Annotated in this window: 205 protein-coding genes, 1 pseudogene and 1 riboswitch (2 of these 207 running past the window's edge); of the genes and pseudogenes, 98 read left to right on the forward strand and 108 right to left on the reverse strand. The window is 72.9% G+C overall.

What is annotated here, in order from left to right; genetic code table 11:
- The 3 genes from K4S16_RS17000 to K4S16_RS17010 form a co-directional block, all read left to right on the forward strand.
- A protein-coding gene (locus tag K4S16_RS17000) for a carboxylesterase/lipase family protein (RefSeq protein WP_149259906.1) crosses the window boundary here: on the forward strand, nt 1-695 show its 3' portion. 652 nt of this gene lie to the left of the window's left edge; only the last 695 of its 1,347 coding nucleotides appear in the window; its start codon lies beyond the left edge, outside the window; its stop codon occupies nt 693-695.
- Nucleotides 696-783: 88 nt separating this feature from the next.
- Nucleotides 784-2,340 carry a serine/threonine-protein kinase gene (locus K4S16_RS17005; RefSeq protein WP_149259907.1) on the forward strand — a complete coding sequence of 519 codons (1,557 nt, stop codon included), beginning with the start codon at nt 784-786 and terminating at the stop codon, nt 2,338-2,340.
- Between the two features lie 566 nt (nt 2,341-2,906).
- On the forward strand, nt 2,907-4,391 hold the full coding sequence (locus K4S16_RS17010; RefSeq protein WP_149259908.1) for a N,N-dimethylformamidase beta subunit family domain-containing protein: 1,485 nt from the start codon (nt 2,907-2,909) through the stop codon (nt 4,389-4,391).
- A gap of 111 nt (nt 4,392-4,502) precedes the next feature.
- Here the strand turns inward: K4S16_RS17010 and K4S16_RS17015 are convergent, their stop codons facing one another.
- From K4S16_RS17015 to K4S16_RS17025, 3 genes are all read right to left on the reverse strand, one after another.
- Nucleotides 4,503-4,952, reverse strand: a complete 450-nt coding sequence (locus K4S16_RS17015) for a hypothetical protein (RefSeq protein WP_149259909.1) — start codon at nt 4,950-4,952, stop codon at nt 4,503-4,505.
- Nucleotides 4,953-4,980: 28 nt separating this feature from the next.
- Nucleotides 4,981-6,870, reverse strand: a complete 1,890-nt coding sequence (locus K4S16_RS17020) for a hypothetical protein (RefSeq protein ID WP_149259910.1) — start codon at nt 6,868-6,870, stop codon at nt 4,981-4,983.
- Between the two features lie 343 nt (nt 6,871-7,213).
- Nucleotides 7,214-7,837 carry a hypothetical protein gene (locus K4S16_RS17025; RefSeq protein WP_149259911.1) on the reverse strand — a complete coding sequence of 208 codons (624 nt, stop codon included), beginning with the start codon at nt 7,835-7,837 and terminating at the stop codon, nt 7,214-7,216.
- Nucleotides 7,838-8,221: 384 nt separating this feature from the next.
- Between K4S16_RS17025 and K4S16_RS17030 the strand changes: the two genes are divergently transcribed.
- The 6 genes from K4S16_RS17030 to cydC all read left to right on the forward strand — a co-directional run bounded on the left by K4S16_RS17030 (nt 8,222) and on the right by cydC (nt 16,962).
- Nucleotides 8,222-9,448, forward strand: coding sequence for a CdaR family transcriptional regulator (locus K4S16_RS17030; RefSeq protein WP_149259912.1), 1,227 nt, complete (start codon nt 8,222-8,224; stop codon nt 9,446-9,448).
- A gap of 47 nt (nt 9,449-9,495) precedes the next feature.
- Nucleotides 9,496-10,716, forward strand: coding sequence for a helix-turn-helix domain-containing protein (locus K4S16_RS17035; protein ID WP_149259913.1), 1,221 nt, complete (start codon nt 9,496-9,498; stop codon nt 10,714-10,716).
- 165 nt (nt 10,717-10,881) lie between these two features.
- Entirely contained in the window at nt 10,882-12,300 is a 1,419-nt protein-coding gene (locus tag K4S16_RS17040) for a cytochrome ubiquinol oxidase subunit I (RefSeq protein WP_235036858.1), read from the forward strand.
- A gap of 73 nt (nt 12,301-12,373) precedes the next feature.
- Nucleotides 12,374-13,486 carry a cytochrome d ubiquinol oxidase subunit II gene (cydB, locus tag K4S16_RS17045; protein WP_149259915.1) on the forward strand — a complete coding sequence of 371 codons (1,113 nt, stop codon included), beginning with the start codon at nt 12,374-12,376 and terminating at the stop codon, nt 13,484-13,486.
- A gap of 7 nt (nt 13,487-13,493) precedes the next feature.
- Nucleotides 13,494-15,107 carry a thiol reductant ABC exporter subunit CydD gene (cydD, locus tag K4S16_RS17050; protein ID WP_149259916.1) on the forward strand — a complete coding sequence of 538 codons (1,614 nt, stop codon included), beginning with the start codon at nt 13,494-13,496 and terminating at the stop codon, nt 15,105-15,107.
- A gap of 202 nt (nt 15,108-15,309) precedes the next feature.
- Nucleotides 15,310-16,962, forward strand: coding sequence for a thiol reductant ABC exporter subunit CydC (cydC, locus tag K4S16_RS17055; protein ID WP_268843256.1), 1,653 nt, complete (start codon nt 15,310-15,312; stop codon nt 16,960-16,962).
- A 3-nt stretch (nt 16,963-16,965) separates the two neighbouring features.
- On the opposite strand, the gene K4S16_RS17060 is transcribed toward cydC, so the two are convergent.
- On the reverse strand, nt 16,966-18,465 hold the full coding sequence (locus tag K4S16_RS17060) for a cryptochrome/photolyase family protein (RefSeq protein WP_149259918.1): 1,500 nt from the start codon (nt 18,463-18,465) through the stop codon (nt 16,966-16,968).
- A 238-nt stretch (nt 18,466-18,703) separates the two neighbouring features.
- On the opposite strand from K4S16_RS17060, the gene K4S16_RS17065 reads away from it, so the two are divergent.
- From K4S16_RS17065 to K4S16_RS17075, 3 genes are all read left to right on the forward strand, one after another.
- Nucleotides 18,704-19,759 carry a Vms1/Ankzf1 family peptidyl-tRNA hydrolase gene (locus K4S16_RS17065; RefSeq protein WP_149259919.1) on the forward strand — a complete coding sequence of 352 codons (1,056 nt, stop codon included), beginning with the start codon at nt 18,704-18,706 and terminating at the stop codon, nt 19,757-19,759.
- A 119-nt stretch (nt 19,760-19,878) separates the two neighbouring features.
- Nucleotides 19,879-21,597, forward strand: coding sequence for a DNA polymerase/3'-5' exonuclease PolX (polX, locus tag K4S16_RS17070; protein WP_149259920.1), 1,719 nt, complete (start codon nt 19,879-19,881; stop codon nt 21,595-21,597).
- 127 nt (nt 21,598-21,724) lie between these two features.
- Nucleotides 21,725-22,240 (forward strand): DUF2267 domain-containing protein, encoded by a 516-nt coding sequence (locus K4S16_RS17075; RefSeq protein WP_149259921.1) that lies wholly within the window; start codon nt 21,725-21,727, stop codon nt 22,238-22,240.
- Nucleotides 22,241-22,304: 64 nt separating this feature from the next.
- Here K4S16_RS17075 and K4S16_RS17080 read toward each other — a convergent pair whose 3' ends face one another.
- Both K4S16_RS17080 and K4S16_RS17085 read right to left on the reverse strand, forming a co-directional pair.
- Complete coding sequence (locus tag K4S16_RS17080; RefSeq protein ID WP_149259922.1) at nt 22,305-23,693, reverse strand: phosphoribosyltransferase family protein; 1,389 nt, start codon at nt 23,691-23,693, stop codon at nt 22,305-22,307.
- Nucleotides 23,694-23,698: 5 nt separating this feature from the next.
- Nucleotides 23,699-24,580 carry a universal stress protein gene (locus tag K4S16_RS17085; protein ID WP_149259923.1) on the reverse strand — a complete coding sequence of 294 codons (882 nt, stop codon included), beginning with the start codon at nt 24,578-24,580 and terminating at the stop codon, nt 23,699-23,701.
- An 86-nt stretch (nt 24,581-24,666) separates the two neighbouring features.
- On the opposite strand from K4S16_RS17085, the gene K4S16_RS17090 reads away from it, so the two are divergent.
- Nucleotides 24,667-28,332 carry a hydantoinase B/oxoprolinase family protein gene (locus K4S16_RS17090; RefSeq protein WP_149259924.1) on the forward strand — a complete coding sequence of 1,222 codons (3,666 nt, stop codon included), beginning with the start codon at nt 24,667-24,669 and terminating at the stop codon, nt 28,330-28,332.
- On the opposite strand, the gene K4S16_RS17095 is transcribed toward K4S16_RS17090, so the two are convergent.
- On the reverse strand, nt 28,317-29,522 hold the full coding sequence (locus K4S16_RS17095) for a serine hydrolase (RefSeq protein WP_235036859.1): 1,206 nt from the start codon (nt 29,520-29,522) through the stop codon (nt 28,317-28,319). The genes K4S16_RS17090 and K4S16_RS17095 overlap by 16 nt on opposite strands.
- Before the next feature lie 81 nt (nt 29,523-29,603).
- The gene (locus K4S16_RS17100) at nt 29,604-30,902 is read right to left on the reverse strand and encodes a serine hydrolase (protein ID WP_235036860.1); all 1,299 of its coding nucleotides are present in this window, start codon (nt 30,900-30,902) and stop codon (nt 29,604-29,606) included.
- A gap of 456 nt (nt 30,903-31,358) precedes the next feature.
- Here K4S16_RS17100 and K4S16_RS17105 point away from each other — a divergent pair, with 456 nt between their 5' ends.
- Nucleotides 31,359-32,657, forward strand: a complete 1,299-nt coding sequence (locus tag K4S16_RS17105) for an erythromycin esterase family protein (protein WP_160160938.1) — start codon at nt 31,359-31,361, stop codon at nt 32,655-32,657.
- Between the two features lie 60 nt (nt 32,658-32,717).
- Here K4S16_RS17105 and K4S16_RS17110 read toward each other — a convergent pair whose 3' ends face one another.
- Nucleotides 32,718-33,668, reverse strand: coding sequence for a ribose-phosphate pyrophosphokinase (locus K4S16_RS17110; protein ID WP_149259926.1), 951 nt, complete (start codon nt 33,666-33,668; stop codon nt 32,718-32,720).
- A gap of 179 nt (nt 33,669-33,847) precedes the next feature.
- On the opposite strand from K4S16_RS17110, the gene K4S16_RS17115 reads away from it, so the two are divergent.
- The 6 genes from K4S16_RS17115 (at nt 33,848) to K4S16_RS17140 (ending at nt 40,023) form a co-directional block, all read left to right on the forward strand.
- Complete coding sequence (locus K4S16_RS17115; RefSeq protein WP_149259927.1) at nt 33,848-34,051, forward strand: DUF1918 domain-containing protein; 204 nt, start codon at nt 33,848-33,850, stop codon at nt 34,049-34,051.
- A gap of 51 nt (nt 34,052-34,102) precedes the next feature.
- The gene (locus tag K4S16_RS17120) at nt 34,103-34,906 is read left to right on the forward strand and encodes an HPF/RaiA family ribosome-associated protein (protein ID WP_149259928.1); all 804 of its coding nucleotides are present in this window, start codon (nt 34,103-34,105) and stop codon (nt 34,904-34,906) included.
- A 395-nt stretch (nt 34,907-35,301) separates the two neighbouring features.
- Nucleotides 35,302-36,579, forward strand: a complete 1,278-nt coding sequence (locus tag K4S16_RS17125) for a YncE family protein (RefSeq protein ID WP_149259929.1) — start codon at nt 35,302-35,304, stop codon at nt 36,577-36,579.
- 222 nt (nt 36,580-36,801) lie between these two features.
- Nucleotides 36,802-37,158 carry a YciI family protein gene (locus K4S16_RS17130; RefSeq protein WP_149259930.1) on the forward strand — a complete coding sequence of 119 codons (357 nt, stop codon included), beginning with the start codon at nt 36,802-36,804 and terminating at the stop codon, nt 37,156-37,158.
- Nucleotides 37,155-38,351 carry an RNA polymerase sigma factor gene (locus K4S16_RS17135; RefSeq protein ID WP_149259931.1) on the forward strand — a complete coding sequence of 399 codons (1,197 nt, stop codon included), beginning with the start codon at nt 37,155-37,157 and terminating at the stop codon, nt 38,349-38,351. The genes K4S16_RS17130 and K4S16_RS17135 overlap by 4 nt, the downstream gene beginning before the upstream one ends.
- A 154-nt stretch (nt 38,352-38,505) precedes the next feature.
- A complete protein-coding gene (locus K4S16_RS17140) occupies nt 38,506-40,023 on the forward strand; it encodes an MDR family MFS transporter (RefSeq protein WP_149259932.1) in 1,518 nt (505 codons plus the stop codon).
- 72 nt (nt 40,024-40,095) lie between these two features.
- Here K4S16_RS17140 and K4S16_RS17145 read toward each other — a convergent pair whose 3' ends face one another.
- The 3 genes from K4S16_RS17145 to K4S16_RS17155 form a co-directional block, all read right to left on the reverse strand.
- Nucleotides 40,096-41,073 (reverse strand): DUF523 and DUF1722 domain-containing protein, encoded by a 978-nt coding sequence (locus K4S16_RS17145; protein ID WP_149259933.1) that lies wholly within the window; start codon nt 41,071-41,073, stop codon nt 40,096-40,098.
- The gene (locus K4S16_RS17150) at nt 41,070-41,582 is read right to left on the reverse strand and encodes an RNA polymerase sigma factor (protein ID WP_149259934.1); all 513 of its coding nucleotides are present in this window, start codon (nt 41,580-41,582) and stop codon (nt 41,070-41,072) included. Before K4S16_RS17150 ends, K4S16_RS17145 begins: the two co-directional genes overlap by 4 nt.
- A gap of 114 nt (nt 41,583-41,696) precedes the next feature.
- A complete protein-coding gene (locus tag K4S16_RS17155; protein WP_149259935.1) occupies nt 41,697-42,629 on the reverse strand; it encodes a MerR family transcriptional regulator in 933 nt (310 codons plus the stop codon).
- A 201-nt stretch (nt 42,630-42,830) separates the two neighbouring features.
- Between K4S16_RS17155 and K4S16_RS17160 the strand changes: the two genes are divergently transcribed.
- The 6 genes from K4S16_RS17160 (at nt 42,831) to K4S16_RS17185 (ending at nt 49,760) form a co-directional block, all read left to right on the forward strand.
- Nucleotides 42,831-43,361: a TspO/MBR family protein gene (locus K4S16_RS17160; RefSeq protein WP_149259936.1), complete on the forward strand. Its 531-nt coding sequence runs from the start codon at nt 42,831-42,833 to the stop codon at nt 43,359-43,361.
- On the forward strand, nt 43,361-44,659 hold the full coding sequence (locus K4S16_RS17165) for a deoxyribodipyrimidine photo-lyase (protein ID WP_149259937.1): 1,299 nt from the start codon (nt 43,361-43,363) through the stop codon (nt 44,657-44,659). The genes K4S16_RS17160 and K4S16_RS17165 overlap by 1 nt, the downstream gene beginning before the upstream one ends.
- 53 nt (nt 44,660-44,712) lie before the next feature.
- Complete coding sequence (locus K4S16_RS17170) at nt 44,713-46,236, forward strand: SDR family oxidoreductase (RefSeq protein WP_200841925.1); 1,524 nt, start codon at nt 44,713-44,715, stop codon at nt 46,234-46,236.
- Nucleotides 46,237-46,340: 104 nt separating this feature from the next.
- Nucleotides 46,341-47,816: an NAD(P)/FAD-dependent oxidoreductase gene (locus K4S16_RS17175; RefSeq protein WP_149259939.1), complete on the forward strand. Its 1,476-nt coding sequence runs from the start codon at nt 46,341-46,343 to the stop codon at nt 47,814-47,816.
- On the forward strand, nt 47,813-48,718 hold the full coding sequence (locus tag K4S16_RS17180) for a phytoene/squalene synthase family protein (RefSeq protein WP_149259940.1): 906 nt from the start codon (nt 47,813-47,815) through the stop codon (nt 48,716-48,718). Before K4S16_RS17175 ends, K4S16_RS17180 begins: the two co-directional genes overlap by 4 nt.
- A gap of 1 nt (nt 48,719) precedes the next feature.
- Nucleotides 48,720-49,760: a phosphate acyltransferase gene (locus K4S16_RS17185; RefSeq protein ID WP_149259941.1), complete on the forward strand. Its 1,041-nt coding sequence runs from the start codon at nt 48,720-48,722 to the stop codon at nt 49,758-49,760.
- On the opposite strand, the gene K4S16_RS17190 is transcribed toward K4S16_RS17185, so the two are convergent.
- Nucleotides 49,733-50,482, reverse strand: a complete 750-nt coding sequence (locus K4S16_RS17190) for a spheroidene monooxygenase (RefSeq protein WP_235036861.1) — start codon at nt 50,480-50,482, stop codon at nt 49,733-49,735. The genes K4S16_RS17185 and K4S16_RS17190 overlap by 28 nt on opposite strands.
- On the opposite strand from K4S16_RS17190, the gene K4S16_RS17195 reads away from it, so the two are divergent.
- Entirely contained in the window at nt 50,457-51,050 is a 594-nt protein-coding gene (locus K4S16_RS17195; protein WP_149259942.1) for a glycerol-3-phosphate acyltransferase, read from the forward strand. The two genes, K4S16_RS17190 and K4S16_RS17195, sit on opposite strands and share 26 nt — an antisense overlap.
- On the opposite strand, the gene K4S16_RS17200 is transcribed toward K4S16_RS17195, so the two are convergent.
- From K4S16_RS17200 to wrbA, 5 genes are all read right to left on the reverse strand, one after another.
- On the reverse strand, nt 51,001-52,194 hold the full coding sequence (locus tag K4S16_RS17200; RefSeq protein WP_149259943.1) for a glycosyltransferase family 2 protein: 1,194 nt from the start codon (nt 52,192-52,194) through the stop codon (nt 51,001-51,003). The two genes, K4S16_RS17195 and K4S16_RS17200, sit on opposite strands and share 50 nt — an antisense overlap.
- Complete coding sequence (locus K4S16_RS17205) at nt 52,194-53,648, reverse strand: NAD(P)/FAD-dependent oxidoreductase (protein ID WP_235036862.1); 1,455 nt, start codon at nt 53,646-53,648, stop codon at nt 52,194-52,196. The genes K4S16_RS17200 and K4S16_RS17205 overlap by 1 nt, the downstream gene beginning before the upstream one ends.
- Nucleotides 53,636-54,466, reverse strand: a complete 831-nt coding sequence (locus tag K4S16_RS17210; protein WP_235036863.1) for a carotenoid biosynthesis protein — start codon at nt 54,464-54,466, stop codon at nt 53,636-53,638. Before K4S16_RS17210 ends, K4S16_RS17205 begins: the two co-directional genes overlap by 13 nt.
- A 72-nt stretch (nt 54,467-54,538) precedes the next feature.
- The gene (locus K4S16_RS17215; RefSeq protein ID WP_235036864.1) at nt 54,539-55,978 is read right to left on the reverse strand and encodes an MFS transporter; all 1,440 of its coding nucleotides are present in this window, start codon (nt 55,976-55,978) and stop codon (nt 54,539-54,541) included.
- An 84-nt stretch (nt 55,979-56,062) separates the two neighbouring features.
- Entirely contained in the window at nt 56,063-56,692 is a 630-nt protein-coding gene (gene wrbA, locus K4S16_RS17220) for an NAD(P)H:quinone oxidoreductase (protein ID WP_149259944.1), read from the reverse strand.
- Nucleotides 56,693-56,769: 77 nt separating this feature from the next.
- Between wrbA and K4S16_RS17225 the strand changes: the two genes are divergently transcribed.
- The gene (locus tag K4S16_RS17225) at nt 56,770-57,237 is read left to right on the forward strand and encodes a MarR family winged helix-turn-helix transcriptional regulator (protein WP_149259945.1); all 468 of its coding nucleotides are present in this window, start codon (nt 56,770-56,772) and stop codon (nt 57,235-57,237) included.
- A 72-nt stretch (nt 57,238-57,309) separates the two neighbouring features.
- On the opposite strand, the gene K4S16_RS17230 is transcribed toward K4S16_RS17225, so the two are convergent.
- From K4S16_RS17230 to K4S16_RS17265, 8 genes are all read right to left on the reverse strand, one after another.
- Entirely contained in the window at nt 57,310-58,887 is a 1,578-nt protein-coding gene (locus K4S16_RS17230) for a carbohydrate-binding protein (RefSeq protein ID WP_149259946.1), read from the reverse strand.
- Nucleotides 58,888-58,964: 77 nt separating this feature from the next.
- A complete protein-coding gene (locus K4S16_RS17235) occupies nt 58,965-60,089 on the reverse strand; it encodes an acetylesterase (protein ID WP_149259947.1) in 1,125 nt (374 codons plus the stop codon).
- Nucleotides 60,090-60,193: 104 nt separating this feature from the next.
- Complete coding sequence (locus tag K4S16_RS17240) at nt 60,194-61,477, reverse strand: Gfo/Idh/MocA family protein (RefSeq protein WP_149259948.1); 1,284 nt, start codon at nt 61,475-61,477, stop codon at nt 60,194-60,196.
- Between the two features lie 91 nt (nt 61,478-61,568).
- A complete protein-coding gene (locus tag K4S16_RS17245) occupies nt 61,569-62,825 on the reverse strand; it encodes an ABC transporter substrate-binding protein (RefSeq protein ID WP_149259949.1) in 1,257 nt (418 codons plus the stop codon).
- Between the two features lie 81 nt (nt 62,826-62,906).
- Nucleotides 62,907-63,677, reverse strand: coding sequence for a carbohydrate ABC transporter permease (locus K4S16_RS17250; RefSeq protein ID WP_235036901.1), 771 nt, complete (start codon nt 63,675-63,677; stop codon nt 62,907-62,909).
- Nucleotides 63,678-63,798: 121 nt separating this feature from the next.
- Nucleotides 63,799-64,800: a carbohydrate ABC transporter permease gene (locus K4S16_RS17255; RefSeq protein ID WP_149259951.1), complete on the reverse strand. Its 1,002-nt coding sequence runs from the start codon at nt 64,798-64,800 to the stop codon at nt 63,799-63,801.
- A 203-nt stretch (nt 64,801-65,003) separates the two neighbouring features.
- A complete protein-coding gene (locus K4S16_RS17260; protein ID WP_149259952.1) occupies nt 65,004-66,020 on the reverse strand; it encodes an aldose epimerase family protein in 1,017 nt (338 codons plus the stop codon).
- Nucleotides 66,017-66,979, reverse strand: a complete 963-nt coding sequence (locus K4S16_RS17265; protein WP_149259953.1) for a LacI family DNA-binding transcriptional regulator — start codon at nt 66,977-66,979, stop codon at nt 66,017-66,019. Before K4S16_RS17265 ends, K4S16_RS17260 begins: the two co-directional genes overlap by 4 nt.
- Nucleotides 66,980-67,125: 146 nt before the next feature.
- Here K4S16_RS17265 and K4S16_RS17270 point away from each other — a divergent pair, with 146 nt between their 5' ends.
- The 3 genes from K4S16_RS17270 to K4S16_RS17280 are packed head-to-tail and all read left to right on the forward strand — an operon-like array spanning nt 67,126 to nt 71,001.
- Nucleotides 67,126-68,013: an NAD(P)-dependent oxidoreductase gene (locus tag K4S16_RS17270; RefSeq protein WP_149259954.1), complete on the forward strand. Its 888-nt coding sequence runs from the start codon at nt 67,126-67,128 to the stop codon at nt 68,011-68,013.
- Between the two features lie 31 nt (nt 68,014-68,044).
- Nucleotides 68,045-69,088, forward strand: coding sequence for a mandelate racemase/muconate lactonizing enzyme family protein (locus K4S16_RS17275; RefSeq protein WP_149259955.1), 1,044 nt, complete (start codon nt 68,045-68,047; stop codon nt 69,086-69,088).
- Nucleotides 69,085-71,001, forward strand: a complete 1,917-nt coding sequence (locus K4S16_RS17280; protein ID WP_149259956.1) for a DUF6807 family protein — start codon at nt 69,085-69,087, stop codon at nt 70,999-71,001. Before K4S16_RS17275 ends, K4S16_RS17280 begins: the two co-directional genes overlap by 4 nt.
- Here the strand turns inward: K4S16_RS17280 and K4S16_RS17285 are convergent.
- Nucleotides 70,991-71,482, reverse strand: coding sequence for a hypothetical protein (locus tag K4S16_RS17285; protein ID WP_149259957.1), 492 nt, complete (start codon nt 71,480-71,482; stop codon nt 70,991-70,993). The two genes, K4S16_RS17280 and K4S16_RS17285, sit on opposite strands and share 11 nt — an antisense overlap.
- A gap of 203 nt (nt 71,483-71,685) precedes the next feature.
- On the opposite strand from K4S16_RS17285, the gene K4S16_RS17290 reads away from it, so the two are divergent.
- The 3 genes from K4S16_RS17290 (at nt 71,686) to K4S16_RS17300 (ending at nt 73,843) form a co-directional block, all read left to right on the forward strand.
- Nucleotides 71,686-71,979 (forward strand): hypothetical protein, encoded by a 294-nt coding sequence (locus tag K4S16_RS17290; RefSeq protein ID WP_235036865.1) that lies wholly within the window; start codon nt 71,686-71,688, stop codon nt 71,977-71,979.
- 80 nt (nt 71,980-72,059) lie between these two features.
- Nucleotides 72,060-73,100, forward strand: a complete 1,041-nt coding sequence (locus K4S16_RS17295; protein ID WP_149260179.1) for a permease — start codon at nt 72,060-72,062, stop codon at nt 73,098-73,100.
- Nucleotides 73,097-73,843: a TIGR03943 family putative permease subunit gene (locus K4S16_RS17300; RefSeq protein ID WP_149259958.1), complete on the forward strand. Its 747-nt coding sequence runs from the start codon at nt 73,097-73,099 to the stop codon at nt 73,841-73,843. Before K4S16_RS17295 ends, K4S16_RS17300 begins: the two co-directional genes overlap by 4 nt.
- Before the next feature lie 124 nt (nt 73,844-73,967).
- Here K4S16_RS17300 and K4S16_RS17305 read toward each other — a convergent pair whose 3' ends face one another.
- Together K4S16_RS17305 and K4S16_RS17310 are read right to left on the reverse strand one after the other, a co-directional pair.
- Nucleotides 73,968-74,888, reverse strand: coding sequence for a glycoside hydrolase family 19 protein (locus K4S16_RS17305; protein ID WP_149259959.1), 921 nt, complete (start codon nt 74,886-74,888; stop codon nt 73,968-73,970).
- A complete protein-coding gene (locus tag K4S16_RS17310; RefSeq protein WP_149259960.1) occupies nt 74,888-75,424 on the reverse strand; it encodes a lytic polysaccharide monooxygenase auxiliary activity family 9 protein in 537 nt (178 codons plus the stop codon). Before K4S16_RS17310 ends, K4S16_RS17305 begins: the two co-directional genes overlap by 1 nt.
- A 593-nt stretch (nt 75,425-76,017) precedes the next feature.
- Here K4S16_RS17310 and K4S16_RS17315 point away from each other — a divergent pair.
- Nucleotides 76,018-77,622, forward strand: a complete 1,605-nt coding sequence (locus K4S16_RS17315) for a GMC family oxidoreductase (RefSeq protein WP_149259961.1) — start codon at nt 76,018-76,020, stop codon at nt 77,620-77,622.
- A gap of 45 nt (nt 77,623-77,667) precedes the next feature.
- Here K4S16_RS17315 and K4S16_RS17320 read toward each other — a convergent pair whose 3' ends face one another.
- The 3 genes from K4S16_RS17320 to K4S16_RS17330 are packed head-to-tail and all read right to left on the reverse strand — an operon-like array spanning nt 77,668 to nt 81,224.
- Complete coding sequence (locus K4S16_RS17320) at nt 77,668-78,099, reverse strand: protein-tyrosine phosphatase family protein (protein WP_149259962.1); 432 nt, start codon at nt 78,097-78,099, stop codon at nt 77,668-77,670.
- A complete protein-coding gene (locus K4S16_RS17325; RefSeq protein ID WP_149259963.1) occupies nt 78,096-78,680 on the reverse strand; it encodes a CGNR zinc finger domain-containing protein in 585 nt (194 codons plus the stop codon). The genes K4S16_RS17320 and K4S16_RS17325 overlap by 4 nt, the downstream gene beginning before the upstream one ends.
- Before the next feature lie 51 nt (nt 78,681-78,731).
- A complete protein-coding gene (locus K4S16_RS17330) occupies nt 78,732-81,224 on the reverse strand; it encodes an ATP-dependent Clp protease ATP-binding subunit (protein WP_149259964.1) in 2,493 nt (830 codons plus the stop codon).
- Nucleotides 81,225-81,504: 280 nt separating this feature from the next.
- Here K4S16_RS17330 and K4S16_RS17335 point away from each other — a divergent pair, with 280 nt between their 5' ends.
- Nucleotides 81,505-81,969 (forward strand): nitroreductase family deazaflavin-dependent oxidoreductase, encoded by a 465-nt coding sequence (locus K4S16_RS17335; protein ID WP_149259965.1) that lies wholly within the window; start codon nt 81,505-81,507, stop codon nt 81,967-81,969.
- A gap of 133 nt (nt 81,970-82,102) precedes the next feature.
- Here the strand turns inward: K4S16_RS17335 and K4S16_RS17340 are convergent, their stop codons facing one another.
- Both K4S16_RS17340 and K4S16_RS17345 read right to left on the reverse strand, forming a co-directional pair.
- Complete coding sequence (locus K4S16_RS17340) at nt 82,103-82,546, reverse strand: pyridoxal-phosphate dependent enzyme (protein ID WP_149259966.1); 444 nt, start codon at nt 82,544-82,546, stop codon at nt 82,103-82,105.
- 10 nt (nt 82,547-82,556) lie between these two features.
- A complete protein-coding gene (locus K4S16_RS17345; RefSeq protein WP_149259967.1) occupies nt 82,557-83,330 on the reverse strand; it encodes a glucose 1-dehydrogenase in 774 nt (257 codons plus the stop codon).
- Between the two features lie 88 nt (nt 83,331-83,418).
- Here K4S16_RS17345 and K4S16_RS17350 point away from each other — a divergent pair, with 88 nt between their 5' ends.
- The gene (locus K4S16_RS17350; protein ID WP_149259968.1) at nt 83,419-84,030 is read left to right on the forward strand and encodes a TetR/AcrR family transcriptional regulator; all 612 of its coding nucleotides are present in this window, start codon (nt 83,419-83,421) and stop codon (nt 84,028-84,030) included.
- Here K4S16_RS17350 and K4S16_RS17355 read toward each other — a convergent pair.
- On the reverse strand, nt 84,027-85,577 hold the full coding sequence (locus tag K4S16_RS17355; protein WP_149259969.1) for a class I adenylate-forming enzyme family protein: 1,551 nt from the start codon (nt 85,575-85,577) through the stop codon (nt 84,027-84,029). The two genes, K4S16_RS17350 and K4S16_RS17355, sit on opposite strands and share 4 nt — an antisense overlap.
- Nucleotides 85,574-86,461, reverse strand: coding sequence for an alpha/beta hydrolase (locus K4S16_RS17360; RefSeq protein WP_149259970.1), 888 nt, complete (start codon nt 86,459-86,461; stop codon nt 85,574-85,576). Before K4S16_RS17360 ends, K4S16_RS17355 begins: the two co-directional genes overlap by 4 nt.
- A 79-nt stretch (nt 86,462-86,540) precedes the next feature.
- Here K4S16_RS17360 and K4S16_RS17365 point away from each other — a divergent pair, with 79 nt between their 5' ends.
- Nucleotides 86,541-87,188, forward strand: coding sequence for a TetR/AcrR family transcriptional regulator (locus tag K4S16_RS17365; protein WP_149259971.1), 648 nt, complete (start codon nt 86,541-86,543; stop codon nt 87,186-87,188).
- 53 nt (nt 87,189-87,241) lie between these two features.
- Here the strand turns inward: K4S16_RS17365 and K4S16_RS17370 are convergent, their stop codons facing one another.
- Nucleotides 87,242-88,222, reverse strand: a complete 981-nt coding sequence (locus K4S16_RS17370) for a YafY family protein (protein ID WP_149259972.1) — start codon at nt 88,220-88,222, stop codon at nt 87,242-87,244.
- Between the two features lie 120 nt (nt 88,223-88,342).
- Between K4S16_RS17370 and K4S16_RS17375 the strand changes: the two genes are divergently transcribed.
- A complete protein-coding gene (locus K4S16_RS17375; protein ID WP_149260180.1) occupies nt 88,343-88,738 on the forward strand; it encodes a RidA family protein in 396 nt (131 codons plus the stop codon).
- Nucleotides 88,739-88,812: 74 nt separating this feature from the next.
- Here K4S16_RS17375 and K4S16_RS17380 read toward each other — a convergent pair whose 3' ends face one another.
- Nucleotides 88,813-89,322 carry a potassium channel family protein gene (locus tag K4S16_RS17380; protein ID WP_235036903.1) on the reverse strand — a complete coding sequence of 170 codons (510 nt, stop codon included), beginning with the start codon at nt 89,320-89,322 and terminating at the stop codon, nt 88,813-88,815.
- Between the two features lie 109 nt (nt 89,323-89,431).
- A complete protein-coding gene (gdhA, locus tag K4S16_RS17385) occupies nt 89,432-90,769 on the reverse strand; it encodes an NADP-specific glutamate dehydrogenase (RefSeq protein ID WP_200841949.1) in 1,338 nt (445 codons plus the stop codon).
- A gap of 343 nt (nt 90,770-91,112) precedes the next feature.
- Between gdhA and K4S16_RS17390 the strand changes: the two genes are divergently transcribed.
- From K4S16_RS17390 to K4S16_RS17400, 3 genes are read left to right on the forward strand one after another with little or no spacing between them, the layout of a single operon-like run.
- Complete coding sequence (locus tag K4S16_RS17390; RefSeq protein ID WP_200841927.1) at nt 91,113-91,433, forward strand: circadian clock KaiB family protein; 321 nt, start codon at nt 91,113-91,115, stop codon at nt 91,431-91,433.
- Nucleotides 91,423-92,907 (forward strand): circadian clock protein KaiC, encoded by a 1,485-nt coding sequence (gene kaiC, locus K4S16_RS17395; protein ID WP_149259975.1) that lies wholly within the window; start codon nt 91,423-91,425, stop codon nt 92,905-92,907. The genes K4S16_RS17390 and kaiC overlap by 11 nt, the downstream gene beginning before the upstream one ends.
- Nucleotides 92,908-92,922: 15 nt before the next feature.
- Nucleotides 92,923-93,975 carry an ATP-binding protein gene (locus tag K4S16_RS17400; RefSeq protein ID WP_149259976.1) on the forward strand — a complete coding sequence of 351 codons (1,053 nt, stop codon included), beginning with the start codon at nt 92,923-92,925 and terminating at the stop codon, nt 93,973-93,975.
- Between the two features lie 36 nt (nt 93,976-94,011).
- Here K4S16_RS17400 and K4S16_RS17405 read toward each other — a convergent pair whose 3' ends face one another.
- The 3 genes from K4S16_RS17405 to K4S16_RS17415 all read right to left on the reverse strand — a co-directional run bounded on the left by K4S16_RS17405 (nt 94,012) and on the right by K4S16_RS17415 (nt 95,821).
- On the reverse strand, nt 94,012-94,368 hold the full coding sequence (locus K4S16_RS17405) for a DUF488 domain-containing protein (RefSeq protein ID WP_149259977.1): 357 nt from the start codon (nt 94,366-94,368) through the stop codon (nt 94,012-94,014).
- A 54-nt stretch (nt 94,369-94,422) separates the two neighbouring features.
- The gene (locus K4S16_RS17410) at nt 94,423-94,815 is read right to left on the reverse strand and encodes a hypothetical protein (RefSeq protein WP_149259978.1); all 393 of its coding nucleotides are present in this window, start codon (nt 94,813-94,815) and stop codon (nt 94,423-94,425) included.
- Between the two features lie 160 nt (nt 94,816-94,975).
- Nucleotides 94,976-95,821 (reverse strand): hypothetical protein, encoded by an 846-nt coding sequence (locus tag K4S16_RS17415; RefSeq protein WP_149259979.1) that lies wholly within the window; start codon nt 95,819-95,821, stop codon nt 94,976-94,978.
- A gap of 136 nt (nt 95,822-95,957) precedes the next feature.
- On the opposite strand from K4S16_RS17415, the gene K4S16_RS17420 reads away from it, so the two are divergent.
- Nucleotides 95,958-96,950, forward strand: coding sequence for an RNA-guided endonuclease TnpB family protein (locus tag K4S16_RS17420; protein WP_149259980.1), 993 nt, complete (start codon nt 95,958-95,960; stop codon nt 96,948-96,950).
- Between the two features lie 26 nt (nt 96,951-96,976).
- Here K4S16_RS17420 and K4S16_RS17425 read toward each other — a convergent pair whose 3' ends face one another.
- The 3 genes from K4S16_RS17425 to K4S16_RS17435 all read right to left on the reverse strand — a co-directional run bounded on the left by K4S16_RS17425 (nt 96,977) and on the right by K4S16_RS17435 (nt 100,492).
- Nucleotides 96,977-97,225 carry a hypothetical protein gene (locus tag K4S16_RS17425; protein WP_149259981.1) on the reverse strand — a complete coding sequence of 83 codons (249 nt, stop codon included), beginning with the start codon at nt 97,223-97,225 and terminating at the stop codon, nt 96,977-96,979.
- A 347-nt stretch (nt 97,226-97,572) separates the two neighbouring features.
- The gene (locus tag K4S16_RS17430) at nt 97,573-98,502 is read right to left on the reverse strand and encodes a dienelactone hydrolase family protein (protein WP_149259982.1); all 930 of its coding nucleotides are present in this window, start codon (nt 98,500-98,502) and stop codon (nt 97,573-97,575) included.
- Nucleotides 98,503-98,899: 397 nt separating this feature from the next.
- On the reverse strand, nt 98,900-100,492 hold the full coding sequence (locus K4S16_RS17435) for a CocE/NonD family hydrolase (protein WP_200841928.1): 1,593 nt from the start codon (nt 100,490-100,492) through the stop codon (nt 98,900-98,902).
- A gap of 81 nt (nt 100,493-100,573) precedes the next feature.
- On the opposite strand from K4S16_RS17435, the gene K4S16_RS17440 reads away from it, so the two are divergent.
- Genes K4S16_RS17440 through K4S16_RS17445 form a run of 3 tightly spaced genes read left to right on the forward strand, consistent with a single transcriptional unit; the run spans nt 100,574 to nt 101,684 of the window.
- Complete coding sequence (locus tag K4S16_RS17440) at nt 100,574-101,293, forward strand: arginase family protein (RefSeq protein ID WP_200841929.1); 720 nt, start codon at nt 100,574-100,576, stop codon at nt 101,291-101,293.
- On the forward strand, nt 101,293-101,478 hold the full coding sequence (locus K4S16_RS46480; protein ID WP_200841930.1) for an arginase family protein: 186 nt from the start codon (nt 101,293-101,295) through the stop codon (nt 101,476-101,478). Before K4S16_RS17440 ends, K4S16_RS46480 begins: the two co-directional genes overlap by 1 nt.
- Before the next feature lie 20 nt (nt 101,479-101,498).
- Nucleotides 101,499-101,684: a hypothetical protein gene (locus K4S16_RS17445; RefSeq protein ID WP_149259983.1), complete on the forward strand. Its 186-nt coding sequence runs from the start codon at nt 101,499-101,501 to the stop codon at nt 101,682-101,684.
- 69 nt (nt 101,685-101,753) lie between these two features.
- Here K4S16_RS17445 and K4S16_RS17450 read toward each other — a convergent pair whose 3' ends face one another.
- Genes K4S16_RS17450 through K4S16_RS17465 form a run of 4 tightly spaced genes read right to left on the reverse strand, consistent with a single transcriptional unit; the run spans nt 101,754 to nt 105,867 of the window.
- A complete protein-coding gene (locus K4S16_RS17450; RefSeq protein ID WP_149259984.1) occupies nt 101,754-102,869 on the reverse strand; it encodes a hypothetical protein in 1,116 nt (371 codons plus the stop codon).
- A 59-nt stretch (nt 102,870-102,928) separates the two neighbouring features.
- Nucleotides 102,929-103,531, reverse strand: coding sequence for a DJ-1/PfpI family protein (locus K4S16_RS17455; protein WP_149259985.1), 603 nt, complete (start codon nt 103,529-103,531; stop codon nt 102,929-102,931).
- Nucleotides 103,528-104,475 carry a GlxA family transcriptional regulator gene (locus K4S16_RS17460; protein WP_149259986.1) on the reverse strand — a complete coding sequence of 316 codons (948 nt, stop codon included), beginning with the start codon at nt 104,473-104,475 and terminating at the stop codon, nt 103,528-103,530. Before K4S16_RS17460 ends, K4S16_RS17455 begins: the two co-directional genes overlap by 4 nt.
- A 54-nt stretch (nt 104,476-104,529) precedes the next feature.
- The gene (locus K4S16_RS17465) at nt 104,530-105,867 is read right to left on the reverse strand and encodes an LCP family protein (protein WP_235036866.1); all 1,338 of its coding nucleotides are present in this window, start codon (nt 105,865-105,867) and stop codon (nt 104,530-104,532) included.
- Between the two features lie 334 nt (nt 105,868-106,201).
- Between K4S16_RS17465 and K4S16_RS44390 the strand changes: the two genes are divergently transcribed.
- Entirely contained in the window at nt 106,202-106,348 is a 147-nt protein-coding gene (locus tag K4S16_RS44390) for a hypothetical protein (protein ID WP_160160939.1), read from the forward strand.
- On the opposite strand, the gene K4S16_RS17470 is transcribed toward K4S16_RS44390, so the two are convergent.
- Nucleotides 106,332-106,787, reverse strand: coding sequence for an ATP-binding protein (locus tag K4S16_RS17470; RefSeq protein WP_149259988.1), 456 nt, complete (start codon nt 106,785-106,787; stop codon nt 106,332-106,334). The two genes, K4S16_RS44390 and K4S16_RS17470, sit on opposite strands and share 17 nt — an antisense overlap.
- A gap of 176 nt (nt 106,788-106,963) precedes the next feature.
- Here K4S16_RS17470 and K4S16_RS17475 point away from each other — a divergent pair, with 176 nt between their 5' ends.
- Complete coding sequence (locus K4S16_RS17475; protein ID WP_235036867.1) at nt 106,964-108,361, forward strand: cell wall metabolism sensor histidine kinase WalK; 1,398 nt, start codon at nt 106,964-106,966, stop codon at nt 108,359-108,361.
- Here K4S16_RS17475 and K4S16_RS17480 read toward each other — a convergent pair.
- The gene (locus K4S16_RS17480; protein ID WP_200841931.1) at nt 108,339-109,211 is read right to left on the reverse strand and encodes an NAD(P)-dependent oxidoreductase; all 873 of its coding nucleotides are present in this window, start codon (nt 109,209-109,211) and stop codon (nt 108,339-108,341) included. The genes K4S16_RS17475 and K4S16_RS17480 overlap by 23 nt on opposite strands.
- Before the next feature lie 90 nt (nt 109,212-109,301).
- Here K4S16_RS17480 and K4S16_RS17485 point away from each other — a divergent pair, with 90 nt between their 5' ends.
- Nucleotides 109,302-112,373: a BTAD domain-containing putative transcriptional regulator gene (locus tag K4S16_RS17485; protein WP_149259989.1), complete on the forward strand. Its 3,072-nt coding sequence runs from the start codon at nt 109,302-109,304 to the stop codon at nt 112,371-112,373.
- Nucleotides 112,374-112,398: 25 nt separating this feature from the next.
- The gene (locus K4S16_RS17490; RefSeq protein ID WP_149259990.1) at nt 112,399-113,274 is read left to right on the forward strand and encodes an arylamine N-acetyltransferase; all 876 of its coding nucleotides are present in this window, start codon (nt 112,399-112,401) and stop codon (nt 113,272-113,274) included.
- On the opposite strand, the gene K4S16_RS17495 is transcribed toward K4S16_RS17490, so the two are convergent.
- The gene (locus K4S16_RS17495) at nt 113,271-115,982 is read right to left on the reverse strand and encodes a LuxR family transcriptional regulator (RefSeq protein WP_149259991.1); all 2,712 of its coding nucleotides are present in this window, start codon (nt 115,980-115,982) and stop codon (nt 113,271-113,273) included. The genes K4S16_RS17490 and K4S16_RS17495 overlap by 4 nt on opposite strands.
- A gap of 148 nt (nt 115,983-116,130) precedes the next feature.
- On the opposite strand from K4S16_RS17495, the gene K4S16_RS17500 reads away from it, so the two are divergent.
- Nucleotides 116,131-116,688, forward strand: coding sequence for a hemerythrin domain-containing protein (locus tag K4S16_RS17500; protein WP_149259992.1), 558 nt, complete (start codon nt 116,131-116,133; stop codon nt 116,686-116,688).
- 48 nt (nt 116,689-116,736) lie between these two features.
- A complete protein-coding gene (locus tag K4S16_RS17505; RefSeq protein ID WP_149259993.1) occupies nt 116,737-116,925 on the forward strand; it encodes a hypothetical protein in 189 nt (62 codons plus the stop codon).
- 37 nt (nt 116,926-116,962) lie between these two features.
- Here K4S16_RS17505 and K4S16_RS17510 read toward each other — a convergent pair whose 3' ends face one another.
- The 3 genes from K4S16_RS17510 to K4S16_RS17520 form a co-directional block, all read right to left on the reverse strand.
- Nucleotides 116,963-117,217 (reverse strand): hypothetical protein, encoded by a 255-nt coding sequence (locus tag K4S16_RS17510; RefSeq protein ID WP_149259994.1) that lies wholly within the window; start codon nt 117,215-117,217, stop codon nt 116,963-116,965.
- Nucleotides 117,218-117,322: 105 nt separating this feature from the next.
- Nucleotides 117,323-117,514, reverse strand: a complete 192-nt coding sequence (locus K4S16_RS17515) for a hypothetical protein (protein ID WP_149259995.1) — start codon at nt 117,512-117,514, stop codon at nt 117,323-117,325.
- An 11-nt stretch (nt 117,515-117,525) separates the two neighbouring features.
- Nucleotides 117,526-117,885, reverse strand: coding sequence for a DUF3140 domain-containing protein (locus K4S16_RS17520; RefSeq protein ID WP_149259996.1), 360 nt, complete (start codon nt 117,883-117,885; stop codon nt 117,526-117,528).
- A 129-nt stretch (nt 117,886-118,014) separates the two neighbouring features.
- On the opposite strand from K4S16_RS17520, the gene K4S16_RS17525 reads away from it, so the two are divergent.
- Both K4S16_RS17525 and K4S16_RS17530 read left to right on the forward strand, forming a co-directional pair.
- Complete coding sequence (locus tag K4S16_RS17525; RefSeq protein ID WP_149259997.1) at nt 118,015-119,481, forward strand: aminotransferase class I/II-fold pyridoxal phosphate-dependent enzyme; 1,467 nt, start codon at nt 118,015-118,017, stop codon at nt 119,479-119,481.
- Nucleotides 119,482-119,583: 102 nt separating this feature from the next.
- Nucleotides 119,584-120,417, forward strand: coding sequence for a phosphoribosylaminoimidazolesuccinocarboxamide synthase (locus K4S16_RS17530; RefSeq protein WP_149259998.1), 834 nt, complete (start codon nt 119,584-119,586; stop codon nt 120,415-120,417).
- 58 nt (nt 120,418-120,475) lie between these two features.
- Here K4S16_RS17530 and K4S16_RS17535 read toward each other — a convergent pair whose 3' ends face one another.
- The 4 genes from K4S16_RS17535 to K4S16_RS17550 all read right to left on the reverse strand — a co-directional run bounded on the left by K4S16_RS17535 (nt 120,476) and on the right by K4S16_RS17550 (nt 124,310).
- Complete coding sequence (locus tag K4S16_RS17535) at nt 120,476-121,852, reverse strand: carbohydrate-binding protein (RefSeq protein ID WP_235036868.1); 1,377 nt, start codon at nt 121,850-121,852, stop codon at nt 120,476-120,478.
- A 190-nt stretch (nt 121,853-122,042) separates the two neighbouring features.
- Entirely contained in the window at nt 122,043-122,663 is a 621-nt protein-coding gene (locus K4S16_RS17540) for a response regulator transcription factor (protein WP_149259999.1), read from the reverse strand.
- Nucleotides 122,660-123,826: a sensor histidine kinase gene (locus tag K4S16_RS17545; RefSeq protein WP_160160940.1), complete on the reverse strand. Its 1,167-nt coding sequence runs from the start codon at nt 123,824-123,826 to the stop codon at nt 122,660-122,662. Before K4S16_RS17545 ends, K4S16_RS17540 begins: the two co-directional genes overlap by 4 nt.
- A 79-nt stretch (nt 123,827-123,905) precedes the next feature.
- A complete protein-coding gene (locus K4S16_RS17550; protein WP_149260001.1) occupies nt 123,906-124,310 on the reverse strand; it encodes a YccF domain-containing protein in 405 nt (134 codons plus the stop codon).
- Between the two features lie 156 nt (nt 124,311-124,466).
- On the opposite strand from K4S16_RS17550, the gene K4S16_RS17555 reads away from it, so the two are divergent.
- The 4 genes from K4S16_RS17555 (at nt 124,467) to K4S16_RS17570 (ending at nt 127,914) form a co-directional block, all read left to right on the forward strand.
- Nucleotides 124,467-125,129, forward strand: a complete 663-nt coding sequence (locus K4S16_RS17555; protein WP_149260002.1) for a HEAT repeat domain-containing protein — start codon at nt 124,467-124,469, stop codon at nt 125,127-125,129.
- A 6-nt stretch (nt 125,130-125,135) separates the two neighbouring features.
- Nucleotides 125,136-126,140 (forward strand): HEAT repeat domain-containing protein, encoded by a 1,005-nt coding sequence (locus tag K4S16_RS17560; protein ID WP_149260003.1) that lies wholly within the window; start codon nt 125,136-125,138, stop codon nt 126,138-126,140.
- Nucleotides 126,141-126,253: 113 nt separating this feature from the next.
- Nucleotides 126,254-126,673 carry a YciI family protein gene (locus K4S16_RS17565; RefSeq protein ID WP_149260004.1) on the forward strand — a complete coding sequence of 140 codons (420 nt, stop codon included), beginning with the start codon at nt 126,254-126,256 and terminating at the stop codon, nt 126,671-126,673.
- Complete coding sequence (locus tag K4S16_RS17570; RefSeq protein ID WP_149260005.1) at nt 126,673-127,914, forward strand: RNA polymerase sigma factor; 1,242 nt, start codon at nt 126,673-126,675, stop codon at nt 127,912-127,914. Before K4S16_RS17565 ends, K4S16_RS17570 begins: the two co-directional genes overlap by 1 nt.
- Nucleotides 127,915-127,972: 58 nt before the next feature.
- Here K4S16_RS17570 and K4S16_RS17575 read toward each other — a convergent pair whose 3' ends face one another.
- Both K4S16_RS17575 and K4S16_RS17580 read right to left on the reverse strand, forming a co-directional pair.
- On the reverse strand, nt 127,973-128,467 hold the full coding sequence (locus tag K4S16_RS17575; RefSeq protein WP_149260006.1) for a VOC family protein: 495 nt from the start codon (nt 128,465-128,467) through the stop codon (nt 127,973-127,975).
- Between the two features lie 52 nt (nt 128,468-128,519).
- Nucleotides 128,520-129,374, reverse strand: coding sequence for an AraC family transcriptional regulator (locus tag K4S16_RS17580; RefSeq protein WP_149260007.1), 855 nt, complete (start codon nt 129,372-129,374; stop codon nt 128,520-128,522).
- A 366-nt stretch (nt 129,375-129,740) separates the two neighbouring features.
- Here K4S16_RS17580 and K4S16_RS17585 point away from each other — a divergent pair, with 366 nt between their 5' ends.
- Entirely contained in the window at nt 129,741-130,694 is a 954-nt protein-coding gene (locus K4S16_RS17585; RefSeq protein ID WP_235036869.1) for a cyclase family protein, read from the forward strand.
- Nucleotides 130,695-130,846: 152 nt separating this feature from the next.
- A complete protein-coding gene (locus tag K4S16_RS17590) occupies nt 130,847-131,611 on the forward strand; it encodes a tetratricopeptide repeat protein (protein WP_149260008.1) in 765 nt (254 codons plus the stop codon).
- A gap of 32 nt (nt 131,612-131,643) precedes the next feature.
- Here K4S16_RS17590 and K4S16_RS17595 read toward each other — a convergent pair whose 3' ends face one another.
- The 3 genes from K4S16_RS17595 to K4S16_RS17605 all read right to left on the reverse strand — a co-directional run bounded on the left by K4S16_RS17595 (nt 131,644) and on the right by K4S16_RS17605 (nt 133,956).
- Nucleotides 131,644-132,921, reverse strand: coding sequence for an RNA polymerase sigma factor (locus K4S16_RS17595; protein ID WP_149260009.1), 1,278 nt, complete (start codon nt 132,919-132,921; stop codon nt 131,644-131,646).
- Nucleotides 132,918-133,334 (reverse strand): YciI family protein, encoded by a 417-nt coding sequence (locus tag K4S16_RS17600; RefSeq protein WP_149260010.1) that lies wholly within the window; start codon nt 133,332-133,334, stop codon nt 132,918-132,920. Before K4S16_RS17600 ends, K4S16_RS17595 begins: the two co-directional genes overlap by 4 nt.
- 235 nt (nt 133,335-133,569) lie before the next feature.
- Complete coding sequence (locus K4S16_RS17605; protein ID WP_149260011.1) at nt 133,570-133,956, reverse strand: DUF4440 domain-containing protein; 387 nt, start codon at nt 133,954-133,956, stop codon at nt 133,570-133,572.
- A gap of 54 nt (nt 133,957-134,010) precedes the next feature.
- On the opposite strand from K4S16_RS17605, the gene K4S16_RS17610 reads away from it, so the two are divergent.
- Nucleotides 134,011-134,370: a helix-turn-helix domain-containing protein gene (locus tag K4S16_RS17610; protein WP_149260012.1), complete on the forward strand. Its 360-nt coding sequence runs from the start codon at nt 134,011-134,013 to the stop codon at nt 134,368-134,370.
- On the opposite strand, the gene K4S16_RS17615 is transcribed toward K4S16_RS17610, so the two are convergent.
- Genes K4S16_RS17615 through K4S16_RS17625 form a run of 3 tightly spaced genes read right to left on the reverse strand, consistent with a single transcriptional unit; the run spans nt 134,371 to nt 136,572 of the window.
- Entirely contained in the window at nt 134,371-135,111 is a 741-nt protein-coding gene (locus tag K4S16_RS17615; RefSeq protein WP_149260013.1) for a tRNA(His) guanylyltransferase Thg1 family protein, read from the reverse strand. It abuts the gene before it with no gap.
- Nucleotides 135,098-135,577, reverse strand: a complete 480-nt coding sequence (locus K4S16_RS17620) for an ATP-binding protein (protein WP_149260014.1) — start codon at nt 135,575-135,577, stop codon at nt 135,098-135,100. Before K4S16_RS17620 ends, K4S16_RS17615 begins: the two co-directional genes overlap by 14 nt.
- Entirely contained in the window at nt 135,577-136,572 is a 996-nt protein-coding gene (locus tag K4S16_RS17625) for a nitronate monooxygenase (protein WP_149260015.1), read from the reverse strand. The genes K4S16_RS17620 and K4S16_RS17625 overlap by 1 nt, the downstream gene beginning before the upstream one ends.
- A 98-nt stretch (nt 136,573-136,670) precedes the next feature.
- Between K4S16_RS17625 and K4S16_RS17630 the strand changes: the two genes are divergently transcribed.
- Nucleotides 136,671-137,579: a D-isomer specific 2-hydroxyacid dehydrogenase family protein gene (locus K4S16_RS17630; RefSeq protein ID WP_149260016.1), complete on the forward strand. Its 909-nt coding sequence runs from the start codon at nt 136,671-136,673 to the stop codon at nt 137,577-137,579.
- A gap of 21 nt (nt 137,580-137,600) precedes the next feature.
- Here the strand turns inward: K4S16_RS17630 and K4S16_RS17635 are convergent, their stop codons facing one another.
- Nucleotides 137,601-138,017 carry a nuclear transport factor 2 family protein gene (locus K4S16_RS17635; protein WP_149260017.1) on the reverse strand — a complete coding sequence of 139 codons (417 nt, stop codon included), beginning with the start codon at nt 138,015-138,017 and terminating at the stop codon, nt 137,601-137,603.
- 81 nt (nt 138,018-138,098) lie between these two features.
- On the opposite strand from K4S16_RS17635, the gene K4S16_RS17640 reads away from it, so the two are divergent.
- Complete coding sequence (locus tag K4S16_RS17640; protein WP_200841932.1) at nt 138,099-138,890, forward strand: helix-turn-helix domain-containing protein; 792 nt, start codon at nt 138,099-138,101, stop codon at nt 138,888-138,890.
- Here the strand turns inward: K4S16_RS17640 and K4S16_RS17645 are convergent.
- The 4 genes from K4S16_RS17645 to K4S16_RS17660 all read right to left on the reverse strand — a co-directional run bounded on the left by K4S16_RS17645 (nt 138,868) and on the right by K4S16_RS17660 (nt 143,908).
- Nucleotides 138,868-139,962, reverse strand: coding sequence for an NAD(P)-dependent alcohol dehydrogenase (locus K4S16_RS17645; RefSeq protein WP_149260018.1), 1,095 nt, complete (start codon nt 139,960-139,962; stop codon nt 138,868-138,870). The two genes, K4S16_RS17640 and K4S16_RS17645, sit on opposite strands and share 23 nt — an antisense overlap.
- Nucleotides 139,963-139,972: 10 nt before the next feature.
- Nucleotides 139,973-141,217, reverse strand: a complete 1,245-nt coding sequence (locus K4S16_RS17650) for a cytochrome P450 (protein ID WP_149260019.1) — start codon at nt 141,215-141,217, stop codon at nt 139,973-139,975.
- A gap of 152 nt (nt 141,218-141,369) precedes the next feature.
- Nucleotides 141,370-142,137, reverse strand: coding sequence for a crotonase/enoyl-CoA hydratase family protein (locus K4S16_RS17655; protein WP_200841933.1), 768 nt, complete (start codon nt 142,135-142,137; stop codon nt 141,370-141,372).
- A gap of 10 nt (nt 142,138-142,147) precedes the next feature.
- Nucleotides 142,148-143,908, reverse strand: a complete 1,761-nt coding sequence (locus K4S16_RS17660; RefSeq protein ID WP_149260021.1) for an acyl-CoA dehydrogenase family protein — start codon at nt 143,906-143,908, stop codon at nt 142,148-142,150.
- A gap of 91 nt (nt 143,909-143,999) precedes the next feature.
- Here K4S16_RS17660 and K4S16_RS17665 point away from each other — a divergent pair, with 91 nt between their 5' ends.
- A complete protein-coding gene (locus K4S16_RS17665) occupies nt 144,000-144,731 on the forward strand; it encodes a PaaX family transcriptional regulator C-terminal domain-containing protein (protein WP_149260022.1) in 732 nt (243 codons plus the stop codon).
- Nucleotides 144,732-144,740: 9 nt separating this feature from the next.
- Nucleotides 144,741-145,931, forward strand: a complete 1,191-nt coding sequence (locus K4S16_RS17670) for a hypothetical protein (protein WP_149260023.1) — start codon at nt 144,741-144,743, stop codon at nt 145,929-145,931.
- Here K4S16_RS17670 and K4S16_RS17675 read toward each other — a convergent pair.
- From K4S16_RS17675 to K4S16_RS17700, 7 genes are all read right to left on the reverse strand, one after another.
- Complete coding sequence (locus tag K4S16_RS17675; RefSeq protein WP_149260024.1) at nt 145,894-146,724, reverse strand: hypothetical protein; 831 nt, start codon at nt 146,722-146,724, stop codon at nt 145,894-145,896. The genes K4S16_RS17670 and K4S16_RS17675 overlap by 38 nt on opposite strands.
- 173 nt (nt 146,725-146,897) lie before the next feature.
- A complete protein-coding gene (locus K4S16_RS17680) occupies nt 146,898-148,022 on the reverse strand; it encodes a zinc-dependent alcohol dehydrogenase family protein (protein WP_149260025.1) in 1,125 nt (374 codons plus the stop codon).
- Nucleotides 148,019-148,435, reverse strand: coding sequence for a thioesterase family protein (locus K4S16_RS17685; protein WP_149260026.1), 417 nt, complete (start codon nt 148,433-148,435; stop codon nt 148,019-148,021). The genes K4S16_RS17680 and K4S16_RS17685 overlap by 4 nt, the downstream gene beginning before the upstream one ends.
- Before the next feature lie 234 nt (nt 148,436-148,669).
- On the reverse strand, nt 148,670-149,293 hold the full coding sequence (locus K4S16_RS17690) for a superoxide dismutase (protein WP_149260027.1): 624 nt from the start codon (nt 149,291-149,293) through the stop codon (nt 148,670-148,672).
- Between the two features lie 111 nt (nt 149,294-149,404).
- Nucleotides 149,405-149,563, reverse strand: a complete 159-nt coding sequence (locus K4S16_RS44395) for a hypothetical protein (protein ID WP_160160941.1) — start codon at nt 149,561-149,563, stop codon at nt 149,405-149,407.
- 55 nt (nt 149,564-149,618) lie between these two features.
- Nucleotides 149,619-150,641 carry a ribonucleotide-diphosphate reductase subunit beta gene (locus K4S16_RS17695; protein WP_235036870.1) on the reverse strand — a complete coding sequence of 341 codons (1,023 nt, stop codon included), beginning with the start codon at nt 150,639-150,641 and terminating at the stop codon, nt 149,619-149,621.
- Nucleotides 150,638-153,061 carry a ribonucleoside-diphosphate reductase subunit alpha gene (locus K4S16_RS17700; protein WP_149260028.1) on the reverse strand — a complete coding sequence of 808 codons (2,424 nt, stop codon included), beginning with the start codon at nt 153,059-153,061 and terminating at the stop codon, nt 150,638-150,640. Before K4S16_RS17700 ends, K4S16_RS17695 begins: the two co-directional genes overlap by 4 nt.
- Before the next feature lie 160 nt (nt 153,062-153,221).
- A riboswitch (cobalamin riboswitch) is annotated at nt 153,222-153,365 on the reverse strand.
- 161 nt (nt 153,366-153,526) lie between these two features.
- Between K4S16_RS17700 and K4S16_RS17705 the strand changes: the two genes are divergently transcribed.
- The 7 genes from K4S16_RS17705 to K4S16_RS17735 all read left to right on the forward strand — a co-directional run bounded on the left by K4S16_RS17705 (nt 153,527) and on the right by K4S16_RS17735 (nt 158,215).
- Entirely contained in the window at nt 153,527-154,162 is a 636-nt protein-coding gene (locus tag K4S16_RS17705; protein WP_149260029.1) for a hypothetical protein, read from the forward strand.
- 75 nt (nt 154,163-154,237) lie between these two features.
- Nucleotides 154,238-154,948, forward strand: coding sequence for a YcnI family protein (locus K4S16_RS17710; RefSeq protein ID WP_149260030.1), 711 nt, complete (start codon nt 154,238-154,240; stop codon nt 154,946-154,948).
- Entirely contained in the window at nt 154,945-155,478 is a 534-nt protein-coding gene (locus tag K4S16_RS17715; protein ID WP_235036871.1) for a copper resistance CopC family protein, read from the forward strand. Before K4S16_RS17710 ends, K4S16_RS17715 begins: the two co-directional genes overlap by 4 nt.
- Before the next feature lie 72 nt (nt 155,479-155,550).
- The gene (locus tag K4S16_RS17720; RefSeq protein WP_149260031.1) at nt 155,551-156,318 is read left to right on the forward strand and encodes a group II truncated hemoglobin; all 768 of its coding nucleotides are present in this window, start codon (nt 155,551-155,553) and stop codon (nt 156,316-156,318) included.
- A gap of 59 nt (nt 156,319-156,377) precedes the next feature.
- The gene (locus K4S16_RS17725) at nt 156,378-157,061 is read left to right on the forward strand and encodes a GNAT family N-acetyltransferase (protein WP_149260032.1); all 684 of its coding nucleotides are present in this window, start codon (nt 156,378-156,380) and stop codon (nt 157,059-157,061) included.
- 163 nt (nt 157,062-157,224) lie between these two features.
- Nucleotides 157,225-157,761, forward strand: coding sequence for a GNAT family N-acetyltransferase (locus K4S16_RS17730; RefSeq protein ID WP_235036872.1), 537 nt, complete (start codon nt 157,225-157,227; stop codon nt 157,759-157,761).
- A gap of 121 nt (nt 157,762-157,882) precedes the next feature.
- The gene (locus K4S16_RS17735) at nt 157,883-158,215 is read left to right on the forward strand and encodes a hypothetical protein (RefSeq protein WP_149260034.1); all 333 of its coding nucleotides are present in this window, start codon (nt 157,883-157,885) and stop codon (nt 158,213-158,215) included.
- An 18-nt stretch (nt 158,216-158,233) separates the two neighbouring features.
- On the opposite strand, the gene K4S16_RS17740 is transcribed toward K4S16_RS17735, so the two are convergent.
- Nucleotides 158,234-158,704, reverse strand: coding sequence for a carboxymuconolactone decarboxylase family protein (locus K4S16_RS17740; protein WP_149260035.1), 471 nt, complete (start codon nt 158,702-158,704; stop codon nt 158,234-158,236).
- Nucleotides 158,705-158,877: 173 nt separating this feature from the next.
- Entirely contained in the window at nt 158,878-159,141 is a 264-nt protein-coding gene (locus K4S16_RS17745) for a hypothetical protein (protein ID WP_149260036.1), read from the reverse strand.
- 133 nt (nt 159,142-159,274) lie between these two features.
- Here K4S16_RS17745 and K4S16_RS17750 point away from each other — a divergent pair, with 133 nt between their 5' ends.
- From K4S16_RS17750 to K4S16_RS17760, 3 genes are read left to right on the forward strand one after another with little or no spacing between them, the layout of a single operon-like run.
- A complete protein-coding gene (locus tag K4S16_RS17750) occupies nt 159,275-160,957 on the forward strand; it encodes an AMP-binding protein (protein ID WP_149260037.1) in 1,683 nt (560 codons plus the stop codon).
- A complete protein-coding gene (locus K4S16_RS17755; protein ID WP_149260038.1) occupies nt 160,954-162,597 on the forward strand; it encodes an AMP-binding protein in 1,644 nt (547 codons plus the stop codon). The genes K4S16_RS17750 and K4S16_RS17755 overlap by 4 nt, the downstream gene beginning before the upstream one ends.
- Before the next feature lie 54 nt (nt 162,598-162,651).
- Nucleotides 162,652-163,473 carry a helix-turn-helix transcriptional regulator gene (locus K4S16_RS17760; RefSeq protein ID WP_149260039.1) on the forward strand — a complete coding sequence of 274 codons (822 nt, stop codon included), beginning with the start codon at nt 162,652-162,654 and terminating at the stop codon, nt 163,471-163,473.
- Here K4S16_RS17760 and K4S16_RS17765 read toward each other — a convergent pair.
- Nucleotides 163,419-164,870: an MFS transporter gene (locus tag K4S16_RS17765; protein WP_149260040.1), complete on the reverse strand. Its 1,452-nt coding sequence runs from the start codon at nt 164,868-164,870 to the stop codon at nt 163,419-163,421. The two genes, K4S16_RS17760 and K4S16_RS17765, sit on opposite strands and share 55 nt — an antisense overlap.
- Nucleotides 164,871-165,593: 723 nt before the next feature.
- Here K4S16_RS17765 and K4S16_RS17770 point away from each other — a divergent pair.
- A complete protein-coding gene (locus tag K4S16_RS17770; protein ID WP_235036873.1) occupies nt 165,594-166,196 on the forward strand; it encodes a polysaccharide deacetylase family protein in 603 nt (200 codons plus the stop codon).
- A 19-nt stretch (nt 166,197-166,215) separates the two neighbouring features.
- On the opposite strand, the gene mca is transcribed toward K4S16_RS17770, so the two are convergent.
- Nucleotides 166,216-167,064, reverse strand: coding sequence for a mycothiol conjugate amidase Mca (gene mca / locus K4S16_RS17775; protein WP_149260042.1), 849 nt, complete (start codon nt 167,062-167,064; stop codon nt 166,216-166,218).
- Nucleotides 167,061-168,476, reverse strand: coding sequence for an MDR family MFS transporter (locus tag K4S16_RS17780; RefSeq protein ID WP_149260043.1), 1,416 nt, complete (start codon nt 168,474-168,476; stop codon nt 167,061-167,063). Before K4S16_RS17780 ends, mca begins: the two co-directional genes overlap by 4 nt.
- A 227-nt stretch (nt 168,477-168,703) precedes the next feature.
- On the opposite strand from K4S16_RS17780, the gene K4S16_RS17785 reads away from it, so the two are divergent.
- From K4S16_RS17785 to K4S16_RS17795, 3 genes are all read left to right on the forward strand, one after another.
- Nucleotides 168,704-170,002 carry a sensor histidine kinase gene (locus tag K4S16_RS17785; protein ID WP_235036874.1) on the forward strand — a complete coding sequence of 433 codons (1,299 nt, stop codon included), beginning with the start codon at nt 168,704-168,706 and terminating at the stop codon, nt 170,000-170,002.
- Nucleotides 169,966-170,610 carry a response regulator transcription factor gene (locus tag K4S16_RS17790; RefSeq protein ID WP_149260044.1) on the forward strand — a complete coding sequence of 215 codons (645 nt, stop codon included), beginning with the start codon at nt 169,966-169,968 and terminating at the stop codon, nt 170,608-170,610. Before K4S16_RS17785 ends, K4S16_RS17790 begins: the two co-directional genes overlap by 37 nt.
- Before the next feature lie 375 nt (nt 170,611-170,985).
- Entirely contained in the window at nt 170,986-171,873 is an 888-nt protein-coding gene (locus K4S16_RS17795) for a hypothetical protein (protein ID WP_149260045.1), read from the forward strand.
- A gap of 17 nt (nt 171,874-171,890) precedes the next feature.
- Here K4S16_RS17795 and K4S16_RS17800 read toward each other — a convergent pair whose 3' ends face one another.
- Complete coding sequence (locus tag K4S16_RS17800) at nt 171,891-172,664, reverse strand: enoyl-CoA hydratase/isomerase family protein (protein ID WP_149260046.1); 774 nt, start codon at nt 172,662-172,664, stop codon at nt 171,891-171,893.
- A gap of 587 nt (nt 172,665-173,251) precedes the next feature.
- Between K4S16_RS17800 and rho the strand changes: the two are divergent.
- Nucleotides 173,252-174,403 (forward strand): annotated as a pseudogene (gene rho, locus K4S16_RS17805) (transcription termination factor Rho); the annotation flags it as partial.
- Between the two features lie 3 nt (nt 174,404-174,406).
- Here rho and K4S16_RS17810 read toward each other — a convergent pair.
- Together K4S16_RS17810 and K4S16_RS17815 are read right to left on the reverse strand one after the other, a co-directional pair.
- Nucleotides 174,407-176,038, reverse strand: a complete 1,632-nt coding sequence (locus K4S16_RS17810; protein ID WP_149260048.1) for a serine/threonine-protein kinase — start codon at nt 176,036-176,038, stop codon at nt 174,407-174,409.
- A 127-nt stretch (nt 176,039-176,165) separates the two neighbouring features.
- A complete protein-coding gene (locus K4S16_RS17815; RefSeq protein WP_149260049.1) occupies nt 176,166-177,740 on the reverse strand; it encodes an acyl-CoA synthetase in 1,575 nt (524 codons plus the stop codon).
- A gap of 219 nt (nt 177,741-177,959) precedes the next feature.
- Between K4S16_RS17815 and sigE the strand changes: the two genes are divergently transcribed.
- Together sigE and K4S16_RS17825 are read left to right on the forward strand one after the other, a co-directional pair.
- Nucleotides 177,960-178,487 carry an RNA polymerase sigma factor SigE gene (gene sigE / locus K4S16_RS17820; protein WP_149260191.1) on the forward strand — a complete coding sequence of 176 codons (528 nt, stop codon included), beginning with the start codon at nt 177,960-177,962 and terminating at the stop codon, nt 178,485-178,487.
- Between the two features lie 109 nt (nt 178,488-178,596).
- Nucleotides 178,597-179,427: an alpha/beta fold hydrolase gene (locus K4S16_RS17825; protein ID WP_235036875.1), complete on the forward strand. Its 831-nt coding sequence runs from the start codon at nt 178,597-178,599 to the stop codon at nt 179,425-179,427.
- Between the two features lie 43 nt (nt 179,428-179,470).
- Here the strand turns inward: K4S16_RS17825 and K4S16_RS17830 are convergent, their stop codons facing one another.
- On the reverse strand, nt 179,471-180,040 hold the full coding sequence (locus K4S16_RS17830) for a TetR/AcrR family transcriptional regulator (protein ID WP_149260050.1): 570 nt from the start codon (nt 180,038-180,040) through the stop codon (nt 179,471-179,473).
- A 103-nt stretch (nt 180,041-180,143) separates the two neighbouring features.
- Between K4S16_RS17830 and K4S16_RS17835 the strand changes: the two genes are divergently transcribed.
- A complete protein-coding gene (locus tag K4S16_RS17835; protein ID WP_149260051.1) occupies nt 180,144-181,055 on the forward strand; it encodes a chlorophyllase in 912 nt (303 codons plus the stop codon).
- Nucleotides 181,056-181,153: 98 nt separating this feature from the next.
- Here K4S16_RS17835 and K4S16_RS17840 read toward each other — a convergent pair whose 3' ends face one another.
- Nucleotides 181,154-182,050: a dienelactone hydrolase family protein gene (locus K4S16_RS17840; protein ID WP_235036876.1), complete on the reverse strand. Its 897-nt coding sequence runs from the start codon at nt 182,048-182,050 to the stop codon at nt 181,154-181,156.
- A gap of 50 nt (nt 182,051-182,100) precedes the next feature.
- Here K4S16_RS17840 and K4S16_RS17845 point away from each other — a divergent pair, with 50 nt between their 5' ends.
- Nucleotides 182,101-183,120 carry a GlxA family transcriptional regulator gene (locus K4S16_RS17845; RefSeq protein WP_149260052.1) on the forward strand — a complete coding sequence of 340 codons (1,020 nt, stop codon included), beginning with the start codon at nt 182,101-182,103 and terminating at the stop codon, nt 183,118-183,120.
- An 81-nt stretch (nt 183,121-183,201) separates the two neighbouring features.
- Here the strand turns inward: K4S16_RS17845 and K4S16_RS17850 are convergent, their stop codons facing one another.
- Both K4S16_RS17850 and K4S16_RS17855 read right to left on the reverse strand, forming a co-directional pair.
- Entirely contained in the window at nt 183,202-183,927 is a 726-nt protein-coding gene (locus K4S16_RS17850; RefSeq protein WP_149260053.1) for a choice-of-anchor P family protein, read from the reverse strand.
- A gap of 112 nt (nt 183,928-184,039) precedes the next feature.
- Complete coding sequence (locus tag K4S16_RS17855) at nt 184,040-184,834, reverse strand: L,D-transpeptidase (protein ID WP_235036877.1); 795 nt, start codon at nt 184,832-184,834, stop codon at nt 184,040-184,042.
- A 234-nt stretch (nt 184,835-185,068) separates the two neighbouring features.
- On the opposite strand from K4S16_RS17855, the gene K4S16_RS17860 reads away from it, so the two are divergent.
- Nucleotides 185,069-185,617, forward strand: coding sequence for a YceI family protein (locus K4S16_RS17860; RefSeq protein ID WP_149260054.1), 549 nt, complete (start codon nt 185,069-185,071; stop codon nt 185,615-185,617).
- Between the two features lie 181 nt (nt 185,618-185,798).
- Here the strand turns inward: K4S16_RS17860 and K4S16_RS17865 are convergent, their stop codons facing one another.
- On the reverse strand, nt 185,799-187,142 hold the full coding sequence (locus K4S16_RS17865) for a cell wall metabolism sensor histidine kinase WalK (RefSeq protein ID WP_149260055.1): 1,344 nt from the start codon (nt 187,140-187,142) through the stop codon (nt 185,799-185,801).
- 159 nt (nt 187,143-187,301) lie between these two features.
- On the opposite strand from K4S16_RS17865, the gene K4S16_RS17870 reads away from it, so the two are divergent.
- From K4S16_RS17870 to K4S16_RS17885, 4 genes are all read left to right on the forward strand, one after another.
- Nucleotides 187,302-188,771 carry a glutamate--cysteine ligase gene (locus tag K4S16_RS17870; RefSeq protein WP_149260056.1) on the forward strand — a complete coding sequence of 490 codons (1,470 nt, stop codon included), beginning with the start codon at nt 187,302-187,304 and terminating at the stop codon, nt 188,769-188,771.
- A 72-nt stretch (nt 188,772-188,843) separates the two neighbouring features.
- Entirely contained in the window at nt 188,844-189,530 is a 687-nt protein-coding gene (locus tag K4S16_RS17875) for a response regulator transcription factor (RefSeq protein WP_149260057.1), read from the forward strand.
- Nucleotides 189,527-190,606, forward strand: a complete 1,080-nt coding sequence (locus K4S16_RS17880; RefSeq protein ID WP_235036878.1) for a HAMP domain-containing sensor histidine kinase — start codon at nt 189,527-189,529, stop codon at nt 190,604-190,606. The genes K4S16_RS17875 and K4S16_RS17880 overlap by 4 nt, the downstream gene beginning before the upstream one ends.
- A 386-nt stretch (nt 190,607-190,992) precedes the next feature.
- Nucleotides 190,993-192,567 carry a DUF4153 domain-containing protein gene (locus K4S16_RS17885; protein ID WP_149260058.1) on the forward strand — a complete coding sequence of 525 codons (1,575 nt, stop codon included), beginning with the start codon at nt 190,993-190,995 and terminating at the stop codon, nt 192,565-192,567.
- Here K4S16_RS17885 and K4S16_RS17890 read toward each other — a convergent pair.
- Together K4S16_RS17890 and K4S16_RS17895 are read right to left on the reverse strand one after the other, a co-directional pair.
- On the reverse strand, nt 192,545-193,099 hold the full coding sequence (locus K4S16_RS17890) for an NUDIX hydrolase (protein WP_149260059.1): 555 nt from the start codon (nt 193,097-193,099) through the stop codon (nt 192,545-192,547). The genes K4S16_RS17885 and K4S16_RS17890 overlap by 23 nt on opposite strands.
- Nucleotides 193,096-193,845 carry a GntR family transcriptional regulator gene (locus K4S16_RS17895; RefSeq protein ID WP_160160943.1) on the reverse strand — a complete coding sequence of 250 codons (750 nt, stop codon included), beginning with the start codon at nt 193,843-193,845 and terminating at the stop codon, nt 193,096-193,098. The genes K4S16_RS17890 and K4S16_RS17895 overlap by 4 nt, the downstream gene beginning before the upstream one ends.
- A 153-nt stretch (nt 193,846-193,998) precedes the next feature.
- Here K4S16_RS17895 and K4S16_RS17900 point away from each other — a divergent pair, with 153 nt between their 5' ends.
- Nucleotides 193,999-194,223, forward strand: coding sequence for a hypothetical protein (locus K4S16_RS17900; RefSeq protein WP_149260061.1), 225 nt, complete (start codon nt 193,999-194,001; stop codon nt 194,221-194,223).
- Here K4S16_RS17900 and K4S16_RS17905 read toward each other — a convergent pair whose 3' ends face one another.
- Nucleotides 194,224-195,432 carry a PucR family transcriptional regulator gene (locus K4S16_RS17905; RefSeq protein WP_168221193.1) on the reverse strand — a complete coding sequence of 403 codons (1,209 nt, stop codon included), beginning with the start codon at nt 195,430-195,432 and terminating at the stop codon, nt 194,224-194,226.
- 464 nt (nt 195,433-195,896) lie between these two features.
- On the opposite strand from K4S16_RS17905, the gene K4S16_RS17910 reads away from it, so the two are divergent.
- Nucleotides 195,897-196,910 (forward strand): ABC transporter permease, encoded by a 1,014-nt coding sequence (locus K4S16_RS17910; protein ID WP_149260063.1) that lies wholly within the window; start codon nt 195,897-195,899, stop codon nt 196,908-196,910.
- A gap of 48 nt (nt 196,911-196,958) precedes the next feature.
- Here the strand turns inward: K4S16_RS17910 and K4S16_RS17915 are convergent, their stop codons facing one another.
- Nucleotides 196,959-197,198, reverse strand: coding sequence for a hypothetical protein (locus tag K4S16_RS17915; RefSeq protein ID WP_149260064.1), 240 nt, complete (start codon nt 197,196-197,198; stop codon nt 196,959-196,961).
- A gap of 230 nt (nt 197,199-197,428) precedes the next feature.
- Between K4S16_RS17915 and K4S16_RS17920 the strand changes: the two genes are divergently transcribed.
- Both K4S16_RS17920 and K4S16_RS17925 read left to right on the forward strand, forming a co-directional pair.
- Entirely contained in the window at nt 197,429-197,788 is a 360-nt protein-coding gene (locus tag K4S16_RS17920) for a type II toxin-antitoxin system RelE/ParE family toxin (protein ID WP_149260065.1), read from the forward strand.
- 4 nt (nt 197,789-197,792) lie between these two features.
- Nucleotides 197,793-198,089, forward strand: coding sequence for a helix-turn-helix domain-containing protein (locus tag K4S16_RS17925; protein ID WP_235036879.1), 297 nt, complete (start codon nt 197,793-197,795; stop codon nt 198,087-198,089).
- A 9-nt stretch (nt 198,090-198,098) separates the two neighbouring features.
- Here the strand turns inward: K4S16_RS17925 and K4S16_RS17930 are convergent, their stop codons facing one another.
- Nucleotides 198,099-198,710 carry a LysE family translocator gene (locus K4S16_RS17930; RefSeq protein WP_149260067.1) on the reverse strand — a complete coding sequence of 204 codons (612 nt, stop codon included), beginning with the start codon at nt 198,708-198,710 and terminating at the stop codon, nt 198,099-198,101.
- Nucleotides 198,711-198,818: 108 nt separating this feature from the next.
- Between K4S16_RS17930 and K4S16_RS17935 the strand changes: the two genes are divergently transcribed.
- Nucleotides 198,819-199,271 carry an Lrp/AsnC family transcriptional regulator gene (locus K4S16_RS17935; protein WP_149260068.1) on the forward strand — a complete coding sequence of 151 codons (453 nt, stop codon included), beginning with the start codon at nt 198,819-198,821 and terminating at the stop codon, nt 199,269-199,271.
- Nucleotides 199,272-199,328: 57 nt separating this feature from the next.
- On the opposite strand, the gene ccrA is transcribed toward K4S16_RS17935, so the two are convergent.
- Nucleotides 199,329-200,663 (reverse strand): crotonyl-CoA carboxylase/reductase, encoded by a 1,335-nt coding sequence (gene ccrA / locus K4S16_RS17940; protein WP_149260069.1) that lies wholly within the window; start codon nt 200,661-200,663, stop codon nt 199,329-199,331.
- Nucleotides 200,664-200,701: 38 nt separating this feature from the next.
- Nucleotides 200,702-207,217 (reverse strand): type I polyketide synthase, encoded by a 6,516-nt coding sequence (locus K4S16_RS17945; protein ID WP_149260070.1) that lies wholly within the window; start codon nt 207,215-207,217, stop codon nt 200,702-200,704.
- A gap of 294 nt (nt 207,218-207,511) precedes the next feature.
- On the opposite strand from K4S16_RS17945, the gene K4S16_RS45080 reads away from it, so the two are divergent.
- Both K4S16_RS45080 and K4S16_RS17955 read left to right on the forward strand, forming a co-directional pair.
- Entirely contained in the window at nt 207,512-210,031 is a 2,520-nt protein-coding gene (locus K4S16_RS45080) for an MDR family MFS transporter (RefSeq protein ID WP_200841934.1), read from the forward strand.
- A gap of 8 nt (nt 210,032-210,039) precedes the next feature.
- A complete protein-coding gene (locus K4S16_RS17955; protein WP_235036880.1) occupies nt 210,040-211,269 on the forward strand; it encodes a glycosyltransferase in 1,230 nt (409 codons plus the stop codon).
- A 19-nt stretch (nt 211,270-211,288) separates the two neighbouring features.
- On the opposite strand, the gene K4S16_RS17960 is transcribed toward K4S16_RS17955, so the two are convergent.
- From K4S16_RS17960 to K4S16_RS17975, 4 genes are all read right to left on the reverse strand, one after another.
- Nucleotides 211,289-214,111: an MMPL family transporter gene (locus K4S16_RS17960; RefSeq protein WP_149260071.1), complete on the reverse strand. Its 2,823-nt coding sequence runs from the start codon at nt 214,109-214,111 to the stop codon at nt 211,289-211,291.
- 65 nt (nt 214,112-214,176) lie between these two features.
- Complete coding sequence (locus K4S16_RS17965) at nt 214,177-215,973, reverse strand: fatty acyl-AMP ligase (protein WP_149260072.1); 1,797 nt, start codon at nt 215,971-215,973, stop codon at nt 214,177-214,179.
- A 271-nt stretch (nt 215,974-216,244) separates the two neighbouring features.
- On the reverse strand, nt 216,245-216,493 hold the full coding sequence (locus K4S16_RS17970) for a zf-TFIIB domain-containing protein (RefSeq protein WP_149260073.1): 249 nt from the start codon (nt 216,491-216,493) through the stop codon (nt 216,245-216,247).
- A gap of 156 nt (nt 216,494-216,649) precedes the next feature.
- On the reverse strand, nt 216,650-218,500 hold the full coding sequence (locus K4S16_RS17975; RefSeq protein WP_149260074.1) for a hypothetical protein: 1,851 nt from the start codon (nt 218,498-218,500) through the stop codon (nt 216,650-216,652).
- A 226-nt stretch (nt 218,501-218,726) separates the two neighbouring features.
- On the opposite strand from K4S16_RS17975, the gene K4S16_RS17980 reads away from it, so the two are divergent.
- Nucleotides 218,727-219,476, forward strand: coding sequence for an IclR family transcriptional regulator (locus K4S16_RS17980; protein ID WP_268843253.1), 750 nt, complete (start codon nt 218,727-218,729; stop codon nt 219,474-219,476).
- Between the two features lie 63 nt (nt 219,477-219,539).
- Here the strand turns inward: K4S16_RS17980 and K4S16_RS17985 are convergent, their stop codons facing one another.
- Entirely contained in the window at nt 219,540-219,902 is a 363-nt protein-coding gene (locus tag K4S16_RS17985) for a YkvA family protein (protein WP_149260076.1), read from the reverse strand.
- A 341-nt stretch (nt 219,903-220,243) separates the two neighbouring features.
- Between K4S16_RS17985 and K4S16_RS17990 the strand changes: the two genes are divergently transcribed.
- The gene (locus tag K4S16_RS17990; RefSeq protein WP_235036881.1) at nt 220,244-221,245 is read left to right on the forward strand and encodes a hypothetical protein; all 1,002 of its coding nucleotides are present in this window, start codon (nt 220,244-220,246) and stop codon (nt 221,243-221,245) included.
- A 53-nt stretch (nt 221,246-221,298) separates the two neighbouring features.
- Here K4S16_RS17990 and K4S16_RS17995 read toward each other — a convergent pair whose 3' ends face one another.
- The 4 genes from K4S16_RS17995 to K4S16_RS18010 form a co-directional block, all read right to left on the reverse strand.
- Nucleotides 221,299-221,922, reverse strand: a complete 624-nt coding sequence (locus K4S16_RS17995; protein ID WP_200841935.1) for a septal ring lytic transglycosylase RlpA family protein — start codon at nt 221,920-221,922, stop codon at nt 221,299-221,301.
- Nucleotides 221,923-222,410: 488 nt separating this feature from the next.
- Nucleotides 222,411-223,256 carry a hypothetical protein gene (locus K4S16_RS18000; protein ID WP_149260077.1) on the reverse strand — a complete coding sequence of 282 codons (846 nt, stop codon included), beginning with the start codon at nt 223,254-223,256 and terminating at the stop codon, nt 222,411-222,413.
- A gap of 259 nt (nt 223,257-223,515) precedes the next feature.
- Entirely contained in the window at nt 223,516-224,622 is a 1,107-nt protein-coding gene (locus tag K4S16_RS18005) for a ferritin-like domain-containing protein (RefSeq protein ID WP_149260078.1), read from the reverse strand.
- A 190-nt stretch (nt 224,623-224,812) separates the two neighbouring features.
- A protein-coding gene (locus K4S16_RS18010) for a hypothetical protein (protein ID WP_235036882.1) crosses the window boundary here: on the reverse strand, nt 224,813-224,887 show its final stretch. 570 nt of this gene lie beyond the right edge of the window; only the last 75 of its 645 coding nucleotides appear in the window; its start codon lies off the right edge, out of view; its stop codon occupies nt 224,813-224,815.

The raw sequence follows: 224,887 nt of genomic DNA on the forward strand, positions 1-224,887 counted from the left end.
CCGAACGGACCGGTGCCCTGCTGCTGGACGAACTCGGCATCGACCCCGTATCCGCGGACCGGCTCGCCACCGTCCCCGTCGCCGACCTGCTGGCCGCCCAGGGCGCCGTCGCCCGCCGCACCGCCGTCCCGCTCAGTGCCGTACCGCCGTTCCAACTCGTCGCCGACGGCGACCTCGTGGCGGCCGACCCCGTGGCGGAGGTCGGCGAGCGCGCCGCCGACGGCGTGGCGCTCATGATGGGCACCACCCGTGACGAGGCGGCGGCGTTCTACGCGCTCGACGACCGGGTGGCCGCGCTCGGCCCCGACGAACTCGCGCGCATCGCCGCCCGCTGGTTCGGGGACCCCGGCCGCGCGGCACCGGAGGGCCGGACGGCCGCCCGGGTCGCCATCGACCTCGCCACCGACCAGCTGTTCCGCGAACCGATGCTCCGCCTGGCACGCGCACTGACCGGCACCGGAGCCGCGCCATGGCTGTACCGCTTCGACTGGCACCCGCCGCACGGCCCCTACGGCGCGTGCCACTGCATCGAGCTGCCCTTCGTCCTCGGCACCGCGGAGTCCTGGCGCGACGCGCCCATGCTCGACGGCGACCCGCCGGCCGGACTCGTCCGGAAGGTACGCCGCTCCTGGGCCGGCTTCGTCCACCAGGGCGACCCCGGCTGGCCCGCGGACACCACTCACCACTTCAGTTGACGACCGCGTGTTCTCGGGCGAACGGCTGCGCCCACCGAGCGAGTCGAGTGCCGTATCCGGTCATGTCCGGTGGCGGTAGGTTTCGATCATGGGGTGGGACGGTGAGGGGGTGCTGGCGGGGCGGTACCGGAAGCTGGGGCTTGTCGGGCGGGGCGGGATGGGGTCCGTGTGGCGGGCCTATGACATCGAGCTGGAGCGCGAGGTCGCCGTCAAGGAACTGCGGGTGCCCGAGCATGTCAGCGAGGCCGAGAGGGCCGTCTGGTACGCGCGGATGGAGCGGGAGGCTCGCGCCGCCGCCCGGCTGCGGCATCCGGGGATCGTCACCGTCCATGACCGCGTGGTGGGTGAGGACGGGCGTCCGTGGATCGTGATGGAGCTGGTCGGGGGGCGGTCGCTGGAGCAACTGCTGGCCGAGCGGCGGCCGCTTCCAGGCCCGCGGGTCGCCGCGATCGGGCTGGCCATGCTGGACGCGCTGTCGGCCGCGCACGCGCAGGGCGTCGTGCACCGCGACGTCAAACCGGCCAATGTGCTGCTGGACGGTGACCGGGTCGTCCTGACCGACTTCGGCATCGCGGCGGTGGAAGGCGACGCCACACTCACCCGGTCGGGTGCGGTGCTGGGGACGCCCGCCTACATGTCTCCCGAACAGGTGCACGGGGAGAGCGCGTCTCCTGCCTCGGACCTGTGGGCGCTCGGTGCGACCCTGTACGCGGCGGCGGAGGGCCGTCCACCGTTCACCGCGCCCACGCACGGCGCCCTGTTCATCGCCATCGCCACCAAGGAGCCCGCCCCGCCCCAGTGCGGCGGGCCACTCGCAGAACTCCTGAACGGCCTGCTCCGGAAGGATCCCGCCGCCCGGCCGTCTCCCGCGCAGGCCCGCGAGCTGCTCAACGCCGTGACCGCCCCCGGCTACCGGCCTCCCGCCCAGGACGGGGCGCACGACCTGGGCTCCGCGACGCGCGCCGACACTCTTCACGGGGCCCGCGGCGGCCGTGACCGTCCGGTCGCCGTTCGGGGGGCCTTCGCCTGCGCCTGGCTCGCGATCGCCGGCACCCTTCTGCTGCCGCACGAGTTCCAGGACGCGATCGGATTCGCGATCCTCACAGAATCGGCCCCGCCCTGGTCCGTGGGGCTGCTGGGACTGGCGATCATCCTTTCGATCGGGCTGCGGAGATTCACCCGCCGGCCAGTGCTCGTCCTCGCCGCGGTGGCCGTCCTCAACGTGGCGCTCATCCTCGTCGCTCCGGTGGACGACAACCACGTCCTGGCCGAAATGGTGTCCAGACCCTCCAGGCACGCGGAGATCGGATACGCATGGGCCGTCGGATGGCTGGCGAGCGCGGGCGCGCTCATGTTCGCCTTCGGGGGGACGAACGGCTCGCTGGCCTCCCGGATACCCTCCCCCGAAGCGCGTCGGGCGGTACTCGGGACGGCCGTCATCGTCGAGGGCGCGGTGGCGGTGCTGTGGCCGGGGCTCGTCTTCCGGCTCCTGGGCATGGACATGGACGTTGAACTGGACCTGGTCGGCGTCAGCGGCTCCCACGCCTGGGTCTTCGGCGCCTCTCTCGGCCTCGCCTTCGCGGCCTGGCTCGCCGTCCAGGCCTATATCTGGTCGGGCAGGCGCGGGATCGGCCTCAGCCCGTGAACGCAATGCGGCTGCGCATCCTCTTTGCCACCGCATTCGGGGATGGGCGGTGCGGTCATTCGGGCGAGGCCTCCTATCGGGTGACCTTGTCCGCAAGAAAAGGCGTCGGCGGGTGGGGCGGGGGTGAGAGGTTTCGGCAGCCGTGGGAGTGAGGGCCAGGTGGCCGCAGCGAAGTCAGGACCCGGCGCGGCGCGTTCGTCGGGGCATGCGCCGCAGGCCCGGATCCGAATTCCCGGCACGACAGGGCGCCGTAGCCGACGCGCCCGGGGCCGTGGGAGGTTCTCGGCGGTTCCTCGGAGAGGGGCCGGGACACGCGGGGAATGGTGCGTCGCGTGGTCCGGTGGGGCGACATAATGGCGCGGACCGTCACGAACCAGGTGCGCGCGACGAACCCCCGCGGGACCGGCGAATATGCGGTCGTCGGATGGGAAGACGATCTCTGGTACGTGGCGGTCGACGGGACACCCAGGGGGAAGGCAGGGGGCGAGTCCGCCGTGACGCATGCAGAAAAGGGATGTCCCGGACAGCGAGGAACGGTTCCGCCCAGGTTTCGGACCCCGGTCGCGTTGGCGTTGCTGGCGGTGCTCGTTCTGGCCGCGTGCTCGACCTCCCACCGCGCGGTCACCGAAAGGCCGGGCAAGGCGGCTGCGGCAACGCCGGAGACTCCGGAAACGCCCGAGAACGCCAAGCCCGGCACGGCGGACTGGCAGGTCCGCCGAAAGGGCGCCGAGCACGAGATCGAGGGGTACGCCGACCGCGTGAGCGTGCTGCCGGGCCAGTCGTTCCGGCTGTTCGTCTCGACCACGACGTCCGGGTTCACCGCCGAGGCGTTCCGGATGGGCTGGTACGGGGGCGCGAACGCGCGGCGCGTGTGGCGGTCCGGGCAGGTGCCCGGCGTCCGGCAGGCGGCGGCCCGGATCGACCGGAAGACGCGCACCGTGTCGGCGCCGTGGCGGCCGTCGCTCACCGTCGCCACGGCCGACTGGCCGGCGGGCAGCTACCTGATCAGGCTGACCGCCGCGTCGGGCGCGCAGCGGTTCGTGCCGGTGACCGTCCGCTCGACGGACACCGCTGGACGGGTCGTGGTGCTGAACGCGACCACCACGTGGCAGGCGTACAACAAGTGGGGCGGCTACGACCTGTACGGGGGGCCGTCCGGATTCTCCGACCGGTCCTACGCGGTCAGCTTCGACCGCCCCTACGACAAGAACGGCGCGGGCAAGTTCCTGACCTACGAGCTGCCCGCCATCGCCCTGGCCGAGAAGGCGGGCGTGCCGCTGGCGTACGCGACCGACAACGACCTGCACGCCGACCCCGGCCTGCTGAGCAGGGCGCGCGGACTGCTCACCCTCGGGCACGACGAGTACTGGTCGACGGCCATGCGCCGGCGCGTGACGCAGGCCCGCGACCAGGGCGTCAACATCGCCTTCCTCGGCGCCAACGCGGTCAACCGGCACATCCGGTACGAGGCCACACCGCTCGGCGCCGACCGGCTGGTGGTCTGCTACAAGGACTCCGCCGCCGACCCCGTCTCCCGGACGAACCCGGCCGAGTCGACACAGGACTGGCGGCTGCCGCCGAAGCCGCGGCCGGAGAGCGACCTCATCGGCATCCAGTACATGTGCTTTCCGGCGGAGGGCGCGTTCACCGTCCACCGGCCCGACTTCTGGCTGTTCCGCGGCACCGGCGTGCGCGCGGGCACCCGGTTCCCCGGCATGGTCGGCCCGGAGGCCGACGCGATCGCCCCCGGCGGGCCGACACCGCCGACACTGGAGATCGTCGGACGCTCCCCGATCAGCTGCGGGGCCGGCACGGCGGTCGCGCACGCGTCCTACTACACCACCCGCAGCGGCGCGGGGGTGTTCGCCACCGGCACCATGCGCTGGGTCTGCGCGATGCGCGGCAAGGCCTGCGGGCACGGCGTCGACGAGGCGGGGCGCGCCTTCGTCACCCGGGTCACCGACACGCTCGTCCGGGCGATGGCCGCCGGCCCGCTCGGCCGCAGCCACCCGTCCCGTCCCAACACCAAGCAGCTCACCGCCGCCCCCTGAATCGGCCGCCGACGGCCCGGTCCGCTCGGTCGGCGGCTGGATCAGGCAACCCCGTCCACAGGGTGTGGACGGGGTTGAGCGTAAGGGCCGACGCCGCCAGCGGGGGGTTCGTCAGGGGCGGTGGAGGGTGTCCTTGAGGCCGCTCGTCCAGTGGACGGTCAGGGTGTTCGCGTGGGCGGCGGCGGTTCCGGAGGTGCGCTTTCCGGTGCCTTTTGTGCAGGTCAGCTTGATGTGGCCGGACGCGTTGACCGTGCCCGTGCAGAAGTCCGGCGCGTTGAGGGCGGCGGCGCCCCGGTAGAGGTGGAGCCGGACGCGGGCGCCGCCGGAGCCCGCCGTCCAGGTGCCGTCCAGAGCGGACTTCTTCTCGGCGCCCGGACGGACGCCGTTCAGCACGACCGCGCCGGGGCCGCCGGACGGAGAGCCCCCGGAGGACGGGCCTCCGGGGGTGCCGGTGGAGGCGGGCCCGCCGCCGGCGGTCGGGGGGATCGAGGGCTCCGATCCGCCGCAGCCGCCGGCGAGCAGGGTCAGGGCGGTCATGCCCGCCAGGGCCCGCCTCCGCATGTCGTCTCCGTTCCTCGAGGCCGGGCCCTCAGCGGCGGGCCGTGACCTTGTAGGTGGTCTTCTTCGGAGCCGGGGTCGGCGCCTTGGCGGCCTTCCGCTGGGTCGTCCCGGCCTTGAGCAGCTGCTTGAGCTTCGTGGCGACCGGGCCGGACGCCAGGCTCTGCGGCGTGTTGCTCGCGTTGATGCCGTTGCCCAGGTTGAGGACGCCGGTCATCTTCATCGAGTTCTGCGACGCGGGCGAGGGCAGGCCCATCATCTGGTTGATGACGCCGTCGAGGATCCCGAACGGACCGCAGCCCTTGGCGGCCGGGACGTCGATGGGCGCCTCCAGGGAGATGGCTCCCGGGACGAACCCGAGGTGCGGGTCGCCGTTCGGCGCCCCGGCCAGGAAGGTCGTCGGCAGGCTCGCGTTGATCGGACCGATGACGCAGGTGGTGCCGAGCAGCGGGTTGTTGAGGTGCACGTTGAGCGGCACCCGGACGGCGAGTCCGGTGTCGGTCAGGTAGAGGTGCACCTTGCCGGCCAGCGTCTGGCTGATCGTGAGGCGGTTGACCTCCCACATCGCGGCGGGCGACTTGCCGAGGATCGGGCCGATCAGGGGCAGCTGCCCGATGAGGCCGCCCTCCACCTCCACCGGCTTGGAGACGAGCTGCTCGCCGACCACGGGCGGGTCGAGGACGAGGTCGCCCGTCTCGTCCGGCGCGCCGAGGGAGCCGGTGATGCGGATTGCGCCGTTCGGCAGGCTCTGGTCGAACGTGCCGATCTTGACGTTGCCGCCGGTGGTGACCTGCGTCTGGCAGAGGGTCTCCACGGCGCACTGGTTCTGGAAGCGGGCGCCGGGGACGGGGCTGGAGCCCGGGTTCGGGGAGGGCACCGCCGGGTGGGACGAGCCGGACGGCGGGGCGGCCGGATCGAAGTGCCCGATCAGGCCGCGGCCGGGCTCGGTGAACCAGAGGTGGCCGCCGGGGCCGCTGATGATGCGGGTCGGCGCCGACAGGGTCGCCGGCAGCGGGTACTCGGCGATCTCGCCGGTGGCGGGGTCGAGGCTGCCGATGTTGCTGGCGGCGGCCTCGGTGAACCAGAGCTTGCCGCCGTGCGCGACGATGCCGGTGGGGTCGGAGTCGGGGCGCCCCGGGGCGTACTCGGCGACCTCGCCGGTGGCCGGGTCGACGGAGCCGATCCTGCCGACGCCGGGCTGGGTGAACCAGACCTTGCCGTCCGGGCCGGACACGATGTCGCCCATGCCCGGGTAGCCCTGGTTGGTGAACGGCGTTTCGTAGGTGGTGACCGCGCCGGTGGCGGGGTCGAGCCGCCCGACCAGGCCGCTGTTGTCGCTGAACCACACCGCCTGGTCCGGGCCCACCGTGACCCCGTACGGGGCGAGGCCCGTCGCGTACGCCGTGACGTTCCCCGACGGGTCGACGCGGCCGATCGTGCCGGAGAAGGCGCCGGTGACCCACACCGAGCCGTCCGGGCCGGGCGCGATTCCGGCGATCTGCGCGTTGGCGAAGTTCACGTCGCCGGTCGTCGGCAGTTCGAAGAGCGTCGCGGCGCCGCTCGACGGGTCCACGCGTCCCACCCTGGGGACGCTGTAGGACAGGTCGGTGAACCAGACGGCGCCGTCGCTCGCGGCCGTCATCGCGTCCGGGATGCCGAGCCGGCCCTGCGAGTTCTCGCTGACCTTGAACTCGGTGACCTTGCCGTCGGCGCCGACGCGGCCGATGCCGCCGGCGTTCGCGGCGTACCAGACGGTGCCGCCCGGTCCGGCGGCGAGCCCGACCGGCGCGACGTCCGGCACCGGCAGCGCCACCTCGGTCACCTGGCCGTCGGCCGACGCCGACGGCATCGCCGCGAGCGGGCTCAGCCCGAGCACCGCGGCGAGGGCGATGGATCCCGCCCGTGTACGTCGATGGCGCATGCCATCGCCTCCTATGGTTCCTCATCCCCGAAAGCCGACAGGAGTAGCGGTGATCGCGAAGGATCACGGTGATCGTGAAGGATCACAGGGGGCCAATAGAAACTCTTGAGTGTCCAGAGTCAAGCAAGATCGCGAGAACGGGCCGCAACCGGTCAAGCGGTACACCGGAACATTCCGAACCGCATCGACCGCCCGGACCACGGCCCGGCGGGCGGGGCCGTGGTCCGGAAAGGCGGCGGGCCGGAAACGCGTCGGCGTTTCCGGCCCGCCGGGGGTGGGCGCGGAGGGCTGCGGGGTGGGTCGGCCTCCGCGGATCATGTGCGCCGGATCAGCGCGGCACGGCTCAGGTCACGTTGATCTGCGGGAAGGTCCCGCCGCTGTTCTTGACGATGTACGCGCCGCTCAGCGATGCGGTGTCGCCGCTGTTCGCGATGCCCAGGCAGCCGGAGGTGACGTTGCTGATCGTCAGGCTGGCGCCGCCGGCGGTCAGCTTGCCGGTGCTGTTGGTGTAGGAGCCGGCCGCCGTGCCGTTGATGTCCATCTGGCAGAGGCCGAAGGCCGCCGAGGCGTGCGCGGAGATGCCGCTGATGCTGCCCGGCGTGACGCCGCCCGACGTGGGACCCGTGACGTTCACCTTCCAGGGGAGGGCCTTCGTGGTCACGGTGAAGGTGAAGCCACCGCCCTTGCAGTTGGTGAACCCGATCGAGCTGAGCGAGCCGACCTGGAGCGGCGAGGCGCCGCTCGTGGTCCCGTTCGGGATGCTGCCGGCGCCGGTGGACGCGGTGCAGGTCACCGCGATGCCGGTGGTGGTGTCGGTGATGACGAGGTTGCCGGAGTTGGCGGCGGTCACCGAGCCGCCGTTGGTCACGGTCGCGGTGAGGGTGGCGGCGCTGGCCGCGGGAGCGAGGAAGAGCGCGAGAGCGGACGCGCTCGTGGCGGCGAGGGCCACCGAGGTGATCTTACGCACGGGGAATGACCTTTCCTGGGGGTGGGACCGGGTGCCTGGGGACGGGCACGGGCCTTCCTGCGTGGGTGGTGTGAGCTCACCATTCACCTACCAGCCAGTACGGTAAGCGGAGATTTTCACGGCCGACAAGGCTCGGAAGCGGGGACGACGCCGATTCCGGCAAGGTCTGTCAACGGCTGAGTAAAACGCGCGGCGCGGTTTGTTCGCCGATGAGGAGGCGGTGGTCGGCGGTCAACGGTCCGACCGGAAAGCGCCATGGGGCCGCGCCGATATCCGTGCCCCCGTCAACTCTCCGCGACGTATGCCTGTCAGTGACCATATTCCTTTTCGCGGCACCGTTCCGAGGCCTTTTCCGACTAGACACCCCTGGGTATTTTGAACGGCATGTCGGTTCCGGTTGGACAGGCCGCTCCGGCGCGCGGCGGGGACGGTGCGAACATCCGTCCCGAGCCGGCGCCCCCCGAACTCGTCGAGGTCCTGCGCTCGGGGCTCCCCGGACTGGCCGAGGAGATCTACACGGCCGTCCGCACCACCGTCCCCGACTACGCGGTCGCGGACGGCGGCCCGCCCAGCCCGGAGCGGGTGGTGCGGGAGACCATGCGCACGTACATGGCGCGCTTCGCCGACCCGGCCGAGCCGCTCGACGGCCTGCTGGAGCTGCTGCACTCCTTCGGGCGCAAGGAGGTCACGGGCAACCGCAGCCTGGAGTCCCTGCACGCCGCGATCCACATCGCCTTCGACACCTCCTGGCACCGGATCACCGAGGTGTGCGTCCGCAACAAGGTCTCGGGCGCCGATCTGGCCCGCGTCGCGGAATTCCAAATGGCCTTCATGGACCAGATAATCGAGCCGATCGTCGAGGCTTATCTGGACCAGAGCCTTAAGGCGCCGGTCGACCTCGTCCATTCCCGCAGGCTGCTCATGCAGGGCCTTTCCACGCGTCCGGTCGCCTCCCGCGAGACCGTCGAGCACCTCGCGGCGAGACTCGGGTGGAACGTGCCGGAGACCGCGACGCCGGTCGCGGTCCGCCCCGGCGCGCGGTGGCGCCCGGCCGCCGAACGCAGCGACGTCCTGTCCGCCCTCGGCGGGTCCGCGCCCTGGCTGCTCGTGCCCGGCGAGGTCGACGAGGCCCGGCGCGCGCTGCTCGGTGCGGCGCTCGACCGCGGGCCCGTCGCGGTCGGCCTGACCGTGCCGCTGGACGAGATCCCCGACGCGCTGCGCTGGGCGCGCGGCGTGCTCGCCCTCGCCGAGGACGGCGTGATCGACGCGCCGCCGCTGATCCGCGCCGAGGACCACCTCCTCGACCTGTGGCTGACGTGCGATCCGCCGCTCGTGGAGGAGCTCGCGCGGCGCAGGCTCGGCGGCCTGGCGGACCTGCCGGAGGCCAAGGGGCGCGCGCTCACCGAGACGCTGCGGGTCTGGCTGGAGCAGTGGAGCACGGCGGCGGACGTCGGGCGCCGCCTGCACCTGCACCCGCAGACCGTCCGGTACCGGCTGCGGCAGATCAGGAAGGAGGTCGGCGGCCCGCTGGACGATCCCGAGACGCGCTTCGTCCTGGAGGCCATCCTCAAGGCCCGCCGGCGGACGCCGCCGGAACGGCCCGCTTCCTGACCTCAGCCTCCCGACCCCCCGCCCCCCACCCCCAGGGAGCCCGTGCGATGCCGAGGCCGCTCTCACCACCGGAGTCCGACGATCTGCGCAAGCTCGTCGCGGCGCTGTCGCCGGACGTCCGAACGACCGTCGTCCCGGGCCTCGTCGACGAGATCGTGGAACGCATCCGCGCCGCGATCCCCGCCTACGCGCGGCCGCCCGGAAGCGCTTACAACCGCGTCCTGCATACCGCCGTCGAACGAAACGTCCTCGGTTTCCTGGACTGGCTGGCCGACCCCTCCCGACCGCTCGACCGCCGGGACGAGCTGTGCCGCAAGATGGGCGCGTTCGAGGCGATGGAGGGGCGCCCGCTCACCGTGCTCCAGTCGGCCTACCGCGCCGCGACGCAGGTGGCGTGGTCCCGCATCCGGGCGATGCTGGACGACCGGGTCGCGTCCGTCCTCGCGGTGTCCGCGCTGGCCGAGGCCGTCATCGACTACATGGACGAGGCGGCGGCCCTGTCCAGGGAGGGCTACGAGAAGGCCAAGGCGGAGGAGTGCGGAGGACGCGCCGCCGCCCGGCTGGCCCTGCTGCGCGCCCTGGTCGCCCCGGCGCCGTCCGTCGAGCCTGACCCGGCCGCCGACTGGCCGCTCCCGGACGAGGTCACGCTGGTCGCCTTACCCGCCGGGACGCTCCCGGTCAGCCCTCTCCTGGACGCCGACGTCCTGCTGGACCCGGAGGACCCCGCGCCGTACCTCCTCGTCCCCGGCCCGCTCACCGGCGAACGGCGGGCGATGCTCGAAGCCGCCCTGGCCGGGGACCGCGCCGCGGTCGGCCTGACCGTCCCGCGCGCCCGCGCCGCCGACTCGCTCCGCTGGGCCAGGCGCCTGCTCGACCTGGGTGACGTCCTGCACGACGGCACGCTCACCCTGTGCGAGGACCACCTGATGAGCCTGTGGCTGCTGGCCGACGGAGCGCTGATCGACCAGATCACGCGCCGCGGCCTGGCGCCCCTCGCCCCGCTCAGCGACCGGCGCAGGCAGCCGCTGGTCGACACGCTCGCCGTCTGGCTGCGCACCCGCGCGCCCGCGACGCGGATCAGCGAGGAGCTCGGCGTGCACGTGCAGACCGTCCGGTACCGGATGCGCGTCCTGGAGCACCTCCTCGGCGACGAGCTCGCCGACCCCGGCACCCGGTTCGCCGTCGAGACCGCCCTGCGCGCCCACCGGCTCCGCGCCCGCGGCGCCGGCGACCGGCCGGTGCCCTGCCCGCCCGACACCGGAGACTGAGCCGGGGACGCGCCGCCGGCCCGCCACGGAACTTGATCAACGGTTGACCGCGGGCTGCCTTTCGGCAGCCGACCGGCCGGGAAGTGTGCCCAGTGCATGCCCGGTGGGGCGGCCTCCCGATGGTGCTCTGCCGCCGAGGTCTCCGACGACGGGGAAGGGAGTGCGGTGGAGACGACAGCGGTGCTGGACCGGTGGCAGTTCGGCGTCACCATCGTCTACCACTTCCTGTTCGTGCCGCTCACGATCGGACTGGCCTTCTTCGTCGCCGCGATGCAGACCGCCTGGTACCGCACCGGCAAGGAGCACTACCTGCGGATGACGCGGTTCTTCGGGAAGCTCTTCCTGATCAACTTCGCGCTCGGGGTGGTCACCGGGATCGTGCAGGAGTTCCAGTTCGGCATGAACTGGTCGGTCTACTCCCGGTTCGTCGGGTCGGTGTTCGGGGCGCCGCTGGCGATTGAGGGCCTGGTCGCGTTCTTCCTGGAGTCCACCTTCATCGGGCTGTGGCTGTTCGGCTGGGACCGGCTGTCCCCGCGCGTGCACCTCACGATGATCTGGCTCGTGGTGGCGGGCACCTGGTCGTCCGCCTACTTCATCCTGGCGGCCAACACCTGGATGCAGCACCCCGTCGGCTACGCGATGAAGGGCGGGCGCGCCGAGATGACGTCGCTCGGCGACGTCCTCCTCCAGCCGCTCCAGATCACCCACTTCTTCCACACGATCGCCGCGTCGCTGGTGACGGCCGGGCTCCTGGTCATCGCCGCGTCCGCGTACCGGCTGCGCAAGGCCCGGCGGGAGGGCGTCGCCCCGGACGACGCGGACGTGACGCTGTTCCGGGCCGCCGCGCGCGGGGCGCTGTGGGTGACGGCCGTCGCGTCCGTCGTGGTGATCGGCGTGGGGCACTTCCAGGCGCAGATCCTGGTGAAGCGCCAGCCGATGAAGATGGCCGCGGCCGAGGCGCTGTACGAGACGCAGGCGCCCGCGCCGCTGTCCCTGCTGGCGATCGGGCCCTGGGAGAAGCACCCGGAGCGCACCAACGTCGACATCGTCATCCCGCACGGCCTGTCGGTGCTGTCCACCAACAGCTGGAACGGGCGGATCCGCGGGATCGACGACGTCCAGCGCGAGTACGAGGCGCGGTACGGCCCCGGCGACTACACCCCGATCATCGGCAGCATCTACTGGTCCTGGCGCGTGATGATCACGGTCGGGTTCCTCGTGCTGCTGTACAGCGCCGCGTGGCTGTGGATCGTCTTCCGGCGCGGCTGGGCGTGGTCCCGCTGGTTCGCCTGGACGGCCTACGCGTTCCTCGCGCTGCCGTTCCTCGCCAACACCGCCGGCTGGCTGGTCACCGAGATGGGCCGCCAGCCGTGGATCGTCCAGGGCCTGCTCAGGACGCACGACGCGATCTCCCCGATGGTCGGGACGGGCCACGTGATCGCGACGCTGGCCGGCTTCGCCGCCGTCTACGGGGTGCTCGCCACGATCATGATCTGGCTGATGGTCCGGGCGATCCGGATCGGCCCGGAACGTCCCGCCCCCGACCTGACCCGCGAGGACGCGCTGCCGCCCATGCTCCACTGACCGTCCGGCGCCCGGCCCTCAGGAACACGGCCCTCAGGAACCCGGCCCCGCGTTTGGAAAGGTGCGTCACACCATGGAGACCGCAGGGCACTTCGACCTCCAGACGCTGTGGTTCGTGCTGATCGCGGTGCTCTGGATGGGGTTCTTCCTGCTGGACGGCTTCGACTTCGGCGTCGGGATGCTCTACCCGTTCGTCGGCCGCGACGACCCGGAGCGGCACGCGCTGCTCGCCACGATCCTGCCCGTGTGGGACAGCTACGAGGTGTGGGTCATCGTGGCGGGCGGGGCGACGTTCGCCGCGTTCCCGGGCTGGTACGCGAGCATGTTCTCCGGCTTCTACCTGGTGTTCTTCGGGATCCTGGTCGCGCTCATCGTGCGGGGCGTCGCCATCGAGTACCGGAACAAGCACGACGACCTCTCCTGGCGCCGCCGCTGGGACGTCGCGCTGCCGATCTCGTCCCTGGCCATCCCGTTCCTGCTCGGCGTCGTGTTCGCCGCGATCACGCGCGGGGTGCCGATGGACCCGCGCGGCGACGTCACCGGCGGGCAGGGCGTGCTGTTCACCGGCTACTCGGTGCTCGCCGGGTTCACGCTCGTGGCGGCGTTCGCGCTGCACGGCACGCTGTTCCTCGCCTTCCGCACCGAGGGCGGCCTGGAGGAGCGGGTGCGCCGCTTCTCCCTCGCGATCTACCCGGTCGCGGCGGTGCTGCTGATCGCGTTCACGGTGTGGACGGCCGTGCAGGCGTCGTCGTCGGCGCCCTACACCGTGCCGATGTACGTGCTGCTCGGGCTGAGCCTCCCGGCGGCCGCGGCGTCCGGGCCGCTGATCTGGCTGAAGCGCCCCCTGGCCGCGTTCGCCGGCACGTCCGCCGCGGTCGTGCTGCTGGTCGCCGCGCTGTTCGCCCGGCTGTACCCGCGGGTCATGGTGTCGTCCTCGGCCGGCTCGCCGAGCCTGACGATCTACAGCACCGCGTCCAACCACTATTCGCTGGTGGCGATGACGATCATCGCCGGCGTGTTCGTGCCCGTCGTGCTCGTCTACCAGATCTGGGCGCTGTGGGTGTTCCGGGCGCGGCTCTCGCGGGAGGACTTCGCGCGCCCGCCGACCCCGCTGCACATGATCACGAAGGGTCGGCGGCCGGGCGGCTCGTCGTCCGGCGGCGCGGCCGCCGAGGGCGGGGAGTAGGCCGCGGATGCGCGCGTTCGACCCCTGGCTGCCGCGGGACGTCCCCGGCGTCCGCCGGTTCCTGGCGGCGGCGGGAGCGGTCGCGGCCTGCTCGGCGGCGCTCACGATCGCGCAGGCCGCGCTGTTCTCCCACGTCGTCGTCGCCGGCTTCCTCGGGGGCCGCGACGTGCGGGACGTCCTGCCCGCGCTGCTCGGCTTCGCGGCGGTGGGCGCGGCGCGCGCCGCGCTCGGCTGGACGTCGGAGACCGGCGCCCGCACGGCCGCGTCCCGCATGGTCCGCGAGCTGCGCGGCCGGGTGCTGCGCCGGATCGTGCGGGCGCGACCGGGGAGCGTGCCGTCCGGCGAGGCGGTGACCGCCACCACGGACGGCGTCGAGGCGCTGGAGACCTACGTCGCCCGGTTCCTGCCGCAGCTGATGACGGCCGCGCTCGCGCCGCCCGCGATCCTCGCCTGGGTCGCCTTCCGGGACGTCGCGTCGGCGCTGGTCATGGCCGGGACGCTGCCGCTCGTCCCGCTGTTCGGGGCGCTGATCGGCCGCTCGACCAGGGCACGGACCCGGGAGCGGTGGCGGGCGCTCGCCCTGATGAGCGGGCACTTCCTCGACGTGGTGAACGGGCTGACGACGCTGCGCGCCCACCGCCGGGGCCGCGCTCAGGCGTCCGCCATCGCCGCGACCAGCGACCGCTACCGGCGGGAGACGATGCGGGTCCTGCGCACGGCCTTCCTGTCGGCGTTCGTGCTGGAGCTCGCCGCGACCCTCGGCACGGCGCTGGTCGCGGTCGGCATCGGTCTGCGGCTGACGACCGGCGCCATCGGCCTTGAGGCGGGCCTCGCGATCCTCGTCCTCGCGCCGGAGCTGTACGGGCCGCTGCGCGGGCTCGCGGCCGAGTTCCACGCGGGCGCGGACGGGCTGACGGCGTCGCGGCGGCTGTGCGCGCTGCTCGCGCTGCCTCCCGCCGTGCCGGCGCCCGCGCGCCCGCGTCCGGCCGCGTTCGGGACCGTCCGGCTGGTGGACGTCACCGCCGGATACGACGGCCCGCCCGTCCTGACCGGGATGTCGATGGAGATCCGCCCAGGGGGGCGGACGGCGCTCGTCGGGGACAGCGGCGCGGGCAAGAGCACCCTGCTGGCGCTGCTCCTGCGGTTCGTCGAGCCGTCGTCCGGGCTCATCACCGTGGACGGGACGGACCTCGCCGCGTTCGATCCGGACGAGTGGCGGCGGCTGGTCGCCTGGCTGCCGCAGCGCCCCCGGCTGCGTCCCGGCCCGGTGGCCGAGGCCATCGCCCCGGCCGAGCCCGGCGGCCTGAGCCCGGAGGCCGCGGCCGAACTCGCCGGCGCCGCGGGCCTGCTGAACCGCACGGTGGGCGAGGCGGGCGCCGGACTCTCCGCGGGCGAGATACGCCGCGTGGCCCTGGCCCGAGCACTGGCCCGCCCCGCCCCACTCCTCCTGCTGGACGAACCCACCGCCCACCTGGACCCGACCACCGCCCAACACGTGACCGACGCGCTCCTGGCCCTCAGCGACCGCACGCTGGTGATCGCCACCCACGACCCACGCCTCGCCGAAGCCGCAGACCAGCTGATCGCCCTGACCCCCGCCCCCACCGGAGCCCTCACGTGACCGGCCGCGCGCCGGTCGCCGGGCGCGAGCCGCGATCGGCCGTGGACACCGCCGTTCGACAAGACCAGTCCCGCTACCGGAGGCCTCGCATTGATGGGCGCCCACTGGTCGTAGGACACGAGCCGCGACCGCTCGCGGACGCCGCCCGAGAGGTCGCCCCGGCCCTGCCTCGTGCGGGAGCTTTCGCGTGAGCCGGGGGCCGGTGCGGGAGTTGATCGGTGCTGCGCGGCCGGTGGCGCATCGGTTCGTCGGGGCGGCGCTTTGCGGGGGGCTCGCGTTCGGGTCGGGGGTCGCGTTGATGGGGACCTCCGGGTATCTGATCTCCCGGGCGGCGCTGCGGCCGGAGGTCGTCGCGCTGGCCGTGGCGATCACCGCGGTGCGGGCGTTCAGCCTGTCGCGGGCCGCGTTCCGCTACGCCGAGCGCCTGGTGTCCCACGACGCGAGCTTCCGGCTGCTGCGCGAGCTGCGGGTGCGGTGGTTCCGGCGGCTGGAGCCGCTCGTCCCGGCCGGGCTGCCGGGGGCCAGGTCGGGCGACCTGCTCAGCGGGTTCGTCGCCGACGTCGAAGCCGTCCAGCACCTGTACCTGCGCGGGTTCGGTCCGCCGGTCGTCGCGCTGGTCGTGGGCGCGGGAACCGTCGCCGCCACCGCGTGGCTGCTGCCCGCCGCCGGGCTCTGGCTGGCGCTGGGGCTGCTGCCCGCCGCGCTCCTCCTGCCCGCCGCTGCCGCCGCGCTCACGCGTGCCGCCGCGTCCCGGCGGGCCGAGGGCCGCGCGGCGCGCAACGCCGAGACCGTGGAGCTGCTGCACGGCGCACCCGATCTCGTCGCCTTCGACCGGGTGGACGACCAGCTCGGCCGGATCGGCGCCGCCGACGCCGTACTGGCCCGGATCGCGCGCCGCGACGCCCGCACCGCCGGGTTCACCTCGGGGTCGGTCACCCTGCTCACCGCCGCCACGACGCTCGCCGTCCTGGTCGCGGGGCTGCACGCCGTCCACCGGGGCGCGCTGCCCGGCGTCCTGCTCGCCGCCCTCGCGCTGGCGGCCGCGGCGGCGTTCGAGGCCGTCCGGCCGCTGCCGGAGGCGGCCCGCGACCTGCTCACCGCGCACGGCGCCGCCGCCCGCCTCGGCGCGCTGACCGCCCGCCCGGCGCCCGCCGCCGACCCGCCGCGCCCACTGCCCGCGCCGCGCGGCGACCTCCTCCGGGTGCGCGGCGTAAGGGCCCGCTACGCCGCCGGCTCGCCCTGGATCCTGGACGGCGTCGACCTCGACCTGCGTCCCGGCGACCGGGTCGCGCTGCTCGGCCCGAGCGGGGCGGGCAAGAGCACCCTGGCGCACCTGCTGGTCCGGTTCCGCGACCCCGACGAGGGCCGCGTCACCTTCGACGGCCACGACCTGCGCGACCACGCGCAGGACGACGTCCGGCGCGCGATCTGCCTGGTCGACCAGCACGCCCACCTGTTCGCCACCACGATCCGCGCCAACGTGGCGCTCGCCAAGCCGGACGCCGAGGAGTCCGAGATCGTCGGAGCGTTGCGCCGCGCCCGCGTCTGGGACTGGATCGCCGGCCTCCCCGACGGGCTCGACACCCACGTGGGCGAGCACGGCGTCCGGGTCTCCGGGGGCCAGCGGCAGCGGATCGCGCTGGCACGCGCCTTCCTGTCCGGCGCGCGGCTGCTGGTCCTGGACGAGCCGACCGCCCATCTCGACCCCGCCACGGCCTGCGACCTCCTCACCGACGTGCTCGGCGACCCGTCGGGGCCGGGCATCCTGCTGATCACCCACGCACCGCCGCCGCCCGGAGCCGTCGACCGGGTCCTGCACCTGCGCTCGGGACGCCTCCACGGGCCCGGCGCCTGACCGTCAGGGGGCGGCGTCCGGGTCGCGGTCCCGGGCTGCGCGAAGGACGTCGTCCAGGTCGCGGAGGCGTTCGAGTTGCTTGACGGCGCGGGCGGTGCGGTAGTTGTGCGCCAGCCGTTCGCGGTGGCGGTGGACGAACTCCCAGTAGCCGGCGGTGAAGGGGCAGGCCCGCTCACCGGTGCGTTCGGTGGGCCGGTAGGCGCAGGGGCCGCACAGGTCGCTCATGGTGTTGATGTAGGCGCCCCCGGACGCGTAGGGCTTGGTGGTGATGCGGCCGCCGTCGGCGTACTGCGACATGCCGATGACGTTGGTGAGCATCACCCAGTCGTAGCCGTCCACGAAGCAGCGGTGGAACCAGTCGGTCACCGCCGCCGGGTCCCAGCCGCGCTGGAGGGCGAAGTTGCCCAGGATCATCAGCCGGGGGATGTGGTGCACCCAGCCCCGGTCGCGGACCTGCGCCAGTGTGGTCGACAGGCAGCGCGCCCGGACGGCCCCGGCGTCCAGGGAGGCGAACCACTCCGGCAGCGGCGCGCGGTGCCCGAGGGCGTTGGACTCCCGGTAGCGGGGCCCGAAGTGCCAGTAGAGGTTCCACATGTACTCGCGCCACCCGGCGACCTGCCGGATGTAGCCCTCGACGGAGTTCAGCGGCGCCTTCCCCGAGCGGTAGGCGTCCTCGGCGGCCTCGACGCACTCGGCGGGGTCGAGCAGCCCCAGGTTGAGCGAGGCGGACAGCAGGCTGTGGCTCATGGCCCAGTCCTCCGCCAGGACCGCGTCCTCCCAGCGGCCGAAGGTGGACAGGCGCTTGTCCACGAAGGCGCGCAGGGCACGCTTGGCCTCGGTGCGGTCGGCGGGGAACAGCCGCGGCCCGTCCCGTCCGACGAACGCGACCTCGCCGTTCCGCTCCCAGCGGTCCAGATCGGCCCTGACCTGCTCGTCGATCTCGTCTTCGCGCGGCCGGTAAGGGGCCGGGACCGGCAGTGTCGCCTCGCCCTTGGGCGGGGGCTCGCGGTTGTCCTTGTCGAGGTTCCACTGCCCGCCCGCGGGCTGGTCGCCGTCCATCAGCAGGTCGTGGTCCTGGCGCACGTGCCGGTAGAAGCTCTCCATCCGCAATTGCCCGCCGCCGGAGGACTCCGCCCACCGGGCGAACTCCTCCGGCTGGACGAGGAACCCGCGCGGCGGCAGCACCTCCGCCTGCCGGAGGCCCTGCACGAAGCGGAGGGCCGCGTGGGACGTCGGGTGGTGGACGGTCACCGGGGCGTCGCCCACGGCTTGGGCCAAGCCGTCGCGGTAGGTCTCGGCCTTGACGTAGCGGACCCGGTCGCCGAGTTCGGCCGCGCGGTGCCGCATCGCGGACAGCACCAGATGCGCCTTGGCGCGGTGGAAGCGGCGCCGGCGGAAGACCGACCGCGACTCGATCATCACGATCTCGGCGTCCGGGCGCAGGAAGCGCGGGCCCAGCTGGTCCCCGAACAGCCAGTGGAATCCGGTGTCTGAGTGAGCCACGCGGATCCTCCCCCTGGACGCCTGGACTCCCGCTCAGTGTGGCGCACGGCCCGCCGCGGGCGAAGGCGGCGCGCGACCGCACCCGCCCTTTACCGGCAGGGCCGACTCACGAAGGTCCGGCGACCCGCGGACCTTCGTCCCTAATCGGACGAATGGCCTGCTGTACAGGCTGTTTCACATGAAGGCGGACGAGAGAATCGCGACCGAGACCCTGCGTCGGCTCTGCTCCGGAGGGCCGGTGACATCGGTCTACTTCAACCTGACCACGCCTCCCGGGGAGGAGGACGCCGCGCTGCGCCGGGAGCTGACGGCCAAGCGGCTGCGGGCGCAGGGCGCGGACGAGGCCGTCGTCGACGAGCTGGACCGGCTGATCGCCCGGGCGGAACCGGGATCCGGCGCGGTCGCCGTCTTCGCGGTCGACGGCGAGCCGGAGCCCACGGTGGTCGAGATGCCGGGCGCCCGGCCGCGCGACCTCGCCGTCCACGCGCCGCTGCCGTGCCTGGTGCCGCTGCTGGCATGGCTTCAGGAGCGCCCGCCGTACGTGCTGACCCTCGTCGACCGCAAGGGCGCCGACATCGAGACCTACCGGGGCGGGACGGCGACCGCGACCACGAGGACGATCGACGGCCCGGACGACGAGATCGTGCGCAACGCTCCCGGCGGCTGGTCCCAGATGCGCCACCAGCACCGCGCCGAGGACTCCTGGGAGCACAACGCGACCATGGTGGCGCACGCGCTCGCGGACGATCTGGCCGATTCCGGTGCGCGCGTGCTGCTCCTCGGCGGCGACGTGCGCGCCATGCAGTACCTCACCAAGCACCTCCCCGAAGGCGTCCGCCAGGAAGTGACCGTGGGCCACGTCTCCGGCGGACGGGGACGGGACGGCGCGTGGCAGCACCGCAAGCAGCAGGTCCGGGAGCAGGTGAGCGAATGGGCGGACGAGGAGACCCGCAAGCTGCTGAAGCGGCTGGACGAGGGGCGGGGCCCGTCTGGTCTGGCAGTCGAGGGCGCGGTCCAGACCCTGCGGGCGCTCGCCCGCGGGCAGGTCGGCACGCTGCTGGTGGCCGACGACCCCGCCGACCGGCGGACGGCCTGGTTCGGCCCCGCGCCGACGCAGGTGTCCGACCGGCGCACGTCCCTCGTCGCGTCGGGCGCGACCCCGGTGGTGCGCGGCCCGCTGGCCGACGTCGCCGTCCGCGCCGCCCTGCTGACCGGAGCCGAGGTGCACGTCCTGGAGCCCGGGACGCCCGGCGGTCCCTCGCAGGGCCTCGGAGCCCTGTGCCGCTATGCCTGAAAGCCCGTTATGCCAGGAGATCCGCGGCGCGCTCGCGAGGCCGCAGGACACCGCGCCGGTCCGGACGTGGGCGCGGCCCGCCGCCGCGCCCCGGAGGGGGATGTGAGGGAGCGGAGGCCATGCGCGTCAACGACGAGGTCGGCGCCCTGCTGGACGAGTACGCCGACCTGCTGGCGATCACCGGCGGCGAGGCGTTCAAGGTGCGGGTGTACCAGAAGGCGGCGCGCTCGGTGGCGGGCGACCCGGTGGACCTCGCGGGCCTGGACGCCGCCGGGCTGCGGGGCATCCCGAACGTGGGCAAGTCGATCGCGGCGAAGATCGACGAGTACCTGACCACCGGGAGCATCCACGAGCTGGAGGAGCTGCGGGCGCAGATCCCGGTGGGCGTCCGGCAGCTGACGCTCGTGCCCACGCTCGGCCCGAAGAAGGCGATGGTGCTCTACCACGAGCGCGGCATCGACTCCGTGGAGGCGCTGGCCGGCGCCCTCGACACCGGTCGGCTGCACGGCCTGCCCGGCTTCGGCGCCAAGACCGAGGAGAACCTGCGGCACGGGATCGAGATCCTGCACAAGGCGGGGCAGCGCGTGCCGCTCGGGACCGCGATGGAGCTCGCCGAGGCCATCGTGGCCGAGCTGTCGGCGGTCGCCGGATGCGAGCGCTGCGCGTTCGCCGGGTCCCTGCGGCGCATGAAGGACACGGTCGGCGACATCGACGTGCTGGCCACGTCCGACCGCCCGGACGCGCTGATGAGGTCCTTCGTCGGCCTGGCCCTGGCCGAGCAGGTCATCGCGGCCGGGGACACCAAGACCTCGATCCGCACCGGCGCCGGCCTCCAGGTGGACCTGCGGGTGGTGCCGCCCGAGGACTGGGGCGCGGCCCTGCAGTACTTCACCGGGTCCCGGGCGCACAACATCCGCACCCGGGAGATCGCCGTCCACGCCGGGCTCAAGCTGTCGGAGTACGGGCTGTTCGACGTCGAGACCGGGGCCAAGCTCGTGTCGGCCGCGGAGGACGAGGTGTACGCCAGGCTCGGGCTGCCGTGGATCCCGCCCCCGCTGCGCGAGGACGCCGGGGAGATCGAGGCGGCCATGCGCGGGGAGCTGCCCGTCCTGGTCGCCGAGGCCGACATCCGGGGCGACCTGCACACCCACACCGACCTGTCGGACGGCCTGGCGAGCCTGCCGGACATGGTCGCCGCCGCCGCGTCCCGCGGGTACTCCTACTACGCCGTCACCGACCACGCGCCCGGCCTGGCCATGCAGCGGATGACCGACGAGAAGATGCTGGCCCAGCGCGAGGAGGTCCGCGCGCTGGACGGCCGCCACGGCGGCATGCGGGTGCTGCACGGCACCGAGCTCAACATCGACCCCGACGGCGGCGTGGACTGGCCCGCCGACTTCCTGGCCGGGTTCGACGTGTGCCTCGCCTCCGTCCACTCCCACTTCGACCAGCCGAGCGAGCAGATGACGCGGCGGCTGGTGCGCGCCTGCGAGAACCCGTTCGTCGCCGTCCTCGCCCATCCCACCGCCCGGCAGATCGGCCGGCGCCCGCCGGTCGAGGCCGACTGGGACGAGGTCTTCGCCGCCTGCGCCCGCACCGGCACCGTACTGGAGGTCGACGCGTCCCCGGAGCGGCTCGACCTGCCCGCCGAGCACATCCGCCGCGCCAGACGCCACGGCGTCAGGTTCGCCGTCGACACCGACGCCCACGCCGTCCCCCACCTGGCCCATCTGCGCTACGGGATCGGCACCGCGCAGCGCGGCTGGCTCACCCCGGACGAGGTCGTCAACACCTGGCCCGCCGGCCGGCTGATCGACTTCCTGCGGGCGAAGCGGTAGCCGCACCGACGCCCGGACCTGCGGAAACGCTCCACCACCTGGGGACCTTCGTCCCTGCCGCCCCGCGCTCGGACGGTCGCACGCTGGAAGCGTCCGTGTTCACCGAGACCGCTCTGGAGCCGTTGAGATGACGTTCACAGGGATACATGGGCTGGACAAGAGCATCGACACCACCAACCGGTGGATCGCCGATATGGCCGCCGCGTTCGGCACCGAGGACCGCAGGTTCGCCTACCGGGTGCTGCGCGCCTGGATGCATACGCTGCGCGACCGGCTGACCGTCGACGCCGCCGCGCACCTCGCCGCCCAGCTGCCGGAACTGCTGCGCGGGGTGTACTACGACGGGTGGAGCCCCCGGCACGTGCCGCGCAAGTACGACCTGCGCGAGGTAACCGTCCACTACGCCGAGGAGGCGCGCATCGGGCGCGACGACGTGCCGAAGACGATCGCGGTCGTCACGGAGGTCGTGTCCTCCGAGATCGCCCCGGGAGCCGTGGACCAGGCGGTGTGGCAGCTGCCCGAGGAGCTCCGCAGGCTGTTCCTGCCGGGCGGCGAGCCCGCGGGGCGCGGCCGGCCCGCGGAACGACCCGCGGAGCGGGCGGCAGCGAGGAGTCCCGAGAGCGCCCCCAGAGCCGTCATGTGAGGCGCCGCCGGGCCGGGGCGCCCACCGAGACCGTGGCGCCCCGGCCCGTGCCAGGGGCGCCGGATCAGCGCATGTAGGCGAGGAACCAGTCCCTGGCGTGGGCGGTGACGGCCTCCAGGGCGCCCGGCTCCTCGAACAGGTGGGTGGCCCCCGGCACGACGGTCAGCTGGTTCTGGCAGCGCAGGCGCTCCTGCGCGCGCCGGTTGAGGCCGAGCACCTGCCGGTCCTCGCCGCCGACGAGCAGCAGCGTGGGGGCCCGGACGTCGCCGAGGCGGCGGTCGGCCAGGTCCGGGCGCCCGCCGCGCGAGACGACGGCGGCGATGTCGGCGCCGGGCTCCGCGGCGGCCCACAGCGCCGCCGCCGCACCCGTGCTCGCCCCGAAGTAGCCGACGCGGACGCCGGCGGTCTCCGGCCGCCCCCGCAGCCAGGCGGTGGCGGCGACGAGCCGGTCGGCCAGCAGGCCGATGTCGAAGACGTTGCCGCGGTCGAGCTCCTCCCGGGTGGTCAGCAGGTCGAACAGCAGCGTGCCGAGCCCGGCCCGGTTGAGCCCGGCGGCGACCTGCCTGTTCCGCGGGCTGTGCCGGCTGCTGCCGCTGCCGTGCGCGAACGCCACGACGCCGGTGGCCTGGGCGGGGACGGTGAGGTGCCCGGTGAGCTCGACGAAGCCGCCGTCGATCCACACCTCCTCGTCCAGGGCCGGGGGGCCGGGCGGATCCGTGCGGAGGCCGGCGCTAGGAGGATCGGGTGGATCGTCCCCGGGCCGGCCGGCGGGACCGCCGCGGCCGGGCCCGGCGGGACCGCGCCGGGCATGGCTCGACGCCATCGCGGCGCGCTCCAGCAGCTCGACCACCTCGGCGTCCGACGTCTGGCCGAACTCCTGGTACCACTGGCCGACGGCGAAGAACAGCTCCGGCTCCTGCAGGCACACCACCTCGTCGGCGACCCGGCGCAGGTCCGCCATCGTGTCGGGAGAGCCGACCGGCACCGCAAGGACCACGCGGCGCGCGCCGTGGGCGCGGGCGACCTGGCAGGCGGCCCGCGCGGTCGCGCCGGTGGCCACGCCGTCGTCGACGACGACGGCCGTGCGGTCGCGGAGCTCCACCCGGGGCATGCCGCGGCGGAACCGCTCGACCCGGGCCTCCATCTCGGCCTCCTCGCGCCGCTGCGCCGCGGCGAGGTCGGACTCGCCGAGCCCCGTGTGGCGGACGATCTCCTCGTTGACGATCAGCACGCCGTCCTCGCCGATGGCGCCCATGGCCAGCTCCGGCTGGAAGGGGACGCCCAGCTTGCGGACGACGATCACGTCCAGCGGCGCCCGCAGCTCCCGGGCGACCTCGAACGCGACGGGCACCCCGCCGCGCGGCAGCCCCAGCACGACGACGTCCTCGGCCCGCAGGCCGCCCAGCCGCCCGGCCAGGCGCCGTCCTGCATCGGCCCGATCGGCGAACTCCATCACCCTCACCTCCCCGGTCCGGACGAGGGCACCACCGCCACCGGGCAGCGGGCCTCCTGGAGCGCGACCTGAGGCACCGGCCCCAGGAGCATCTGCGGCAGCGAGCCGATCCCTCGGGCGCCCACCGCCAGCATCGCCGCGCCGTGGGAGGCGCTGACCAGGGCCCGCCGCGGAGCGTCCAGGACGAACTTGGTCTCGACCAGCACCTCGGGCCGCTCGGTCCGCCAGGGCGCGACGGCCTGCTCGAACCGCGCGATCGCCTCGTGCCTGATCGCCTGCGGGTCGATGAAGGGGACCCGGTCCGGCCCGGGAAGCGCGGCCGGGTCCCACCAGCTGCACAGCGCCGTCACCGGGCCGTGGTGCAGCGCCGCCTCCTCGACGGCGAAGCCGAGCGCCGCGTCGCCGGCCGCCGAGCCGTCCACGCCGACCACGATCCGGCCGCCGTCCAGCCGCTCGGCCGAACGGACGACGACGACCGGGCAGGCGGCCTGCGCGGCCACCTGGACCGCGGTGGAACCCACCGGAAGGCCGTCGAACCCGCCCTGCCCCCGCGCACCGAGCACGACCATGACGGCGCCCTCGGACGCCTTCAGGAGCGAGCCCGCGGCCGACCCCCGCTCAAGGCACCAGCGCACCTCCAGGCCCTCGGCGAGGGCACGCGCCTTGCGCACGCCCTCGTCGGCCACGATCGCGCCCTCGCTGCGGAGGATCTCCAGGGTCTCCTTGTCCGGCGGGCGCGCTGGATAGGGCCAGTGCCACACATGGCAGACGGTGAGGGCGAGGCCGCGCAGCCGGGCCTCGTCCACCGCCCATCGGAGCGCCTGCTCGGCGGCGGGTGACCCGTCGTATCCGACCAGGACGGACCGCATCTTCCCGTGATCGTCCATCGGCCGCCTCCCCTCCTCTACCGCGAGGGTGTTTCCATCCTCACCGAACGGAAACTGCCCAGGTAGAAGCCGTTTCGGAGGTCGCCATGGCGGCGCGCTGGGAGTTCTGGATCGATCGCGGCGGCACGTTCACCGACGTGGTCGCCCGGCGGCCGGACGGCGCGCTCGTCACCCACAAGCTCCTGTCCGAGGACAGGGACCGCTACCGGGACGCGGCCGTCGCCGGGATCAGGCACCTGCTCGGGGTCGCGCCCGGCGAGCGCATCCCGGCGGAGGACATCGCGGGCGTGCGGCTCGGCACGACGGTGGCGACGAACGCCCTGCTCGAACGCACGGGCGAGCCGACCGTCCTGGTCATCACCGAGGGCTTCCGCGACGCGCTGCGGATCGCCTACCAGAACCGCCCGCGCATCTTCGCCCGCGAGATCGTGCTGCCGGAGCTGCTCTACGCGCGGGTGATCGAGGCGAGGGAGCGCGTCGACGCGCGGGGGCGGGTCGTCGTCCCGCTCGACGAGGACGCGGTCGAGCGCGAGCTGCGCGCGGCGTACGACGACGGGTTCCGCTCGGTCGCGATCGTGACCATGCACGCCTACCGGCATCCCGTCCACGAGGCCGCCATCGGGCGGATCGCGCGCCGCACCGGCTTCCCCCAGGTCTCGGAGTCGCACGCGACCAGCCCGCTGATGAAGCTGGTCTCGCGCGGCGACACCACCGTCGTCGACGCCTACCTCTCGCCGATCCTGCGCCGGTACGTGGACGAGGTGTCCGGCGAGCTGGACGGCGCGCCGATCATGTTCATGCAGTCCAGCGGCGGCCTCACCGAGGCGCACGGGTTCCGCGGCAAGGACTCGATCCTGTCCGGGCCGGCGGGCGGCATCGTGGGCATGGCGCGCACGTCCACCGCCGCGGGCTTCCGGCGCGTCATCGGGTTCGACATGGGCGGGACGTCCACCGACGTCTCGCACTACGCGGGCGAGTTCGAGCGCCAGTACGAGACGCAGGTGGCGGGGGTGCGGATGCGGGCGCCGATGCTGAGCATCCACACCGTCGCGGCCGGCGGCGGATCGGTGCTGCGCTTCGACGGCGGCCGGTACCGGGTGGGCCCCGACTCCGCCGGCGCCGACCCCGGCCCGGCCTGCTACCGGCGCGGCGGCCCGCTCACCGTCACCGACGCCAACGTGATGCTGGGACGGATCAGGCCCGACCACTTCCCGCACGTCTTCGGCCCGGACGGCGACCAGCCCCTGGACGCCGCGGTCGTCCGGGACCGCTTCGCCGCCCTGGCGGACGGGATCGGCGACGGCCGCCCGCCCGAGGAGGTCGCGGCCGGGTTCCTGCGCATCGCGGTGGCGAACATGGCCAACGCGATCAAGAAGATCTCCGTCCAGCGCGGCTACGACGTGACCGGCTACGTGCTCGCCACCTTCGGCGGCGCGGGCGGGCAGCACGCGTGCGCGGTCGCCGACGCGCTCGGCATGCGGCAGGTGCTGATCCATCCGCTGGCGGGGGTGCTGTCGGCGTACGGGATGGGGCTGGCCGACGTCACGGCCATGCGGGAGTGCGCGGTGGAGGCCCCGCTGGCCGAGGACCTGCTGCCCGAGCTGGACGCGGTCCTGGACAGGCTGGAGCGCGACGCGCGCGACGAGCTGCGGGACGAGGGGATGGACGCGAGGCAGGTCGTGCACCGCGCCCACCTGCGTTACGCGGGCACCGACACCGCCCTGCTGGTCGAGGCCGGCGACGTGGAGGCGATGGTCGCCGAGTTCGAGGGGATCTACCAGCGGCGCTTCTCCTTCCTCATGCGGGACAAGCAGATCGTCGTGGAGGCCGTGTCGGTGGAGGCGGTGTCGTCCGGGGCGGCGTCGGCGGAGTCGGTCCCGGCAGAAGCGGTGTCGGCAGGCGCCGCGGCAGGTGGGCCGGGCGACAGGAGTCGCGAAGGCCCGGCCGCGGTGGCGCGCGTCCCGATGCACGTCGACGGCGACTGGCGCGACGTCGAACTGTACCGGCGGGACCTGCTGCGGCCCGGCGACACCGTGCCGGGCCCGGCGGTCATCGCGGAGGCCAACGCCACGACCGTCGTCGACCCGGGCTGGCGGGCGGCGGTGAACGACCTCGGCCACCTCCTCCTCGACCGGGTGGCGGCCCGGCCCGGCGGGCACGCCGTCGGCACCGAGGCCGACCCCGTCATGCTGGAGATCTTCAACAACCTGTTCATGTCGATCGCCGAGCAGATGGGCGTCCGGCTCCAGAGCACGGCGCACTCGGTCAACATCAAGGAGCGCCTCGACTTCTCCTGCGCGATCTTCGACGCGGGCGGCGAGCTCATCGCCAACGCGCCGCACATCCCCGTGCACCTCGGCTCGATGGGGGCGTCCATCAAGGAGCTCATCAGGCGGCGGCGGGCCACCGGGGGCATGCGGCCGGGCGAGGTGTACGCGCTCAACGACCCCTACCACGGGGGCACCCACCTGCCCGACGTCACCGTGGTCACCCCGGTCTTCCTCGGGGACGTCGAGTCCGGGGCGGCGCAGAACAGCACCACAGGGGACGGCGCCGCCGACATCTCGTTCTTCGTCGCGTCCCGGGGCCACCACGCCGAGATCGGCGGCATCACGCCGGGGTCCATGCCGGCGTTCAGCCGGCGCGTCGAGGAGGAGGGCGTCCTGATCGACAACTGGCTCCTGGTCGAGGGCGGCAGGCTCCGGGAGGCCGAGACGGTCGAGCTGCTGGGCTCGGCGCTCCACCCGTCCCGCAACCCGCTCGACAACCTCGCCGACCTGCGCGCCCAGATCGCCGCCAACGAGAAGGGCGTCGGCGAGCTGCGCGACATGGTGCGCCACTTCGGGCTGGACGTCGTCCACGCCTACATGCGCCACGTCCAGGACAACGCGGAGGAGGCCGTCCGCCAGGTGATCACGGCGCTGCGCGACGGCTCCTACGCCTACGAGCTCGACAACGGCGCGGTCATCAGGGTCGCGGTCCGGGTCGACCGCCGCGCCCGGACGGCGGAGATCGACTTCACCGGCACCTCGCCCCAGTCGGCCGGCAACTTCAACGCGCCGTCGTCGGTGGCGATGGCGGCGGTGCTGTACGTGTTCCGCACGCTGGTCGACGAGGACATCCCGCTCAACGCGGGCTGCCTCACCCCGCTCCACGTGAAGATCCCGCCGGGCTCGATGCTCGCGCCCGAGTACCCGGCGGCCGTGGCCGCGGGCAACGTCGAGACGTCCCAGGCCGTGACCGGAGCCCTGTACGCCGCGCTGGGCGTGATGGCGGAGGGCTCCGGGACGATGAACAACGTCACCTTCGGCAACGAGCGCCACCAGTACTACGAGACGGTGGCCAGCGGCTCCGGCGCCGGGGACGGCTTCGACGGCGCCGACGTCGTCCAGACGCACATGACCAACTCCCGGCTCACCGATCCCGAGGTGCTGGAGTGGCGCTACCCCGTCCTGCTGGAGAGCTTCGAGATCCGGCGCGGGAGCGGCGGGCCGGGCCGCCGGCATGGTGGCGACGGCGGCCGGCGCCGCATCCGCTTCCTCGAACCGATGACGGTGACCACGCTGTCAGGCCACCGGCGCGTCCCGCCGTACGGGATGGCGGGGGGCGGGCCCGGCACGGCGGGACGGCAGTGGGTGGAGCGCGCCGACGGCTCCGTGACGCCGATGGAGGGCTGCGACTCGCTGCCCGTCGGCATCGGAGACGTCTTCGTCATCGAGACGCCCGGCGGCGGCGGCTACGGCGCGGTGTGAGCCCCCTTCCGGATGGTGTCCGGGCAGTACTCGGCGGTCACCGCCTGCTCGGTGAGCCGGACCTGGTTGACGGCGTCGGTGGTAAAGACGAACGACATGGAGTGCCGCCCGCCTCGCGTGCTGCCCGTCCAGGTCTCCCAGCCGTCCAGGGTGCCGCCGTTGCCGTACGCCTTCACGCCGCAGGGCGTGGTGGCGATGACCGCCCCGAGTCCGTAGCGGAACACGTCGCTGCCGGGGTAGGGCTGCGATCCGGGGACGGGTCGGAGCATCGCCCGCAGGAGCCGATCGGGCAGGAGCCGTCCGCCGAGCAGGGCGGAGTCGAAGCGGTCGAGGTCTCCGACCGTGGAGATCATGTCGCCGGACGCGCGCGCGAAGGTGATGTTGACCTCGGTGGTGTCCCTCAGCTCCGCCGGGTCGTCCGCCACGGGCGTGTATCCGTGCAGGTGCGGGCCGCGGATCCGCGGGTCCGTGCCGGGGAAGTAGGTGCTGCGCAGGTGCAGCGGCCGGATGATCCGCTTGTTGATCTCGTGGACGTAGCTCCGGCCGGTGACGCTCCGGATGACCAGGCCGAGCAGCACGTAGTCGGTGTCGGAGTAGCGCCACGAGGTGCCGGGCGGGAAGTAGGGCGGGTACTCCACCCCCGCCTCCGCCAGTTCGCGCAGGGTGAAGTCGTGCCGCGGGTCGGTGACGGCGATCTCCTCGATCCGGGGGTTGTCGGTGTAGTCGGCGACGCCGCTGGTGTGGTTGAGCAGCATCCGCATCGTGATCTTGTCGGGCTCGTACCCGTTGCCCTCGACGACGCCGGGGATCACGTTGGCGACGGTGTCGTCCAGGCGCAGCCTCCCTTCGGCGACGAGCTGCAGGACCACCGTCGCCACGAAGAGCTTGGTGATGCTGCCGACCCGGTACTTCATGTACGCCCGCGGTGGACGCCCAGTCGTGACGTCGGCGACCCCGCTGGAGAGGTTCAAAGTCCGGTGCGGCGTGCGCGACTGGGCGAGCGCGCCCGGGGCGCCCTCCCGTACGGCCTCGTCCAGGACGGCTTGCAGCGCCTTCCCAGATCCGCCGCCACCGGTCTCATGCGGTCGCTGGACGGCCGCCGCGCTACCGGCGGTGTTCACCGCGACGGCAAGGGCCAAGGCGGCGGAGGCGATGCCCCCGGCGCGCGTGCATGTCCTCAGAGTCATCATGTTGCCACTCCCTCAGATCAGGTGAATGCCAAGGTCGGTGCCGGAGACGTCCTCGTCATCGGGACGCCCGGCGGCGGTCGGCTACGGCGCGGTGTGAGCGGGGCTGCGGCGCGGCACGAGGCGCGGCCCCGGTGCGGTGTGAGCGGCCCCCGAGTCGGCGCCCTTGTGAGCTCCCGAGCCGCCCTTGGAGTCGGTGCGCGGCATGTGGGAGCAGTATTCGGCCGTCACCGCCTGCTCGGTGAGCTTGATCTGGTTGACCGCGGTGGTGGTGAAGACGAACGACATCATGTGCCGTCCGTCGCGCGTGCCGCCCATCCAGCTCTCCCAGCCGTCCAGCGTCCCGCCGTTGCCGTACACCCTGACCCCGCAGGGCGGCGTGGCGATGATCGCCCCGAGTCCGTAGCGGAACATGGCGCTGCCGGGGAAGGGGTGGGAGCCCGGCGTCGGACGGAGCATCTCCTCCAGCAGCCGCGCGGGCAGGAACCGGCCCCTCAGCAGGGCGGAGTCGAAGCGGTCGAGGTCGCCGACCGTGGAGATCAGGTCGCCCGTGGCGCGCGCGAACGTGGTGTTGATGTTGGTGTTGTCCTCCAGCCGCGACGGGTCGTCCTCCGCAGGCACGTACGCGTGCAGGTGCGGCGGGCGGATCCGCGGGTCCGTGCCGGGGAAGTACGTGCTGCGCAGATGCAGCGGCCGGATGATCCGCTTGTTGATCTCGTGGACGTACGTCCGGCCGGTGACGGCCTGGATGACCATGCCGAGCAGCACGTAGTTGGTGTTGGAGTAGCGCCATGAGGTCCCCGGCGGGAAGTCGGGCGGGTACTCCAGGCCGGCGTCGGCCAGTTCCCGCAGTGTGAAGTCGTGCCGCGGGTCGGCCAGGGCGATCTCCGTGATGCGCGGGTTGCCCGTGTAGTCGGCGACGCCGCTGGTGTGGTCGAGCAGCATCCGCATCGTGATCTTGTTGGGCTCGTACCCGTTGCCGTGGACGACACCCGGGATCACCTTGGCGACGGTGTCGTCCAGGCGCAGCCGCCCTTCGGCGACGAGTTGCAGGATCACGGTCGCCACGAACGTCTTGGTGATGCTGGCGATCCGGAACTTCATGTCCGCTCGCGGCGGGTGCCCGGTCGCGAGGTCGGCGACCCCGCTGGAGAGGTTCAGGATCCGGTGGGGCGTGCGCGACTGCGCGAGCGCGCCGGGAGCGCCCTCCCGCACGGCCTCGTCCAGGACGGCCTGCAGCGCCTTCCCTGATCCGCCGCCACCGGTCTCATGCGGTCGTTGGACGGCCGCCGTAGCGCCCCCGGTCATGTTCAGCCCGGCGGTGAGGGCCAGGGCGGCGAGGGCGATGCCCTGAGTACGCCTGTATGTCCTTGTGATCAGCATGTTGTCACTGTAAGTAGCAACATGCCCACAGTCTGTATGAGAGGTGGGATTTTGAACCGATCAAAGGGCGGGGGATACCCGGCGGGGAACCGCCCGGCCTCTCGCACGGCTCCCCGCCGGGCGCGGTCGGCGGCTCCCGCCTTTCGATAATGGACGGATAAGTGCTATTAGGCCGCCTCGATGCAAGGTTTACCTTTTCCGGGTGATGACCAGAGATCACGAATGGGAAGATCACCTCAGGTCGCGCGGCCGCGGGAACGGCGGCGTTTCACGTCCGCAAATCCCACATCACGGGACGCACGGCCACGAGCGACGGCGAAGCGGGCAATTCACCCTGGACGCTTCGCTCCTCACCATTCACCTATTGCGAGGTCGGCAGATATGTCGTTGCTCCGTGCCGGTAGATTTCCGGCATTCGTCGCTGCGTTGGCGCTCGGCGTGGGGACCTTCACGCCAGTGCCCGCGCGCGCCCAGGAATCCGTCCCCAACCGCGAGGAGGCAGTGGTACGCGCGCTCGACCGCGGCGCGCATCCCCTGCTGACCACCGAGCCCGACCACGAGACGCGCGACCTGCGCGCGCTGGGCCGGATGATCGGCGAGACCCCCGTGGTGGGGCTGGGCGAGGCCACCCACGGCACGCACCAGTTCTTCGCCTTCAAGCACCGGGTCTTCGAATACCTGGTCAAGGAGAAGGGGTTCACGACGTTCATGCTGGAGTTGAACTGGGGCACCGGGCTCCGGCTCAACGAGTACGTCCTGCGGGGCAAGGGCGACCCGGCCGCGATCATGCGGCAGGAGTTCCAGCAGAACTACCGCCTGTTCGCCAACGAGGACTACCTGCGGCTGATCAAGTGGATCCGGCACTACAACGTGACGCATCCGAAGCAGCGGCCCCTGCAGTTCATGGGCGACGACGTCTACTTCACGAACATCGTGATCTTCAAGGAGATCTTCCGGTACGTGCGCGAGCGCGGCCGCGCGGACCTCATCCCCAAGCTCAAGGCCCTCTACGACGGGCTGATCCCCACCACCGACCTCAACACCTGGGAGCGGTGGTACGACGCCAAGCCCATGGCGGAGCGGCAGCAGGTGCAGCGGCAGGCGTGGAAGGCCCTGCAGATCGTCAGGAGCCTGCGCCAGGGCGCTCCCCGCAGGGCGGCGGAATGGGCCGAGCAGCAGGCGAACGTGGCGTACTGGATCGCCAAGACCCACGCCGCCGAGGACTTCTCGGGGCCCCGCGACGAGGCCATGGCGCTGAACACCGTGTGGTGGTACCGCTACATGAAGAGCAAGGTCCTGCTCTCCGCCCACAACGCCCATGTCGGGTACCTGGGCGAGGAGCCGGGGCACACGTTCAAGCGGCAGGGGACCTGGCTGCGCGAGATCCTCGGCCCGGGCTACGTGGCCATCGGCGCCAGCTTCTACAAGGGGACGTTCACGGCGCTCGACGAGGACACCGGGTACATCCGGAGGTTCACCGTGGGCCCGCCTCCGCCGATCAACGCCGAGCAGGTGCTCAACCGGGTGCGCTACCCCAAGTACTACGTCGACATGCGCACGGTGGACGAGCCCGCCCGCTCATGGCTGAGGGAGGAGCACCAGGTCCGCTACATCACGGCGGTGTACTCGCCGACGGCCGTGGAGGAGAACAACATCATGCAGCCGTTGGGACTCACCTACAGCATCCTGTACGAGCTGCGCGACACGACGCCGTCCAACCTGATCCCGGGGATTCCGCTGGGGCCGGGCCACTAGCACCGGTGAGCGGGCCGGGTCCTGACGGGCCCGGCCCGTTCGGCGTCCCTGCGGACCGCGTCACTCCCGCACCATCAGGCTTTCCAGGGACTGCCCCCTGTGCAGGCGGCCGATGGCGTCGGCGATCAGCGGCCCCACGGACCGGACCCGCAGCGACGCCCGCGCCCCTGCCACCGGGAGGGTGTCGGTCGCCAGCAGGCAGCGGATCGGAAGCCCGTCGAGCCGGTCCCAGGCGGCGGCCACCAGCGGACCGTGGGCCGCGGCCACGGTGATGTCGGGGGCGGCGCCGCGGGCCAGCAGGACGCGCACGGCCGCCTCGATCGTCCCGCCGGTGCTGATCATGTCGTCCACGATGACCGCGGGCCGGCCCGCCACGTCCCCGACGAGCTCCTCGGCGTGCACCCGCTCGCCGGACAGCCGCGTCTTGCGCACCACGGCGACCGGCCGCCGCAGCAGCCGCGCGTAGTGCTCGGCGGGCTTGACCGCGCCGAGGTCGGGCGCCACCAGCACGGCCGCTTCCGGTGTCGGCTCCGCCAGCGCGTCGGCCAGGATCGGCACGGCCGTCAGCATCTCCACCGGGATCGGGGACACCGCCTCCAGGGCGACGGTGTGCGGCTCCACCACGACCAGCCGGTCGGCTCCCGCCGAGGCCAGCGCGCCGGCCGCCACCTTGGCGCCCACCGCCTGCCCGGCCCGGCCGCGGCGGTCCTGGCGGGCGTACCCGAAGTACGGGACGACCGCGGTGACGGTCCTGGCGCCGCCCCGGCGGCACGCGTCCAGGAGCAGCAGCAGCTCGACCAGGTGGTCGTCGACCGCGGGCCCGGTGGGCTGCACCACGTAGACGTCTCCGCCCTGCACGCCGTCCACGGCCGGCCGCAGTTCGCCGTCGGGGAACCTCTCCACCTCGCTCGGCACCGGGCGGATGCCCAGCATGGCCGCGACGGCGGCGGCGAGCCCCGGATGGGCCGTCCCGGAGACGATCCGGATCGACGTCGTGGTCGGGCTGGACATCGCCCCTCCTGTCGTCGGCCGCTTCCCCGGACTCCTTCCCCGCCCTCCGCCATATAGCCGGAAGCTCCGCATATCCGGTGGAATATGGCTGACCTGCGGGAATATGGACCTTTGGCCCTGGTGACGCCCTGCCGCGCGACCCCACGATGGACTCTCAGGCGCGACGTGAGGGGGACACGATGCGAGCCAGCGAAGGCGACCGGCTGATCATCCACGGGCACCACGTGGGCGACCCCGGACGCAGGGCCGAGATCCTGGAAGTCCACGGGCACGACGGGGAGCCGCCCTACCTGGTGCGGTGGGACGACGGCCACGAGAGCACCTTCTACCCGTCCTCGGACTCCACCATCGAGCACCAGCCGGCCGAGTGGTCGAAGCACTAGGGCCGCCGGAGCGGCAGAGCGGCCGAAGCAGGAGAGCAACGGGGGGATGTCATGGACCGGACGAGGACCAGCGCCGCGCCCGAGGTGGCCGTGGAGCACCGGGGAAGCGTGCCGGAGGGCTCGACCGACTACGCGCGCTCCAAGGTGAGCGCGGTGTTCCGGCACGCGCCGGAGCCGGTGCTGTTCGCGCGCGTGAAGCTGACCATGTCGCCGGACCCGGCGGTGGAGCGCCCGGCGACGGCCCAGGCCAACCTGGACGTCAACGGCCGCCTCGTCCGGGCGCAGGTGGCGGCGCCGACCATGTCCGAGGCCGTCGACCGGCTCCATGACCGGCTGCTGAACCGGCTCGACCGGATCTCCCGGCACTGGGAGGCCCGCCGGGGCGCCTACCCGTCGAGTCCCGCGACGGGCCCGCACGAGTGGCGGCACGGCGCCGAGCCGACGCACCGGCCGGACTACTACCCGCGCCCGCCGGAGGACCGGGAGCTGATCCGGCACAAGTCGTTCACGCTGACCGCCGAGACGCCCGACGAGGCGGCCTTCGACATGGAGGTGCTGGACTACGGGTTCCTGCTGTTCCGCGACATCGAGACGGGCGAGGACAGCGTCATCTACCCCGCCGACCACGGGTACCGGCTGGCGCAGGCGACCCCGCGCGAGCAGGTGGGCGCGCCCCGCGCCGTCCCGCTGACGGTCAGCCCGCGTCCGGCGCCCAAGCTGACCGTCCGGGAGGCGATCGAGCATCTGGAGCAGGCCGGGCGCCGCTGGGTGTTCTTCCGCGACGCCGGGACGGGACGGGGCAACGTGCTCTACCACCGCTACGACGGGCACTACGGCCTGATCATCCCCGCGTAGCCCGGAACGGCGAGGCCCCGGCCGGAGCCGCCCTTCGGTGCCCGCGACCCCTTATCGGCCCCTCTCCAGGGCCGATTCGGTCCGCCCATGCATTCCCCCACCAGGTGACAAGAAATCCCCCGAGTTCGGGTCTTGCGGCGCACACCACCCCTGCTTACTATCCAGTAACCAAAGTCTGAATACGGTGATGTTCGGATTTCAGTGGATTCGCACGCGGCCCACAAGGCCGGCCGAATCCGGGGGCACGGCCATGCCCGCGACCGTCGTCACCGCGCCACCGGCGCCGCGGCATGCGCGGAAGGGCCCCCGCTCGCCGCCGTGCGCGCCGGCAGGGACGCGGAAAGGTTCCGCGCCCCCGCCCGCCCGGGCGACCCACCCCCCTGGGAGAAGCAAGCATGCACGCTGCGACCACCCCTGCCCGGCCCCGCACCAGTCGGCGCCGTCGCCTGCGGAGCATCGCCGCGGCGGCCGTCCTGGCCGCCGGCGCCATCGCGCCCGCCGTCTCCGCGACCACCGCGCACGCCGCGGACCTGCGCGAGGTCATGTTCGTCGGCAACAACTGGGAGGGCACCGCCGACGTCATCAAGTCCAGCGGCGACTTCGCCAAGATCGGCCGGATCAACGTCATCCCCGACAAGAGCCGGCGCCTCACCGCGATCTACCTCAACCCGATCAACCTGGCCGTCTACCTCGGCATCCGGGCGACCGCCGGCGAGGGCCACGACCAGCTCGTCGACGACCTGTACTCCACCCCCGACGGCACCGCCCTGGTCGCCTCGCGGCCCAGCTTCGGCGACGTCGTCTCCATCGACCTGGCCACCGGGAAGGTCAAGTGGCGGTTCGCCGTCTCCGGCTACCGCGCCGACCACATGTCCGTCTCCCCCGACGGCACCAGGGTCGCGGTGTCGGCCTCGCTCGGCAAGGTCGTCCACGTCCTGGACATCAACACCGGCAAGCAGCTCGGCTCGTTCGCCACCGGCGACAAGCCCCACGAGAACATCTTCACCAAGGACGGCAAGTACATCCTGAACATGTCGATCGGGAACGTCGAGACCGACATGGACGACCCGTCCCAGGACTGGACCAAGGGCGACCGGCACATCACCATCGCCGACGCGTCCACCTACAAGGTCGTCAAGACCATCGACATGCGCTCGCGCCTCGACGCCTTCGGCCGCAAGGACCTGTCGAACGCGATCCGGCCCGCGGTGTTCTCGCCGGACGAGTCGAAGCTGTACTTCCAGGTCTCGTTCTTCAACGGGCTCGTGGAGTACGACATGGCCACCGACAAGATCACCCGGGTCAGGACCCTGCCGAAGAACCCGGCCACCAGCGACGACCGCAAGACGTTCGTCAACGACTCGCGCCACCACGGGCTCTCGATGAGCCCCGACGGGAGCAGGCTCTGCGTGGCCGGGACGATGGACGACTACGCCACCATCGTCAACCGCTCCACCCTCCAGGAAGGCCCGCTGGTCACCGCGTCCAAGCCGTACTGGGCCACCGTGAGCGGCGACGGCCGCGCCTGCGTCATCTCCGAGAGCGGCGCCGACCAGGTCACCGCGATCGACTTCGGCACCGGCCAGAAGATCACCTCCGTCCCCGTCGGCGACCACCCGCAGCGCGTCCGCGTGGCCCACATCCCCGCCACCTGGACCGGCACCACCGGCTGACCCCCGCACGCACCGGGACGCAGGGCCGCACCCGCCCCGCGTCCCGGCCCCTCCCTGCCCGTCCCCTGCGGAGCCCCGCAGGGGACGGATCTGCTTCGCCCCGGCCGGGGTAGATCATCCAGAATTTTTTCCGCGGTGATGTCGATTGGCATCGTGGGCTTTCGTAGCCAGAGTGAGAGGCCGGTATCGGGCCGGCCGCGTCCGACCTCCAAGGAGCCCGCCGTGAAGAAGTACCTCCTCGCCGTCCAGTTCGACGAAAGCGCGCCTTGGCCGTCCGAGCAGGGGCTCCAGGAGCAGCACGCCCGGACGGCCGGGGTCACCGAGGAGATGAAGGCCGCCGGTTCGTGGGTGTTCGTCGGCGGGCTCCTGCCCTCGCACGCCAGCACGGTCGTCCGGCCCGGCGACGGCACGACCACGATGACCGACGGGCCGTTCGCCGAGACCAAGGAGCAGCTCGGCGGGTTCTGGGTGATCCAGTGCGACGACCTCGACCAGGCGCTGGCCTGGGGCGAGAAGTGCGCGCTGGCCTGCGGGTCCCCGATCGAGGTGCGCCCGTTCGAAGACGCCCAGTGGAGATGAGCACGGATCTGGACGCCGTCTACCGGGCGGAGTACGGGCGGTGCGTGGCCACGCTGACGCGCTTCCTCGGCGACATCGGGCTCGCCGAGGAGGCCGTGCAGGACGCGTTCGCGGTCGCCCTCCAGAAGTGGGACGAGCCGCCGCCCAATCCGGGCGCGTGGATCGTGACCACCGCCCGCAACCGGGCGATCGACCGCCTGCGCCGCGAGTCCACCCGCGAGGCGCGCCACGCGCAGGCGCTGCTGCTGCACCAGGCCGACGAGCCGGAGGAGGCGGGGCCGGTGCGCGACGACCAGCTCCGCATGATCTTCACCTGCTGCCACCCGGCGCTGTCGCCGCTCGCGCGGACCGCGCTGACCCTGCGCCTGCTCGGCGGGCTGGAGGTCGCCGAGATCGCGCGGGCCCACCTGGTGCCGGAGGCGACCGTCGCCCAGCGGATCGTCCGCGCGAAGAAGAAGATCCGCGACGCCGGCATCCCCTACCGGGTGCCCCGCGCCGCCGAGCTCCCCGACCGGCTGGACTCGGTGCTCACCGTGCTCTACCTCATTTTCAACGAGGGGTACGCGGCCACGTCGGGGGAACTGCTGCGGACGGACCTGTGCCAGGAGGCCGTCCGGCTGGCCAGGGCGCTCGCGGAGCTGATGCCCGACGAGCCGGAGGCGGTCGGGCTGCTGGCGCTCCTCCTGCTCACCGAGGCGCGGCGGCCGGCGCGGACGGGGCCCTCGGGTGAGCTGGTGGTGCTCGCCGAGCAGGACCGGTCGCGGTGGAACCGGGAGCTGATCGCCGAGGGGCACGAGCTGGTGCGGTGGTGCCTGCGCCGCGGCCGGCCGGGGCCCTACCAGCTGCAGGCCGCGATCAACGCCGTGCACACCGACGGGCCCGCGACCGACTGGGCGCAGGTGCTGGCGCTCTACGACCAGCTGCTGCGGCACTCCCCGACCCCGGTCGTGGCGCTCAACCGCGCCGTCGCCGTCGCGGAGGTGCACGGGCCGGCGGCGGCGCTGGCCATCGTCGACGAGCTGGACCTGCCGGGCTACCACCTGCTGCCCGCCGCCCGCGCGGACCTCCTCGCCCGCCTCGGCCGTACCGCCGAAGCCGTCGCCGCCTACGACGAGGCGATCACCCTGGCCTCCAACGACACCGAACGGACCTTCCTGCGGACGCGGCGGGCGCGCCTGGCCCCGGACGGCTGAACGACGACCGGCCGACTGGCCGGTCCACCTGGCGGTCGAGGACGGCCAGGCGCAGACCTCCGCGGATCCGGCCGGTCGTGGCAGGCGGCGGAGGATTCGCAAATATTTTCGAATCGAGCGATGAGTTTCGGTGGCGAGGGGGGTCTATCCCGGTATGACGACAACGCATGAGCAAGCAGGCGACGGGTCGACGGGGGCCGAGGCCGCGGGAGGCGGGCGGACGTCCAGGACGCCCGCGGTGGTGCGGCTGCTGGTGATGGCGACGTTCGTGGTCATCCTGAACGAGACGGTCATGATCAACGCGATCCCGCGGCTGATGGCGGACATGGACGTCACCGAGCAGGCGGCGCAGTGGCTCTCCACGGCGTTCATGCTGACGATGGCCGCGGTGATCCCGGTGACGGGCTGGTTCCTGCAGCGGGTCAGCACCCGCCGCGCCTACGCCACCGCGATGGGCGTCTTCCTCGCCGGCACGGCGCTGGCGGCGGCCGCGCCGGCGTTCGAGGTGCTGCTGCTCGCGCGGATCGTCCAGGCGACCGGCACCGCGGTGATGATGCCGCTGCTGATGACGACGCTGATGACCGTCGTGCCGGAGCGCGACCGCGGCCGCGTGATGGGCGCCGTGACCATGGCGATCTCGGTCGCGCCGGCGATGGGCCCGGCGGTGTCCGGCCTGATCCTGCAGCTCGGCTCGTGGCGGCTGCTGTTCGCGGCGGTGCTGCCGGTCGCGGCCCTGATCACCTGGCGCGGCCTGGCGCGGCTGGAGAACGTCGGGGAGCCGCGGCCGGGGACGATCGACTGGTTCAGCGTCGCGGCCGCCGCCGCCGGGTTCGGCTCGCTGGTGTACGGGCTGAGCAGGTTCGGCCAGGGATCGGCGGCCCTCCCCACGGTGATCGTCGCGGTCGGCGCGGTCACGATCGCGGTCTTCGCGGTCCGGCAGCTCCGGTTGCAGCGGCGCGACGTCCCGCTGATGGACCTGCGGGTCCTGCGGCACCCGGCCTACGCGCTCTCCCTGCTCCTGATGTCGCTCGGGTTCATGGCGATGATGGGCTCGATGATCCTGCTGCCGATCTACCTGCAGAACCTGCGCGGGCTCACGCCGCTGGAGACCGGCCTGCTGATGATGCCCGGCGGGCTCGCGATGGGGCTGCTCGGCCCGGTCGTCGGGCGGCTCTTCGACCGCTTCGGCGGGCGGATGCTGATCATCCCCGGCTCGGCGGGCATCGTGCTCGCCCTGGCCGGGTTCACCCGGATCTCGGAGACGATGCCGTACTGGCAGGTTCTCGGCCTGCACTCGCTGCTCATGGTGTCGCTGGCGGCGGCGTTCACCCCGGTGTTCACCCTCGGCCTCGGGGCGCTCCCGGCCTTCCTGTACTCGCACGGCAGCTCCATGCTGGGCACCCTCCAGCAGGTCGCCGCGGCCTTCGGCACGGCGCTGGTGGTGACCGTGATGGCCGGACGCGCCGAGAGCCGGATCGCGGACGGGGTCTCCGCCGCGCTCGCCCAGCTCGACGGGATGCGTCTGGCGTTCGTCATCAGCGCCGCGCTGTCCCTGGCGATGGTCGGGGTCGCGTTCCTGCTGCCCAAGCGCGTCAAGGCCGCCGGCGAGGCGCCGCTGACGGCCGAGGAGCCGGACGCCGCCGACCGGCTCCTGGAACCCGCCGCCCACTGAACGAGCGGTGCCTGCCCCACGGGCCGACGGCGAGCCTCACGCTCGCCTCGGCCCGTGCGTTCTGTGCCGGCGTCACAGGTAGTGGCGGAGGACCAGGTCGGCGGGGTAGGGGTCCAGGTAGGTCTGCTGGGTCAGGTAGTCGACTCGCTCGCCCATGGCGTGGTGGCGCAGCAGGGCGATGGGGACGCTGAGCGGGGCCTGCCCCCGCCGGTAGGTCTCGATGGCGTCCAGGAGGTCGTGGCGGCGGGTGTCGTCCAAGTGGTCGCTGAGCATCCCGAAGACGTGCTGGAGGGCGTTCATGTGACGGCCCCTTCGGGGGCGGACGGCGAGCGCCGCGCTGAACGCGTGCCGGTACCCGTCCTCCAGTTCCTCGCGCGGACGGCAGCCCGCGTCCGCGACGATCCGTCCGAGCGCCTGGTAGGCGGACGGGTCGTGCGCCAGGATCTGGAGCTTGTGGCGGCTGTGGAACGCGACCAGGTCGCGGGGCCGCCAGTCGGAGGCGAAGAGTTCGCGGAGCCGGGCGTGGGCGTAGATGCGCTCGATGAAGTGCTCGCGCAGGAGCGGGTCGCGGAGCCGGCCGTCCTCCTCCGCGGGCAGGTCCGGGAGCGCCTCGGTGACGAGGTCGGCGAACAGCCCGCGGCCCCGGCGGTCCACGGGCTGGTCGTCGGTGCGCTCGCCGGGCTTGCCGGAGGCGTAGCGGGGCAGGCGGAACAGCCCGCAGGACGGCGAGCGCGATTTGAGCACGTAGCCGTCCAGCTCCTCCAGCTGGGGGATGCGGGTCTCCGCGAGCGCGGTCATCGCGGCGGTGTGGTCGGCCGTCCCGTCCCTGGTGACGACGTGCCCGTCGGTGTGGAGCCGCAGCGTGGGACGCGGCGCCCCGAGGCCGATCTCCATCTCGGGGCAGACCGGGACCCAGTCGACGTGGGGGTCCAGCACGTCGGTGAGGAACCGGTCGCGGCTGTGGCCGGCGTTGTACCGGACCGGCGCGCCCAGCAGGCAGCTCGACACCGCCAGCCTGGGGCGCGGGTAGGGGCCGCCGGAGGCGGTCATAGAAGCTCTCTCATCCGGCGCAGGCCGCGGGCCGTGCGCGCCTTGACGGTGCCCAGCGGGACGGACAGCCGGTCGGCGATCTCGGTCTGGGTCAGCTGCCCGAAGTGGGCCATCACGATCGCCTGCCGCTGCGGCATGGGCAGGACCGCCAGGGCGTCCCGGACGTCGCAGGCGGTCTCCACGGACGGCGAGGCGTCGGGCGTCCGCGCGGCGGGCAGCTCGGCGTGGTCGTCCAGGGGCAGCGTCCTGCGGTAGTGGCGGGCCTCGGCGCGGAGCTGGTCGATGGCGCGCCTGCGGGCGATGGCGAGGACCCAGGGCTCCAGGGCGCGCTCCGGATCGAAGCGGCGGCGCGACCGCCAGACCTCCAGGAAGACCAACTGGACGACGTCGTCCACGGCGTGCCGGGGCACCAGCCGGACGACGTGGCGGCGCACGAGCGGGCCGAGCACGGTGTAGCACTCCGCAAGCGCGCTCTCGTCGCCGCGTGCGAGCCGCTCTCCCAGGTTCATGAGCTGGGCCTTTCCCGGAGGAATCGTTTCAAAACTTGTTCATAGTCGATTCCAGGGGCGATGTCGAGCCACGGAGGGTGAAGGGGGGTGCGGGCACGCGGCTTTCGCGGTGAATCAGGGCGCTGCGGGGCCGTTCAAAATCTCGGTGACGGCTTGGGAAAGACTCGTCACGAACCGGACGGAGTCCGGCAGCCGGTCCTGTCTCCACCCCGGGCCGCCGGCCAGGAGCCGCACCATGGGACGGGTGCCGGGGAGGCCGGCGAGCCAGCCCGGGTCGCCGGTCTCGGCGGTCTGCGACCAGACGAAGACGGCGCCCGGCCCGGTGCGGCGGATCGCGGCGGCGAGGGCGTCCGGGGGCACCCGCGCGCCCAGCAGGCTCGCCGCGACCCCGGCCTGCGCCAGCGCGGCGGCCAGCGCGTAAAGCGGCAGGCTGTGCTGCTCCTCCGGGGCGCAGGCGAGCACGACGGGCCGGACGTTCACCGGTTGCTCGGGCGTCGGCACCTCCGCCAGGCAGCCGAGCACCACCGTGGACAGCAGGTGCTCGACCTCGACGCACTCACCGCCCACCGCGTGCTTGCGGCCGATGCCGGCAAGGACCGGGACCATCAGGCCGTCCCAGGCCCGCACGACCCCGCCCCGCGCGATCGCGGACCTGATGGCCTCGCCCATCGCGGGGACGTCCAGCGACATCGCCGCACGGGCCAGCCCGCGGACCTCGGCCGCGTCCGCTCCGGCGGGCGGCTCCCCGACGGGGACCCGGTTGCCGCCCGCGCCGTGCCCGCGCGGCCGGCGCGGCGCGCCGGGCGGTTCGTTCCGCGCCGCGAGGGCGGCCTCACCCGGCGGGGCGCCCTCCAGGATCAGCCGCTGCATCGCTTCGAGCCGCGCCACGTCCTCGGGCGTGTACCGGCGGTGGCCGCCCGGGCTGCGGCCGCTCGGGCCCATGCCGTACCTGCGGTCCCACGTGCGCAGGGTGGCGGCCGCGAGGCCCAGGCGCCGCGCCACCGCGCCCACGCCCAGCCCCGGCTCCCGGTCCGGCTCCCCACCCATGCTCTTCGGTCTCCCGTGCTGCTCCGACGGCACAGCGTAGACCCCACCGGCCGTGCGGTCCCCCGTGTCGTGCGGTCTCTCTGGTCTTCGCCGGGACCGTCCCTCCCGGTTGCATCCCGAAGGCGCGCTGACCTCAGCGGACGCGGATCGCCGACCACCTGCGGACGTGCGGAAGCCGCCGGAGCGGGAAGGCTCCCGGCCATGGAGCCGACGAACGAGCAGCACCACGTCCGGGCGAGCGACCGGTGGGCGGTCTACGGGGCCACCACCGCGGCGGTGGCGGCGGCCGCGGCGGCCGGGGGCAAGGCGGTCGACGCCGACAGCCGCTGGTACCGGGCGCTGCGGAAGCCGCCGTGGCAGCCGCCCTCCTGGGCCTTCGGGGTCGTGTGGACGCCCCTGTACGCCACCGTCGCATGGGCGGGCGGGCGCGCGCTGCTGCGGACCCGGGGCCGCCGGCGCCGCGCCCTGGCCGCGAGCCTCGGCGTCAACCTGGCGCTGAACGCGGGGTGGAACCACCTGTTCTTCGGCCGCCGCAGCCCGAGCGCGGGGGTCGCGGGCACGCTGCTGCTGGACGCCGGCAACGCCGAACTGATCCGCCGCACGGCCCGCACCGACCGCGTCGCGGCCGCCGCCCTCGTCCCGTACGCGGCGTGGTGCGCGTTCGCCACCGCGTTGAACGGCGACATCGCCTACCGCAACCGCTCGCGCCCGCGGCTCCGAAGACTCAGGTGATGGACACGTCGATCCTGCTGTTCACCCGCGACCTGCGGGTGCGCGACAATCCCGCTCTGGCCGCGGCGTGCGGGGCCGCGCGGGTCGTCCCGCTCTTCGTCTTCGACGACGCGATCCTGGACGGGCCGTTCGCCGTGCCGAACCGCGTCCGGTTCCTCCTCGACAGCCTGGACGACCTGCGCAGATCGCTGGCCGAGCGGGGCGGCGACCTGGTGGTGCGGCGCGGCGACCCGGCCGCGGAGACCGCCCGGCTGGCCCGGGAGACCGGCGCCCGCTCGCTGCACCTCGCCGACGAGCGGTCGGCGTACGCGGAACGGCGCCTCGCCCGCCTCCGCGACCTCGGACTGGACGTGTCGGCGCACCCCGGCATCACGGTCGTCCCGCCCGGCGACCTCACTCCGGCCAGCGGCGACCACTACAAGGTGTTCACCCCGTACTGGCGGGCCTGGGAGGAGGCCCGCTGGCGCCCGGCGGTGGACGCGCCCAAGGAGATCCGGCTGCCCTCCGGTGTGGAGCCGGGCGCGCTGCCTCGGCTCGCCGACCTGGTCTCGGGCGCCCCGTCCCCCGACCTCGCGCCCGGCGGGGAGGGCAAGGGGCGCGAGCGCATGAAGGCGTGGCTGCGCGAGGACGCGGCGGAGTACGACCGGGTCCGCGACGACCTCGCCGCCGACCGCACGTCCCGGCTCAGCCCGTACCTGAAGTTCGGCTGCGTCTCGCCGCGGGAGCTGGCCGGGTCTGCGCCGGACGCCTTCCGGCGCCAGCTGGCCTGGCGGGACTTCCACCACCAGGTCGCCGCCGCCTTCCCCGACCTCCCGCGCCGCGACTACCGGCCGCGCGGCCGGAACTGGAAGGACGACGAGGACGCCTTCGCCGCGTGGCGCGACGGCACGACCGGCATCCCGATCGTGGACGCCGGGATGCGCCAGCTCCGCCGCGAGGGGTTCATGCACAACCGCGCCCGGCTCGTCACCGCCTCCTTCCTGACCCGCGACCTCGGCATCGACTGGCGGCTCGGCCTGGCCCACTTCAACGAGTGGCTCGCCGACGGCGACGTCGCCGACAACGCGGGGAACTGGCAGTGGGTCGCCGGGACCGGGAACAGCACCCGGCCCGACCAGGTGATGAACCCGTTCCGGCAGGCGACGCGGTTCGACCCGCGCGGCGACTACGTCCGCAGGCACGTCCCCGAGCTGGCCGGCCTCGAAGGGGCCCGCGTCCACCGCCCCTGGGCACTGGACGAGGACCGGAGGCGGGCCCTCGGCTACCCGCCGCCCATCCTCGCCCCCGACGACCGATGACCCCCGCGGCGGGCGGCGACAGCCGTCCCGCGGACGACCGAACGAGGAGACGCATGGACACCGGTGAACGCACGGAGACCGGCGAGGGGCGCCTGTGCCTCGTCACGGGAGCCACCGGCTATATCGGAGGCCGCCTGGTGCCGGAACTCCTGGACGCGGGCCACCGGGTGCGGTGCATGGCGCGCTCGGCCCGGCGGCTGCGCGACTACCCGTGGGCGGACCGGGTCGAGATCGCGGAGGCCGACGCGACCGATCCCGAGTCGACCCGGCGGGCCCTGGAGGGCGTGGACGTCGCCTACTACCTGATCCACGCGATCGGCGGCAACGGCGGCTTCGCGGAGACAGACCGCCTGGCCGCCCGAACGTTCTCGGACGCGGCGCGGGAGGCGGGGGTCGGGCGGGTGGTCTACCTCGGCGGGATGGAGCCGGAGGGGGAGCTGTCGCCGCACCTGCGGTCCCGCGCCGAGGTCGCCCGGATCCTGCTGGACGGCGGGGTGCCGACCGCGTGGCTGCGCGCCGCGGTGATCATCGGTGCGGGCTCGGCGTCGTTCGAGATGCTGCGCTACCTGACCGAGCGGCTGCCGGTGATGGTGACGCCGCGCTGGGTGCGCACCCGCATCCAGCCGATCGCAATCCACGACGTCCTGTACTACCTGGTGGCGTGCGCGGACCTGCCCCCGGACGTGAACCGGGGGTTCGACATCGGCGGCCCGGACGTGCTCACCTACGTCGACATGATCCGCGGGTACGCGCGTGTGGCGGGGCTGAAGCCGCGGATCATCCTGCCGGTCCCGGTGCTGAGCCCGAGCCTGTCGAGCCACTGGGTGGGCGCCATCACCCCCGTCCCGGGCGCCCTGGCGCGACCGCTGGTCGAGTCGCTGCGGAACGAGGTGGTGTGCAGGGAGAACGACATCGCCGAGTACATACCGCCGCCCCCGGACGGGCCGATCGGGTTCGAGCGCTCGGTGGAGCGGGCGCTGCGCCGCGTCCGGCAGGCGGACGTCGCCACCCGCTGGTCGTCGGCGAGCACTCCCGGCGCGCCCAGCGACCCGCTGCCCACGGACCCGGACTGGGCCGGCGGCAGCCTCTACACCGACGAGCAGGTCCGCTGGACGGACGCGTCGGCGGAGCGGCTGTGGGAGGTGGTCGAGGGGATCGGCGGGGACCGCGGCTGGTACTCCTTCCCCGTCGCGTGGCAGGCCCGGGGCGTCCTGGACCGGCTGGTGGGCGGGGTCGGGCTGCGGCGCGGCCGCCGCGACCCGCGCCGGCTGCGGATCGGGGAGACGGTGGACTTCTGGCGTGTGGAGGAGATCGAGCGGGGGCGGCTGCTGCGCCTCCGGGCCGAGATGCGGCTGCCGGGGCTGGCCTGGCTGGAGTTCCGGGTGGGGCAGGAGGGCTCCCGGACGTCCCTCACGCAGCGGGCCCTCTTCCATCCCCGTGGACTCGCGGGGCACGCGTACTGGTGGGCGTTCCGCCCGTTCCACGACCGGATCTTCGGGGGGATGTGCACGGGCATCGTCCGCGCGGCCGAGCGCGGCCGGGCCCCGAAGCCCCGCCCTGCCGTGCGGGCCCGCTGAAGCCGTTCCGGGCACCGCGCGCAGGGTGATGCAACCGAGCGGCCGCCACGTCCCGAAGAACTGTGCAGACCTGAAGAACTGCCCAGAACTCATACGGGACGGCGATGGAGAAAACAGTGCGGGGCCCGGTCGTCGTGATCGGGGCGGGCCTCGGCGGGCTGTCCGCCGCGGTCCACCTGGCGGCGCGGGGCCGCGAGGTGGTGCTGGTCGAGGCCAGGGACGTGCCGGGCGGGTGCTGCGGGACGGCGCGCGCGGCCGGGTACCGGTTCGACACCGGTCCCTCGGTGCTGACCATGCCGGAGGTGCTCGCCGAGACGTTCGGGGCGGCGGGCGCGGATCTGGAGAGCGTCCTGCCGCTGCGGCGCCTGGACCCCTTCTACCGGCTGGCGTTCCATGACGGGTCCCGGCTGGACGTGGTGGGCGGTGCCGAGCGGATGGCCGCCAACGTCCGGGAGCTGTGCGGGCCGGCCGAGGCGGCGCGGTACCTGCGGTTCCGGCGGCGCCTCGGGGAGATGTTCGAGGCGGAGTGGTCGTCGTTCATCGACGCGGACATGACCCGGCTGCGCGGCATGGCACGCCCCTACGCGCTGCTCAAGCTGGCAGCCGCGGGCGGTTTCCGGCGCCTTGACCGCTTCGTCGCGAGCCAGCTCACGGACGAGCGGCTCGTCCGGGCGCACACCTTCCAGGCGCTGTACGTGGGGCTGCCTCCGCACAAGGCGCTGGCGATCTACGCGGTCGTCGCGCACATGGACACCGTCGGCGGCGTCTACTTCCCGGCGCGCGGCGGCATGCACGCCGTGCCGCACGCGCTCGCGACCGTCGCGGAGAAGGCCGGGGCGTCGATCCACTACGGCGTCCGCGCCGAGCGGGTCGAGACCGGCGCGGACGGGGTGACGGGAGTCCGGCTGGACACCGGCGAGCGGCTCCCGGCGAGCAGCGTCGTCGTCGCCTGCGACCTGCCGCGGGCGCACGCCGGGCTGCTGCCCGAGGCGGCCGGCGACTGGCGGCTGCGCAGGCCGCGGTACTCGCCGTCCTGCCTGGTCATGCATTTCGGGCTGGACCGGCGGCTGCCCGGCCAGGCCCACCACACCCTGCACTTCGGCCGCGAGTGGGGCACCGTGTTCTCCGCCCTGGCGGCCGGCCGGCCGCAGCCCGACCCGAGCCTGCTCGTGACCTGCCCCGAGTCCGACGACACCGCGGCGCCCGCCGGGCACTCGACGCTGAGCGTCCTGGAGCCCGCGCCCAACACGGCGGGCGGAGCCGACTGGGACCGCCTGGCCCCGCAGCTCGAAGAGCGCCTGCTGCGCCGCCTGGCCGCCCTCGGGTACGGCGACCTGTCGGCGGTGCCCAGGGAGACCTTCGACCCACCGGCGTGGGCGCGCCTCGGCCACTCGGCGGGCACGCCCTTCGCGCTCGACCACCGCTTCCGGCAGACGGCGTGGTTCCGCCCGTCGGGCCGGAGCCGCCGTGTCCCGGGACTGCACTTCGCCGGGATGTACACCGCGCCCGGCGTGGGGGTCCCGCCGGCGCTGATCTCCGGGCGGCTGGCCGCCGCCCGGATCCTGGAGGGCGCCCGATGACGCTGACCGCGAGCTACGAGCACTGCCGCCGCCTCAACGCCCGGCACGGGCGCTCCTTCTACCTGGCGACGCTGCTGCTCCCCGCGTGGAAACGCAGGCACGTCCACGCCCTGTACGGCTTCGCCCGCCACGTGGACGACATCGTCGACGAGTACAAGGGCACCGGCGAGGAGGGGCGGGCCGCGGCGCTGGACCAGGTCAAGGAGCGTCTTGACGCCGCGCTGGCCGGCGAGTCGGTCCGGGACCCGGTGCTGCCCGCGTTCGTGCACACCGTGCGGTCCTTCGACGTCGAGCGCGCGGACGTCGACGCGTTCCTGGAGTCGATGCGCGCCGACCTGACCGTCACCCGGTACGCGACCTACGACGACCTGCTGGCCTACATGGAGGGCTCGGCCGCCGCCATCGGCCTGATGATGCTGCCGGTCCTGGAGACCCTGCCCGGCGCCGGGCGGTCCGCGCGCGAGCCCGCCCGGGAGCTGGGCCGCGCGTTCCAGCTGACCAACTTCATCCGCGACGTGGCCGAGGACCTGGACCGCGGCCGCGTCTACCTCCCGATGAACGACCTGAAGAGGTTCGGCGTGACCGAGGACGACCTGGCCTCCGGCACGTGCACCCCCGGCGTCCGCGAGCTGGTCGCCTTCGAGGCCGACCGGGCGCGGGAGCACTACGTCCGCGCGCTGGAGGGCGTGAAGCTGCTGGTGCCGTCCTCGCGTCCGTGCATCCGCGCCGCGCACGAGCTGTACGGCGGCATCCTGGACGAGATCGCCGCGGCGGGCCACGACGTGCTGGCCGCGCGGGCGCGCGTCCCCCGCCGCCGCCGCGCCGTGATCTACGCCCGGCACCTGGTGGCGGCGTCGGCCGCGGGCCGGGCCGAGCGGCGCGTCCCCGCCGGGATGGTCTGACATGGGGGAATCGGGCGGGCAGGCCGGACGGGCCGCACCGTCTCGGCGGGTCGTGCTGGACGCGATGGGCGGCGACCACGGGCCCGCCGAGACGGTGCCGGGCGCGCTGGCGGCACGCCGCGAGCACGGGGTGCCCGTCCTCCTCGTAGGCCGGGCCGACGAGATCGACGAGGAGCTGCGGCGGCACGGTGGCGCCGGCGAGGTGGAGGTGCAGCACGCCGACGACGTGATCCCCATGGCGGACCGGGGGTCGAGCGCCGCCTTCCAGTCGAAGTCGAGCCTGATGGTGGGCTGCGAGCTGGCCCGGCGAGAGGGGGCGGCGTTCGTGTCGGCCGGGTCCACCGGCGCGGTGGTGTCCTGCGCGGTCCGCGCCTTCGGGCGGCGCGAGGGCGTGCTGCGCCCGGCGCTCGCCGTGGCCCTGCCGACCATGTCGGGCTTCACCGTCCTGGTCGACGCGGGCGGAACCGCCGACCCCACGGCGGAGATGGTGGCCCAGTTCGCGGTGCTCGGCACCGAGTACGCACGGGGCGTCCTGGGCGTCTCCGATCCGTCGGTGGGCCTGCTGTCCATCGGGGCGGAGCCCGGCAAGGGAAACCGGCTCGTCCGGGACGCGGCACTGCTGCTGCCGGAGATGCCGGTGCGCTTCCACGGCAACGTCGAGGGGCACGACGTGCTCGCCGGCACCGTGGACGTCGTCGCGACGGACGGGTTCACCGGGAACGTCGTGCTGAAGAACATCGAGGGGTGCGTCCGCACGACCCTCGGCCTCGTCGCCCGCGCCGGGGCCGCCGGCCCCGGGCCGCTGGAGGAGGTCGCGCGGCTGTACGCGGCCGACACCCACGGGGGCGCCGCGCTGCTCGGCCTGACCGGGACGGTCGTCGTCGCGCACGGTTCGTCGGGCGCGGCGGCCGTCGCGCGCGCCTGCGTGGTGGCGCGGGACCTGGCGGCGCTCTCCCGGAAAGCGCCCTCTTTCGCCAGGTCGGATGCGGCTGGGGCGCCTGCCGTCGGGGGCGGTCAGCGGGCGCCGGGGGCGGTGCCGTGAGCGGCCTCGTCCCGGCCCACGGGGCGCAGCGGGTCGCGGCCGTCCCACGCGCCCTGGCTCCCGAACGGGACGAAACGGGCGAAGAGCTCCTCGCTGTACCAGCCTTCGCGGCGGACCCGCTCGATCACCGCGCGGTGGGCGCCCCCTTGGTAGGCGTAGCGGCGGACGGAGGCCTCGTCCTCCCACAGCGAGAACGTCGCCTGCCGGGCGAGCGGCCACTCCCCGATCCCTACCGCGTCGAGGCAGCCGTCCTGCCTGCGGAGCAGCCGGTCCACGTCCGGGACGGAGCGGTAGAACGCCACCAGCCGTCCCGGACGGATCGACGCCCTGGTCAGCACGGCCACCGGCCCACGCGGTGGAGGCGGGGCCGCCGCCCCGGCGAGGGGGTCGGCTCCTCCCCAGCCGCCGTGGGACGCCAGCGGCGCGAGCCGCACGTGCCAGGACTCATCGGCCTCCTCCCGCCAGCGCGCCGCGATCGGCGAGCCCGCGAGGAAGCGCTCCAGCGCCGGTTCGCCGTCCCACACCGCGAACAGGGCCCAGCGGCGCAGGTCGGCGCCGAGGCCCGTGGACCGGCCCCGCCCCGTCCCCAGCAGCCGCCAGAACCGCAGGCCGCCGGTGCCGCGCAGGACCGGACGGTCGAACGCCATGTGCCGCATGGCGTCCAGTCCCGGATACCTGATGAGGTGGAACGAGGCGATGATTCCCGTGCTCGTGGCGGTCATCGGCGGCTACCTGCTCGGCTCGGTGCCGGTCGCGGTGCTCGTCGGGCGGGCCCACGGACTCGATCCGCGCGACGCCGGCGACCGCAACCCCGGCTTCTGGAACGTCAAGGAGCAGCTCGGGCGGCGGGCCGCCGTGCCCGTCTTCGCGGGCGACATGCTCAAGGGGACGGCGGCCGGGCTCGTCGGCCTGCTGGTCAGCGGGGCCGAGACGGGCCGGTTCGGCTCGGTGGCCGGGGCGAGCGTCCTGCCGGTGTACGCGGCGGTCGGCGCGGCGATGATCGGCCACGCCTGGCCGGTGTTCGCCGGCCGCCGGGGCGGACGCTCGATCCTCACCTTCGCGGGCGGGTTCGCGGTGATCTGCCCGGCGGCGTTCGCGCTCGGCCTCGTCCTGCTCTTCGCGGGGACCTTCGCCTTCTCGTTCGCGTGGGGCTCCCGCCTGGCGGTGTTCTCGCTGCCGGTGCTGCAACTGTTCTTCGCGCCGGTCGAGCAGGTCGCCGGGACGGGGGCGCTCATATGCCTCATCGGGCTGCGCTTCGGACAGGCGGCGCTGACCGGCCGGCGGGCCTGACCGCCGCCGGGCCGCGTCCGCGGCCGTGGTCCGGGCCGTAGGCCCTTCCGTAGGCTCTGCCGCGCCAGGAACGCGCCGGCAGCAGCGCCGACCAGGTGAGCCGGACGGCGGTCGCGACGTCCAGCAGCGGGGACGCGGCGAGACCGGGGCCCGGCTGCACGTAGCTGTCGCGCAGCGCCGCCACGAGCAGCAGCCGCTGCGCCAGCAGACCGAGGTCGAGCGGAGTGGGCCGTCCGGCCGCGAGCCGCAGGACGGGAAGCGCGGCGGTCAGCCAGACCACGGCCAGGTCGCCCGCCAGCCGTCCCGCCGGGGTCACGTCCCGCAGCGCGATGGACCGGCCCCACTCGCGCCACACGCTCGCGGCGGAGGTGTGCATGTCCACCTCCAGGAGGGGGCCGGCGTCCACGAACGCGACCCGCCACCCGTCGCGGGCGAGCAGCCGCCCGAGCGCCACGTCGTCGGTGAGATGGTGCCTGACGCGTGCGAACCCGTCGGCCTCGGCCATCCGCGCCTTGCGGAACGCCATGCACTGGCCGTTGACGAGCAGCCGCTCCACGGCGGCCTCCCGCCGGACGGGGCCTCTCGGGCCGATCGGGCTGCTCGGCCCGATCGGTCCGAAGCGGTAGACGAGCGTGGCCAGCAGCGAGGCGTGCAGCGCCTGCTCCAGAGCGCCGCCGCAGATGAACCGGGGTCCCGCGCTCACCAGGTCGTGGGAGCCCAGGAGCGCCGCCAGCTCCGCGCAGAGGCCCTCCTTGGGACGCGTGTCGGCGTCCAGCAGGACCACGATCGGGCCCTTCGCGGCCTGCACGCCCTGGTGCAGCGCCCACTGCTTGCCGACCCACCCGTCCGGCAGCGGCGCGCCGGTGACGACGGTGGCGCCGAGCCGCTCGGCCAGCCGCGCGGTGCCGTCGCGGGACTCGTCGTCCACGACGATGACCTCGCCCACCGCCGGATCGGAGAGCAGCGGCGCCAGGCACTCCCCGATGCGGGACTCCTCGTCGCGGGCGGGGACGACCACCGAGACCCGCTCCGGCGGCGGTCCGGACAGGCCCGGCCGCAGCGGCGCGGGACGGCGGCGCCCCCGGGCGAGCCGCGCGGCGACGACCGCGGCGGCGGCCGCCTGCAGCACGGTGAGCGGCCGCATCACGTTTCCGCCCGTTCCCGGGACGCGCCGCCGAAGTCCTCGTCGACGAGGGAGGCGACGATCCGCCCGCCCATCGCGACGAGCGGGAGGCCGCCGCCCGGATGCGCCGACCCGCCCACCAGGTAGAGCCCGCGCCGCGGCCCGCGGTTGCCCGGCCTGCGGAACGGCGCGAAACGTCCCTGGTAGGCGGTGCCGTAGATGGCCCCGCCCCAGGCGCCGTACCGGTCGCGCAGGTCGGCGGGCGTGAACATCTCCACGAACCGGAGCCGCCCGGACAGGTCGTGCCCGCGCTTCGCCAGCCGCTCCAGCACCAGGTCCCGGTAGGACTCGCGGGACATCGGCCACCGGCCGGGATCGCGGGCCGGGACGTTCACCAGCATCACCCAGTTCTCCGCCCCGTCCGGGGCCTGCGTCGGGTCGTCCACCGCCGAGCAGCCGATGTAGACGGTCGGGTCCTCCGGCGGCACCCTCCGCCGGAAGATGTCGTCGAACTCCCGCCGGTAGTCCGCCGAGAACACGACGGAATGGTGCGGGAGCCCCTCCGTCCGTCCCTCGACTCCCGCGAGCAGGAGCAGCGCCGACGACGAAAGGCCGAGCCCGGCGAGCCTGCGCAGCCGGCGCCGGTCGGGCAGCAGCCAGCCGTACAGCGCGGCGGCGTCGGCGTTGACGACCACGGCGTCCGCCCGCACCCGCTCCCCCGACGCCAGGACCACGCCCGAGACCGCCGAACGGTCGGCGGTCACCTCCGCCACCTCGGTTCCCGTGCGCACCTCGACGCCCGCCCCGGTCAGGAGCCGGGCGAGGGCGTCGGCGATCCGCGGCAGGCCGCCCGCCACGTACCAGCCGCCGTCCCCGTGCTCGATGGCCGGGACGCAGCCGAGGGCGGCCGGCGCCCGGTACGGGCTCGACCCCGCGTAGGTCGCGTACCGGTCGACGTACTGGCGGAGCCGCGGGTCGTCGAAGAAGCGCCGCGCCAGCCCGTCCAGCGTCCGGCCCGGCGCGACCGCGAACAGGTCGCCGAGCCGGGGCCGTTCGGGGGGCCGGCCCAGCGGACCGGCGAAGAACGTCCGCCGCGAGGCCGCGAGGCACTCCTCCGCCCATCCGTAGAAGGACCGCCAGGCCGCTCCCTGCCCAGGGCTGAGGCTCTCGACCTCCTTCTCCATGAGGCCGGGGCTGCGGAACGCGCGCAGGCGCGACCCGTCGGCGAAGTGGTAGCGGCACAGCTCGTCCAGCTCGACCAGCGGGACGTCCGCCCCGAGTTCCCGGAACAGGTGGGGCATGGTCAGCAGCGACGGACCGAGCGAGAACGCGAACCCGTCCCGCTCGTACTCCGCCAGCTTCCCGCCGAGCCGGGGCAGCCTCTCGTAGAGGCGGACGCCGTGGCCGCCGCGCGCCAGCCGCAGCGCGGCGACCATCCCGCCGACCCCGCCGCCGACCACGATCACTTCCGCCATGCGCGCCTCCACGCCGGGACGGCGAACGCCCCCATCGCCACCCCGCCCGCCACCGCGACGAGCGGGTCCTGGGGCTCGAACACCGCCGCGAACGCCAGCGTCTCCATCGCCGCCATCACCGTGTAGAGCGTGACGAGGCCCGGAGACGGGCCGGACTCCCTGGACGGGCCCGGTACCCGGTACCGGCCGGGGGCGTGGAACGGGACGGCGGTGTCCTCCCGTCCGACGATCAGGTCGATCACCAGCATGACCAGCAGGGACACCGCCAGCCATCCGGCGAAGTTGCTGAGCGGCACGCCCCGGTACGGGCCGCCGTCCGCCCACGTCCACAGGCCGAGCCGGAGCATCTGCGGGTCCAGGAACAGGTCCCAGGCCGTCAGCGCCGCGGCCCCCGCCGCCCACCGCACGAACCCGTGCTCCGGCGCTATCGCGGACGCGACGGCGTGCGCGGCCAACCCCATGCCGCCCCACGCCAAGGCCACGATGACGGGGACGCCGCCCGCCTGCGGCCGCAGCACCGACGTGTAGGAGTACTGCCCGAACGGCAGGCCCGTGCGGATTCCCACCCATTCGGCCGCGTACCCGATGGCCACCGCGGCGGCGAACGCCCCCGCCGCGCGGACGGGGCCGTGCCGGGCGGCGAGGAACGCCACCGCGCTCGCCGCCAGCAGCACCACGACCACGCCGGTCAGCCGGATCGGCTCAGGTCTCAGCCCGGACGCGACCTGGGCCACCACCATCGCGCCCAGCAGCCCGGCGCCGAGCAGTCCGAGAGGGCTCGACGCGGGGACGTCCCAGGCGAGCCGCTTTCTGCGCACAAATCCCACACGACCACTTCGGAGGGAGGCGGCCCAGCGGATGCATCGGCGCCGGGCTTTCGCGGCGCGCCGTCACGCGGCGGCTCGGCGGCGCGGCAGCAGCAGGCCGACCGCCGCGATCAGCAGGCCCAGCCCGGCCGCCATGAGGAAGACCCGGTCGTAGCCGGCGGCGAGGGCCTCGACCGCGGCCGGCCCGCCGGGCGCCGCCGCCGTCCGGGCGGTGGCGGCCGTCGCGAGGACCGCGAGCCCCACCGCGCCGCCCGCCTGGGCCGCGGTGTTGGCCACGCCGCCGATGATCCCGGCGTCGCCCGCCGGGACACCGGCGGTCGTCACCGCCATGAGGGTGGGGAACGTCAGCCCGATGCCGACCGCGACGAGCAGCGTCGGCCCGAGCAGGGCGGTGAGGTAGGCGCTTGCGGCGTCCGCCTGGGAGAGCCAGCCGAACCCGGCCAGGAAGCAGCCGCAGCCCGCCAGTATCAGGAGGCGCGCGCCGGTGCGCGGCAGCAGCCCGGCGGCGATGCGCGCGACCACCAGGAACGTCACTGCCGCGGGCGTCTGCCCGAGCCCGGCCCGGAGCGCGCCGTAGTCGAGGACGTTCTGCAGGAACAGCGACGTGAAGTACCACATCGCGGGCGCGATCCCACCGAAGAGCAGCAGCATGCCGCTGCCCACGGCCACTCCCCTGATCCTGAACAGCCGCAGCGGCATCAGCGGCCGGGCAGCGAAGCGTCCCTCCACCACGAGGAAGGCGGCGATGAGGAGCAGGCCCGCCGCGACCGGCCCGGCGACCCGCGCGGACGTCCAGCCGTGGTCGGTGCTCTGCATGACCCCGTAGATGAGCGCGGCCAGCCCCGCCGTCCCGGTGACGGCGCCGGTGAGGTCGAGCGGCTCCCGCCGGCCGGCCCGGGCGCCGGCCAGCGCCGTCATGGCCACCACGATCAGCACCGCGCCGATCGGCACGTTGATCAGGAAGACCCAGCGCCAGGACAGGCCCGTCGTGAGGGCGCCGCCCGCGACCGCGCCCGCCATCCCGCCCACGCCGCCGGCGGCGGACCACGCGCCGAACGCCTTCGCGCGCGCACGCTCCCCGGGGAAGCCGGTGCTGATCACGGCGAGCGTCGCCGGGGCCAGCATGGCGGCCCCCACGCCCTGGACGACGCGGGCCGCGACCAGGAGTTGCGGCGCGTGCGCCAGGCCGCCGACCAGGCTGGAAGCCGAGAACAGGAACATCCCGGCGGCCAGCGTCCGGCGGTGGCCGAACAGGTCGGCGGCGCGTCCGCCCAGCAGCATCAGGCCGGCGAAGGTGAGCAGGTACCCGTTCACCACCCAGGCGAGGCCCGCGGCCGAGAAGCCGAGGTCGCGGTCGATCGAGGGCAGGGCGACGTTGACGATGGACGCGTCCAGAATCACCATGAACTGGCAGGCGCAGACCAGCCCCAGCACCATCCAGGCGGGACCGGTCCTCACCTCCCCGGGTTCGCGGACCAGAGTCTTCTCAATCGGTTCGGACAACACAAGCGCCTCCTAGGGACGAGTGGGCACAGCCGGTGCGGCGATCGGGCCTGCCGGTACGCGCCCGCACCGGCAGGGGGCGATTCACGGGTGACCCACCCGCTCACGGCTGCCCGCGAGTAGGCGGAGGGTGGTCTCGGCCAGGCGGCGGCCCTGGTAGCGGGCCGCGTCGAGGACCGCCGTGTCGGGGCCGTCGCCGGACGGGCCGGTCACGGACGAGGCGCCGTAGGGGTTGCCTCCGGCGGCGTAGACGGCAGGGTCGGTGTAGCCGGGCGGCACGATCAGCGCGCCCCAGTGGTAGAAGACGTTCGCCAGCGAGATGAGCGTGGCCTCGTTCCCGCCGTGCCGGTTGAACGCCGAGGTGAAGGCCGTCACCGGCTTGTCGGCGAGCACGCCCTCCCGCCAGAGTCCGGCTGTCTGGTCGATGAACTGCTTGAGCTGCGCGGCGGGCGCGCCGAAGCGGGTCGGCGTGCCGAACGCGTACGCGTCGGCCCAGGCCAGGTCCTCGACCGCGGCCTCGGGGATCGAGGCGGTGGCGTCCCGGTGCCGCCGCCACTGCGGGTTCTCGTCGATCGTGGCCTCGGGGGCCAGCTCGGCGACCCGCCGCAGCCGCACCTCGGCCCCGGTCGAGGCGGCGCCCTCGGCGACGGCCTCGGCGAGCGCGTGCACGGCGCCCGTCGAGCTGTAGTAGATGACGGCGACCTTCACGGACATGTCGGCTCCTCGACGTCGCGCTAGAATTAGTTATCCGCATAATGTTATGCGCATAACTATCTCGTCAAGGAGGGGCCGTGGACTTCGACCGCGCCGACGCGATCAACCAGGCCATCCGCCTGCTGAGCCTGCGCCACCGGGCCCGGGCCGCGGCGCTGCTCACCCCGCTCGGCCTGCATCCCGGCCAGGAGACGCTGCTGCTCGAACTCGCCCGGACCGGCCCGAGGATCCAGGCCCAGCTCAGCGAGGCGCTCGGCTGCGAGCCGCCCAGCGTCACGCTCATGGCCCGCAAGCTGGAGGCGTCCGGCCACATCCGCCGCAGGGCCGCGCCGTCCGACAAGCGCGCCAGCATCGTGGAGCTCACCGACTCCGGGGCGGCCCTGGCCGAGCGGGTCAAGGAGCTGTGGTGCGACCTGGCGGAGGAGACGGTGGCCGGCCTGCCCGAGCAGACCGTGGCGGATCTGCCCGGCGTCCTCGGCACCCTGACCGCCAACGTCGACACCCGCCGCGCCCGCCACGACGACCCCGGCCCCGCGCGACGATGACACCGGGTGGCGCGCGATGACCCCGGCCTTCCCCCGGCGCCGGGCTGGGGGAAGGCCGGGATCAGGGAGCCGTCAGGACTTGAGGGCCCTGCCTCCGAAAGTCACGACGAGGCGGCCGTCCGAGGCGAAGGACCAACCGAGGGCGCCGGCGTAGGAGGAGCACCGAGAGCCGTTCGCGCCGGTCCAGAACTGGTTGGAGCCGTCGGCGTCGCCGACGACCTTGTCGTTCGATCCGTCGACGCCGAACCGGCACGAGGTGTCGTTCCGGAACACCGAGGTGCCCGCGTCGAACGAGAAGTTGCGCTCGGCGTTGTCGATGCTCGCGTTGTCCGACACCGTCATCGGGCCGGGGTTCCGGTTGTAGGTGAACCCGTGGTGGCCGTTGCGGTAGGCGATGTTGCGCCGGACGACGTGCTTGACCGAGATGTCCTCGCCGCCGAGCTTGTAGCCGTTGCGGTCGCCGTTCCCGGCCTGGCCGCCGTTGGAGAGCGTGCCGTTGCCGTAGGAGAGGGAGTCCTCGATGGTCACCGGGCCGATGGCGCCGGTCGCGCTCTTGGTGTAGAGGTCCCAGCCGTCGTCGATGTTGTTGTGGGAGACGTCGTAGCGGAAGACGTTGCCGGAGCCGACGGTGAGCTTCGCGGCGAAGCCGTCGGCGTCCTCCCCGTCGGAGTCGGCGTTGTCGTGCGACTCCGCGCTCAGCACGAGGTTGCCCGACGGCCACTGGTCGCGCGGGGTGTCGGAGGCGATCCGGGAGATCTGGAGCCCGGTGTCGCGGTTGTAGCGGGTCACCGTGCGCTCGATGACATTGCCGCTGCCGCCCACGAAGATCCCGTTGTCGCCCGCGTGCTCGACGACGACGCCGCGGACGTGCCAGTACGACCCGTTCACGGCGAGGCCGCGGTTGGCGGGGTCCTCGCTCATGGCGGCGAAGTTCAGGACCGGCGTCTCACCGGGATAGGCGAACAGCTCCGAGCGGTCGCCCTGCGTGCCGTTGCGGCCCTGCGGGATGGTGACCGTCTGCGAGTAGCGGTAGGTCCCGCCGCGCAGGTAGATCGTCCCGCCGGGGGTGATGCGCCCGATCGCCGACGTGAGCGTCGTCGGGTCCGACTGGGTCCCGGACGCGCCGTCGCTGCCGTTCGGGGCCACGTACAGCGTGTCGCCGCCGGTGGGGGGCGGGGTGTCGCCGGTCTCGGCGTCGACGTAGTCGATGTTGGGCAGTCCCTCGGCGCCGGTGGGGGTGAACCGGACGGTGTTGGCGCCGGCGTTCAGCGCCACCGTGATCGTCTTCGTGGCCCAGGCGTCCCACGAGCCCGTGCTCTCGAACGACGCCGACGGGACGGCGGAACCGTTCACCGCGACGTCAGCGGGCCGCGCGCTGGAGGTGCCGTTGGCGAAGCGGACCCGCAGCGTCGCGCTGCCGGCCGCCGACGCGTTCACCGTTAACTGCGCGTAGGCGCCGGCCTTGTTCGTGCCGTTGCAGAACCCGCTGCCGGAGTAGCCGCTGTGGTTGGAGTCGATGGTGCCGGTGCACACCGCCGGCGAGGTCTCGGCCTCGTAGCGGGTGGTGGCGGCGTGCGCGGCGGTGCCGGGCAGGGCGACGAGCGCGCCGGCCAGCAGGCCGCCGCAGGTGATGAGGGGTCTCAGCTGCATCGTCGTTCTCCAATCGGGTGGTTTGTGCCAGAGGTGGTCACTGGCACGGCGAGTGGTGCGAGGACTGTGGGCGGCATCTACGGGAACGCTTCGCCTGCGACCACGCCGGCGAGCCAGTCGAAGGCCGCGTCCTGCATGGCGCGGTCGAAGCGGTGCGGGGCGTCGAAGAAGGCACCCGTGTAGCGGGCGGGCGCGTCCCGGTAGGCGTCGGTGATCTGCCTGTGTGCCCGGCGCATGCCCCGGGCGGGGAAGAGCGGGTCCGCGGCGGCGTAGAGGACCATCAGCGGAGCCGGGGCGCGCGAAGCCACCACGCCCGGCCAGTCCGCCAGCCGGGTCAGGCCCGGCGGGAACATCATCCAGGAGTGGGCCCCCACGTGCTCCTCGCGGAGGTCGCGGAAGGAGCACACGGCCGCCGCCACGGCCACCGCGCCGATCCCCGGATCGAGCGCGCCCAGGACGGCGGCCCGCACCCCGCCGCCCGAAAGCCCGATCACGGCCACAGACCCGGCGTCCGAAGCAGAGCCGACGTCCGATTCGGAAGCGATGCCCGAGCCGGAGACGGCGGCCGAATCGGAGACGGCGGCCGAGGCAGATGTTGTGTTCGAGAGGGGGGCGATGTCGGGGCGGGAGCGCAGGTACGCGGCGGCCGCGAGGTCCTCGGAGGCGAGGACGCCCGTGAACGAGGTGCCCAGCAGGGTGCAGGCCTTCGCCAGGACGTGCTCGTGGTCGCGGGCGGCGCGGTCGTAGCGTTCGGGCTCGCTCGCGTCCGGTCCCATGCCCTCCACCGGCGGCAGATCGGCCGGCGGGAACCGGCGGCTGCCCCACGCGAAGACGTCGTGGGCGAGCACGGCGAAGCCCCGGCGGGCCAGCTCGCCCGCGTAGGCGCGGCCGCCGTAGAGCCGGTCGCGCAGACGGGCGACCTCCGGCGGCGGCGGCTCCGGACCGTCCGCGATCTTGTCCTTGCCCGCCCACTTCATGCCCGCGTGGCAGTGCATCGCGAGGACTCCGGGCAGCGGGCCGGGGACGCCGTGCGGACGCAGCAGGTATGCGCGGGTGCGGGGCCCGAAGCCGACCGTCCAGGAGAGCTCCTCCCCGTCCAGCCCGTCGCGGGTCCAGCGCCGCTCGACCCGGACGTCACGGGCCCGCAGGTCGAGGACGCCCAGCGCGTCCCCGAGCCGTTCGCGCAGGCCGGGCCCCGGCACCGGGAACAACCCGCGCTGCCGTGAGGCGACGCCCGCCAAGCCCGCGAACCCCGCTGGACCGGCGGGGTCTGCTTGGGCCGGGGGGTTTGGTGGGCGGGGGCGCATCAGTCGGCCCGACGGGTGCCGCTCGCGGTGAGTGGGACGGGGGCGCCGGTCGTCGCGGACTCGTCGGCGGACACGCCGATCATCACGCTCGCGACGCCCGCGCGGTATCCGGCCTGGCGGGCGAGCGGGTCCCGCGACGGTCCGCGGAACACGTCGTCCAGCAGCAGGGCGTCGCCGCCGCCGTGCGCGCCCGCGCCCTTCTCGATGGCGATCTCCTCCGGCTCCCGCCAGTGCCGGTGCAGCACGAGCCGCTCGGACGCGCCCGCGGCGTGCTCCTTGCCGGACGCGGTCGGGTCGATCGCCGCGTGCGGCGGCGTCCAGGCGCGCTCGACGACGTCCAGTTCCAGCCGTCCGGCGGTGCCGTTGACGACCGCGCGGTAGCCCTCGGCGGGCGCGTGCGCGTTGAGGGAGTAGGTGAGCAGCGCGCCGCCCTCGTAGCGGACGAGGACCGCCATGTTGTCGTCGATCGTGACGCCTTCGCCGAAGACGTCCTGGTCTCGCAGGTAGCCGTCCTCGTGCTCGGCGTCGAGGTAGAGGCGCTTGAGCCGCGGGTCGGCGGACAGGTCCAGCAGGAACGGGTCGGTGCCGAGCCGAGCCGCGCCGCGGGCCCGGGCGGGCCGGTCGGCGAGGCCGCGGGCGCGGGCGTTCGCGGCGCCGTAGAAGCGCAGGGACGTCTGCGCGTAGACGGAGGCGGCGGCGTCGGCGATCCACCAGTTGACCAGGTCGAAGTGGTGGGTGGACTTGTGCACCAGCAGCCCGCCCGAGTTCGCCTTGTCGCGGTGCCAGCGGCGGAAGTAGTCGGCGCCGTGGACGGTGTCGAGCGCCCAGTCGAAGTGCACCGAGGTGACGTCGCCGATCGCGCCGTCCGCGATGAGTCGGCGGACGGCGCTGTTGCGCGGCGAGTACCGGTAGTTGAAGGTGACGACGAGCCTGCCCGGAGCGCGCTCGGCCGCCTCGACGATCGCGGCGCAGTCCTCGGCGGTGGTGCACAGCGGCTTCTCCACGACGACGTCCTTGCCGGCGTCGAGGGCCGCGACCACGTAGCGGGCGTGGGCGGCGTCGACGGTCGCGACCACGACGGCGTCGGCGAGGTCGAGCATCGCGCCGAACTCCTCGGGGGCGAAGCACGGCACCTCGCGGCCGATCCGGTCGAGGTAGTAGCGCAGGCGCGTCCGGTTGGGGTCGCAGAGCGCGGTGATCTCACCGGTGTCGCTCCACTCGCCGAGCAGCGCGTCGACGTACATCTGCGCCCGGTGGCCGAGCCCGACGAAGGCGTATCGCATGCGGGGAACTCCAGAGAGGGAATGGCGCCGGGGGGATGGCGCCGTGCGGCCCGGCCGTCCTCGGGCCGCACGGCTCGTCACGGGGCGGACGTCAGGAAAGCGCGTTGTCGGCCTCGGTGAGGAAGGTCTTGGCCGCCGCGTCCGGCTGCGCCTTGCCGAACAGCACCGAGTCGGTGGCGCGCTTGAGGATGTCCTCCATCTCCATCGCGCCCTTCGGCGGGACGACCACCGGGCTGAGGTCGCCCTTGATCGATTCCATGAAGGCCAGCACCTTCTGGTCCGCCGGGGTGAGCTTGCCCTTGATCGCCGTGATGACCTTGGCGTTGGTGGGCAGGCCCCGGTCGCTGAGCAGGATCCCGCCGGCCTCCGGGTCGTTGACCAGGAAGTCGACGAACTTGCGGGCGTTCTCGGACTTCTCGGTCCGGGACGAGATCGTGTAGTACATCGCCGGCTGGAGGAACATGCCCGAGGCGGAGGCGCCCGGCGCCTTCGGCATGCGCAGCAGGTCGAGCTCCTGCCCGGAGCCCTTGGTCAGCGCGTCGAGCTGGTTGCTCCACCAGCTGCCGAACACGCTGGTGTTGGACCCGAGCAGCGCCAGGTCGACCTTGGTGCCCGTCTCCAGCATCTTGCTCGCGGACGGGCCGGCCTTCGTGTCGATGATCTTCTTCAGCAGGGCCCACCAGTCCTTGACGGTCTGCTCCGACAGGGCCACCTTGCCGTCGCCGTAGAACTGCTCGCCGCGCTGCGCGGCGAAGATCTGCAGGAACGCCGGGTTCTCGTTGTACTCGGTGCCCCAGACCTTGCCGCCGCTCTTCTCGGTGATCCTCTGGGACGTCGCGATGTAGTCGTCCCAGGTCCAGGTCTTGTCGTCCGGCATCCTCTGGCCGTACTTCTCCAGGGCCGCCCTGTTGACGATCAACGGGAAGGCGTTGACCCCGGTGGGGATCGCGTACTGCTTGCCGTCGACCTGGCCGGCCTTGAGGACGCTCTGGTCCAGATCGGCGGTGTTCACCTTGCCGGTCAGGTCGGCGAGGGTGCCGCGGCCCGCGTACTCGGCCAGGCCGCGGATCTCGATCGACATGACGTCCGGGGCGTCCCCGGCGGCGGTCTTGGTGGCCAGCTTCTCGTAGTAGCTGTCCCAGTCGGAGAAGTCGCCCTCGACGTCGATCCCCGGGTTCTTCGCCTCGAACCTGGCGATGGCCGCCTCGGTCAGCTTCTGCCGGGAGTCGCTGCCCCAGTAGGAGAAGACGATTTTGTTCTTGCCGCCGGAATCGCCGTCACCGCTGCCGCACGCGGTGGCCGACACCGCGAGCAGGGTGAGGGCGGTGGCCGCCAGGATGCGCTTCATCAGTCGTGTACCTCCGGGGACGGGGGTGGGGAGGGACGGGGGGCCGGTTCGGGAGGGCGGGAGGCCGTGCGGGAGCGGGGCCTATTTGAGGCCGGTCGTCGCCATTCCTCGGACGAGGTATTTCTGGCCGGCCAGGAAGAAGCCGAAGATGGGGCCGAGCGAGATGATCGACATCGCGAACATCGGCCCCCAGGAGGAGTCGCCGCTGGAGTCCATGAACTGGCGCAGCGCGACCGGGGCGGTGAGCTGGTCGGAATTGGTGAGGTAGAGGTTCTGGGTGAAGAAGTCGTTCCACGTCCAGATGAAGGTGAAGATCGCCGTGGTGGCCAGCGCCGGGACGCACAGCGGCATCACCACCTGCAGGAACGTGCGCCAGTAGCCCGCGCCGTCGATCGCCGCGGCCTCGTCCAGCTCCCGGGGCAGGGTGCGGATGAACTGCACCATCAGGAAGATGAAGAACGCGTCGGTGGCGAGGAACTTCGGCACCACGATCGGCCAGATCGTGTTGATCCAGTCGATCTTGTTGAACATGATGTACTGCGGCACGACCGTCACATGGTGCGGCAGCATGATCGAGCCCAGCATGAGCGCGAACCAGAACCGCTTGAGCGGGAACTCCAGCCGGGCGAACGCGTAGGCGGCCATCGAGCAGGCCAGCAGGTTCCCGACGACCGCGAGGGACGTGATGACCGCGGAGTTCCAGAGGTAGTAGCCGAAGGAGTGCTTGAGGGCCACCCACCCCTCGGAGTAGTTCTCGCCGGTCACCTCGGACGGCACCAGGCCGGGCTCCCGGAAGATCAGCTCCTCGGGCTTGACCGAGCTGGAGATCATCCAGAGCAGCGGGTAGAGCATGAACAGCCCGAACGCGATCAGCAGCAGGTGCCTGGTCAGCCGCGACACGGGCCGGAACAGCACCGGTGTCCGCCTGCCCGCCGCCGGATCGCCCTTCGCGCGGTCGCCTGTCGCCATGCGCTTACCTGTCGTCGCCATAGAAGACCCAGAATCGAGACATGAGGAAGTTGACGGCGGTCAGGGCCGCGATGATGAGCAGGAGCACCCACGCCATGGCGGCCGCGTAGCCCATCTCGTAGTTCTTGAAGCCCTTGATGTAGAGGTAGAGCGTGTAGAAGAGGGTCGAGTCGACCGGCCCGCCGTTGCCGCCGCTGACGACGAACGACTGCGTGAACGACTGGAACGACTTGATCACTTCCAGCACGGCGTTGAAGAAGATGATCGGTGTGAGCAGCGGCAGCGTGATCGAGCGGAACTGCCGGACCCGGCCGGCGCCGTCCACCCGGGCCGCCTCGTACAGGCTCTGCGGGATCTGCCGCAGCCCGGCCAGGAAGATCACCATCGGGGCGCCGAACGTCCAGACGTGCAGGACGATCAGCGTCCAGAGCGCGGTGTCGGGGCTCGTGACCCAGCCCTGCCCGTGGTAGCCGAACCAGCCGAGGAAGGTGTTGACGATCCCGTCCACCCCGAAGATCTTCCGCCACAGGATCGAGATCGCCACGCTGCCGCCGAGCAGCGAGGGCAGGTAGAAGACCGACCGGTAGAACGACAGCCCGCGCAGCCCCCGGTCCAGCGCCATCGCCAGCCCGAGGGCGAACGCGAGCTGCAGCGGGACGGAGACGACGACGTAGGTCGTCGTGACCTTGAGGGAGTTCATGAACCGGTCGTCGGCCGTGAACATCGTGTCGTAGTTCTTCAGGCCGACCCAGTGCGCCTCGCTCAGCAGGCTGTAGTCGGTGAACGACAGGTACAGCGAGGCGATCATCGGGCCGAGCGTGACGGCGAACAGGCCGATGAACCACGGGGCCAGGAACAGGTGGGCCGCCCACGCCTGCGAGCGCGCGCGGGAGCCCGCACGCCGCCGGCGCCCGCGCCTCCACCGCGGCGCGCCCGCCCCGGCGGGCGGCACGGCCGGCGGCTGCGGCGTCGCCGCCGTGCCGGACCCCGCGGATCTCAGCGTCATCACTGGCCCCTCGGTCAGTCGGGCGAATTGAGATAGCGCTTTCTTATAGCTCCGCCGTCGATCCCGTCAACCCTTTGCAGTGAGCTGGCTCACGATCAGCTCCGCGGCCGTTTCAGATCTTCCCAGGTCAAGGGAAGATCCAGCACGCAGCGCGAGCGCCAGATTGTTGCGGGTTGCGAGCTGTTACTACAACCGCTTGCAGTTCAGGCCTGACCGAAGCGGTAGGTGGTGACCGAAACGTGCTCCTGGCCGGGCCGCAGGACCGCGGACGGGAACGCGGGCCGGTTCGGCGCGTCCGGAAAGCGCTGGGTCTCCAGGCAGAGCCCGGCGAACGGGCCGTAGGGCGTGGCGACGCCGTCCAGCATGTGGCCGGTGTAGAACTGGACGCCCGGTTCGGTGGTGGTGACCTCCATCGTGCGCCCGGTGGCCGGATCGGCGACCGCCGCCCCGCCCCGGAGCACGAAGCAGTGGTCGTAGCGGCCGCCGAGCCGCGCGCCCACCCGGGTGGGGACGGTGAAGTCGAACGGCGTCCCGGCCACCGGGGCGGGCTCGCCCGTTGGGATCTTGCCCTCGTCCACCGGCAGGTACCGGTCGGCCTCGATCGTCACCACCTGGCGGCGCACGTCCCGCGTGCCGGACAGGTCGAAGTAGGAGTGGTTGGTCAGGTTGACCACCGTGGGGGCGTCGGTCGTTGCCCGGTACTCCAGCCGCAGCGCGTCGCCGTCCAGGGCGTACCGGACCTGGGCGTGCAGCTCTCCGGGGTAGCCCTCCTCGCCGTCCGGGCTCGCCAGGCTCAGCAGCAGCTCCGCCGGGCCCGCCGTCTCCACGCGCCACACCCGCTTGTCGAAGCCGCGGACGCCGCCGTGCAGGCTGTGCGCGCCGTCGTTGACGGCGAGCCGGTGCTGCCTGCCGTCGAGCGTGAACCTGCCCCCGGCGATGCGGTTGGCGTACCGGCCGACGACCGCGCCGAAGTACCGGCTGCGGTGCAGGTAGTCATCCAGCGTGGGGAGACCCAGGACGACGTCGGCGCCGTCGGCGATCTCAAGCCGCTGGAGGATCGCGCCGTAGGTGAGGACGGAGGCGCGCAGCCGCCCGTTGTCGAGCACGTGCCGCTCGACCCGCTCCCCTTCCGGCGTGACACCGAAGTCGAGCCCTGCGCCGGATTCGGGGGTGGCGTCGTTTTCTGGAGTAGCGCCGGGAGCGCCGTCGTGAAGCCTCATGGGGATCCTTTCGGAGGGGCGGTGGACTCGCGGACGACCAGGTGCGTCTCCAGGACGGTGGCGGCGCTCATCGACTTGATGAGCAGGTCGACGGCCATGCGGCCGGCGTCGGCCGTCGGCATCGCGACCGTCGTGAGCTTCGGCCGGTGCAGCCGCCCGGTGACGCTGTCGTCGACGCCGATCACGCTGACGTCGCCGGGCACGCCGACGCCCCGCTCCTCCAGCGCCTCGATGAGGCCGATCGCGACGAGGTCGTTGTAGGCCAGGACCCCGGTGACCCCCGCCTCGGCCACCCGTTCGGCGACCGCGATGCCGCCCCTCTCGGTGGGCGCGTTGGGGCCGATGACGAGCGTGTCGAGGCCGGGCACGTCGGCCACGGCACGGCGGATCTCGCCGCTCGTCCAGGAGCCGGCCGGCCCCGAGACGAGGGCGACGCGCCGGTGGCCGAGCGCGGCGAGGTGCTCCATCGCGGCGCGGGCGCCCTGGGCGACGTCCATGACGACGGTCGGCACCCCGCGCATCCGCCGGTTGACCAGGACGAACGGGATCGTCTCGGCCAGCTTCTCCAGGGCCTTGTTGGACGAGCGCGGGCTGCACAGCACGATGCCGTCCACCTGCTTGGAGAAGGCCTGGACGAGGTCCTGCTCCTCAGCGGGGTCCTCGTCGGTGTCGGCGACGAACAGGTGGTAGTCCTGGCCGCGGGCGGCGGCCTGGGCGGCCTTGATCAGCGGGGGGAAGAACGGGTTGGCGAGGTCGGCCACGATCAGCCCGAGGTTGTTGGTCCGGCCCGTGGTGAGCGAGCGGGCCGCGCGGTTCGGCCGGTAGCCGAGCCGCTCGGCCACCGCGAGGACCCGGGTCCGCGTCTCGGCGTTGACCATGTGGGGCGCGGAGAAGGTCCGCGACACCGTCGACACATGCACGCCGGAGGCGTGCGCCACATCCCGGATCGTCACTGCCATGATGCCCATCCTAACGCAACCGTTTGCACGCCACAGCAGAGCGTACGGAGTGTTTCTCCTGGTCAAAAGCAGATGCTTGACGTACCGCCAAGGATGGAGCGATCGTTACTGCAACTGTTTGCAGGGAGATCGAAGGAGTCGCCGCGGTGAGCAGAGTGCTCGTCACCGGAAGCGCGGGCCGGCTGGGCCGAAGCGTCGTGGCCGTGCTGGCGGCCGCCGGGCACGAGGTGATCGGCGTCGACACCGCCCCCGGCACCCCCCGGGACGCCGCCGCCACCCTACCGGCCGACCTCACCGACCTCGGCGAGGCCCATTCCGCCGTCACCCGGTTCCGGCCGGACGCGGTCGTCCACCTCGCCGCCATCGCCGTCCCCTTCGGCCGGACGGACGCCACGACGTTCCGCGTCAACACCCGGCTCGCCTTCAACGTCTGCGCGGCCTCGGTCGCGCTCGGCGTGGAGCGGCTGGTCGTCGCCAGCAGCCCGACGGTGATCGGCTACGGCGCGCCCGGCGGCTGGGCGCCCGACTACCTGCCGCTGGACGAGGAGCACCCGACCCGTCCCTGGAACGTCTACAGCCTGTCGAAGCTGGTCGCCGAGCAGACCGTGCAGACGTTCGCCCGTTCCGCGGACGGCACGCGGATGGCCGCGTTCCGGCCCTGCTTCGTGGTCGCGCCCGAGGAGTGGGAGGGCGCCCCCACCCAGTCGGGCCACACCATCCGCGAGCGGCTCGACCGGCCCGAGATCGGCGGCGCCTCGCTGTTCAACTACATCGACGCCCGCGACGCCGGGGCGTTCGTCGACGCCCTGCTCGCCGGGCTGCCCCGGCTGGAGCGCAACGGCGAGGTGTTCTTCGCGGGCGCGGCCGACGCGCTGGCCCGCGAGCCGCTGGCCGAGCTGCTCCCCCGCTTCGTCCCGCAGGCCGAGGAGCGGGCCGAGTCCCTCACCGGCACCTCCCCCGCCTTCTCCTCCGCCAAGGCCGAACGGCTGCTGGGTTGGACCCCCGAGCGCAGCTGGCGCACCGAGCTCTCCTGAAGGGACGCTCGCCCATGGAACGGACCCTCGAATGATCAAGGATCTGTCGGTCGCGCCGCGGTCGGTGCCGCTGGCCCGGCCGTGGGGCGCGGACGTGCCCTGCAACCACGTCCTGGTCGTCACGCTCACCCTGGACGACGGACGCTCGGGGACCGGCATCTCCTGGACCCCGCAGATCGGAGCGCACGCGGTCAAGGCGCTGCTGGAGCACGACGTCCGGGACGCGGTGATCGGGCTTCCCGCGCACCCCGGCCTCGTCTGGGACCGGTTGTCGGCCCACCTCGGTGAGGCGGGACGCACCGGGATCGTCCCGCTCGCGATGGCCGGTGTGGACCTCGCGCTGTGGGACCTGGAGTGCGGCGAGCGTTCGCTGGTCGAGGTCCTCGGGGCGCGGCGGGACCGCGTCCCCGTCTACGGGAGCGGCGTCAACCTCCACTACACGCTGGAGGAACTGACCGCCCAGGCCGCGCGGTGGGCCGCCGAGGGATACCCCGCCGTCAAGGTCAAGGTGGGCCGCCCCTCGCTCGCCGAGGACGTCGCGCGGGTGGCCGCCGTCCGCGAAGCCGTCGGCCCGGACACGGCGCTGATGATCGACGCCAACCAGCGGTGGGACCTGCACCGGGCACGGACCGCGCTGCGGGCGCTGGAGCGCTTCGACCCGTTCTGGATCGAGGAGCCGCTGCCCGCCGACGACATCGCCGCCCACGCGGAACTGCGCCGCGGCATCGGCACGCCGATCGCGGTCGGGGAGAACGTCGCCACCGCGCACGGCTTCCGCGACCTGCTGACCGCGGGTGCCTGCGACGTCGTCCAGCCGAACGTGGTGCGGGTCGGCGGCATCACCCCGTTCCTGCGCATCGCGGACCTCGCCCGCGTCTTCGACGTGCCCGTCTACCCGCACCTGCTCACCGAGCTGTCCGGGCAGCTCGCCCTCGCCCTGCACCATCCCGCGATGGTGGAACTGGTCGAGGACGCCTCGCTGGCGGACCTCGGACTGCTCGCCGGCCCGTCCCCCGTGGAGATCACCGGTGCGGAGCTGCGCGCGACGGGCGCGCCGACGAGGTGGGCCCGGTGAGGCCGGTCCGGGTCGTCGTGGCCGGGGTCCACGGGTACGGGCGCCACCATCTGGACAACGTCGCCCGGCTCGGCGCGGCGGGCCGGGTCGAGCTGGCCGGCGTCTGCGACGTGCGGCCGCCGTCCGGGCTCGGCGTGCCCGTGTCGGCGGACCTGCCCGCGCTGATCCGCGAGACCGGGGCGGAGATCGCGGTGATCGCCACCCCGATCCACACCCATGCCCCGCTGGCCGTGGCCGCCCTCGACGCGGGCGCGCACGTGCTCCTGGAGAAGCCGCCCGCGCCGTCGGTCGAGGAGTTCGCCAGGATCTCCGATGCGGTGGCCCGGACGGGGCTGGCGTGCCAGGTCGGCTTCCAGTCGCTCGGCTCGGAGGCGATCCAGGCCGCCCGGGACCTGGTCGGCGGACCGGTGCGCGGCATCGGGGTGGCCGGGGCGTGGAGCCGGCCGTTCGGCTACTACACCCGCTCGGCCTGGGCGGGCCGCCGCAGGCTGGACGGCGCCGACGTCATGGACGGCGCCCTCACCAACCCCTTCGCCCACGCGGTCGCGACCGCCCTGGCCGTCGCCGGGGCCGACGCGGCGGAGTCGATCGCCGACGTCGAGCTGGAGCTGTACCGGGCCAACGCCATCGAGTCCGACGACACCTCCAGCGTGCGGGTCCTGCTCGCGGACGGGACGGTCATCGCGATCACCGTCTCCCTCTGCTCCGACCGGCGTACCGAGCCCTACCTGCACCTGCACGGCCGGGACCGGTCCGCGCGCCTCTTCTACACGGTCGACGAGATCGAGGCGGACGGGGTCGTCACCGGCCACGGCCGGGCGGATCTGCTCGACAACCTCGTCGCGCACGTGCGGGACGGCGCGGACCTCCTCGTGCCGCTCGCCCGCACGGGAGGCTTCACCCGGCTGCTCGACGCGATCCGGCTCGCCCCCGACCCGCGTCCGATCGAGGCGCGGTTCGTCCGGGCCGAGCCGTCCAGGCTGGTCCTGCCAGGTATCGCGGACCTGGCCGTGCGCGCCGCCGAGGACCTGAAGACCTTCTCCGAGCTGGGCTTTCCCGGCAGCCTGGGGTCCGTGCGGGCACCGTGGCCGCAGACCTCGCTGCGAGTGGACGGGCGGGAGGTGGCCGAATACGTCCAGCGCGGCGACCTCCAGGCCACCGACGCACCGCGGCCCCACCTGCACCCGGTGCGGACCCTCGGCGGGACGGTCGTCACCGAGAGCCGCCCGGAGGACCACGTCCACCACCTCGGTGTCAGTGTCGCGATCTCCGACGTCGACGGCGTCAACTTCTGGGGCGGCTCGACCTACGTCCGCGGGGAAGGGCCGCGGATGCTCGCGAACCACGGACGGCAGAGGCGCCGATCGCTCCGTCCCGTCGACGGCGGCTACGCGGAAGAACTCGCCTGGACGGGGCCGGACGGGACCGTCCTCGCCACCGAGGAGCGGACCCTGGTGGCGCGGACCGTCCCCGGCGCGTGGGCGCTGGACTTCGCGTTCACGCTGACCGGGCGGACCGGGCAGCCCCTCGTCCTGCAGAGCTCGGCGTGCAAGGGCCGGACCGGCGCCGGGTACGGCGGTTTCTTCTGGCGCGCCCCCAAGGACTCCGCCGGTCTCGCCGTCTTCACCGGCGAGGCGTCCGGTGAGAAGGCCGTGCACGGCAGCGTCACCCCGTGGCTCGCGCTGACCTCCGACGCGTGGAGCCTGGTGTTCGTCCAGACCACCGGGCTCGATCCGTGGTTCGTCCGGGTCGCCGAGTACCCGGGCGTCGGGCCCGCGCCGGCGTGGGACGAGCCCCTCACCGTCCCCGAACGGCTGGAGCGCGCGATCACCGTGGTCGTCGCGGACGGGCGGCTCGCCCCGGAGCGCGCCCACGCCCTCGCTGAGGGGGCGGCCGCGCCGCTCACCCGGTGAAGACCTCGGCCACGGCGCTCTTGCGGAGCTCTTCGAGGAGGTCGATCTGCGCCTCGGCCCGGTCGTGCAGCGTCTCCAGCTCGTCCGCTTCCAGGTCCGGCGTCCGGTCGGCGAGCGTGCGCAGCGTGCGCCACCCCGCGGCCTTGCCCTCGACGGCCAGGCGCAGGAACTCGTACTCCACCAGGTCGGTCAGCGGGGAGCGCTCCTTCAGGCGGCCGTTGAACTTGAGCCGTCCCGCCTTCTCGGCCACGGACAGCGCGATGCTCTTGTAGTGGCGGACGGCGATGCCGAGCGACCCCATGATGGCCAGCAGCGCTCCCCGGTCGGCCGCGATGTCGTCGGCCAGCCGCTGCAACCGCTCTTCGTCGGGCCTGCCCTGGTGCGCCTGGGCGAGCGCGCGCGACCTCCCCACACCCGCCGCCGCGCCCGCGAGGTGGTCGTTCAGGTAGATCGCCAGGAACGGTCCGGCAGTCGTCTCCATACAGGTCCTCTCGGGTGGTGCCGCTCGTCGGCCGACGCACCTCGCGGTACCCGGCGGACGGACGGGTACTCGCCGCGGTCCCCCTGGTCCGGCCGCCCTCCCCGGCGGCCGGACACCCGCGCGTCCGGAGTGGGCAAAAACCGGTCCATGTGCGCTTGTGCCGGTGAACGCCCGGGTACGGCCCGACCGACCAAGGGGGGAAAATGATCAAGACACTGCACAAGCGGGGCATCAAGTCGCACCACATGTACTCGGCCGGACTCGGGTCGGTCGGCCTGGCGATCGCGTCGTGGGTGCTGTCCAGCCGGCTCGAGGAGAGAGGCATGGAGCGCGCCGACCGCTGGGGCATCTTCGTCGGCGAGTGGGCCCCGACCTTCTTCGCCATCGGCGTCGCCATGCGCCTGGAGGAGATGCAGGAAGCGATCGCCGAGATTCCGGAGCAGCGCGGCGAGATGGGCGAGCGGGCCAGAGGCCGCGCGACCCACGCGATGCGCTAGCCGAACTCGGCCGTACATCGTGGACTCGGTCATGTGGCCGTAGGTAGACCCCAGGCGTCGCAAGCGCGATGTCTGGAACCATGGCCCGCATGACCGAACGCACCGGCCTGCGGGCGGCCGAGGAGGAGTTCCTTCCACCGGCGGACTGGGGACGCGGACCGGGCACGGCGCCCGGAGTTCGTGCGGCGTGGGCGTTCGGAGCCCTGGCCGCGGTCCTCGTCCTGGGCCGGACGTGGGCGGCGCCGCGGATCGACGCGCGGGCCCTGGACGCCTGGGCCACGATCTTCGTGGCGGTGTGCGTGCAGGCGCTGCCGTTCCTGGTCTTCGGCGTCGCGCTGTCGGCCGCGATCACGGCGTTCGTCCCGGCATCGGTGTGGCGGCGGGTGCTGCCGCGCCGGCCGGGGGCGGCGGTGCCGGTCGCGGGCGCGATGGGAGCCGTGCTGCCGGGGTGCGAGTGCGCCTCGGTGCCGGTCGCGAGCGGGCTGATGGCGCGCGGGGTGGCGCCCGCCGCCGCGCTCACGTTCCTGCTCGCCGCCCCCGCGATCAACCCCGTCGTGCTGGTCGCCACCGCGGTCGCCTTCCCCGGCCGGCCGGAGATGGTGGCGGGGCGGTTCGCCGCCTCGCTGCTCGTCGCGGTGCTGGCCGGGTGGGCGTGGCTGGCGCTGGGCAGGCGCGAGTGGCTCAGGGTGCCGTCCCGGCCGGACGCGCACGGCGCCGCCGGACGCCTGGACGCGTTCCGGCAGGCCATGCGGCACGACATCATGCACGCCGGAGGGTTCCTGGTCGTGGGCGCCGCGGCGGCCGCGACCATCAACGCCGCGGTGCCCTCCGGCTGGGTCGCGTCGGCGGCGGGCGATGCCGTGGTGTCGGTCCTGCTGCTGGCGGTGCTTGCCGTGCTGTTGTCCATCTGCTCGGAGGCCGACGCGTTCGTGGCGGCCGGCCTCTCGCAGTTCTCCACCACCGCGCGGCTGACGTTCCTGGTGGTCGGGCCGATGGTGGACCTCAAGCTGATCGCCCTGCAGGCCGGGTTCTTCGGCCGGAGCTTCGCGATCCGGTTCGTCCCGCTGGTGTTCTGCCTGGCGGTGGGGGTCAGCGCGCTGGTGGGAGGGCTGCTGCCGTGAGCAGGTCCGCGCAGAACCTGCTGCTGGTCCTGCTCGGCGGCGCGATGCTGTGGATCACGCTGGGCAGCGGCGAGTACGTCAACTACGTGCGGCCCGGGTTCCGCTACCCGCTGGTGGCCGCGGCGATCGCCCTGGTCGCGCTGGGCGCCGCCGGGCTGCGCCGGGAGTGGCGGGACACCGGCGGCGACGCCCAGGACGTCCACGAACCCCACGGCGACCACGGCGGGCACGCGCACGGGCCGGGGGTGGCGTGGCTGCTCTGCCTGCCCGTGCTGGCGATCTTCGTGATCGCGCCGCCCGCGCTCGGCTCGTTCACCGCCGCGCGCGGCGCCGGCCGCGCCGCTCCCCCGCCGGCGCCCGCCGAGGGCTTCGCCCCGCTGCCGAGGACGGGGGCGCCCGCCCCGATGAGCATGGGCGAGTTCATCGGACGCGCCTACGAGGCGCAGACGGGCGACCCCGCCTCGTTCGCGGAGGTCCCGGTGCGGCTGACGGGCTTCGTGAGCCCGCCGGCGAAGGGCGAGCGCGGCTGGCGCCTCGTCCGGCTGAAGGTCGCGTGCTGCGCGGGGGACGCCGTCCCGTTCCCGGTCATCGTGCGCGGCCTGCCGCGGCCGCCCGCCGACGCGTGGGTGTCGGTCGACGGGGTGTGGGAGCCGCCCGCGACCGGGCGCCGCGCGACGGTCGTCCAGACGCTGCGCGGACGGTCCCTCCAGCGGGTCGGCAAGCCCGGCAACCCCTACGAGTGACCGCCCGCCGGAGGGCGGCCACCGGCGGACGGCGCGCGCCCGGGGTGGCCGGGCACGGGCCGTCCGCCGTTCCTTCGGGCGGCCGCTTCCGCCTGCGGTCGGGTCGACCGGCAGGCCGGGTCCGTCAGCAGGTCAGGTTGCTCCCTGGAGGGACGCCGAGGATCTGGGTGAAGCGCTGGTAGGCGTTCACCCGGCTCTGCACCTGGGCCGGATTCCGGCCGTCGCATTCCAGTGCGCCGTTGATGCTGCGGATCGTCTCGCCGAACCCGCGGCCGTTGACCATCGCGCTGTGGCCGGTCATCGTGCCGGGGCCGTTCTGGGTCATCCAGTACCAGAGCCCGGTCCGCCACGAGACCGACGCGTCCCGTTCGACCAGCCACGGGTTGTTCAGCAGGTCGAGGCCGAGGGCATCGCCCGCCGCCTTGTAGTTGAAGTTCCAGCTCAGCTGGATGGGCCCGCGACCGTAGTAGGCCGCCTGCCCCGCCGGGCACCCGTAGGGCCGGCTCGCGTCGCAGTAGTGCGGGTAGTTCCCGGTGTTCTGCTCGACGATGTAGACCAGCCCGCCGGTCTCGTGGTTGACGTTGGCCAGGAAGGCGGCCGCCTCCTGCTTCTTCACCGTGTCGCTTCCGGTGTTGGCGAACGCCGGGAAGGCCGCCATGGCCGCCGTGAGGCCGCTGTAGCTGTAGAACGCGTTGCGGCTCGGGAACATCTGGTTGAACTGCGACTCGCTCACCACGAACCCGCTCTGGCCGGGCGGATCACCCGGATCGGACGACCCGCCGCAGGTCCCCTGGTCGGCCCACACGTCGGCGCGGCCCGGGGTCTCGTTCTGCGTCCACCATTTCGCCGACCAGTTGTGCCCGCCGTAGGACACCGTGGCACCACCCGTGTAGACGGCGGAGGAGCTCCACGCCGCGGCGCAGTCCGCGGCGAGGGCCGGCGCCGCCGGAAGGACGGCCGGCAGCGCGCCCGCCGCGAGCACGGCGGCACCCGACACCAGGGCTCCGAGCAGCCGGCGGACGCGCCGCGCCTTGCGGTCGGCCATCACTGGACGTTCACGTCGACGCAGGCGTAGAACGCGTTGGCCGTGTCGGCGATGTTCCAGATCGCCAGCACCTTCTGCCGCCCGGTGACGCCGCCGAGGTCGACCGAGTGCGAGACCGTGGACGGCGGCTGCTGGTTGTTGCCGTCGACCACGGCGACGCGCCTGCCGCCGACGTAGTACTCGTAGTTCGCGGTGCGGTGGCGGGCGGTGAACGTCCAGGTGAAGGTCACCGTCTGGCCGACGGTGGTGGCCCGCCAGCCCTTGCCGTCGTCGTCGAGTTCGGCGAACCGGGCGTTTCCGCCGCTGCAGCTGCGCAGGCCCTTCGGGCCCTCGACGCTCTGCGGCTCCCACTGGATGGAGCCGCACTGGACGATGCGCTGCGCGCACTGGGCCTGCCGGCTCATCGGCGCCGACACGTACCCGTGGGCCCAGGCCGAGGTCGCCGGGATGACCACGGCGACGAGGGGGGCGATTCCGACACCGGCCGTGATGGCGGCGATCCTGCGCGAGCGTTTCGTGCGGGGGGTCTTCTTCATGCGGGGTCCTTGCGTGATGGGGGTGGTCATGGGATGTCGACGCGGCGGGATCCGCCGCGTGGGAGCGGACGACGGACGCGCCGGCGCACGCGCGCCGCGGGCGCGCGTCGCCGGTCAGGGGCGGGGCGCGGGACATGAGCACTCCATCGGATAGGAAACTTTCCTATCGGATTGAGCGAACGTTAACCCCGCGCGCGATTGCCGGGCAAGGCCTCGCCGGAGCAGCCGGAAAGGCACGACAGGACCAGTGCAGGCAGAGGAGCGAACCAGCCGGCTCCGGCCACAAGATTCGGCACCATTCCCCGCCGCCGCCTCTGATGGTCGGCAGAATTTGCCAAAGGCCCTGCCCAAAGCCCGGTCCAATGCCCTGCCCGGGGGCGGCCGAAAGGGAGCCGGGGCGGGCACGGGTCAGGTTCCGGTCACCGGGACGCCCCTTGGAGAGCCGTCCCCGCCCTTCTACGATCGGGCCACCCATTTCTGTCGCCCGACCGGCGGGAACTCCCGCGTCCGGCCGGGACGGCGGCGCCGACAGGGCCAGGCGCGGGCCCTCGTTAGCGGTCGCCACGCTGCACGGCGCCCGCCGAGAGGAACACATGGACCAGAGCGCTGATTACGTCGTGGTGGGGGCCGGGAGCGCCGGCTGCGTGCTGGCGAAGCGGCTGGCCGAGTCCGGGGCGAGCGTCGTCCTGGTGGAGGCGGGCGGACCGGACCGGACCCCGCTGGTCCGCAAGCCGGGGCTGATCGCCGTCTTCCACAACATCCCGCAGCTGAAGAAGCGGCTGGACTGGGGCTTCTACAGCACCCCGCAGAAGAGCGCGCTCGACCGGAAGATCCCGCAGGTCCGGGGGCGCGTCCTCGGGGGCTCGGGGTCGATCAACGGGATGCTGTTCGTGCGCGGCCACCGCAAGAACTACGACGACTGGGCCGCCGAGGGCTGCACCGGATGGGGCTTCGACGACGTCCTCGGAAGCTACAAGCGGATGGAGAACTGGGAGGACGGCGCCTCCGACCTGCGCGGTGCGGGCGGCCCGATCCGGGTGACGCGGCAGCGGGACCTCACCCCGGCGTCCGAGGCGTTCATCGAGGCGGTCGTCCAGACGGCGGGCGTCAAGCGCAACGACGACTACAACGGCGCCGAGCAGGAGGGCGTGGGGATCTTCCAGCAGAGCGTCGCGGACGGCCTGCGCTACAGCTCGTCCGTCGGCTACCTGGACGACCACGGCCTGCCGAACCTGAAGGTCCTGACGAACGTGACCGTGCAGCGGGTGGTGATCGACAAGGGGCGGGCCACGGGCGTCGAGGTCGCGGGCAAGAAGGGGAAGGCGACGATCCGGGCCTCCCGGGAGGTCGTCCTGTCGGCGGGCGCGTTCGGTTCCCCGCACCTGCTGATGCTGTCCGGCGTGGGACCGGCCGGCCACCTGAAGGACCACGGCATCGAGGTGCGCGCCGACCTTCCCGTGGGCGACAACCTGCACGACCACATGTTCGCGCCGATGACGTTCGTCATGGACACGGCCCGCCACAAGGGCACCGCGCCCTACTTCGCCAGGGGCGTCGCCAAGGAGTGGACGAGGGGCGGGACGTGGGTCGCCCGCACCGTGTTCGAGGCGGTCGGCTTCGTCCGCAGCGGGCAGGCAGGCGAGATCCCCGACATCCAGCTGCACGCGTTGCCGTGGTCGTACCCGTTCCCGAACCAGGACGCGCCGACACGGCACGCGGTCGACAAGCGGTCCGCGCTCACGATCATGCCGACGCTGATCTACCCGAAGAGCCGCGGCACGGTCCGGCTGGGGTCGGCGGACCCGTCCGCCGCGCCGGTCATCGACCCGGGCTACCTCACCGACCCCGACGACGCCCGGCTGCTGCTGGACGGCATCGAGCTGGTCCGCGAGGTGATGGCGAGCCAGGTCATCGCGGGGGACGTCAAGGAGGAGCTGTCCCCCGGGCCGCAGTTCCCGGACCGGAAGGCACTGGCCAGGGAGCTGCCGAACCGTGCCACGACCGTCTACCACCCGGTGGGGTCGTGCCGCATGGGCGCGGACGAGCGGGCCGTCGTCGACCCCGAGCTGCGCGTGCGCGGCATCGAGGGCCTCCGGGTGGCGGACGCGTCGATCATGCCGACCATCATCGGCGGCAACACCAACGCCCCGAGCATGATGATCGGCGAACACGCCGCGAAGCTGATGCTCGGCGACTAGCCGGTCTTCGGCCAGGAGGAGGTGCTCCCGGCCCGGGCTCGGTGTTCAGGTCGGGAAGCCGGTCACCCATCGACGCTGCCAGGGCGTCTCGACGGCGCGCGGGTGGTGGTGCTCGCGCGCCCAGGCCACGGCCTCCGACGGGTCCACCCCCGACAGGACGGCCAGGCATGCGATGACGGTGCCGGTGCGTCCGACGCCGCCTCCGCAGGCGACCTCGACCGAAGCGCCGGAACGGGCCCGCTCGTGCAGGGCGCGGATCTGCCGGACGGCCTCGTCCCGGTCACGGGGCAGCAGGAAGTCGGGCCAGTCGAGCCACGCGGACGGCCAGCGCAATACCGGCTCGTGCCTGCGGCGGAGCCGGCCGGAGCCCAGGTAGAGCCCGAAGTCGGGGACGGGCCCGTCCGGGAGGGGTCTCCGCAGGCCGCGCCCGCGGACCGGGGTGCCGTCCGGGAGCGTGATCGCGCCGGTGAGCGTCATCGGGTCACCGCCCGGCGGCGTGCGCGGTGGTTGGCGACGTTGAGCCTGTTCCCGCACAGCTCGGGCGTGCAGTAGCGGCGGCGCCCCGCGCGGCTGGCGTCGGCGAACACGCCGCCGCAGCCCGGAGCGGCGCACGCGCGGAAACGGCCGTGGCCGAGCGCCCGGAGGAGGCCGAGCAGCGCGACACCGGCGACGGCGGCCACTTCGGCGACGAGGGAGGCGTCCCGGGCCGTCGGGACGTACCACTGCCACCGGCCGGACGGGTCGCGGCGCAGCACGGGCGCGAGCCCGACGTGCCCGGCCAGCAGCGCCGCGCGCTCGACCGCCTCGTCCTCCGTCCCGGACTCCAGCACGGCCCGCACCTCGCGGCGCAGGAAGCGGACCTTCTCCACGTCCTCCACGCTCAGCGCCGCAGGGTCGAAGGGGGCGACGTCGTAGGCGGCGAGGTCGTATCCGGAGAGCAGGGCGGCCAGGTCGCCCGGCTCGGAGAGCGCCTCGGCCCCCCGGACCTCCGGGGACGTGCCGACCAGGGTGTTCGCGACCTCGACGCCCGCCGCGTAGTCGGCGATCGGGATGAGCACACAGCCTCCTGGAACCCTCGATGTGTAAGGGTTATAAGAAGACTGTAGCCCTTACCCAGTGGCGACGTCGAACTGGAGGCCGCCGTTCACCGCGGACACGTCGACATGCCCGCCGTGCCGCAGGTCGCCGGACAGCAGCAGGTCGGAGAGCCGGTCGTCCACCTCCCGCTGGATCGTGCGGCGCAGCGGCCGGGCCCCGAACTCGGGCTGGTAGCCGCGCTCGGCGAGCCAGTCGACGGCCTCGGGGCTGAAGGTGACGGAGACGTCCTGGGCGCGCAGCCTGCGGCGCGTCTCGTCCAGCAGCAGGTCGGTGATCTGGCGGAGCTGGCCCTCCTCCAGCCGCTGGAAGACGATGATCTCGTCGATCCGGTTGAGGAACTCGGGCCGGAACGACTCGCGCAGCCGCCGCATGATCCGGTCGCTCAGCGCGCTGCCGTCGCCGGACGTGCCGAAGCCGATCTCGGTCGTGCCGGTGATCAGCTCCGAGCCGAGGTTGCTCGTCATGATCACCACGGTGTTGCGGAAGTCGACGGTGCGGCCCTGCGCGTCGGTGAGGCGGCCGTCGTCGAGGAGCTGGAGCAGGACGTTGAAGACGTCCTGGTGCGCCTTCTCGATCTCGTCCAGCAGGATCACCGAGTACGGCTGGCGGCGGACGGCGTCGGTGAGCTGCCCCGCCTCCTCGTAGCCGACGTAGCCGGGCGGCGCGCCCATCAGCCGGCTGACGGTGTGCCGCTCCTGGAACTCGCTCATGTCGAAGCGGATCATCCGGTCGCGGCTGCCGAACAGCGCCTCGGCCAGCGCCTTGGCCAGCTCGGTCTTGCCGACGCCGGTCGGGCCGAGGAACAGGAACCCGCCGATCGGGCGGTCCGGGTCGCCCATCCCGGCGCGGGACCGCCGCACGGCGCGCGACACCGCCTCCACGGCGTCCTCCTGCCCGATCACGCGCTGGTGCAGGTGCCCCTCCAGGTTGGCCAGGCGCTCCCGCTCGGCCTGGGTGAGCTGGGTGACGGGGACGCCGGAGATCCGGGAGACGACCTCGGCGATGTCCTCCGTCGTCACCTCCGGGACCGTGGTCGGCGCGCCGTTCCCGCGCGTCTCGGTGAGGTCCTTCTCCAGCCGGGCGACCTCGTCGCGCAGCTCGGAGGCCCGCTCGTAGTCCTCGTCCGCGACGGCCTGGTCCTTCTCGCGGCGCCGCTGGTCGAGGCGCTGCTCCAGCTCGCGCCGCCCGCCGTCGCGCGTGGAGCGCAGCCGGACGCGGGCGCCCGCCTGGTCGATGAGGTCGATCGCCTTGTCCGGCAGGAACCGGTCGGTCAGGTAGCGGCTGGACAGGTCGACCGCCGCGACGAGCGCCTCGTCGGTGAAGCGGACCTGGTGGTGCGCCTCGTACCGGTCGCGGAGCCCGCGCAGGATCTCGATGCTGTCGTCGGCGCTCGGCTCCGGCACCAGGATCGGCTGGAACCGCCGCTCCAGCGCCGCGTCCTTCTCGATGTTGCGGCGGTACTCGTCGATCGTGGTCGCGCCGACCACGTGCAGCTCGCCGCGGGCGAGCGGGGGCTTCAGCATGTTGCCCGCCGACATCGCGCCCTCCGCGCTGCCCGCGCCCACGATCGTGTGGATCTCGTCGATGAACACGATCAGCCCGTCGGCGTGGTCGCGGATCTCGTCCACGAGCTTCTTCAGCCGCTCCTCGAAGTCGCCCCGGTACCGGGTGCCGGCGACGACGCCGCCCAGGTCGATCTGGACGATGCGCTTGCCGCGCAGGGTCTCGGGGACCTCGTCGTCCACGATCCGCTGGGCCAGCCCCTCGGCGATCGCGGTCTTGCCGACCCCCGGATCGCCGATCAGCACCGGGTTGTTCTTGGTGCGCCGCGAGAGGACCTCGACCGTCTCCTCGATCTGGTCCTCGCGCCCGATCACCGGATCGATGCGCCCCTCCCGCGCGAGGGCGGTCAGGTCGCGCCCGAACTCGTCCAGCGTCGGCGTCCCGGACGACTGCCCGCCGCCGGGCGGCGGCTGCCCGGGGCCCCCGCCGGACGCCGCCTGCTGGAGCGAGTCGGGCGTCACGTGCTCGTGGTCGAGGATCCGCCCGGCGCTCGACCCCCGATCGAGCGCCAGCGCGAACAGCAGGTGCTCGGGCCCGATGTAGGACGAGCCCAGCGCCCGCGACACCTGGTGCGAGTCGAGCAGCGCCCGCTTGGCGGACGGGGTCAGCTCGGGCGGGACGTCCCGGGGCTCACCGCGCCGCGCGTGGTCCTCGATCTCTTCCCTGATCTTGTCCGGATCCGCGCCGGCCCGCGCCATCCACTGCCGCGTCCCCTGCTGCCGCGTCGCCGCCCACAGCAGGTGGTCGGTGTCCAGATCGTTGCTCCCCCACTGGGCCGCCTGCGCGGCGGCGTCCCGCACCAGCTCCCGCGCGGGCTCGCTCATCAGCCGCGCGAGGCTGATCCGCTCCATGGGCCTCCGGTGCGCCCGCGCCCCGAAGAAGCGGGCGAGCATCTCCTCGAACGGATCCATTCCCCCTGGCCCGTACCATCCCGCGGTCATCCTCGAAAACCCCCCGGTAGTCGAAGGACACGTCATAACGACGGACATGCCCCTGCCCATGGCATGCCCCAGGAAACCCCTGCGCCAACCGTCCCACGCCCGCGAGCACGGGCGCACGCGTCCCGGCGAACACCACGCCGACGACGCCGGCGGCTCGTCTGGACGCGGGTCGCGGGACCGGTCAGGAACCAAGAAGCGCCCTTTACCGGGCCGCGCCTAGCGTGGTCGGTACGGAGACCCTCCAGGTACGGGCGACGTGGCGACGGACGGGAGGCAGACGATGGCACAGGATCAGCGGGTGAAGGCGCGCAAGCGCGGCACGCCAGGGGCGGTGTCCCGATGGGTGCAGCGGACGATGAACGCCCGCATCATCGGCAAGGTCCGGCGCGGACGCGGAACGTTCATGGGCATGGACGTCCTGGTCCTGGACACGGTGGGCCGGCGAACCGGCCGGCGGCGCGAGACGCCCGTGTCGTGGTTCCCCGGTGGAGACGACGCCTGGCTGATCGTCGCGTCGGGCGGCGGGAGCCAGGACCCGGACTGGTACGTCAACCTGATGGCGCACCCCGACCAGGCGGCGGTCGAGCTGCCCGGCGGCGGGGCCGTGCCCGTGACGCCCCACCGGCTCGACGGCGCCGAACGCGAGGAGGCCTGGCAGCGCATCACCGCTGCCCAGCCCCGCTACGCGAAGTACCAGCGCCGGTCCGACCGCCAGTACCCCGTGGTCCGCCTCACCCGGCGCTGAGCTCGCGTGTTCGGCGGGTCAGGCGGACTGGTGCGCGGTCGCCAGCTGCCCGCGTGGGTGCACAAGAGCTGACCGCCCAGCGGGGACGCGGCCGCCTGCCGCGCCGCTGGATGACGCCGTCCGCGGGCGGTCTTCAGGGCCTGGGGGACGCCTCCTCGACCAGCACTGCGTCGTCCGCGACCAGGAGGAGGTCGTCCAGGACGGCCGGGATGGGACGTCGCCCTGCGACGCCGTCGGCGATCGTGTCGGTCGATTCGGTGGTGACGACGCGCCGTTGATGCCAGGAGCGCGTCATCGCGGGCGCGCCCAGCGGCTGGACGCAGATCACCTCGACTTCGGGCGCGCAGGCCTTCACGACGTGGCCCACGCCGGTGGCCAGCGCACCGCCGCCGAGAGCGATCAGGACGGCGTCGAACGGCGGCACGGCGTCCACCAGCTCCAGCCTGGCGCCCAGCACGCGGATGCGGTCGAGCTTGGCCGCAGGCGCGGCGCGGGAGGCCACGACGGTGACGTCGGGCCCCCGGCCGCGACCGGACCAGGCGAGAGCCTGGCCGAGGTTGCCCGCGCTGGCGCACACCGCGGGCGGCTTACAGCCCGGAGCCGCCCGTAGCGTCGATCACCTGGCCGGTCACCCAGCGCGCGTCGTCGGAGGCGAGGAACGCCACGATGTCGGCCACGTCCTCGGTCCGCCCGATCCGGCCCAGCGCGGACAGGGCCGCCGCCTGGGCCTCGGCCTGCGGGTTTCCGCGCAGCCAGCCCGCGTTGACGTCGGTGTCGATGATGCCCGGCGCCACCGAGTTCGCCGTGATGCCCCGGGGGCCCAGTTCCTTGGCGAGGTTGAGGGTGAAGGTGTCGAGCGCGCCCTTGGTCGAGCCGTAGGCCATGATCTCCGGCAGGGCGATGCGGGCCGCGCCGCTGGAGATGTTGATGATCCGGCCGCCGTCGCGCAGCCGCTTCAGGCCCTGCTGCACGATGAAGAACGGCGCGCGGACGTTCACGGCGAAGACCTCGTCGAAGTCGTCCTCGGTCAGCGACGACAGGTCGGGGCTGCGTCCGATGCCGGCGTTGTTGACGATGATGTCGACCGCCCCGCCGGGCGCGTACTCGCCGGCATGGGCGTCGAAGGCGGCCCACAGGCGGGCCGCGTCGCCATGCCGTCCCAATTCCGCGCGCAGTGCGAAGGCCCGGCCGCCGTCCTTGCGGATGCGTTCGACGACCTCCTCGGCCGCCGCCTCGTTGCGGGCGTAGGCGACGGCGACGGCCGCGCCGTCCCGGGCGAGACGCTGCGCGATGGCCCGTCCGATGCCGCGGCTCCCACCGGTGACCAGCGCGGTCTTCCCTTCGAGTGCGCGTGCGCCCATGGCTGTGACCACTCCCTCAGTATTTTTGAGCGATGACTCAAGAAATAACCTAGCACGCCTTGTTGAGCGGTCGCTCTAAAATGTGGGGGTGAGCGACACACGCGCGAAGCGGGGGCGGCCGAGGGCGTTCGACCGCGACACGGCACTGGACGCGGCCACACGGCTGTTCTGGGAACGCGGCTACGAGGCCACCTCCGTCGGCGAACTGACCGAGGCGATGGGCATCAGGCCCGGCAGCCTGTACGCGGCCTTCGGGGACAAGAAGTCGCTGTTCAAGGAGGTGGTGCACAGCTACGGGCGCTCGGCCGTCGGCGCGTTCATGAGCGTCGCGCTCGATGAGGAGCCCACCGCCTACGGCGCCTTCGCCCGCATCCTGCGCGAGGCGGCCGTGATCTACAGCGACCCGTCCCACCCGGCCGGCTGCCTGACGATCAGCGCGGCCACCAACGTCACCCCGCAGGACGCCGAGGTGGCGGCCTTCCTCCGTGATCTGCGGAACAGGAACCTGGACGTCTTCCAGGCCCGCCTTCAGGCGGCGCAGCAGGCGGGCGAGCTACCCGCCGCAGCGAACCCCCGCGCCCTGGCCGCGTACTTCGCCGCGGTCATCCAGGGAATGTCGCAACGCGCCGCCGACGGAGCGACAGCAGCCGAACTCACCGAAACCGCGGAACTGGCCCTCACCGCATGGCCCGCGCCCTAGTGCAGTCTGTCTTTCTGGACCTTGCCGGCAGGGGTCATGGGCAGGCCAGTGCGGATGATGATCTGCTTGGGGACCTTGTAGTCGGCGATGGCGGCGGCACAGAAGTCGCGCAGTTCTCGCGCGGTGGTCTCGGCCCCGGAGGTGAGCACGACGTAGTAGCGGCCGATCTCGCCGAGGACGGGGTCGGGTACGCCGACGCCGGCGGCCAGGGCCACGCCGGGATGCGACATCAGGAGGTTCTCGACCTCGATCGGGTAGACGTTGAAGCCGCCCTGGACGAACATCTCGTGGCGGCGTCCGCGCAGGGTCAGGTGCCCGTCGCCGTCGGCCCAGGCTACGTCGCCGGTGCGCAGCCAACCGTCCGCGGTGATCAATCGTGCCGTCTGGTCGGGCATGGCGTGGTAGCCGGCCATGAGCGAAGGGGCGCGGACCAGCAGTTCACCGGCCTGCCCGGCCGCGGTCTCGGCACCGTCACCGTCGACGATCTTGATCTGGACGCCGGGCAGCGGCCGTCCGACGGCCCGGAGGGTCGTCTCCCGGTCACTGCCCCAGGGAGTCATCACCACCGCTCCGGACGCCTCGCTCAGTCCGTAAAGGTTCATCACGGTGGCGCGGGGGAACGCGCGGGCCAACCGTTCGAGCAGCGCCGGGTCGGCGTTGGCGCCTCCGGTGACGACCAGCCGGACGGCGGAGGTGTCGGCCGTCGCGAACTCCGGAGCCCGCAGCAGCAGTGTGTGCATCGTGGGCACGCCGACCCAGACCGTCAGCCCGGACGTCCCGAACAGGCGGGCGGCTTCACGGGGAGAGAAGGCCGGCAGCAGGACCGCCCGGGTGCGGGCGACCAGCGCGGTCAGCACACAGCAGGTGATCCCGCTCACGTGGTTGAGCGGGACGGTCACCGGCAGGACGTCGTCGGGCCCCAGCCGCATGTGCCGTGCCTGGGCGGTGGCCGCCGCCAACTGTCCGCGGTGGGTCAAGGTCGCCCCCTTGGGGCGTCCGGTCGTCCCGGACGTATAGATGACCAGGACCGGGTGGCCGGGGTCCACCGCTCCCTCGGCCGCGGCGAGCGCGGCGGCGTCGGGCGGGTCGGCCTCCAGGTCGTCGAGGGTGAGAGCACCGCCCGGACCGAGGGTCACCGTCCCCTCCACCTCAGGGGTGCGATCGCGTATGCGGGCCAGGAGGTCGAGGAGGTCGACGTCCGCGGTCGCCGGCACGGTGAAGACGAATCGGGCTCCCGAGTGGCCGAGGATGTGGGCGAGTTCGCTTTGGCGGTAGCGCACGCTCAGCGCCACCACGACCGCGCCGATCTTCGCCGCCGCGAAGTAGATCGCCAGCCAGTCGGGGGTGGTGTGGTCGTTGACGGCGATGCGATCGCCGTGCCGCACTCCCAGCCGCAGCAGGCCGCCGGCGATGCGGTCGGACCGCTGGTCCATCTGCGCCAGGGTGATGTTCCGTCCGCCGGCCGACCAGCCGATCCGGTCTCCGGCCGTCCGTGCCGCCGCGCGCAGCAGATCACTGATGCGCTCTGGAGCCTCCCGCCGCGTCATGACCGGGGCCGCAGGTGGGTGGTCAGGAACTCGATCTGGTCGGCGACGAGCCGTTCGACCAGCGGCGGGTGGTAGACGGTGAAGTGGTCTGCGTCGTAGTGCCTGAGCTCGCCCCGCGACGCGGCGGCTGCGGCCCTCTCCGCGATCGCGGTGTCGACCAGGTTCTCCCGGTCGCTCTGGCACACCAGCAGCGGGCACCGCACGCGGGACGCGCGGGACGCGGCGTTGTAGAAGAGCATTCCCAGCCCGGAGGCGGCGGTGACGCGGTTGTCGAACTCATAGCCCGGCGGGCACACCGACCGCCAGCCCTCCAGAGCGCCCGGCTGGTTGACGAAGGCCGGCTCGCCGGGAGGGCCGACCAGCGGCACGTACCGCCGCGGCCGCCGCAGCGCGGCGCGCACCAGGTCGGAGATGACGGGGACGGTGAACCGGGCCAGGTGCCGCAACCCGCCTCGCAGGGCGATGGCGCGCCCGCTGAGCACCGGGCACTGCACCACCGCCGCCGTCAGCTCGGGGTGCCTGGCGGCCGCGGCGAGCACATGGCTGGCGCCGAACGAGGTTCCCCACAGCGCGACCCGTCCGGCGTCCAGTTCAGGCCGCGTCCGGGCGAACTCCAGTGCGGCGTCGATGTCCTGGGCGTACCGGCGTGCGCTGACCAGCTGACGCGGCAGACCGCCCGATTCGCCCAGGTGACGGAAGTCGAAGGCCAGCACGGCAAGGCCCGCCTGGGAGAACCACTTCTCGTACTGGTCGAGCATCATGTCGTGCGTCGCGCCACCGCCGTGCACCAGTACGACGATCGGATGCGGCCCGGAGCCCTCGGGGACGGTGAGCCAGGCGGCGCATTGATCGCCGCCGGAGGTGAACGAGGTACGCGTCGTCATGCCCTCTCCAATCAAGTACGTTGTACGTGAACAGGGAGAGTTAAACACGTACCTTGTACGTAATCAAGGGGAAGGGTCCATGCCGGCACCGCGCAAGTTCACCCACCAGCAGTTGCAGGCCGCGGCTCTGGAGCTGATCGACCAGGAGGGCCTGGCCGGGCTGACCATGCGCGCCCTGGCCGCCCGGCTCGGCACCGGCCCGATGACCATCTACAACTACGTCGACGGCCGAGAGGGACTCGAACGTCTCGTCACCGGCGCGGTCATGGCGCAGGCCCGCTGGTCCGACGAACCTTCCGGCGACTGGCGGACACGGCTGGCGGCGACCGCCGAGGCGATCTGGCGGGCCGTGCGCGCGCACCCCAACGCGATCCCCCTCGTCCTCACCACCCGCAGCCTCGACGAAGAGGCACTCGCCCCCGCCGAAGCCCTGCTGCAGGCCCTGGCCGACAGCGGACGAACCGGAGCCGAACTACTGGCCGCCTTCCGCGTGGTCTCCGGCTTCATCGCCGGATTCGCCCAGGCCGAACTCACAGGTCCCCTCGCATCCGCGGCCGGCCAGGACGCCGGAACCATCGTCGCGCGGATGGCCGACCTTCCGGCGCAGCGGTTCCCCCGGCTGATCGAGATAGCCCGCGCAGCCACCGGCGACCCTCAGACCGAGTTCCGCGCCGGATTGGGGATCCTCCTCGCCGGGATCGACGCCTCGGGCCCGCACCCGGACTGACCTCCCTCAAAGATCAGGTCCTCCGCACGGGTCTCGAAGACCACGGCTCTTCGTCAGTTCTCGGGTGGAGGGCCGTAGGAGGCGGCCATCGCGGCGGCGCGGTCGCGCAGGGCGGTGCGCAGCCACTGCGGGGCCAGGGCCTCCGCGCTGGTGCCCAACTGCCACAGGGCCCAAACGGCATGCCTGGGATCTTGGAAGGCCACCTCCATCCGCAGCCGGCCGTCCGCGTCGGTCTCCTCGGCGCGGACGGCAAGCGCGGTGCCCACCAGGTCCTCCCGCCGCGCCGGGTCCACCCGGACCAGCACGGTGACCTGGTCGCCGCCCGTCCGGAACCGCGTGCTGCGCTCCTGCCAGGCGCGGTCCAGGTCGACCCGGTCCGGCCGCGAGGCGGGTTCGGCGAGCTCCTCGGCGGCGAGGATCCGGGACAGCCGGTAGGTGCGGTCCGCGCCGGACCGCGTGGCCAGCAGGTAGCCCTGGTCGCGCACGGTGACCAGGCCGATCGGGTCCACCGTCCGCCACTTCGGGCCCTGGTCCGCGGCCGCGTAGTGGATGCGCAGCTTGTGTCCGGCGAACACCGCCCGCCGGACCTCGGCCACCACGGCGTCGGGCACCTCGTCGGCGACCGGCCGGCGCGAGAGGAGATCGGTCTCCGGGTCGATGAGCAGCCGCTCGGCCGCGCCGGCCGCGGTGTCGCGGTGGCTCTCGGGCAGCGCGTCGACCACCTTGAGCATCGCCGAAGCGAGCGCCGAGCCGAGGCCGAACGCCTGCGCGCCGCGGCGCGAACCCGCGACCAGCAGGGCGAGCGCCTCCTCGTGGTTCAGTCCGGTGAGCTCGGTCCGGAAACCGGGGAGCAGCGCGAACCCGCCGTGGCGGCCGCGTTCGGCGTAGACCGGGACGCCGGCCGCGGACAGCGCCTCGATGTCGCGCAGCACGGTGCGGGTGGACACCTCCAGCTCGCGGGCCAGCGCGGCCGCGGACATCCGACCGTGCCGGCGCAGCAGCAGCACCAGCGAGACCAGCCGGTCGGCGCGCATGCGCGAAGTCTACGGAAATACACGACACAGGATGTCGTGATTTGTTGGGAGCCTCATCAGCGCGGCCCGAAGATGCGGCCGCCAATGCCGATGGACGTACGCAATGGAGCTGATGTGGCAATGGAGCGAACGGCGGTCAACCCGTGGGCGTGGTCCGTGGAGATGGGCTACAACCAGGGCGAGATCGTCTCCGGCAACACCCGGACCCTGTACTGCGCCGGGCAGACCGCCATGGACGGCGACGGCAAGCCCCGGCACGCCGATGACATGGCGGCGCAGCTGGCGCTGAGCCTCGACAACCTGGAGGCCGTGCTCGGCGAGGCCGGCATGTCCCTCGCGGACCTCGTCCGGCTCAACGTCTACACCACCGACGTCGACCGGCTCTTCGAGCACTACGGCGTGCTGGCGTCGCGCCTGGGCGCCGCCGGGGCGGCGCCGTCCACCACGATGCTCGGGGTGACCCGGCTGGCGATTCCCGCCCTGATGGTGGAACTCGAGGGGACCGCCGTCGCCTGACGCGCCCTTGCCGCCTCCGGCACGACCGCCGGAGGCGGCGCAGCGCGAGTGACGGGCCTGCGGGGACGCCGCGCTCACTTGGCTCCGCCGTCGTCCGGAGCAGCGGATTCGGCGGCCTTGCGTTCGACGCCCCGGCGCATCGCCTCCAGGAAGACCTTGGCCACGATGCCCAGGAAGACCAGGTCGCCGAGCATCTGCACGGCCGTCAGGGCGCGGGCCGTCTGGGACGTCGGGACGATGTCGCTGAAGCCGACCGACGTGAAGATCGTGATGGTGTAGAAGAGGGCGTCGATGTGCGTCAGGGGCTCGGAGAAGCCGGGCGGGGTGTCGTGGCTCATCAGCCGGTAGCTGGAGGCGAACACCAGCACGAAGAGCGAGACGGAGGTGCCCAGCGCCTCGACGGTGCGCATCCGGGGGGAGTGCGACTGCGTGATCGACCGCGCCTGCCACGCGACGAGCAGGCCCAGGGAGATCAGCGAGGCGCTCAGCACCGTGCCGGTCACCGCGGTGAACGACCTGTTCAAGGGGGCCGTGAAGTACACGACGAGCAGGGCCGCCGTGGTCAGCGTCGTGCGCAGGACCACCCAGGTCAAAAGCCCGAACCGGGCCCTTCGCGAGGGAGCGTTCACTCTCCGTGCATGCCCAGGGCCGCCCCGTCTGATCCGTGGGCCGGGCCGCTCGCCCCGGTGCCCGCTAGATGAGGCCCTGGGCGAGCATGGCGTCGGCCACGCGCTCGAAGCCGGCGATGTTGGCGCCGACCACGTAGTCGCCGGAGGCGCCGTAGCGTTCGGCGGTCTCGTAGCAGGTGTCGTGGATGCTCGTCATGATGGCCGACAGCTCCTCCTCCACCTGGGAGAACGGCCAGGAGGCGCGGCTCGCGTTCTGCTGCATCTCCAGCGCGCTCACCGCGACGCCGCCCGCGTTGGCGGCCTTGCCGGGGCCGAACGCGACGCCCGCGTCCTGGAGGATGTGCACGGCGTCGGGCGTGGTCGGCATGTTCGCGCCCTCGGACACGGCCTTCACGCCGTTGCGGACGAGGACCGCGGCGGCCTCGGCGTCCAGCTCGTTCTGCGTCGCCGACGGGAGCGCGATGTCGGCGGGGACGTCCCACACCCGGCCGCCCGCGACGAACCGCGCGGAGGCGCCGCGCAGGTCGGCGTAGTCGGAGACGCGGCCCCGGTCGACCTCCTTGACCTGCTTGAGGAGGTCGAGGTCGATCCCCTTCTCGTCCACGACGTAGCCGCCGGAGTCGGAGACCGTGATGACGTTGGCGCCGAGCTGCTGCGCCTTCTCGATCGTGTAGATCGCGACGTTGCCGGAGCCGGACACGACGATCTGCTGGCCGTCCAGGTCCTCGCCTCGGCGGCGCAGCATCTCGGCCGTGAACATCACGTTGCCGTAGCCGGTCGCCTCCGTCCGGACGGCGGAGCCGCCCCACAGCATGCCCTTGCCGGTCAGCATCCCGGCCTCCCACCGGTTCGTGACGCGGCGGTACTGGCCGAACAGGTAGCCGATCTCGCGGGCGCCGACGCCGATGTCGCCGGCCGGGACGTCGGTGTGCTCGCCGACGTGGCGCTGCAGCTCGGTCATGAACGACTGGCAGAAGCGCATGACCTCCGCGTCGGAGCGGCCGTGCGGGTCGAAGTCGCTGCCGCCCTTGCCGCCGCCGATGCCGAGCCCGGTCAGCGCGTTCTTGAAGATCTGCTCGAAGCCGAGGAACTTGACGATGCCGAGGTTCACCGTGGGGTGGAAGCGGAGCCCGCCCTTGTACGGCCCGAGCGCGCCGTTGTACTCGACGCGGAAGCCGCGGTTGACGTGGATCTCCCCGTTGTCGTCCTCCCACGGGACCCGGAACATGATCTGGCGCTCCGGCTCGATCACCCGCTCCACCAGCTTGGCGGTGGCGAGCCCCGGCCGCGCGGCCAGCACCGGGCCGAGGCACTCCAGGACCTCGTGCACGGCCTGGTGGAACTCGGCCTCACCCGGATCGCGGCGCAGCACGCCCGAGTAGGTCTCCTCCAGGACGGCCATGGTCTCGGGCGGGGCCGGCAGGCGTGAGGCGAGGGGCATAGCGGGGATCCTTCCTTCAGACCCCTTCACTTTAGAACCCGTTTCCGGGTGCCGGAGGAACGCCTCGCCGCGGCGACCCCCTCCAGGACGGCCGCAAGGCGGGATCTCCCTGGCGGGGACACGGCCAGGCGGGGACGCTCCGGTGGATTAGGACACGCTGTCGAGGCAAGGATGTGACTGAGAGTGTTCGGAGGGTCGCGCACACGAGGTCGGCGCGGTCGGCTGAGGCCGTGGCGGCGGAGCAAAGCCGACCAGACCACGGTGAAGGCTGTAACGGAGGGTTACCGATGACGCGGTGGTCATGATGGCGGCGACGGTCTACTCGTTCACGGTGTACATCGCGGGTCGCACGCCAAGGTCGCTCAGCGCGCTGGCCAATCTGCGGTTCCTGTGCGACTCCCTCCTGCCCGACCGCCACGACATAGAAGTCGTCGACGTGTCAGAGCGGCCGGATCTGGCGGAGCGGGACGGTGTTCTGGCGACGCCGACGGTCGTCAGGACCGGGCCGCTTCCGCACTGCCGGGTCATCGGGGACCTGTCCGATCACCGGAAGGCCGCCGACTTCCTGGGGCTGGTCGAGGTGGACCGTTCGTCTCCGGTGGAAAGGGGCGGTGATGGTCACTGAGGTTCGGCGCACCCCGACCGGGATCAGCGGCTTCGACGAGGTGGCCGTGGGCGGGCTGCCGGCCGGTCGCTCCACGCTGGTCACCGGTACCGCCGGCAGCGGGAAGACCCTGTTCGCTCTGGAGTTCCTCGCCCGGGGGATCATGAAGTACGAGGAGCCCGGAGTCTTCGTCACCTTCGATGAGACGCCCGAGGACCTCCGGAGCAACGTCGCCTCCCTCGGCTTCGACATCGCACACTGGGAGCGTGACGGCAAGTGGGTCTTCGTGGACGTCTCCGCTGTGCAGGAGGAGATGTTCTCGGTCGGCGGGTACGACCTCGGGGGCCTGATCGCGCGGGTCGAGCACGCCGTGGCCCAGGTCGGGGCCGGGCGGATCTCGCTCGACTCGCTGGGGACACTGCTCATCCGTTTCCAGGATCGGGAGCTGATACGCCGCGAGCTGGCCAGGCTCACCCGGATGCTGGAGTCGCTCGGGGTCACGTCGGTGCTGACCACCGAACGCGACACCGAGTACGACGGCCTGACCCGGCACGGCGTCGAGGAGTTCGCCCTGGACAACGTCCTGATCATTCGCAACGTCCTGCGGAACGAGAGGCGCCGCCGGACGCTGGAGATCGTCAAGTTCCGCGGAACCACGCACCGTACCGGGGAGTGGCTGTTCACCATCGACCCGACGGAGGGCCTCGTCGTCGTTCCCCTGGCGTTCCTGGCCCCGCGCGAGCAGGCGTCGCGAGCGCGGGTCTCCACCGGGACTCCGGGACTGGACGAGATGGTCGGCGGCGGGATCTTCCGTGACGCGCTGGCCCTGGTGACCGGACCGCCCGGCTCCGGCAAGACGCTCATGGCCCTCCAGTTCGCCGACGCGGCGTTCCAGGCGGCCGAGCGCAGCCTGTTCTACGTCTTCGACGAGACCCGTGACCAGCTCTACCGCAGCGCCGCCGGCTGGGACATGGACCTGGAGGCCATGGAATCCTCGGGGCTGCTGCGGATCACGGCCGGCTACCCGGAGGAGGCGTCGGTGGAAGATCACTTCCTGAGCGTCCGGAGGGACATCGCCGACTTCGCGCCGAGCCGACTGATCATCGACAGCCTGTCCGCCCTGGAGCGCCGAGGAGCACCGAGGACGCTGCTGGACTTCGTGATCGCGCTGGGCGCCCTCGCGCGGGAGCACGAGATCACGACCCTGTTCACCTCCTCGACTTCGTCCGACACGTGGGCACCGGTCCCCGCTGCTTCGGCCATGGAGGTCGCCAGCATCACCGACGTGACGATCCTGCTGCGCTACGCCGAGAACGCGGGAGTGGTGCAGCGCATCGTCGCCGTGCTGCAGAGCCGCGGATCGCCCCACGATCCCACCGTGCGCCGAGTCGGCATCGACCACGCCGGGCTACGCGTGGGAGACCCCTACACCACCGGATCCCGCCTGTTCCCCGACCCGGACGTGCCGCCGCCCGACCGGCGGCCGGAACGCTGAACGCGATGAGCACGGATGGGTGAGTTCGAAGGGGCTCCGGCCACGCCGGAAACCGGACCCGGGTGGCCGGTCGACTTCGCGCGCGAAGCGGGGCCCACGGTGGTGTCGGCGCTGGCGGACGGGCTCGTCGCGGTCGACGACCAGGGCGTCATCCGCATCTGCAACGCCGCGGCCGAGGTACTGCTCGGCCGTCCGGCGAGCGAGCTGGTCGGCAGCCCGTTCGGACACCCGGTCGTCGCCGACCACTCCACCGAGATCGATCTGGTGCTGCCGGGCGGAGGCACCCGGGTGGTCGAGATGTGCGCCAGCACCACGACGGTGTCGGGTCAGCGCCTGCACCTGGCCTCGCTTCGCGACATCACCCTCCGGCGACGGGCATGGGAGCGGCTCGAAGCGGAACTGGACCTCCAGGGAACGATGATCGCCGTCATGGCCCACGAGATCCGCAATCCCCTGGCCGGGATCGGCCTTCTGATAGACACGCTCCGCGAGCCCGCGGAAGACCTCACCGACGACGAACGGAAAAGGATCCTCGACCAGGTCGCCGATCGCGTCGCCCGCCTGCAGTCACTGGCGGCCAGGCTCCTGACCACGATCAGGACCGGCGGAGAGCTCCCGCGCCCGCCCCGCGAGCCGGTCCCGCTGCTGGAGATCACGCTGCAATGCCTGGCGGACTTCGGTGACCGGGCGCGGGACACGCACGTCTACTGCGACCCCGAGATCCGGGTGCTGGCCGACCGTGGCGAACTGGCAGAGATGCTGGTCAACTATCTGCAGAACGCCTTCCACCACGGAGCCCCGCCGATCGAGATCCGAACGACCGGCGCGGGCGACGCCGTCGAGGTCCAGGTATGCGACAGCGGGCCGGGAGTACCCGAGGAGTTCGTGCCCAGCCTGTTCGAACGCTTCACGCGCGCGGCGGGGCCCCGACGGGACGCCGACGGGTCGGGGCTGGGTCTGTGGATCGTCCGGCGGCTGGCCCAGGCCAATGGCGGAGAGGCCTACTACCGGCCGGGCGAGCCCCAAGGCGCGTGCTTCTGCCTGCGCCTCCCGCGGGCAACGGAATGAGGAAGCGGGCTCCGATCAGCGGCGGCCGCGGGGCGGTCAGCCGGAGTCGCGGAGCCGGTCGGCGAGGACGGCGGCCTGGCTGAGGTCGACGTCCTTGGTCGCGGTGAGCAGGGTCACGGTGCCCTGCCGGGCGAGTTCCCGCAGGTGATCGAGAGCCTCGGCGCGCTCGGGCTCGGCCAGTTCGGCGTCGTAGCGGCGGGTGAACTCCTCGAACTTGTCGGGGTCGTGCCCGTACCACTTGCGGAGGTCGGTGGAGGGGGCGACGTCCTTCTCCCACTCGTCCAGGTGCGCCTTGTCCTTCGACAGGCCCCGCGGCCACACGCGGTCGACCAGGATTCGCGTCCCGTCCTCGCCCGATGGCGGCTCGTACACCCTGCGCAGCTTTACCTCCATGGCGGCTGTATACCCGGGGTCACGGACGACACGCACGTCCCCCTGATCCTTGGCTCACTGCGGGGTTCGCGGGTGGCCAGGCGGCGTCGCCAGGGGCGGGCGGCGGGGCCCGTCAGGGTCCGCTGGGACGGGCGCCGCCGGCGGAGACGCCCCGAGGGCGCGCTCCCCGCCGGGGACGTCGTCCAGGGCGCGGCCGCGGTCGGCGGCGGCGCGGCGGGCGAACTCGGCGGCGGCCGTCCGGCGGGCGAACTCTCCGGCGAGGGCGCGGCCGAGGACGTCGTCGTCGGGATGGTGCCTTTCCAGGTATTCGAGGGCCTCGGCCAGTTCCGCGGTGGTCAGTCGCCGCACGGGCTTCCCGGTCCAGCGCGGAAGGACGCCGAACCGTCCGGCCGGCGATACGGCGGAGGGTGCGGCGCGGGGTTCGGTGCTCATGGGCTCCGTGCTCATGTGCGGGGTCCTTTCAGTTCTGGTGCCGGAAGCGGCGGCACTGGAGGCGGGACGGTTCCGAGACCGCCGCACACCTGTCCGCCCGGCCGAGAGAGCGGCCCGCCCCAGCGGAGATACCGGTACGTCCGTGCAAGGGGACGCATCGGTATCCCACGGAGTCTCAGGAGTCGCTGAAGGACTTGCGTTCCACCCGTCCGTTCGTGCTCGGCCCCCGTCCGTTCGTGCTCGCGGACCGGCCGTTGGTGCTCGGGGCAAGGCGGGAGGTCTTGGCGGGCGAGGGGCGCGGCGGCGCGGTCTCCACCAGGTAGTCGTGGTCGGGCGCCGGGACGGCCGGACGCTGCTCGGGGCCGGCCGCCGGGCGGGGCTCGTCGCGGGGCCGGTCCCGCAGCCGCCGCGCCGCCTGCCGGAGGGCGCGCTCGCCGACGAGCCGCGCCAGTTCCAGGCCCCAGCAGTCCAGCTTGTCGGCGTCGGTGAGGTCCTCGCGGGCGCTCAGCTCGGCCGCGAGGCCGCCGAGCCGCTGCGCCTCGGACAGGTCGAACTCGCGCATGAGGTGGCAGCACAGCTCCGCAAGCGCCGCGTGGTCGCGTTCGAACGACAGCCCGGCCAGGTCGTTGTGCGACAGCCTGCTGAGCGCGCGCTTGCGCTCCAGCTCACCGTCGGCGAGCCGCAGTATGCCGCTGAGGAGGGCGACGGGACCGGTGCCGCCGCCGCGGCTCTGCGCGGGGGCGAACGACATGCGCAGCACCGCCGCGGAGCCGATCCCGGCGGCGATGACCCGGACGACCATGAGGCTCGCCGGGGGTGTGGTGGGGGGCAGCCCGAACGTCCACCCGGAGGCGGTCACCGCGATCAGCGCGATCAGCGCAGCGCTGGCGTTGACGAAGACGAACAGCAGCCCGCCCGGGGAGAGCAGGGCCGCGACGGGCTTGTCGCGGTAGCGCGCGACGAGCTCGGCGAAGCCGATCGCGCCGCCGATCAGGGCGGCGAAGAGCATCTCGATGGTCATCGGTTCTCCTTGGTGGATACTCCGGCCTTCAGACCGGGGGGAAACGAAGCTCCTGCCGAGCAGGGCAGGAAGGGGCGAGTCGCCTCCGGGGCCATTCGCCATCCGCGCTCGCACCCAGGCCGACAGGTTGCGGGCCATGGCGCGGCAGGTCAGGCGGGCATTCAAGTACCGCTTCCATCCCACGGGCGAGCAGGCGGCCGAGCTGTCGCGCACGTTCGGCTGCGTGCGGCTGGTGTACAACAAAGCGCTTGAAGAGCGCACCCGGGCCTGGAACGTCGAGCGGCGCCGCATTTCCTACGCGCAGTCGTCGGCCTTGCTGACGCAGTGGAAGAAGACCGAGGAACTGGCCTTCCTGGCCGAGGTGTCCTGCGTCCCGCTTCAGCAGGCGCTGCGCCATCTCCAGACCGCTTTCACCAACTTCTTCGCCAAGCGCGCCAGGTATCCGCGATACAAGTCGCGCAAGCGGTCGCGTGCGTCGGCCGACGCCGGGATAACTTCGCTGGTGACCTTGTCGACCGGGGAGAAGGTCGCCAATCCCCGGCAGGAGCGCCGTGACCGCGCCCGCCTGGCCAAGGCGCAGCGCGAACTCGCCCGCAAAGCCCCCGGCTCGGCGAACCGGGACAAGGCCCGCCGCAAGGTGGCCCGCGTGCACGCACGGATCGCCGACCGGCGCCGCGACCTGCTGCACAAGCTGTCGACCCGTCTCGTCCGTGAGAACCAAACGGTCGTGATCGAAGACCTCACCGTCGGCAACCTGCTCAAGAACCGCACGCTCGCACGCGCCATCTCCGATGCGGCGTGGCGGGAGCTGCGCTCGATGCTGGAGTACAAGTGCGCCTGGTACGGCCGCGAGCTGGTCGTGGTCGACCGCTGGTTCCCCTCCTCCAAACTGTGCGCGGCCTGCGGAACCATCTGCACCAAGCTGCCGCTGGACGTCCGCGAATGGACGTGCGAGTGCGGCGCGATGCATGACCGCGACGTGAACGCGGCACGCAACATCCTGGCCGCCGGGCTGGCGGTGACCGCCTGTGGAGACGGTGTAAGACCTCAACGGGACACCTCCCGGACGGGGCACTCGTCGGCGAAGCAGGAAACCCAACGGGCGACCGCTGGAATCCCCCACCCTTAGGCGGGAGAGGAAGCCAAGGACTTCCCTTACGCGCTGCGGGCGGACAGCCGGCCGAACGGGGACTCCTCGGTCCTGCCGCGCCGGGACGGCAGGGGTGCGGGGCGCCGCCGGGACGCCGGCTCGCCGCGTCCGACCTCCAGGAAGACCAGCAGCCACTCGGCGGGCCCGGAGGCGGCCCCGGTGTACGTGCGCAGCGCCTGCTCGCGGGCGCCGAGAAAGGCCAGCATCCACTCGGCGGGGCCGGTCGCCCCGGTGGCTCGAATTCGTGAATCCATGCGGGAGACCATTCCGCAGCCGAAGATCGAAGTCGACTCCTTCCGGGTCAATTTTGCGGGTCCCGCCTCACACACCGACCATTTGCCGTCATGTCGGAAACGTCGGCCGGGCAGCGCGATCTCCTTCCCGGTGGCACGGCGGACGGGAGGTTGGAACGGGCGCGAGGTTTCCTTTACGAAGAATTGCGGCAATGCGCCGGGCGGCCTGCCAGGGGGAGATCCCGATTTATGCGGCGGTGCCGCGCCCGCACGCCACCGAGCATTCCCTCACGACACGCCCCCGGGGTCGCGGACGGTGGTGGCGGCCGAGCGGGGGTGGCCGCCACCACCGTCCGGAACCGGCTGGATCAGCCGGTCGGGCAGGTGCCCTCGTACTGGGCGATGGTCGTGCTCGGGCTCGGTTCGGGGCAGAGGAACTGCTCGTAGCGGGCGTCATCGTCCACGAACCGCTTCATCCAGGCGATGGCATATTTCGCGATCGTCGTGTTCGGCGCGTTGAACGTCGTGTGCCCGGCGTTCCTCAGCTCCAGGTACGCCTTCTCGGGGACGGCCGTAAGGGTGCCGTAGTACCTCTCCGCCATCGAGTCGGCCGGCGCGATGGTGTCGTTGTCCGCTCCCATGATCATGGTGGGGGCCTGGACGTTCTTCCAGTCGTAGTTGGTGTCCCACGGCGCGAGGGGGACGGCGGCCTGCAGCGACGCGCGCTTGTTCGCGGCCTCCAGCGTCCCGCCGCCGCCCATGGAGTGGCCCATGACGGCGAGGCGGGACGCGTCGATCCGGTCCTTCGCCTTGCTCTTGCCCGTCATGTAGTCGAGCGCGGCGAGGAGCTGGTCACCGCGGGCGGCCGGGGCGTCGAGCAGGCTCTTGGTCTCCAGGGTCATGACGACGAAGCCCTGCGACGCGAGGCGGGGCCCGTACCAGTCGATCACGCTCTGCGGGGACATGAACCCGGGCGAGACGGCGATGGCGCCGAACGTCCCCTGGCTCGTGTCGGTCGGCGCGTAGATGGTGCCCCTGTTGAAGCCGGTTCCGCTGCCCGCCGGAACATCGATCTTCTCGATGGCGAACGGGCCCCGCTCCGCGGTGATGCTCGCCTCGGTCGGCGCGGGCCCGCGCTCGTAGGGGCTGTCGGCGGGAGCGGCGGCGAGGGGACGGGCGGGCAGGGCGGCGGGACCTGCGGGGGCGGCGGCCTGCGCGGCGGGCGCCAGCGCGGCGCCGGCGGCCAGGGCGACGGTGGCGGGGAGGACTCTGAGCGCGTGCGTCAGATGCCTGTACATCGGGAGCGCACCCTTCACTAGGCGTGACCCGCAGCGGGGGTGGAATCCGCGGGTTCCCGCATTGTGAAGCGCTCCGGCTTTCTTTGCTTCTCCCGCAACTGCGTTCTCGCCGTGGCGACATCGTCGCCGACTGACAAAGTGGTCAGCCGGCGGGGCAGTCCATGGAAACGGACGGAGGGGCCACTCCCCCCGAGTGACCCCTCTCCCCCCGTACCGCCGTCGCCGTCCCGGCGCGGACACAGGACCGGCCGCTCCCCCCGAAGCGGCTCGCGCCGGTCGTTCGGCGGATGCGAAGACCGTAGCGAGCCGTCCGCGGGCGCATCCCGGCTTTGCCCGGCCCTGTCGACGAACGGGCCGCCGCGTGCGATGAGCGGAGCACACCGCGCGTCCGGCGTGGTCAGCCTCGCCAGACTGGCAGGTGGACGGCGGAGGGGTGGTCCCGGTCGCGGAGGACCTCGAAGCGCGTGCGCCGGGACGCGACCGCCCGTCCGGCGGGCTCCGCGGTGCCGTGGTTGCGGGCGAAGCGGGGGAACGCGCCGCCCGCGAGCATCACGCGCAGGCGGTGGCCGCGCCGGAAGCGGTACGCGGTCGGGTGCATCTCGATCTCGGCGCGGACGAGACCGGTGGACGTGATGCGCAGGATGCCGTCGGTGACGTTGCGCGAGACGCCGCCCCGGTCGACGTCGCAGAGCCGGACGAACAGGTCGCCGCGCCCGGTGCTGGTGCGCACGTGGACCGTCGCCGAGACGGGCCCGATCACGTCGAGGTCCTCGGGGAGCGGCGCACCGGTGAGGACGGCCACGTCGTCCCGGCGTTCAAGGGGGGCGTTGTCGCGCTGCCTGCCCTTGCCCGGCGACAGCAGCGGGCCGCCGACGTTCGGGGTCGGGTCGAGGGGGTCGTAGGTGAACGTGGCGGGGTCCGCATCCGGCTCGTCCCAGACGAGGCCCTGCGAAAGGTAGAGCGGCGTGGGCGTGGTCTCGGGCGGGGGCCACTGGTCGAAGTCCAGCCAGGTGTTGGCCTGTTGCAGGTGGAGCCTTACCGGCGCCCTGCGGAGTTGGGCCTTGTCTCCGTTCAGGTGGGCGTTCAGCCAGGAGACCTGGTCGTAGAGCGTCGCGCGGAGGGCTTTGGCGTCGTGCCCCCAGGGGCCGATGGTGATGCGGACCTGTTGTCCCTCCGCGCGCATGGCGGCGAAGTCCCTGAGCTGGCCGCGCAGGAAGAGGTCCCACCAGCCCGTGACCATCGTGGTGGGGGTGGTGGTCATCGGGACGGCGGGGCTGTGGTCGGTGGCCTTCCAGAAGTCGTCGCCGGGCTCGGCATGGGCCGTGACCTCGCGCAGGAACGGTTCGGGGCGTCCGATGGCCGCGAGGTCGGCCTCCCCCACCGGAAGGTGCCGCATCGCCCGCCGGACGCGCCGGTGGTGGAACGGCCGCCTTCTCCCGTCCTGCGTGCCCATCAGCGACGACCAGACAAGGGTGTTGTGCAGGGCGAGCGCGCCGCCCGGGTAGAACGAGCTGGCGAACTCGGACGCGGTGATGCCCAGTCCCATCGCGGCCAGCGGCGGGTCCGCGTACGGCGCGACGGCCCACTGGGTGAATCCGAGGTAGCTGGCGCCGGCCATGGCGATCCGCCCGTCGCACCAGGGCTGCGCACGGAGCCACTTGAGCGTGGCCAGGCCGTCGTCCTTCTCGTCGTGGAAGGCATGGAACTCGCCGCCCGACCCGAAGACGCCGCGCACGTTCTGGACGACCACCTGGAACCCGCGGCGGGCCAGGACGCCCGCGAACAGCCGGACGACGGCCTGCCGCTTGCCGTAGGGGGTGCGTATCAGCACGACGGGCAGCGGCCCCGCGCCGCGCGGACGGTAGAGGTCGGCGACGAGCACGACGCCGTCCGGCATGGGCATCCGCAGGTCCCGTGCCGCCTCGACGTGCGGGGACGGCGACTCGGGGAGGCCGAGGACGCGGTCGACGAGCCGCCCCGAAATGGTCACTGACCGATCCTTTCCGGCGATTCCGATGTTCCGCTTGTTTCCGTAGTGTGCCGGGCCGAGTCCGTGTTCTAGATTGCAGGAATGATCGCAGTGCTCGACGCCCCGTCCAACCTGGGGCTCCGTCCTCCGCGCGAGGGCCACGAGCCCGGTGTGCGGCGGCTCGCCCGCGCGCTGCGCGGGCACGACATCGTCGCCCGGCTGAAGGCCGAGGACGCGGGCCGGGTGGACCCGCCGCCCTACGTGTTCGGCCCGGACCACGAGACCGGCTACCTGAACGGACCGGGCATCGCCGACTACACCGAGCGGCTCGCGGCCTGCGTCGGCGAGATCCTGGACCGCGGCGACTTCCCGGTGGTGCTCGGCGGGGACTGCGGCATCCTGCTCGGCCCCATGCTCGCGCTGCGCCGGCGCGGCGCGTACGGCCTGGCGCATCTGGACGGGCACGACGACTACTCGCCCCGGCGGGACCCGTCGACCGTCGCCGGACGGCTGACGGCGGGCGGGGCGGCGCTCGGCCTCGTCACCGGGCGCGGCCCGGCCGCGCTCACCGGCATCGAGGGGCTCGCCCCCTACGTGCGGGAGGAGGACGTCGCGCACATCGGCGTCCAGCGGGAGCCCGAGGACTTCGAGCTGTTCGACCTGGACGCGTTCGAGGCCTCGCACGTGCGGCGCTTCCCGATCGAGTACATCCGCGAACACGGCGCGGACTCGGCCGCCGAGGGGGCCCGGGCGCACCTGGAGGCCGCCCCGATCGAGGGTTCTGGATCCACCTCGACGTCGACATCCTGGACAAGAGCGTGATGCCGGCCGTCGACTCCCCCAACCCGGACGGTCTGTCGTTCGAGGAGCTGACGTCCGTCCTGCGGACCCTGGTGGCGAGCCCGCGCGCGGTTGGGGTGCACATCGCCATCTACGACCCGGAACTGGACCCGGACGGCGTGGCCGGCGCGGCCCTCACCGAGACGATCGTCGCGGCGTTCTCGTAGCCGTGTCGTCCTCGTGAGCCGTGTCGGCCAACGTCCACTTCGTCTCCAGCGAGGCGATCGACCCCGCTGAGGTCCACGAACTGGTCCTGTCGCTGGGCGGCGGCCGTGACCCCCTGCATCACGTCCCGGGGGAGGCGGCCCTCGCCCGAGACGGCGCCTGCGTCAACGTCAGCCGGTCCTGGTGCGGGGCTTCTCGGGGCGGCTGACGACCGTGGACGACGTGCGGGCGCGCGTCGCGGCGGGCGCCCACGACATCTTCGACCCGTGACGGGCGGTCAGACCGCGATCAGTCGTTCGTACTCGTAGAGGACGCTGGCGAACTCGCCCGTCGGCACCTCGCACGTGTGTCCGGGCAGCCACAGGTGCTCCAGCCGGACGGTCTGGACGTCGATCCTGACGTGGCAGGCGTTCCCCGTGTGCTCCCAACCTGGCCGCGCGGCGCGGACGACTTCCAGGTGGTGGCGGTGGCTCTGCACGTCGTGGAGCAGGAACGCCGTAAGGACGTGCCGCGGCCCGTTCACCGAAGGCGTGAACGCGCCGGCGCTGGAGGCGGCCGCCGCGAGGTCGACACCGGAGTCGGCGAGTTCAGGGAAGAACACCTTGACGCGCCGGGCGACACCCCCGATCTCGATGGGCTCGCAGGGGAGCCGCAGGACGGACTCCGGGTCGACGTAGCCGTGCACAGGCACCCCGGCGACGACACCCGACCACGCCCCGGGGATCCCGTTGAGGAATCGGGCCTGGGTCAGGGCGTTTCCCAGCTCGCCCATGAGGCGCTCCGGGTCGAGGCCCTTCGGCATGAACGTCTTGGTGCCGCTGCGTAGGCGCGTCCCCGATTCGTCCAGGACGGCGAGGTCCGCCCAGCAGGCACCGGAGCCGGTCTCCATGATGCCGTGCGGCAGGCAGGCGTCCGGGTGGGGAGTCAGGCCGGCCAGATCCTCCAGCACGGCGCGAGGGGTCTGGACGAGGCCCCATCCCTGCGTCCGCTGGGAGACCGAACCGAGGGCGAGGGAGGCGGCCATGGGCTCGCCGCTGCCCGGGCGGCCGAGCTCGCGTTCCAGGCTGCGGCGGCTCTTGAGCGCGCCGACCTGCTGGAGGTACTCGTCCAGGCACCGCCGCAGGACGGCCGGATCGAGGTCGCAGGACGCCCATCCGCCGACGTCCCGCACGTGCACGGTCGTCCCGTCGAAGTCGAGGCGGTGGTAGCGGTACTCCTCCTGCCAGGGCCGGGCCGCGCCGTCGCTCAGCCGCCCCTGGGCGCGCGCTATCGCCGAGACGTCCTCGCCCAGGTCGTTGATGAGAAAGTCGCGCAGCGGGGCGTGCAGGGGATCGGTCTCCACCGCCACCCGGACCCCATCGCTGCGGAACCGCACCGGAAGCGACATCGCCATTCGCGTGATTATGCCTATAAGCGAAGATCATCACCGGTATGGCGGAATGTTCGTTCCGATCAGACGGGTTCGTCCGCCATGTACGGGGGCGCCGGCTCGTACTGGAGGTAGCGGCGAACCGCTCGCGCGTGGTCGCGGCCGTGGATGCGTCCGACCAGCCAGAGGGCCATGTCGATCCCGGCGGACACGCCCTGGCTCGTGACGAGGCCGCCGTCCACGACGTAGCGCGCGTCACGGATGACCGTGACGTCGCCCTTGGCCTCCAGAACGTCCTCGGAGGCCCAGTGAGTCGCGACCCTGCGCCCTCTGGCCGGGCCTGCGGCGTGCAGCAGGATCGACCCTGTGCACACGCTCGTCACCCAATCGGCCTGTTCGGCGACCTTCGCTATCCAGCCGGTGACGGCCGGGTTGTTCGGCTGCGTCACCCTAGCGCCGCGCCCGCCGGGAACCAGGAGGACGTCCAGCTCCGGGTGGTCGTCCAAGGTGTGGTCCGGCACGACCCTCATGCCCTTGTTGCAGCGGACCGGCTCCGCCCCCTCGGCGACCAGGACCGCCCTGTCGCCTTGCTCGCGCAACATCGCCGACGCCGTGAACACCTCCCACGGGCCCACGAAGTCCAGCTCCTCGGCCTCCTCGAACACCAGCAGCCCATACGTGGTCATGCGTACTCCCTCGTTCCTCTGAACCGGTCCCGGTAGTCCGACGGCGCGACGCCGACGTGCTTGTGGAACGCCCTGCGCAGCGTCTCGCCCGTCCCGAAGCCCAGCCGCCGCGCCAGCGCCTCGACCGGCTCGTCCCCCTCCGCCAGCGCCCGCCTGGCGGCCTCGATCCGGACGCGCTCCACGTACGCGGCGGGCGGGACGCCCAGCTCGGCGGTGAACCTGCGCTGCAGATGCCGCTCGCTGAGGCCGGAGCGCTCGGCCAGGTCCGCGATGGTGTGCCGCGCGCCCGGATCGGCCTGGACGGACGACACCGCCGCGCGCACCGGGTCCGTCGCGGGCTGCGCCGACCACAGCGGCACGCTGAACTGCGACTGGCCGCCCGGCCGCCGCAGGAACATCACCAGCTCCCGCGCCACCGCGTGCGCGACGTCGCGCCCGTGGTCGTCCTCCACGAGGGCCAGCGCCAGGTCCATCCCCGCCGTGACGCCCGCGGACGTCCAGACGTGCCCGTCGCGGACGAAGATCGGGTCGCAGTCCACGGCCAGCCCGGGATGCTCCGCGCGGAGCTGCTCCTCCCGGGCCCAGTGCGTCGTGACCCGCCGGCCGTCCAGGACCCCGGTCTCGGCGAGCAGCAGCGCGCCGCTGCACACCGAGGCGACCCGCCGCGCCGTCCGCGCCGCCCGCGCGACCCAGCCGACGAGCTCCGCGTCGCCTCGGGCGTCGTCGACCCCGGCGCCGCCCGCCACGACCAGCGTGTCGATGCCCTCGGGCGCGAGGCCCGTGTCGAAGGGAGCGTGGACGCGGAGCCCGCCGGACGCCGTCACCGGCCCCACCCGCGGGCCGACGACCATGCACTCGTACCGGCCGGTGGTCTCGAACACCTCGTGCGGGCCGGTCAGGTCCAGGATCTGGAAACCGTCGTAGATCACGAACGCGACGCGCATGCGTCCAGGCTGTCACCGGGGCCGGCATGGCGTCCACGACGGGCACCCCACAGATCACGCCACCCGTTCGCACACCTCGTCGCTCGCCCGGCTCTCGCCGCGCTGGACGGGGATGCCGCCGGACGTCCGGACGCGCGTGAACCCCGTCCCGATGACCAGGTCCACGACGCCGGGGGCCGTCTTGGCGCGCGGCGCGACCCGTGCACCCGGAAGGAGGCGGGCGAGCGCCCTCGCCTGCGGCTCCGCGCCCGTCCCGTAGCGGACGTAGGTGCCCTGGGGCCGGGACCCGAGATTGCCGACCCCGGCGACCTGCCAGCCGGCGTCCTTGAGCTGCACCGCCACCTGCCCCGCGCGGCCGTCGATCCCGGACGCGTTGAACACCCGCACCTTCCCGGGCGGCACGCCCGGAGCCTTGGCGGGCGCCGGCGCCACCACGTCCCTGCGGAGGGCGTCGAAGAACTCGTTCGCGGCGGGCTGGGTGAGCACCACGCGGTTGCGGTTCAGCGCGTACGGCCCGGACGGCACGGTGACGAACCGCAGCTTCCCGGCGTTCAGGTCGCGCATGCCCTGCGCGATCTTCAGCATCTCGCCGGCGCTCAGCCCCTTGTCGGTCGTCAGCGACTCGGCCGTGGCCCTGAGCAGCGCGTTCAGGCGCCCCGGATCGGTGAGGACGCCCGCGCTCATCGCCTCCTTGGCGAGCGCGCCGAAGAAGTGCTGCTGCCGCGTGATGCGCTCGGTGTCGCTCCCGTCCCCGAAGCCCTTGCGGCTGCGGACGTAGGCGAGGGCCTGCTCGCCCTTCAGGCGGTGCCGGCCCTTGGCCAGGGTCAGCCCGGAGTCCTTGTCGTGGACGTCGCCCGTCACGCACACTGGCACGCCGCCGACCGCCGTCGCGATGCGCTTGAAGCCGGTGAAGTCCACCTGCACGAAGTGGTCGATGTGGACCTTCGTGAGCTGCTCGACGGTGTTCACCGTGCAGGTGGGGCCGGCACGGCCGATCGCCTCGTTCAGCATGGCGGCACTGCTGGCCGGCGCCTTCGTCCCGTCCCTGCGCGTGCACGCCGGGATCGGCACCAGCAGGTCGCGGGGGAAGCTGACGGCGACCGCCTGCCCGCCGCCCGGCGACAGGTGCAGCAGCACCATCGTGTCGGACGCGGGCGGCTTGCCCCGCAGGCCCCGTCCATACCGGGCGTTGGCGCCCTCGCGGGTGTCCGACCCGAGCACGAAGATGTTGACGGCCTCGTTGAGCTTCTTCGGCCGGTTCCCGCCGATCAGCCGGTCGACGTCCTCGTGCTGGACGGCGTTCTGCAGCCGCCAGTAGTACCCGTACGCGGACAGCCCGCCCGCCACCATCACCGCGGCCACCGCGACGGCGACCCAAGCCAGCAGCTTCATGAAGCCTCCCGGCATGTATCGCCGCTTCTCCGGCGCCGGGTTCACGCGTCTCCGCGTGTTCCGTTCCCGCTCCCGGTCCACGCACTGGCGGAATTTATTGGTTGACACGCGTCCGGAGGTATGGCTAACTACTCACCATGAAGCTTTGATTCTTCTCCGGTCGAGCCGCCCCCGGCATTGCCACGGGCCCGCTCCCGTCTCCCCGCATGGCGCACCCGTCTCGCATGGCCACCTCTGTGTCCCTGCGACGATGCGGCGCGCCTTTCTCCACCTTTTTCGCGGCCTTTCACGGCCGAATTCAGACGTGCCCGGAGGTGATCTCTTCATGCGTGCGATGAACCATGAAACGAGCGGCGACCCCTTCGCCAAATCCCGGAAGAAGGGCAAGCGGAAGAACTCCGACTTCAGGTCGGCGAATTTCGCGAACAACCGCCGCAACGCCCGGCAGATGCCGGCCCGGCAGCTCAACCGGGGCCGCTGACCGGCGCCTCCCGGCCCCGGTCCCGCCCATCGCCGGCGACCGGGGCCGGGAACTCCGCCCACACCACCGTCCGGGCCCCGTCCGCCCGGAACCCCCACCGCGACGCGAGCGCGTCCACGATCCGCATCCCGCGCCCCGTCTCCGCGCCCGTCTCGTCCTTCAGGTGGGGGCGCCCGCCCGCCGCGCCCTCGTCCGCGACCTCGACCCGGTACCCCCCGTCCCCGGCCAGGACGGCGACCGTCACGAGCCCGCCCTCCAGCCCGGACGCCGTGTGCGTGATCGCGTTCGCGACCGTCTCGCTCGCCACCAGGACCAGGTCCTCCAGGGCGGGATGCCCGGCCGCCACGCACCGGACGAAGCTCCGCGCGCAGCCCACCGACCGCCGCACCCCCGGAAGCGTGATCTCGCCGATCACCACACGGTCCCGCGTCCCGACCACAGCACCGCCTCCCCGTCCCGACCGCCCTCACGTCCGGAAGGCGGCCCGTCACCCAGGATGTACGGATCGCGGCCCCTGTCCTGTTCACGGCGCCCCGCCCCGGCGCCGCACGCGGACCTCCGCCCCTCACGTTGCGTCACTTAGAGTGACGTTGTGCACGGTTCCGGGATTCCACTGTGACGACTGTGACGCAGGAGCACGCCCACGTGCTGAGCAGGCGCCTGCTCTTCTCCATGCGGGGGCGCGCGACCCTCATCACCGTCGCGGTGTCGGCGCTGATCCTGCTGCTGGCGCTGGTCCTGATGCTGCTGCTGGCGCGCGACTGGGCGCAGAACACGGTCGCGCGGGAGACGGAGCGGACCGCCGAGCGGATCGCGTTCGGCATCTCCAGGGGGACGAACCCCGCGATCATCGACGTCCGCCCGGACGAGGCGCAGATGGTGCAGGTCGTGAACACGCGGGGCGAGGTCGTGGCGGCCAGCGAGGCGATCCGCGGGCGCCCGGCGCTCGCGACCGCCGACCTGGCGCGCGGCGAACTGCTCATAGACCAGCGGGTCTGCCCCCGCTACCTGGACAGGTGCGTGTGGGCGTTCGGCCTCCGCCTCCGCACGTCGCCCTGGGGCCCGGACGTCATGGTCATCGCCGCGGCCCCGCTGCCCGGCCTGCTCAACGTGTGGCTGCTGCCCCTCGCCCTCTTCGGCCTGCTGGTCGCGCTGCTCAGCCTGATCGCGTGGTGGACGTGGCACACGATCGGCCAGGCGTTCGTACCGGTCGACCTGATCCGTGCCGAGATGGCCAGCATCGACGAGCGGGGCCTCGACCACCGGGTGCCCGTCCCGGAGGCCGGCGGGGGGATCCAGAGCCTCGCCGAGACCGTCAACGCCACCCTCGACCGGCTGGAGGCGGCGGCGAGCCGGGAGCGCCGCTTCGTCTCCGACGCCTCCCACGACCTGCGCAACCCGATCACCGGCCTGCAGACGCGGCTGGAGGTCGCCCTCGGCGAGCCGGACGACGCCGACTGGAAGCCGATGGTCCGCGGCGCGCTCCGCGACACGCAGCGCCTGAACGACATCGTCGCCGACCTCCTGGAGCTGTCGCGGCTCGACGCCCGCGCGCCGCAGCCGGTGGAGCCGGTCGACGTCGCCGCCCTGGTCCGCCGCGAGGTCGGCATGCGGAGCGGCGACGTCCCGATCACGACGCGCCTGGAGCCCGGCGCGGTCGTCCGCGCGAACCCGGTGCGGCTGAGCCGGGTGCTCGGCAACCTGCTGGGCAACGCCGAGCGGCACGCCGAGTCGCGCATCGAGGTGACCGTGTCGCGGGACGGCGGCGACGCGGTCGTGGAGGTCCTCGACGACGGCTCCGGCATCCCCGAGGAGGCCCGCGAACGCGTCTTCGAGCGCTTCGCCCGCCTTCCCGAGTCGCGGACCCGGGACCCCCACGGCACCGGACTCGGCCTGCCCATCGCCCGCGAGATCGCCGAGATCTACGGCGGCTCCCTCCGCATCGCCGACTCCGGCGCCGGCGCCCGGTTCGTGCTCCGCCTCCCGCTGGTCACCGGGGGCGGATCGCCGTGATGACGCTGGACAGCCCGTCCTCGCCGTGACCGGCCTCCACGGCACGCCAGAACAGGTCCCGCAGGGCGGTCGGACCCGCGACGTCGATCCCGGCCTCCCGGGCGGCCTCCACGACGTGGTCGGCGCCGACGGCCTGCATGCGGAGGCTGTTGTCCGCGCCCGGGGAGACGCCCGCGTCGATCTCCCCCGCGAGGTGCTTCAGGAAGCCCATCGGCCCGTCGCCGCCGAGGTCGAGCAGCATGGACGCCGCGAACGGGCGGAACCGCTCGGCGGAGACGCCCGCCGTGCCCAGCAGCGCGACGGCGTGCATGTAGGCGGTCAGGGTCGACCAGAAGAGGTACAGCTGCGACTGGTAGTAGAGCATCGCCAGGCCGGGGTCCTCGCCGACGAACGTGACGTCCCCCAGCTCGCCCAAGGTCTCGCGGTGGCGCTCCAACACCTGCTCAGGGCCGCTGTAGAAGACGTACGAACCCGGCCGGCCGATGCCCGGCGGAGGCACCATGATCCCACCGGTGATCAGGACGCCGCCGCGCCCGGAGACCCATTCGCTCGCGCGGCGCAGTTCGCCGGGGCTGCCGGAGCTGAGGTTGGCCAGTACCCGTCCTTTCAGGTCCGCGCCATCGAGCGAGTCGTGCATCGCCGTGTAGTCGGTCTGGCTCACGACGACCAGTTCCGAGGCCGCGAGGGCGTCGGCGGCGGTCGGGGCAAGGGTCGCCCCGGCCTCCACCAAGGGGGCCGCCTTGGACGCCGTCCGGTTCCAGACCGTGGTCGGGTGGCCGTTCTCGAGGAACGTCCTCGCCATCGTCGCGCCCATGGGCCCGAGGCCGATGACGGTCACTGGGGTGCTCACATGTCCTCCTGAGATGTGTTTCCTCCACACTCGCCTCGGCCGCTACGGACCTTCCTCGGGTCCGTCCGTAGCGGTGGCTACGCTGGCGCCGTGCGTTTCGGGGTGCTGGGGCCGCTCGCGGTGTGGACGGACGCCGGGGCGCCCGTCCGCGTACCGGAGGCGAAGGTCCGCACGCTGCTCGCCGTCCTGCTCACCGAGCCCGGACGTCCCGTCCCCGTCGACCGGCTGATCGACGCGCTGTGGGGCGACCGGCCGCCCCGCAACCCGCTCGGCACGCTCCAGGCCCGGGTCTCGCAGCTCCGCAAGGCGCTGGAGGAGGGCGAGCCGGGCGGCCGCGGCCTCGTCGCCGCCCGCCCGCCCGGCTACGCGCTCGACACCGCTCCGGAGGCGGTCGACGCCGGGCGGTTCATGGCGGCGCTCGGCCGCGAGGCCGCCGACCCCCTCGCCCGCAAGCGGCTCCTCGGCGACGCGCTCGCGCTGTGGCGCGGCCCGGCCTTCGCCGACTTCGCCGACGCCGGGTTCGCCCGCACCGCGATCATCGAGCTGGAGGAGGCGCGGCTCGCGGCGCTGGAGCGGCACGCGCAGGCCCGGCTCGACCTCGGCGAGCACGCGGCGGTGGCGGCCGAGCTGGCCGCGCCCGCGGCCGACCATCCGCTGCGCGAGCGGCTCCACGCCCTCCACCTGCGCGCCCTCCACCTGGCCGGCCGGCAGGGCGAGGCCCTCGCGGGCTACCACGCGCTGCGCGAGCGGCTCGCCGAGGAGCTCGGCGCCGACCCGAGCTCCGAGCTGGCGGCGCTCCACCTGTCGATGCTCGCGGGCGACTCCGTCCCGCCGCCGCGGCCGGCGCCCCGGCTGCCCGCGGCGCTCGACGAGCTGATCGGCCGCGCGGACGCGGTCGAGCGGGGCCGGGCCCTGCTGGCCGAGCACCGGCTGGTGACCTTGACCGGGCCCGGAGGCGTCGGCAAGACCCGGCTCGCCGTGGAGATCGCCGCCCGGTCGATCGCCGAGCATCCCGACGGGGTGTGGATGGTCGATCTGGCCGCCGTCGACGACAGCGCCGACGACGACACCGCCGGCGGCGTGGCCGGGCAGGTCGCCCGCGCGCTGGGCCTGCGCGAGGAGTCCGCCGGGCGGCCGATCGCCGACGCGCTGCGGGGCCGGCGGGCACTGCTCGTCCTGGACGACTGCGAGCGCGTGCTCGAACCCGTCGCCGAGCTCGCCGGGCGCCTCCTCGCCGACGCGCCCGGCCTCCGCGTCCTCGCGACCTCGCGCGAACCGCTCGGGATCGCCGGGGAGCGGCTCCAGGTCGTCCCGCCGCTCGACCTCCCCGGCCGCGACGCCTCTCCGGACGCGCTGCGGGAGGCGGGCGCGGTCCGGCTGTTCGTCGCGCGGGCCGCCGCGGCCTCCCCCGGCTTCGCGCTGGACGGCGGCACCGCACCGTGGGTCGCGGCGATCTGCCGCCGCCTGGACGGGCTGCCGCTCGCGCTGGAGCTGGCCGCGACCCGCGTCCGCGCGCTCGGAGTGCGGGAGCTGGCGGCGCGGCTGGACGACCGCTTCCGCGTGCTGGCCGACGGGCGGCGCGGCGGCCCGGCCCGGCAGCGGACGCTCCGCGCGGTGATCGACTGGAGCTGGGACCTGCTCACCGCGCCCGAGCGGGTCGCGCTGCGGCGCCTCGCCGTCCACGCGGGGGGCTGCACTCCGGCCGCGGCGGAGGCGGTCTGCGGGACCGGCGTCGAGGTGCTCGCCCGGCTGGTCGACCGCTCCCTCGTCGTCCGGACGGAGCAGGGCCGGTACCGGCTGCTGGAGTCGGTCGCCGCCTACGCCCTGGAACGCCTGCGCGAGGCGGGCGAGGAGGACGAGTTCCGCCGCCGCCACGCCGTCCACTACACCGGCCTGGCCGAGCGGGCGGCGCAGGGGCTGCGCGGGCCCGAGCAGGGCCACTGGCTAGCGGTGCTCGACGAGGAGGCGGCGAACCTCGGCGCGGCGCCGGGCGGCGGCACGGGGTTCCGGCTGGTGAACGCGCTCGCCTGGTACTGGTACCTGCGGGGACGCTTCGAGGAGGCCCGCCGCGCGTTCACCGCGGCCCTGTCCGCACATCCGCAGGCGTCACCGGCCAGAACCGAGGCCGCGACGTGGCTGACCGCCTTCACCATGCTGGTCGGCGAAGGCGTCGATTCGGAGGAGCTCCGGCAAGCCGCCTTGGCCGAGCACGACGATCCGCTGGCCAGGGCCAAGGCCGAGTGGCTCCTGAGCCACGTGCACTGGGCGTACGGCGATCTGGCCATGAACGAGCGGCGCGTCGACCGCGCCCTTGCGGTGTTCCAGGAACGGGGCGACCGCTGGTTCACGGCCGCCGCGCTCGCGACGCGGGCCAAGCTCGCGGTCGGGCACGGCGACCTGGCCTCCATGGAGAGGGACGCGGTGCGCAGCGCCGCGCTGTTCGCCGAGCTCGGCGACCCGTGGGGGCGGCTGGAGGCGTCCGACGCCCTCGTCCGGCACGCCGAGATCACCGGCGCGTACACCGAGGCCGCGCGGCTCCTGCGCGACGGTCTCCGGCTGGCCGAGGAGATGGGGATGTGGCCGGAGGCCTCGTTCCGGCTGGCCGGCCTCGGCCGCGTCGCGCTCCTCACCGGCGCCCTCGGCGAGGCCCGCGACCTGCACGAGCGGGCCCTCGACCTGGCGCGCCGGCACATGGCGCGGTCGGCCGAGGAGTTCGCCGAGGTCGGGCTGGGGCTCGTGGCCCGCGCCCGCGGCGACCTCGCCGCCGCCGAGGCCCACCTGCGCGCCCGGCTCGGCTGGCTGCGCGGCATCGGCGGGACCGCCGGCATCGCGTTCGTGCAGGCCCAGCTCGGCTTCATCGCCGAGGAGCGCGGCGACGCCGCGGCCGCGCTGGCCCTGCACACCGAGGGGCTCGCCGCCGCGCGGGCCGTCGGCGACCCGCGCGGGATCGCCCTCGCGCTGGAAGGGCTGGCCGGGGCGCGGTCCCTGGCGGGCGAGCACGAGGCGGCGGCCGGGCTGCTCGCCGAGGCGGGCTCGCTCCGCGCGGCGGCCGGGGCGGCCCTGCCGCCCGCCGAACGCCGCGACGTCGAGCGGATCGCCGGGAGGATCCGGGGAGCCTCCGGTGTTGTCGCCAAGGACGGTGGTCCGGCGCCACCGGGATGATCGGCACCGGCGGGGAGAGGGAGACATGAGCGAGGACCTCGGATACGGGTGGGAGGGCGAGCTGCTCGACCTGCCCGCCTACCTGAAGCGGATCGGCCACGACGGCGACCTGGCCCCGACCGGCGCGACGCTGCGGGCCCTGCACCGCGCGCACGTCACGTCCATCCCGTTCGAGAACCTGGAGATCATGCTCGGGCGGCCGATCGACCTGTCGCTGGAGGCCGTCCAGGCGAAGCTGGTCCAGCGGCAGCGCGGCGGCTACTGCTACGAGCACAACCGGCTGTTCGCGGCGTTGCTGGAGAAGCTCGGGTACGAGGTCACGGCGCTGGCGGGGCGGGTGACGCTGGGGGCGCAGAAGATCCTTCCGGCCACGCACGCGCTCCTGCACGTCCATCCGCCGGACGCGCCGCGGGACGAGCCGGCCTGGCTGTGCGACGTGGGGTTCGGCGCCGGCCCGCTGGAACCGCTGCGGCTCGTGGACGGCGAGGAGGCCGACCAGGACGGCTGGGGCTTCCGCCTCCGGCGAGGCCGCACCGTCACCGCCTGGACGCCGAACACGGCGGGCTGGGAGATGCACCAGCGCGGCCCGGACGGGTGGGTCCAGCGGCACACGTTCGTGCTGAGCGAGGCGTTCCGCATCGACTTCGAGGTGGGCAGCCACTTCGTCTCGACCAGCCCGCGTTCGCCCTTCACGACCCGTCCGTACGTGCAGAAGTTCTCCGCCGGCGACCTCCGCGTCCTGGACGGGACGACGGTGACCGTCACCCGCCCGGACGGGAGCGCCGAGGCCCGCACGCTCGCCCCCGAGGACGTGCCCGACGTCCTGGCCCGGGATTTCGGGATCGTCCTGGAAGGCGAGGACCCTGACCGCCTCGTCGAGTTCATCCGCACGAAGAACTAGCCCAGGTCGAGGCGGGCGAGTTCCGTCCGCGCGGTGATGCCGAGCTTGGGATAGGCGTTGTAGAGGTGGTAGCCGACGGTCCGGGGGCTGAGGAACAGCTGCGCGCCGATCTCCCGGTTGCTGAGGCCCGTCGCCGCCAGCCGGGCGACCTGGAGTTCCTGCGGGGTGAGGCGGGCGGCGAGGTCGTCCCCGCCGCCCCGCCCGTCGGCGAGGCTCTCCCCGGCGGCGCGCAGCTCGGTGCGGGTCCGCTCCGCCCACGGCGCGGCGCCGAGCCGCTCGAACGCCTCCAGCGCCGAGTGCAGCCGCGCCCGCGCGTCGTTCCTGCGCCGCGACCTGCGGAGCCATTCCCCGTACAGCAGTTCGGTGCGCGCCTGCTCGAACGGCGTCCCACCCTCGCGGTGCAGATCGAGGGCCCGCGAGTACGCCGGGCCTGGGTCATCCGTGTCGAGGAGGGCCGCGCAGCGCGCCGCTATGGCCTGCACCCACGGCTGCTGCGTCTGCGCCGCCCACTCGGCGTACCAGTCGGCGGCGTCCCGCGCGCGCTCCGGGACACCGGCTCTGACGGCCGCCTCGACCAGGTCGGGCAGGGAGGCGATGGCTCCCTGGCGGTTGGGCCCGGCGACGGTGTCCGCGAGGCGTTCCAAGGCTGCCTCGTACCGGCCCAGCCCGAGGTCGAGGAGGCTGCGCGCGGCGGCGGCATGCACGCTGCTCGGCGGGAGGCCGCGTGACAGCGCCTCCTCCGTCAGCTCCATGCAGCGCTCCTCGTCGCCCTCGATCGCGGCGAGCAGCCCCAGGCTGGTGTCGAGGTAGACGCGGATGCGGTGCTGGCCGGTGTCGGCGGCGATCCGCGCGCCCTCCGTCGCGCCGGTCAGCGCGTCGCGGTACCTGCCGAGGATCAGGTCCGTCCGGGTCCGGAGCATCAGGACGGGCGCGAGCAGCCCGACGGCACCCCGGTCGCGGACGCGCCGCTCCAGCTCCGCCGCGACCTCGGCCGCGCCGCGCACGTCCCCGACCAGCAGGTGCCACATGCCCGCGCGGATCCGGTCGCGCGGGGCGTAGCAGACGCTCATCTCGTCCATCAGCTCGCGCAGCGCCGCCACGCCGTCCGCCGGATCCGCGTCCGCGAGCGGGTTGTGCCCGGCGAACACCCGGCTCAGCGCCCGCAGGTGCGGCGCGTTCGGAACGCCGCGGCGCACGCCCTCGGCGGCGATGCGGTCCATCGCGGCGAAGTCCCCGGCGTTGGCGGCGGCGGCCGCGGCCTGGAAGAACAGGTAGCCGGACGTGCGGGGCTCGAGATCGGCGACCGACGCCGCCGTCTCGGCGAACAGTCGGTGCGCGTCGTGCGCCCGGTCCTGCTCGTCGGCGAGGGACGCCCTGATCAGCGTCAGCTCCGCCCGGGACAGCGGGTCCGGCAGGTCGGCCTCCGCCCGGACCGCCAGCTCGACCGCGCGCTCGGGCAGCCCCGCGTCGGCCGACGCCCGCGCCGCCGCCGCCAGCCGCCGGCCGCGCTCGGCCCGGTCCGGCGTGAGCTCGGCGGCGGCCTCGTACATGGCGGCGACGGCCGCGTTGCCGCCCGCGTTCCGCTCGGTCTCGGCGGTCTTCTCCAGGACGGCCGCGACGCGCTCGTCCGGTTCCGTCACCGAGCGGGCCAGGTGCCAAGCGTGGTGGCAGACGTCGCCGCGGTCGAGGTACGCCTGTGCCAGCGCCTGGTGGGCGGCCAGCCGCCGGCCGAGCGTCGCGTCGCGTGCGGCGGCGGTGCGGATCAGCGGATGCCGCACCTCCAGCCGCCCATCGCGGGTGCTGCGCAGCAGGCCCGCGCGCTCGGCGGGCTCCAGGTCGCCGACGGACGCGCCGGACCGCTCCGCCGCCTTCACCACCACGCCCGCGTCGCCGAGGTCGTCCACCGCCACCAGCAGCACGAGCCGCCGCGCCGGCTCCGGCAGCGCGGCGATCCGCTCGGCGAACGACCGCAGGATCCGCTCGTAGGCCGACCCGTGCCCGCCGCTCCCCGGGAGTTCGAGCAGCGCCAGCGGGTTGCCCATCGCCCCGGCGAGGATCTCCCGCCGGACATGGCCGGGCAGGTGGGGGGCGCGCTCGGCCAGCAGGGCGGCGGCCGCGTCCCCGTCGAGGCCGTGCAGGCGCAGCTCCGGCAGCCCCTCCGCGACGAACTCCGGCGGGGCGGACTCCGGGGAGGCGGGTTCGGGCGCGTCCGCGTCGCGGGCCGCGAAGACGATCGCGATGGGCTCGGCGTCGAGGCGGCGGGCGGCGAACAGCAGCGCCTCGGCGGACGAGCCGTCGATCCAGTGCGCGTCGTCGACCAGGCAGAGCAGCGGCCGCTCCTCCGCCAGGTCGGACAGCAGGGTCAGCACCGCGAGCCCCACGAGGAACCGGTCGCTCTCGGCCTCCGGACCGCCTATGTTGAGGGCCGCTCGCAGGGCCTCGGCCTGCCCCTCCGGGAGGCCCGCGATCCTGTCGAGATGGCGGCCGAGCAGCAGGTGCAGGCCCGCGTAGGGCATGCCGCTCTCGCTCTCGAAGCCCGTCCCGCGCAGGACGCGCATGCCGTCCGCGGCGCCGGCGGCGTGGTCGAGCAGGGCCGACTTGCCGATCCCGGCCTCGCCGCGCAGCACGAGGACCCCGCTGCGCCCGGCGCGGGCCCGGCCGAGGAGCTCGTCGATCGCGGCCAGTTCCCCGTCCCGCCCGTACAGCATGCGCTCACCCTACTCAGCCCGCCGGGCGGGGAAACGGCCGCGCACCCCCGCCCGCCCGTCGCGGCGCCCTGATGGTTGAAGCCCTCACCTCGGGTATCGCCACGAGTCGGACCACCACGGGAGTCGAGCACTCACAGGAGGTTGTGTCATGGCCGACCAGGCCACCAAGGAGAACGTCGTCGACCTGCTGCTCGCGCAGCACCAGGAGATCCGCCACCTCGCCTCGACCGTGGAGAAGAACCACGGCAAGGTGCGCAAGGACGCCTTCGACCGGCTGCGCAGGCTCCTCGCCGTGCACGAGACCGCCGAGGAGGAGGTCGTCCACCCGTTCGCCCGGCGCGCCGCCGCCGACGGCTCCCAGGTGGTGGACGCGCGGCTGGAGGAGGAGAACAAGGCCAAGGGCGTCCTGTCCGACCTGGAGAAGATGGACCCCGAGTCCGCCGACTTCGAGGAGACGTTCGCCAAGTTCCACAAGGACATCGAGGCGCACGCCTCGCACGAGGAGAAGGAAGAGTTTCCGCGCATCGCCCGCGAGGCCACGCCCGAGCAGATGCGCGGCATGGCCAAGGCCGTGAAGGCCGCCGAGGCCGTCGCCCCGACCCACCCCCACCAGGGGACGGAGTCGCCCACCAAGAACCTCGCGGTCGGCCCCATGGCGGCCGTCGCCGACCGCGTCCGCGACGCCATCGGCAAGGCGCGCGGCTGAACGTCAAGGGGCGGCCCGGCGGGCCGCCCCTCTCCCGAGGAGGATGCGATGACCGACCGCAGGAACGACCAGGACAAGCCGCTCGCCGACCGGCGCGCCGAGGCCGGGGCGCCTCAGGAGGACGACGCCGACGTGGGGGCCGAGCACACGCCCGGCCCCACCGACCCGCCGAACGCCGAGGCCGACACCCCCGGCGGCGAGGACGAGGGCTACAGCCCGCAGACCGAGATCCCCTAGGTCCCCGTTCGCCCGGCCGGACACCGCGGGACGCCGGTCATTCGCTGTCGTCGTCCTGATCGGCGCCGAGCGTGACGCCGACGACGTCCTCCACTTCGCTCAGGACCGCGGCGAACTCCGGGACCGAGCCCGTGCCCTCCAGCGTGAGCGTCACCACGGCGTTGCCGGGGCGGCGCCGGTCCGGTTCGCGTCGGTCCCGGCGCTCGTCGCGGCCGCGGTCGGAGTCGTCCGGCAGGTAGTCGCGGTCGACGTCGACCTCCAGGATCACGAAGTTGCGCTGGGTGGCCTCCATCAGGACCTGCCGCAGGACGCCCCGCCCGGCCGCGTGCGGACCAGGCCGCGAGCAGCAGACGGGAGGCCGCCCCGGACTCTCTCCGGGGCGGCCTCCGGCCTGCTGCTAGGCGGGGTGCGGGGGCTGCTGGTCCGGCGGGGTGCCGCCGCCCTTGCCGCCTCCCCTGTTCCCCTTGTCGGTGCCGTGCGCGTGGCCCTTGGACCTCGTCGACCTGGGGTCGGTGGCCTCGGGCGCCGGCTCGTCCGTCACCGCGGTCTTCCCGGACCGCCGGATCTCGGGCTGCTGCGGGTTCGGCATGCTCTCGCCTCCTATGCGCTGGACGGTTCGGGACGCAGGGGGTCGTGGCCCACGCTCATCAGCGCGTGCCGCCACTCCTCGTCCCGTTCCGCGTTCGGCGGTCGGTTCTCCAGCCGGTCCTCCACGAAGTCGACGACCTCCTGCATCACCTCCCCGTCGCTTTCGGTCAGGTCGACCTTCCGCTTGCGCAGCACGTCCACGACCCGGGCGCCCAGTTCCGACACCCCGGGGCCCCGGCCGTCCGCCGGGAACGCCTCCTCGCCGGACGCGTCCGTGAGCAGCCAGGTGCGCAGCTCGTCGGAGGTCATGTTCACGACCCGGTGGAAGTCCTCCCAGGCCAGCTCCACCTCGGGCGATACGCGGTTGTTCATCGGCAAAACTCCCTGTACGCGTTCATGCCCGCCGTACCCGACAACTGCTGCCCCATTCGCCCCAGCTTGTGGTTACTTGGCGTTGAACCGCCCGTGTTACGGCCCGACCCGCACGGGAACACGTCGGCCATGGACCATTCGGAAGCCCCCGTTCTGGACGCCCTTGCCGCCTACCACCGCGAGGAGCAGCTTCCCTTCACCCCGCCCGGCCACAAGCAGGGCCGCGGCGCGGACCCGCGCGCCCGCGAGGTGCTGGGCGACGCGGTCTACCGCTCCGACGTGCTCGCCATCTCCGGCCTGGACGACCGGACCTCGAGCAACGAGGTGCTCGAACGCGCCCAGGAGCTGATGGCGGACGCCGTCCACGCCGAGCAGGCGTTCTTCTCGACGTGCGGCAGCTCCCTGTCGGTCAAGAGCGCGATGCTGTCGGTCGCGGGCCCGGGCGAGAAGCTCCTCGTCGGACGGGACGCCCACAAGTCGGTCGTCTCCGGGCTGATCCTCTCCGGCGTCCGCCCCATCTGGGTCGAGCCGCAGTGGGACCCGGACCGGCATCTCGCCCATCCGCCCTCGCCCGCCGCGTTCGCCGCGCGGTTCCGGGAGCACCCCGACGCGCGCGGCGCCCTCGTCACCAGCCCGACGCCCTACGGGACGTGCGCCGACCTCGCCGCGATCGCCGCCGTCTGCCACGAGCACGGCAAGCCCCTCATCGTGGACGAGGCGTGGGGCGCGCACCTGCCGTTCCACGAGGACCTGCCCACCTGGGCCATGGACGCCGGCGCCGACGTGTGCGTGACGAGCGTCCACAAGATGGGCGCCGGGCTGGAGCAGGGATCGGTCTTCCACCAGCAGGGCGACCTGGTCGACCCCGCCGTCCTCAAGGCGCGGGAGGACCTGCTCGGCACGACCAGCCCGTCCGTGCTGATCTACGCGGGCCTGGACGCGTGGCGGCGGCAGATGGTGGAGCACGGGCACGCCGTGCTGCAGGACGCGCTGGACCTCGCCTCCGACGTCCGCGCGCAGATCGCGGCCATCGACGGCTTCGACGTCCAGGGCCGCGACGAGTTCACCGGCCCCGGCCGCTCCCACGACCTCGACCCGCTGCCCCTCGTCGTCGACATCGCCGGCCTCGGCGTCACCGGCTACCGGGCCGCCGACCGGCTGCGCGAGCACCACCGCGTCAACATGCACCTGGCCGACCACCGGCGGATCAGCGCGCAGATCACCTTCGCCGACGACAAGGAGACGACCGGCACGCTGCTCGCCGCCCTGCGCGGCCTCCGCGCCCACATCGACGACCTGCGCGGGTCGCCGACCGTCCAGGTGCCGCCGCCCGAGGAGCTGCGGCTCGAACTCGTCGTGCTGCCCCGGGACGCGTTCTTCGGCCCGGCCGAGCAGGTCTCCGCGTCCGACGCCGTCGGCCGCGTCTGCGCGGAGATGCTGACCCCGTACCCGCCCGGCATCCCGGCCGTCCTGCCGGGCGAGCGGATCACCGCACCGGTCATGGAGTACCTGCGCTCCGGCGTCGCCGCCGGGATGGTCGTCCCGGACGCCGCGGACAGCACCCTCGACAGCGTGCGGGTCTTCATCGAGGAGTGACGTTCGAGGGCCGCCGGGCCTGGGGGCGGGCGGAGCCGCCGCAGGTCGCGGGGCGGCGCTGTGGAAGACTCCTACCGGCAGGACGGTGAGGTGAGGAGCGTCATGGAGCTGGTCCACTCCGGCAAGGTCAGGGACGTCTACGCGGACGGCGACGAGCTGATCCTCGTCGCGTCCGACCGGGTGAGCGTCTACGACGTCGTCCTGCCGACGCCGATCCCCGACAAGGGGAAGATCCTCACGCAGCTGTCGCTGTGGTGGTTCGAGCGGCTCGCCGACATCATCCCGAACCACGTCGTGTCGGCCACCGACGTGCCGGAGGAGTGGGCCGGGCGGGCCATCCGCTGCCGCCGCCTCTCGATGCTCCCCGTCGAGTGGATCGCGCGCGGGCACCTCGCCGGCCTCGGTCTCAAGGAGTACCAGAAGTCGGGGACGGTCTCGGGCGTCCCGCTGCCGGAGGGCCTGGTGGAGGCGTCCCGGCTGCCCGAGCCGATCTTCACCCCGACCACCAAGGCCACCGAGGGCCACGACGAGTTCATCACCTACGACGACGTGGTCCGCGAGATCGGCGACGACACCGCCGCGCGGCTCAGGGACACCACCCTGGAGATCTACCGGCGCGGCGCCGCCCTCGCCGCCGAGCGGGGCATCATCATCGCCGACACCAAGCTGGAGTTCGGCCGGGCCGCCGACGGCACCCTCGTCCTCGGCGACGAGGTGCTCACGCCCGACTCGTCCCGCTTCTGGCCCGCCGACCAGTGGGTGCCCGGCCGCCCGCAGCACTCCCTCGACAAGCAGTTCGTGCGCGACTGGAGCAGCACGCTCGACTGGGACCGCACCCCGCCCGGGCCCGCCATCCCCGACGAGGTCGTGGAGGCCACGCGCGCCCGCTACGCGGAGGTCTACGAGCGCCTGACCGGCACCGCCTGGAGCTCCTGACCGGACGGACATGAGGAGGGGCCCGGCGGAGGTCCCACCGGGCCCCTGAGTCAGGGCGTCAGCGGCCCTGGAGGCCGCGGACGTTGTCGCCGAACGTCCAGCCCTTCGACCCGTCCCAGTTGAGGGACCAGGTCATCAGGCCCTTCAACTGGCCGTTGAAGTGGTTCCACGCCTGGCCGACCAGGCTCGGCGACATGTAACCGCCGCCCGCACCGGGCTGTGCGGGAAGGCCCGGGGCCTGCTTGTCGTACGGGACCTTGATGGTGGTGCCCTGGACGGTCAGGCCGTTGTTCAGGCACTCGGTCTGCTTGACGAAGCCCTCGACCGTCCCGGCGGAGTAGGAGTCGCCCGAGCAGCCGTACATGCTGCCGTTGTAGTACTGCATGTTCAGCCACCACAGCCGGCCGTTGTCCGCGTACTTCTTGACGATCGGCAGGTAGGCGCCCCAGATGGAGCCGTAGGTGACGCTGCCGCCGGTCACGTACGCGGTCTCCGGGGCCATCGTGAGCCCGAAGTTCGACGGCATCTGGCCGAGGACGCCGTCGATGATGCGGATCAGGTTCGCCTGCGACGGCGACGGCTGGGTGATGTTCCCGCTGCCCGACAGGCCCGTCTCGATGTCGATGTCGATGCCGTCGAAGTTGTACTTCTTCAGGATCGGCACGATCGTCTGGACGAACCGGTCGGCGACGCTGCTGGAGCTGAGGTCGATGCCCGCGGCGGCCCCGCCGATCGACATCAGGATGGTGGCGCCGGCCGCCTTCGCCGCGCACATCTGGGCGGGGGTCGCGACCTTGACCGTGGAGTCCATGCCGTCCTCCCACAGGACGGTGCCGTCCGAGCGGATGACGGGGAACGCCGCGTTGATGACGTTGTAGCCGTGCTGCCTGATCAGCGGGTCGTCGATCGGCGTCCAGCCGAACGGCGGGTGGACGCCGTTGGACGCGCCGTCCCAGTTCTCCCAGTAGCCCTGGAGGATCTTGCCGGCGGGCTTCGACTTCACCGCGCAGGTCTCGTCCCCGCCCGGCGGCGGGGTGGTGGTCGGCGGATCCGTGGTCGGCGGGGTTGTCGGAGGCGTGGTGGGCGGGGTTGTCGGAGGCTGCGACGCGTCGCAGGCGCCGATGTCGCGCCACAGCGTCGGGGTGGACGCGGGGTTCCAGCCTGCGCCCGGGTAGGCGGTGTGGGCGACGAGCGCCTCATAGCCGCGTCCGCTGTAGGCGACCTTGTCGCCGACCTTGTAGGAGGTGCCCTCCGCCCAGGCCGGATACGTGCAGGCGGTCGCGGCGGCGGGCTGGGCGGACGAGGGCGCGGAAACCGCGACGAGCGTGCCGAACGACAGGACGGCCGCCGCGGCGGCCGAGGCCAGCGCGGCTCCGGCCGCGGACCATCTCGGCTTGAACCGTCTGTGCTTGACGTGCGGGTGCTTGAGCTTCACGGGGACGACTCCTCAGCTGAGCGGGACACAGAGGAGCCGGTGCAGGAGCCGAACAAGCCCCGTGGGGACGGGACTCTCCCAGAGCAAGGCGCATACGACCGGCGTGGACGCCAAGAAGAGGGTAACCGCGCCGCCCGACCCCGGGAAGCCCCCCGAAGTCCGCCGACGCGCCCGCCCCCGCCTAACGCGGTCAGTGCAGGGGAAGGATGCCGCGCCGCATCGCCGCGGTGACCGCCGCCGTGCGGTCCGAGACGCCCAGCTTCTCGAACACCCGCAGCAGGTGCGTCTTCACCGTCGCCTCGCCGATGAACAGCTCCCGGCCGATCTCCGCGTTCGTCCGGCCCGCACCGACCAGCCGCAGCACCTCGATCTCGCGCCGGGTCAGCGCGCCCGGCGAACGCTTCCGGGACTCCAGCCGCGCCGCGACCGCCGGGGCGAGCACCGTCTCCCCGCGCGCCGCCGCGCGGATCCCCTCGGCCAGTTCCCCCTGTCCGGCGTCCTTCAGCAGGTACCCGGTGGCGCCTGCCTCCACCGCCCGCAGGATGTCCGCTTCGTTCTCGTACGTGGTGAGCACCACCACCCGGCAGGCGGGGTCCCGCGCCAGCAGGTCCCGCGTCGCCTGCACCCCGTCGCCGTCCGGCATCCGCAGGTCCATCAGCACCACGTCCGGCTCGCACGCCCGGGCCGCGACGACCGCGTCCGCCGCCGACCCGGCCTCGCCCACCACCTCGATGCCGTCCTCCAAGCCGAGGATGCCGCGCAGGCCCTCCCGCACCACCGGATGGTCGTCCACGAGCAGCACCCGGATCATGCCGGCGCCTCCACGGTGAGCACGGTGCCGGAACCCGGCGTACTGCTGATGGCCAGGCGGCCGCCGGCCTGCGCGACCCGCTCGCGCATGCCGGCCAGGCCGAAGCCCGCCAGGGCGGTCGGGTCGAAGCCGGCGCCGTCGTCCGAGACGTCCAACCGGACCCCGTCCGGCAGGTACCGCAGGCACAGCGCCGCCCGTGTCGCGCCCGCATGCCGCCGCACGTTCGCCAGCGCCTCCTGGGCGCACCGCAGCAGGACCACCTCCGTGCCGGCGGGCAGCCCGCGCGGCTCGCCGACCAGCTCCCACGAGGCCGCCGCCCCCGTCTCCTCGCCGAGTCGCTCGACCAGCCGGCGCAGCGCGTCCGGCAGCGACGAACCGGCCAGCCCCGCCGGCGGCTCCGCGCAGACCAGTGCGCGCGCCTCCGCCAGGTTCTCCCGGGCGGCGCGCGCCGCCCGCTCCCGGTGCGCCCGGGCCTGCTCCGGCGGCGCCGACTCGGCCGCGTCCAGCAGCATCAGGATGCTGGTGAAGCCCTGCGCCAGCGTGTCGTGGATCTCCATGGCCAACCGCTGCCGCTCGGCGAGCATCCCCGCCTGCCGCTCCGACTCGGCCAGCTCCGCGCGGGTGGCGGCGAGCCGCGCGATGAGGTCGGCGCGCTCCCGGCTCTGCTGGATGATCTGCTGGATCCACCGGCCGAACGTCGCCCCGAACGCCACGCCCAGCACCACCGCGCCGGCCGTCACGACGCCGCCGGAGTCCGGCGCGCTGACCGCCTCGGCCATCGGCACCGCGTTGAACGCCGCCAGCGCGAGCATGCCCCAGCCGGCCGGCAGCAGCATGAACGACTGCGGGACCAGCGCGAACAGCACCACCGAACTGGTCAGCGTGGCCAGTTGCGCGGTCACCAGCAGGGCCAGCACCCCGAGCTGGTAGCAGGCGGTCCGGGCCGGCACCGGGCTGTCCCGGCGGGCCCCGCGCCCGACCAGGAAGTACCACGGGACGAGCGCGCACAGCGCGGGGATCGACACGACGCGGCCGACGCCGGCGCCCGTGGCCCACACGGCGGCGACCGTTCCGGCCAGCACGACCCCGTAGTACGCGTCGCGCATGAGCACACCCCGTGTCCAGGCATGCTCGTCCGGCACGTGGGACAGGGTCTCCGACACGCCGACAAGCATGCCGTACGGATCACCCCGCCCGGACTTCCCGGAACGCGGCGCCCGGCGGGGCCGTCCCGGCGGGCCCTCAGAAGGGCTGTCGTTCGTAGCGTCGGATCTCGTCCGATGGCACGATCTCGACGCCCAGCGGGGCGAGCGAGATCGGGATCAGTTTGAAGTTGGCGATGCCGAACGGGATGCCGATGATCGTGAGGCAGAGCAGGAAGCCGGTGACGAGATGCCCGAGGGCCAGCCACCAGCCCGCGAATATGACCCAGATGACGTTCCCCACGAACGACCCCACTCCCGCGTCCCGCCTGGGCACGGTCGTCCGGCCGAACGGCCAGAGCACGTAGGCCGCGATGCGGAACGCGGCGATGCCGAACGGGATCGTGATGATGAGGATGAAGCAGATGATCCCGGCGAGCACGTAGCCCATCGCCATCCAGAAGCCCGCCAGGACCAGCCAGAGGATGTTCAGCACCGTGCGCACAAGAACCCCCCGAAGTAGCCCAAAGCAGTTATTTCTCGCCGCCCCCACCCTCAAACAGGAGGCCCGCGCGAAGGAGACCCGCAGGTCGGCCCGCCCCACCCCCTCTTGACCTTGACACCGTGGCAAGCGCTTGGCTGGACCCGAGGAGGTGGCCCGATGACCATGCCGCGACAGGATGCGGATCGAGCCTTCCGGGGGCTGGAGAACAGCGATGCGTCGGTGCGGCTGCGGGCGGCGATGGCGGTCGGGACGTCCCCTGACGCGGCGTTCATCGACAAGCTCATCGAACGGTGCGCGGTCGAGCCCGAGTTCTTCGTGCGCGACATGCTCACGTGGGCACTCACCCGCCACCCGGCGTCGCCGACCGTTCCCAAGCTCATCGATGAGCTCCGCTCGGAGCGCGCGCAGGCTCGGAGCCAGGCGCTGCACACGCTGTCCAAGATCGGGGACCGGCGCGCGTGGCCGGCGATCACCCACGGGCTTCTGCGCGACGCCGACGACGAGGTGGCGCGGAGCGCTTGGCGGACGGCGGTCGTGCTCGTGCCCGAAGGGGAAGAACCCGAGTTGGCCGCCGTCCTGGCGACCCAGCTCGGGCGCGGCGGACGCGAGACGCAGTTGAGCCTCAGCCGGGCGCTGATCGCGCTCGGGGAGGTGGTCTCTCCGGTGCTGCGGGCCGCGATGACGGATCCGGACCGTCGCGTGCGCACCCACGCGATCGCCACGGAACGGCTGCTGCGCGACCCGGACGCCGGATTCGAGTTCGCGATCGAGGAGGCGAAGCGCGTCGTCGCCCTCGGCACGACCGGCCAGGAGGGATGACAGGCAGTGTTGATCGGTGAGGTGGCCCGCCGGTCCGGGGTCAGCGCCCGCATGCTCAGGCACTACGAGTCGCTCGGCCTGGTGCGGCCGACGGGCCGTACCGGCGCCGGCTACCGGGAGTACTCCAGCGAGGACATCCGGCGGATCTTCCACATCGAGAGCCTGCGGTCCTTGGGGCTTTCGCTGCGCGAGGTCGGGCGCGCGCTCGACGACCCCGGCTTCACGCCCTCCGAACTCGTCGACGACCTCATCAGCCGGACGCGAGAGCGCATCGCACGCGAGACGGAGCTGCTCACGCGCCTCCACCGCATCGATGCCGCCGAGCCCGCCGGCTGGGAGGACGTCCTCCAGACCGTCGCGCTCCTCCAGGCACTGAGGTCGGAGAGCGCGGGGAAGCGGCAGCGCGCGGCCCTCTCCTCGGTCGAGGAGGTGCCGGTCCCGGTGGAAGCACTGGTCGAAGCGGCCCTGAGCGAGACGGACCCGAACGTCGCCGGGGCGCTTCGCTGGGCTCTGGCGCAGGCGGGCGGCAGCGCGTTGGCGCCGCTGGCGGACGGCCTGGGCTCCCCGGCGGCCGAGGTGCGGAAGCGCGCCGTCCAGTCCATCGCCGAGATTCCCGGCGATGAGGCCACCGCACTGCTGCGGGACGCACTCAAGAGCCCTGACATCGTCGTCCGCAGGTATGCGGCCCTGGCGCTCGGAACACGCGGGGTGGCCGACGCCGTCCCGACACTGATCGACATGATCGTGGCGGAGGCGAACGACGTCGACGCGGCCGACGCGCTGGGCACCCTGGCGAGCCGCCCCGCACCGGCGGACCGGATCGCCGCCGCCCTCATCGACCATCTCGCCCACAGCACCACGGACCCGCCCGCACGCCGACGCCTGACCCAAGCACTCGCGGACATCCCCGGAACGACGGCCTCACGCGCCCTCGCGGACCTGTCACAAGACGAAGACCACGTCGTCGCCCTCACCGCGACCTACATCCTGCGGATGCGCGACGAACAATGACGGGAAAAGTGGGGCGTCCTGTTGAATCCGCCCCTTCCCATTCGACGCATAGGTGAGCCAGGGTTGCATCGGTCGATGGGACCGGTCCCGGCCGACCGCGAAGGAGCACAGCGATGAAGGTCATGGTTCTGGGCAAGGCGACGGAGCGGTCCGAGGCCGGCGAGCTCGGCACGGCCGAGGAGTTCGCGGCGATGGAGCTGTACAACGAGAAGCTCATCGAGGCGGGGATCGTGCTGGCCGGCGACGGGCTCCAGCCGAGCAGCAAGGGCAAGCGGATCGCCTTCGACGCCGACGGCGACACCACGGTGATCGACGGCCCGTTCACCGAGACGAAGGAACTGGTCGCCGGCTACGCGATCTGGGAGGTCGCCTCGATGGAGGAGGCCGTGGAGTGGGTCAAGCGCTCTCCGCTGCGCGACAGCGAGGTCGAGCTGCGGAAGATCCTCGACGCCGACGACTTCACCGAGTCCTTCGGGGACGAGATCGCGGCGGCCGAGCGGCAACTGCGCGCAGAGCCCGCCGCCGACCAGTAGTGGCCTCGGCGACCCAGCAGGCGATCGACGCGGTCTGGCGGATCGAGTCCGCCAGGCTGATCGCCGGCCTGACCCGCGCCGTCTCCGATGTCGGGCTGGCCGAAGACCTCGCGCAGGACGCGCTCGTCGCCGCGCTCGAACAGTGGCCCGAGTCAGGCGTCCCGGACAACCCGGGCGCCTGGCTCATGGCCGTGGCGCGCCGCCGCGGCGTCGACACCGTCCGGCGCGCCGCGACGCTGCAGAGCAAGGTCGAACTGCTCGGTCGCGAGCTCAACGATCACGAGACTCCGATGGACGAGATCGAGCTCGACCCCCATGTCGAGGACGACGTGCTGCGGCTGATGTTCACCGCGTGCCACCCCGTGCTGTCGGTCGAAGCCCGCGTGGCCCTCACGCTGAAGATGGTCGCCGGGCTGTCGACCGAGGAGATCGCCCGCGCGTTCCTGGTGCGGACGACCACGATGGCGGCGCGGATCACCCGGGCGAAGAAGGCGCTCACCGAGGCCGGGGTGCCCTTCGAGGTCCCGGTCGGCGCGGAACTCGCCGACCGGCTGGGCTCCGTGCTCGAAGCCGTCTACCTGGTCTTCAACGAGGGCTACACGGCCACCGCCGGCGAGCGGTGGGCACGCGCCGAGCTGTGCCAGGAGGCGATGCGCCTCGGCCGCATGCTCGCCGCCCTGGCCGCCGGCGAGTCCGAGACGCATGCCCTGGTGGCGTTGATGGAGATCCAGGCGTCCCGCCTCCGCGCCCGCACCGGGCCCGACGGCGGGATCGTCACGCTCGACAAGCAGGACCGCGCCCGCTGGGACCGGTTGCTGATCACGCACGGTCTCGCCGCGCTCGATCGGGCCGAAGAGATCGGTGCCACCGGCTCCTACGCGATCCAGGCGAAGATCGCGGCCTGCCACGCCAGAGCGGCGCGCGCCGAGGACACCGACTGGGCGCGCATCGCCTCCCTGTACGGCGACCTCGTCGCGCTGACCCGCTCGCCGATCGTCGAACTGAACCGCGCGGTCGCCGTGTCCATGGCCGACGGGCCGGCCGCCGGGCTCGCCGTGACCGACGGGCTGCTCGACGTCGCCGCGCTGCGCGAGTACCACCTGCTGCCGAGCGTGCGCGGCGACCTGCTGGCCAGGCTCGGCCGCTCCATGGAGGCACGTGCCGAGTTCGAGCGTGCCGCCGAGCTCACCTCGAACGAGGCCGAGCGCGCACATCTGCTCGCCCGGGCCCGCAACTGCTGATCAAGACCGCCCCGGCTGCGCGGGATCGGACCTCGTCGTGGACGTCCCGTCCTGCTGGTCAGTCCGTGTCGGCGAGTCTGACGGGCCGGCCGGCTGCAAGCCAGGCATGGAAGCGTTCGTTGATCTGATCGAAGGAAAGGTCCTCGGTGCGGGAGGTCGTCAACCATCGGTGGCCGAAGGGACATTCGAGGAGCCCATGCCGGGCGCCGCTGAAATCGTCCTGGACCGGCGCGAGTGGTCGTGCTCCGGCGGCGACGGCCTTGGCGTGGGCGGCGTCGGCGTCCTGGCAAGCCAGAATCATCGAGAACGGGGAGCCGCCGTAGTGGCGGGGTGAAAAGAGTCCGACAGCGGGCATTTCATCGGCCACGACGATCGGGGAGCCGTAGACGAGGATCGCCGCATGCATGATTCGGCCGTCGGGGGCCTCCAGCCGGGCGAGGGGTCGGGCGTCGAACGCGGTCCGGTAGAAGTCCAGGGCGGCGGGAGCGTCATGGACGGCGATCAAGGGCGTCCCACTGCGGTAGTGCGCCGGGACGTCGGTATCTGGGGCCATGGTCCGGACGCTAGGGGTGGCGGCGGGTGATGTCTTGAACGAATGCGACCTATCACAAGCGCGGAGAAGGGCAGTCGGCCATGGTCGGATGCGCGGCGGCACGGATATGGCGGGCCAGCTCGGTCGGGGTGCGCTGGGTGAAGGCGAAGACCTCGCGGCTGAAGTGCGACTGGTCGCTGTACCTCGCCCGGGCCGCGATTTCGGCAAGGCTGCGGTCGGCTTCGGACAGCAGGCCGACGGCGCGCTCGAACCGGAAGATCCGGGCAACGGTCTTGGGCGGCAATCCGACCTGCTGGAGGAACTTGCGTTCCAGGTTGCGGCGGCTCCAGCCGACCTCCTCGGCCAGACCGGCAATGGGCACGGCGCCGGCACTGGCCTTGAGCCGTTGCCACGCCCACCGCACGGCGCGATCAGGCACCGGACCGGCGGCCAGAAGGGCCGCCAGAGCGTTGTTCAGGACGTCGAACCGCTGCGTCCAGGAGTAAGCGCCGGCCAGGCGCTCGGCGAGGTGGGCCGAGGCCGCGCCGAGCAGAACCCCCATGTCCACAAATTCGTTGCTGAGCGTGTGCATGGGCTGCCCCAACAGCGAGTAGGCCCGCAGTGGGCTGACCCGAATCGCCATCCCGTGCTGCAGACCACGGTGCTCTGTGACGAGCACGCTGTCGTGCAGCGCCGCAACAAGGCAGGGGTAGGCCCCTTCCGCCGTGCCGTCGACGGACCGCACCAGTTGGAGCGGGTCCTCGAATGAAATGACCATGACGACAGCGCTGGAGGGGAATTCAGGACGGCACACCGCATCGGCCAACCGCTCCTTGTAGCCCATGTAGTCGCCCACCCGACCGGTCCCGGTTCCGACGGCTTCGGGCCCGCGTACGGTCGGCGTCGAGTCGTCTTTGGAGATGCTCACGGCTGCTCCTATGCCTGGGCGCCGAGAACATGCCGGTGTCCGCCTTCCACGGCAACACCCTCGCCCACGTCGCCGGGCCGGTCTAGGGGCCTGCGCGGGCTACTCGCCGGGAGCCCGGCCGGATCGGTCCCCGGGACGGCGGCCGCACCGCCGGCGACGTGCTCGACTACCGCGCCGCCCTGGACTCCCGCTGGACCGACCAGGCCCCGCGAGGCCTCAGGCCCTGACCTGCGGCGATATCACGGGCACGCCTTACCGCGTGGTCGGTCCGCGCGACCTCGTGACTGGCCGGCTGTCGGGCCGTTGATCTAGTGTCATGCCGTTCAGCGGGCCTTGGTGCCTCGGACCACGTGACCGGAGGAGTCGATGACGGCAGGGCGGCCGATGCCCACGCAGGACGACGTGCTCGGGTACTTCGACACGCTGTCGAACTGGGGACGGTGGGGCGACGACGACGAGCTCGGCACCCTGAACCACATCACCGACGACGTCCGGCTGGCGGCGGCGCGGGCCGTGCGCCACGGCAGGAGCGTGTCGTGCGCCTGGGAGGTCGTCGTACCGAAGGACATGGAGCGGTCGACGACGACGTGCCCGTGCGCCGCCGACATGCCGGGTGCCGAGAACATGCCGGCCGCATTCCACAACGACCGGCGCTGGGGCTTCTCGTCCGAACGGCTCGGCCTCACGTTCCACGGCAACACCCTCACCCACCTCGACTCGCCGTGCCACATCTTCTGGGACGGCCAGATGTACAACGGGCGGCCGCACTCGCTGGTCGACGCCGAGACGGGATCGGCGTGGGCGGCCGTCACGGCGGCGGCGAACGGGATCGTCACGCGTGGTGTCCTGCTGGACGTCGCGAAGGTCCGCGACGTGCCGTGGCTGGAACCGGGGCAGGGCGTGTTCCCCGAGGATCTCGAGGAGGCCGAGCGTCGCCAGGGTGTGCGGGTGCGGCCCGGTGATGCGGTACTCCTGCGGACCGGCTATGGCCGCGTCCGGCACGAGGCCGGCGAGGCCGGCGGTATCCGGCAGGCCGGCTGGCACGCGTCCTGCCTGCCGTGGCTGCACGAGCGAGGCGTCGCGCTGATCGGCGCCGACACTCCCCAGGACGTCCAGCCGTCCGGGTACGAGGACGTGTTGATGCCGGTCCACGCCGTGAGCCTCGTCGCGATGGGTCTGTGGCTGCTCGACAACTGCGACCTTGAGGCGTGCGCGGCGACGGCCGCCGAGCTCGGCCAGTGGGACTTCCACCTCGCGGTCGCGCCGGTCCGCTTCGCCGGCACGTCCGGCAGCCCGGTCAACCCGATCGCCACCTTCTGACCGGAGGACCGGACGCCTGGCCTCCTCCCCGGATCGCCCTCGTCACCCTCATGTCCTGACCCTTGCCGCCACCGCCCGTGCAACCGGCCACAAGGCTGGAACCGTTCTGGCTCCGGGCCAGTCCGATCACGGTGATCACGGAAGGGGACGCCATGGAGACGGGTGCTGGAGAGGCCGACTTCCAGGAGGCGAAGTCGCTCCAGAAGCAGGGCCAGGTGCGGGAAGCCGTACGGCATTTCAGGGCCGCCGCCGAGGCAGGGCACGTCGGCGCCATGCTCGAGCTCGGGGTCCTGGTCGTGGGGCGGGACGAGGCCGAGGCCGAGCGGTGGTGGCGCGCGGCGGCCGAAGCGGGCGAGCGGGTCGCGCAGCTCAACCTCGGCATCCTCTGCTCGGACCAGGGCCGGGTCGAGGAGGCCGAGAGGTGGTACCGCGAAGCGGCCGAGGCGGGAGAGCTCGGCGCCCGGCACAATCTCGGGCTGCTGCTCATCGGACGCCGGGACGTGGAGGCGGCCGCCGAGCAGTTCCGCATCGCGGCCGAGGCCGGGCACACCGACTCGGTCACCAACCTCGGTCTGGCGCTCGGTGAGATGGGCCGGGCGGAGGAGTCCGAGGAATGGCTGCGGCGCGCCGCCGGAGAGGGCGACGGCCGTGCGCTCAGCGCCCTCGCCAACCACCTCTACTCCCAGGGCCGGCGCGAGGAGGCCGACGAGTGGTGGGAGAAGGGGGCGGCAGCAGGTGACCCGGACTCCCTGTTCAACCTCGGCGTCCGTTGCGAGCACAGGAACGACATGGCAGGGGCGGAGGAGTACTTCCGCAGGGCCGGCCAGGCCGGGCATCCGCGCGGTGCGGCAAGGGCGGCGGCCGTGGCCCGCGGACTTCGCGAGAACGGCGCCCCCTACATGCCCGGCCTTTTCTGACCGGTCTCTGCTCTCGGCTCGCCCTGCCTCCGTCAGAGGAGGGCGGTGAGCTTGCGGTGGAGGAGGGTGCGTTCTTGGTCGTTGGCCGTCAGCTTCATGGCTCGTTCCAGCTCGGTGCGGGCTTCCTCCGGCCGGCCCAGGCGGATCAGCAGTTCGCCTCGGACGCTCGGGAGGAGGTGGGAGTTCGCCAGGGCGCCTGAGGCCGTGAGCTCGTCGACGATCGCGAGGGCGGCGGCCGGGCCGCTGGCCATGGAGACCGCCACGGCTCTGTTGAGGTCGACTACCGGAGACGGCGCCAGGCGGCCCAGGGCCTCGTAGAGGAGGACTATGCGGTCCCAGTCGGTCTCGCCTACAGACGAGGCCAGGGCGTGGCATTCGGCTATCGCCGCCTGGAGGCCGTAGAAGCCGAGGCCTCGGCCGGCCTGCTGCGCGTGGGCCAGGGCGGCCCGGCCCCGGCCGATCGCGGCGCGGTCCCAGCGGGTGCGGTCCTGGTCCTCCAGGAGTACCGGCTCGCCGTCCGGGCCGGTGCGGGCGGGGAAGCGCGCCGCGGTCAGCTCCAGCAGGGCCAGCAGGCCGTGGACCTCCGGCTCGTCCGGCATCAGCTGGGCCAGGACGCGGGCCAGGCGCTGCGCCTCGCCCGCGACGTCGAACCGGATCAGCTCGCCGCCGGAACTGGCCGTGGAGCCCTCGGTGAAGATCAGGTACACGACGTTGAGGACGGACGGCAGGCGCTTGGCCCGGTCCTCCGCGGTGGGCACCTCGAACGGCACCCGGGCCGCGCCGAGGGTCTTCTTCGCGCGGGTGATCCGAGCCTGGACGGTCGCGGTCGGGACGAGGAACGCCCGTGCGATCTCGTCGCTGGTCAGGCCGCCGACCACCCGCAGCGTCAGCGCGATCCGCGCCTCCCGCGACAGGACGGGGTGGCACGAGACGAACATGAGCGCGAGCACGTCGTCGTCGATCTGGTCGGGGTCCCAGAGCACGTCGCCGGCCTCCTCGGGCGGTCTTCCCGTGGCGGCCCCGCCCTCGCCCAGCTCGTGGGCGAGGGCGGCGTACCGCTCGTCGCGGGCGGAGCGGCGGCGGAACGCGTCGATCGCGCGCCGCCGTCCGACGGTGAGCAGCCACCCCGACGGGTTGCGGGGGACGCCGTCGCGCGGCCAGGTCACGAGCGCCTCGGCCAGCGCCTCCTGGGCGAGGTCCTCGGCCAGCGCGAAGTCGCCGGTGTAGCGCGCGAGCGCGCCGACGATCCGCGCCGACTCGATCCGCCAGACGGCGGCGACGGCCTCGCGGCCGGTGGGGTCGCCGGTCACAGCTGGCCCGTGGCCTCGCGCCAGGCCCGCTCCTTCTTGATCCACTCGTTGTCCTGCGGGAACTCGTCGATGGTGGGGACCCGGCGGATCTCGGTCTTGAAGCCGGGACCGGCCGGCGCCCGCTTGGCCCACTCGACGGCCTCCTCCTTCGAGGCCACGTTGAGGATGTAGAACCCGCCGAACAGCTCCTTCGTCTCGCCGTACGGGCCGTCGGTGACCACGGGCGGCTCGGAGGAGTGGTCGACGACCACGCTCTCGGACGGGTCGTCGAGGCCCTCAGCGGCGAGCAGCACCCCGGCCCGGATCAGCTCCTGGTTGAACCGGCCCACGGTCTCGATCATCTGGGCGTGGTCCGTCTCCGCCATGCCCGCGTAGGCCTCGTCGGTCGCCCGCATGATCAGCATGTACTTCATGTTCTCCGTCTCCCTGTTCGTCCGGGCCCCCCGCGGGGCCCCTGCACCCCTAGGTCGAACGGGGGGCGGCCGGAATCAACACGCCCGCGAATTTTTTCCCGGAGACATTCTGGGCGAACGTTTCCCCCGGTCAAGCCGGGGACGTTTCACGGGCGCCAGTACAGCGCCGGGTCCGGGTGCTCGACGAAGCCGAGCTCGCGGTAGAGGGGGGCGCCCTCGCGGAAGGGACTCCGCCCTACGCGCTGGAGGCGGCGGTGCCGAAGGGGTTGTCGAGGACGTAGCGCCAGCGGCCGTCCGGGCCCCGGCGGGCGACGTCGGTGGCGGTGCCTTCGAGGCGGACCGGGCCCTCGTCCCCCTCGCCCTCGATCACCCAGTCCACGATCAGCAGGGCGAGGTCGCCGGAGGCGTAGGCGTGGCGGGGGCTGACCTTGATCGGCAGGCCGAGGGCCATGAAGCGGGCGTTGGCGGCATGGGCGTCGGAGCCGGTCAGCGGGGTGCCCGGCTCGGGGACGAACACCGCCCCCTCCTCGTACAGCTCCGCCACCGCCGCCGGGTCGCCGCTGTTGAAGCGGTCGGCGAACACGAGCATGACGTCCTCGGGGCGTTCGGCCAGTGGGCGCATCGTCCTCCTTCGGGGTAGACAGGGTCGGGACGCGAAACGCTAGGAGGCGCTCTCGTGACTCACCAAACGGTCAGCCGCCCAGGGCTGCCCGACGATCCGCACGCCCGCGTGGCGGAGCCCACGCCCACCTGTCCGGTGGAGATCACCCTGACCGCGCTGCGCGGCCGCTGGACGACCCTGGTGGTCCGCGAGCTCCTGCGGGGCGACCGCTCGTACAGCGAGCTGCGGCAGGCGCTCCCCGCCTTGTCCGACAAGGTGCTCACCGACCGGCTGGCGCATCTCGTCGAGACGGGCGTGATCGAAAGGGAGAGACGGGCGGGCCGGCCGCCGCGCACGCGGTACGCGCTGACTCCGCAGGGTCGCCGGTTGGGGCCGGTTCTCCAGGCGCTCTGGGACTGGGGCGCCGAGCGTTAGTCAGCCCAGGAGGCCCCGGATCATGTCGCGGTAGGCGTCCTTCATGGGGAGATCGCGCTCGGTGCGGATCCGGCGGCGAGTGGCGATCACGTCCGTGCCGCGGATCGGGTCGTGACCCGCCTTCTCGTAGGCCTCCCACCACAGTCCGACGCCGCGCCGCTGCCAGGACGGGACCTCGTTGAAGTTGACGCCGCGCGAGAAGAGCAGTTCGTTCTTGTCGGCGATGGACGTCCGTTCCAGCCTGCGGGTCGCCTGCCGCGCGGACATGCCCTCGTTGCGCAGCGTCCAGTAGCACCAGCCGTTCAGGGCGCACCGCGCCGCGTCGGCCTGGCGCCAGGACAGGTAGTCGACCACGTCCTCGGGGCAGGCGCCCATCCAGACGCGGCCGTCGAAGACGGCGGGCTCTCCGGCGGCGTGGGTGAAGGCGGCGGTGGCGATGCCCGCGGACAGCGAGACGAGCTTCTCCACCTCGCGGCCGAACAGGTCGAAGGCGGGGTCCAGGACGACGGAGATCTCGTCGCTCTCGGTGTAGGCGTACCGCCCGCCGAGCTCGGTGAGCAGGGTGGTCGCGGTGTCCGCCATGAGGGCGGAGAAGCGCGGGTCGAAGGGCTTGTCGAAGCGGCTCTCGGTGTAACGGGAGAAGGAGCGGCCGTCCACGCGCACGACGGCCCAGGCGCCGGGGAGCAGCGTCAGGGAGTGGAACCACTCGCGGGCGCGCATTCGCGCTTCAAGGTCCTTCATCCAGGGGCTCCTCGGGCCGGGTCACGACGAAGCCTCCGGCGCCGTCGTGGCCGACGGAGCAGACCTCGTCGAAGCCGTCGGACGGGCGCGGGCGGCGGAGTCGCTTGAGCGTGGCATGGATCCCGACGTCCGGCACCCGGATTACCGGCGGGCGCGCCGCGTTGCGGTCCCTCGACGCGGCGAAGTCGGGCGGGAACCAGTAGGCGGTAACGCGGGCGCCGTGGCGACGGCCCAAGGCGATGAGCGGCTCCCACTCCTCTGGGGACGGGTTCGTGTTGTCGACGGCGACGCACCGGCCCGATTCGAGGGCCTCGGCGATGAGCCTGACCTGGCGGGCCTGCTTCCGGCGGGCGGACTTCGGGAACAGGTCCTTGCTCACATGGACGTGTGTGGCGGCGAGCCTCTGCCGGTAGAACGTCGTCTTGCCGGACGCTTGCAGGCCGACGAGGATCACGAGTTCGGGCATCAGGCGGGGGTGAGCTCGGCTACCAGGGCGCCGGCGTCGGTTTCGGTCGTCTCGCGGAAGGACTCGCCCGCCCAGAGGTTGACGCCGTCCGGGTCGCCTTGGGCCGCGGACGCCCGGCGCAGCGGCGCCGTCACGTAGTGGACGTCCGGGTAGGCGGCGGGCGCTTCCCCCGAGTGCTCGGCGAGGAAGCGGTTGACGAGCCCCCGCGCGGGACGCCCGCTGAACGCCCTGGTCATCGCGGTGGAGGTGAAGCGGGGGTCGGTCAGGGCGGCCTTGTGGACGTCGCTGGCGCCGCTCTCCGCGCAGCGCAGGAACGCCGTCCCGAGCTGGGCGGCGTCGGCGCCGAGGGACAGGACCTCGGCGACGTCGGAGGCGGTGGCGAGGCCGCCGGCGGCGATGAGGGGCTGCCGGGTGGCCTCGCGGACGGCCGGAAGCAGCGCGCGCAGGGGCTGCGCGTCGTCGAGGGTGTTGGCGAACGAGGCCCGGTGGCCTCCGGCCTCGGGGCCCTGGAGGCAGAGCACGTCGGCCTCGGACGCCCGGAGGGCCTCGTCCACGGAGGTCACGGTGACGATGACGGTGGCGCCGCGGTCCTTGAGCGCGCGGATCACGTCCGGAGTGGGGCAGCCGAACGTGAAGCTGACGAACGCGGGCGGGTCGGACACCAGGTCGGCGATCTTCCCGTCGTAGGCGTCGTCGCGGGCGCCCGGGACGCCCGGCTCGACGCCGAGGCGGGCGGCCTCGGGGGCGAGGCGGGCGCGGTAGCGGGCCACGGCCGCCGGGTCGACCTGGTCCAGGGACGGCATGAAGACGTTCATCCCGAAGGGGCGGGACGTCAGCTTCCGCGTCGCGGCGATGTCGGCGCGCATCGCCTCGGGCGTCTTGTACCCGGCGGCGAGGAAGCCGAGGCCGCCCGCCTCCGAGACGGCGGCGGCCAGCTCCGGCGTCGACGGCCCGCCCGCCATCGGGGCCTGCACGATCGGCTTCTCCGGCCACATGGCGCTCACCTCGTCCGACTCCGGCTCATTATCCGCACGATAATCGCGGGGGACGCCGGGCGGTGAGGCCGGGGTCGCGGGAGGGAAAGGGGATCGGCATGCGGGTGCTGCTGCACTACGACATGGATCACGAGGAGCCCGGCCTCGACATCGTGAGCTGTTCGGAGCAGGACGACGCCCGGTTCGCCGAGCTGCTGCCCGGGACCGAGGTGCTCTGGCACGTGCTGCGCCCGGTGACGGCCGCCGACATGGACCGGGCGCCGAAGCTGCGGCTGATCCAGAAGCTCGGCACCGGCGTGAACACCATCGACCTGGACGCGGCGGCCGAGCGCGGGATCGCGGTCGCGAACATGCCGGGCCGCAACGCGCAGGCGGTGGCGGAGACGTCGCTGCTGCTGATGCTGGCGGTGCTGCGGCGGGTCGTCCCGTTCGACGCCCGGACGCGGCGCGGCGAGGGCTGGCCCGCCGACCGGGCCCTGGTGGGCGGCGAGCTGGCCGGACGGACGGTCGGGCTCCTCGGCGGCGGCGAGATCGCGACGCTGCTGCGCGGGATGCTGGAGGCGATCGGGGCGACCGTGCTCTACACGACCCGGCGGCCCAGGCGCGAGGACCCGGCCTGGCGGGAGCTGGACGACCTGCTGCGCGCCAGCGACATCGTGTCCGTGCACATCCCGTTGACCGACGAGACCCGTCATCTTCTCGACGCCGAGAGGCTCGCGCTCCTGCCAGAGGGTGCGATCGTGGTGAACACGGCGCGCGGCGCGGTGATCGACGAGCAGGCGCTGGTGGCGGCGCTCAGATCGGGGCGCCTGGGCGGCGCCGGGCTGGACGTCTTCGAGAAGGAGCCCGTCGACGCCGGCAACCCGCTGCTGTCCCTCGACACTGTCGCGGTCATGCCGCACGTCGCGTGGCTGACCCGCGAGACGTGGGACCGGTACTTCGCGGTCGCCGCGGAGAACTGCCGCCGCCTCGCGCGCGGCGACGGCCTCCTCCACCGCGTCGTCTGAGACCCGGTCGGACGCGTGCGGTCAGGCTTCGGCGGTCTCCCACCAGGTGAGGTTGGCGGCCGCCCGGGCCACCGGCTCGATGATCTCCCAGGCCTCGGCGATCAGCCCGTCCTCGACCCGCCAGACGTCGACGACCGCGATCTCCGGCCCGTCCGGGAGCCGCCGCCGCGTGTGCAGGACCACGTGGTCGCCGTCGGCCAGCAGGTGGCGGATCTCGACCTGCATGGCGGCGAGCGGGGTGAGCGCCGCCTGCACGGCGGCGAGCCATTCCGTCTTGGTCGAGGAGGTCGCGTCCGGCCGGTGGTGCACGAAGCCGTCGCTGAGCAGCGGCCGGAGCCCGTCGGTGCTGCCCGTCGTGATCAGTTCCGACAGTGCCCGCTGGACGATCTCCTTGTTGGCCAGGGACGCTGCGTCGTTCGGGAATGCGGTGTTGGTCATGGGCGCAGTGTTTCCGCGACCGTGGCGGATTGTCGATGAAGTCCCATTTCATGGCGTCCCGCCGCACGATGAGTACGCTCGATGACCGTGCACACGGTCGGGGAGCTCCTGCGGCAGTGGCGGCATCGCCGGCGGCTCAGCCAGCTCGACCTCGCGATCGCCGCCGACGTCTCCGCCCGGCACGTCAGCCTCGTCGAGACGGGCAGGTCCAACCCGAGCGCCGCCATGATCCTGCGGCTTGCGGAGCATCTCGACGTGCCGCTGCGCGACCGCAACCGGCTGCTGCTCGCGGCCGGATTCGCGCCCCGGTACTCCGAACGGCCGCTCGACGACGACGCGCTGTCCGCCGCCCGGAACGCGGTCGAACGCGTGCTCCGCGCGCACGAGCCGTACCCGGCGCTGGCCTTCGACCGCCGGTGGGACATCGTCATGACCAACCGCGCCATCGAGCCGTTCCTCGCCGAGGTCGACCCCGAGCTGCTCCGGCCGCCGGTCAACCTGCTGCGGCTCGGCCTGGACCCGCGCGGGCTCGCCCGCCTGGTCGTCAACCTGTCCGACGTGCGCGCGGTGTTCCGCTCCCGGGTCAGGCGCCAGCTCGCCGCCGCCCCCGACCCCGGGCTCGCCGCCCTCTACGAGGAACTGCTGGAGCCCGGAGCCGAGGAAGCGCCGGCCGGCGCCGATGTCACGATCCAGATGGTCGTCCGCTTCAGGGGGCGGGAACTGCGGATGTTCTCCACCATCACCACGTTCGGCACCCCCCTGGACATCACGCTGGACGAGGTCGCCGTCGAGTCGTACTACCCGGCGGACGCCGAGACCGCCGCCTACTTCGAGGGCCCCGGGAAGGGGCTCACGGGATCAGGACGGGCTTGACGACCTTGCCGGACGTCGTGTCCGCCTCCGCCTCGTTGATCTGGGCGAGCGGGTAGGCGGCGACGAGCCGGTCGAACGGGAACCGGCCCTGCCGCCACAGCTCGATCATCCGCGGGATGAACGTGTGCGGGACGGCGTCGCCCTCGATGATGCCCTTGACCGTCCGCCCCATGAGCAGGAGGTTGGCGTCCAGCCGGTACTCGGCGGCGCCGACGCCGACCAGGCCGCAGACGCCTGTGGTGCGCAGCGACGCGACCGCCGTCGAGACGACCTCCGGGACGGCCGTCGAGTCGAGCGCGTACTGCACGCCCTCGCCGCCGGAGATCGCCCGGATCTGTCCGGCGATGTCGTCGTCCGCCCCGTTCAGGGCGTGCGTGGCGCCGAGTTCGCGGGCCAGGTCGAGCCGGGACTCGTGCAGGTCGACCGCGACGATCACGGAGGCGCCCGCGACCCGCGCGGCCATCACCGCGGACAGCCCCACCGCGCCCGCGCCGAAGACCGCGACGCTGTCGCCGGCGCGGACGCCGAGCGAGACCAGCATGGAGGCGGCCCCGGTCTGCACGCCGCAGCCGAGCGGCCCGAGCACGTCCAGGGGGACGTCCTTGGTCACCGGGACGACGTTGCGCGCGGTTCCGAGGGCGTGGCTCGCGAACGACGACTGCCCGAACCAGCGCGTGTGGACGGGCTCGCCGCCCGGGCCGGTGGCGCGGGGCGTGCCGTCCAGCGGCATCGCGAGCATGTTGAGCGCGGTCATCTGGGGGCAGGCGCCGGGCTTGGCCGCGCGGCAGTTCTCGCACGTCCCGCACGAGTCGAACGACATGACCACGTGGTCGCCAACGGCGAGGCCGGTGACGCCGGGGCCGACCGCCTCGACCACGCCGGAGCCCTCGTGCCCGAGGACGACCGGCTTGGTGATCAGGTCACCGGGGATGCGTCCGAGCATGTCGGTGTGGCACATCCCCGCGCCCGCGACCTTGACGAGGACCTCGCCGGGGCCCGGGTCGGCGAGGTCGAGCGACTCGATCGTGTAGGGGGCGTCTGCGGCGCGCAGCACCGCGGCTTCGATCTGCACCAGGGGTTCCTTAGGCGAGGGAGTAGCGGATGGGGAGGCGCTTGAGGCCGCCGACGAAGGTGGTGGCGATGCTCTCGGGCGCTCCGGCGAGCTCGATGGAGCCGAGGCGGGGCAGCAGTTCCTCGAAGAAGGCGCGGACCTCGATGCGGGCCAGCGCCGCGCCCAGGCAGTAGTGGACGCCGAAGCCGAACGCCAGGTGCTTGTTCGGGTCGCGCCCGACATCGAAGCGGAACGGGTCGTCGAAGGCGTCCTCGTCCCGGTTCGCGGACGGGTAGGACAGCAGCACCGCCTGGCCCTCGCGGATGGTGGTGCCGCGCAGCTCGTAGTCCCGCGCGGCGGTGCGCATGAACTCCTTGACCGGGGTGACCCAGCGGATCATCTCGTCCACGGCGAGCGGCATCAGCTCCGGCTCGTCCTGGAGCCGCTTGAGCTGGTCGGGGTGCTCGACGAGGGCGTGCAGGCCGCCGGAGATCGTCGCGCTGGTCGTGTCGTGCCCGGCCGTCGCGATGATGACGTAGTAGGACGCGGTGTCGAAGTCGTTCAGCGGCTCGCCGTCGATGCGCGCGTTCGCGATGGCGGAGGCGAGGTCGTCGGTCGGGTGCTTGCGGCGCTCCTCCGTCAGGCCCTGGAAGTAGGCGAAGAAGTCGAGCAGGACCTGGAGCTTCTCCTCGTTGGTCGTGCCCCGCTGGAGCTCGTCGTCGTCGCCTCCGAACAGCTCCTGCGTCAGCTTCAGCATGCGGTCGAAGTCGCTCTCCGGCAGGCCGAGCAGCGACAGGATCACGTAGAGCGGGAAGTGGACGGCGACCTCGCGCGCGAAGTCGCACTCGCCGCCGAGGTCCACCATCCGGTCGACGTACCGCTTCGCCAGCTCGCGGACGCGCGGCTCCAGGGCCCGCATCGCGCGGGGCCGGAACCAGTCGGCGCCGATCGCCCGGACGACCCGGTGGTCGGGGTCGTCCATGTGGATGAGCGTGCGCAGCGCGATGCCCTGCTCGGCGCGCTGCCGGTTCAGCTCGTCGAACTCGGCGGTGCCGAGCAGCGGGCGCGGCGCGTTCAGGAAGATCTCGTGGTTGCGCTCGATCTCCAGGACGTCCTCGTGCCTGGTGATCCCCCAGAACGGGGTGTAGTCGGGGGCCTCCACCCAGTGCACCGGGGACTCGCGGCGCAGCAGCGCGAGGGAGTCGTGGAACCGCCGGTCATCGGCGTAGGCCTTCGGGTCGGCGAGCGCCAGGCCCGCCTCGTCCAGGGTCAGCATCAGCGCTTCACTCCTCGGTCACGGCGGCCGCCCACCAGGAACCTACGGGCCCGAATCGCATTCGGTCAACGACCTACGGGCCGATGGCGCACGGGCCCGCGGGGCGAACACGGGGTCCAAACGGGCGCGGGGCCACAGAACGGGCACGCGGCTCAGATGTCGGTGAAGTCTCCGTGGCGGCCGCGGCCGCTCGCGAACCTCCCGGCGCCCTTGACCGCGTCCTCCATGGAGCCGAGGCCGTGCCGGTACTCGGCGGCGATCGCCTCGTCCTCGGACAGGCCCTCCGCCTCCAGCGCCGACAGCCGGTCGCCCCGGAGGCAGGCCTGCGGGAACCGGGCCAGCTCGGCCGCCAGCTCCTCGGCCGCCTCCCGCGCCTTCCCCAGCGGGACGAGCCGGTTGGCGAGGCCGATCTCGAACGCCTCCCGCCCGTCCACGGGCCGTCCGGTGAGGATCAGGTCCATGGCGCGGCTCGCGCCGATCAGCCGCGGGAGCCGGACCGTCCCGCCGTCGACGAGCGGGACGCCCCAGCGCCGGCAGTAGACCCCGAACGTGGCCGTCTCCTCCACGACGCGCAGATCGCACCACAGCGCCAGCTCCAGGCCGCCGGCGACGGCATGGCCCGCGACCGCCGCGATGACCGGCTTCGACAGGCGCATCCGCGTGCAGCCGAGCGGCGCGTCGGCCGGGGGCGGGTCGAGGCGCGGGCCGCGGTCGGTGCCGACCGACGTGAGGTCGGCGCCGGAGCAGAACGTCCCGCCCTCGCCCCACAGGACGGCGACGCTCGCGCCGTCGTCCGCGTCGAACTCGCGGAACGCCGCTGCCAGCTCGCGCGCCGTCGCGCCGTCCACCGCGTTGCGCGTCGCGGGGCGCGACATCACCACCGTGGTCACCGGGCCGTCCCGCTCGATCCGTACCGCCACGCGCAGCCTCCTAGTCGCCGGTGAACGCGCCGTCCGCCAGGTCCTCGAAGCGCTCGAGATCGTCCGCCGGGGCGTCGATGCCCCGCAGCGGGCCGGGGTCGGCGAGGTGGCTCCGAGCGTAGAGGCGCGCGACCAGCGCCTTGCGGTCCGTGCCGGAATCGGCGCGCTCCCACCCGGCCTGCTCCAGCAGCAGCGCCGCCGCGTACACGTCGGCCATGTACTGGGCGAGCGGGTAGAGGCGGGCTTCGGCCACGGTCCTGTCGAGCCCGCGCCACTTCTCTATGGCCTCGCGGAGATGCCCGATGCTCTGCCCGACCAGCGCGGCCGTCTCGTCGTCCCCGCCAGGCGCCTGCTCGACGGCCTGGGCGAGCCGTTCGAGGAACGGCTCATGGGCGTTCTGCCGCTCGATCGCGCGGCGGACGTCCAGGCACAGGATGTTGTCGCCGCCCTCCCAGATGGGGTTGACCTGCGCGTCCCGGAGGATCCGCGCGACCGGCCACTGCTCGATGTAGCCGTTCCCGCCGTGGATCTCGATGGCGTCGCTCGCGGCCGTCACGCCCAGCCGGGCGGCCCGCAGCTTGATGAGCGCGGCCCCCAGGCGCAGCCGGGGGCGTCCCAGGTACCCGTCGAAGACGAGCGCCTGCACGGCCTCGGTCTCCACGATCAGCTCGGCGAGCTTGCGGCGCATGAGCGGCTGCGCCCCCAGCGGCGCGCCGAACGCCTCGCGGGCCCGCGCGTAGCAGAGCGACTCGACGAGGGCCCGCCGCGCACAGCCGAGGCCCATCATGGAGATGCCGAGCCGGGCGCCGTTCGTCAGCTCCATCATGCGGGCGAGGCCCTTGCCGTCCCCGCCCTCGCCCGCGCTCGACGCCGGGGCCAGCAGGAACGCCTCCGCGTCGGTGAACTCGATCTCGGCCGACGCCACCGAGCGCGTGCCGAGCTTGTCCTTGAGCCGCCGGATCCGGACGCCGTTGCGCGAGCCGTCCCGCCGCTCCCGCAGGACGAGGAACGGCGCGATGCCCCGGACGCCGTCCACGGCGCCTTCCGGCTTGGCCAGCACCACGAACGCCGAGCCGTTGGCGTTGGACGCGAACCACTTGAACCCGTTGAGGCGCCAGGCGTCACCCTCCCGCGACGCGGTCGACTCCAGCGCGCCGAGGTCCGAGCCGCCCGACCGCTCGGTGAGCATCTGTGCGGCCTCGCCGGACATCTCCCCGGCCGCGAACAGCTCCCGCACCCGCGCCTTGACGTCGTCCGGTGCGAACATCTCCGTCAGCCCCACGACCATGTCGCCGCCGGTGCCGAGCGCGCACGCCATGCCGATGTCGGCCTGGTCGAGCAGGTAGCTCCACGCCACGCCCATCGGCGCGGGGTCGACGCCGGCGCGCTTCGCCTCGGCGACGAAACCGGGCCGGGTGAACGACGTCGCCACGATGTCCCGGCGCGCCGCCTCGAACGAGGGCGGCATCACGACCTCGCTGATGTCGCGTCCCCACCGGTCGTACTTCTCCAGGCGGGGCGGGTTGCGGTCGGTCTCCTCGGCCCGCCCGGCGATCGGCCCGCCCATCAGCGCGCCCATGTCCCTGAGCCGGGGCTCGGCCCAGCCGAAACCCTCTCCCAGGTGCCGCCGCATGAGGAACCGAAGCGTGGGGTCGCAGTCGTACCAGTTGCGGCCGACCGCGCCTCGGTAGCGCTCGGTCGCGTACCGGCGCGCCTTCTCCGCGCCCCCGAACGGCAGCCGGTCGAACGACTCGATGAGGTAGGACGCCATGGCTCGACATTACACTTAGCTCTCACGCGACGGAAAGACTGTAATCTGAGGACGGGGCCACCCCGGGTCCCCGGTAGGGTCACGACCAGCCATGGACAGCCTGGAGATTCGCCCGCTCACCGCTCGGTCCGTCGTCCTGAGCACCCTGCTGGGCGTCCACCCGCCCCGGCTCCCGGCCCGGTACCTCGTCCGCGTCGGCGAGCTGTTCGGCATCGCGGAGGGGACGATCCGGGTGGCGCTCTCGCGCATGGTCGCCGCCGGCGACCTCGTCCAGTCCGGCGGCATGTACGCCCTCACCGAGCGCCTCCTCGCCCGCCAGGCCCGCCAGGACGAGGCCCGCCTCCCCCCGACCCGCCCCTGGGACGGCGGCTGGGAGATCGCCGTCATCACCGCCGAGCGCCGTCCCGCCGCCGACCGCGCGGCGCTGCGGCAGGCGATGTCGACCATGCGGCTGGCCGAACTGCGGGAGGGCACCTGGCTGCGCCCGGCGAACGTGACCCGCCCGCGGCCCGAGCCCGTCCTGCGCCAGTGCACCTTCCTCACCGGCCGTCCCGAGGGCGACCCCGCCGCCCTGGCCGCGTCCCTGTGGGACCTCGACGCCTGGACGGCCAAGGCCCACGCCCTGCGCACCGCCCTGGCCGAGGCCGCCTCGATCGCCGAGCGCTTCACCTACGCGGCGGCCATCCTGCGCCACCTGCTGAACGACCCGCTCCTCCCCCCGGAACTGCTGCCTCCCGACTGGCCCGGGCCCGACCTGCGCGCCCACTACGAGGCCTTCGAAGCGGACTTCGAGCAGCTCCTCACCACCCACGTCCTCGCCTGAAGCCCGGGCATGGGACGGGCCTGGAGCATCGCGGCGGCGGTCATCGCCGCAGTGTTCTTATCGATCACCCAGTGGGACACGGCCGCCCACATCCCGCCGTACCTGACCGCCTTCCGCTACGGCGACGACCCCATCGCCAGGGTCTTCTCCTTCTTCGCTCCGCTGACGCCGCACGACTCCGTCGGCCCCCATCTGCGGCCGTGGATCTGGCCGCTGCGGTTCGGCGTCTACCTGCTGACCACCGCGCTCGTCTATCTCGTCGCACGCTCCCTCACGGCGAGGACGGGTATCGCCGGGGCCGTCCTCCGCTGGACGAGCGCGGTGATGCTGGCCTTCGGAGCCGGCGAGGTGGCGGCGCTGACGATCGTGATCCTCGACGGGCTCGGCGACCCGCCGGGCGTCTCCCTGGCGATCGTGATCGACACGCGATGGGACCGCCACTTCTGGCCCTCCGACGCGCTGTTCGCCGGTGTCGGCATGGCCCTGTGGACCGGGGTCCCGCTGGCAGGACTTTACCTGGCGCACCGCGTCTGGCGGGCGAGACGGCCCGACCACGTCCCCGACGTGCTCGCGGGGGCTGTCAGCGACCTGCCGGGGCGGGCGCGCCACATCGCCACGGTCGGCATCATTCCCGCGGTGTGCCTGGCCTTCCTCGGCGGCGCCACCACATTCATCTCCTCGGACGACGGCCGGGTCTCGCTGCCGGAAGCGCTGTCGAACATCTCGCTCTATCCGAGGCTGCGACCGAAACCGCCGCCGAACGCGGTCGACGACTGGCTCGCCCCAAAGGACGGCGAGAGGTTCATGTTCTACTCCGGCCTCAAGGAGAGTTGGCCGGTGTCGACCGCCGTGGCGCTCGTCTTCATCGCGCTGTTGTGGCTGCTGCTGTGGTGGGTCGTCTCCCGGATGGAGCCAGGGGCTCGACACGGCACCCTGCAGGCGTTCCTCTTCGGATGGTCGCTCACCGTTCTCACCGGTGCCCTGACCGGGCTCTTCCATGCCGCGCTGTCCCGCGTGACCTACGGGAGCAGCATCGGTTTCGGGACGCAGGTGACGCTCATCCTGCCGTTCGCGATGCGGTTCGGCGCCGTCTGGGGGTGGCTCGTCGGCCTGGCCGTCGCGTTCTCCTACCGGAGAAGCCGATTCCTCGGCGCGGCCGGAGCTACGGACACTTCGGCGGAGCCGGAGACGACTCCTTGAGCAGCTTCGCGTACTTGGCCGCCGGCACCTTCGTGTAGTGCTGCCTCTGGCAGTTCAGCCCGTCCATGAACACCGCCTGGTACCGCGCGACGTCGGCGAGCCTGCCGGTCAGCGCGAACAGCCGGTTCCCCGGAGCCCTGATCGACATCTGGTGGCGCCCGCCGCCCGCGATGTAGTCGACCTGCACGCTCCACTGGCAGTACGGCCCCTCCTTGGACGCGGGCCTACCTGGACGCCCGATGGTCGCCACGATCGCGAGCGTCTCCTTCTTGCCCTTCTCCAGGGTCAGCCGCTGCGCCTTGGGGCCGACGAAGAACGGGGAGAGCCTTCCGTCCTCGTTCCGCTGGAAGACCGGGCGCGGGCGCGGGCCGTCGACCACGAGGAAGAGCGCGATCTTGTCGCCCGCCCCCGCGCTCGGGTTCTCGATGAGCGCGCCCGACGGCGCCGGGCCGCACCGCCCGCCGGCCATGACCGGGCGGACGTCCACGATCTCCACGTCCTCGTTCCGGCGGGTCTCGACGGTGATCTCCCAGCGGGAGGTGCCGACGTCGATCGCGCCGTGCGCGGCCAGCCACTCGTCGGTCAGCGAGTCCGGCGGCGCCGCACCGCCGGGGAGCGCGTCTCCGCCGCCCTTTCGCGCCGGCACGAGAACGTCGTTGCCGGCGTCGAGGTCATGGTAGACGTCGACGACCCGGATCGCCTCGCCCGCCGAGACCGAGTCGGCCACCTCCCCGGGCGTCAGCCAGCCTTCGCCCACCGCTCGGAGCGTGTCCTGGAAATAGGCGGCGGTCACGGCCATGACGATGAGCGATAACCAGGCGAACGGCTGCTGGTACCAGCGTTTTCGCGAAGGGGGCCGATGGGCGTTCCTGGGCTGCCTGCGCCCGCTGCCATGCCGAGTGCTCATCCACGCCCGCATCGCTCGCCTTCTGGTGAATCAAGACGTTAACACGCGAGTCTGTTTCTTCAAGGAAACGTGATCAGCTGGCGGACGGCCTCGGCGGTGTGGAGGCGGTCGAAGCCCTCGTTGACGGCGTCGAGGGGAAGACGGCCGCTGAGGAGGGCGTCCACGGGGAGGGAGCCGTCGCGGTAAAGGCCGATGAAGCGGGGGACGTCGCGCCTGGGGACGCACGAGCCGAGGTAGCTGCCGCGCAGGGTCCGCTCCTCGGCGACGAGGCTGAGCGCGGGCAGGGACAGCGGCGCGCCGGGGGCGGGGAGGCCGACCGTGACGGTCGTGCCGCCGGGGCGGGTGGCGGCGTAGGCCTGTTCGAGGACGGCGACGACGCCCGTCGTCTCGATGACCTTCTCCGCGCCGCCGGACGTGAGGTCGCGGACCGCCTCGACGGCGTCCGGGCCGCCCGCGACGGGCCGGGCTCCGAGGCGCTCGGCGAGGTCGCGCTTGTGGGCGACGACGTCCAAGGCGAGGACGGTGGAGGCTCCGGCGGCCTTGGCGGCGAGGACGGCGGACAGGCCGACGCCGCCGAGGCCGAAGACGGCGACGGTGTCGCCCGGGGCGACGGCGGCGCTGTGGAGGGCGGCGCCGGCCCCGGTGAGGACGGCGCAGCCGAACAGCGCGGCGATGTCGAAGGGCAGGTCGCGGTCGACCTTCACGGCGGACCGCGCCGAGACGACGGTGTACTCGGAGAACGCCGAGACGCCGAGGTGGTGGTTCGGGCGGGTGCCGTCCGGGGCCCGGAACCGCCTGCCGCCGCCGAGCAGGGTTCCGGCGCCGTTGGCCTGGGCGCCCGGTCCGCACAGGGCGGGGCGTCCGGCGACGCAGCGCTCGCAGTGCCCGCAGGCCGGGACGAACGCGAGGACGACGTGGTCGCCGGGGGCGAACTCGGTACCGGGCCCGGTCTCGACCACCTCGCCCGCGGCCTCGTGCCCGAGGGCCATCGGGAGGGGGCGCGGCCTCGACCCGTTGATGACGGACAGGTCGGAGTGGCAGAGGCCGGCGGCGCCGATCCGGACCAGCAGCTCGCCGTGGCCGGGCGGGTCCAGGCGCAGGTCGGCGATCTCCAGGGGACGGGACGCGGCGTAGGGGGCGGGGCGTCCCGACTCGACGAGGACGGCGGCGCGGGTCGCGGTCATGAGGCGAGCAGCTTCTGCATCTCGGTGCGGACCGCTCCGGTGATCTCGACCGGGCGGCGGGTGTCCCGGTCGACGAAGACGTGCACGAAGTGGCCCTCGGCGACGAGCGCGCCGTCCGACCCGCGCAGCATGCCGATCTCCCACCGGACGCTGGAGCGGCCGAGCTTCCCGACGCGGAGCCCCACGCGGATCATGTCGGGGAACGAGACCTCGGCCTTGTACTCGCAGTGGGACTCCACGCAGAGCGCGATCGAACCGGAGGTCGCGGGGTCGAAGCCGGCGGTCCGGATCATCCACTCGTTAATGACGGTGTCCATCAGCGAGTAGTGGACGACGTTGTTGACGTGCCCGTAGACGTCGTTGTCCTTCCACCGCGTGGGGACATTCTCCCAGTACAGGTACTCGCCGGTCATGGGGAGAAGAGTAAGGGGCGGGTCCTGGGCGGCGCCGCATCGGCCGGTCATAACGGTGACCGTGCAAAATGTCAGCCGGGTGCGCGAGTGCGCGCGCCCAACGGTGCGGTGCGACCGGCAGGGTGCGTGCCCGCAAGGCGGAAGCGGCGTTCACCAGGCCGCGAGGAAAGGTTCTGAGCACGATCCCGGCCAGGTGAACGCCGCCTCTCAGCGGCGCCGCGCGGACGCCGCCGTCTATCGGGCCGCGGCGGCACCGGACGGCGTGCGGGCCGCGTCGAAGCGGGCCTTCACGTCCGTCCAGTTCACGAGCGACCAGAGCTTCTCCACGTAGTCCGGGCGGACGTTGCGGTACTGCAGGTAGTAGGCGTGCTCCCAGGCGTCGAAGACCAGCAGCGGGGTCGTGCTCATGCCGACGTTGCCGTGGTGGTCGTAGACCTGCTCGACGACGAGGCGCCCGCCGAGGGGCTCCCACGCGAGGACGCCCCAGCCGGAGCCCTGCACGGTGGAGGTCGCCGCCGTGAGCTGCTTCTGGAACGCCTCGAACGTCCCGAAGTGCTCGTCGATGGCCGCCGCGAGGTCCCCGTCTGGGCGGTCGCCGCCGTCCGGCGACAGGTTGTCCCAGAAGATCGAGTGCAGGACGTGGCCGGAGAGGTTGAACGCGAACGTCTTCTCCAGGCCGACCAGCCCGCCGAACTGCTCCTTGTCGCGCGCCTCGGCGAGCCTCTCCAGCGTGTCGTTGGCGCCCTTGACGTAGGCGGCGTGGTGCTTGGAGTGGTGCAGCTCCAGGATCTCGCCGGTGATCGCCGGCTCCAGGGCGGCGTAGTCGTAGGGCAGGTCGGGAAGCGTGTAGTCGGCCATGCGGCCACTATTGCAAACGAGTTGCAGTTACGTCCAGTGCGCAATACGAGCGGGACCCGCCCCCGGGGCGGGGACGGGTCCGGTGCTCGGTATCGGGTGGTCGGCCGGTGCTCAGTAGCGGCGGCGGCCTCCACCGCCGCGACCTCGTGACAGCAGTCCGCGGATCTTGGCCTGGGTGCGGGGGTCCCGGGCGAGCCGTTCCGCCCGCGCCCGCGCCTTGCGCCCCTGCGGGCTGCGGGCGAACCGCATGATCTTGTCCATGAGCGGCACGTTCTTCCTCCTCGGGCTGGTCTTTACCGTTCAACGACTGCCCGTTCTGGAAGGTTCAGAACGCCTCGTCGAGCGCGACCGTCCCCTCGACCCCGATCTGGTAGGCCGAAACGCGCCTTTCGAAGAAGTTCGACAGCTCCTGGACGTCCTGCAACTCCATGAACGCGAACGGGTTCGCGGTGCCGTAGCGGGCCGGCAGGCCGAGCCGGACGAGCCGCTGGTCCGCGACGTATTCGAGGTAGGCGCGCATGTCGCCGGCGCTCATGCCGGGCAGACCGTCCCCGCACAGGTCGCGGGCGAACGCCAGCTCCGCTTGGACGGCCTCCTCCATCATCGTGGTGACCTGGGCCGTCAGCTCGGCGTCGAAAAGCGCGGGCTCCTCGGCCCGGACGGTGTCGACCACCGAGAAGGCGAAGTCCATGTGCATGCTTTCGTCCCGGAAGACCCAGTTGGTCCCGGACGCGAGGCCGTTCAGCAGGCCCCGCGACCGGAGCCAGTAGACGTAGGCGAACGCGCCGTAGAAGAACAGCCCCTCGATGCAGGCCGCGAAGCAGATGAGGTTCAGCAGGAACGCCCTGCGGTCTGCGGCGGTGCGGAGCTCGTCCAGGGAGCCGAGCGAGTCGATCCATCGGAAGCAGAACTCCGCCTTGGACCGGATGGACGGGATGTGCTCGATCGCCGCGAACGCCTTGGCGCGCTCGTCCGAATCGGGCAGATAGGTGTCCAGGAGGGTCAGGTAGAACTGTACGTGCACGGCCTCCTCATATAGCTGCCTCGACAGGTAGAGCCGGGCCTCCGGCGCGTTCACGTGCTTGTAGAGGTTGAGCACCAGGTTGTTCGCCACGATCGAGTCGCCGGTGGCGAAGAACGCGACGAGCCGGTTGACGAGGTGCAGCTCGGCGGGCGTGAGCCGGGCGAGGTCCGCCAGGTCGGAGGCGAGGTCGACCTCCTCCACCGTCCAGGTGTTGCGGATCGCGGCCCGGTACCGCTCGTAGAAGTCCGGGTAGCGCATGGGCCGCAGGGTCAGGTCCATGCCGGGGTCGAGGAGCATGCCCCGTCCCTCCGCTCGCTCGTTCACTGGCACGCCTCGCAGGTCTCGGGGTTCTCCAGGGAGCACACGGCCGCGGCGACCGTCGTCTGCGCGATCCGCGTCGCCGGACGCGACCGCAGGTAGTAGGTCGTCTTGAGCCCGGCCCGCCACGCGTAGGCGTACATCGAGGAGAGCTTGCCGATCGTCGGCGTCTCCATGAACAGGTTCAGCGACTGCGACTGGTCGATGTACGGGGTGCGGGCGGCGGCGAGGTCGATGAGCGCCTTCTGCGGCAGCTCCCAGGCCGTCCGGTAGAGCGACAGCATCTCCTCCGGCAGGTCGACGAGCCCCTGGACGGACCCGTTCGCCTTCTTGACCGCCTCGCGGACCGCCGGCGTCCACAGCCCGAGCGACTTCAGGTCCTCGACCAGGTAGCGGTTGATCTGCAGGAACTCGCCGGACAGCGTCTCGCGCTTGAACAGGTTGGACACCTGCGGCTCGATGCACTCGTAGCAGCCCGCGATGGACGCGATCGTCGCGGTCGGCGCGATCGCGACGAGCAGCGAGTTGCGCAGGCCCACCTCCGCGACCCGGGCGCGAAGGGCGTCCCAGTCGGCGGGACGGGACGGCGCCGCGTCAGGGAAGTGGTCCAGGTGGAGCTTGCCGCGCGCGGTGCGGGTCATGCCGTAGGCGGGCAGCGGCCCGTGGGCGGCGGCGAGGTCGGCGGACGCGTTGTAGGCGGCCAGCGCGATCTCCTCGGCGATGCGCGTCGACAGCTCGCGCGCCTCGTCCGAGTCGAACGGCAGGCGGAGCGTGAAGAACACGTCCGCGAGCCCCATCACGCCGAGCCCGACCGGCCGCCACTTGCGGTTCGCCTTCTCCGCCTCGGGCGTGGGGTAGAAGCCGCGGTCGATGGTGCGGTCCAGGAACCGGACGGCGGTGCGGACCGTCGAGCGGAGCCGCTCCCAGTCGACGCCGGACGGCCCCACGTGCGCGGCCAGGTTCACCGATCCGAGGTTGCAGACGGCCGCCTCGCCGTCGCCCGTCACCTCCAGGATCTCCGTGCAGAGGTTCGACAGGTGGACGACCTTGCCGGGCTCGGCGGTCTGGTTGCAGGCGCGGTTGGCGGCGTCCTTGAACGTCATCCACCCGTTGCCGGTCTCGGCGAGAGTCCTCATCATCCGCCCGTACAGCTTGCGGGCCGGGATCTGCCGGACGAACCGCCCCTCCCGCTCCGCCGCCCGGTACGCCTCGTCGAACTCGTCGCCCCACAGGTCGGTCAGCTCGGGGACCTCCTTCGGGTCGAACAGCGACCACGTCCCGTCGGCCTCGACGCGGCGCATGAACTCGTCCGGGATCCAGTTGGCCAGGTTGAGGTTGTGGGTGCGGCGCGCGTCCTCGCCGGTGTTGTCGCGCAGCTCCAGGAACTCCTCGACGTCGGCGTGCCACGGCTCCAGGTAGACGCACGCCGCGCCCTTGCGGCGGCCGCCCTGGTTGACCGCGGCCACGGACGAGTCGAGCGTGCGCAGCCACGGGACGATCCCGTTGGAGTGCCCGTTGGTGCCCCGGATCAGCGAGCCCCGCGACCGGACCCGCGTCCAGGAGATGCCGATGCCGCCCGCGTACTTGCTGAGCCGCGCGACCTGGCCGTACCGGTCGTAGATCGACTCCAGCTCGTCGCGCGGCGAGTCGAGCAGGAAGCACGAGGAGAGCTGCGGGCGGCGGGCCCCGGAGTTGAACAGCGTCGGCGAGCTGGGCAGGTACGACAGCGTGCTGAGCAGCCCGTACAGCTCGGCGGCCTCATCCACGGCCGTGTCGCCTGTGGGAGGCCGACCCCCCACACCCCCCGGCCCGACTTCGTCGGGGACTGTGTCGCCCGTGGGGGGCCGACCCCCCACACCCCCCGGCCCGACCGCGTCGGGAAATACGAGCCCGCAGGCCACCCGCAAGAAGAAGTGCTGCGGTCGCTCAAGGACGAGTCGCGACGTCGGATGCCTCAGCAGGTAACGGTCGTAGACGGTGCGAAGCCCGAAGTACTCGAACCGGTCATCGGCCCCGAACGCGCCTTCCGAGGCGGGACGTTCTCCCACGCCCCCCGAACTCTCGTCGATGAGCGCGTCGAGCCGGGCGGCGTTGGCGGCGACGAAGGCGGCCAGGTCGTCCGCCAGGAGCCCCTCGCGGTGCGCGGCGGCGACCGACTCGGCGAACGTGCGGACGCCCGCGGCCGCGGCCTCGTCCCGGATCCGGCCGCCGAGCAGGCGCGCGGCGACCCTGGAGTATCCGGGCTCGGCGGGGATGAGCGCGGCGGCCTCCCCGATCGCGAGGTCCCGCAGCGCCATCGCGTCGAGGCCGTCCGCGGACCGGACCGCGGCCAGCACCCGGCCGGCCTCGACCCCCGGTACCGCCTCGCAGGCCGCCTCGACCTCGGCCGTGATCTCCGCCGGCGGCGCGGCCAGAGCCTGTGTCACGTGCTTCTCCCCTCGCAAGCCGCCTCGCGAAGGCATGCGAACGGCGCGCGGCGGCAGGCCGCGCTCCGCCCCCGGCCCACCCGCGAGGCCTGGACGTGTCGATCCGGGACGGACCCGGACCCCCGAAAATGAGGCCGGTCGCCCGGCCTCGCGTGCGGGCAGGTCTTCGGACTCGCGGGCGCCGCCTCTCCCGAGGCGTCCTACTGGCCGTCGCTTCCCAGGCCCTTCGGCCCAGTGCTCGATGACGGCGGTCGTTCCCGCTCACCGCTGCGGGGCAGTCCCGGACTCCCACCGGGTTCCCTCTCACGCCGCCCCCGCCGCGAAACGGCGGGGGCGGACCAGCACGGGGTTGAACCCTACATCTAGTTGACGATCAACGCACAAGCCCAAGATGTTGGGCGTGTCGGCGCGGTGTCCGGGGTCGGCTGCGCATCCCGCACCGCGGGTGGGACGATGGTCAGCGTCATGATCCCCCATGCGTCGCAGCCGCTGTTCCGGGCCGCGCGCGCGGTGGTGTTCGCCACCGTGTGCGCCACGCTCGCGATCCTCGGGCACGTCCTGGCGGGCGGCGCGGCGGTGCCGCCCTGGGCGGCGATCATGGGATTCGGGGCCGTCCTGGGCGTGACGCTGATGCTGGCGGGCCACGAGCGCTCGCTCGCGACGATCCTGGGCGGGCTCCTCGGCGGGCAGTTCGCCCTGCACACGCTGTTCACGGCGGCCACCGCCCCGGCGGCCCACACCATGCCCGAGACTCACGCCGCCATGACGGGCGCCATGGAACCCGTCGCGCTCCCCACCGCGCATGGCGGGAACGGCCTGGTCATGACGCTCGCGCACTGCACGGCCGCGCTGGTGGCCGCATGGTGGCTGCGACGAGGCGAGCGGGCCGCGTGGTCACTCGCCCGGCGGGTCGCCGCCTTCGCGGACCGCCCGATCCGGCTGCTGCTGGCTCTGCTCGCCGTCGAACCGGCCGAGCCTCCAGTGAGCCCCTGCCGGACCGAGTCGGCGGCGGACACTGTCACGGCCCTGGGGCGGGTCCTGCGGCACCAGGTCGTCCGGCGGGGTCCCCCGCCGCGTTCGAGGGCGCTCGCTCACCTCTGAGCGGAGCGCCGTACGCCACCGGACGCCGACTCGCGGCGCCCGGTCGTTCCCGTACGACTCGAACGGAGTTCCGCAATGCCCTTCCTTCCGCATGCCCGGCGCGCCGGCGCGGTCGCGTCCCTCGCCGCACTGTCCGTGATCGGCCTGGCCGCGGCGGCGTCCGCGCACGTCAGCGTCAACCCCAAGACCGCCGAGCAGGGCTCGTACACCAAGGTCTCGTTCCGCGTGCCGAACGAGCGCGACGACGCGTCCACCACCAAGCTCGTGGTGAACTTGCCGGTCGACCACCCGCTGTCGTCGGTGTCGGTCCGGCCGACGCCCGGCTGGACGGTGAAGGTGGAGAAGTCCAAGCTGCCGAAGCCCGTGAAGACGGAGGGCGGCGAGCTGACCGAGGCCGTCACGAAGATCACCTGGACCGGCGGCCGGATCGAGCCGGGCCGGTTCGAGGAGTTCGACGTCTCGATGGGGCCGCTGCCGACCGACACAGACCGGCTCGTCTTCAAGGCCGACCAGACCTACTCCGGCGGCGAGGTCGTCAAGTGGGACCAGCCACCCGCCGAGGGGGCGAACGAGCCGGAGCACCCCTCGCCGGTGCTCAAGCTCCTCCCCAAGGGCTCGCTGACCGCCACCGGCCTGACCGCCCAGGTGAAGCCCGCCGCTGCGGCGTCGTCCGCGTCGCCCGACGACGGGACGGCCCGGCTGCTCGGCGGCATCGGCATCGCGGTCGGCGTGGCCGGCATCGCGGTCGGGGCCTACGGCCTGACCCGGGCGCGGAGCCGGGCATGATCCGGGCGGTGCTGCGCGGGGCCGCCGGCTCCGCGGTTCTCGCGGCGGTCCTGGCGACGACCGCGGTCCCGGCGTCGGCGCACACCGCGCTGGCGTCGGCGAGCCCGGCGAAGGGCTCGGCGGTCGCGCCCCCGTCCCAGATCGTCCTGACGTACACGGATCCGGTGCGGCTGCCGCGCGTGGTCGTGACCGACGCGTCGCGCAAGCAGTACCAGGCCGGGTCGGCGCAGGCGGTCGACAACAAGGTCACCCAGGCGGTGAACGGCAAGCTGCCCAACGGCGAGTACACGGTGGGCTGGCGCGTCGTGGCGTCGGACGGCCATCCGGTCGAGGGCACCTACACGTTCACCGTGCGGGGCTCGACAGGTGCCGCCCAGCCCGCGACACCGGCGCCGTCCCGGACGGCCGTCGCCGGCACCGGGGATTCGGGCGGCTCGTCGGGGTGGCTCTGGATCGGCCTGATCGCCCTGGTCCTCGCGGCCGCGGCCGGCACCGTCGCCTGGCTGCGCCGCTCCTCCGCCCAGGATTGATCGTTTTCGCTTCCGGTCGGGTGATTACAGGATTACAGTGATAGCCCGACCGGAAGCAGCCTGGGGGCGCCAATGATCGTCGAGTACATCCGCTACAGCATCGATCCGGGGGACGCCGAGGAGTTCGAGGCCGCCTACGCGCGGGCCGCCGTCCCCCTCGCCGCGGCGCCGCAGTGCGTCGACTACGAGCTGTCCAGGTGCGTCGACGAGCCGTCGTCCTACATCCTGCGCATCTGCTGGACGTCGGCCGACGACCACATGCGCGGCTTCCGGGGCGGCGAGCACTTCCCCGCGTTCTTCGCCGAGATCAAGCCGTACGTCCAGCGGATCGAGGAGATGCGGCACTACGAGCGGACGGCCGTGCGCGGCGCCGGGTCGTCCGTCCCGACCATGTACGACTGGGCGGGCGGGAGCGAGGCGCTGGAGCGGCTCACCGAGCACTTCTACACGAACGTCCTCAAGGACGACCTGCTCCGCCCCCTCTTCGAGCACATGGCCCCGGACCACCCGAAGTGGGTCGCGGCGTGGCTCGGCGAGGTCTTCCGCGGACCCGAGCGCTACAGCCGCGAGCGCGGCGGCTACCACTCCATGGTGCGGCACCACCTCGGCAGGTCCATCACCGAGGCGCAGCGCCGCCGCTGGGTCTCGCTCCTCATGGACGCGGCGGACGAGGTCGGCCTCCCGGACGACCCGGAGTTCCGCGCCGCGTTCGCGTCCTACATCGAGTGGGGCACGCGCATCGCCCTCGCCAACTCCCAGCCGGGCGCCGAGCCGCCCCTCGAAGCCCCCATGCCCCACTGGGGCTGGGGCGTCGCCCCGCCCTACATCCCCTCGAAGTAGCCCAAGGCAGTAGCATCCAGGGCGCTGATCTGCACGCACGTCCTGAGAGGTAATGCACGGTGGTGGACCTCGGCGACGTGGTGCTCGACGACCCTGTGGGCGAGTCGCTCCGCGGCCGCCACGCGCACCTCGCCCGCCGCCTCGGCCGGGCCGCGACCTACCTGCCGGGAGTCGCGACCTTCTCGACGGTGTCCACCGACCCGGACCCGGCGGAGTGGGCCGATCTCGCTCAACTGCTGGGCCGGGGCGAACTCGCCGACATGTTCAGCAGCCCCGCGGTCCCGCCGCCGGACTGGGAGCCGGTCTTCGTCCTCGAAGGCCGGCAGATGGTCTGGTCCGGCGGCGGCGAGGCCGGCACCGGCGTGGTGGAGCTGGGCGCGGACAGCGTGCCCGAGATGCTCGACCTCGTCGCGCGGACCCGACCGGGGCCGTTCTGGCCGCGCACCCGCGAACTCGGCGCCTATCTGGGCGTCCGCGAGAACGGCGTGCTGGTGGCGATGGCGGGCGAACGGCTCCGGCCTCCCGGCTGGACGGAGATCAGCACCGTCTGCACCGCCCCCGAGGCGCGCGGGCGCGGCCACGCCGCCCGCCTGGTCCGCGCGCTCGCGGCCCGCGTCACGGCCCGGGACGAGCGCCCGTTCCTGCACGTGGCCGAGGCGAACACCCAGGCGATCGCGCTCTACGAACGGCTCGGCTTCAAGACCCGCAAGCACGTGACCTTCCGCGGCTTCCGGATTCCCTGACCGCCGAAGGCACCGCAAAGCCGTTCCGGTATAGGCTTTGCCGCGTTCCTGCGACAGGGGAGGTTGATGAATATGGCCCGCGCGGCGCTTCGTCAGCATGCCCTTGTCCGGGCCGTGCGCGGTTGAGCGCGGCCCGGTCGTCCAGAACGACCAGGAGCCAGACTTGTCATCTTCCGACCTGACCGCATCGGGCCCGCACGACGCGGACCCGGCCACCGCGGGCCTGCCGAGCGCGGATCTCACCACCGGCCGCCTCGTCCTGCGTCCGTGGCCGCGCGACGAGATCGCCGCCGTACTGTCCGGCGACAGGCGCGCCCACTGGGCGGACGACTTCCCCGCCGAAGGCGATCGCGACATCGCCGGCTTCATCGCCGAGCACCCGTCCGTGCTCGACGCGCACGGCCAGCGCCAGATCATCGAACGCGCCACCGGCCTGGTGGTCGGCACCACCGGCCTGTTCTGGCCGCCCACCGACGGGGTCGTCGAGTTCGGCTACGGCGTCGTCCCGTCCCGCCGGGGCCGCGGGTACGCCACCGAGGCCGCCCGCGCCATCGTGGCCTTCGCCCTGGCCGCACCGGAGGTGGACGCGGTGCTCGCGACCGTGGAGCCGAGCAACACGGCGTCGGTCCGCGTCCTGGAGAAGGCCGGCCTCCGCCACGCCGGCGCGACCGAGGACATCGCCACCTACACCACCGCCTGACGGCGAGCCGGGCCCGGCCGCGCGGCCGGGCCCGGCTCGGCGTCCCCATCGATCCTCTGTTCACCGGCGCGTGCCGTCCTTCACACCGAAGGGCGGCACGTTCGCGTTCCGGCCTCCCCCCTTGGCTGCGCGAGGCGGCGCACGTCCCCGGCCTGCGCGTGGAGATGAGCGGCGACGCCGTCGCGCCCCCGGAGGAGCGCGCACTGCCCCGCCGCCCGGCACGACGCAGCGCCGGGCCTACGACCTGCTCGCGGACGGGTTCGGCCCCGGGATCAACGGGCCGCTGCCGAGCGCACCGGCCGCGAGCCCGCCGAGGTCCGCGCCCCTCACGGACGCGGCCTTCGGCGTGATGCTCGACCTGATGATCCGCTGGTCGGAGGATCCGTCCCTGGACCTTCCCGAGGCGCTGGACGAGTCCCTCGCCCTCGCCCCGATCGACCCGGGCGCGCCGTGAACCGGGCGCCGGGCCCGGTCAGCCGAACTGGCCGGGCTGGTAGCCGCCGGCGGGCTGCCGGGTGATGACGTTCATGCGGTTCCAGGTGTTGATGAGGGCGATCAGGGACACCAGCCCGGCGAGCTGCTCCTCGTCGTAGTGCTTGGCGGCGTTCGCCCAGACCTCGTCGGAGACGCCGGGGCCGTCGGCGAGCCGGGTCCCCTCCTCCGCCAGCTCCAGGGCGGCGCGCTCGGCGTCGGTGAAGACCGTGGCCTCCCGCCAGGCCGCGACGAGGTTGAGGCGCACCGAGGTCTCACCCGCGTGGGCGGCGTCCTTGCTGTGCATGTCGACGCAGAAGCCGCACCCGTTGATCTGGCTGGCCCGGAGCTCCACCAGATGCGCCGTCGCGAGCGGCAGCCCCGAGTTCGTCACGGCCTTGGACGCCGACAGGAGGTACTTCATGAACTTTCCGCCGGTCTCGGTGTCGTAGTAGGTGAATCGGGCGTCCATGGTGGTCTCCTTGCCATATGGAGGGTTACACCAGGTTGACGATTCACCCCACCGCAGTGTGACAGCGTGCCCGGAGTGACCCCCGTCACCCCGAACGCGTAGCAGCCGGACGACCGCAGGCGGGCGGTCATGTCCCCCGGCCCGCGGCCCGGATCCGCGACCGGGCCCCCGGCTCAGTTGCAGGTGACCCCCCAGACCTTGATGAGGGACTTCGGCACCTTCGGGCACGGGTTCCCGCCGGTGTCGCCGAGGTACTCCCAGTCGGTGCCGTTGGAACTGCGCCACACGTGCGGCCCGTCCTGGGAGGTCATGGGCTGGTCGGTGAGGCTGATGTCGGCGAGCGCGTAGTAGACGCCGCCGGTCTTGCCGAGGTGGGCGTCCTTCGGCCCGTCCACCTTGTCCGTCGACTCCTCGGGGTACTGCGCCATCATCTTCATCAGGTAGGCGTCCTTCAGCCCACCGGCGCCGGGGTAGGAAGCCCCTACTACCCCCGTTCGGGGGTGGCGTCGGTCACCCGGATGGCCAACGATCCTTCTGACCGGGTGCCCGTGCGGCTACGAGGGAGAGACCATGCCCGCAGTCGAGTTCCGCGCGGCGCGCGACTTCCTGCTCGCGCACCGCGACGACTACGCGACGGCGTACGAGAAGTTCCGCTGGCCGGTGCTGACCGGTTTCAACTGGGCGCTGGACTGGTTCGACAAGATCGCCGAGGGCAACGACTCGCCCGCGCTGTGGATCGTCGAGGAGGACGGCGCCGAGGCCAGGTACTCGTTCTCGCAGCTGTCGCGGCGGTCGAACCAGGTGGCGAACCTGCTGCGCCGGGCGGGGGTGCGGCGCGGCGACCGGATCATCCTGATGCTCGGCAACCAGGTCGAGCTGTGGGAGACCGTGCTCGCGGCGATGAAGCTCGGCGCGATCATGATCCCGTGCACGCCGCTGCTCGGCACGGCCGACCTCCAGGACCGGCTGACGCGCGGCAGGGCCCGGCACGTGGTGACCGCCTCGTCCGAGACCGGGAAGTTCGACGGTGTCGAGGGCGAGTTCACGAAGATCGCCGTGGGCGAGCCGGTGGAGGGGTGGCTGCGGTACGCCGACGCCTACGAGGAGGGCGAGTCCTTCACCCCGTACGGCCTGACGATGTCGCGGGACACGCTGCTGCTGTACTTCACGTCCGGGACGACGGCCAAGCCGAAGCTGGTCGAGCACACCCACGCGTCCTACCCGGCCGGGCACCTGTCGACGATGTACTGGATCGGGCTGCGGCCCGGAGACGTCCATCTGAACATCTCGTCGCCGGGGTGGGCCAAGCACGCGTGGAGCAACATCTTCGCGCCGTGGGACGCCGAGGCGTGCGTGTTCATCTTCAACTACACCCGGTTCGACCCCGACCGGCTCCTCGACACCCTCGAACGGTGCGGCGTGACGAGCTTCTGCGCGCCGCCGACCGTGTGGCGGATGCTGATCCAGGCCGACCTCGGACGGCTCGGCAGGCCGCCCCGCGAGGTCGTCGCGGCCGGCGAGCCGCTGAACCCCGAGGTGATCGAGCGGGTGAAGGAGGCGTGGGGCCGCACGATCCGGGACGGCTTCGGGCAGACCGAGACGACCGTCCAGATCGCCAACACGCCCGGCCAGCCGGTCAAGCCCGGCTCGATGGGGCGTCCCGTGCCCGGCTACAAGGTGGCGCTGATCGACCCGCTGACGGGGGAGCCGGGCGACGAGGGCGAGATCTGCCTCGACCTGGAGGACCGCCCGCTCGGGCTGATGACCGGCTACCACGGCGACGAGGAGCGCACCGAGGAGGCGATGGCCGGCGGCTACTACCACACCGGCGACATCGGCTCCCGCGACGAGGACGGGTACATCACCTATGTCGGGCGCGCCGACGACGTGTTCAAGGCGTCCGACTACAAGATCTCGCCGTTCGAGCTGGAGAGCGTGCTGATCGAGCACGAGGCGGTGGCGGAGGCCGCGGTCGTGCCGTCGCCCGACCCGGTTCGGCTGGCCGTCCCGAAGGCCTACGTCACGCTCGCGGCCGGCTGGGCGCCGGACGCGGAGACGGCGAAGGCGATCTTCGCGCACTGCCGGGAGCAGCTGTCGCCCTACAAGCGGGTCCGGCTGCTGGAGTTCGCCGAGCTGCCGAAGACGATCTCCGGCAAGATCCGCCGGGTGGAGCTGCGGGCCAGCGAGATCGACAAGCATCCGGGCGAGGGCGACCGCCCGGAGGGCGAGTTCCGCGAGGAGGACCTTCGATGAACCTCTCCTACGCGTCGGGCATCTCGACCACGCCGCTGCTCGGCGACACCATCGGCGCGAACCTCGACAAGACGGTCGCGGCGCACTCGGAGCGGGACGCGCTCGTCGAGCGGTCGTCCGGCCGCCGCTGGACCTACGAGCAGTTCTCCGACGACGTGGACGCCGTCGCGCTCGGCCTCCGCGACCTCGGCGTCGTCAAGGGCGACCGGGTGGGCATCTGGGCGCCGAACTGCGCCGAGTGGATGCTCGTCCAGTACGCGACGGCCAAGCTCGGGGCGATCCTCGTCAACATCAACCCCGCCTACCGGGTGCACGAGCTGGAGTTCGTCCTCAACCAGGCGGGCATCCGGACGCTCGTCGCGGCACCGGTGTTCAAGACGTCCGACTACGCCGCGATGATCGAGCAGGTGCGGCCCAAGTGCGCCGCGCTGCGCGACGTCGTGCTCATCGGCACGCCCGGATGGGACGCGCTGCTGGAGGCGGGCCGCACCCCGGCGCCGGGCGTGCTCGAGGAGATCGGGCGGACGCTCACCGCCGACGACCCGATCAACATCCAGTACACGTCCGGGACGACGGGGTTCCCCAAGGGCGCGACGCTGTCGCACCACAACATCCTGAACAACGGCTACTTCGTCGGCGAGCTGTGCGGCTACGACGAGGAGGACCGCATCTGCGTCCCCGTCCCCTTCTACCACTGCTTCGGCATGGTGATGGGCAACCTCGCGGCGACGAGCCACGGCGCGTGCATCGTGATCCCGGCGCCCGCGTTCGACCCGAAGGCGACGCTGGAGGCGGTCGCGGCCGAGCGCTGCACCTCGCTGTACGGGGTGCCGACGATGTTCATCGCCGTCCTGAACGAGCCGTCGCTGACCGGGCTCGACCTGTCCGGCCTGCGCACCGGGATCATGGCCGGGTCGCCGTGCCCGGTCGAGGTGATGAAGCAGGTCATCGAGCGGCTCGGGATGAGCGAGGTCGCGATCTGCTACGGCATGACCGAGACGTCGCCGGTGTCCACGCAGACCCGCGCGGGCGACTCGCTGGAGCGCCGCGTGTCCACGGTCGGGACCGTGCTGCCGCACCTGGAGGTCAAGGTCGTCGACCCCGAGACGGGCGTGACCGTCCCGCGCGGCGTGCCCGGCGAGTTCTGCACGCGCGGCTACTCGGTGATGCTCGGCTACTGGAACGAGCCCGAGAAGACGGCGGAGGCCGTGGACGCCGCCCGCTGGATGCACACCGGCGACCTCGCGGTGATGGACGAGGAGGGCTACGTCAACATCACCGGCCGGATCAAGGACATGGTGATCCGGGGCGGGGAGAACATCTACCCGCGCGAGATCGAGGAGTTCCTCTACACCCATCCCGACATCGTCGACGCGCAGGTGATCGGCGTCCCGGACGAGAAGTACGGCGAGGAGCTGATGGCCTGGGTGCGGCTCCGCGAGGGCGTGCCGGGCCTGACCGCGGGCGAGCTGCGCGCGTTCTGCGAGGGCAAGCTCGCCCACTACAAGATCCCCCGCTACGTGCACGTGGTGGAGGAGTTCCCGATGACGGTCACCGGCAAGATCCGCAAGGTGCAGATGCGCGCCGAGGCGGTCGACATCCTCGGCCTGGAGGACGTCGCCGCGGCACGGCACGCCTAGGTTCGTCCATCTCCGGACTTTCGTGCCGGGGGTCCGGCAGGGCATTCTCGGAACATGGGCGATGACGTGGGAGCCGTCCGGTCGGCGGTGCTGACGCTGCAGCGCACCACCGGCCTGCCCATGGTGTTCGGCGGCGCGCTCAGCGGCCAGGACCGGCTGGTGATCACCGAGCTGGTCGGCAACACGACCGACTCGCTGAACGGCCTCGTCGTGCGGCACGGCAACGGGCTCGGCGGCAAGGCGATGGCCATGGGGCGCCCCGCCTGGGTCAGCAACTACCCGTGCTCGGCGTCGATCAGCCACGACTACGACAAGCCCGTCGGGCGCGAGGGGCTGCTGTCGATCGTCGCGGTCCCGATCGTCGTGCGGCGGCGCGTCCGCGGCGTCCTCTACGGCGCGCTGCGCGAGCCCCTCTCGCTCGCCGACCGCGTCGTGGGCGCGGCCGTGGAGGCGGCGCGCGACCTCGAGCAGGACCTCGCCGTCCAGGACCGGGCCGACGAGGCGCTGGCGCGGACGCCGCCCGGCACCTCGGCGGCGCGCTGGGAGGAGGTCCGGGCCGTGCACGCCGAGCTGCGGGCCCTCGCCGAGCAGGTCCGCGACCTGCCGACCCGCGACCGGCTCCGGGAGGCGTCGCTGCGCCTCGCGGCGGCCGGGCTGGGCGAGCCGGACGCGGCGCCGCGCCCCGTGCTGTCGCCCCGCGAGCTGGACGTCCTGTCGTACGTCGCGATCGGCTGCACCAACGCGGAGGCCGGCGAGCGCCTCGGGCTGCTGCCGGAGACGGTGAAGAGCTACCTGCGGTCGGCGATGCGCAAGCTCGACAGTCACACCCGGCTGGAGGCCGTGACCGCCGCCCGCCGCGCCGGGCTGCTCCCCTGATCCTCGCGCCGCGCCGCCCTGCGCCCCGCGAACGAGGCGCCGGTCGCGGCGAGCGCCGTCCCGCCGAAGCCGAGCATCACGGCGGTGAACGCCGGGCCGTGGCCGCCGGGGACGCCGAGGTACAGGGTCCCGAAGACGGCGACGCCCGCGACGCCCGCGAGCTGGAAGTTCATGTTGACCAGCCCGCTTAGGTCCGCCGCGTACCGGTCCGGGACGTGCGCCGTCAGCCGCCCGAGCTGCGGCGCGAACCCGAGTCCGAGGCCGAGCCCGCCGAACCCGAGGAGCACGGCGAGCACCGCCCCGTCCGCGCGGGTCAGCCCCACCGCGGCGTACACCGACGCGAGGAGCAGGTAGCCGGCGACGGGCGCGCGGGCGGCCAGGCGGGCGGGGAGGCGCGGGACGAGCGGCCCTCCGACCCCGAACGCGGCGACCCAGGGCACGAGCACCAGGCCGGAGAACAGGGCGCTGTGCCCCAGCCCGTCCTGCAGGTAGAGGGCGAGGACGAACATCATCGCGTAGTAGGTGCCGGTGGCCGCGCCGAGGGCGCCGAGGGTCCACGCCACGACCGGGCGGCCGAGCACGCCCGGGGCCAGCAGCGGGGACTCGACGCGCCGCTGCCGCCTGACGAACAGGGCGGTCACCGGCACGCAGGCCGCGAGCGACGCCCACGTCCACGGCGGCCAGCCCGCCTCGCGCCCGAACAGCAGGGGAACGACGGCCAGGAGCGCCGCCGCCGACAGCAGGGCCGCCCCGCCGAGGTCGAGGCGCGCGCCGCGGCCGCCCGCGTCCGCCGGGAGCAGCCGCGCCCCGGCCGCGAGCAGCGCGATCCCGGCCGGCACGTTGACCAGGAAGACCGGGCGCCAGCCGAGCCCGCCCACGTCGGCCGAGACCAGCACGCCGCCGAGCACCTGGCCCGCGACCGCGCCGCCGGACAGCGCCACGGCGAGCAGTCCCTGCGCCCGCGCCCGTGCCGGGCCGGTGAAGTGGAGCTGGATGCCGGACAGGACCTGAGGCACCATCAGCGCCCCGGCCGCGCCCTGCACCAGCCGCGCGGCGACGAGCGCGCCGGTGGAGGGGGCCAGCCCGCACGCGAGCGAGGCGGCGGTGAACGCGCCGAGCCCGAGCAGGAACATCCGCCGGTGGCCGCGCGCCTGCCCGAGCCGGGCACCGGTCACCAGCAGGACGGCGTACGCGAGCGTGTAGCCGGAGACGACCAGTTCGAGGCCGCCGGCGGACGGGCGCAGGTCCTCCTCGACGGCCGGACCGGCGACGTTCACGACGGCGATGTCGATGTTGACGATGAACTGCCCGGCGAGCAGGACCGCGAGCATGAGCGCGGGCCGGCGGGGGCCGGTGGTCGGGGGCCCGGACACGGAGGTGTGATCGATCGAGGGCATGGAGGGACAACCCCGGCCGCCGCCACCGGGTTGCGGCGGGCACGCCGACGGGGCCCGTACGGGCCGGTGAACACCGCGGGGCCGCGCGGTCTTCGGCGGATCGGGCCCGGCGACGGGGTCAGCGGCGTGGGCGTCGTCCAGTGCAGATCGGCCCCCGCGGCGCACTGCCTGGTCGACCGTCACCGCACGCCGGCTGCGCCGGGCCGTGATCGCTCGGCCGTCCCGCCTGTTCCCCGGGCTGGGACGTCCGGCCCCCGAATCGCAGTGACGACGGTAACACCTCTCCGAAGACGTTCGGCGCCCCTCGCCGCCGGCTCCAGGGCATCACTTACGACCTTCCGGCAAGACGGCTGATGTCAGCGGGACGACCCCCGTCAGTGGCCCGACCTGCGGCGCTGTGCCCGGTCCCTAAAACGGACCACTCGGGTGAGCCGATTGTGATCCCATAGCATCCCCCTACCCGCCCAAAACCCCGATAGCGTGGGACTTGTGGAGGTTGAGGACTCAGGCCGGACATCTCGCCGCAAAGCTCTCTGGTTGATGGGGGCAGCCGCCGGACTCACGGCCCTCGGCGCGGACAGCGCGCGCCCGCCGCACGGGACCGGGAAGCCCGCGTGGGCCGTACCGACCCCCCGCGCGCGGCCGGTCATCCATCCGACGCCGACGCCCACCCCGACGCCGACGCCCCGGCCCGCCCCGTGGACGCCGGCCAAGCTCACCGCGGTGGAGAAGCCCGTCCGCGAGCTGACGCAGCTGAACCCTCCGCCGCCCCCGCAGTCGATCGCCCTCACGATCGACGACGGCCCGAGCCCCCTGTGGACGCCCCGGGTGCTCGACCTGCTGGCCGAGCACGGGATCCACGCCACGTTCTTCGTCATCGGCGAGCAGGTGAAGGAGTTCCCCAAGCTCACCCGCCGCATCGCCGACGCCGGCCACCAGATCTGCAACCACACGCAGACGCACCCGATCAGCATCGGGAGCATGGCGCGCAAGCGGGTCCGCAAGGAGATCGTCGAGGCGCACGACCGGATCGCCGACGTCACCGGCGTCGTCCCCCAGTTCTTCCGCTCCCCCGGCGGCGCGTGGTCGAAGACGATCCTGGAGCTGGTGGCCGAGCACGGCATGCTCCCGATCGACTGGGCGGTCGACCCGCGCGACTGGGCCCGTCCCGGCGTCGGGCACATCCGCCGGACGCTCATGAAGGGCAAGGCCGGCAACATCATGCTGTGCCACGACGGCGGCGGCGACCGCTCGCAGACCCTCAAGGCGCTGGACACCGTCATCCCGAAGATGAAGAAGCGCGGCCTGACCTTCGTCGCGCTCTGACCGTGCTCGCGCCGGCCCCTCACCGGAGGCCCGCGAAGAGGTCGTCCTCGGGGAGTTCCGTGGCGACGCGGGAGCGGGCCAGGTGGTAGTCCTCGGTCGGCCAGACGGCGCGTTCCACGTCGCGCGGATGGGCCATGAAGCCCGCGTTCGGGTCGATCTGCGTGGCGTGCGCCCGCAGGGCCTCGTCCCGGACGGCGAAGTGGTCCGCGCAGTGGACGCGGGTGGTGATGTCGAGCTTCGGCGCGGTGTCCGGCCAGTCGGCGAGGATCGGCCCTATGCCCGACTCCAGGCCGCGCTCGGTCATCCCGTCGTGCAGCGCCTGGAACCACTCCTTCGAGAAGGCGCCCTGGTAGTAGAGCTTCTCCGGCCGCCACGGCCCGCCCGTCCCCGGGTAGCGGGACGGGTCGGCGGACGCCTCGAACGCCTCCACCGTCACCTCGTGCGTCCTGACATGGTCGGGATGCGGGTACCCGCCCGTCTCGTCGTAGGTGACGACCACGTGCGGACGGAACTCGCGGATGAGCGCCACGAGCGGGCGGGCCGCCTCGGCGAGGGGCGTGCGCGCGAAGCAGCCGTCCGGCAGGGGCTCGCCGGGGGCGGGCAGACCCGAGTCGACGAAGCCGAGGAACCGCTGCCGGACGCCGAGGATCCTGCGCGCGGCCTCCATCTCCGCCCGCCGGACCGCCGGCAGGTCCGCCCTGGTCTCGGGCCGGTCCATCGCGGGGTTGAGCACGTCGCCGCGCTCCCCGCCCGTGCAGGTCGCGACCAGGACGTCCACTCCCTCGGCCGCGTACTTGGCGAGCGTGGCGGCGCCCTTGCTCGACTCGTCGTCGGGATGCGCGTGCACGCTGAGCAGCCGGAACCTCATCGGTGCTCCTTCCGGGACGGGTAGAAGAGGGCGGGGACGAGGGTCAGGGCGGACAGGGCGACCGCCCACCAGAAGGTGTGGCCGTAGGCGGCCGCGGGGGCGTGCCCGTCCAGGGAGCGCTGCAGGACGACCGCGAGGACCGCGGTGCCCAGCGAGCCGCCGACCCGGTTGACGGTGTTGACGGCCCCGGCGGCGCGGGCCACCTCGTGGCGCTCGACGCCGGCGTAGACCGCGGCCATGCCGGGCGCCATGACGACTCCGAGTCCCGCGCCCCGGACGACCAGCGACGCGACGAGGAGCCATCCCGCCGGGGACGAGCCCAGTTGGGTGAAGGCGACCGTCCCGGCGAGGGTGAGCAGGATGCCGGTCAGGATCAGCGGCCGGGGCGCCATGCGGTCGGCCAGCCGGCTCGCGAAGAACGTGGCGGCGGCCGTCCCGAGGGCCTGCGGGGCGAGCAGCAGGCCCGCCTCCAGCGCGGACGCGTGCTCCACCTGCTGGTAGTAGAGCGGCAGCAGGAGCAGGGAGCCGTAGAGGGCGGCGCCCTGCAGGAACGAGTTCGCCGTTGCGACCGCGAAGCCGCGCCGGGCGAACAGGCGCAGGTCGATCAGAGCCGCTGCGCGGCGGCGCAAGGCGTGCGCGACGTAGCCGAGCACGAGCGCCGCGCCGGCTAGCAGCGGCAAGGCGACACGGAGGGCGCCGAAGCCCTCGCCGCCGGCCTCGGAGAAGCCGTAGACGAGTGCGGCCAGGCCGGGGGACAGGAGCGCCAGGCCCAGGACGTCCAGCCTGTCGCCGCCGGTCCCTCGCCCGGTGTCGGACGGGATGTGGCGGCCCGCCAGCACCAGGGTCAGCAGGCCCAGCGGGACGTTCACCAGGAACATCCAGCGCCAGTCGAGCCGGTCGACGATCAGCCCGCCGAGGACCGGGCCGAGGACCGGCGCGAACGTCAGCGGCAGGACGGTGATGCCGAAGACGCGCCCGAGGCGGGCGGGCCCGGCGGCCCGGACGACGATCGACTGCCCGATCGGCTGGATCAGGCCCCCGCCGACGCCCTGGAGCACGCGGAAGAGAATCAGGCTCCCGGCCGACCATGCGAGGCCGCAGAGGGCGGACCCGGCGGCGAACAGGGCGACGGAGACCATCCACATCCTGCGGGCGCCGAACCGGTCGCTCGCCCAGCCCGCCAGCGGCATCACCATCGAGACGGCGAGGAGGTATCCGGCCGACACCCATTGCAGCGTGGCGGGCGGGCTGCGGAAGTCGCGGGCGATCGAGTCCAGGCCGACCGTCACGATCGTCGTGTCGAGCAGGGCGAGTACCGGGCCGAGGACCAGGACGAACGACGCCTTCAGCAGCGCCGGGTCCAGCCTCTCGGCCGGTCGGGGCGCGGCGGGGGCGCGAACGGGTGCGGTCATGCGGCGTCCTCCAAGTAAGTTGAGTGGGCCTAAATTTAGGCTCAACCAACTTACTTGGTCAACACTATTTTTAGGTTCGACCTATCCGAGCGAGGACCGGGGGCCGGGGGTGTACTCAGCTACACCCCACGCTCGGGTTGCGGGCACACTGTGCTCGGGGGCCGCCGCCAGAAGACTGGACTCCAGACGGCAAGCGACCCGCGGAGGATCCGGTGGACGGTGGACTGGTGCAAGAGACACGGCTGCAACGGCATGTGCGGGCCCCCTGGCGCGGGCTGGCGCTCTGGCTGCTCGGCATCCCCGCGACCCTCGTCGGCCTGTGGTTCATCACGGTCGTCTCGATGATCACGAGCTTCGTCGGGGTGCTGCTGTTCCCGTCCTCGACGATGCTGCTGCGCGAGCGGCTCGACGCGTACCGGGTCCGCATCAACCGGTGGACCGACGTCCGGATCGCGCGGCCGTACCTGCCCGAACCGGAGCAGGAGCCCGGCCTGAGCGGCATGTTCAAGCGGTTCATCGCGCTGATCAGCGATCCGGCCACCTGGCGGGACTACCTGTGGGTCCTCACCGACCCGGTCGTCTCGGTCTTCACCGCGGCGCTGCCCGGCCTGCTGATCCTCTACGGGCTGTGGGGGTACGTGCTCGCCGCCTTCGCCGGCGACATGATCGGGCACTACGGCGGCAGCGACTGGTACGCCTACGTCCACGTCACCGAGGGGTACGGCCGCGACACCGGGCGGGTGCTGTCCACCGTGGTCGTCGCCACCGCGTGCATCGCCGCCGGGTACCTGATCGGCCCGAAGATGCTGACCGCGTACGGGCACTGGGGCCGCACCATCCTCGGCCCGACGAAGAAGTCCGAGCTCGCGCTGCGCGTCCAGCACCTCACCGAGACCCGGTCCGAGGCCGTGGACGCCTCCGCCGCCGAACTGCGCCGCATCGAGCGCGACCTGCACGACGGCGCGCAGGCCCGGCTCGTCGCTATGGGGATGAGCCTCGGCGCGATCGAGCACCTGCTCGACAAGGACCCGGAGAAGGCCCGCATCCTGCTCGCCGAGACCCGCGCCTCGTCGGCGAAGGCGCTGCACGAGCTGCGCGACCTCGTCCGCGGCATCCACCCGCCGGTGCTCGCCGACCGCGGCATCGGGGACGCGGTCCGGGCCCTCGCACTCGACCACCCGCTGGACGTCGAGGTGTCCGCCGACCTGCCGGCGCGCCCCGAGCCGCCGGTCGAGTCCGCCGCCTACTTCGCGGTCTCGGAGATCCTCACCAACGCGGCCAAGCACTCCGGCGCGTCCCGCGTCTGGGTCGACATGCGGTACGAGGACGGCATGCTGCGGATCAGCGTCACCGACGACGGCCGCGGCGGCGCGAGCCTGGAGGGCGGCTCGGGGCTGCGCGGGATCGAGCGGCGAATCGGTACATTCGACGGCGTGCTCGCCCTCAACTCCCCCGTGGGCGGCCCGACCATCGTGACCCTGGAGCTGCCTTGCGCGTTGTCCTCGCCGAAGACCTCGCTCTCCTGAGGGAGGGCCTCGTCAGCCTCCTGGAGTCGCACGACTTCGAGATCGCGGCGGCCGTCGACAACGGGCCGTCCCTGCTGAAGGCACTGCTCGACCACCGCCCGGACGTGGCGGTGGTCGACGTGCGCCTGCCCCCCTCCTTCACCGACGAGGGCCTCCAGGCGGCGCTGGAGGCGCGGCGGCAGGTCCCGGGCCTGCCCGTCCTCGTGCTGTCGCAGTACGTCGAGCAGCTCTACGCCCGCGAGCTGCTCGCCGACGGCACCGGCGCGATCGGCTACCTGCTCAAGGACCGGGTGTTCGACGCGGCGCAGTTCGTGGACGCGGTCCGCCGGGTCGCCGCGGGCGGCACCGCGATGGACCCCGAGGTCATCTCCCGGCTCGTCGCCCGCAACACCCGCGACACCCCCCTGGGGCGCCTCACCCCGCGCGAGACCGAGGTCCTGGAGCTGATGGCGCAGGGCCGCTCCAATGCGGCGATCGCGGAGCGGCTCTTCGTCACCGAGCGCGCGGTCACCAAGCACACCGCGAACATCTTCGCCAAGCTCGACCTCCCCGTCACCGGCGACGACAACCGGCGCGTCCTCGCCGTCCTGGCCTACCTGAACCGCTAAAACCGAGCGGAGCGAGCCGGGGGGCGTGGGGGGTCGCCCCCCCACAGACTGCACAGCCGAGCGGAGCGAGCCGGGGGGCGTGGGGGGTCGCCCCCCACAGACTGCACAGCCGAGCGGAGCGAGCCGGGGGGTGTGGGGGGTCGCCCCCCACAGACTGCACAGCCGAGCGGAGCGAGCCGGGGGGTGTGGGGGGTCGCCCCCACAGGCTGCACAGGCCAGCGGAGCCGGCCGGGGATGTGGGGGGTGTCCCCCACAGGGTGCACGGGAGTGTGGGGGATCGTCCCCGGCAGGCCGCATAGTCGTGGCGTCGGGTCGTTCCTTCCGGGGCGCGGCGGTGGCATAGTCTCCCCCGCGAGCAGGCCCGGGGAGGGCGTGATGACGGTGATTCTCGTTCTGCTGTGCCTGGCGATCGCCGGGCGGGAGCTGTACCTGGCGTTCGAGCGCGGGCGGACGCCGGGCGCCCCCGAGATCGCCGACATCCGCACGCAGCTCCGCGCCCTCAAGGGCACCCGCGACGAGCTGGCGGAGTTCCGCGCGTCCCAGCGCGAGCGGCTCGACGGGCTCGCCGCCGACCAGGAGCGCGACCGCGCGGCGCTGGAGGAGACCGACGCCCGGATCCGCTCGCTCGTCACGCAGATCAACGACCGGCTGGTACCGGACGTGAGCGGGCGGCTGAAGGAGCATCGGGACGCGGCCGAGGAGCAGCGCGCGGCCGTGGAGCGGCTGGCCGCCGAGACGGCCGAGCTCCGCAGGCACCTCGTCGGGCGGCTCGACCAGGCCGTCGCCGCGTCCCTCGGCGCCGACCCCGCCGACCTGGCCTCCGGGGCCCTCACCGTCGTCCCGGCCGGAGACCGGCCGGCGCTGACCGGCCCGTTCGAGCGGTTCGCCGGACACCACGGGCTGCGCGTCGAGCTGACCGACGGGGACCGCTACTACCTGTCCGGACGCAGCCCGCGCGCCCTGGAACGCGACTTCATCGACCTGGTGGCCGCGCTCCGCGAGCACTGCGTGGACTCCACCGGCCCGGCGCGGACCCTGCTGGGCGCGCTCCGCGACGTCGACCGGGGCGGCGCGCGGATCGGGCCGCTCCTCGTGGTGCGGACGCCGGAGTCGCTGGTGTGCGGGGTGCTGCCGCTCGCCGAGCTGCGCCGCCCCGACACCGCCGGGCTGCTCGACGACCCGGACGCCGCCGCCGGGCGCCTGCACCGCCTCCCCGAGGGACGGTTTTGCGACGTGTCGGCCTGGCCCGCGCTGAACGCCTAGACCTCGGCGCCCGCGCGTCACCGCAGGGGCGCCGTCCAGGGGAACTCGGGCGGGCGGCGTTCGAGGAACGCGGCGATGCCCTCCTCGACCTCGCCGCTGGCGGCGACCTCGGCGAGCCACCGCTGCGTCATCTCCTGCACCGGGCCGGCGGCGACGATGGCGTCCACGATGTCCTTGGTCGCCTGCTGGGTGAGCAGGGAGCGGGACGCGAGGGTCTCGGTGAACGCGGCGACGCGGTCGTGCAGGCCGCCCGCGGGGACGACCTCGTCCAGCAGCCCGATGCGCAGGGCGTGCTCAGCGTCCACCAGGTCGGCGGAGTAGAGCAGGTACTTCGCCGCCGACGGGCCCACCAGCCGGACGAGCCGCGCCGTCGCGGCGGCCGGGTAGACGATGCCGAGCCGGGCCGGGGTGATCCCGAACCGCGCGTCCGGCTCCGCGAACCGCAGGTCGCAGGCGGCCGCGAGCTGGCAGCCGCCGCCCACGCAGTACCCCTCGATCGCGGCGAGCGTCGGCTTGCGGAACGCGGCGAGCGCCCGCTCGGCGACCGTCGACAGGTGCGAGTCGTCGTCGCGGTGGATGTCGTCCAGCTCGGAGATGTCGGCGCCCGCGCAGAAGTTCCCGCCCGCGCCCGTCAGCACCACGACCCGGACGGCGGGGTCGGCGGCGAACCCGTCCAGGATGCCGGGCAGCGCCCGCCACATGTCCGCCGACATGGCGTTCCGCTTGGCCGGCCGGTCGATCACGACCGTCCCGACGCCCCCGGCGACCTCGAACCGCAGCCCCTCGCCCATCGTCCTCCCTCACCCCTGAGCAGCGCGGCTCATCGTATTCGCCCGCCGTCCGGCACCGGCCACCGGACGGTCACCGGAACCTGGGGGCCGATCCGGTAGTCATAACCCTCGTCAGCATCGCCACCGATGAGACCGGCGGCGCGGCCGGGGGAAGCCGCGGCGCCGGACGGACGCAGGGGGACATCCGCATGAAAGCCGTCACCGAGCTCGGGGAATGCGAAAGCGCCCCCGATTGCTGTACTGTCATGGCAACGTCCTTGGATTCTCACGACTCGCGTCGAGGACGTCTCTTCCCCGCCCGGGCCATCTGAGCGCCCGGTGACTTTCCGGTCCGGCACGCACGGCGTGCGGGGCCGCCGCACAAGGGAGCCGACGTCAGCCCGGTGAACCGAGCTGCATACCTCGCATTCCTCTCGCGTACGCGCCGCGGGTTCCGCCGCCGTACGCGGACTTCGACTCCGGGCGGCGCCGACCACCGCGCGCCCGCCTGAGAAGGGACCCTCATGTCCGCCCCCACCCTCGAATCAGAACCCGCCGCGGGCCGCAAGGCCCCCGCCCGCGGCGCGCACGCGGTCTCCGCGCAGAGCGCCCGCAAGGACGGGCGCCAGCAGGGACGGCGCCCGGCCGACGACGCGCCGACCGTCCCCTTCCAGGGCCTCCTGTCCGTCCAGGACAAGCACGCGTTCGTCCGCACGTCCGGCTACCTCGCCGGCCCGGACGACGTGCACGTCTCCCTCGCCCAGGTCAAGGCGCACCACCTGCGCCCCGGCGACGTGGTCGCCGGCTTCGCCAGGGCCCCGAAGCAGGGCCGGGGCGACTCGCCCACCCTCGCCCGCGTCGAGACGGTGAACGGCCTCCCGCCCGCCGAGGCCGCCGGCCGCCCCGAGTTCGGCGCGCTGACCCCGCTGTTCCCCGAGGAGCGGCTGCGCCTCGACACCGGTCCGCTCGCGACCCGCGTCATCGACCTGGTCGCGCCGATCGGCAAGGGGCAGCGCGGGCTCATCGTGTCGCCGCCCAAGGTCGGCAAGACGATGGTGCTGCAGGCCGTCGCGAACGCGATCGCGCAGAACAACCCCGAGGTCCACCTGATGGTCGTGCTCATCGACGAGCGGCCCGAGGAGGTCACCGACCTGCAGCGGACCGTGCAGGGCGAGGTGATCCACTCGACCTTCGACCGTCCCGCGCGCGACCACACCGCGCTCGCCGAGCTCGCCGTGGAGCGGGCCAAGCGCCTCGTCGAGCAGGGCCACGACGTCGTCATGCTGCTCGACTCCATCACCCGGCTCGGCCGCGCCTACAACCTCGCGGCGCCCTCCAGCAGCCGCATCCTCGCCGGCGGCGTCGCGACGACCGCGATCTACCCGCCGAAGAAGTTCTTCGGCGCCGCCCGCAACATCGAGAACGGCGGCTCGCTCACCATCCTCGCCACCGCGCTGGTGGAGACGGGGTCCCGCATGGACGACGTCTTCTTCGAGGAGTACAAGGGCACCGGCAACATGGAGCTGAAGCTCGACCGGAGCCTCGCCGACCGCCGCGTCTTCCCCGCCGTCGACATCGAGGCGTCCGGCACGCGCCGCGACGAGCTGCTGATGTCCCCCGAGGAGCTCGCCCTCTCCTGGCGCCTGCGCCGCGCCCTCCAGGGCCTGGACAAGCAGCAGGCCGTCGAGCAGCTCCTGGAGAAGATGAAGGGCACCTCCTCCAACGCCGAGTTCCTGCTCCGCCTCCAGCAGACCACCTGACCGCTAGCCGCGCTTCTCCGGCCTGAAGGACTTGAGGATCTTGTCGTAGAGGCGCTGGCCCGGCGTCCACTCCGGGTCGGGCGCGTGGAAGCAGAACTCGTAGCCCGCCGCGCGGCCGCACAGCACGTGCCGGACGGCGTCGTGCCCTCCGTCCCGCCAGGTGAACTCCCATTCGGCGGCGCCGTCGACGACCTCGGGCACCGGCTCCAGTCGCAGCCGCCGGTAGCCGGGATAGCGGTGCTCCTTCACCGCGCCGCGCTCCTCGGCGCGCAGCCCGGCCAGCGGGTCGCCGGGAGCCGGGGCGATGCGCAGCCCCCGTCCGGTCTCGGCGTCCTTCCAGGTCATCACGCTGCCGCGCCGCTCGGCCTGCCAGCCCGCCGGCACCCGCACCGAGTACGCGCCCGCCTCGTGGTACCGCGCCGTCTTCATCGACACGCCCGCCGCCGGACGCAGCGCGACCGAGTCGCCCTTGCCGATCGACGTCCACCGGGCCGTCCAGGTGCCCGCGCCCGCCGCGAGCGCCGCGAGCAGCGCCACGCTGACGACCGCCCCCGGGCGCAGCCGGCGCGACGGCAGCGCCGGGACGCGCCACCGCGCCTGCCGCGAACCGCACGGCGGGCTGCCGGACGGACCGCCGCCGCGCAGCGTCCACGGGACGCGCGGCCCGCGCCGGACGGGCGCGCCCGACGCCTCCCTCGGCACCCGGGAGCCGCCGAGCGCCCGCGAAGCGCGCCGCGGCACGACCCGGTGCGCGGAGAAACGGCGGGAATGCGGCACCGGGGCCCTGGTGAAACCGGGTTCCGGAAGGGTTCCGATGAGCTTTTGCAGCAATTCCGCGGTGGCCTCGGCCGTCAATCTGTCCTCCGGCCGCTGCCGCAGGAGCCCTTCGATGACCGGGGTCAGCGGTCCGGCCCGGACCGGGCGCGCGTAGTCGCCCAAGAGGACCGCCACCATCGACGCCAGGGCGTGGCAGCGCAGGAACGGCGAGAAGCCCTCGACCGCCGTGTAGAGCGTCGCGCCGAGGGACCACAGGTCGGACGCCTCCACGCTCGGCAGGCCGTTCACCCGCTCCGGCGGGAGGTACGCGGGCGAGCCCTCGATGCCCGCGAGCAGCGTGTCGGCGGGCTGCGGCCCCTTGCCGGTGTGGACGGCGAGGCCGAAGTCGCCGAGGAGGACCCGCCCGTCGTCGCAGATCAGGACGTTGCTGGGCTTGACGTCGCGGTGCAGGATGCCCGCCGCGTGCGACGCGCGGAGCACCGACAGGACCGCCGCGCCGATCTCCGCCGTCCGGCGCACCCCGAGCGGGCCGTCCTCCGTGACCAGCCTGTGCAGGGAGCACGCCTCCAGGAACTCCATGACGATCCAGGGGCGGCCGTCCTCGATGATGAGGTCGTGCACGGCGACGACGCCGGGATGCCGGAGCGCGGCCGTCGCGCGGGCCTCGCAGAGCAGGCGCCTGCACATCACCCTGCGTTCGCCCTCGGTGATGCGCGGGGGAAGGTGGACCTCCTTGACCGCGACGTCCCGGTCAAGCATTTCGTCATACGCCCGCCAAACGGTGCCCATACCGCCTCTGCCGACGACAGAGAGCAGGCGATACCGTCGCGCGAGCGGTATCAGCCGATCCCCACTCATGGGCGGGTAATCGCCGGAACGTGCCCAAGGCACGCTCCCACGGCATCAATTGATTTTTGACTGGCGTCCGCCGAGGAAAATGCGCCCGAGCGTGGTAATGACCATACAGGGTAACGTTACCGGCACGCTACGCGAGCAAACTTCTGGCCCACTTGTAATCCGACTTGCCGACGGCGGTTCGCTGTACCTCGTCCACCAGGGTCATCTGCCGCGGGAGCTTGTAGCCGGCGAGGCGGCCGCGGCAGTACTCGGTCAGCTCCTCGAGCGTCACCGTCGCGCCGGGGCGCGGGGCGACGACGGCGGCGACGCGCTGCCCGAACCGCTCGTCCGGCAGGCCCACGACGACCGCGTCCTCCACGGCGGGGTGGTCCTTGAGCGCGACCTCGACCTCCTCCGGGTACACCTTCTCGCCGCCGGTGTTGATCACGAGGGAGCCGCGGCCGAGCAGGGTGATCGTCCCGTCCTCCTCCAGGATCGCGAAGTCGCCGGGGATCGACCAGCGCGTCCCGTCCGGGGCGGTGAAGAACGTCGACGCGGTCTTCTCGGGGTCGTTGTAGTAGCCGAGCGGGATGTGGCCGCTGCGCGCGAGCCTGCCGATCTCGCCGGGCCGGGCGACGTTCAGGTCGTCGTCGAGGACGGTGATGCCCGGCCTCATCATGAACCGGGCCGTCCCCTCCTTGGCGCCGACGGACGGGCCGCACGCGCCGGTCTCCGACGCGCCGTAGTTGTCGAGGAACATGATGTTCGGCAGGTGCTCCTGCAGCGCGGCCTTGGCCCCCTCGGTCAGCGGCGCGCCGCCGGACGCGATCGCCATCAGCGACGACGTGTCGTGCTCGCCGGAGGCGAGCGCCTTCGCGACCGGCCGCGCCATGACGTCGCCGACCAGCATCATCACGTTCGCCTGCTCCTCGGCGAGCAGCCGCAGGGCCTTGTCCGCGTCGAACGCGTGGTCGGTGTAGAGGACGACCTTGGCGCCGCTGAACAGGCCCATGAACGCGACCCACTGCCCCGCGCCGTGCATGACGGGCGCGCAGTCGAGCACGGCCATCGCGGGCTGGTCGGCGTTGGCGGCCAGCTCCTCGGGGCTGCCGATGGGGTCGCCGAGGACGTTCCCGCCGCCGAGCGCGCCGAAGAAGATGTCCTCGCAGCGCCACTCGACGCCCTTCGGGTAGCCCGTCGTGCCGCCCGTGTACATGATGTAGCGGTCGTCGCCGGAGCGTTCGGGGAAGTCGTCGTCCGGCGCGGCGGCCGCGAGCGCCTTCTCGTACTCGACCGCGCCGGGGATCTCGGCCTCGGAGCCGTCCTCCAGCACGAGGACGTGCCGCAGCTCCGGCAGCTCGCCGCGGATCTCCTCGACCTTCTCCAGCAGCGAGCGCTCCCCGACCAGCGCCACCGAGTCGGAGTCGGCCAGGACGTGGCGCAGCTCGGCGGCCACGTAGCGGAAGTTCACCGGGATCGGCACCGCGCGGACCTTGAACGCGCCGAGCATCGCCTCGATCCACTCGGCCCGGTTGTAGGCGAGGATCGCCACGTGCTCGCCCGGCCGGACGCCGGCCTCCGCCAGATGGTGCCCGAACCGGCTCGCCCGCTCGCTGAGCTGCCGGTACGTACGCCGCTCGTCGCCGGCGACCAGGGCGGGGCGGTCCGGCCCCGCCGCGGCCAGGATCTCGAGCAGGTCGGCCAGGTTGTAGCTTCGCGCCATGCCACGTCCTCGCGTGTCGGGGTGGGGACTGCCCCTGATCCTCCATGCGGACGGGCGCCGACTCAATCCTTGTCGACATTCCGTCCAATGAGATGAGTCACATCTCACGCCGCCTGATCCGGCCACGCGGATGCTTCTTACACGGCTCTTATCTGGGTACCGGCATGCTTGGCCGTAACGATTGAATATCAGACGGGGGTAGTGGTGAGCGCAGGTGCGATGGCGTGGACCCCGCCGACGTGGGATGAGATCGTCAGCGAGCACTCGACCAGGGTGTTCCGGCTGGCGTACCGGCTGACGGGCAACCGCCACGACGCCGAGGACCTGACCCAGGACGTCTTCATCCGGGTGTTCCGCTCCCTGTCCTCCTACAGCCCCGGCACGTTCGAGGGCTGGCTGCACCGGATCACGACGAACCTGTTCCTCGACCGCGCCCGCCGCAAGCAGCGCATCCGGTTCGACTCCCTCGGCGACGAGGCCGCCGAGCGCCTGCAGGGCCGCGAGCCGGGCCCCGCGCAGGCCTACGACGAGCGGCACCTCGACCACGACATCCAGAAGGCGCTGGACGGCCTCGCCCCCGAGTACCGCGCCGCCGTCGTGCTGTGCGACATCGAGGGCCTGTCGTACGAGGAGATCGCCGCGACGCTGAACGTCAAGCTCGGCACCGTCCGCTCCCGCATCCACCGCGGCCGCGCCCAGCTGCGCGCCGCTCTGGAGCACCGCCGCCCCGCCGAGTGCACGCAGTGACGGCTGCGCACGGCGACGAGCGAGCCCGGCGAGAGCGAGCACGGCGTCCCTGTGCGCGTGACGAGCGTCACTAGTGACCGCTGAGTAACTTCCGGCCTACCCTTCGCCCGTGGACAAAGCGCGGGTGAACATCGCTTACGAGCGCCGCGGCGAGGGTCCGCCCCTCGTCCTGCTGCACGGCATCGGCCACCGCCGCCAGGGCTGGGAGCCGGTCATGGACCTGCTCGCCGCCGAGCGCGACGTCGTCGCGATCGACCTGCCCGGCTTCGGCGACTCCCCGCCGCTGCCCGCCGGGACCCCCTACACGCTGGACGCGGCCGTCGCCGCCCTCAGCGAGGCCTTCGCCGCCCTCGGGCTGGACCGCCCGCACATCGCGGGCAACTCGCTCGGCGGCCTGTTCGCCCTCGAAGCCGCCGACCGCGGCCTCGCCAGCTCGGCGACGGCCCTGTCCCCGGCCGGCTTCTTCAACGCCCTGGAACTGCGCTACGGCATGTCGGTGCTGCGCGCCTCGCGGCTCGGCGCCCGCGTCCCCGAGACGTTCCTCACCCGGCTGGCCCGCTCCCCGCGCCGCCGGAACCTCATGTTCGGCATGATCTACGGCCGTCCGGACCTGATGGACATCGAGACCCTCGCGGGGGACGCCCGCGCCATGCGCGACGCCCCTGGCTTCGAGCCCACCCTCCGCGCGGGGCGCACCACCCGCTTCCTCGGCTCCTGCGCGGACGTCCCCGTCACCATCGCGTGGGGCACGAAGGACCGCCTGCTCCTGCGCAGCCAGGCCGTCCGCGCCCAGCGCCGCCTCCCCCACGCCCGCTTCGTCTGGCTGGAGGGCTGCGGCCACGTCCCCATGGCCGACGACCCGGCCCTCGTGGCGAAGATCCTGCTGGAGGGCAGCGCGCACCCCGTCCTCGGCGCCGAGTCCGAAGCCGCCGCGTCCTAGGCCGTCCTTCGAAGGCGGAGCTGGAACAGTCGATGGTCCCGGTTCATGCCTCGCGGCGGCATCCGGCGAGGAGGATGGCGACCATGCGCCTGGCTTCGGCCTGCCCGTAGTCGGGGCCGGTGATGCAGAGGTTGCCGATGGCGCGCATGAGCGTGTAGGCGGTGACGTCGGGGCCGAGTTCGCCGGCGGCGGCGCATGCCTCGAGCAACGTCGCGCAGGCCGGGACCAGGGTGTCGAGCATCAGGGCGTGGAGGTTCTCCAGCCCTGGATCGCCGGACCCCAGGGCGGCTCCGAGGCCGTGCTTGGTCACCAGGAACTCGACGAACGCGTCCACCCAGCGGGTCAGGGCGGTGAACGGGGAGGCCGACTCCTCCAGGAGCCGGGGGGCGAGTGCGGCGGCCGTGTCGATCTGGTGCCGGTAGACGGCGGTGACGAGATCCGCCCGGGTCGGGAAGTTCCGGTAGATCGTGCCGACGCCGACGCCGGCGCGTTCGGCGATGTCGCGGACAGGGGCCTGGACGCCCTGTTCCACGAAGACCGCAGCCGCGGCCGCCAGCACGCCGCTGCGGGTGCGCTGCGCCTGTGCCCGGCGCACTCCGACCGGTTCCGGCACGGGACCCTCCTTTTGCTCGCGGAACAATGTTCCGCTACTTTGGCGGAACAACGCTCCGCCAAATTATGGCAGAGCGGTCCCACGGAGGAAGCGCAGGTCTCCCATGTCCCACCGTCAGCTCGACCAGCGGATCGTCTCGGTCAAGCCCATCACCGTCCCCGCGCCCGGCCGCGGCGTCGACCTGCAGGTGAAGGTCACCGCCCCGCTGTCGGGCCGGGACCTGCCGGTCATCGTGTTCTCCCACGGCAACGCATGGTCCCTGGACGCGTACGAGCCCCTCGTCGACCGTTGGGCCGCAGCCGGATTCATCGTGGTGCAGCCCACCCACCTGGACTCCCGCCGCAACGCCATCGGTTGGGACGACCCGCGCTTCCCCACCATCTGGCGCGTCCGGATCTCCGATCTCCACGCGGTCCTCGACGGCCTCGGCGACATCCTCCTCCAGGCCGGCGGCCTGGAGACCCGCGTCGACCGCGAGCGCATCGCGGTCGTCGGCCACTCCTGGGGCGCCCAGACCGCCGGCGCGGTCCTCGGCGCGCGCGTGCTCGACGCCGACGGCGTCGCCGGAGAGGACTTCTCCCACTCCGCGGTCTCGGCCGGCGCGCTGATCGCCGCGACCGGGACCGGCGACTCGCTCACCCCGTTCGCCGCCGAACACCTTCCGTTCATGAGGCCGGACTACTCCACCATGACCACCCCGGCCCTGGTCGTCGCGGGCGGCGAGGACCGGTCGCGGCTCTCCACCCGGGGGCCGGAGTGGTTCACCGACGCCTACCACCTCAGCCCGTCCCCGAAGAGCCTGCTCGTCGTCGCCGAGGGCGAGCACACCCTGGGCGGCGTCGCCGGCGAAGCGGTCGCCGAGACCACCGACGAGGACCCCGCCCGCGTCGCCCTCGTCGCCGATGCGGTCTCCGCCTACCTCCTCGACGCCTTCAAGGTCGACGACACCGCGTGGACCGCCTTCGGCGACGCCGCCGCGGACGGCGAAGGCGCGTGGAGCATCTCCGGCAAGTGAACCGGCCGGACCGCTCCGGCAAGGACCATGGCGGCTCGCGGTGACCGGCCGCCGCGAGCGCCGTGCGTTCGAGGCCGGCGCTCTTGGGAGCACGGCCTCTAGGGCTTCAGTCGCTCGGCCAGGTAGGCGAGGATCTCGTCCCTGGCGCGGAGCGTGGGATGCCCCTCCTCGTCGACGAGGTGGGCGGTGACGACGCTGTGGGGGGTGCCGACCACGTCGCGGAAGAACGGCGGCGGGTCGGTGCTCGCGGCGCCGGCCGGGAGGACGCGGCCGTCGAAGGCGTCCCCGAGCAGGGCCCGGTAGGCGGCGAAGCGCTGGCCGGTGCACCAGCGGTCGCCCTCGAAGCGGTAGGCGAGGACCTTCAGCCCGTCGCGCGCGACGCGCTCCTTGACCGCACGGGCGTCGTCGTCGCCGAGTTCCAGGCCGGCGGGGTCGTCCAGCGGCAGTGACGGGTGGTTGACGACCGGCGCGATGACGGCCGGTTCGAGCGCCATGGTGAGCGCGAAGTTGCCGGTGAAGCAGAGCCCGATCGCGCCGACCCCCGGGCCGCCGCACTCGGCGTGGGCCTGCCGGGCGAGCCCGCGCAGCCACGCCGTGACGGGGCTGGTCCCGCCTCCGGCGAACGCCCGGAACTCGGCGCTCACGCAGGTCCGGCGGACGATCCGCTCGCCGTCCTCGACCGTGGGGTAGGCGCCGTCGCGGCCGAAGAGCGAGGGGACGTGGACGGTGAAGCCCGCGTCCCGCACCCACCGCGCCAGCCGCAGGACGTCCGGGCTGATGCCCGGCATCTCGGGCATCAGCACGACGGCGGGACCGGTACCCGCGACGTACACCGTCTTCACCACCCCGTCCACGTCCACGTACCGGCGGTCGAAATCGGTGATCGGGTCGTCGAGATGCCCGGTTTCGGGACGGTCGTCAGCGCCTGCGGCCTCGCCGACGCCCTCGTCAGGGCCGGTTGCCTCGTGCGTGCTGATGGAGTCGTTGATTTCCATGGGGACAGCGTGGCCGGGGGACGGACGGCGCGGGGAGAGGCCAGATCGCCATGTCCGGGGGTAATCTCGCCATCGGCGGCAAGCGGCGGGAGGCGAGCGTGGGCGCATTGCGGGTCGGCGTGCTGGCCTATCCGGGCTGCTTCGCGTCGGAGGTGTTCGGCGTCCCCGACCTGCTGACGATGGCCGGGCACGTCGCCGGTCCGGACCGCGCCGGGTACGAGGTGGCGGTGCTGTCGCCCCGCCGCCGCGTCGTCGCCTCCGGCGGCGTCGCGCTGGCCGTGGCCCCGCTCCGCGAGACCGACGTGCTCGTCGTCCCGGGGTTCGAGCTGCACCGGGCGCTCGACGTGGACGCGAGGCTGGCGGGGCTGGCCCCGGAGATCGCGGCGATCCGCTCGCACGCCGCGGGCGGCGGCGCCGTCGTCTCGATCTGCGTCGGGGCGTTCCTGCTCGCCGAGGCCGGGCTGCTGGACCGGCGCCGCGCCACGACGGCCTGGCTGTTCGCGGACGAGCTGGCCCGGCGCTGCCCGGACGCCGACGTCCGGTCCGACCTCCTGGTGGTCACCGATTCCGGGGTGACGACGACTGCGGCCTTCAGCGCCATGTACGACTTCGCGCTGCAACTCGTCCGGCGGCACAGCGGTGCCCGCGTGGCGCGGGCGACCGCGCGGATGGCGCTCGTGGACGACGCGCGCTCGTCCCAGGCCCCCTACGTCGACGCCCGCCTCCTTCCGCAGCCCGGGCACGAGTTCTCCCGCAGGGTCATGCGGCGGCTCGACCAGAACCTCGCGGCCCGGTACGACCTCGCCGTGCTGGCGGAGGCGTTCAGCGTCAGCACCCGGACGCTGCTGCGGCGCTTCGCCCACGAGACCGGCCAGAGCCCCCTCGAGTACCTCCAGTCGGCCCGCGTCCGGCGAGCCCGCCACCTCCTGGAGACCACCGACCGGACGGTCGCCGCCATCGCCGCAGCCGTCGGGTACCGGGACCCCGGAACCTTCGCCGCCCTCTTCGCCAAGCACACCGGGCGGCGCCCGAAGGACTACCGCGTGGCCTTCGGGCGCCCCGCCGACTGACTGCGACGGGCCGGGCTCGAAAGCGAAAGGCCGGGGCCCGCGCGTCGCATCGCACGGACCCCGGCCCGGGGTTGGCTCGGCTCAGCCGGTGACGGGAAGGTCGCCGGGGACCGGGGTCGGGGCGGGGGCCTCGCCGGGCGGGGCCGGGGACGGCGTGGGCTTGCCCGGCTGCGCCGGCTGCGACGGCTGGCCGGGCTGCCCGCCTCCGCCGCCGGCCTTGCCGCAGGTGGCGGACGCGATGCTGATCGTCTGGGTCTTGCCCGCCAGGGTCGCCGACACCTCGATGGCGGTGACGGTGAGGTTCCCGTCGTGCCCGCGGACCTGCTTGTTCAGCGTGACCGTGACGGCGCCGAGGCCCTTCAGGTCGGTGGTGACGGTGGTGTTGGGCGTCGCGCCGATCCGCAGCGCCCGGGTGCCGAGCGTCGCGTTCACCACGTTGGAGACGCCCTTGCCGTTCTCGCACATGGCGGTGACGGCGTGCGCGGCCAGGCCGAGCTTGGCCACCCGCACGTCGGCGACGGACGCGCGGCCGTGCCCGGCCCAGGCGGCGCCGTTCAGCAGGTGTGCCTCGATCAGCGGGTTGGCGGGCAGTTCGGCCGCGCTCTTGCGAACGGGCCGCTGCGCCGAGGACGCCACCGAGGACGTCGGCGGGACGACGACGGAGCCGGTGGCGGAGACGGCGACCGCCGAGCCGACGCCGCCGGGGGACGCGATCGGGGCGGCGGAGGCGGGGGAGGCCGACAGGCCGAACGGCAGGGCCAGCGCGCCGGCGACGGCCGCGCACTTGGTGAGTGCCTGCAAACGCACGGTTCTCTCCTTCAGGGGTTCGTATTCGCGGGGATGGTGGAAGTCGATGGGATGTCGAGGGCCGGTGGGACGGTGAGCGGTCCGGCCGCGGGGCCGGACGACCGGACGGCCGTCAGTCCGTGATCAGGACGGGCGTGCCGAGCGGAACCTTCGCGAGCCGCTTCAACGCGTCGGCGGGCACCCGGACGCAGCCGTGCGTGACGGCCTTGCCGAACACCGATCTGGTCGGCCAGCCGTGGAACGCGACCGTCCCGGGGCCGCCGCCGAAGCTGTCGAGGGTGGCGGAGTGCGCGCCGACGGGCAGGATCAGCGGGCTGTAGGTGGGCTTCTCAGGGGCGAGGGAGGCGAGCAGGAACGTCCGTCCTGTGGGCGTCGGCGTCTTCGGGGCACCGACCGCCACGGACCATGAGCCAACCTGGCGGCCGCCCTGGAACAGGGTCATCTTCCGGTCGCCGAGGTCGACGTTGACGGAGCTGGAGCTGCGCGCGGCCTTCAGGCCGGCGTCGGGGATCCAGCCGGTCACGCCGTTCGGGCGGCTCGGCAGCAGCACGCGCCGCCAGCCGGGGCGGCTCTCCACGACGGGCACCCAGGTGGGGCCCTTGAGCTGGGTGCTCGGCAGTTCGGCCACGGCGGGCGCGCCGGGTTTCGCCGACACCGGGACCGTGTCGTGCGGGTGCACCACGGTCCCGTCGCCCTTGGCGGACGGCGCGTCGTCCTTCGGCAGGTCGTCCAGCGTCGTGTACGTGGTGGCCTGGGGCAGCTTGTCCAGGCCCCCGGCGGGGGTCGCGCCGGCGGACGGCCCTTTGCCGCCTCCCCCGCATCCGGTCACGAGCAGGGCCGTCACCAGCAGGGCCGGTGCCGCCGTCAGGGCCGTCCGCCCGGCGGCGCGCGGTGGTTCGTCGCTCACGAAGACTCCAAGTGATCCCGCCGGAGATGGCTCCGGCTCGCCTCTGTGCCCGCTGTCTACGCACGAGGGGCCGCAGGGGTTGCACGGTGTGCGGGACGGATCGCACTGCGTACCGTTCGGCCGGCTTCGAAGAGGGCGGCAGGACCGGGAACAAGCCGGGATTGACAGCTGTTTGAACACTCAACTAACCTTCGACAAGTCGTTGAAGTTTCAAGCATCACGGACGGAGTCACCATGAGCATCACCGCCGTTGCCCCCGGACTGACCGCAGGCACCTGGAACATCGACCCTGCCCACTCCGAGGTCACCTTCGTGATCCGGCACCTGATGACCAAGGTGCGCGGCACGTTCACCGACTTCACCGGCACCGTGCAGATCGCCGAGGAGCTTGCCGAGTCCACCGCCGTCGCGGAGATCCAGGTCGCCTCGATCGACACCCGCCACGCCGACCGCGACGCCCACATGCGCACGGCGGAGGTCCTGGACGTCGAGAAGTACCCGACCATGACGTTCGCGACCAAGGGCGTCCGCGAGGAGGACGGCGAGTACCTCCTGGACGGCGACCTGACGATCAAGGGCGTCACCCGTCCGGTCACGCTCACGGTCGAGTTCAACGGCGTCGGCGAGGACCCCTGGGGCGGCACGCGCGCCGGCTTCTCCGCCGGGACCACCATCAGCCGCAAGGACTGGGGCATCGAGTTCAACGTCCCGCTCAAGGGCGACAAGGCCCTGCTCGGCGACAAGGTCGAGATCCAGTTGGAGATCCAGGCCGTCCGCGCCTGAGCATCCCCCCATCGCCGGAAGGGCCGCCCACCCGGGCGGCCCTTCCGCCGTTCCGGGGCGGGCCGCAAGCCAAGGCGCCTTCGCTCCGGAGCAGCCCGCCGTCCAGGGCAGCCGACCGTTTTGAGGCCCTCGCTCCGAGGGGCTGCCTCCCCAAGGAGGGCGCCGTCTCCTAAGCGGGCCGCTAGTCCAGTGGGAGGCGGAGGGCGAAGCGGGCGCCGGAGGGGTGGTCCTCGATCCGCAGCGTCCCGCCGTGGGCCTGGGCGATCTCGCGGGCGATCGCGAGGCCGAGGCCCGCGCCGCCGGCGTCGCGGCTGCGCGCGGTGTCCAGGCGGGTGAAGCGCTCGAAGACGCGCTCCCGGTCGGCGGGCGCGATGCCGATGCCGTCGTCGGTGACGACGAGCAGCGCCCGGCCGGCCCGCCTGCCCACCTCCACCGTCACGCGGGACTCGGCGTAGCGCTCGGCGTTGTCGAGCAGGTTGCCCAGCAGCCGGACGAGCTGCATGCGCACCCCCCGGACCATGACGCCGGGCGCGAGTTCGGTGACGATCTTCACCTCGAACGTGCGGCGGCCGACCTCGGCGGCGGCCAGCGCGGACAGGTCGAGCGGCTCCTGCACGGTGCTCCCGCCGGTGCCGATGCGGGCGAGCAGCAGCAGGTCGGTGACGATCGACTCCAGCCGGTCGGTGTCGCGCAGCGCCGACTCGACGACGCCCCGCAGGTCGTTGTCCTCCGGGTGCATCGAGGCGTCCTCCAGGTTGGCCCGGAGCCCGGCGATCGGGGTGCGCAGCTCGTGCGAGGCGTCCGAGGCGAACTGCCGCTGCCGCGCGACGGCCCGCTCCAGCCGGTCGAGCGTCTCGTTGGCGGTGCGGGCGAGCTGCGCGATCTCGTCCTGGCCCGGCGGCTGCGGCACCCGGCGGCTGAGGTCGGTGGCGCTGATCTCCGCGAGCTGGGCCCGGATCGCCTCGACCGGGCCGAGGGTGCGCCCGACGACGTGCCAGGTGATCCACGCGGCGACGGCCGCCAGCAGCAGCACGCCCCCGCCGAGCACCGCCTCCAGCAGCCCGTTCACCAGATACGACGGCTGCCGCGCGGCCGCGTACACGACCACGGAGTCGGGCGCGGTGCTGACCCGGATCGCCTCGACCACGAGGCACTCGCGGTCCGGCCACCGGCCGCGGCACTCGGTGAAGTCCTGGACGCGCATGTTGCTCGGCGGCCAGAGTCTGCTCACCGGTGGTCTGTCCGTTCCGGGGGGTGTGGCATTCGTCACCCGCCCGCCGGGCTCCACGACCTGGATGAGGATCCGGCCGCGGGTGTCGTCGCGGATGACGCCCTCCAGCGTCCCGTCGCGGACTCCGCCGCTCACCCGCCGTGCGTCCACCTGCGTCCGGCGGAGCAGTTCCGCCTCGACGGCGCCGCGAACGGCGACGTCCGCGCCGATCGCGGTCACTCCGAGGGCCAGCGCGGCGATCACCGCGGCGACGAGCGTGTCCCTGGCCCGGATGGAGCGGGGGCGCATGCGCATGGGGCCTCCAGGACCGGCGTACCGGTTTCCCGGCGCGACGACACACGGTACCGGCCGGTCACGAAACGGGGAGCCCGAAACTTCGCGCCGTGTTTTCACCTTCGCCTACTGGGACATCCCGTTTTATGACGATTCCCTCCGGAGTACAGGGACGGACACATGGGCAGGGACGTGGCTTCGGTCGCCATCAGCGGTGAGGACCGGCGGCGGTATCGCGAGAAGGTGCGCAGGTGCCTCGACGTGCTGGCCCGCATGCTGGGCGAATCCCAGTTCGACTTCGAGCGCCCGCACATCGGCCTGGAGATCGAGCTCAACCTGATCGACTCGCTCGGCGATCCGCTGATGCGCAACGCGGACGTGCTCAAGGCGATCGCGGACCCTGCGTGGGCGACCGAACTCGGTCAGTTCAACCTTGAGATCAACATTCCGCCCCGCGAGCTCGGCGGGGAGGGCACCGGCGCCCTGGAGACGGAGGTCCGCGACCACCTCGCGCACGCCGACGACCGGGCCCGCGAGGTCGGCGGGCGGCTCGTCATGATCGGAATACTGCCCACCCTGCGGCGCACCGACATCGGCGAGGAGACCCTGTCGTCGAACGCGCGCTACAAGATGCTGAACGACGAGATCTTCGCCGCGCGCGGCGAGGAGATGCGCATCGCCATCGACGGCCCCGAGCCCCTGCGCATGCACACCGACACCATCATCCCCGAGGCCGCCTGCACCAGCGTCCAGTTCCATCTGCAGGTCAGCCCCGACGAGTTCGGCGCGTACTGGAACGCGGCCCAGGCCGTCGCGGGCGCGCAGGTCGCGATGGGCGCCAACTCCCCGTTCCTGTTCGGGCACCGGCTCTGGCACGAGACCCGCATCACCCTGTTCGAGCAGGCCACCGACACCCGTCCGGACGAGCTGAAGACGCAGGGCGTCCGCCCCCGGGTGTGGTTCGGCGAACGCTGGATCACCTCCGTCTTCGACCTCTTCGAGGAGAACACCCGCTACTTCCCGTCCCTGCTGCCGCTGTGCGACGACGAGGACCCCCGCGAGGTGCTCGACCAGGGCGGCATACCGGAACTCGGCGAGCTCACCCTCCACAACGGGACGATCTACCGCTGGAACCGGCCCATCTACGCCGTCGTGAAGGGCCGCCCGCACCTGCGCGTGGAGAACCGCGTCCTGCCCGCCGGGCCGTCCGTCGCCGACGTCGTCGCCAACGGCGCCTTCTACTACGGCGTCGTCCGGATGCTCGCCGAGGAGGACCGTCCCGTCTGGTCGCGGATGTCCTTCGCCACCGCTGAGGAGAACCTCCACCGCGCCGCCCGCGACGGCCTCGAATCGACCCTCTACTGGCCCGGCATGGGCGAGGTGCCCGCCTCCGAACTCGTCCTGCGCAAGCTGCTGCCGCTCGCCCACGAGGGCCTCGACCGCTGGGGCGTCGACCCCGCCCGCCGCGACCGCCTCCTCGGCATCATCGAGCGCCGCTGCGTCACCGGCCAGACCGGCGCCGCCTGGCAGATCAAGACCGTCCAGGCACTGGAGGAGGAGCACGGCATCGGCCGCCACGACGCCCTGCGCATGATGACCCGCGCCTACGTCGAGCACCTGCGCGACAACGAGCCCGTCCACACCTGGTAACCCGAGGATCTTCACAGCTCCCGCACAAATCACACTCGGCGCCCCCAAACCGTCCTTCTAGAGTCGGGTGCCGTGACCGAGAACGAGACGCGCGTCCTCATCGTGGAGGACGAGCCGACCATCGCGCGCGCGGTGGCCGACCGGCTGGCGGCCGAGGGGTTCGCCGTCGAGGTGGCCGCGGACGGGCCGGCGGCGGTCGAGCGCGCCCGCGCGTACGAGCCGCACATCGTCGTGCTGGACGTGATGCTCCCCGGGTTCGACGGCCTCGAGGTCTGCCGGCGCGTCCAGGCGGAGCGTCCCGTGCCGGTGCTGATGCTGACGGCGCGCGACGACGAGACCGACCTGCTCGTCGGCCTCGGCGTCGGCGCCGACGACTACGTGACCAAGCCGTTCAGCATGCGGGAGCTGGTGGCGCGCCTCCGCGCCGTGCTGCGCCGCGTCGAGCGGCCCGCGATGGACGGCGGCGACGGGCCGGTGCGCGTCGGGGACCTGGAGGTCGACCAGCGGGCCCGCCGGGTGCGCCGCGACGGCCGCGAGGTCCACCTCACGCCGACCGAGTTCGACCTGCTCGCGTGCCTGCTGCGCAACCGGGGGGCGGTGCTCACCCGCGCCGTCCTGCTGGAGCAGGTGTGGGACTGGGCGGACGCGTCCGGGACGCGGGTCGTCGACAGCCACGTCAAGGCGCTGCGCCGCAAGCTCGGGCAGGAGCTGATCCGGACCGTGCACGGCGTCGGGTACAGCCTGGAGGCCGCCCCGTGACCCGCACGGGGACCGCCCGCCCCGAGGGCGCCCGGCTCGCCCGCAGCCTGTGGGCACGGCTGCCCCGGCCGCTGGACCCGCTCCGGTCGATCAAGGTGAAGCTCGGCGTCGTGGTCGTCGTGACGGCGTGCGTCGCCGTGCTGATCGTGCTGTGGGGGTACCCGTTCGGGTTCCGCGCCCGGGAGACGATGCCCGTCGGCGTGCTGATCTCGCTTGTAGTGACCCAGCTGCTCGCCCACGGCATGACCGCGCCGCTGCGCGAGATGACGGCGGCGGCGCGGGCGATGGCGCGCGGCGACTACAGCCGCCGGGTCCGCGCCACCTCGCGCGACGAGGTCGGGGAGCTGGCGCAGGCGTTCAACCGGATGGCCGCCGACCTCGCCGAGGTCGACCGGCAGCGCCGCGAGTTCGTCGCGAACGTCTCGCACGAGCTGCGCACCCCCCTCAGCGCGCTGCGCGCCGTGCTGGAGAACGTCGCGGACGGCGTCACGCCCGCGACGCCGGACGTCCTGGAGACGGCCCTCGACCAGACCGAGCGCCTCGGACGCCTCATCACACAGCTCCTGGACCTCTCCCGCGTCGAGGCGGGCGCGGCGGCCCTCGACGTGACCGACATCGACATCGCCGCGTTCGTGTCCGACGTCATCGCGGAGGCGCGGGCGGGCCGCCCCGACACGCTGTTCGAGGCGGACGTCCCGCCCCGCCTGCGCGCCGCCGCCGACCGCGACCGGCTCCATCAGGTCGTCGCGAACCTGCTCGACAACGCCGCCCGGCACGGCCCGGCCGGCCGCCCCGTCACCGTCACGGCCCGTTCCGCGAACCCTTCCGGTGGTCTGATCATCGAAGTAGCCGATGAGGGACCAGGCATTCCACCCGAGGAGCGCGCCCGCGTGTTCGAGCGCTTCTCCCGCGGCTCCGCGCCGGGCACCGGCACCCCCGGCGGCGGCACCGGGCTCGGCCTCGCCATCGCCAACTGGGCCACCGAACTGCACGGCGGCGACATCACCGTCATGGACACCCCCACCGGCTGCCGGATCCGCGTAGTGATCCCCCCGATCCCCGGAGACCCCCGATGACCGACCACCCCACGAACCCGTCCGACGACCCGCCGCCCGCCAACCCCCCCGAACCCGGCACCGCCCCCGCCCCGGAGCCGCCTCCCAGCACCCCACCCCCGCCCGCCACGCCGCCCGAACCCACCGCCGACACACCTTCCACACCACCCGCGGCTTCCGCACCCGGCGGGGCCTCCGCGCCCGGCGCGGCTTCCACCCCCGGCGCGGTCTCCACCCCCGGCGGGGCTTCCGCACCCGGTGAAGCCCCCGCCCCCCGTGCGGCCCCCACCCCCGGCGGGGCTTCCGCGCCCAGTGCGGGTTCTTGGGACTGGCCTGCGCCTTCAGCGCCTGGGGCGGGTGGGGCGTTCGGGCCGCGTGCGGGGGGTTATCCACCGCCTCGGTATCCGGTGGGGACGGGGGGTCCGCCGCCGCGGCCCGTCGTTTACAAGCCGACCAAGCTGGAGCAGGCGATCGTCGGGTGGAAGAGGCCGGCGCGGCCGATGTCGGGGGCGCTGGCCGCGGGCGCGCTCGTCACGGCGTTGATCGGCGCGGTGACGCTCGGCCCGTCGATGGCGCACGGCCTCGGCGTGGGCGTGCTCATCACCGCGACGGCCGTCGCCTACGTGGCGGCCGCGGCGGCGTGGTCGGCCGGGCGGGGGATGCGCGCCGCGTCCGGCGGGCGGCGCGGGCTCGCGTCGGTCAACCGGACCGGGGCGGCGTTCCTCCTGCTGTCGGTGGGGCTGGCCGCGACCGCCGCCTACCGGGACGCCGACTGGGTCGTCGTCCCGGCGCTCCTGCTCGCCGTCGCCGTGGGGTCCTACGGGACGTCCGGCGGACGGTCCTGGGCGGAGGTCCTGTTCGGCGGCCTCGCCGTCATCCCGGCCGTCGGCTGCATGGTGCCGTGGACGACGCGCGGCGCGTACGGCGCGCTGACGTCGGGGCGCGGCAACGCGTGGCCGATCCTGCGGACGGGCATGATCGCGGGCGGGCTGGTCGCCGTGTTCGGCGCGCTGTTCGTCGGCGCGGACGCCGCGTTCGGCAGCCTGGCGTCCGGGCTCGTCCCGGAGATCTCACCCGGCACCGTCGTGCTGTACGGGTTCGCGGGCGTCCTCACCCTGGTCCTGGCGTGCTCCGCCGCCTTCCTCGGACAGGCGCCGCCGCCGCTTCACCTGCTGAGGCCGGAGCCCGGCAAGCCCGCCGGGCGCTGGTCGTGGGCCGTGCCGATCGCGGCGCTCGACCTGCTCTTCCTGCTGTTCTGCGCGATCCAGGCCGGCGTCTTCCTCGCAGACGACAAGGACGAGCTGCTCCGCTCGACCGGTCTCACCTACGCCGAGTACGCCCGGCAGGGGTTCTTCCAGCTCGTCGTCGCGACGGTGCTCGTGCTGGCGGTCGTCGCCGTCGCCAAGCGGTACGCGCCGTCCGGCGGCAAGGGCGACCGCGTCACGGTCCAGACCCTGCTGGGGCTGCTGTGCGCGCTGACCCTCGTCGTCGTCGCGGTCGCGCTGCGCCGGCTGTACCTGTACGAGGAGACCTACGGCTGGACGAGGCTGCGCCTGTGGGTGCACGCGTTCGAGCTGTGGCTCGGCGTCGTCGTGGCGATGGTCGCGCTCGCCGGCGTCCTCCGGGGACGTGTCGCGTGGCTGCCCAGGGCGGTCGCCGGGAGCGGCGCCGCCGCGATGATCGTCCTCGCGCTGGTCGGCCCGGACGGGTTCATCGCCGAGCACAACGTCGCCCGGTACCGGCAGACCGGCAAGATCGACGTCGGCTACCTGCGGAACCTGTCCGCCGACGCCGTCCCGGCCCTGGACCGGCTGCCCGAGCCGCTGCGCTCCTGCGCGCTGCGCGAGATCGCCTACGACCTCGAGGACGACGAGCCCGCGATGAGCGCCAACCTCGCGCGCGACCGGGCCCGCGCCGTCCTCGGGGAGCGCCCCGCCGACGACTCGGCCGACTGCTCCACTATCCGGTCCGATCGATGGTGAGCAGGGCGTACGCGGCGAGGGTCGAGTCGTCGGTGATGCGGCCCTCGCGGATGAGCGCCTTGAACTCCTCCTCGCTCACCCACTTCTGCCGCATGTCCTGCTCCTCGGGCTCCCGGTCGGCCTCCCCGGCCTCCAGGTCGGACGCGACGAAGATGGTGAAGCCCTGACCGCTCGTCCCGTGGGAGCAGTTCAGGTAGCCGAGGCGCCGCAGCGTCCCGGCGCGCAGCCCGGTCTCCTCGGCCAGCTCGCGCCGGGCGAGCTCCTCCGGGTCGGCCTCCCGCCGGCCAGGGAGCGCGCCCTGCGGGAAGTTCCAGGTGCGCTTGCCGATCGGGTAGCGGTACTCCTCGACGAGGTGGAAGCCGTCGCCCTCCACCGGGATGACCAGCACGAAGTCGGGCTTGTCGACGACCCCGTAGATGCCGCGCGAGCCGTCCAGCCGCTCGACCTCGTCCTCCCGGACGACCATCCAGGGGTTCTCGTACACCACGCGGGACGAGACCTGCCGGACCGCGGGCCGCTCGTCCCCGCTCATGCGCCCGCCCCGTAGCGGTAGACGAGTTCGTGCCGGTCGCCGACCACCACCCGGTGGGTGGCCTCGACGACCCGGTCGTCCTGGTCGTAGGCGCGCCGCCACAGCGTCAGGACGGGCTGGTCGGACCCGATCTCCAGCGTCCGCTGCTCGTCCACGCGGGGCAGCCGGCACGTCACCGACTCCTCGAAGGTGACGCGGAAGCCCGCCTCCTCCAGCCGCGAGTAGATGCCGCCCGGGCCCGTGTCGACCTGGCGCAGCACCGGGATCCTCTCCACGATCTCCAGGATCACCCAGGTCGTCGCCGTCTGGACGGGCGGCTCCCCCTCCACGCCCTGGACGCGCGCCCGCTCCAGCACCCGCGTCCCGACCGGGACGTCGAGGCGGGGCGCGAGCCGCTCGTCGGCCTCGACCTCGGCGACGGCCGTCCGGGTGAACGGCGTGCGGCCGTCCCGCCGCGCCGACACGTGGAACCCGCGCCACTCTCCGACCTGCCGAGTGATGTCGGCCGCCGCGCGCCGCACCCGCGGAGCCGTCCGCACCTGCGCGCCCGCGCCGTGCCGCAGCTGGACGAGCCCCTGGTCGGCCAGCAGCCGCAGCGCCCGCCGGACGGTCGAGCGGTCGGCCTCGTAGGCGCGCGCGAGTTCGCGCTCGGACGGCAGCCAGGCGGCGGGGTCCAGTTCGCCCTCGACGATGCGGGCGGCGAGCGCGTTGCTGATCGCCTGTGCCTTCGTGGGGGGTCGCGGCATACCAGATCCTGCTCCAGGTCGGTGCATTGACCTCATACCGTACAGATCCCACTTGCGCCCGCACCCTCTTGGGGTTGCGGCTAACGCATTGTGGCCAGTGTTTGGTGGTTCTATGGTAGACCTACCATAAACCGACCGAGGGAGCCCCGCTTCATGTCGGCGACCATGTGCATGCCCGGCTGGCACAGTGAACGCTCGGACGGCGGCCTGCGCGCGACCCGCGTCACCCCCCTGTCGGACTACCAGCTCCTCAACGGCTGCCTGGAGGAGATCGTCGCGACCGACGAGGGCGAGCTGTGGCTGCTCTGCGACGCGCAGACCCGGCTGGCCGAGCGCGTCGCCACCGCCGAGCGGCTGCGGGCCGCCCGCCGGAGCTGATCAGCTCCGGCGGAGGCTGACGACCTCGCCCGCGTCCCCGACCGCCGCGCGGGCCGGCGGCATGAGCCGCTCCCCCGCGTTGTCGGCCAGCAGCGCCCGGGCGCGCAGCACGATCTCCAGGTCGAAGCGCAGGTCCGGGTCCAGCAGCTGGTCGCCGAACAGCTCCTCCAGCTGGCGCAGCCGGTACCGGACGGTCTGCGGGTGGACGTGCAGCCGCATCGCGACCTCGTTGGCGTTGCGGCCCGACTGCAGCCACGCCAGCAGCGTCTCGGCGAGCCGGTCCTGCTGGCTGGCCCGCAGGTGCGCGAGCGGCGCGAGCCGCAGGTCGGCGAGCGAGGTGATGAGCCCCTCGTCCTGGAAGAGGATCAGCGTGGACATGTGCTCCACGCTGCGGATCACGCCGCTGTCCGCCTCGATCACGCCGCGCTGGACGAGGCAGAGCGTCTTGCGCGCCCACTGGATCGAGCGCGCCGCCTCCGTCAGCGGGACGGTCGGGCCGACCACGGCGAGCGTCCCGGACAGGGCGCGGTCGACGAGCTTGGCGCGGCCGGGGCCGTCCGGGTCGGGGATGATCAGGCTGGGGGTGCGGCGGGTCAGGTCGGCGAGCACGTCCGGCGGGAACGCGGGCTGGCGCGTGTCGGCGTGGTGGCGGCCGAGCGCGACCGCGGCGACCGTCCGCGGGACGGGCCAGTGGGCGGCGGCGGCGAGATCGGCGATCGCCTCCTGCGCGGCCGGCGGATCGGCGAACAGCAGGTCGAGCAGGCGCTTGCGGCGGCGCTGCATCTCGCCCGCGACGGCCGCCTTGGCCTGCGAGAAGCCCTCGGCGGCGGCGTGCGCCAACTCGTCCTGGAACTGCATCAGGACCTCGCCGACGGCGCCGAGCGTGCGCGGCGGCACCTGCAGGGCCTCGGCGCCCTCGGTCATCCGGCGCCACGCCACCATGCCGCCGACCCGCATCGCCGTCTGCATCGCGTCGAGGCTGCGCCCCTCGCCCGCCTCGCCGCGGCCGATGGCGCGGAAGAAGTCGGTCACCGGAGCGGGATCATGGCCGGGATCGGACACCCGTTCCACGAAGAAGTGGAGCACGCGCTCGACGGCGAGCCGGAGGGTCCCCGAATAGGAGCCGTCCCCCGGCCGGTCGTACTCCCTGACGCGCGTCTGAATCTCCTGGATCATGTCGTCCGCCACCTCGTCGAGATGGGGTCGCATGTGATCCGCCAGTTCCCTCGGCAGATCCGCCCACGGGCGCCCGCTGGTGGTCGAACCGTCGTCCGCCACAGAACCTCCCAGCTCCGTCCCCCTGCGTTGCGCGCCGTTCACACGGGGTAATTACTTACTTATGGGACCTGTGTGGGGCAAATCATGACCCGTGACGGGCCCGGGGCGCAAAGTCTAGGTCGATTTACGACCAGCTTCGGCCGGGAGGATGAAGAGATTTCCACAGTCCCGGGCTCCTCCGGCCGAACGGAGGGAAGCGGTTCCGTGACTTCGCCGAGACACGCTTGATCAACCGGACGCGCATGCTGGGAACCGGACCCGGCGCGGGCGCGCCGGTCGAGGCGGCCGCGCCCGCCGGCGCCGGGCCGGATGGCGGCGCACTCGACCCGGAAGGCAGGTGAAGGTGCCGCCCGGTGGCGTGGGCGGGTCGGCCCGGCCGGACGGGACCGGCAAACGTGTTCGCATACTTCGTCCGGCGCCTCGTCGGCGCCTTCGTCATGCTGCTGCTGATCACCCTGGTGACCTTCGGCGTCTTCTTCTGGATCCCGAAGCTGGCCGGGCAGACCAGCGACCAGATCGCCGCCGCCTACGTCGGCCGGGCCGCGACCCCCGACGCGATCGAGGCGACCAGGGAACGGCTCGGCCTCGACAAGCCGGTCGTGGTCCAGTACGGGAACTACCTGAAGTCGATCGTCGCGGGTACGGACTACGACGCCGGGCCCGTCACCGACCACTGCCCGGCGCCGTGCCTCGGCTACTCGTTCCGCAGCAGCCAGCCGGTCCTCGGCACGCTGCTGGACCGCGCGCCGGCGACCCTGTCGCTGGCCTTGGGCGCGGCGCTCCTCTGGCTCGCCGGCGGCATCGCCACCGGGGTCCTGTCGGCCCTGCGCAGGGGATCGGCATGGGACCGGACGGCCATGATCATGGCGTTGGGCGGCGTGTCGCTGCCCATCTACTTCACCGGCCTGGTCTCCCTGGCGCTGTTCTCCTACATCCTGAAGATCTTTCCCGGCGGGGGCAGCTACCGGCCCCTGACCGACGATCCCGTGACGTGGTTCGAGGCCCTGGTACTGCCCTGGGTGACGCTCGCCTTCCTCTACGCGGCCATGTACGCGCGGCTCACGAGGGCGGGCATGTTGGAGACGATGAACGAGGACTACATCCGCACCGCCCGCGCCAAGGGGCTCCCGGAGACGTTCGTCGTCACCAGGCACGCGCTCCGCGCCTGCCTGACCCCCATCATCACGGTCTTCGGCCTCGACCTCGGACTGCTCCTCGGCGGCGCGGTGCTGACCGAGAACACCTTCAGCATCCCCGGCCTGGGCCAGCTCGCGCTCACCTCGGTGAAGAGCGGCGACCTACCGATGGTGCTGGGCGTAACCCTGCTGACGTCCGCCTCGATCGTCCTGCTCAACCTGATCGTCGACCTGCTCTACGCGGTAATAGACCCCCGCGTAAGACTGGGCTGACCCCACCGCCACGCGGGCCCCCGCCCGCCGACGACGCCGACTCACACGTCAGCTGAAGAGGTCTTCAGCCGTGTCGGCACTCACGGCACGCTGGATCCAGCGCTCGATCTGCTCGAGGTCGGTGCACCCCTCGACGCGCCTGCGAACGTCCTCAGGCACATCGACCCCACGCGCCTCCAGCATGAGCAGAAGCGCCTTGCTCTCCCCCTTGACCTCGCCTTCAGCACGGCCCTCGGCGCGGTGGCTGATGGCGAACTCTGACTGCCACTCGTAGTTGTCGAGCTTCACGGTCTCCTCCATGAGTTTGCGGGCGGCGTCAGAGAACCGCGACATTACGTAGTCACGATAGGCGCCTCACTCGGGCCGTGAGTTGGCTTCACCGCCACCACCAGCTCGCCACCTACCCTCCACAAAATGCGCCGGAAATTCCCGACAACCCGCACAGCGACGGAACCTCGCACGTGCCTACCTCACGAACTCGCCGCGTGATAGCGTTCGATGCATATAGCGTTCGATGCATGGAGCTGTATGACGTCGAGATCGAGCCCGAGGTCCGCAGGTGGCTGGACTCGCTCACCGACCGAGACTTCGGTCGGGTCGAGTGGTTCGTCGCGCTCCTCGCCGAGAACGCCGGGATCTTAGGCGAGCCGTGGTCAAGGCATCTCGGCGAGGGACTCAGGGAACTTCGCATCCATTTGCACCCAGTCGAGGTCCGGATCACGTATTGGCTCGCCTCCGACCGTCGGATCGTCCTGCTGACGATCTTTCACAAGACGCGGGAGCGGGAGCTCGCCGAGGTAGAGCGTGCTCTGCGCGCGCGCAAACAATGCGAAGCAGAGCACGGCCATGCACAGGAGGACTACATCAGGGAGGTGTGAGATCGTGACACAGCAGGACAGCCCGCACGACAGATGGGTGCCTGGCGCGGGCCGCGACAACGATGAGGTGCGTGCCGGGCGCGAAGAGGCACGCCTCGCCTTCGAGTTGGGCAATGCGGTCCGGCAGCGCCGTCTTGCCTTGGGGCTGACGCAAGCTGAACTCGCCAAAAGGGCCGGCCTGACTCAGCCCGCTCTCTCACGCTTGGAGTCGGGCGGCCCGACCCCCACGATCGGCGTCCTCGACCGTCTCGCGCACGCGCTTGGAGCCAGGCTCAAGGTGGAGTTCACCGACGCGGCGTGATCGCGGTGGTCAGGGGAGTAGGTGGTTTAGGAGGAGGTAGGCGCCTAGGGCGGTCATGGCGGCGCCGGAGAGGCGGGTTAGGGTTCGGGCGGCCTTGGGGTGGGCGGCCGAGGCCGTGCGGGTCAGGGTGCCCAGGCAGAGGTAGAAGGCGGCGCAGGTCGTCATGAAGGTCAGGCCCAGGACGCCGAGTTGGGCGGGGACGGGCCAGGCGTAGCGCGGGTCGGTGAACTGGGGCAGCAGCGCCAGGAAGATCAGCAGGCCCTTGGGGTTGAGGCCGCTCACGCCGATGCCGCGCAGGAAGACGGTCCAGTCGGTGCCGGCGCCCGCGCGGGGTTCCAGGGTGGACGGGTGGGCGAAGGTCGTCGCGCCGTGCCAGATGAGGTAGAGGCCGCCGACCACGGTGAGGACGGTCAGGGCGGACGGGGAGCCGGCGACCAGCGCGCCGACCCCGGCTGCGACGATCACGGTGATCGCGGCGTAGCCGGTGACCAGGCCGCCCACGGCGGGGACGACCGAGCCGCCGCGCAGGCCGGCGCCGATGGTGAAGGCCCAGTCCGCGCCCGGGACGATGATGAGCAGCGTCGCGACGGCCCAGAACGCCAGTACCGATCCCGTTGCCATCGCATTCCTCCCCTGGCGGCGGCCATTACAGGGAGAATACGGTTGAATTGGCGGAAAGTGATTCCAACTTTTGCCAGGTAAAGCCGTATTTGTGGAAGGATCTGCTTCGTGGACGCCATCGACCGGCAGATCCTTGCCGTGCTCCAGGAGGACGGCCGGCTGACGGTCACCGAGCTCGCGGCGCGCGTCGGGTTGAGCGTCTCGCCGTGCCACCGGAGGCTGCGGGAGCTCGAGCGCGACGGGACGATCCGCGGGTACCGCGCGGTGGTGGACGCCGCCGCGCTCGGTTTGACCTTCCAGGCGCTGGTGTTCGTCACCATGCGGCAGGAGGACCGCGACACGCTGCTCGGCTTCGAGGCGGCCGTCGCGCGCGTTCCCGAGGTGGTGCAGGCCCAGCGGCTCTTCGGGGACCCCGACTACCTGCTGCGCATCGTCACCGCCGACCTGAAGGCCTACCAGGAGTTGGAGGACGACGTCCTCGCCGCGTTGCCGGGCGTGCAGCGGTTGAACTCCACGCTCGTGATGAAGCACGTCGTGAACGACCGGCCGCTGCCCACCTGAGCCGGCGCGGCATGGGAAGGGACGGGCCCCGCGCCGGGCCCGTCCCGCATTCGCGCGTCAGCGGCGGTAGAGGTTCAGCTTCTCCTCGCCGATGCGCTCGCGGAGCGCCGGGTCGTCGACGCCCTGGCCCTCGGCGGTGGCGCCGCACAGGACGGCGACCTTGCCGATGTGCTGGTTCGTCTGGACGGCCCGGGTGGCGTCGCCCGCCTGCTCCAGCGGGAAGACCGTCGACAGCGTCGGGTGGATCATGCCGAGGCTGAAGAGGCGGTTCACCTCGACGGCCTCGTGGTAGTTGAAGCCGTGCGAGCCGATGATGCTCTTCAGCCGCATCCACAGGAACCGGTTGTCGTACTCGTGCCGGTAGCCGGTGGACGAGCCGCAGGTGACGATCTTGCCGCCGCGCTTGGCGACGTAGACCGACGCGCCGAACGTCTCGCGGCCGAGGTACTCGAACACGATGCCCGGGTCCTCGCCGACGAGGCGGCGGATCGCCTCGCCCAGCATCCGGCCGGCCTTCGGGTGCCGGAGGCCCTGCTCGCCGAGCTCCAGGTCGTTGCGGTTGATGACGTGCTCGCAGCCCTGCGACCGGACGATCTCCGCCTTCTCCTCGGAGGAGACCACGGCGACCGGGATGCCGCCGCCGTTCTTGACGAGCTGCGTCGCGAACGAGCCGAGCCCGCCGGTCGCGCCCCAGATCAGGACGACGTCGCCCTGCTTCATGCGGGCGCCGTGCGTCCCGACGAGCATCCGGTAGGCGGTCGCGGCGCACAGCGTGTTCGACCCGGCCTCCTCCCACGTCAGGTGGGCGGGCTTGCGGATCAGCTGGTTCGCCTTGACGATGCAGTACTCGCCGAGCGACCCGAAGTTCGTCTCGAAGCCCCAGGCGAGCTGGCTCTCCGACATCATGCCGTCGTCGTAGGAGCCGTGGTCCTCCTCGTCCACGTAGGACGGGGAGAGGACGACCTTGTCGCCGACCTTCCAGCTCTTCACGCCGCTGCCGGTGCGCACGACGACGCCCGAGCCGTCCGAGCCGAGGATGTGGTACGGCAGGTCGTGCCGGGCGCCGTACCAGCCCTGCCGGCCGAACTTCTCCAGGAACGCGAACGTCGGGACCGGCTCGAAGATCGCCGACCAGACGGTGTTGAAGTTGATCGCGGCGGCCATCACCGCGACGACGCACTCGTCGGGCGCCAGCTCGGGCATCTCGACCTCGCCGACGTGCAGGGAGCGGCGCACGTCCTTGTCGGTCTGCCCCTCGAAGATGCCCACCTCGTCCTTGCGGGTGAACGCCGCGCGGAAGCGGGTCGGCAGGTCGATCTCCTGCAGCTCGGGGCCGCTCGCGCCGGACCGGACGGCGTCGAGCAGGGGATGGGACGGGCCGGGGTGGGCCATGGGTGTGTCCTCCGTGGAACGGGTACGGGACGCGGCCCTCAGCGGGCCGTGATCGGCGCCCGGACGGCGTCGCTCTCCCGCCGTCCGGAGAGCCGGGCCTCCAGGTGCGCGGCGAGGACGCCGACACCGGGCGGATCGAGCAGGTTGAGATGGTGCGCCCCGGGGATCGTGACGATCTCCAGGTCGGCGCAGAGCCCGCCGAAACCGTTGGTCCCGTCGAGCACATAGCGCGCATCCCGGACGGCCCAGGGGGTCTCCTCGGGCGCGTAGTAGAGGATGACGTGCCCGTCGTAGGGCTCCGGCTTGTACGCCTCCAGGGAACGGGTGTCCTGGTGGGACGTGAGCTGGTGGGTGAGCGCCGCCGGGGGGATGTAGTCCACCAGCGGAGCCGCGCGCTCCATGACCAGAGCGAACTGCGACTCCTCGTCCAGCCCGGACAGCTCCTCGTAGGTGAGGGAGACCTCCAGGCCGTACGTCTCGTTGATGTAGTCGGCGAAGGCGGAGAAGCGGCGGGCGAGCGTGTCGGACTCGTCGTCCACCGCCAGCGGGAGGCCGGCGTCGAACAGCGCGACGAACTCGACCTCGCGCCCGGCCGCCTTCAGCTGCCGCGCCGTCTCGTAGGCGAGGACGCCGCCGAACGACCAGCCGCCGAGCCGGAACGCGCCCTCCTGCTGCGCCTCCAGCAGGTGCCGGACATAGCGGGCGGCGCGCTCCTCGACCGGCGGCGCGTCCTCGAACCGCTCCAGCCCGTACACCGGCTGGTCGTCCCCGAGCAGCTCGATGAGCTGGCGGTAGCAGGCGGTCGTGCCGCCGGCCGGGTGCGCGATGTAGATCGGCCGCCGGTCCCCGGACGGCTTGAGCGGACGGACCGTCTGCCGAGCCGCCTCCTCGTCGGCCGCCCTGATGTACTCGGCGACGTTCTCCGCGGTCGGCGTCTCGAACAGCTCCCCGCGGGTGACCTCGGCGCCGAGCTCCTGCGTGACGAGCGCGACGACCCGGTCGGCCTGGTGGTCCTGCCCGCCGAGGTCGGCGAAGAAGTCGGCCGTGACGCCGACGCGGTCGAGGCCGAGGACGTCCTCGAAGATGCGGACGGCGAGGCGCTCGGCGGCGTCGCGCGGCATGACGTACCCGGACTCGGCGTTCGAGACCGCGGTGGGCGCGGGGGCGTCGGCCAGGCCGAGCTCACCGGCCGCCCACTCCTCGAACACGTTCACGCTGGCGCCCTGGAGCAGCACCGACGCCGGGACGGTCAGCCCGAGGTCGTGCTCGACGCCGCTCTTGATCCGGACCGCGACGAGGGAGTCCAGGCCGAGGTCGGTGAGCGGGACGGCCGGGTCGAGGCGCTGCGGGTCGAAGCCGAGCACGGCCGCGATCCGGTACCTGACCTGCGCGGCGATCATCTTGCGGGCGGTGGCCGGGTCGAGGTCCTTGAGCGCCTCCACGCCGGGCCAGTCGCCGCCGTCGTCGGCGCCCTGTTCGTCCGCCGCCGCGGTGAGCGCGGCGAAGTACGGCATGTTGCGGATCTCGGGGAACAGCCCGACGGCCGTGGCGGGGTCGAAGCGCAGCACGCCCGTCGCCGCCCTGCCGTGCACGAGGAGCGCCTCCAGCGCCTCCGCGCCCTCCGCCGGGCTGATCGGGTCGATCACGGTGACCGACGTCTCGGCGGCCCCGCCGACCTGGGACCAGGTGCCCCAGTTGATGGTGGTTCCGGGGCGCCCGTTCGCGCGCCGGTACGCGATGAGCGCGTCGATCGCGGCGTTCGCGGCGGCGTAGGCGGCCTGCCCGGGCGAGCCGAGCAGCGCGGCGGCCGACGAGTGCGTGACGAACCAGTCGAGATCGAGGTCCCAGGTGGCCTCGCTGAGCCGCCGGGCGCCCTCGACCTTCGCCGTCCACACCCTGTGGAGATCGTCCGGGCCGAGGTCGGCGATGAGCCGGTCGTCGATCGCGCCCGCGCCGTGCACCACGCCGCACAGCCTGGCGCCGCCCTCCTGGGCGACCCGGACAAGCCGCTCGGCCGTGCCGGGCTGGGCGATGTCGCCGAGCACGACGCCGACGTCCACGCCGTCCTCGCGCAGGCGGGCGATCACCTTCTCGGCATCGGCGTCGGGGCCGCTCCGCCCGGACAGGACGATGCGCCCGGCGCCCCGGTCGGCCAGCAGCCGCGCGGTGACCAGGCCGATCCCGCCGTACCCGCCGGTGATGACGTACGCGCCGCCGCGCCGGACGACGCGCTTCCTCCTGGCCGGCGTCTCCGGAAGGGCGGCCTGCGCGAGGCGCGCCACCTGCCGGGTGCCCTCGCGCCAGGCGACCTCGCGCGCATCGTCGCCAGCGAGGAGTTCCGCGACGAGGTCCGCCGGACGGTCGACGTCCACATGGGTGGCGCGCTGGACGGTGCGTTCGAAGGCCAGCACCCTGGTGAGCGCGCTGACGAAGCCGTGGCCGGGCACGCCCTCGCCCGCCAGAGGCAGCACGGTGCGGGTGGCGACGTAGAGGCGGGGGCCGTCCGGCAGCGAGCGGCTCACCCCGGCGACGGCCAGGACCAGTTCCTCGTCCACGAGATCGGCGGACGGGACGAGCACCACGCCCTCGACCGGCTCTTCCATGGCCGGGTGGTCGTCCGGCGGCCGGTTCGTCGGCCGGTGCCGGATGACGCGCTTCCCGCGCTCCGCCAGCCCGGCGGCCGTCGCGTTGCCCAGCGCGTCGTCCTCCTCGGCCAGCACCAGCCAGGTGCCGCCCTCGGACGGCTTTGCGTCCTCCGGAAGGGGAGCCTCGTCCCAGACGAGTTCGACGAGCTTGTCGGCGAGCGGGACGGGGACGTCGTGGCGCTCGACCCGGCGGAGCACGATCCCGGTCGCCTCGGCGAGGACCTGCCCGTCGGCCGCCAGCAGCACGACAGAGCCCGTCATTGTGGGGGGACGACCCCCCACACCCCCCGGAACTGCGCCAGTCACCCCGCCCTCGTCGCGGACGACCTTGGCCTGGACGTGGCCGCCGCGATGCGTCGGCCCGAACACGCGGAGGCTGCCGATCGTCTCGGCCCGCCAGACGCCGCCGTCGCCGCCCGCCGCCTCGTCCGACAGGACGGCCAGGCAGCGGTCGAAGACCTCCGGGTGCAGCCTGTAGTGGCGGCTGCCGCGCTCGGCGGCGGCGACCTCGGTGGCCGCGCCCGGCCCGGACGCGGCGGGGGGACGGCGGTCCTCCCCGACGTCCGCGCTGGCCAGCCGCACCCACGTGCCCGCCGGGGTCAGCGCGTGGACCTCCACCCGCTGCTCCGCCTCGGTGAACGTCGTCGTGACGGTCGTGTGGTCGGCGAGCGCGAGGGGCCGCTCTATCCACAGGCTGTTGACGCGGACGTCCTCGGTGCCGAGCGCGTCGGCCCCGGCGGCGAGGGCCATCTCCGCGAACGCCGCCACCGGCAGCGCGTGCAGCCCGTGGACGGCCGCCGCGCGCAGCCACGGCTGCGCGGCGAGCCCCACGTCGGCGCGCCAGGCGTGCCGGTCCTCGCCGGGAAGCTCCACATGCGCGCCGAGCAGCGGATGCTCGTCGTGCTCGGCCGACGTGCGGGCCGACAGGTCGACCCAGTGCCGCTCGTGGCGCCAGGGCGACTGCGGGACGTCGACGACCCGGCCGTCCGCGGGCCCGCCGATCGTGTGCCCGTGCGCGGCCAGGGTGGCGAGCTGCGCGTGGAACGTCAGCGTGTCGTCGGTCTCCTGGCCCTTCGGGGCCCGCTTGAGCGTGTGGGTGACGAGCGCGCCCGTCCCCTCCAGCGTCTCGCCGACCGCGTGGGCCAGGATCGGGTGCGCGTTGACCTCGACGAACGCCCGGAACCCGTCCTCGGCGGCGGCCGCCACCGCGTCCGTGAGCCGCACCGCGTTGCGCAGGTTCGCGGCCCAGTGGTCGACGCCGAGGCCGGCCGCGGAGTCGAGGTGGGCGCGGGGGTCGTCGAGGGCGGTGGTGTAGAGCCTGATGCCCTCGGCGAGCGGGGTGCCCGGCTCGGCGCCGACGTCGGCGAGGAGCTCGCGCAACTCGGGCAGGAGCGGGTCGACCTGGGGCGAGTGGCCGGCGCCCTCGGCCTGCACCATCCGGGCGAGCCTGCCTTCGGCCTCCGCCCGCTTGACGATCTCGGCGACCTGGTCGGCGTCGCCGGTCACGACGGTCTGCTTCGGCGAGGAGTGCACGGCCGCGTAGACCTCGGGCAGGCCGCCGGCGAGGCGGGCGACCTCCGCGGCGGACGCGCCGAGGACCGCCATCGCGCCGCCGCCGACGAGCCGCGTCAGCAGGCGGGACCGGCGGCAGATGACGCGGACGCCGTCCTCCAGGGTGAGCGCGCCCGCGACGACGGCCGCGGCGACCTCGCCCATCGAGTGGCCGACCACCGCGCCGGGCGTGACGCCGTAGGACCGCCACATGCGGGCGAGGGCGATCTGGATCGCGAACAGCACCGGCATCGTGTCGGCCGGGCCTTCCGGCTTGCGGCCCTCTTCGAGGAGCGCCCACAGGTCGGGGCCGCCCTCCTCGGCGAACAGGCCGTCCAGGTCGTCGATCGCTTCGGCGAACGCGGGCTCCTCCTCCAGGAGCCGCTGCGCCATGCCCGCGCGCTGCGCCCCGTACCCGGAGAACACCCACACGGGACGGCCCGGCGCTCCGAGCGCAGTGCCCGTCACCACACCCGGGTGGGGGCGCCCCTCGGCGAGAGCGGTCAGCCCTTCGACGAGCCCGGCGCGGTCCCTGGCGGCGACGGCGGCGCGGGCCCGTCCCCGGCCGGCGCGCCGGTGCAGGGTGCGGGCGACGTCGGCGAGCTTCACGTCCTGGTTCGGGAGCCACTCGGCCAGGAGGGCCGCATGGTCGCGGATGCGGTCGTCGCTGGTGTCGGAGAGGGGGAACGTCCTGACCACGGCCGGGTGGGCGCTCGTCTCCTGCGCGGGCGCCTCTTCCAGGACGACGTGCGCGTTCGTCCCGCCGAAGCCGAACCCGGACACGCCCGCGCGCGCGGGGCGTCCCCGCTCGGGCCACGGCGTCTCCTCCGCGACGACCTCCAGGCGGAGCTCGTCGAACGGGATGTGCGGGTTGGGCTCCTTGTAGTGCGCGCTCGGCGGGATGACCCGGTGGTGCAGCGCGAGGACGGTCTTGATGAGGCCCGCGATGCCCGCCGCGGACTCCATGTGCCCGAGGTTGGACTTCGCGGAGCCGAGCAGCAGCGGCTCGCCGGCCTCGCGGCCGGCGCCGAGGACCTCGCCGACCGCCTTGGCCTCGATCGGGTCGCCCAGGAACGTCCCCGTCCCGTGGGCCTCGACGTAGTCGACCTCACGCGTGTCGACGCCCGCGCTCGCGTACACGTCCCGCAGGAGGGCGCGCTGCGCGTCGGAGTTCGGGGCGACGAGGCCGTTCGAGCGCCCGTCGGAGTTGACGCCGGAGCCGCGGATCACGGCGAGGACGCGGTCGCCGTCGCGCACCGCGTCCGACAGCCGCTTCAGGACGACGGCGCCGCAGCCCTCCGCGCGGACCATGCCGTCGGCGGACGCGTCGAACGCCTTGCAGTGCCCGTCGGCCGCCGTCCCGCCGGCCAGGTCGAAGGTCATCGTGACCGTCGGCGACAGCAGCAGGTTCACCCCGCCGGCCAGCGCCACGTCGGCCTCGCCGCGGCGCAGCGCCTGCACGGCCAGATGCGTCGAGACCAGCGACGACGAGCACGCCGTGTCGACGATCATGCTGGGGCCGCGCAGGTCGAGCAGGTACGACAGCCGGTTGGCGATGATGCTGAGCGCCGCGCCGGTCGCCGTGAACGGTTCGAGGGACGCCAGGTCGGACGCGGTGAACGCGGCGTACTCGGGCGCGGACACGCCGACGAAGACGCCGGTGCGGCTGCCGCGCAGCGACGCCGGGCCGATGCCGGCGTGCTCGAACGCCTCCCACGCCACTTCGAGGACGAGCCGCTGCTGCGGGTCCATGACCGCGGCCTCGCGCGGGGTGATGCCGAAGAACTGCGCGTCGAACTCGGAGACGTCCCGGAGGAAGCCGCCGAGCCGCGTCGTGCTCTCCAGCAGGTCGCCGACCTCGGGGGAGCCGTCGTCGAAGGCGTCCCAGCGGCCGTCCGGCACCTCGCGGATCGCGTCGCCGCGCCCGGTCAGGAAGCGCCAGTAGTCGCCCGGCCCGGTCAGGTCGCGGTCGCCGCCGGGGAAGCGGAGGCCGACGCCGACGACGGCGATCGGCTCGTCGCTCACGTCCCGCCTCACCACCGGCTCCGGCGCCGGGGCGTCTTCCGCGGCTCCGCCCGCCAGGGCGACGGAGAGCTTGTTGATCGTCGGGTGCTCCCAGACGAGGGTGGCGGGGAGGGCCCGCCCGAGCAGCTGCTCGAGTTCGCCGGCGATCGCGACGGCGTCCCTGGAGGCGAGTCCGAACTCCTCCAGCGGCCGGTCGGGGTCGATCTCGGCGGCGGTGGTCCTGGAGCGGCGCGCGATCTGCTCGATCAGGTGCCGGCGGACCGAATCCTCGCTGATCCGTGTCTCGTCCTTCGCGTTCTCCCGCGCGGCTCCGGAACGATCATTGCTCTGCATGCGGTGGGGTCCCCCCATGAAACCGGGATCGTTCATCGAAGCGGAGGGACCACTTTGTCTTACGGTGACCGACTCGGGATGCGCACCCAGACCACTTTTCTCCCTCACGTCTTGTCACGGTGATGACAAGACTCGGCAGTAACCAATGTGGCCTGATGGGATAGTTGAGTACCACGGCCCTGAGTCAGGGCTGAGTAACGAAGCGCAAACCAATAGTAACAATAGCGACGACTGGTTTTAGGGGGAAGCGGCGGATTTCCGCGGTCGGTGCGGGAGTTCACGCCGTACGGACTGTTGACCCGCGGCCGATACCGGTGGGCGCTGGCGGTGGTGGCCGTCAGCGCATTCATGATCACCATGGACAACACGGTGGTCGCGAACGCGCTGCCCACCATCATGAGCGACCTCGACATGTCCAACTCGGCCAAGGACTGGGTCGCCACCGGCTACATCCTGATGTTCTCCTGCCTGATGGTGGCGGGCGGACGGCTCACCGACGTCTACGGCTGCCGCGTCACCTTCGTCTCCGGGATGGTCGTCTTCACCGCCGCGTCCGCCGTCTGCGGCCTCGCCCCCGACTCGGCGACCCTCATCCTGGCCCGCGTCGCGCAGGGCGCGGGCGCCGCCCTCGCCCTCCCCGCCACGCAGGTCATGGTCACCGTCGGGCGCACCGACAAGCAGCGCTCCCTCGGCACGATCGTCTGGGTCGGCGCCGGCTCCAGCGCCACCGCCCTCGGCCCGACCATCGGCGGCTTCATCGTCCAGCAGTGGAGCTGGGGCTGGATCTTCCTGATCAACATCGTGCCCGGCATCCTGGTCATCCTGCTCGGCATGGTCGTCCTCACCGGCAAGGGCGAGAACCGCGACGCCCGCGTCGACCTGCCCGGCGTCCTCATCTCCGCCACGATGCTGTTCGCCTTCACCTACGGGCTGGAGTCCGGGAACAAGCACGGCTGGGCCGACCCGTCCGTCCTCAGCGTCTTCGCGCTCGCGGTCATCGCCCTCGCCTGCTTCGTCCTGGTGGAGAGCTGGGCCCCCGACCCGATGATCAACCTGCGGTTCTTCCGCAACCGGGTCTTCGCCGGCGGCCTGCTGTCCCAGATGCTCTACGGCATCGGCTTCAACGGGATGATCTTCTACTCGGCGACGTTCCTGCAGCGCTTCCTCGGCTTCTCCCCGCCGCAGGCCGGGCTGGTGATGCTGCCGCCGTCCATCGCCATCATGGTCATGACGCCGGTCGCGTTCTGGCTGGCCGCCAAGCTCGGCCCCCGGCCCGCCATCGGCGGCGGCCTCGCCCTCATGGCCTTCGGCATGTTCCTGTTCTCCACGATCCAGCAGGGCGACGGCTACGCCGACCTCATGCCCGGCGTCATGATCGTCGGCGTCGGCGCCGCGATGGGCATGCCGCTCGTCATGTACGTCCTGAAGGCCGTGCCGGAGCAGCAGGCGGGCGTCGCGAGCGGCGTCATCAACGTCATCCGCGAGGCCTCGGGCGCCTTCGGCATCGCCATCGTCGGCCTCCTCATCCACCACGTCCCCGAGGAGGGCGCGAGCGCCGCCGAACTGGAGACGTTCCGCAGCGGCACCGCCTCCGGCCTCATCCTCGGCGCCGTCCTCGTCCTCATCGGCGGCCTGATCAGCGGCCTCACCCTCCCGAGCCGCCGCGGCTGGCTGGGCCCGAAGCACGGCAAGTCCGCGCCCCTCGTCGACCCGCCGCCCCGGCGCTCCGCCCCTTCCACCTCCTCCGCCCCGGCCGCGACGCCCCGCGACCCGGTCCCCGTCCTGGCCGCCCCGATCGCCGTCGCCGCCCCGCCCAACGAGCCGCTCCCGCTCCCCCTCACCTGGGAGGACGACCCCGTGCCCGCCGCCGCACCGGGCCCCCACTGGTGGACCGACACCGACCCGAAGTCCGAGGACGACACCTACACCTGGACCACCGAGGCCCCCTGGCCGCCGCCGCCCACCGCGAACCCGTGGAAGGACTGGCCCGCTGCGGATGCCACGTCCCCCGGCCCGCCAGGCCACACTCCGCCACCGGGCAACGCCTCTGCAGGCACTCACCCCGCCCCACCACAGAGCGGCGCTCCCGACGTCTCCGGCACGCCCGCGATCGGAGAGGATTCCGGGACGCACTCGTCCCCCCTCTCCACGGGCAGCCCCTCGCAGGGGGGCGCGGCATCGTTCCAAGACTCGCGCGGCACCCGCGACGACCTCCTCGTACCGAGCCCCGACCAGGTCTCCCTCTCGGCGACCGACACCGAGACGCCCTTGGGCGAGGACGCCGCAACCCCTTGGTCGCCGACCGCCGCCAAGACCGGGGAGACCGAAGCGCCGCTCAGCGCGAATCCGCAGGACGCGCTTGAGATCGCGGAGGCCGCGCAGGCTCCGGGCGGCGCGGAGGCGGCCCTCCAGGATCACGTCCCGGAGGAACTGCACGCCCCCGACAGAGACCCGACCACCGGGGACGCTGGACGTCCTCTGGCGGCTGATGAAGTGGCGACGCTGGGCGACGGCGCGTCCGATAACGGAGGTGCTGTGGACGAGCCGGGCGAGAACGGCGACGCGTCGCTGCGCGGGCGTCCAGGGGAGGATCACGCCGCCCCCGGGCAGGTGACCGAGGATCCGCCCGCGGACGCTTCGGAAGCCGCCGAGGAGCCGGAGGCTTCACCGGGGGAATTCGGGGCGGCCGCCGAGGCCGCGGAGGGGACTCCCGATGGCCGGCCGGCGCCGCCGGAGGGCTGGTACCAGCCTTATGTGCCCGAGGAGGAGCCGGTGGAGCAGCCTCCCATCGTCCCGCGCAACGACGCCTGGTAGGAGGCAGCGTGAGCCGGATCGTGATCTTCGCGGCGGGGTCGCGCGGCGACATCCAGCCCTGCGTGGCGCTGGGGCGGGCGCTGCGGGCGCGGGGGGACGAGGTGCGCCTCGTCGCGAGTGCGCGGTACGCGCCGATGGTCGTCGCGGCGGGGCTGGAACTCGCGCCGCTGACGGCGGATCCGACCGAGATCCTCGAATCGGACGCCGGTCAGGAGTTGCTCGCCGGCGGGCGCAATCCGGTGAAGTTCCTGCGCGGCTTCCGGCGCATCCTCGGGCCGATGGCCGAGCGGCTGCTGGCGGAGTGTTCGGACGCCTGTAAGGACGCGGAACTGATCCTGGGGCCCACGCTGGGTTTCCTTCCGCAACACATTGGTGAACATCTCGGTGTTCCGTGGGCATTGATTCATTTCCAGCCGAGCGAGCCGACCGGGGCGTTCCCCCACCCGTTCGTTCCGCAGGCCCGCGTGCTCGGACCGTGGGCGAACCGGGCCAGCTTCCTGGCGGTCGACCAGATCGCGTGGCAGCTGTCGCGCCCGTTCATCAACCCGTGGCGGGACGAGGCGCTGGGACTGCCCCGGCTGCCGCTGCGGGGACGTCGGGCCGAGGGCGGTCCGGTGCTGGCGTGCTTCAGTCCGGTGGTGGTGCCGAGGCCCCGCGACTGGGCCTCCCATGTGCACCTGACGGGCTACTGGTTCCTCGACGAACCCGAGTGGGAGCCTCCCGCGGAGCTGGCGGAGTTCCTCGCCGCGGGCCCCGCCCCGGTGTACGTCGGGTTCGGGAGCATGGTGCCGAAGGACGCCGAGATGACCGCCATGGCGGTACGGGCGGCCCTGAAGCTCGCCGGAGTGCGGGGCATCGTGCAGGGCGACCCGGCGACGTCGGACGAGGACGTGTTCGCCGTCCAGGACGTACCGCACTCGTGGCTGTTCCCCCGCATGGCGGCGGTCGTGCACCACGGGGGCGCCGGCACGACGGCGGCGGGGCTGCGGGCGGGCGTGCCGACCATGGTGTGCCCGTTCTTCGGCGACCAGCCGTACTGGGGCGAGCGGGTCGCGGCGCTGGGAGCGGGGCCCGCCCCGCTGCCGTTCCGCGCGCTGACCGTGCCCCGGCTCGCCTCGAAGATCCGCCGCGCCGTCCGGGACGAGGAGATGGCCGACCGCGCGGCCGACCTGGGCCACCGCATCCGCGCCGAGGACGGCGTCGCCCGGGCCCAGGAGATCATCGACTCCCTGCTCTGAGCGGCCGCCGGAGCGGGTCTCAGTCGTCGTCGGGTTCTTCGCCCCAGTGCCAGCCTGAGCCGTCCGGGTTGGGGACGATCACGCGCCGGGTGCGCGGGGCGGGGCGCGGTGCCGGTTGGGGCGGACCGTCCGCCCAGGGCGTCCACGGCGCCCCCTTGGGCTGCGGCGCCCCGTTGGACTGCGGCGCCCCGCCGGGCTCGGCACCGTCCGGAGCCGTCCGGAAGACGAGTCCCGGGGCCTCGGGCGCGCTCGGCTGCGGAGCGGACTGGAACGCCGCGTTCGCGTCCACTCGCGGCCGGGCGGGCGGTACGTCCGCGGGCGGCGGGCCCGGACGGCTCGGCGAAGCGCCGGACGGCTCGGTGCCCCGGCGCGGGCGAGGCGGCTCTGGCATCGGCCGGACCGTGCCGGGGCGCGGTCCGCTCGGCGCCCCACCCGGGGCCCCGTCCTGGGAAGCGGCGGAGGCGGGCGAGGTCTCCGCCCAGTTGATGGCGTAGGGGTAGGGCTGCTCGTCCGGGAGGCGCGGTGGGGCCGCGGCGGCGCCGACCGGGGCCAGGGCGGCGCGTTCGCGGAGGTCCATGCGGGAGTGCAGGCCCGCGAGGAAGCCCGGCAGCCACCAGTTGGCCGCGCCCATGAAGCGCATCGTGGCGGGGACGAGGAGGGAGCGGACGAGGGCCGCGTCCACCACGACGGCCACGAACATGCCGACGCCGATGAGCTTCACGACGGTGATCCCGGCCATGCTGAACGCGGCGATGACGAGTAGGAACAGCAGCGCGGCGCTGGTGATGATGCCGCCGGTGTGCTGCATGCCGGACGCGACGGCGACCCGGTTGTCGTGCGTGAGGTCCCATTCCTCGCGGATACGGCTGAGCAGGAAGACCTCGTAGTCCATGGACAGGCCGAACACGACCGCCAGGATGAGGATCATGCTGGTGGCCTCGACGCCGCCGGTCGGGGTGAAGTCCAGCACCCCGGCGAGATGCCCGTACTGGAAGCCCCACACGATCGCGCCGAACGAGGCGCCGATCGACAGGACGTTCATGACGATGGCCTTCAGCGGCAGGACGATCGAGCCGAAGAACATGAAGAGCAGGACGAACGTGGCGACCCCGACGACGAGCGCCATCTTCGGCAGGGACCTCATCAGGCTCGACATGAGGTCCATCTGCGCGGCGGTGCTGCCGCCGACGTCGATGTGCATCGGGTAGCCGTCCTTGGACAGGCTCATCCCGCGGATCTTGGTGACGAGGTCCTGGGCGTGCTGGTCCATCGGCTCGTACTTGTGCGTCACGGAGATCCGCACGCCCCCGTACGAGCCGGAGTAGCCGGTGAACTGGGCCTCGGTGACGCCCGGGAGGGCCGCGAGCTGCTTCCTGAACTGCTCCAGGTAGGGCGGGATGGGGTCGCCCTTGCCGGACGGCGTCCAGTCGCGCGGGATGAGGTCGCCGGAGACCACCACGTCGATGGGCTCGGCGGACCCGTTCGGGAAGTCCTTCTTGACGGTCTCCACCACGGCGCGGGTGGTGCTGTCCTTGGGCAGGACCCGGGCGTCGACGCTGCCGAACTGGACGTTCAGGAACGGCACGAACATCACGCCCAGGATGACGAGCACGATCGCGAAGTACGGGAGCGGATGCTTCATCACGCTCTTGCCGAGCCGGTACCAGAAGCCGCTCTCGGGGTTTCGCCGCGCGCGCTTGGACGTGGGACGCCGCCACGGCATCTGCCCGCCCTCGACGCGCGGCCCTAGGAGCGCCAGGAGCGTCGGCAGCAGGACCGTGGCTCCGAACACGGCGACCATGACGGTGGCTATGCCGGCGAGCCCGATCGTCCGGAGGAACATCTGCGGGAAGAGCAGCAGCCCCGCGAGGGCCGCCGAGACGGTGATGCCGCTGACCATGATGGTGCGGCCGGCGGTCGCCATGGTGGCGGACAGGGCCGCCTCACGGAGCGGCTTGAGCGCCGTCCGGTACTCCTTCTTGGCGGCCTTGCGCGCCGCCTTGTCGCGTTCACGTTTCCACGGTTTGCCGGCCGGCAGCCCTTGCGCGGCCATGCCGCGCTGGAGTTCCTCACGGAAACGGCTGATGATGAACAGCGAGTAGTCGATCGCCAGGCCGACGCCCATCATCGTGACGACTTCCACGGCGAAGGACGTCACGTCGGCCGCGTACGTCACCACATGCAGGACGGCCAGTCCGCCCACCGTCGAGAAGACGGCCACGGCGAAGGGCAGGAACGAGGCCACCACAGCGCCGAACAGGATCATGAGCAGCAGGAACAGCGGCAGCGCGGTGATGGTCTCCGCGCGGACGATGTCGGACACCACCTGCTTGCCGAACTCCTCGCCCAGCGGGACGCTGCCGCCGTACCGGACGTCGAGCCCCGGCGCGGCCAAGCGGTCCTTTACGAGGTGGTAGTTCTCGGTCTTGTCCGCGCTCTCCTTGCCCTTCAGCTTGACCGCGACGAACGTCGAGTGCCGGTCGTGGGAGGCGAACGAGTGCGCGGCCTCGCCGTTGAACGACCAGTAGGAGACGATCTCCTCGACCTGGGCCTTGGGCAGCCGCGCGACGGTGGTGACGACGCTCGCCTCGAAGCGCGGGTCGTCCACCGTCATGGTGTCGCTCGAATACAGGACGAGGACGTCGGGGTTGGTGCTGCCGAAGTAGGTCGCGCCCAGCTTGGCGACGAGCGTCGAGGACGCGTCCGGGTCCTCGAAGCCGCCCTCCTTGAACTTGGCGAAGACGCCGAGCCCCCAGGCGCCCGCCACCCCGGTCATGACCAGGATCAGGACAAGGCTGGCCCAGCGTCGCCGGTGGATGAGACGCCCCAGCCCCGAAAGCATGATCCTCCTGTTTCAGCACGGCCGCCCGGGGGCTCCCTCGCCCCCGCGCGGCCGGTTGTCCGTCGTTATTTGCGAGACGCCAGGCGGGCCGCCGTGGTCGCCAGGGCGCCGTCAAGGTAGCGCTGCCGGGTCGCGGCCCGTGCGATTTTCCCGCTGGAGGTGCGCGACACGCCACCCGGTTCGATCAACACGAAGTCGTGGACGCTCATCTCGTGCTCGACGTTGACGGCCGCGCGGACCGCGGACTCCACCTCGTCCACGTCGAGGCGCCCGAGGGGGACGCGCCGGTTGCGCTCGGCGACGACCACCAGCCGCTCGGTCTCCTCCCCGGTGAGCGCGAACGCGGCCACATGGTCGGGGCGGATCGCCGGGTGCGCCTCCTGCGCGGTGACCTCGATGTCCTGCGGGTAGTGGTTGCGGCCGTCCACGATGATGAGGTCCTTGATGCGGCCGGTCACATAGAGCTCGCCCTCGTGGACGACCCCGTAGTCACCGGTCTTCATCCAGGGCCCGGACGGCAGGTCCCCGGGCTCGGCCAGCTCGCCGCCGAACGTGTCCTGGCTCCGCTCGGAGTTGCGCCAGTAGCCGGGCGCCGTGTTGGGGCCGTGCACCCAGATCTCGCCGACCCGCCCGTCCGGCTGCTCGACGCGCGCCTCGGGGTCGACGATCGCGACGATCTGCCCGCAGGGGCGGCCGCAGGAGACCAGCTCGCTCGTCCCGTCCGCGCCGTCCTCGCGGAGCCGCAGGTCGCCCTGGGTGAGCGCCTCCCGGTCCACGGAGATGATCTTCGGTGGGACGTCCTCGGCGGCGGCGGTGACGAACACGGTGGCCTCGGCCAGACCGTAGCCCGGCGCCTGCGCGCCCGGCCGCAGTCCGGCCGGCGCCAGCGCGTCGGCGAACATCGACAGCGTGGAGGTGCGGATCGGCTCCGCGCCGTTCAGGCAGGTCGTCAGCCCGGACAGGTCCAGGTCGGCGATCTTCTCCGGCGCGGCCATGGACGCGACGTACTCGTAGGCGAAGTTCGGCCCCGCGGTGTAGACGTTCTTCCCGGGGCGCTCCGCGATGAGCTGGAGCCACCGCATCGGGTTCATGATGAACGAGACGGGGTCGGTGTAGATGGCGTGGTCGCCGCGCACCAGCGGCAGCGCCATCGTCGCGATGAGCCCCATGTCGTGGAACAGCGGCAGCCAGCTCACCAGTTCGGGGTTCGGCTTCTCGGGCGCCCACCCGGCCCACAGCTGCGCGGCGTTCGCCGTCACGTTGCCGTGAGTGATCTCGACTCCGGCGGGACGGCGCGTCGAGCCCGACGTGTACTGGAGGTAGGCGATGTCGTCGAACGCGATCGCCTCGTCCTGCCACCGGTCCGCCAGGGAGAGGTCGACCTCCTCGGCGAACAGGATCTCCTTCGGCTGCGGGACGTCGTGGTCGGCGAGGAACTTCTCCACGTGCGGCAGCGCGTTCCGCGTCGTGACGATCACCGCGGGTTCGGCGTCGGCGTAGGCGCCGATCAGCCGGTCGGCGTGCCCCGGCAGGTCGGGCGAGAACAGCGGCACCGCGATGACGTGCGAGTACAGGGCGCCGAGCATGGTCATCATGTACTCGAGCGTCTGCGGCAGCAGCAGCGCGGCACGCTCCCCCGGCCCGCTGACCTGGCGGAGCGTCACGGCCATGGCGCGCGCCCGCCGGTCGGTCTCGGCCCAGCTCAGCGTGCGGTGCGCGCCGGACGGGTCGGCCGAGTAGTCGACGAAGGTGTAGGCCGGGGCGTCCGGCTTCTCCCTCGCCCACCGCGCGACCCGCTCGATCAGCGGGGTGCGGCCGGAGCCGCCGGGCAGGAGTTCGGGAAGCAGCGAGCCCAATGCCATTGATCATCTCCCGAGGGGACGGGCCGGACGGGGCCGTGGACGATGCCGTGAAGGGGGTTGCACGCCGCCGGCGGAGGTGCGCCGCGCCTGCCGGACGATTCCGTCTGGAGGCCTCCGGTGACCGGCGATGATCGTCAAGCTACCGGATGGTAGTCAGTGCGCGATATTAGCTCGCGGTCACATTCGCCAAAGTCCGGTTTGTCACCCCCGTGACAAGAGGAAATCCCCTTTCACACATGGGCGTTCGCCCGGTCACCGACCGTGCCCGCGGCTACCGGTCGGCGGCGAAGATCTGCTGCATGATCCCCCGGCGGTGCCGTCCCTGGTAGGTCGTGTCCGGGTTCACCTCGTCCGGGAGCGCGGCGAGGTAGCGGCTCTCCGCGTCGATGAGCTGCTCCAGCTCGCCGCGGTCGAGAAAGACGCCCTTGCATCCCGGGCATTCCTCGATCACGACTCCGTGGCGTTCGTGGGTGTCGAGCTTCGACTCGCACTTCGGGCACTGCAGCGTCGCGTCTGACATACCGGATCCCCTGTCCGTCATGACCGCGTTTACCGTCGCCGGTCAGCTTACTGACACCTGCCCCTTTTCGGGGAGATACCGGGACGCTCACCCACCGATTCGGATGCGCCTGCCTGGCGCGCAGCCGTTCGCTTCGTCCCGGCCGGTCCGGCGGCGTCAGCCCGTTCTGTCCTGGCCTGCCCCGGCCTCGGCGCGGCTCAGGGCGGCCCTGCGCCGGTTCAGCACGATGCAGGCGGCGCCCCACAGAAGGCCGATCTCGGCCACGAAGGCGATGCCGAGGACGACCGCCCAGTCCGTCCCGTCCCCCTCCTTCAGACCGGCGGGGGACATCAGCGCCGTATCGTCGCCGTCGGCCGCCTGCGGCTGCGCCGGCGGCAGGACGACCGGCGCCGACGGCACCGGCGGAACCGGCCCGGGCAGACTCGAAGGGAACGGAGCCCCGGGGCTCGGCTGCCCGGGTCCGTACGGCGCCCCGGGGGCGCTCACGTCAGGCCCGCCGGGCAGTTCGCCCTTTCCATCCGGCTGAGAACCTGCCTTCGGCATGCCGCCGTGGCTCGGCTTGCTGCTCTCGCCCGGCTTCGCGCCAACGCTCGGCTTCACGTTGTAGGGCGGCTTCGTCCCGTAGGACGGCTTCCCGTGATGAGGAGGCATGAGGTTGTCGGGCGGCCGCACAACCTGAGACGGCTCCGCGCCCTGATTCGGCGTGGTGCCCTCGCTCGGCTCCGTGCTCTGGCTCGGCTCGGTGCCCTGAGAGGGCACGAGGCTCTGAGGCGGCTGTGTGCCAGAAGACGGCATGCCATTTTGAGGCACCGCACTGTGAGGCGACTTACCGCCGTGGTCCGGCTTGGCGCCATGACTCGGCTTGCCATGGCTCGGCTTCGCGCCGTGACTCGGCATGACGCTGTGAGGCGGCTTCATGCTGTGAGGCGGCATGACGTTGTGAGGCGGCATGACGTTGTGAGGCGGCATGACGCTGTGAGGCGGCTTAACGCCGTGGTCCGGCTTCACACCGTGGCTCGGCTTCGCGCCATGGCTCGGCTTCGTGCTGTGAGGCGGCATGACGTCGTGGGACGGCTTCATGCTTTGAGGCGGCTTGGCGCTGTGAGGCGGCTTCACGCTCTGGGGCGGGCCGGCGGGTTCGGGCTGCTCGGCTCCGAACGTCGTGGGGCACGGCCATCCGCCCACGGTCGTGTTGCCTCCCACGCACGGCGGCAGGGACGCGCCGCCCGGCCCCACGGAACGCGGCTTCACACCGGGGGTCGGCGCGGTGCCCGCCCCCGGACGTGAACCCAGGCTCGGCTTGGCGCCGTGAGCCGACTCGCCACCGGACGGCGTGCGGGTCGAACACCACTGCGCGCCGGTGCCTGCCTTGTCGGCTGCGCATGGCGAAGGCCCATCCCCGTTCGACCGGGGCGGCATCGGCTTGGTGCTGGGTGGTTGGGCCGCCGAGCAGGGCAGCATGCCGCTCTCCACGCAAGGCGACGGGATGTCCTCGCTCGGGCTCGTCTCGGATTTGGTGTTCGGCTGACCGCCAGACGTGCACGTCTCGTCTTCAGCGCAGTCGTCCTTGCCGGGGTAGTCGAAGGCCACGCGGGTCGAGCGGCGCGGGGCGTTGGAGGCGTCCACCACGGCGAGGATGCTCGGCGCCTTCGCGGACGGCCCCGACATCATCGAGGCGGGGAACCGGACCGTTCCGCTGCGGTCACGCCCCACCGCCCCCACATCACCCAGAGCGCAGCGCAGGCCCACACCGGTCTCCGAGCAGGCCGGCGAGAGGCTCGTCCAAGACAGGGAGCGGTCGGCGGTGAGACTCAGACCGACCCCGCGCGCGACGCCCCCCTCGGCACGGACTCGGATGGTGAAGGTCAGCGCGTAGGCGGTTCCCTGGGCCGTGGCGCCGCCGGATGTCGTGTCCATGAGCAACCGGACTCCCGAGGGGCCTGCCTCCGGCACGGCCTGGGCGGCGGGGCTCATGAGGGTGAGCGGCGCGGCCAGCGCAGTGCTCACCGTGATCGCGCCCCAGCGGGCCCTTCGACGCTCCTCTCGCACTCGCTCCCCCTCGCGGTCTCCTCATGGCTGCCCGGGGGGGGGCGACGCCGAGGCGTCGGGCACAGAGGGTTATTGCCCGGTCGCTCATCGGAGTAACATGCCTCATCCTGGCAACACACCCTCTTTCGCACAGCGAAATCGATCCTCCGTAGAATCGGGTGGTCGCGAGGGAGAGGAGCCGGGGGTGGCGGAGGCCGTACGGTCGCTGGAGCGCGCGTTCGATCTGCTGGAGCATCTGGCGGACGCGGGCGGCGAGATGGCGCTGTCGGAGCTGACGGAGGCCTCCGGGCTGCCGATGCCGACGATCTACCGGCTGATGCGGACGCTGGTGAACCAGGGCTACGTCCGTCAGGAGCCGTCCAAGCGCTACGCCCTCGGGCCGCGGCTCATCCGGCTGGGCGAGGGCGCGAGCCGCCTGCTCGGCACGTGGGCGCGGCCGGTGCTGTCCCGGTTGGTGGACGAGGTCGGCGAGACGGCCAACATGGCGGTGCTGGAGGGGGACGAGGCGGTGTACGTCGCGCAGGTGCCGTCCAAGCACTCGATGCGGATGTTCACCGAGGTGGGACGGCGCGTCCAGCCGCATTGCACGGGAGTGGGGAAGGCCCTCCTGGCGCAACTGTCCGACCAGCGGGTCCGCGAGATCCTCGGCAGGACGGGCATGGAGGCGCACACGCCCAACACGTTCACCGACGCGGACGCCCTGCTGAGGGAACTGGAGCAGATCCGCCGCCAGGGCTACGCGCTGGACGACGAGGAGCAGGAGATCGGTGTCCGCTGCGTCGCGGTGGCGCTGCAAGGCGCGCCGACTCTGACGGCCATCTCGGTCTCGGGCCCGTCAGGACGCATGACGCGCGAGGCCGTCCCGGACGTCGTCCCCATCATGCGCGACGCCGCCGACCGTTTCGCCAAGGATCTCGGCCCGGCCTCGTCCTGACGCTGCTCTTCACATGCGAAAGCCCCCGGACCTGTGGTCCGGGGGCCAGACGTGAGGCGGTCGTCAGTCGACGGGCTCGCCGACGATGACGGTGGGCCGCCCGCTGCGCTCCCAGGTGACGAAGTCGCCCGCCGACTTCACCAGGACGGAGGCAAGCCAGAGCGCCAGCCCGGTGTCGTCGGCGATGCCGACCACGGGGATGACGTCGGGGACGGCGTCGACCGGGGAGATGATGTAGACGAGCCCCAGGGCGAGAAGTCCGAGCGTCCCGAAGGACATCCCCTTGTACTGGCCCCGCAGGACCGACTTCAGCATCCTGGGGACGGCGCGGACGCGCTCCCAGAATCCGGGCGCGTGGGGTTCGAGCGTCTCGCGGTAGATATGCCAGGCCTGTCCGGCGGCGGCTGCACTGCGCTTCCTGTCCACCAGCACTCCTTATTTGGGGGTATGTGAGGGCGCGCCCCCGCGACGCCCACGTACGACTAGGACGCGACCGGTGCCGGTTTTGTTCCCTCGGATCGGCCATGAGGCGCGGGTCACAGGGACCTGACCTGGGCCGCCGTCGAGATGGGCGCCGGCCGCCCGACGGCCGCGCTTGATCCGGGTTACCTCAGGTGAGGCATTCATCACTCTCATGGTCGACGTACGGCGGTTCGCGGCGTGTCGGCTGGCGTCCGCTGCGAGCATGAGTCACCCGGGCGGGGCGCCGCCTCCGTCCGGCACGACCGGCATGGCCCGTCGAGCATCGCAGGAGCTGACGTACCGATATGAGCGGCGACCATACGAACCGCCCCGTCCACGGCACCGCGGCAGGCGACGCGTACGTCGCGCTGCCCCCCACCGCGGTCGACGCCGTCCCGTCCGGCGCGACCCGGCTGATCGTGGCCTGGCCCGGTTTCGACCCGCCCCGGACGGCGGGCGCGCTGGCCACGGCGATCCCGATGACGGGCGTGCCGGTGTGGCGCGTCTACCTCGACCTGCCGGGCCGCTCGCCCGGCGGCCTCGGCTCCGGCGCGATCCTGGAGACCGAGAGCATCGAGGCGTACTGCGCGGCCGTGGAGAACGCCGTCGAGCGGCTGCCGGACGCGCTCGCGCAGATCCGCCGCGACCTCGACGTCCCGGACGGTCCCGTCGGCCTCGCGGGCTTCAGCGCGGGCGGTGCCGCCGCCCTGCTCGCGGTGGCGCGCGGCGCCGTGCCGGTGAGCACCGCCGCGGTCGTGGCTCCCGTCGTCGCCCCGGCGCGGGCCGCGCGGGCGGTGGAGAAGCGGTCCGGCCGGGAGCGCGCGTGGTCGGAGCACGCCGTCGCGCTCGCCGACCGGCTCGACCTCGGTTCGCTCGCCGCCGACATCGCCGGACGGGACGCCCCGGTCCTGCTCGTCGGCGGCGCCAAGGACCGCGTCGTCCCCGCACGGGAGATCACCGCGCTCCGCGACGAGCTGCGCAGGCACGGCGGCCGGGCGGAGTCGACCACGTTCCGGATGGCCCACGCGCTCGCCGCCGAGCCGGGCACCGAGCCCCGCCCGCCGATCACCGAGGCCGTCCGGGTCGACGGCGTCCTCACCGACTGGTTCCGCGACCGTCTCGCCACCGCGGCGCCCGGGGCCGCCGCCTCGGAGACGGCACGGCCCGGGGCCGGTGCGGGGGACGCCGAAGCGGAAGGCGACACGCAGCCGATGGCGCGCCGCCACGGTTCGTGGACGTCCGGCGCGCAGGACGCCGAGGACGCCCAGGACGAGCGGACGGGCGCCGGGCTGGGCCACGGGTTCTGACCGCCCGGCGGGCACGCCGAGGCGCCCGCCGGGCGGGTGGAGAACCAACGGGATCAGCCCCTGGACAGGACCTCGTAGCGGACGGGGATGACACCCGACCCGGTGCCGCCGACCTTCTGCATCGCGGCCTTGGACAGGTCCAGGCAGCGTCCGCCCGCGTACGGGCCGCGGTCGTTGATGCGGACGACGACCGAACGGTCGTTGTTCTTGTTGGTCACGCGGACCTTCGAACCCATCGGCAGCGTCTTGTGCGCGGCCGTCAGCTCGCTCGGGTCGAAGGCCTCGCCGCTCGCGGTCATCTGGCCCTCCCAGTAATAGGAGGCCTCACACGAACCCGAGTCCACGACCTTGTACTGCTTCTTCTTCTTCTTGGGCTTCGCCACGCTCGCGGCCTCGCTGTCGGACTTCGACGACTTCTTCTTCTTGGGAGTCTTCGAAGGTGACGGCTCCGGAGAGCGGGGCCGACCCCGGCCGGCCCGGGTCGGCTCGCCGTGCGGACGGTCCGCCAGCGGGTCCGCGGACTGGGGCGCGGTCTGCGCCGCCGATGCCGGTTCGGCGGTGCCGCCGCCCCCGGCCAGGGCGAACGCGCCCGCGGCCAGGACGGCGACGGCGGCGCCGGAGACGATCAGGATTGTCGTGAGGCGCGCTCGAAGAAGACGCCTGACAGGGCTACCCACAGAGGAGTCCTTTGTTAGGGGACAGGACCCCGGACGCCCGGCGGATCTCACCGCCGTGTCTCTCGCGCGGCGTGGTCGGGCGAACGTCGGCCGTCCCCCGGATCCCCCGCCGCCTGCGGGCTCCTCAGCCCGCTCCGCGCCGCTTTCTCAGGCGCGTCCGCTTCCTCGCGGATCGGCGTCCGGCAGGTGCGGCTGGAAAGGCATCTTCACTTTTCATTGCTGAAGAGCCGCACAAGTCCCTGACCGTACGTTGTGTCCCCGGCAGATCAAGACGTAGAGCCGGGGTTTGTGGGCTTTGTCACCTCACCTTTTGCTCTGCGAAGCTGATCAACTTCGCAGAGTGACCGCATTTCAAGATCGTCTTTACTCAGTGTATACCGCTTATCTCGGACGGATAACAAAAGGTCCGGCACAACGGAACGGGGCGGTCCGGAGGGAGATAGTCCCCCTCCGGACCGCCCCGTGACCTGGGACGACGTGCCCCGCGATCAGCCCCGCCCGGACACCAGCGGAATGCCCGGCGCCTTCGTCAGCGACCCCACCTTCGGCAGGCCGAGCGCGGACGCGTCCGGCATGGACAGCGGACCGTCCGCCGTCCCGCCGGACCGCTCCCGCGCTTTCAGGACGTCCACCACGCTGCCTTCGGACCGGCCGAGACCCCCGGCCTTGGCCACGGTGCCCTCGACCTGGCCGAGCAGGTCGCCGGAAGGCGTCCCGGTCGCGTGCCGGGCGTTCGGCGCGAGCACCTGGCGGGCCGGCAGGCCGCCGGGGCTCACGGAGCCGAGCAGGGACGGCAGGCTCGGCAGCCCCGGCAGCGTTCCCGGACCGGCCATGCTGATGGGCGCCTCGGCGGCCCGGGCGTTCGGCAGGACCGGTCCCGCGCCGTCGGCCGGCTTGCCGGTGCGCAGGAGCTTTCCGCCGGTCAGGCCCTTGCCGAGACCGCCGATGGGCAGGCCCTTGCCGAGGTCGCCGAGCAGCGTCCCCGTAAGGTCGCCCGTCCCCCCGGACGGGACGGGCAGCTCCGTCCCCGCGTGGCGGTCGCGAGCGGTGCGCAGCCCCTGGCCCGCCGGGGCGGCCCGGAGCACTCCGTCGGCGGCGCCGGTGCCGACCTCGGCGGCTCGGCCGGCCGCCCCGGCGACCGGGGCGGGGAGCGTCCGCATGACGCCGTTGCCCGCCGCGGCGGCCTCGTAGAGGAGCCGCGTGGACGGGCCGATCGCCGCGCTCGGCGCCGCCTTCGCGGGTACGGCGTCCGTGGGCGCGGCCGCCACCGCGAGCGCGGCGACGAACGAGCCGAGGACGGTTGCTCCGAGCAGGCTTCTGGCTGAGCGGTTCATTCTTTTCCCCCGGGGTTTTCGGATTGACCCTGCACATGCGGTGTGCGGCCGAGAAGGCGATGAATCCCGGCGCACCGTCGAGCGGGGAGGCTAGTACACCCCGGTGGCGCGCACGGCCGATTCGAAAATGACTTGGGGAAAACCGAAGGATCTCCATGGAGTGATCATCGACATCGCACGAATCAGCAAATGCCGATAATTCTCGACAAAACAGAACGGGGGCGCCCCGAAGGGCACCCCCGCCTGGCGGGCTCGCGGGCTACTCGACCGCGCCGAGGGAGATGGCCTCGTCGACCTCGTCCTTGCGGGCGGCGAGTTCCGCCGCGTAGCGCTCCTCGTCGACCTTCTCGGCGATCTCCTCGTCCTGCCTCATGAGGGCCTCCAGGTCGGCCTTGGCGTTGTCGAGGACGCCCATGTCCGCATAGGCGGCCTGCACCTTGTCGCCCCAGAGCCCCACGTCCCGGACGCACGGGACGATGCGGCTGAAGAGCAGGGACTGGTAAAGCGTGAACATGTCGGAGTTGTCGACGTACTCCATGCACCGTTCCACCGGCATGTCGAGCTGCTCGAAGACCTCGCGCCCCTTGAAGCGGTCGCGCATCAGGTAGCAGCCCTCGACGACGAACTCCTGCCGCTCGGCCCGCTCCTTGTCGGTGAGCTCGGCGTAGTAGTCCTTGAGCGCGAGCCGCCCGAAGGCGACGTGGCGTGCCTCGTCCTGCATGACGTACGCGAGGAGCTGCTTGACCAGCGGGTTGGTCGACATGTCGCGGTACAGCCCGAACGCGGCGAGGGCGAGGCCCTCGATGAGGACCTGCATGCCGAGGTAGGGCAGGTCCCAGCGGCTGTCCTCCAGCGACTCGGCGAGCAGCTTCGCCAGGTCCTGGTTGATCGGGTAGTACATGCCGATCTTCTCGTGCACGAACTTCCCGTACAGCTCGACGTGCCGCGCCTCGTCCATGGTCTGGGTGGCGGCGTAGAACTTCGAGTCCAGGTCCGGGACGGACTGGACGATGCGCGCCGACACGTTCAGCGCGCCCTGCTCGCCGTGCAGGAACTGGCTGAACAGCCAGGAGCCCTGGTGGCGGCCGAACTCGTCCCGCTCCTTCTGGGACATCTTCTCCCAGATGTCGGACCCGAACAGCGGGTTGAAGTTCTCCGGCAGGCCGGCGACGTTGATCGGATCGACCTCAAGGTCCCAGTCGATGCGCTTCTGCGCGTCCCACTGCTTGTCCTTGCCCTTCTGGTACAGGTTCAGCAGCCGGTCGCGGCCTTCGTCGTACTCCCAGGTGAAGCGGGTGTCGCCCGCCATCGGGACGTTCCACGTGTCCGTGGGGACAGGCGTGGCGTAGAGGTCGTAGGAACTCACGGGGGGATCCTCCTCCAGGGGTGACGCCGCACGATCGCGACGCGGGTGTGCACCGCCCATGGCTTTACATGACTTCGTAACATGTAAAGCGCGCGGAGGCCAGGGAGTCGCCGGAATCCGTCACGGAAGCGCCACCGAACACAGCCGCCCGCGACCCCCGTGGAGAGGGTGCGGGCGGAAGTGTCCCGGGTCAGCGGGACTGGAGGGCGTCCAGGCCGACGGCCTGGGCGATGACGAGCCGGCGGTCGATGCGCGGATCGTTGAT

It is taken from the genome of Actinomadura sp. K4S16 (genome assembly GCF_008327685.1).
GTDB lineage: Bacteria > Actinomycetota > Actinomycetes > Streptosporangiales > Streptosporangiaceae > Spirillospora.

Excerpts from the sequence above, each read along its gene's own strand:
- K4S16_RS17255 (WP_149259951.1), bottom strand. The coding sequence starts at position 64,800 with ATGACGCTGAGATCCGCGGGGTCCGGCACGGCGGCGACGCCGCAGCCG.
- K4S16_RS17415 (WP_149259979.1), bottom strand. The coding sequence starts at position 95,821 with ATGACCATCGAGATGCTCTTCGCCGCCCTGATCGGCGGCGCGATCGGC.
- K4S16_RS17660 (WP_149260021.1), bottom strand. The coding sequence starts at position 143,908 with ATGGCGTCCTACCTCATCGAGTCGTTCGACCGGCTGCCGTTCGGGGGC.
- K4S16_RS17175 (WP_149259939.1), top strand. The coding sequence starts at position 46,341 with ATGGAGAAAACAGTGCGGGGCCCGGTCGTCGTGATCGGGGCGGGCCTC.
- K4S16_RS17800 (WP_149260046.1), bottom strand. The coding sequence starts at position 172,664 with ATGGGCGAGGGGCTGCGGTTCGAGGTCGCCGGGGGCGTCGGGACGGTC.
- K4S16_RS17265 (WP_149259953.1), bottom strand. The coding sequence starts at position 66,979 with ATGGCAGTGACGATCCGGGATGTGGCGCACGCCTCCGGCGTGCATGTG.
- K4S16_RS17665 (WP_149260022.1), top strand. The coding sequence starts at position 144,000 with ATGGACAGCCTGGAGATTCGCCCGCTCACCGCTCGGTCCGTCGTCCTG.
- K4S16_RS17250 (WP_235036901.1), bottom strand. The coding sequence starts at position 63,677 with ATGCTCTACCCGCTGCTCTGGATGATCTCCAGCTCGGTCAAGCCCGAG.
- K4S16_RS17390 (WP_200841927.1), top strand. The coding sequence starts at position 91,113 with ATGGCGGCGACGGTCTACTCGTTCACGGTGTACATCGCGGGTCGCACG.
- K4S16_RS17760 (WP_149260039.1), top strand. The coding sequence starts at position 162,652 with ATGGGCGATGACGTGGGAGCCGTCCGGTCGGCGGTGCTGACGCTGCAG.
- K4S16_RS17180 (WP_149259940.1), top strand. The coding sequence starts at position 47,813 with ATGACGCTGACCGCGAGCTACGAGCACTGCCGCCGCCTCAACGCCCGG.
- K4S16_RS17100 (WP_235036860.1), bottom strand. The coding sequence starts at position 30,902 with ATGCTGATCACAAGGACATACAGGCGTACTCAGGGCATCGCCCTCGCC.
- K4S16_RS44390 (WP_160160939.1), top strand. The coding sequence starts at position 106,202 with ATGAACCATGAAACGAGCGGCGACCCCTTCGCCAAATCCCGGAAGAAG.
- K4S16_RS17815 (WP_149260049.1), bottom strand. The coding sequence starts at position 177,740 with ATGGCGCGAAGCTACAACCTGGCCGACCTGCTCGAGATCCTGGCCGCG.
- K4S16_RS17195 (WP_149259942.1), top strand. The coding sequence starts at position 50,457 with ATGATTCCCGTGCTCGTGGCGGTCATCGGCGGCTACCTGCTCGGCTCG.
- K4S16_RS18000 (WP_149260077.1), bottom strand. The coding sequence starts at position 223,256 with ATGAACCGCTCAGCCAGAAGCCTGCTCGGAGCAACCGTCCTCGGCTCG.
- K4S16_RS17335 (WP_149259965.1), top strand. The coding sequence starts at position 81,505 with ATGGCACAGGATCAGCGGGTGAAGGCGCGCAAGCGCGGCACGCCAGGG.
- K4S16_RS17990 (WP_235036881.1), top strand. The coding sequence starts at position 220,244 with ATGAGCGGCGACCATACGAACCGCCCCGTCCACGGCACCGCGGCAGGC.
- K4S16_RS17720 (WP_149260031.1), top strand. The coding sequence starts at position 155,551 with ATGATCGTCGAGTACATCCGCTACAGCATCGATCCGGGGGACGCCGAG.
- K4S16_RS17750 (WP_149260037.1), top strand. The coding sequence starts at position 159,275 with ATGCCCGCAGTCGAGTTCCGCGCGGCGCGCGACTTCCTGCTCGCGCAC.
- K4S16_RS17715 (WP_235036871.1), top strand. The coding sequence starts at position 154,945 with ATGATCCGGGCGGTGCTGCGCGGGGCCGCCGGCTCCGCGGTTCTCGCG.
- K4S16_RS17690 (WP_149260027.1), bottom strand. The coding sequence starts at position 149,293 with ATGGCCGACTACACGCTTCCCGACCTGCCCTACGACTACGCCGCCCTG.
- K4S16_RS17190 (WP_235036861.1), bottom strand. The coding sequence starts at position 50,482 with ATGACCGCCACGAGCACGGGAATCATCGCCTCGTTCCACCTCATCAGG.
- K4S16_RS17640 (WP_200841932.1), top strand. The coding sequence starts at position 138,099 with ATGACCGTGCACACGGTCGGGGAGCTCCTGCGGCAGTGGCGGCATCGC.
- K4S16_RS17245 (WP_149259949.1), bottom strand. The coding sequence starts at position 62,825 with ATGAAGCGCATCCTGGCGGCCACCGCCCTCACCCTGCTCGCGGTGTCG.
- K4S16_RS17465 (WP_235036866.1), bottom strand. The coding sequence starts at position 105,867 with ATGAAGCTGCTGGCTTGGGTCGCCGTCGCGGTGGCCGCGGTGATGGTG.
- K4S16_RS17405 (WP_149259977.1), bottom strand. The coding sequence starts at position 94,368 with ATGGAGGTAAAGCTGCGCAGGGTGTACGAGCCGCCATCGGGCGAGGAC.
- K4S16_RS17905 (WP_168221193.1), bottom strand. The coding sequence starts at position 195,432 with ATGCGACCCCATCTCGACGAGGTGGCGGACGACATGATCCAGGAGATT.
- K4S16_RS17240 (WP_149259948.1), bottom strand. The coding sequence starts at position 61,477 with ATGCGATACGCCTTCGTCGGGCTCGGCCACCGGGCGCAGATGTACGTC.
- K4S16_RS17590 (WP_149260008.1), top strand. The coding sequence starts at position 130,847 with ATGGAGACGGGTGCTGGAGAGGCCGACTTCCAGGAGGCGAAGTCGCTC.
- K4S16_RS17895 (WP_160160943.1), bottom strand. The coding sequence starts at position 193,845 with ATGCCGCGACCCCCCACGAAGGCACAGGCGATCAGCAACGCGCTCGCC.
- K4S16_RS17360 (WP_149259970.1), bottom strand. The coding sequence starts at position 86,461 with ATGACGACGCGTACCTCGTTCACCTCCGGCGGCGATCAATGCGCCGCC.
- K4S16_RS17165 (WP_149259937.1), top strand. The coding sequence starts at position 43,361 with ATGGACACGTCGATCCTGCTGTTCACCCGCGACCTGCGGGTGCGCGAC.
- K4S16_RS17450 (WP_149259984.1), bottom strand. The coding sequence starts at position 102,869 with ATGGCGATGTCGCTTCCGGTGCGGTTCCGCAGCGATGGGGTCCGGGTG.
- K4S16_RS17080 (WP_149259922.1), bottom strand. The coding sequence starts at position 23,693 with ATGGAGTTCGCCGATCGGGCCGATGCAGGACGGCGCCTGGCCGGGCGG.
- ccrA (WP_149260069.1), bottom strand. The coding sequence starts at position 200,663 with ATGGCCCACCCCGGCCCGTCCCATCCCCTGCTCGACGCCGTCCGGTCC.
- K4S16_RS17945 (WP_149260070.1), bottom strand. The coding sequence starts at position 207,217 with ATGCAGAGCAATGATCGTTCCGGAGCCGCGCGGGAGAACGCGAAGGAC.
- K4S16_RS17305 (WP_149259959.1), bottom strand. The coding sequence starts at position 74,888 with ATGGCCGACCGCAAGGCGCGGCGCGTCCGCCGGCTGCTCGGAGCCCTG.
- K4S16_RS17575 (WP_149260006.1), bottom strand. The coding sequence starts at position 128,467 with ATGGCCCCAGATACCGACGTCCCGGCGCACTACCGCAGTGGGACGCCC.
- K4S16_RS17710 (WP_149260030.1), top strand. The coding sequence starts at position 154,238 with ATGCCCTTCCTTCCGCATGCCCGGCGCGCCGGCGCGGTCGCGTCCCTC.
- K4S16_RS17295 (WP_149260179.1), top strand. The coding sequence starts at position 72,060 with ATGGCCCGCATGACCGAACGCACCGGCCTGCGGGCGGCCGAGGAGGAG.
- K4S16_RS17930 (WP_149260067.1), bottom strand. The coding sequence starts at position 198,710 with ATGGCAACGGGATCGGTACTGGCGTTCTGGGCCGTCGCGACGCTGCTC.
- K4S16_RS17015 (WP_149259909.1), bottom strand. The coding sequence starts at position 4,952 with ATGCGGAGGCGGGCCCTGGCGGGCATGACCGCCCTGACCCTGCTCGCC.
- K4S16_RS17765 (WP_149260040.1), bottom strand. The coding sequence starts at position 164,870 with ATGCCCTCGATCGATCACACCTCCGTGTCCGGGCCCCCGACCACCGGC.
- mca (WP_149260042.1), bottom strand. The coding sequence starts at position 167,064 with ATGAGGTTCCGGCTGCTCAGCGTGCACGCGCATCCCGACGACGAGTCG.
- cydB (WP_149259915.1), top strand. The coding sequence starts at position 12,374 with ATGGAGACCGCAGGGCACTTCGACCTCCAGACGCTGTGGTTCGTGCTG.
- cydD (WP_149259916.1), top strand. The coding sequence starts at position 13,494 with ATGCGCGCGTTCGACCCCTGGCTGCCGCGGGACGTCCCCGGCGTCCGC.
- K4S16_RS17370 (WP_149259972.1), bottom strand. The coding sequence starts at position 88,222 with ATGCGCGCCGACCGGCTGGTCTCGCTGGTGCTGCTGCTGCGCCGGCAC.
- K4S16_RS17135 (WP_149259931.1), top strand. The coding sequence starts at position 37,155 with ATGAGCACGGATCTGGACGCCGTCTACCGGGCGGAGTACGGGCGGTGC.
- K4S16_RS17420 (WP_149259980.1), top strand. The coding sequence starts at position 95,958 with ATGGCGCGGCAGGTCAGGCGGGCATTCAAGTACCGCTTCCATCCCACG.
- K4S16_RS17375 (WP_149260180.1), top strand. The coding sequence starts at position 88,343 with ATGGAGCGAACGGCGGTCAACCCGTGGGCGTGGTCCGTGGAGATGGGC.
- K4S16_RS17920 (WP_149260065.1), top strand. The coding sequence starts at position 197,429 with ATGGAGCTGTATGACGTCGAGATCGAGCCCGAGGTCCGCAGGTGGCTG.
- K4S16_RS17205 (WP_235036862.1), bottom strand. The coding sequence starts at position 53,648 with ATGGCGGAAGTGATCGTGGTCGGCGGCGGGGTCGGCGGGATGGTCGCC.
- gdhA (WP_200841949.1), bottom strand. The coding sequence starts at position 90,769 with ATGGCCGTCCTGGAGGAGACCTACTCGGGCGTGCTGCGCCGCGATCCG.
- K4S16_RS17500 (WP_149259992.1), top strand. The coding sequence starts at position 116,131 with ATGGCCGACCAGGCCACCAAGGAGAACGTCGTCGACCTGCTGCTCGCG.
- K4S16_RS17140 (WP_149259932.1), top strand. The coding sequence starts at position 38,506 with ATGACGACAACGCATGAGCAAGCAGGCGACGGGTCGACGGGGGCCGAG.
- K4S16_RS17605 (WP_149260011.1), bottom strand. The coding sequence starts at position 133,956 with ATGCGCCCACTGGCCGAACGCCCCGAGGACGTCATGCTCGTGTTCGCC.
- K4S16_RS17125 (WP_149259929.1), top strand. The coding sequence starts at position 35,302 with ATGCACGCTGCGACCACCCCTGCCCGGCCCCGCACCAGTCGGCGCCGT.
- K4S16_RS17870 (WP_149260056.1), top strand. The coding sequence starts at position 187,302 with ATGGGCAGGGACGTGGCTTCGGTCGCCATCAGCGGTGAGGACCGGCGG.
- K4S16_RS17150 (WP_149259934.1), bottom strand. The coding sequence starts at position 41,582 with ATGAACCTGGGAGAGCGGCTCGCACGCGGCGACGAGAGCGCGCTTGCG.
- K4S16_RS17565 (WP_149260004.1), top strand. The coding sequence starts at position 126,254 with ATGAAGGTCATGGTTCTGGGCAAGGCGACGGAGCGGTCCGAGGCCGGC.
- K4S16_RS17430 (WP_149259982.1), bottom strand. The coding sequence starts at position 98,502 with ATGTACAGGCATCTGACGCACGCGCTCAGAGTCCTCCCCGCCACCGTC.
- K4S16_RS17200 (WP_149259943.1), bottom strand. The coding sequence starts at position 52,194 with ATGCGGCCGCTCACCGTGCTGCAGGCGGCCGCCGCCGCGGTCGTCGCC.
- K4S16_RS17740 (WP_149260035.1), bottom strand. The coding sequence starts at position 158,704 with ATGGACGCCCGATTCACCTACTACGACACCGAGACCGGCGGAAAGTTC.
- K4S16_RS17670 (WP_149260023.1), top strand. The coding sequence starts at position 144,741 with ATGGGACGGGCCTGGAGCATCGCGGCGGCGGTCATCGCCGCAGTGTTC.
- K4S16_RS17890 (WP_149260059.1), bottom strand. The coding sequence starts at position 193,099 with ATGAGCGGGGACGAGCGGCCCGCGGTCCGGCAGGTCTCGTCCCGCGTG.
- K4S16_RS17160 (WP_149259936.1), top strand. The coding sequence starts at position 42,831 with ATGGAGCCGACGAACGAGCAGCACCACGTCCGGGCGAGCGACCGGTGG.
- K4S16_RS17290 (WP_235036865.1), top strand. The coding sequence starts at position 71,686 with ATGATCAAGACACTGCACAAGCGGGGCATCAAGTCGCACCACATGTAC.
- K4S16_RS17625 (WP_149260015.1), bottom strand. The coding sequence starts at position 136,572 with ATGTGGCCGGAGAAGCCGATCGTGCAGGCCCCGATGGCGGGCGGGCCG.
- K4S16_RS17410 (WP_149259978.1), bottom strand. The coding sequence starts at position 94,815 with ATGAGCACGGAGCCCATGAGCACCGAACCCCGCGCCGCACCCTCCGCC.
- K4S16_RS17810 (WP_149260048.1), bottom strand. The coding sequence starts at position 176,038 with ATGAGTGGGGATCGGCTGATACCGCTCGCGCGACGGTATCGCCTGCTC.
- K4S16_RS17685 (WP_149260026.1), bottom strand. The coding sequence starts at position 148,435 with ATGACCGGCGAGTACCTGTACTGGGAGAATGTCCCCACGCGGTGGAAG.
- K4S16_RS17090 (WP_149259924.1), top strand. The coding sequence starts at position 24,667 with ATGGCGGCGCGCTGGGAGTTCTGGATCGATCGCGGCGGCACGTTCACC.
- K4S16_RS17515 (WP_149259995.1), bottom strand. The coding sequence starts at position 117,514 with ATGCCGAACCCGCAGCAGCCCGAGATCCGGCGGTCCGGGAAGACCGCG.
- K4S16_RS17540 (WP_149259999.1), bottom strand. The coding sequence starts at position 122,663 with ATGATCCGGGTGCTGCTCGTGGACGACCATCCGGTGGTGCGGGAGGGC.
- K4S16_RS17900 (WP_149260061.1), top strand. The coding sequence starts at position 193,999 with ATGTCGGCGACCATGTGCATGCCCGGCTGGCACAGTGAACGCTCGGAC.
- K4S16_RS17425 (WP_149259981.1), bottom strand. The coding sequence starts at position 97,225 with ATGGATTCACGAATTCGAGCCACCGGGGCGACCGGCCCCGCCGAGTGG.
- K4S16_RS17795 (WP_149260045.1), top strand. The coding sequence starts at position 170,986 with ATGACGGTGATTCTCGTTCTGCTGTGCCTGGCGATCGCCGGGCGGGAG.
- K4S16_RS17315 (WP_149259961.1), top strand. The coding sequence starts at position 76,018 with ATGGACCAGAGCGCTGATTACGTCGTGGTGGGGGCCGGGAGCGCCGGC.
- K4S16_RS17110 (WP_149259926.1), bottom strand. The coding sequence starts at position 33,668 with ATGTCCAGCCCGACCACGACGTCGATCCGGATCGTCTCCGGGACGGCC.
- K4S16_RS17355 (WP_149259969.1), bottom strand. The coding sequence starts at position 85,577 with ATGACGCGGCGGGAGGCTCCAGAGCGCATCAGTGATCTGCTGCGCGCG.
- K4S16_RS17075 (WP_149259921.1), top strand. The coding sequence starts at position 21,725 with ATGACGTTCACAGGGATACATGGGCTGGACAAGAGCATCGACACCACC.
- K4S16_RS17310 (WP_149259960.1), bottom strand. The coding sequence starts at position 75,424 with ATGAAGAAGACCCCCCGCACGAAACGCTCGCGCAGGATCGCCGCCATC.
- K4S16_RS17860 (WP_149260054.1), top strand. The coding sequence starts at position 185,069 with ATGAGCATCACCGCCGTTGCCCCCGGACTGACCGCAGGCACCTGGAAC.
- K4S16_RS17615 (WP_149260013.1), bottom strand. The coding sequence starts at position 135,111 with ATGAAGGACCTTGAAGCGCGAATGCGCGCCCGCGAGTGGTTCCACTCC.
- K4S16_RS17510 (WP_149259994.1), bottom strand. The coding sequence starts at position 117,217 with ATGGAGGCCACCCAGCGCAACTTCGTGATCCTGGAGGTCGACGTCGAC.
- K4S16_RS17440 (WP_200841929.1), top strand. The coding sequence starts at position 100,574 with ATGATCGCAGTGCTCGACGCCCCGTCCAACCTGGGGCTCCGTCCTCCG.
- K4S16_RS17965 (WP_149260072.1), bottom strand. The coding sequence starts at position 215,973 with ATGGCATTGGGCTCGCTGCTTCCCGAACTCCTGCCCGGCGGCTCCGGC.
- K4S16_RS17275 (WP_149259955.1), top strand. The coding sequence starts at position 68,045 with ATGATCAAGGATCTGTCGGTCGCGCCGCGGTCGGTGCCGCTGGCCCGG.
- K4S16_RS17840 (WP_235036876.1), bottom strand. The coding sequence starts at position 182,050 with ATGGAAATCAACGACTCCATCAGCACGCACGAGGCAACCGGCCCTGAC.
- kaiC (WP_149259975.1), top strand. The coding sequence starts at position 91,423 with ATGGTCACTGAGGTTCGGCGCACCCCGACCGGGATCAGCGGCTTCGAC.
- K4S16_RS17400 (WP_149259976.1), top strand. The coding sequence starts at position 92,923 with ATGGGTGAGTTCGAAGGGGCTCCGGCCACGCCGGAAACCGGACCCGGG.
- K4S16_RS17455 (WP_149259985.1), bottom strand. The coding sequence starts at position 103,531 with ATGACCACGTATGGGCTGCTGGTGTTCGAGGAGGCCGAGGAGCTGGAC.
- K4S16_RS17505 (WP_149259993.1), top strand. The coding sequence starts at position 116,737 with ATGACCGACCGCAGGAACGACCAGGACAAGCCGCTCGCCGACCGGCGC.
- K4S16_RS17620 (WP_149260014.1), bottom strand. The coding sequence starts at position 135,577 with ATGCCCGAACTCGTGATCCTCGTCGGCCTGCAAGCGTCCGGCAAGACG.
- K4S16_RS17495 (WP_149259991.1), bottom strand. The coding sequence starts at position 115,982 with ATGCTGTACGGGCGGGACGGGGAACTGGCCGCGATCGACGAGCTCCTC.
- K4S16_RS17095 (WP_235036859.1), bottom strand. The coding sequence starts at position 29,522 with ATGATGACTCTGAGGACATGCACGCGCGCCGGGGGCATCGCCTCCGCC.
- K4S16_RS17260 (WP_149259952.1), bottom strand. The coding sequence starts at position 66,020 with ATGAGGCTTCACGACGGCGCTCCCGGCGCTACTCCAGAAAACGACGCC.
- K4S16_RS17330 (WP_149259964.1), bottom strand. The coding sequence starts at position 81,224 with ATGACCGCGGGATGGTACGGGCCAGGGGGAATGGATCCGTTCGAGGAG.
- K4S16_RS17835 (WP_149260051.1), top strand. The coding sequence starts at position 180,144 with ATGTCCCACCGTCAGCTCGACCAGCGGATCGTCTCGGTCAAGCCCATC.
- K4S16_RS17600 (WP_149260010.1), bottom strand. The coding sequence starts at position 133,334 with ATGAAGTACATGCTGATCATGCGGGCGACCGACGAGGCCTACGCGGGC.
- K4S16_RS17030 (WP_149259912.1), top strand. The coding sequence starts at position 8,222 with ATGTCGGTTCCGGTTGGACAGGCCGCTCCGGCGCGCGGCGGGGACGGT.
- K4S16_RS17145 (WP_149259933.1), bottom strand. The coding sequence starts at position 41,073 with ATGACCGCCTCCGGCGGCCCCTACCCGCGCCCCAGGCTGGCGGTGTCG.
- K4S16_RS17230 (WP_149259946.1), bottom strand. The coding sequence starts at position 58,887 with ATGCAGCTGAGACCCCTCATCACCTGCGGCGGCCTGCTGGCCGGCGCG.
- K4S16_RS46480 (WP_200841930.1), top strand. The coding sequence starts at position 101,293 with ATGCCGGCCGTCGACTCCCCCAACCCGGACGGTCTGTCGTTCGAGGAG.
- K4S16_RS17035 (WP_149259913.1), top strand. The coding sequence starts at position 9,496 with ATGCCGAGGCCGCTCTCACCACCGGAGTCCGACGATCTGCGCAAGCTC.
- K4S16_RS17865 (WP_149260055.1), bottom strand. The coding sequence starts at position 187,142 with ATGCGCATGCGCCCCCGCTCCATCCGGGCCAGGGACACGCTCGTCGCC.
- K4S16_RS17170 (WP_200841925.1), top strand. The coding sequence starts at position 44,713 with ATGGACACCGGTGAACGCACGGAGACCGGCGAGGGGCGCCTGTGCCTC.
- K4S16_RS17525 (WP_149259997.1), top strand. The coding sequence starts at position 118,015 with ATGGACCATTCGGAAGCCCCCGTTCTGGACGCCCTTGCCGCCTACCAC.
- K4S16_RS17345 (WP_149259967.1), bottom strand. The coding sequence starts at position 83,330 with ATGGGCGCACGCGCACTCGAAGGGAAGACCGCGCTGGTCACCGGTGGG.
- K4S16_RS17680 (WP_149260025.1), bottom strand. The coding sequence starts at position 148,022 with ATGACCGCGACCCGCGCCGCCGTCCTCGTCGAGTCGGGACGCCCCGCC.
- K4S16_RS17530 (WP_149259998.1), top strand. The coding sequence starts at position 119,584 with ATGGAGCTGGTCCACTCCGGCAAGGTCAGGGACGTCTACGCGGACGGC.
- K4S16_RS17635 (WP_149260017.1), bottom strand. The coding sequence starts at position 138,017 with ATGACCAACACCGCATTCCCGAACGACGCAGCGTCCCTGGCCAACAAG.
- K4S16_RS17520 (WP_149259996.1), bottom strand. The coding sequence starts at position 117,885 with ATGAACAACCGCGTATCGCCCGAGGTGGAGCTGGCCTGGGAGGACTTC.
- K4S16_RS17585 (WP_235036869.1), top strand. The coding sequence starts at position 129,741 with ATGACGGCAGGGCGGCCGATGCCCACGCAGGACGACGTGCTCGGGTAC.
- sigE (WP_149260191.1), top strand. The coding sequence starts at position 177,960 with ATGGCGTGGACCCCGCCGACGTGGGATGAGATCGTCAGCGAGCACTCG.
- K4S16_RS17085 (WP_149259923.1), bottom strand. The coding sequence starts at position 24,580 with ATGGACGATCACGGGAAGATGCGGTCCGTCCTGGTCGGATACGACGGG.
- K4S16_RS17780 (WP_149260043.1), bottom strand. The coding sequence starts at position 168,476 with ATGACCGCACCCGTTCGCGCCCCCGCCGCGCCCCGACCGGCCGAGAGG.
- K4S16_RS17185 (WP_149259941.1), top strand. The coding sequence starts at position 48,720 with ATGGGGGAATCGGGCGGGCAGGCCGGACGGGCCGCACCGTCTCGGCGG.
- K4S16_RS17155 (WP_149259935.1), bottom strand. The coding sequence starts at position 42,629 with ATGGGTGGGGAGCCGGACCGGGAGCCGGGGCTGGGCGTGGGCGCGGTG.
- K4S16_RS17020 (WP_149259910.1), bottom strand. The coding sequence starts at position 6,870 with ATGCGCCATCGACGTACACGGGCGGGATCCATCGCCCTCGCCGCGGTG.
- K4S16_RS17960 (WP_149260071.1), bottom strand. The coding sequence starts at position 214,111 with ATGCTTTCGGGGCTGGGGCGTCTCATCCACCGGCGACGCTGGGCCAGC.
- K4S16_RS17285 (WP_149259957.1), bottom strand. The coding sequence starts at position 71,482 with ATGGAGACGACTGCCGGACCGTTCCTGGCGATCTACCTGAACGACCAC.
- K4S16_RS17120 (WP_149259928.1), top strand. The coding sequence starts at position 34,103 with ATGGACCGGACGAGGACCAGCGCCGCGCCCGAGGTGGCCGTGGAGCAC.
- K4S16_RS17365 (WP_149259971.1), top strand. The coding sequence starts at position 86,541 with ATGCCGGCACCGCGCAAGTTCACCCACCAGCAGTTGCAGGCCGCGGCT.
- wrbA (WP_149259944.1), bottom strand. The coding sequence starts at position 56,692 with ATGTCCGTGAAGGTCGCCGTCATCTACTACAGCTCGACGGGCGCCGTG.
- K4S16_RS17745 (WP_149260036.1), bottom strand. The coding sequence starts at position 159,141 with ATGAAGATGATGGCGCAGTACCCCGAGGAGTCGACGGACAAGGTGGAC.
- K4S16_RS17970 (WP_149260073.1), bottom strand. The coding sequence starts at position 216,493 with ATGTCAGACGCGACGCTGCAGTGCCCGAAGTGCGAGTCGAAGCTCGAC.
- K4S16_RS17650 (WP_149260019.1), bottom strand. The coding sequence starts at position 141,217 with ATGCTGACCCTGGACGAGGCGGGCCTGGCGCTCGCCGACCCGAAGGCC.
- K4S16_RS17490 (WP_149259990.1), top strand. The coding sequence starts at position 112,399 with ATGAGCGAGGACCTCGGATACGGGTGGGAGGGCGAGCTGCTCGACCTG.
- K4S16_RS17755 (WP_149260038.1), top strand. The coding sequence starts at position 160,954 with ATGAACCTCTCCTACGCGTCGGGCATCTCGACCACGCCGCTGCTCGGC.
- K4S16_RS17845 (WP_149260052.1), top strand. The coding sequence starts at position 182,101 with ATGTCCGGGGGTAATCTCGCCATCGGCGGCAAGCGGCGGGAGGCGAGC.
- K4S16_RS17005 (WP_149259907.1), top strand. The coding sequence starts at position 784 with ATGGGGTGGGACGGTGAGGGGGTGCTGGCGGGGCGGTACCGGAAGCTG.
- polX (WP_149259920.1), top strand. The coding sequence starts at position 19,879 with ATGCGCGTCAACGACGAGGTCGGCGCCCTGCTGGACGAGTACGCCGAC.
- K4S16_RS17630 (WP_149260016.1), top strand. The coding sequence starts at position 136,671 with ATGCGGGTGCTGCTGCACTACGACATGGATCACGAGGAGCCCGGCCTC.
- K4S16_RS17460 (WP_149259986.1), bottom strand. The coding sequence starts at position 104,475 with ATGCGCGTCGCGTTCGTGATCTACGACGGTTTCCAGATCCTGGACCTG.
- K4S16_RS17555 (WP_149260002.1), top strand. The coding sequence starts at position 124,467 with ATGACCATGCCGCGACAGGATGCGGATCGAGCCTTCCGGGGGCTGGAG.
- K4S16_RS17320 (WP_149259962.1), bottom strand. The coding sequence starts at position 78,099 with ATGACGCTCACCGGCGCGATCACGCTCCCGGACGGCACCCCGGTCCGC.
- K4S16_RS17705 (WP_149260029.1), top strand. The coding sequence starts at position 153,527 with ATGATCCCCCATGCGTCGCAGCCGCTGTTCCGGGCCGCGCGCGCGGTG.
- K4S16_RS17115 (WP_149259927.1), top strand. The coding sequence starts at position 33,848 with ATGCGAGCCAGCGAAGGCGACCGGCTGATCATCCACGGGCACCACGTG.